A 183,858-nucleotide genomic window follows, 5' to 3' on the forward strand; every position below is an offset into this window, starting at 1 on the left:
TCCGTGTCAATGCAATCTGCCCGGGTCTGATCCAAACGAAATTTTCTGAGGCGCTTTGGAGCAATGAAAAAATCATGAATTACATGATGAAAGCACTGGCCATCAAGAGAGTTGGCGATCCTGAAGAAATAGGAGCCGCTGCACTCTATCTAGCCTCCAAAGCTTCTTCTTACACCACCGGAACCGTTCTTACAGCCGACGGTGGCTTCACCATCTAGAATCATCAATTATGGATTTTTCAGAGCTATTTATCAATGAAAAACTTGCGCTCTTACTTCCAAGGTATGAGTCATTTGTACAAAAACATATCATTCCTTTAGAACAAGAAGCTGTTTATGGATCTTTTCGTGGGGCACTACCAAAAATTGAGGAATTACGTGATCTTGCCAGAAAAGACGGGCTATTTGCACCGCACCTTTCAGAAAAAGATGGAGGCTTAGGACTTTCACTTCCTGATTTTGCCAGAGTTTCAGAAATCCTGGGCAAAAGTCCATTGGGGCATTACATTTTCAACTGCCAAGCTCCCGATATAGGAAATATGGAATTATTGCATCAGTTTGCGTCAGAAGAACTCAAAGAAAAATATCTCAAACCACTTCAAGAAGGTAAAATAAGGAGCTGTTTTGCCATGACAGAACCCCAACATGCCGGTAGTAATCCAAAACACCTTTCCACCACGGCTATCAAAATTGGAGATGAATACATCATCAATGGTCACAAATGGTTTACCTCATCAGCAGATGGGGCTACTTTTACCATCGTGATGGCCGTTACAGACCCGGAAAACCCCAACCCATATCAAAGGGCCAGTATGATTCTCGTTCCTCTCGACAACCCCGGCTATAGCTTGGTCAGAAATATCCCTATCATGGGAGACGAAGGAGAAGATTACATGTCACATGGAGAGGTGAAATTTGTAAATTGTAAAGTTCCAACAAAAAATCTCATCGGGAAAGAAGGATTTGGATTTGCTTTGGCACAAGAAAGATTAGGACCAGGAAGAATACATCACTGTATGCGCTGGATTGGTATATGTGAAAGAGCCATAGACCTTATGTGCAAAAGAGCAATCAGTCGGGAACTGGATCCCGGTAAACCATTAGCCTCTCAACAAACCATTCAAAATTGGATTGCCGAATCAGTGGCTGGGGTAAAAGCTGCCCGCATGCTCGTTCTTATGACTGCACATCGAATTGAAAAAGAAGGTGCTAAAGCCGCCAGAACAGATATTTCAACCATCAAATTCTTTGTATCAGATATTTTAATGAAAACATTAGATAGGTCTATACAAGTACATGGAGCTCTGGGAATTACAGATGATACGATATTGTCTTTTTGGTATAGACATGAGCGAGGTGCCCGGATATATGATGGTCCAGATGAGGTACATAAAAGTGTCCTGGCAAGAGAAACCCTGAAGAAATATGCCTGAACAAAATAAGGAACCCAAAGGGCTAGAAAAAATACTTCCATTTTTGGAAAAATTGCTGGAGGTACAAGCCGAAACGATACAAATCAGGCAGTTTAAAGGTGGGTATTCCAATCTTACCTACCTGATACAAACTCCTAAAAAAGAATACGTCTTGCGACGCCCACCTCTGGGAATGAAAATCAGCAAAGCCCATGATATGGTCAGGGAGTACCAAATATTGGTTTCTTTGCGAAATGCAGGTTACAGCAAAGTTCCTCCACCAGTACATTGCTGTGAAGATGAAACAATCATTGGGGCACCATTTTTTATCATGGAAAGAATAGATGGTTTAATCCTGAGAAATAAAATTCCTGAAGGAATGGATCTGGATACTGAATTTTTTCATCAACTTTCCAAAAACACCATTGATGGAATGTTGGAACTACATCATCTTGAACTGGATAATTCAGGCTTGATCAACTTAGGGAAACCTGACGGATATGTGGAAAGGCAGGTTTTAGGATGGTCAGAGCGCTACTTCAAATCCATGACTGATGATATTCCGGAAATGGAAAAAGTAAGTGATTGGTTAAAAAAAAATATGCCAGTAGAAGAGGCTATTGGCTTCATTCACAATGATTACAAGTACGATAATTTGGTACTCTCTGGTCCAGAAAACCCCAAAATTCTTGCTGTATTGGATTGGGAAATGGCTACCATAGGGCATCCTTTGATGGATTTAGGAACTACCTTGGCATATTGGTGTGAAGCAGAAGACCCAGAAACGATTAAAATGTTTAATCTGACCCATCCAAAAGGGAATTTTAGTAGAGCAGACGTGATTCAATATTATGATCAAAACAGTCCCTTGAACTTAAATAACATGATCTTTTACTATGCATTTGGACTTTTCAAGGTAGGTGTGATTGCACAGCAGATTTATAAAAGACACAAAATGGGCTTTGCCGATGATGTTCGTTTCTCTGGGCTGATTCATGTAGTCAGTTCCTGTGGTAAAAAAGCTTTAAATAGTATTCAAACTCAAAATATTTAAAATCATGAAAATCAAGAATGTATGTATTCTAGGTGCTGGAACTCTTGGTAGCAGAGTAGCCCTTCAGGCAGCCCTTTCGGGATATAAAGTAAGGATTTATGATATCAATCCCACAGCCTTGGAGAATTCAAAAAAAACAATGGCCAAAATCATTGATCAACTGGCTAAGGGTACAGGATTGGAAGAGAGTGCCGGAATGAATGCCATTGATGGGATAGTATTTACGGACAATGCTACTAATGCTGTCATGGATGCAGATCTTATAAATGAGAGTGTATTAGAAGATATTCAAGTCAAAAATCAGGTTTGGGAAATGTTTGGACAGATCGCTCCCGAAAAAACAATTTTTACAACCAACACCTCTTTTCTTTTACCTTCCATGTTTGCCGAAATATCAGGTAGGCCGGCAAAATTCTGTGCGCTACACTTTCACGATGTATTTTATTCCAAAGTAGTGGACATTATGCCTCATCCGGGTACAGATCCCGATTTGGTTCCACTTTTGGAAGAATTTGGAAGAAGCTTGGAACAAGTGCCAGTGACTGTTAAAAAGGAAAACCATGGTTATATTTTCAACAGTATGTTGATGGCATTTATTGGTGCAGCAGGAAAGTTGCTTACCAAAGAAATCGCTAGTATTGAAGATATTGATAAATCATGGATGGTCAACTTTCACATGCCTATGGGACCGTTTGGCATATTAGATAGCATAGGATTGGATACTGCATGGCATGTTACCAAATCTCAACCTGATGCAGCTTCTCAGAAATTCGCAGCCCTTCTCAAAACTTACATTGAAGCGGGAAAATTAGGTGAAAAATCAGGAGAGGGCTTTTACAAATACCCTAAACCTGAATACAGAAACAGTGGGTTTATATCCTAAAAGCAATATATATATTCAATTTTTTAAAAATTTTCTGTGTGATCTGGTATTTGAACATTCAAACTCGGGATAAGAGAATGTATGGTTAACGACTTATACCTATGTTATAAACAATATATTATTAGAATATATCAAGAATTTTTTTGGGATAATTATATATATATGGTTAAAGTCTAATTTTTTAATAATCTATAATCCGAATTGTATTCGTAGATTTCAACCCCAATCACCCCTTAATGTAAAGCTATGCAACTTGGTAGGATTCTACTTTCAGTCATTTTCTTTTTGACTGTTTCAATTCCAGTAAAAGCAATTGATCCCAATACAGAATATCCCATAAGTATTTTTGAACTAGCTGAGATTGCTGATTTGAATGATATGAAGTTAGATGTTGAGGTTTTCCTTGAAAGAGAGGATGAATTTGAATTCATCCGTCTTCAATCAGAAAATTCAAACTTGGGTTTTACTGACAAAAATTACTGGTTGAGATTTGAACTTACCAACACCTCCAAAGATTTTACAACGTTATATTTGGAAACAGGCAGGCCGATCACAGATATTGTTAATTTGCATCAGGTAAAGCATGGTCAGCTAATTGCTAGTTTTGAAAATGGTGATCTGATTCCCTTAAGCCAAAGAGCTATCAAGCATAGAAAAGTCCTTTTCCCATTGAAACTGGAAGCTGGAGAATCTTACACCTTCTACATCAATTTCCAAAGTGATGGTGAAGTCATCAATTTACCGCTCAATCTTTTCGATGCTGAGTCATTGATGGAGCAATCCTATTTTGAACAGCTAATTTTTGGAGGATTCTATGGTATACTTGTTTTGGCAGGAGTTATTTATCTTTTTTTCTATTTTGGAATTCGGGAAAAAAGTTTTTTGCTGTATTCATTTTATGTGCTTTCTATCATTTTACTTCATTTAGGGCTTGATGGATACTTTTTCCAATATTTCACTCCTGAAGCAGGATGGTTATCACAGCGTTCAATTTTGATTTTTGCTGCATTTTCAGCAATTGCATTTGGAAGGTATACCCAAGTTTACCTCAAGGTCCGGGAATACAGTCCTTTTATCCATAAGTCCTTCAATATTCTTTTGATTTTTCTGGGCCTTTTGATGGTTTTGATTTTCACGGTTTCGGCTGGAATTATATTTTACTATCCCTTGGTCAATTTACTGGGTATCCTCATTCTATTTCATGTAATAGCCTCTTTGGTTACAGGCTATCTTAAAGGAAAATCACCAGACATCTTTTTCAGCTTGGGCATTACTTTCTTTTTCTTGGGTTTTTTGGTATTTATCCTGAATAACTTCAGTCTTATCCCTAATTCCTTTTTGACCGAATACAGTTCCAAATTAGGTACCGGACTAGAAGTTATGTTCCTTTCTTTATCCATGGCAAACAGAATAAGGTTATTGAAAACCGAAAAAGAAAAGATGCAGGAACTGGCATTGGAAAAGTCAGAGGAATCCAACGAAATCAAGTCATTTTTCTTATCCAATATCAGTCACGAACTTCGGACACCTCTCAATGCAATCATTGGACTCTCCAAATCAGTTCAAGAACAAATTAATGATGAAAATGCCAAAGCTAGCCTGGAAGTTATACAGTATTCTTCACTTGGTCTTTTGAGTGCGATCAATGATATTCTGGATTATTCGAGAATAGAAAAAAAAGAACTTAAACTTGAAAATAAGGTTTTTGATTTCCAAAAACTACTCAAAGAAATTAGAACCAATACAGAAACTCAAGCCTCTGATAAAAACCTGAAATTCATCTACGAGGAAATTGGTCAAATTCCAAAATTTATCGTTGGGGACATTGCGAGAACCCGTCAGATTTTTCAGAACCTTCTTGGTAATGCTCTGAAATTTACGCCCGAGGGAAGCTTTAAATTAAGTATTGAAACTAGGCAGGTTGAAAAGGAAAAGGTCAATTTATTCATTAAAATCACAGACACTGGAGTGGGTATTCCCAAACAAAAACTCAACAGTATCTTTGAATCATTTATGCAAGAAACCATCAATGATAAAAGAAAATTTGGAGGATTTGGTTTGGGACTTTGTATTGTCAAAGCACTAGTAGAATTATTTGATGGTCAATTGGAAATTCGAAGTCAGGAAGGAGAAGGAACAGAGGTAAGGTTATCACTGGATTTTGAAGTGAAAAAACTTGAAAAAGATCAAGTGCCTGATTACTTAAAAAATGGAGCTAACACAAATAGAACCAAAAAAATCCTAGTTGTGGAAGATAATGCAGTCAATCAAATGGTAATGAAATCAATTTTAAAAAAATGGAGTAATACTGATTTCGATTTGGCCTATAATGGTCTTGAAGCTTTGGAAAAGTTAAAGGAAAATAAATTCGACCTTATATTGATGGACCTGCAGATGCCTGAAATGGATGGATATGAGACTACAGAAGCAATCAGGGCAGGTGCTGCTGGAAATGATTACTCACAGATTCCTATCATTGCCGTAACAGCTGATGCAACAGAGAAAGCTAAAAATAAAGCTTTCGCTGTTGGTATGGACGATTACATTACAAAACCTGTAGACAGGGAGGAGCTATTCAAAAAAGTCCAAAAATGCTTCTTTTTACAAAAAGTTAATCTTAAAGGTCTAATTCAAAAGTAAAAGATTAGGGTTTGGCTGATAAGGGCCTAGACACCATAATCCCAGACTGGGATTTGTTGGTCATTAAGTAGTCTTGAAGTGGCTTTTCGGAAATTTCCACCTTCATGGATCCTGTACTGGCATGCATCAGGTGAATCCTGCCGTTTTTCTCTACTGCAAATCCTACGTGGACAATATCCAGATTTTTCATGGTGGTAGTAATGGCAATCATGTCACCGGGCTTAATGTTATGCTCCAGATTCTTAAGTTCTTCCTTTGGGACGAAATAGTAGTTCCTTTGGCCAATTCTTTGTTCTGCCTTTTTGAGTTCTTCTACGTAGGCATCATTGGCCAACTGTGCATATAAGTTAGGATTACTACTCATAAATGTAGGACGGTTTTCGTAAGGCTTCCCTCCTATTTCTTTTGTTATATTATGGATCAAGTCTTTTTCTTGATTTTGATAAATCCAATCCGAAAAATAATGAAGACGGGATGGGTATCCCTCGCGCTTTCCTTTTTGATACCTGATCTTCTCAAGTTCTTTTTCAAAATCCTCTATGGTCAATCTACCACTTTGAGCCAATCTTGACAAGGAAAACACCGTCTCCAGATATGTGGTGCAATCCAGCCCGGTCAGGTTGATAACAAGTTTTTCCTCACCGGGAAGCTCCAAGGTTTTTTCCACATAAGGTGTACCCAGAAACATCTGCCCAATGATTACATTCAAATCATTGATGGACTTGTCCTGCATGTCCAATACGGAAAGATCTTCCAAAATGCCTTCCAACCGTTCTCGGCTTTCTAAGGTACATACTGTCTGTGCTTGAAGAAAACAGGGAAGTAGAGAAAAGAAAAGGAAAAATAATCGCATAGCCATAGAATTGAATACTGAAAATTGCATGAAAATTTCTTAATATAAAAATCTAAGTATTAAATCGATAAGAACCATTTTATCAGCATACCTGTAAGCAAGGCTATTCCAAAACTCAGAAGGATCCAGAAGGATATGTTGTCAAAGTAATGAAAGAGGTTGATTTGTGGCTGAAACCATATGTACCATAATGCCGAAATGCTCAAAAAATGAAGTGCCTAATCGGCAACAAACCATTGAGGTTTATTGACCTCTTTTTGGCCATAGAGCTTCAATACGTCAATAAGAGCATGTATCCCTCCTATTGTCAGTGCCAATAGCCAAAAGGACAGATCCCAAAACACCAACAGTATTAAGCCTGCATGGATAATGACATGTAGATAGAATTGATAAGCTTTTAGCCTGGAGGTTTCTTTAGCTTTGACCCACGAATATGGCTGAAGTATAAAATCACCTATAAGGTGGGCCAATAAGATTTTGACAAAAAAGATCGCAGCAGTAAATTATTGATTTTGATTTGGAAAACCCTATTAATTTCAATCATTTCATCAATCTTAGCTCTGGACCATCTGCCACTGACCGAGTTCTGTTTGATCCCCAGTTTTATGCCGATTTCCTCTTGGGTGGCTTCGGGGTTTTGTAAGTATAACAAAACCAGTTCTGCAGAAGAAATAGTCCAGGAGTCCATAAATATACCGGCAAGCTTCAGGTAGAGGTTGATCTCCTTGTCCAATTCTTCCCATGGACTTTGAATAGCCATGTTGACCCTGTCTTTTTTTAACCTGTCAAAGCGCTCTCCCGAATTGACAAATGCGGGATCGTTACTTTCAGATACTTTGCTTCCGTCATAGGTCTTGGCTCCTATGCCTATGGCCAACCTCACATCCATTGGACTGTTTTTTTTATCTTTCCGCACCTGGGATACTTGCTTGATGGTAGATTTTATAGCCCAGGCTTTTGTCAGGGCTTCCTGGGGAGATTTGATTTCCAATTGGAAAAAATCCCCCCACACCAATTCCCAATCCTTTGGGCTGGTCCCCCATTGCGATAAGAGGCTTTTCAAAGGATTCATCCAGCTCTCTGGTTTTGAAATGGTTCTTGAGGCGATTATATAACCTTTAATCACTGCTATCATACATCCAGATATCGTATAATATAACGATAATTAAAAATATCATTTAATAAAACGATATAAAACTTTATCGTGTTCTCAGGTTTATTTTATTTTTGATTGTCTGCATGGATGCTCAAATAGCCCGGCTGGATAAGGAAAATAGGGTGTTTACTTGAACAGGACTAATATTCATTAAAGCCTTAAATAAAAACAGCCATACCGCTCAGAGATTTTTCCCGAAAAATCAATGTGAATTGAATTGACAAAGAAGGTTAGGGCTTTACCCCAAAAAGGCATTCAGTGAATTTAGTTCATGGCAAGATTCCAAGCTTTAGGGAAAAAAATACCTGTAAAATGAAATCGTTTCCGTAAATTAACTTTTTACTAAGCTTGAATTTCTCCCATGATTTAGGGAATTTGAATCAGTTTCAACGAGCAAAAAACCATGAAAAACCCTAAAAAAACCGAAATCAGAGTCAATCACAACTTGTTTTCACTGATGCTTTCTTCTTTAATAGTGCTCTTTTCCTGTGAGCAATCAGGCAGTGAGGAAAAAGGTGGTTGGAAACCTCTTTTTAATGAAAAGGACCTTACAGGCTGGAAAACTGTCATGGGAGCGGCAGAATTTGAAATTGAAGATGGTATGATCGTAGGATATGCCAAGGCCAATACTCCCAATACTTTTTTGGTAACAGAAGAAGAGTATTCAGATTTTATCCTTGAGCTGGATTTGAAAATAGAAGACTTAAGCTCCAATTCGGGGGTGATGGTAAGGGGCCAATATGACGCTGATGCCAGAGATGGCAGTGGATTGGTTTTTGGCTATCAGATAGAAGCGGACCCAACGGAAAGAGCTTGGTCGGGAGGCTTGTATGATGAAGCCCGACGTGGTTGGCTGTATCCCTTAGACCTCAATCCAGAGGCAAAATCAGCTTTCAAAATGAACGAATGGAATACCTACAGAATTGAAGCCATCGGTAATGAAATCAAAACCTGGATCAATGGGAAAGAGGTTTCTTATGTATTGGACGATATGGATAGCAAAGGGCATATTGGACTTCAGGTTCACAGTATTAATAATGCTGCCGATGAAGGAAATAAAACTTATTTCAGAAACATCAGGGTAAAAACCGAAAACCTCGACCCAAAACCTTTCAAAGGAGATGTATTTGTTGTGAGCACACTTAAAAATAAATTGGCTGATCTGGAAAAAGAAAAAGGTTGGAGGCTTCTGTTCAACGGTGAAAACTCTGATGGCTGGAAAGCAGCATATAAAGAAGAGTTTCCTTCCGATGGATGGGTTGTGAATGACGGTATTTTGACTATCAAAGCTTCTGACGGAAGCGAGTCAATGACTTACGGTGACATTGTGACTGAGGAAAAATTCAGTGCATTTGATCTGGCATTCGACTTCAAATTTACAGAAGGCGCCAATTCAGGAGTGAAATACTTCGTCACTTTAGGTGAAAACAATGTAGGCTCGGCAATTGGCCTGGAATATCAGATTCTGGACGACAAAAATCATCCGGATGCCAAAATGGGAAGAGATGGAAACCGGACTTTGGCTTCGCTTTACGACCTGATTACGGCCGATAAAAATCCAAGATTTGTAAAAGGACCTGGAGAATGGAACAAAGGTAGACTGGTAGTAAAACCTGATAATACGGTCACACATTACCTAAATGGTGTTAAAGTTCTGGAATACAAAAGGGGCTCTGAAGAATTCAGGGAAAAAGTAGCCCAGAGTAAATATAAAATCTGGGAAAATTTTGGAGAAGCTGAAGAGGGGCATATCCTCCTACAGGATCATGGAGATGAAGTCCATTTCAAAAATATCAAAATCAAAACCCTTAAATAATCAAGAAGACCATGAAAGAGCCAATCAACCAAAGAAGGGAATTTATCAAAAAATCAGTTTTAGCTACAGCAGGAGTGTCTTCTTTGGGAGCTTTGGGCTTCTCTGCCAAAAGCTACGGAAACATTATCGGTGCCAATGATAGAATGCAGGTAGCTATAGCCGGCTTAGGCAGAAGATTGGGAGCCTTTTATGATCCTATTGCCAGAAAGGAAAGTAACGTAATGTTACATACCCTATGTGATGTGATGCAATCCCAAAGGGAAAAAGCTGCAGCATCATTTTCAAAATATATAGACTACATACCGAAATTAGAGAATAGCATAATAAAAGTCATAGAAGATAAGGAAATAGATGTGCTGATCAATGCTACACCTGACCACTGGCATGCTCCAGGTACTTGGATGGCTGTAGAAAACGGGAAGCATGTCTATGTCGAAAAACCCTGCTCTCATAGTCCTGAAGAAGGAGAATTGCTCATCAAGTACCGTGACAAATACAACAAAGTAATCCAGATGGGCAATCAGCAGAGATCGTCCTTCCATACTATTGAGATTATCAAGGAGATCCACAATGGGGTCATAGGAAAACCCTACAGAGCAGTAGCCTTTTACAACAATGCCCGAGGTCCGGTGCCCCATCAGGTAAAGCAGGCACCTCCGGCAGGTTTGGACTGGGAGCTTTTTCAAGGCCCGGCACCAAGAAGGGCATATACCCATGATACTTGGGATTACAACTGGCATTGGTATGGTTGGGACTACGGAACAGCTGAGACAGGCAATAATGCCACCCATGAACTTGATGTAGCAAGGTGGGCGCTTCAGGTTGAATTTCCCAAACATGTCAACGTAGACGCAGGCAAATATCATTTCGTGGATGATGGCTGGACTATGTATGATACCATGTATGCTACATTTGAATTCGACGATGACAAGACAATCGTTTGGGATGGAAAAAGCCGAAATAACCTCAACACTTATGGAGCAGACCGTGGGACCATCATTTATGGCACTGAGGGATCTGTTTTTGTCAACAGAGGAATTTACAAACTCTATGACAGATCAGGAAAATTAGTCAAAGAACAAAAATCAAAGGGAGAAGAAGGAAGCACCAACTTAGGTGGCGGTGGAGACAACACCACAGATCATGTAGTCAATTTTTTTGAAGCCATCAGGGGTAAGCAAAAGCAAAACTCCACCATAGATGAAGGAGCCGTTTCAACGCTTCTCTGTCATTTGGCCAATATCTCTTACAGAATTGGAGAAAACTTTGACTGCGATCCCAGCAATGGACATATCAAAAATGCAAAAGGTATGGCTCTATGGTCAAGGTCTTACGAACCGGGCTGGGAACCAAAGATTTGAAACTACTCGCAGACCAAACAAAAAAAGACCTATTCTCAGAATGAGGTCTTTTTTTTATGAAAATGAAATGATGCATATCTTCAGAGAAAATCAGGTCTTTTTACAACAATCAGGTAGACAAGTTTCCAAATACCAAATTGGTATCAATCAAATATCAACTCAAAATAAAATTTGTGTCAAAAACATGTATTGAGTCAGGTTCATATATTTTTATTAGGGTTGAGAGGACTTACGCACTTTCATTGAAGAAGGTATCATGATAATTTCATCTTGGATATTTTCCTGCTTTTTCTTGGTAAGCTTTTTCATCAGCAATTTGCCGCAAGCAATGCCGATTTCACCAGCAGGCTGTGAAATTGTACTAAGAGGAGGGTCCAAAAGGTCTGCTATGCCCATATTAGAAAAACTGACAACCCTTACATCTTGGGGAACTTTAAGTCTTGTTTTTTTCAAAACCTGATAAGTAGTGATAGCCAACTTTTCTACTGAAGATATTATCCCATCAGGCCGACTGATAGGGAAAAGCATTTGCTCAATCACTTCAGCATTTTTCTTTTCATCCTGAGTACATTCCAAGATCCAGGATTCATCAAAAGGAAGTTCAGAAGTCTTAATAGCCTCCAAGTAGCCATTTAACCTTTCCTTACCTATGGTTATTTCCTTTGAAAGTGAAAGGAATGAAATCTTTTTACAACCTTGATCTATCAAATGCTTTGTTCCCAAATACCCACTTTCAAAATCATTTGTTATAAACTTAGTAGTGGGAATATCTAGGGCAATTCTATCGAAAAATATAATAGGAATGCCTTGATTGTAAACTTGAACCAAATGCTCAGAACTGCTGGTCTGACTGGAAACCGACATGACAATGGCATCTACCCTACCTCCTAACAAATAGGAGATAATTTTTTTCTCCTGTTCAACATCCTCATTTGAATTGTAAATCAAAAGATGATATCCAAACTCTTGGGTAACAGACTCCAGCCCATCAATTACCTGAGAAAAAAAATTATTGATCCTTTCAGGAATAATTATTCCTATAGTTTTACTGCTATGCGCCCTAAGGCTTCTTGCGTATGGATTCGGCTGGTAATTCAGTTCCTTTGCTAGTGCCATTACTTTAGCTTTGGTAGCATGACTGATTTCATAACTATCATTTAAGGCTCTAGATACAGTAGAAGGAGCCATATTCAGTTTTGAAGCCAAATACTTGATGTTTACTTTAGCCATATAATTTTCCGGAGAGTTACCTGTGCTTTTCCAGCCATGCCAAAGTAAAAACCAAATTGATTGGTATCAAAAGGAATTTTGCCAAAAAAGAATATTTCGGAAACGTTTCCATAATTAAAAATCACGAATTGGTTTACAAACCGATATAAAAGTGTTAAAATTATTTTGCAAACCTATTGACTTATGACTACCCAAATTACTGCAGCAACCCATCATGCTTTCATTTCAGAGCACTTTCTATTGGAAAACGAGTTCTCAAAACGGCTGTATCATGAATATGCCTTCCCCTGCCCTATCATTGATTACCATAATCATCTTCCTCCTGACGCTATTGCCGAAAACAAGGTTTTTGAAAACCTGAGCCAAATATGGTTGGCGGGAGATCATTATAAGTGGAGGGCGATGAGAACTTTGGGAGTAGATGAATCCTTCATCACTGGTAATGCCCCAGATCAAGAGAAATTTATGAAATGGGCTGAATCGGTTCCCTATACGCTACGAAACCCACTTTACCATTGGACCCATTTGGAATTACTTAGGTATTTTGAAGAGCCTTCTTTATTGGATGAAAAAAGCGGGCCAAGGATTTATGATGAATGTACCTCAAAAATCAATTCCAGCTCTTTTTCCACTCTCTCTTTGATGGAGAAAATGAAAGTAGAAACTGTCTGTACGACAGACGATCCTGCAGATGACCTCAAGCATCACATGGCTTATGCCAAAAATGAAGCATTTACCAAGATGTACCCGACATTTAGGCCTGACAAGTCATTTAGTATAGAAAACCCCAGTATATATAAGACCTATTTGCAAAAGTTAGGCAATGTGGCAAAAATTGAAATCAAAAATTACTCTGATCTTTTGCAAGCCTTAAAAGACAGGGTTGACTTTTTTCATGAAAATGGCTGTAGATTGTCAGACCATGGACTGGAGAAACTTTATTTTTTTGAAAATGAAAAGTTTAATCCTGAGCATATATTTGCTAAGGTAACTGGAGGGTCTGAGGTCAGTCAGGAGGAAATCCAATTCTTTAAATTCAATGTGCTTTCGGCACTCTGTAAAATGTACCATTCAAAAGGCTGGACCCAACAATTTCATTTAGGGGCCATGAGAAATAACAACAGCCGCAAATTTGGACAGCTAGGGCCGGATACAGGGTTTGACTCCATAGGAGATTATGAACAAGCGACAGCACTATCCAGATTTTTGGATCATTTGGATAAAGGTAATCATCTTTGCAAAACAGTAATTTACAACCTTAACCCTTCTGATAATGAGATATTTGCCACCATGTCCGGTAATTTCAATGATGGCAGTATCAGAGGAAAGATACAGTTTGGTTCAGGCTGGTGGTTTTTAGATCAGAAAGATGGAATGGAAAGGCAGATCAATACCCTTTCCAATATGGGTTTGGTAGCCACATTTGTTGGAATGCTAACTGATTCCAGAAGTTTTCTTTCTTTTCCTAGACATGAGTATTTCCGAAGGATACTTTGTAACTTGTTTGGACGGGATATGCAAAAAGGCGAATTGCCGCGTGACGAAGTATGGGTTGGCAAAATCATACAGGATATTTGCTACCATAATGCCAAGAATTATTTCAACTTTCCATAATATACAGAGATGTCATTATTTAAGATTAAAAATAAAAAAATAGTAATCACAGGTGCTACAGGTGTACTAGGAGAAACTATTGCTACCCATTTTGCAAGAGAGGGGGCCCAAGTAATTATCATAGGTAGAACTGCTTCAAAAGTTGAGAGATTATTAGATAAAATCAGGTCTTTTGATGGAAGTGCGGACGGTTACCTGGCTGATGTGACCAAGGAAGAGCAAGTCAAAAAAGCAGCTGCACAAATCAGGGAGCATTTTGGAACAGTTGATATACTAATCAACCTTGCAGGGGGCAACATGCCGGAAGCCATCGTTCAGCCTGACCAGACCATTCATGACCTCTCCATAGAAGCTATGAGAAAAGTAATGGATCTCAACTACCAGGGGACCTTGATTCCTTGCAAAGTATTCTTGGAACTCATGTTACCCAAAGGTGAGGGTAATATCATCAATATCTCTTCAATGGCTGCCAGCAGACCTATGACAAGAGTAGCAGGATATGCATCAGCAAAAGCAGCCATTGACAACCTTACAAAATGGTTAGCGGTTGAACTTTGTTCAAAACATGGGGAGTTTTTCAGGGTTAATGCTATTGCACCTGGATTTTTCCTCACCGAACAAAATAGAAACCTGTTACAGGAAAATAATGGAAACCTTACGCAAAGAGGTAACCAAATTATTACCCATACACCTATGAAACGTTTTGGAGATCCTGAAGATCTTTTAGGGGCTTTGCAGTGGCTATGTTCAGATGCTTCTAAGTTTGTCACAGGAACAATCATTCCTGTAGACGGTGGATTTTCGGCATATTCAGGGGTGTAGGTTGCATGGGGTATTGTATTGGCTGACTCTTCACTGGTTAAGAGAATTTGGGGAGGAGCCCAAATACCAAATGAAATAAATCCCGGTGATAGACACTCCTCATTTTATTCAGAAAAACAGATTTAAAATTTAATGAAAAAAGCGAAAAAAAATGTTTCAGGAACCTAAAAAGTATAAAGAAAACGGTCATTTTTTTTTTGAACCAAAAAATGAATTGGAAAAAGTGTGTACCGCTCCAAAGGATAAAGACGGTGTGTTTAAAGTTCTAGAACTACGAAATGGTAAAATTGAATTAGTATACATCGGATTCTCAAATTCGGGTGGACTTTACAATGAAATCGTGAACGGGCTCCATTTTGACAAAAACCCAAGAAATACTGGTTGGACCTACCAAACAATCAAAGACAAAACTGACGCACTTGACGTGTATTGGTATGTAACAGATGGCAAAGACAACCAAAAAAAAGAACAGGTAGAAATGTTAAAAGAGTTTGTGGAAATAACAGGTAAACTGCCAAAATGGAACAAATAGAAAGCTTGATTGATAAAAAGCCCACATTTTACCTTCTTGACTCTTGTGTCACACTCCTAGTCTCTCGCATCTAATATCTAAATATAATGATTTACAAAATGATACAGACCATGCGCTGGTATGGTCCTAAAGACCCTGTAAGCTTGACCGATATCCTTCAATCAGGCGCAACGGGAATTGTCTCAGCTTTGCATCAAATTCCAAATGGTGAAACCTGGCCTCTTGAGGAGATCAGAAAAAGAAAGGAACTGATCGAATCAGCAGGGCTTTCCTGGGATGTGGTAGAGTCTGTACCTGTTCATGAAAAAATCAAAACCCGTTCAGGAAATTTTCAGGAATTGATTGAGAATTATAAGCAAACTATCCGAAACCTCGCTTCCGAGGGGATATTTAGAATTTGCTATAATTTTATGCCCATATTGGATTGGACAAGAACCAAGTTGGCCCACCCTCTGCCCAACGGCGCGCGGGCTTTGTTTTTTGTCAAAAAGGAAGTTACGGCTTTTGACCTGTTTATTTTAAAAAGAGAGGGGTCAGAAAGAGAATACAGTGCCCAGGAAATTGCTGCAGCTAAAGACTTCTACGAAAATGCATCAGAGGATGAGCTGAAGAGAGTTCAGGATAATATTCTCAAAGGTCTTCCAGGTTCAGAGGAAGGTTATACGATGGAGCAGTTTAAGGAAGCGTTGGCTACTTACCGGAACATTGGACGCAAAGAGTTGGCAGAAAACTTAAAGTTGTTTTTGGATGAGATCATTCCAACAGCACAGGAGAATGGAGTTTTTCTAGCCATTCATCCCGATGATCCTCCATTCGATATTTTTGGTTTACCCAGAGTGGTTTCTACAGCTGAAGACATGAAAAGAATCATTCAAGATAATTCAAGTAGGCATAATGGTTTCACTTTCTGCACAGGATCTTATGGAGTGAGAGCGGATAATGATCTTGTTGCGATGATCAGGGAGTTTGGAAAATATATTCACTTTATCCATTTGAGATCTACCCGAAGAGATGAGGAAGGTAACTTTTTTGAAGACAATCATTTGGATGGAAATGTCCCCATGGAAGCAGTAATTGCCGAAATTCTCAAAATTCAGAAAATAAGAAAAATCTCGATTCCTATGCGGCCCGACCATGGACACCAAATGTTGGATGATTTGAACAAGCCCATCATCAACCCAGGCTATACTGCGATTGGACGCCTCAAAGGCCTCGCCGAAATTAGAGGTGCGGAAGCAGCTTTGATTTGGGCCGGAATTGTATAGTACGCTAATCTAGACCATCAAATTCAAACCCCAAGTGATGAATCCTGCAAAAAGGTAATCTTCAAAATTCAATATAGGGCATTTTCCTTGATACGATAAATTTTGAAACCGATTTCAATTTCTTTAATTTAGGTCTTTCAATTTATTAATAAATCCTTAAACCTATGAATCTAAAACTCATCAAAAAGCCTCTCTTCATGGGCATGGGTGCATTCCTCCTGTTTTCTTGTGGCCAGAATACCACTACTGAGGAATCTGCTCAAATTGAAGAAGAAAGTAAATACCTTTCTAAGCCTTTGGTTTCCCATATTTACACAGCAGATCCTTCTGCGCATGTATTCAATGGAAAGATCTACATCTACCCTTCACATGATGTCGAATCTGAAATCAAACAAGATGATTCCGGAGCACATTTCAACATGAGAGATTACCATGTCTTTTCTATGGATTCACCGGATTCAGAACCTGTTGATCACGGTGTAATCTTAGATGTAGATGATGTTCCTTGGGCGAAACGTCAAATGTGGGCGCCGGATGCTGCTGAGAAGGACGGAAAATATTATTTCTATTTCCCTGCCAAAGACCATGATGATATTTTCAGAATTGGAGTTGCCGTGGCCGACAGTCCTGTAGGCCCATTCAAAGCAGAGGCAGAACCCATTAAAGGGAGTTACAGCATGGATCCGGCTGTTTTTCAGGATGGTAATGAGTATTATATGTATTGGGGTGGTATATGGGGCGGTCAGCTTCAAAAGTGGAGAACAGGAAAATATGTTTCTACCGGAGACCTACCCTATGATGATGAACCCGCTGACGATGAACCGGCTATTGCTCCTATGATTGCTAAAATGAGTGATGACATGCTTCAATTTGCTGAAGAGCCAAAACAAGTTTTGATTCTTGACAAAGATGGATCTCCTATCAAAGCTGGTGACCATGAAAGAAGGTTTTTTGAAGCCGCATGGGTACACAAGCACAATGGTAAATATTACTTTTCCTATTCAACAGGGGATACGCATAACATAGCCTATGCCATAGGAGATTCTCCATATGGACCTTTCACCTATGAAGGGGTTATCTTGAAACCTGTTCAAGGTTGGACAAATCATCATTCCATCGCAAAAGTAGATGACACTTGGTATATCTTCTATCATGATACTGAGATATCAGGAGAAACCCATTTAAGAAATATCAAAATGGCAGAAATGACTCACAATGAAGATGGAACGATTCAAACCATCGACCCTATGAAGAAGCCATAAGTTAAAATTTTGCCTGTTAAACCTAGAAGCGGCCTAATAATTAAGGCCGCTTTTTCTTTTTTTCATTTTACTGTTTGGATTTTCTTCCCCTTTTGAATGCTATAATAGAAGAGTTTGATTTTTAAAACCAAAGGGAAAAATTGATTCCTTTATCCAAGTGATTCAATACTTAAATATCCATTTATATAAAATATTATTTTATTTTTTCGCTTATTTATGTCCCAAAATAATTATGTTACCGATTTCATAAAAATAAATTTGAATAAAAGATCTTATCTCATAGATTTGATATTTGAGTTAATACAGTATTGAGCTTAACCCTCATTTATCCATGGATAAAGAAATCACCATCTATGATATAGCCAAAGATCTTGGCGTTTCACCCACCACAGTTAGTCGAGCATTGAATGATCATCCTGCTGTCAATGAAAAGACCAAAAAGAAAATCTACAAAGCGGCAATGGACATGGGCTATCAGTCCAACGTTTTTGCATCCAATCTAAGAAGTAAAAAAACCAATAACATAGGAGTCATTGTTCCCAGACTTAACAGCTCCTTTCAATCATCTGTCATTGCAGGTATGGAAAAGGTAGCGAATGAAGCAGGGTATAACCTGATTATTTCACAATCGATGGAGTCTGAAGCAAAAGAAATTGCCAATACTTTGACAATGTTCAATAGCCGGGTAGATGGGTTAATTGTTTCATTGGCAAGCAATTCGGATAACTTGGCTCATTTTAAACCATTTATCAAGAAAAATATCCCACTCATTTTTTATGACAGGGTCGGTAGTTTGGAAGAAATATTAGGAGTGACAATAGATAATTTGAATGCAGCCTACCAAGCCACCAAACATTTGATTGATCAAGGTTGCAAAAGGATAGTCCATGTACTGGGAAATATTAAAGTCAATGTCTACAGTGAAAGGCTCAAAGGTTATAAATATGCCCTTTTGGACCATGAAATCCCCTATGATGACAAATTGATAATCCATGCAGACCTGAATGAAGAAGCTGGTTATGATATTGTACAAAAAGTCAAAAACTTAGATAAACCTATTGATGGGCTTTTTGTCTCCAATGATGCCTGTGCTGCAAGTTGTATTCGACAGCTTAAGCTCGAAGGGTTCAAAGTACCTCAAGATATCGCTGTAGTAGGATTCAATAATGATGTGATTTCCAGACTTGTAGAGCCTAATATTACAACCATTAATTATCCTGGATATGAGATGGGGGAAATTGCGATGAAAAACCTCATCAACCACCTGGATGATAAATCTGAGAGTATGTTGAAAACTACAAATAAAATCACACTTCGATCAGAATTAATCATCCGTGAATCCTCCAAGCGAAAATTAGTCTAACCTATTAAATTTTAAACCTAAAATGATCAGAGAACTATTTACCACAATAGCAATTCTTCTGTTGCCTATAATGCTTTCTGCAAATGATGGCTATAAACTTTGGCTACAATATTACCCTATTGAAAATCCTCAAGCTTGGCAGCAAGATATGTTGAAAAAAGTCAGCATAGCAGGGGAAAATGAAACATTAGATATAATCAAAAATGAGCTGAATATCGCCGCTGAGGGTTTTTTTGGACAAAACCCCTCTTTTTCCAAAGAAAATCCAAGCTTGGTGATTGCTCTAAAAGAGCAACTTCCCTCCTATTTGGCAAGTAAAGCTTCCTCGAAATTGGGAGAAGAAGGCTTTCATATTTTCTCTTCGGATAACCAGACCGTCATCACAGCAAACAGTCAATTTGGCCTGCTTTATGGAACTTTCAGATTATTGCAGGAAATGCAAAAGTCAAACCCTCTCTCAGAAACCGGAATTGTTGATTCCCCTAAAGTGCAGCATAGAGTACTCAACCATTGGGACAACTTGGACAGAACAGTAGAAAGAGGATATTCGGGTTTCAGTATTTGGAACTGGCACAGGTTACCCAGACACATTGACCAACAGTATCTGGATTATGCGAGAGCCAACGCCTCCCTTGGGATAAACGGGACAGCCATAACAAATGTCAATGCTAATGCTCTGATCCTAACTCCCTATTACCTTGAAAAAGCACAAGCTCTTGCTGATGCTTTCAGACCTTATGGTATCAAGCTTTATTTGACAGCAAGGTTTTCTTCTCCAATAGAAATCGGGGGCTTGGAGACGGCTGACCCGCAGAATGAAGCTGTCAAACAATGGTGGAAAGATAAGGCAAAAGAAATCTATGAATACATACCTGACTTTGGAGGTTTTCTGGTCAAGGCAGATTCCGAAGGGCAACCTGGACCGCATAATTATGGAAGGACACAGGCCGAAGGAGCTAATATGTTAGCAGATGCGGTAAAGCCTTTTGGTGGTATAGTCATGTGGAGAGCTTTTGTTTACAGTGAAAATACTCCTGATGACAGACATAAACAGGCTTACAATGAATTTGTACCCATAGATGGTGAATTTAGAGAAAATGTCATCGTCCAAGTAAAAAACGGCGCAATTGATTTTCAACCAAGAGAACCATTTCATCCCTTGTTTGGAGCTATGCCCAATACGCCACTGATGATGGAATTCCAGATTACTCAGGAGTATTTGGGGCATGATACACATTTGGCCTTTTTAGCTCCCATGTATGAAGAAGTGCTCAAGGAGGATACATATATCAACGGAGAAGGTTCTGAAGTTGCTAAAGTAATTGATGGAAGTCTTCATAACTATTCCCTAACAGGTATGGCTGGTGTTGCCAATGTAGGAACTGACCGCAATTGGACAGGCCATCATTTTCATCAAGCCAATTGGTATGCTTATGGGAAGTTAGCATGGAACCCATGGGAAAGTTCAGAAAAGATAGCAGAAGACTGGATCAAGCTGACCTTTACTACTGAAAGAGAATTTGTAGAACCTGTCAAGAAACTTATGCTCAATTCACATGAAATGGTCGTTAATTATATGACTCCTTTAGGTATTCATCATATTATGGCAAGAAGCCATCACTATGGCCCGGGTCCTTGGGTTACAGGTGGAGGTAGAGCGGATTGGACTTCAACCTACTACCACAATGCCAGTGAAAAAGGAATGGGCTTTGACAGGACTTTAAGTGGAAGCAATGCACTTGAACAATATACTCCAGAATTACAGGAAAAATGGGGAGACTTGGACTTGGTGCCTGAAAAATTCCTGCTTTGGTTTCACCATTTGCCTTGGGAGCATCAAATGAAGTCAGGAAATATACTCTGGGATGAAATAGCCCTCCATTACCAAAAAGGAGTCAATGAGGCCAGAGAAAATATCAAAACTTGGAAAAATCTTGAAAAGCATGTTGATAAGTATAGGTTTGAGCATGTACTCTCCTTTATGGAAATTCAGGCTGAAGAAGCCGAATGGTGGAGAGATGCAGTGTTATTGTACTTTGGACAATATTCTGGACTACCATTACCTGAAGGGGTTGAACCTCCTAAACATAATTTAGAATATTACATGAACATTGACCATAAGTTTGTACCTGGAATATAATCAAAACGGAAGGTCAAAAATGCCTTCCGTTTTTTCATTGACCTCCGGTCAGCAACTCTATGATTTCATTTCTTCGGATTCTGGAAAAAGGAACTTTCATTTTGCCCATGTCCAATTCATTTCCTATGATTCCCTGGACTTTATCTTTGGAAATAATGTAGGTCTTATGTACTCTCAAAAATGAGGAAGGTAATGACTCTTCAAGACTTTTCATGGTCATCAATGTGATATACCTGTCTTTTTCAGTATGTATGGCCAAGTAATTTTCCATACCTTCTACATAGACAATGTCCTCAAGATTGATGCGTCTGAGCATGGCATCAACTTTCACGAATATATGGTCCTTATGTGATATTGGTTCGGGTGGCTTTAGATCTCTAAATTTCAACTTATAAACATCAGAAGCTTTGTTGACTGCTTTAAGAAATCTCTCAAAAGAATAAGGTTTGACAAGATAATCTACCACATCCAATTCAAAACCTTGTAATGCATAATTAGGATAGGCAGTAGTAATAATTACAATGGGGGGCTTTTGAAGGGATTTTAAAAAATCCAACCCTGTGATTTTAGGCATTTGGATATCCAAAAACATCAGGTGAACTTCATTCTCCTGCAATATTTTATTGGCTTCCAGTGCATTTTCACAAGTAGTCAAAAGGTCAAGCTGCGTAATTTCCCTCATATAATTTTTCAACCCTTCCCGGGCAAGAGGTTCATCTTCTACAATAATGGTCTTAATCTTCATCTTAGTCAATGTTGAGGGTTAGCCATACTTCAAAAGTATCCTTTTCTTCTTTTATAGTCAGGGTATAATTTTTCGGGTATAGGATTTCGAGTCTCCTTTTGATGTTTTTCAGTCCCAATCCTCCTGGTCTTTTATCGAATCCGCTTTCGTCTTTAGTATTGAAAAAATAAGCCATAAGCTGATTATCTCTTTTTGATAAGTGGAGCTTGACCATATTTTTCTTATCGACGTGGGAGGAAAGATGCTTGAAACAATTTTCCAAAAATGGAATCAAAACCAATGGAGCGATTTTAAAGCCTTCTAAATTCCCTATCACTTGATAATCTATGTCCATCCTCTCTCCCTTTCGGATCTTTTCCAGATCTATGTAATTTTCTAAATATTCGAGTTCTTTCAGAATATCTATTTTGTTCACAGAAAAATCATAGAGTTGTGAACGTAAAAGATTACTCAGTTTGATCAGGGTATCAGATGCTTTTTCCGGATCCATACGGATCAAAACATAAACCGAATTGATGGCATTGAATAAAAAATGTGGATTGACCTGAGATTTTAGGAATTCCAGTTCCGACGCTACCCTTTCTTTCTCCTTTAGCTCGTTGATCCTTTGCATTTTACGGTTATCAACAAAACCTTTAAAGCCCAATAAAATAGCCCCTGTAAAGATATTACTGGAAAAATATATCATAAGAATCTGGACAAAACTTGCTTGAAAAAACTCTTTGAGATCCGTTACTAATATCCACTGTATTCCAAAATACATGAGCAAAGCCAACAAAATACCTAGCATCAAAAAAGATAAAATAAAAAGAAAAATTCCTTTGGGCTTGAATATCTTGGGAATGAGAATGTAATACGAAATATAATAAATGGATGCATTGGCAACTGTATAGAATCCTGTAACCCACAGCAAATCCGAAAGTTGGCTGTACATGGATCTGTATACCCATACCCAAAAGACAAAATAAAAACCCCAAAAAAGAAAATGGTGAAACTTCAATTTTAAAAGTTTTTTTAATAAACCGGAATTTTCCAAATGGATTGCGGCGCTGAATGTCATCTCATTACTTTTTGGAATCTTTAAAAGCCCCTGCTACATATAAAGTGTAAAAAACAATAGCTATCAGGAATAATGTCCACCAAATCATATTTTAATAGATTTTGAATATGAATGTAAAATAAAAAGTACGAACTATACAGTTTTCTTGACCAAAAGTATTTGATCATTGATCAATTGCAGGATAGACCATTTTTTACACACGACTCATCTGATCAAAAACTGCTCTGCGCCATTCACTGAGTAAAAAACAACTGGTCAGCATAAGAGAGACAGTGGTCAAAGATTTTTTTCTAACAGTAATGACTGTTTCATTTTTGGGTATCACAAAACAAATAATCTTATGAAAACTTCAGTATTGCTAAAAATCAAACTACTGTTAATTCTATCTGTATTGATACCCATTAGTGAGCTATTTGCCCAACGACTCATTTCTACTGAGATAGTAGGAAATGGGCAGCCAATAATACTGATCCATGGAATGTCTTCCAGTAAAGGGGTTTGGGACGAAACAGTAGAGAGGTACCAAAGTCAATATGAATTGCACCTGGTCAGTATCAAAGGCTTTGGTAATAAGGAAATTGAAAGCTCTGAGCATATTCTCGCTCAAATCAAAAATGAAGTAATCCAATACGTGAAGGATAATACTTTGACCAAGCCCATTCTTATTGGACACAGCATGGGAGGCTTTTTAGGTCTTTGGGCTGCGGCAGAAGAGCCTGATCTATTTGGAAAAATAGTTTCTGTGGATGGTGTACCTTATTTTCCTGTTTTGCAAATGCCAGGAATCACCCCTGAAACCGCCCAGCCCATGGTAGATGCTATGAAAGCCCAGTTTGCCAACAGTGATGAAAACAGTGCCAGGGCTACGCAGGAAATGATCGTATCTACGATGATCGCTACTGACTCAAAAAGAGAAAAAGTAGTGCAAATGGGAATAGATTCCAACCCTGAAGTGATTGGCCAAGCCTACGGGGAAATGTTTCTTACAGATATCCGGGACAAAGTATCTGAAATTAAGATACCTGTTTTGGTATTTGGAGCTTGGGCAGCCTACAAAAATTATGGAGCTACCAAAGAGTCCGTTGCTTCTGGGTATAAATCCCAATTGGCAAATATTGAAAATGTAACTTTTCTTTTAGCTGACAAGGCTTATCATTTTGTTTTTTACGACGAGCCTGATTGGTTTTATGATAATTTGGATGAATTTATTGCCACCAAATAGGCGAAAAAACCGCTGATCAGTAAAATCGGGAATTTTTAAAATTTGACAGAACTTAAAAATGTCTATGTCGTTGGTAAAGTTAGTTGAACACGCAATGACAATAGAATTTCTTTGATCTCATACGGAGAGTAAAGCTTTTCTTAATAAATAAGTTTAGTTTAGTTGATTAAGTCATTGTATAATTGTGGGCCCCGTTTAGGGGCCCATTTTGTTTTAATTCTTTTATTACTTTTTCTTTAAAACCATCGCAGACCTATTCGGTAAATAAATTTTCAACTGCTGTTCTTCATTACAGGGATAAGTTAAATCGTCTTCTACCCGACCAAAACCACCAAAATCTTTGTGATCAGAATTTAAGATAATTATATATTCTCCAAGTTCAGGAACCTTGACTTCATATCCAAAGTAAGAATCTGATACATTAAAGCTGAAAATAAAGATCAGACCTGCTCTTTCGAAAACCAATATTTTCTTCTCTGCATCTAAAAACAGTTGATTGGCATGCGGAGAAGCACAAATTTTATATTCCTTTACCAATTGGATCATCGCCTGATCCCACATATTGAGATCATAATACCTCAGGTGCTCAGAATCCACCAAAGACCACTGCCTCCTGGCGTACTGATAACTCCATTCGTTTCCTTCTCTGGGAAAGTCCACCCATTCAGGATGTCCAAACTCATTTCCAATAAAATTGAGATACCCTTCTCCTCCGAGGGCTATGGTGATCAGCCTGATCATTTTGTGCAAAGCTACTCCCCTATCCACTACCAATGAATTCTGTAGTTTGGTCATACTGGAGTACATTTCTTTATCCATGAGCCAAAAGGCTATGGATTTATCCCCTACCAATGCTTGGTCATGAGATTCTGCATAAGCTATTGTTTTTTCTCTCTTGGGCCTATTGGTAAGTTCATGCCACATTTCGAACATATCCCAGTGTTCATCAGGCTTGTGCTTGAGTGTTTTGATCCAAAAGTCAGGAATACCCATCCCAAGCCTGAAATCAAAGCCAATTCCTCCATCTTTGAGAGGTCTACAGAGTCCTGGCATTCCGCTCACCTCTTCAGCTATAGAAATGGCCTGTGAGGAAAAATCATGAATGAGTTTGTTGGCCAGCTGAAGGTAAATGACTGCATCCCAATCGACCCCGTCATTAAAATATTTTTCAGCACTATCAAAAGAAACATGACCGTGGTGCAAATAAAGAATGGAAGTAACTCCATCCCACCTGAATCCGTCAAAGTGAAAATCTTCCATCCAATACCTGACATTGGAAAGTAAAAACTGTTTTACATTCTGATTGCCATAATCAAATAATTTGGAGTCCCAGCCCTCATGATAGCCTCTCCCTCCCGGATGAAAGTAAAGATGATCAGAACCATCAAATTCATTCAAGCCCTCATTGACATTTTTCACAGCATGGCTATGTACTATATCCATAATAACCGAAATACCCATATTATGGGCTTCATTGATCAGGAATTTCAAATCTTCGGGTGTGCCAAATCTTGAGGTTGGAGCAAAAAAATTAGAAACATGATATCCAAATGAACCATAATAAGGATGTTCCATAATGGCCATCATTTGAATGGTGTTATATCCTGCCTTTTTAATTCTGGGAAGTGTTATTTCTGCAAACTCCCTATAAGTACCTACACCTTCTTTTTCCTGAGCCATTCCTATATGGCATTCATAAATAAGTGGCTGTTCCAAGTTTTCACTAGGATCAAAAGCAGAGTCTGTCCAGATAAAAGTGTCCTCGGGAAACCATAGCTGTCCAGCAAAGTCATGCGATTTTTCATCTTGAACTACCCGCCTGATATATGCAGGAATTCTGTCCAAAGCTCCATTTTTACCCTCAACATGGACTTTGACCTTTGACCCATGGGTAAATTGATCTTTAAATTGGTCAAAGGGCAGGAAGATTTCCCAATCCCCTCTGTGGTTTTTCCTCAATGGGTGACTGTATCTATCCCATCCATTGAAGTCCCCCATCAAAAATAAATTATATGCCGAAGGAGCCCACTCTCTGTAAACCCATCCATTGCGAAAAGAATCAAAGTTGATTCCATAATATTCATGAGCTCTGGCAAACTCAAGAATACTCCCAAAATCATACTCTATACTTTTGATGGTATCCAAATACCTTTGGTAACGCTCATAAACTTCCTTTGCAAAGTCACCAAGCCATTTTTCTTCCTTAACAAGAGGTAAAATATTTTTCTTTTCCACAAAAAATCAATTCTGGTTGAATCTAAAGATAGAAAGAAAACATCAGTGCCCACAAAGATTGTAGAGCAATTTGGTCTTAAATTTTTTGGGACTTAATGGAGAGTCACTAAACTGCTATAAAATACAGCATCGCCGATGCCAATGTATACCCCATCAAAAATGAAAAGAAAATGGGGGTAGATAATGAAAACTTGAGGTACTCGGGAACATTTTTGTGGTGATTGAAATGGGAAATTTTTCTAAGGTACTTATCCGGAAAAAGTGAAAGAAATGTCAGGCCATAAAGAGTGGTAAGAAGTAGTAAAGAAAATAGTGTCTCCATATCTTTTTTGATCTGCGACAAAGATATGATTTACCCTTTGAAATACTGAAGAAATATTATAAAATCTTTACCTAAATATTACTGTAATGTTACCTTGTCAGAGTTCTTGGTTGAAGTGGTAGAACCTCTTATGATCAGGTTAGTTTTCAATTCTATGATTTCATCATTTTCCACATCATGATTTTTGATCAAATCGATCAATTTTAAAACAGCTTTTTGTCCCATCTCATAGCCATGCTGATCCACAGAACTTAACCCGGGGTTGACTATTTCAGCCAGTTTCCAATTGCTGAAACCCATCACTCCCACTTGTTCGGGGATTTGGATTGATTTTTCTTTCAGGTATTTCAAAACACCCATAGCAACAAGGTCAGTGATACAAAAAATGGCATCTGGAGGATTCTTACTTTCCATCAATTCCTTGCAAAAATCATATCCCTCTTGCTCATGTATTAGTTTACATCCTTTTACCCATTCTTCACGAAGTTCAAGTCCGTGATCAAGCAAGGCCTGCTTATACCCCATGGCTCTCTCACTGGCATTTTTCACCTCCGTTCTGCCTCTGATATGGGCGATTTTTCTAAAGCCTTGTCCTATCAAATGTTTGACAGCCATATAAGACCCGTTAAAATCATCCACAATGACTTTTGGCGTATTGAGATGGTCTGTAATTTTATCAAACTGTACAACAGGCTTACCTTCCTCCAAAAACTCTTTCAAATGCACTCCCTCTACAGTCTCATTTGATATGGATATCAATAAACCATCCACACTGCTTGCCAACATTGTTCTACATGCCATCACTTCATCAGCAAGGATATCATTGGATTGACTGACCAAAATATTATAACCGTTTTTCTTTGCTGTATCAATGGCTCCGCTGATGACCGTAGAAAAAAAATGGTGTACAAGCTCGGGCACGATTAATCCAAGGTTAAAGGTTCTGTTTTTTCTAAAATTAACAGCAAGGGTATTGGGTACATAGTGATGTTTTTCTGCGTAGGCTTTTACCAACCTGATAGTGTCTTCAGCAATATCCGGATGCTCTTTCAATGCCCTGGAAGCGGTAGAAATAGATATCCCCAATTCTCTGGCTATGTCTTTTAAAGTAAGCTTTCTTTTTTCGGTCATTTATGGGTGCATTAAACGGATAATATTAGTTCTTATAATACGCTTTTCCAAAAAGTGGTTTTCATAAATGATAATTATTTAGAACCACTTTAAATAAGACTCCTGCAATGGGTTGTGCAAACGATTGAAATTTTTAAAGGTTTGCACCTTGAAGAATAAATAATTTACTTCCCTAGGGTATTTCAATAGTTAATTTGGTAAAGCCTTTTACTAGCATGATTTGTTTGTTTCAAATTTTCAAAAACTTCTAAAACATGAATCTGGAGCTTATAGGTTACCTGGATTTAATCATCATCATCATTTATTTGATTGGGATGATTGTGTATGGCCTTTATCATGCAAAGCGAGAAAGTTCTGAAGACTATTTTCTGGCAGGAAGGAGCATGACTTGGCCAGTAGTAGGGATTTCTCTTTTTGCAGCAAATATCTCCAGCACAACATTGATTGGTCTGGCGGGGGATGCCTACAGTACCGGAATTTCAGTCTATAATTATGAGTGGATGGCAGCTGTGATTTTGGTTTTTTTCAGCATTTTCTTTCTTCCTTTTTATCTAAGATCAGGAGTGTTTACTATGCCGGAATTTCTTGAGCGCAGATATGATAGAAGAAGCAGATACTATTTTTCATTTATAACTCTTATCGGAAATGTTTTAATAGAGACAGCCGCAGGTCTTTATGCCGGCAGTTTAATTCTCAAGTTAGTTTTTCCGGATATCAGTATGACTGTAATTATAATGATATTGGCTGCTGCCGCCGCCGCATATACCATACCTGGAGGGTTATCTTCGGTGATTCAGACAGAAGTCATACAAGCGATATTGCTGTTGGCAGGTTCACTTATTCTAACATATGTCGCCTTTCGGGAAGTGGGCGGCTGGGAGAATGTCATGGCGGTAACTCCACCAGAAATGGTAAGCCTGATAAGGCCTATTGATGATCCTTCCGTTCCATGGACGGGGCTTATCTTTGGAGTGCCCCTACTCGGCTTTTACTTTTGGGCAAATAATCAGTTTATGGTTCAGAGGATATTGACAGCTAAAGATCTCAATCATGGCAGGTGGGGAGCCTTGTTTGCCGGTTTGCTTAAATTACCGGTTTTGTTTTTCATGGTTTTGCCAGGAACAATGGCTAGGGTGATTTTTCCGGAGTTGGATAATCCAGATACAGTTTTTCCACAATTGGTATTTAATTTACTTCCAGTAGGCCTAATAGGTCTCTTGATGGCAGGTTTGCTTGCAGCCATGTCTTCAAGTATTAGCGCGACCTTGAATTCAGCCTCTACATTGATAACCATGGACTTTGTGAAAAACCTGAGGCCTGGACTGGACAGCAAACAATTGGTAAGAGTTGGACAAATTGCCACGGTTATTTTAGTCTTGCTCGCTGCAGCTTGGACTCCTCAGATTGAAAAATTTGATTCACTTTTCAAATACCTGCAAATGGTAGTAGGTCTTATTGCTCCTCCTGTGGTGGTTGTTTTTATTTTTGGCATGTTTTGGAAAAGGGGAAATGCAGATGGTGCTTTTTATAGTTTGCTTACTGGCTTTGCAACTGCCGCGGTCCTGATCTTTATCAATGTGAGCATGCCCGAATCAGGAATAGCCCAAATGCACTTTTTACATACAGCACCCTTACTGTTTTCATTCTGTGCAGTAGTATATGTTTTGATCAGTTTTTCCGGTAAGCGTCCCAGTGATGAAAAAATCAGGGATTACACTTGGAAGAATAAGATTTATACAGATGAAACTGCTTCTTTGGCTGCCTTACCATGGTACAAAAACTTCCGAATACTTTCGGTGTTTCTTCTTATTATAACCTTTGTCATTGTATGGATATTCAGATAGCAAATGAAGCGGCATTGGGTCTTTTGCGCAGAGCTTCCCACCGAACGGGATTTTTGGCATCAGCAATTGAAAAAGATAATTACAAACGGGTCTGGGCAAGAGATGGGGTGATAACAGGTATTGCAGCTTTGTCAAGTAGAGAGAATGATTTGATTTATACTTTTCATCAAACTTTGATTACTCTTGGAAATCACATCAGCCCGCAAGGTCATGTTCCTTCCAATGTAGATATAAATTCTGGACGGGTCAGTTACGGTGGATTGGCAGGCAGGGCAGATGCAGGGAGCTGGTGGCTGATTGGGTTATGTCTTTATGTAAAATATACCGGTGAAAAACATCTTATAGACAGGTATGAAAGTGAAATTGAAAATGTTATCCAATTGCAACAAGCCTGGGAATACAATAACAAAAACCTCCTTTATGTTCCTCTTGCAGGTGACTGGGCTGATGAATATGTATTGCATGGATATGTTCTATACGATCAGGTTTTGCGCTACGCTGCTCTAAGATTATGTGCCCAATTATTGGAAAGGCCAAATTGGATGGAAAAATCTGAAGCAATCAAAATTGCAATTTATCAAAATTATTTTCTTCATAAAGATTGGATGTCCTCAGGTATTCATTCAGTTGCCAAAAATAAAATTCAAGCACGTATCGGAACAGTTCCCTGGCTTTTAGCTTCATTTCATCCGGCAGGCTATCAACCTTATTTTGATTTTTTGGGAAATGCACTGGCCATGATTTTTAAAATTCATCCGGACCCTATTACCTGTCTGAAATGGACTGAAGAAAAAATCGGGACCTTAGCCCCTGCCTTTTATCCAACAATTATGGAAGGCGATTCTGATTATTCTCTTTTACAGGAAAATTATAGGTATGAATTCAGAAATAGACCACATGAGTTTCATAATGGAGGTATTTGGCCTATGGTCAACGGTTTTTGGGGAGTGGCGGCCTTTCTTCACAAGGGGAAAGCAGAAGCTAAGGAAATTGCAAATCAAATAGTCCAGCTCAACTCCATGAATGATTGGGAGTTCAATGAATGCTTTCACGGAAGCTCTCATCTACCTTGCGGAGTACAGCAGTGCACATGGAGTGGTGCAGGGCAATTGCTGCTCAGTAACGTTATTCAAAAAGGATTTTATTTAATGGATTGACATGCAAAAAGATATTGATATCATCGTAGTTGGAGAGCTGCTAGTGGACCTTATCGGTCATGAATTTAGGGATGAAATATTCAGGACCCATTCCTTTAGGAGGTTTCAGGGAGGAAGCCCGGCCAATCTTGGTGCAAATATGCAGAGACTCACCAAAAAAGCTCATTTGATTGCTAGCGTTGGCAAGGATGGCATGGGGGAGTATCTTATTCATGAGTTGGACAAATTGGGCTTGGATACCAGAGGTGTTAAGGAAAGGTCGGAGTACCCTACTTCATTGGTACTGCTTTCCAGAACTCATGGAACTCCTGATTTTATTGCTTACAGAGAAGCTGATCATTATATATTTTCCCAAGATATAGGCAATGATGTCCTTGAGCGCTCACGCTTGTACCATACCACTTGTTTTGCCCTGAGCCGTCAGCCGTCACAAAGGTCTATTCTAGAAGGCGCAAGAAGAGCTTTGGAACTTGGTGTTCAACTCAGTATAGATTTAAATTATGCACCAACTATCTGGCCCGACCATATTGAAGCTTTGCATGTGATTCAGAGTTATTGTAACCTTTCAGCTTTTGTAAAAGTAAGTCAGGATGATTGCCAAAGGATTTTCAGAAGAGAAATAAGCCCTGAATCTGCCTGTCAAACGATTCTGGATTGGGGTGCAAAAATCGTGTGTTTTACAATGGGGAAAAAAGGAAGCATGCTATGGACTGATGATGGAAAAAAAATAAGTATCCCGGCAGAAGAAGTCAAAGTATTGGGAGATGCAACAGGTGCCGGAGATGCTTATTGGGCAGGTTTTCTTTCAGCCTGGCTAGATGGAGAATCCTGGAAAGTCTGTGTTGCAAAAGCGTCTAAAATGGCAGCCCTAAAACTTTCCTTAGATGGACCTTTACCTGAAAAAGTCTATTTAGATGGATAGAAGGTTTCCTCTAACCTTCTATCATCATTTCAACTCTTCTATTCTGAATTCTTCCCTCTTCAGTACTGTTATCAGCAATAGGCCTAGTGCCTCCCCACCCGGAAATCCTAATTCTTTCAAACTCCACTCCATTGAGAGTGAGATATCCCCTGATTTTTGAGGCTCTTTTAAGGGATAGGTCTTTGTTCAACACAGGGTCACCTGCGTTATCAGTATGCCCTTCTAGTCTTATTTTCAAGCTTTCATTCTCTTTTAGAAATGTAACCAATTGGTCCAAGACCTGTATGGAAACTGCATCTGCAAAATCAGCAGTGCCCCTATTGAATTGAATACTATTCAAAACAATCGAAGCTCCTGCAGCAGCAGGCTGCATCAATAAAACCTGATCCTCTAAATTTTCCCAAGTTTCAGGAGCCAATTCCTTGGGAATAAAACCTTTGGAAGAAACAAAAATTGATGACCATTGATTTGATTCAAGAGCTTCTGCAAGATCCTGTTGGTCCTCCAAATCCATTCTATTTCCCCTTTCTCCTATCAATGTTATTTTATGAGGAATTTCTTCCATGCTCGCAGCATCCAATACCCTAATTATACCAATTTCATCTCCCGGTTTTGAAATACTTTCTACTTTTTCCAATAGAGTATCAACTTCATTTTCCAGGCTCTGTTCCTCTATCACTACCAAAAGGTCTTCCTGCTGCTCCATGGTCTCTGAGAGGGCTTCCTCTACTTCGGACAAATTGGAAAGTTGTATATTTTCTTCCTCATCAGTTTTGTCTTCAGGGTTTTGAGCAAGCAGGTTTGAAGGAATGATTGCCTCAAACTTGACTGTCATCAAATCTCCAAAACCTTCAGAGTTTTGGGTTGTAGAAAACACAGCCATTGAATCGGTAGCATCCAACAACATGTAACTCATTTCTGTCCCCATACTATTTGCAAACTTCAAAGGCTTGGGATCAGTCCAATTTGTCCAAGAATCATCAAGTCTCTCTGAATAAAAAATATCCTTTCCCCTGTTTTTTCCGGATGTATTGGAAGAAAAATACAGTATTTTTTGATCCTCAGAAAGGTATGGCGTTTGTTCCTGCCCAAAAGAGTTGACCACTTCACCTAAATTTAATGGGGAGGACCATTTACCCTCTGATATCAAAAAGCTTACATAAAGGTCTTCATTACCGAATGTCCCAAAAGAATTGATGGAGAGGATTAGTGTCTTACCATCCTGACTCAAACGCCCTCCGAAATGTTTGGAATTGTTTCTGAAGTTGCCCATATTCAAAGGGCGTAAATAGTTCCATTCACTTCCAAATTTGGAATATTGATGTATTCCTTGAGGTCTTCCATTTCCCTCATGATAGACAAGAATAGATATGGGATCAGGAAAGCCTACCACTACATCATTTCCTGAAGTGGACAATGATGGAACTCGCTGTGGTTTAGACCAGTCTCCTTTTTTGTCCCTACTACTCATCCAAACATCTCCATAATCCGTTGGTCCACCGGAGTTTTCGGGATGAAACCCAACAGAAAAAAATAAATCTCCATTGGGCGCCAGTACTGGATGATGTTCATCATAGGCAGTATTGACTCCTTTGAGAGGCTTTATTGTTTGGCCTTCCAAAGGCGCATAAATACAAAAAGCAAGCAGAAATAACCCACTTGCTTTCAAAATGTTAGAATTAATTACGTCAATCATTTTTTATTGATCCAAAACTATGGCAAATACCAATGGGGCCACAATTGTTGCGTCTGATTCAATGATATATTTAGGTGTATCAAGACCTAACTTGCCCCAGGTAATTTTTTCATTGGGGACTGCGCCGGAATAAGAGCCATATGAAGTGGTAGAATCCGAAATCTGACAGAAATACCCCCAAAGAGGAACATTATCCCTCTGAAGATCCTGATGTAGCATTGGCACAACACAAATTGGAAAGTCTCCTGCTATACCTCCACCAATTTGGAAGAAACCTACTTTACTATCCTCAGTTGCATTTTCAGTATACCATTGAGCCAAAAACATCATGTATTCAATTCCACTTCTGACGGTATGCACATTTTTGATATCCCCAGAAATAACATGACCTGCATACATATTACCCAACGTAGAATCTTCCCAACCTGGTACGATGATCGGTAGGTTTTTCTTGGCAGCTTCTAGCAACCAGGAGTTTTTAGGATCTATCTGGAATGACTCATCCATTTTGCCTGAAAGCAGAATTTTGTAAAAGAACTCATGAGGAAAAAACGCCTCACCAGCCTGATCTGCCCTCATCCATTCTTCAAGGATCACATCTTCTATCCTTCTCATGGCTTCCATTTCAGGGATACAGGTATCTGTAACTCTGTTCATATGCCTGTTTAAAAGGTCCTGTTCCTCCTCAGGCGAAAGATCCCTGTAATTGGGGATTCTTTCATAATAATCATGTGCAACAAGATTAAAAACATCTTCTTCAAGGTTAGCCCCTGTGCAGGTGATAATCTGCACTTTATCCTGTCTGATCATCTCAGCAAGGGAAATCCCCAACTCGGCTGTGGACATGGCACCGGCCAGAGTGACCATCATTTTCCCATTATTGTCTAAGTGGGTTTTGTAACCTTCAGCCGCATCGATAAGTGCCGCTGCATTGAAATGTTTGAAATTATGTTTTAAAAATTCAGTGATCTTCATGGAAATATTTTTAGAATTTGAAGGTTCAAAAGTACCAATTTATATAACATGAAAAAAGCCCAGTTAAAACCGGGCTTTCAATCTTTTATATTAAGACTATAGGTTATTCTATTTGGTTTCCTTTTTAGCCTCAAATTCTTTGTTGATTCCTTCAATGACGTGATCTGTTACATCCAATGCTTTTTTGGAGTACCAAACTGCACCTCCACGAGTGTAGGATAGAATCAATTCAAGATCATTTTCTTCTGCATAAACTTTCAGGTATTCAGCTATTTTATCATAAACCTCATTGTAAAGATTTGCCTCATCTGCGGAAAGTTCCTGCATCAGGTTATCTCTGTAAGTCATCAGGTTTCTTTCTTTTTTCATTAAGTCTTCCTGCTTTGCTCTCGCTTGATTTGGAGTCATTGAATTGGCAGTTTGCTCAAAATTCGATACTTCCTGCTCAAAACCTCTAGCCCTACTTCCCAATTCACTCTCAAATTTTCTGCCCTTCTCGGTGATTTCCTCAGATTTCTTTTTGAAAAATTCATATTTTGCAATCACTGAATCAGTCATCACATAGGCGATTTTCAGGTCTGTTATACTTACTTCACTTGCATCATTACTTTCCGAAGAACTGTCTGCAGAAGTACCTGATTGGTTGCATGAGGATAAGGCAAAGGCTACAATACCAAATACGCCTATAACTTTAACTAATTTTTTCACGATGTTTTTTCTTAATTTTCAACTTGGCGCAAATATAAACAAAGTATTGTATCTACAAATTTGCACTTCTTTATCAAATGTTAAAAACAGTTAATCCACTCACTTACTCACTACCATATCGATCCATTAAGGACTTGAAAACCACTGCTTGACCAAAAATTGAAATCCCGGCAAAAAAAACTGCCAAGGCTATTGTTCCCAACCCAAACCAACTCCAAAACCCCACTGACTCCACTTTTCGGATAATAGCCTCCCCTAATAAACTTAAAGCAAATCCCATCAATAGAATCCCAGTTATGGAATATGTCAACCATTTTCGTTTTAATGATTTTTGTTTCATAATCAAAAGTAAATTTCCTGTGCAAGACGATAAGTATTGGCATGAGCATCTATAATTTGACTGATTCTTTCAGAATACCCTCCCCCCATACAGCACATTATTGGAGTTTGATTTTCCTGAGCTACTTCAAATACCATTTTATCTCTCTCCCTACACCCCTGAATACTCAATCCAAGCCTTCCAAGTTTATCAGACTCCAATACATCAACACCACTCTGAAAAATCATAAAATCTGGTTCCACCTTTTGCAGCAGGCTTTTTAGGTGAACATCAAGAATTTTCAAATAAGCTTTGTCCTCGATCTTATCGGGCAAGCCTACATCAAGATCAGATTTTTCTTTGTGCATGGGATAGTTGGACGCTCCATGCATGCTGAATGTAAATACCCTATTATCATTTTGGAATATTTCTGCAGTGCCATTCCCTTGATGCACATCTAAATCCACCACTAGGATTTTATGGGACAAATCATTTTCCAAAAGGTAATTGGCGGTAATTGCAATGTCATTAAGTAAGCAAAAACCTTCGCCTCTATCCGTAAAGGCATGATGGGTACCTCCCGCAATATTCATCGCAACACCATATTCCAAAGCATACAATGCTGCCTTTACCGAGCCATGCATGATGTGTATTTCTCTTTCCACCAATGCATCACTAAGAGGGAAACCTGTTTTCCGGATTTCAGATTTAGTCAAAGTCTGGTTTTTAAGCTTTTCGAGATAGTCTCTTTGATGGGTATTGGTGATCCAACGCTCTTCCAATGCATCAGGGCTGAAAAAATTTTCGTCTTTGACAGTCCCTTCATAGAGCAACTGCTCAGGAAGCAAGTTGTACTTATCCATTGGAAATCTATGACCTTTAGGCAAAGGGTGGCAGTATTTGGGTGACCAGGCAATTTTTAACATAAAATTTCAGACATAAAAAAACGCTTGCTAAGTTAACAAGCGTTTTTGGGAATTGTTGTTTTGATGAACTTAGGAAAATTTATTCATCTATATCTTCTTCCTCTTCTGATTGGAAAGCAAAAAGAGTGTCATCCAGGACAAGTGTATCGTCATTAAATTCTTTGATAAATTTGGCAATAACCTTATCATCTACGACCTCTACATTTAATGCTGCATCAACACCTATTCCAAATTCGTGGTTGGTATCTATATCTACAAATTCCTGGACTTTAACAGTTTCTTCTTCTTCTATTTCCATGATGATTTCAGTGATGAACCACCCGATTTCTTCTTCTTCACTACTTAAGGGTTTTAGATTTCCATTTTCGTCCTCCTCATAATGGATCCCTTTGAAATTAGGAAACTTTTTTGCGGCTTCATGTTCAGCTAGTTCATACACCTCTGAGGCATGATGAAGCCTGAGAGTGTACAGTGCCGCATCATAAATGACTTCTTTTCCTTCGTACATGCCAATAAAATAGAAATTGACATATTCATCAGAATTGTCGGCACCCTGTACCACTTTGTAAGATTTTTGGTCTGCTGCCAATTCTTTCTTCAATGACTCGATAGTTTCTGGCATAAAACCGTCATTTTTATATTTCATAGGAAAAATTTAAGGGTTTACAAGAGACAACATACAACACAAACGTTAATTTAAAAACTGTTTAGTCAACATTTACGATTTATCTTCAATAGGTAATTAATTTACAAGTATCTAGCATAAAAAAAAATGTTATCAGCAAAAAAAGATTCAGAGTACATTTCTCTGCTAATTATGCAGCCTGAAGGAGAAACACTCGACTTTAAGCAAAATATATCCAATTCAGAAAAAATTGCTAAAACCTTAGTAGCTTTTGCCAATACTTCCGGTGGTAAAATAGTAATCGGTGTCTCTGACAGGAAAGAAATAATAGGAATTGATGAGCATGAGGAAGTTTTCATGATAGAAAGAGCAAGTGAAAAGTACTGTCAACCTCCCGTTCCCATTTATTTCGAACTTTATCTCCATGAAAATTACAATTACGATACTGAGATGACCGAAGAAAAATACATATTGGTCGTAAATGTCCCCAAATCATCCCAAAAACATTTTCTTCTCAATAAAAAAGGAGATTTGACTTCCTATATAAGAATAGATGACAGAAGCATTCCTGAATAAATTACCTTCTGTTTTCTCCCAAGGAAACTCCAAGAAGTGAATTGATCAAACCCAAGATCAGGCCAAACAATAAAGCCCACCAAAAGCCTCCTACAGAAAAACCGGGTACAATTTCAGCCGCAAGCATAATCAGTAGGGCATTGATAACCAATAAAAACAAACCTAAGGTAAAAACAGTGATAGGTATGGTAAGCAATATCAAAAGTGGTTTGACGGTAAGATTCAGGATAGCAATCAAAGCTGCTACTACTATAGCTGTGACAAAAGACTCAACGACTACTCCTGGCAGGATATATTGAGTGATCAAAATAGCGATCCCGCCAAGCACAAGCTGGATCAAAATATTTACGGCATCCTTTGAGTTGCTCATATGATTTAAGAAATTTGATTTATTAGTTCAAGATAATGAGATTCATTCCTACCAAACAAATTGTATTTACATTTTCGGACAAATTTTTCGGAAATGAACTGAAAATTGAACTGAAAAGAGAAAAATAGGCTTCCATTTATACACAAAACTATGATCTTGATCATAAATCACATCCAAAATCCTGTTCATGATTTAAGTTTTCCGATTTATGGATTTATCTTTGTTACAATTTAATCAAACAATTAATCAGTGATTCTAATTATCTTCTTCCTGCTGCATTGGTACTTCTCTTTGTTTTGCCAAAGTTTCTTCCTTCACCGCTACGCAGCCCACCAAATGTTTTCAATGACAAAATTCTGGGAAAGGTTTTTCTACATTTTCACCTGGATATGTCAAGGGAGCTCTTACCTATCACCTAGGGCCTATGCAGTGCTTCACAGAATGCATCATGCCTATTCTGATACTCCAAAAGACCCACATAGCCCACATCACACAGAAAATCTTTTTACCATGATGTGGAAAACAAAAAACATCTATAATGACTACTTCTCATTTAAGTTAAAGCCAGAGGAAAGGTTTTCAAAAGATGTTCCTGATTGGAATAAGTTTGATCTTTTTGCCGATTCCATGATCGCGAGAGTAGGTTGGGGTATGTTCTACGTCCTGATTTATGTACTGAGTATTTCTGTTTTTGAATTGGCCGGTACGCATTGGTGGATGTACTTTCTATTGCCGATTCATTTGATGATGGGGCCTGTTCATGGAGCTATTGTCAATTGGAGTGGACACAAATACGGTTACGCTAATTTTGATAATAATGATAAATCCAAAAACAGCTTATTACTCGATGTTTTGATGCTTGGAGAATTGTTCCAAAACAATCACCACAAACTTCCAAACAGACCTAATTTTGCTGTAAAGTGGTATGAGTTTGATCCTACCTACCCTATTGTAAAAATCCTTCACTCCACAGGGATTATCAAGCTGAGAACTGCTTAAATAACCTTCAAAACACTTAATTAGCCCGGAAAATCCGGGCTTTTTTTTGCGCAAAAACCTAAGCTATTAAAATTTTAACTACTTTAAATTTATTAAAATTTCCGTTTGAGGTAGAAAGTTTTAATACTTTTCTTGGATTTCACAAACTAAATCAATAAGTTGTGGAACATTTAAAAACTTAAACACCAATGAGAGAACTTACAAGAGCAGAAGAACAGATCATGCAGATCTTGTGGGATATCGAGAAAGGTTTTGTCAAAGATATCCTGGAAAAAATGTCAGAGCCCAAGCCGGCTTACAACACAGTATCGACTATCGTGAGGATACTCGAGCGTAAAGGTTTCGTGAGTCACAAAGCCTACGGCAAGTCACACGAATACTTCCCTATCGTCTCCAAAGACGAATACAGAAGTTTCACAATCAAAAATTTACTCACTGGTTATTTCAGTGGTTCGTTTTCTAAGTTGGCATCCTTCTTCGCGAAAGATAAAAACCTAGATGTGAAAGAACTCGAAAAAATCATGGATGAAGTCAAAGACGAAGTCAAAAAGTAAATTATGGCCATATGGGTTGACTATATATGGCAAAGTATTTTCTGTTCAGCTTTTCTTTATGGGATATATTTTATTTTCCTCAGAAACGAAAAAAAATTCAGCTTCAACAGAATTTACTTACTCATAAGTCCCCTCATAGCCCTGATTTTACCATTGATTAATATTCCGGTTAGTTTTAAAAAGCCGAATATTTCTCTTGAACAAACAGAATTATTTCGGGCGCTGGATAATTACTCAGCGCCCGAAAATTCTCTAACCACTTACGGACTTCCTGAAGTCATGGTACAAAGCTCCAAGCTTTCCATGCCCTGGACATTTCAGGATTATTTTTTTCTTGCCTATCTAGTAATTGTATGTCTTCTGATTTTTAGAATTTTCTGGAGTTTCATCCAGATGAGAATGATCAAAGAAAGGGGATGGAGCTTTTCCACTTACGACATCAATCAAAAATATTTCTTGATTCCTACATTTGGGCTGGCTCCCATATTTTCCTTTTTTAATAAACTCTTCTGGGATGACACCTTAACATTGTCTCAACAAGAGGAAGCACAGATTTTAGAACATGAACTTACCCACATCAAAAAAGGACACTCCTATGATATCCTTTTTTATCAATTTTTAACTACTGCTTTTTGGTTTAACCCCATGATTTTCTTGATGCAAAATGCCTTGATAGATGTTCATGAATATCAAGCTGATCAGGCTATTTTGAAAAAGCAAATGAACGCTCACGCTTATCCAAAGCTGATCGCTAAAATAGCTTTGAGAGGTTTAGATCTTTCCATAGGAAATTATTTCACCAGTTCAACTACACTCAAAAGAATCAAGATGATCAAGAAATCGGGACAGACAAAGACCTGGAAAATTTTTATCATCATTCCACTTTTACTAATGCTCATGGCTCTTGTCTCGATGAAAACCGAATCCGGACAAAATCTACTCCAACAAAATTTCAATTTGGAAGATATCAAGTCTAAGTTAATCGCTTCTCAAGATTCTTTGGAAATTGGAATAAAAGTCAAGAAACTCAATGCTCCTACCCATTACGAGCTTATTGGAATACTTGAGGAAGACAAGCTCAAAGCTCAAATTGGAGAATTGGAATATGAATTCAGTAATATCCAAACTGATGAAGATTATATCAAAGTCAGGGGATTGATTGAAAAACTCAGAAACTCATCTGTCATAACAAAGGATTATGGAGACTTGAAAAAAATAAGCACTGAATTGGATATAAAAGCCCAACCTGAAATTGGATTGGTGAATTGGTTTAACAGTTTAAAAGAACAGGTAGTACTTCCTAAAAAAGAAGAAAACCTTGGCCTTTTGGGAGGCAATTTGGTCGTTGAGTTTATAGTAAGCAGAGAAGGCCGAATAGAAAATCCAAGTATATCCCGTAGCCTTGGTGGTGGGCTTGAAGGGCAGTTGCTAGATTTATTGTTGTATACAGAGCTTGGAAACTGGACCCCTGCTGTTAAAAATAATGAACTGGTAGATTCTTTTCAGGTAATATTTCTAAACTTCACAGAAGCAAAAGATCCACAAGAACCCTATCATATTTTCAGAGATTTTGAGCTTTCAGTCTTGGATATTGAAAACGGAAAGAATGCAATAGATACGATTGAATGATGACTTTGCCCTGGTCCATCCGAAAAATTCAATTTACACCTAAGGAAGAACTTAAAATAAACATAAGTGTAAAGCCCCGAAATTTTTCTCCGGGGCTTTTTTTACTATTTTAAATTTAGCTTACCCTGAGAAGCTCCAAATAAGTTAGCCATTCTGTATAAAATCCTAGCTCCAACATTACCGTCCCACTCGTCACCTTCTACACCGGGAGCCACTTCTACCAAATCAAACCCGATAATTTTTTTACCTGATTTGACTACCTGCTTCATCAGGTATAAAATCTGCTCCATTTCAAAGCCCCCCGCCACAGGCGTACCGGTATTCGGACACAGTTTGGGGTCAAAGCCATCAATATCAATGGTGATATAAACATCTTCAGGTAACTTACCGACAATATCATCACAGATTACCTTCCATGCTTTACCTTCATACATATTTTCCTTGATGTCCTTATCATAAAAAGTAGTAATCCTGTTGTTTTCCTTCGCAGTAATAGCTTCAGACTGACAATAATCCCTAATACCAACTTGCACTAATTTACTCAGCTGTGGAAGTTTCAATGCATTGTATGAGATTGAGGCATGAGAATATTCAAAGTTCTCATAGGCTTTTCTCAAATCAGCGTGAGCATCAATTTGAAGCACTCCAAAACTATTGTACTCCTCAGACAAAGCCTTTATCAGTCCTAAGGGCGTACTGTGATCTCCTCCAATCAAAGCAACCATTTTACCTTTGGCCCTGTACTTTTTGGCTTGTTCATACACCCACTCATTCATTTCTTCACAGGCATTGTTAATAATTTCAGGTACAGCAGCAAAACGCTCTGCTGAAATTGCCGGTGAGCCTTCTTCCAACCAATTGATATAGTTCCTTGCTAATATCCTGAAACTTGAGCTTTTGTCAGCAAGATCATCAGGAATTGGTAACATATAAATACCCATCTTCCAGGCATCATGAATATCCTGCTCAAATAAATCCACCTGACTTGATGCCTGAAAAATTGCTTCCGGGCCTGATGCAGTACCTGAGGCATAAGATACAGTCACTTCCCAGGGCACCGGGATGATAATCAAATCGGCCGTCTCCTCGTCAAATGGCAAACCAAAAAGTGAGTCATAAGCTCCGACTCCATTAGGATCAAATTGTTCGATAATTTTATGTTTTAATGACATATTTTAATTTTTGGGTTAAATAAAGGTTCTACAGAAAAAGCCTACCAGTACGAATATGTACTTTTAAGTAATCAATTACAAATAAAATAAAATACCAGATCAGTGAAGACGGCTATTGTAATATTTCCAGAAGATTACCGGTGTTTTGGCCAAGTAATTTCCAAGAATCAACTTCCAGTTCAATTTTTGCCAGCATTCCCGGGTTAAGGTTGATAAAAGGCTCTCCCGTTATGGTAGAAGTAAGTGTGCTTACTCCAGGGTTATGACCAATGACCAAGAGTGATTTGACTTCGTCATCCACGGCTAAGAGCAAATCCATGATTTTTTCAGGGCGGGCTTCATAAAGTTCTTTTTTAAATTCAACCTTTGAATTTGCATTTTTTTCCACAATTTGGGTAGTCATTTCCGTTCTGACAGCACTGCTGGAGAGGATTAAATCAAAATGCTCCATGTTCTGGTTTAAAATTTTAACCAATCTTTCCAATTGGGCTATCCCCCTATTAGTCAGGGATCTGTTGAAATCGTTTGCCGCTCCAAAAGCCATTTCTGCCTCTCCATGGCGGAGAATATATAACATCTTCTTTGTAGACATAGTTAGTATCCTGTTTAAGCCGATAAATAATTGAAATAATCATGCCAAGGATTGACGGTACATTCTTTAAATTTGGAAAGGAATAGAATGCCCTCTATTTTTAGGCTTTTATTAGAATGCTTAAGCGTTCAAATCTTTTAAATAATAGAATATGTCAAAAAATTTAGTCATCGTGGAATCGCCAGCCAAGGCGAAGACCATAGAAGGATACTTGGGAAAAGACTATAAGGTCACTTCCAGCTATGGTCATGTGAGAGATTTGCCAAAAGGTGATAAAGCGATTGATATAAAAAATAATTTCAAACCTACTTACGAGGTCACAGCGGATAAAAAAGAAGTTATTAAGGAGCTTAAGAAGTTGGTCAAAAATTCCGAAACAGTGTACCTGGCAAGTGATGATGACCGTGAAGGGGAAGCTATTTCCTGGCATCTCAAAGAAGTTTTGAACCTAAAGGATGAGAATACCAAAAGAATTGTATTTAGGGAAATCACTAAGACTGCAATCACCAAAGCCATAGAAAATCCCAGGACAATAGACCTGGACCTGGTCAATGCCCAGCAAGCCAGGAGAATATTGGACAGACTTGTAGGTTTTGAACTATCTCCAATACTCTGGAAAAAAATCAAAACAGGTCTTTCGGCAGGTAGAGTACAGTCTGTTGCTGTCAGATTGATAGTGGAAAGAGAAAGGGAAATTGAAAAATTCAAATCCAAATCCTCATACAGGATAACAGCGCTGTTTGACGTAGAAGGCAAGCAACTATCAGCAGAACTTCCCAAAAAATTTGAAAGTCAAGAAGAAGCTGAAGAATTTCTTAAAAAGTGTATTGGAGCTGATTTTTCTATTGAAAACCTTGAAACAAAACCTGGGAAAAAAACCCCTGCTGCACCTTTCACTACTTCAACTTTACAACAGGAAGCCAGTAGGAAACTTTATTTTTCTGTAGCTCAGACCATGTCTGTGGCTCAGAAGCTGTATGAAGCCGGTAAAATCACCTACATGAGAACTGATAGCGTTAACCTTTCGGAAGATGCTATGGCAGCAGCTAAAAATGAAATCCATTCCGCTTACGGACCTGAATTTCATCAATCCAGGAAGTTCTCTACAAAATCTGAAGGTGCACAAGAGGCGCATGAAGCGATTAGGCCCACAGATTTTTCCAAGCATGAAGTGAGTGGGGACAGAAATGAACAGAGACTCTATGAACTGATCTGGAAAAGAGCAATAGCTTCACAAATGGCTGATGCCAAACTTGAAAAGACTACGGTAACTATAGGTATTTCTACTACGCCGGAAAAATTAAATGCCAACGGTGAGGTTATCAAATTTGAAGGTTTTCTCAAAGTCTATCTAGAAAGTACCGATGACGAACCTGAAGAAGAAGAAAGCGAAAACAAAGGTCTACTACCCCCATTAAAAGTAGGACAGGAACTTGACCTAGTAGAAATCAAAGGCCGCCAAAGTTTTACAAGACCAGCCCCAAGATTCACAGAGGCATCTTTGGTCAAAAAATTGGAAGAAATGGGCATAGGAAGACCTTCCACCTACGCACCTACCATTTCTACCATTCAAAAAAGAAACTATGTCATCAAAGAGTCTAGAGATGGTCAGGAAAGGGAATACTTGGAAATGAAAGTAAGTAAAGGCCAGTTTAACAAACAGACAAAAACCGAAACTGCCGGAGCCGATAAAAACAAACTTTTCCCGACCAATATTGCCATGGTTGTCAATGATTTCTTGGTTGAGCATTTTCCTACAGTTATTGATTTTTCATTTACCGCTACTGTAGAAAAAGAGTTTGATGAAATAGCCCATGGAGCTCAGAATTGGGAAGATATGATTTCAGACTTCTATGGTAAGTTTCACACAAGAGTGGAAGAAACAGCCAACGTAGCCCGAGCAGATATCAACAGTTCCAGGGATTTGGGAGTGGATCCAAAAACAGGAAAACCCGTGATCGCAAGACTGGGAAAATTTGGGCCTTTGGTACAGATTGGTGAGCAGGAAGATGAAGAAAAGCAATTTGCAAGTCTGAAAAAAGGCCAGTTTATCGAAAATATCACATTGGAAGATGCTTTGGAACTTTTCAAATTACCTAGGGATGTAGGCTATTTTGAGGATAAAAAGATCGTTGCGGCAATTGGACGATTCGGACCTTATCTTAGACATGATGGCAAATTTGTTTCCCTTGGAAAAGAGCATGATCCATTGAGTATCGAAGAGGATGTGGCCATTCAGCTCATCAAAGATAAAAGAGAGGCCGATGAGAAAAAGTATATCAAGAGCTTTGAGGAAAACAAAGACATACAGATACTTAACGGAAGGTGGGGGCCCTATATCAAGTTCGGGAAAAACAACTTTAAAATTCCAAAAGATAAAGAAGCTGAAAGCTTAACTTATGCTGAAACAATAGAAATTATTGAAAATCAGCCGACTAAGAAAAAAGGGAAATCTTTTGCTAAAAAGAAATAAATTCAAAAAGCTGTCATTCTGAAATGGCAGCTTTTTTCATTCCTACCCACTTTTTTATTTTTTCAATTTATTTGCTCCTATTATCAAATCTCTAGTATATTTTTTAATTTAAAGATCGAACCATATACAGACACTATGAACATACAGGTAATTGGAATAATTCTTCTTTCGCTGAGCGGCTTATTGATAGCATTTTCACAATTCAAAAATAGGTCAAGAGTAGAAGTCAAAGAAGACGATACCTTGGACCATATCAAGGGGATGTATATACTTAAGACCCCTTATGAAAAGTTGGTTATTGCTTACTTTGGACTTATGATTTTAGCGGCTATTGCCGATTGGATAATTGGTGGCAACCCTGAGAAACTCAATCTGTTTTTTTTCCTAATTTCTGCCTGCGCATTTCTTATTTTTCTTTACAAGCTGGGCATGTCATTTATTGAACAGGTAAAATTTAAATGGCCTACTCTTGTTTACGTGCTTCTCAATTGTGGAATAGCGGCCCTAGTTTATATATTTATGAGTTCTCCGGTAGAAAAAATGGAAGCAGCCTTGGAGTATCTACTCACTTTCCATTTGTTAGGAATGATTTTGGGACTGGGTGGAACTCTGATTTTGGATATTTTGATCTTCCATTTCTTAAGAAATTTTAAAATCAATTCCTCAGAGGCTGTCATCATGCACTTGATTTCGCAGTTGATCATATTGGGATTGGTTTTACTTTTAGTCACAGGAGTAGCTATTTACCTGACAGATATGGATGGTTACAACAGTAATCCTCGATTTTTGATGAAAATGACAGCCGTTTTGGTCTTGAGCATCAATGGAGTTTTCCTCAATTTTTTCATGATGCCAAAAATTGAAAAACTTTCACTTGTGGAAGAGGATCTTGAAGAAGATCAGACTTTGAAGCGTGTAGCGTTTGCGGTTGGAGGAGTTTCAATGGTCAGCTGGCTTGCTGCATTTACTTTTGCAATGGTCAAAGACCTTGGGGCATTTACTTACATACAAATGCTTATACCATACCTAGCCCTTGTTCTTACAGCGATTGGAGGCGGACAGTTTACCAAAAAGAAGATGGAAAAAGAGGTAAAAAATGAAAGTGAATCATGAAGAAGCTTGTAGTATTAACGGGAGCAGGAATCTCCGCAGAAAGCGGGATCAGTACTTTTAGGGATAGCGGAGGCCTTTGGGAAGGTCACGATATCATGGAAGTCGCCTCCCCCGATGGCTGGAGGAAAAATAAAGAGTTGGTATTGGATTTCTACAATAAAAGAAGAAAACAGGCCTTGACTGTGATGCCCAATGAAGGACATAAAGAATTGGCCAGTCTTGAAAAATACTTTGAGGTCACCATTATTACACAAAATGTAGACAACTTGCACGAAAGGGCCGGTTCAAAAAATGTCATTCATCTACATGGGGAGCTTTTTAAATCACAAAGCACTCTCGATCCTTCCTTAATTTATGACGTAAATGGTTGGGAAATCAAATTAGGGGATAAATGTGAAAAGGGAAGCCAACTGAGACCCTTTATAGTTTGGTTTGGAGAATTGGTTCCCAAGATTGAACCTGCCATTGAAATAGCTAAGGAAGCAGATATTTTTGCTGTCATTGGAACTTCTCTCTTAGTGTATCCTGCAGCTGGATTGATCCAATATGCCCCATCACATATTCCAAAGTATATTATAGATGTAAACATTCCTCAAATTGCGCATGTTAAAAATTTGAGGAAAATTGAAGCACCTGCTTCGATAGGCACCAAAGAAATGGCTCAGGAACTTATAGAAAAATATGCCAAATAAACCCAATATAGCAATAATCGGTACTGGACCTTCAGGAATAACGGCGCTCAAGAATCTTCTAGATCAAGGACTTGAGGCCATTGCGTTTGATCGCAACCATGATGTTGGCGGTAACTGGATCTATAGTGAACAAGAATCTCATTCCAGTGTATTTGAAACTACCCATATTATCAGTTCCAAAACACTTTCCCAATACGAAGATTTCACTTTTGATGATTTTGATCCAGAGATAGCTGATTATCCTTCTCATGATGAATTGAGAAGGTATTTTCAAGCTTATGCTGCACATTTTGGTTTGTATGAACACATAGAGTTCAATACCTTGGTCCTAAGCTGTTCAAGGACATCTAACGGAGAATGGAAAGTGATCACGGAAAAGGATGGAGCAAGGGAAGAGGGTTTCTTTTCTCATCTCGTAGTCTGCAATGGACATCACTGGAAACCGAGATGGCCAGATTATCCAGGTGAATTTACAGGAGAGTTTATTCATTCCCATTCTTTTAAAAAAGCTGAGCCGTTTAGAGACAAAAAGATTTTGGTCATTGGGGGAGGAAATTCCGCTTGTGATGTAGCTGTAGAAACCAGCAGAGTCAGTACTCACACATCTATATCCTGGCGCCGAGGATATAGAATCATTCCCAAATTTTTCTTTGGACAACCTTCTGATAAAATTGGCGAAAAAAGTGCTTGGATACCTTTAAAGATACGTAGCTTTTTATTTGATCTACTTTTGAATATTTTGGTTGGAAAAAACGAATTATACGGATTGAGGAAGGTAGAAACCAAATTTGCTGAAGTACACCCTACGATCAATGATGAATTACTCTATAAGATCAGGCATGGAAAAGTAATGCCCAGACTGGATATCAAAAGACTTGAAGGTAAGACTGTTGTTTTTGAAGATGGCAAAAAAGAAGATTATGATACAATCATAGCTTGCACAGGCTACTACCTCTCCCACCCCTTTTTCGATAAAAACCTTATTGACTATAGTTCAGGGCCCGTTCCCTTGTACCTTAAAATGTTTCATCCGGAAATAGAAAATCTATATTTCATAGGAATGTTTCAACCTCTTGGGTGTATTTGGCCAGGTGCTGAATTACAGTCAAAAATTATGGCCAGGGAATTAGCAGGCAAATGGCAGAGGCCTAAAAATATTCAGGAGCTTTGCCAAAGAGAGGTCACCCATCCCCATTATCAACAAATCGATACTCCAAGACATACGATTACGGTGGATTTCCACAAATTCAGAAAAGAACTCATGAAACATCTCCCTCATGATTATATTTCCAAGTCATCTCGGGTACAGAAAATAAACTAAATTGATAAAACCGGAATGTATTAAAAAAGAGGCCAAAAGCCTCTTTTTTAATTTATCCTAACGCAATTATTGACAGTATCTTTCCATAGCTTCTTGTGCATCTTCAAAGTTGAGCTTGATTGCTGAACGCATATCATCACATCCTGATTTAACCCTATCAGTAGCAAATTTGAGTAAGCCTCTGTAATAGTAAGCCTGTCCAAAATTCTTATCCATTTTTATGGCAGTACTATACTCCTTATAAGCTTCTTCAGTATTTCCCAATTGATGCAATGCCCTGCCTTTCATGAAATAGGCCATCGCCGGTGCTCCTGCCACTTCCACTGCATACTCTGCATATAACAATGCACTGGTATGCTTTTTCTGCTTTTGGTAAATATTTGAAAGACTTAACAAAACTTGCGTATTCTTTGCATCATGCGTCAAAGCAGCAAGAAAATCTCTTTCTGCCTCCTCGTATTCTCCTAATTCTTCATGAGAGCGGCCTCGATTATACAATGCCTGGACATTTTTTGGTCTATTGACCAAATAAGCATTATATGCATTGATAGCCTCCTCATAATTTCCTGCAGCATAATATTGATCTCCTTTATTGGATTCTCCAGAAGAACATGATGCTATGATAATGCTGATAAGGGCAACATAAACCCACTTACCGAATTTCATTCTATTTTTACTCCTTTTTTAAACTGCTACATTATTTTCTCTCAAAGCATCGTTTAATGAAGTCTTTAGGTCTGTAGAAGCTTTTCTTTGCCCGATAATCAATGCACAAGGCACCTGAAATTCTCCAGCAGGAAAATTTTTCGTGATCGAACCAGGTATGACCACGGATCTTGGGGGAACATAACCTTTGTATTCCTTAGGTTCTCTTCCTGTAACATCTATGATTTTTGAACTTGCTGTCAATGTAACTCCTGCTCCAATGACTGCTTCTTTTCCAATTCTTACTCCTTCGACGATGATTGCTCTTGAACCAATAAAGGCTCCTTCTTCCACAATAACAGGAGCTGCCTGCACGGGTTCTAAAACCCCTCCAATGCCTACACCTCCACTTAAATGAACGTTTTTACCGATCTGCGCACAAGAACCAACAGTAGCCCAAGTATCAACCATCGTGCCACTGTCCACATATGCACCAATATTAACATAAGATGGCATCATGACCACACCACTTGCCAAATAAGCACCATATCTCGCCACAGCATGAGGAACTACCCTGACACCTTGTTTGGCATAATTTGTTTTTAGAGCCATCTTATCGTGAAACTCAAACGGCCCTACCTCAATGGTATGCATTTTCTGAATCGGAAAATACAAGATGACTGCTTTCTTCACCCAGTCATTGACCTTCCATTCTCCATTTTCCAAAGGTTCGGCCACCCTCAAATGACCACTGTCTAGATCACTGATAACAGTTTTGATGGCGATCTCTACCTCCTTATTCTTCAACAATTCCCTGTTTTCCCAGGCCTTTTCAATAATCGCTTGTAATTCCATATTTTTGATTGATTCTATAATTTAAAAACATCCATGCTACCTGTCAAAATTGCAATTGCTTCTGTTCTCAAACCCCTTAAAGATCCAAGGAGCTATTACAAATTTGGGCTTTCGCTGCGTGAAACAAATAAATACCAGATAAACATCATAGGATTTTGTTCAAAAAAAGAAACTGATGAAAATTCCATAAAATTTCACTCCCTTTTTTACAAAAAAAGAAATTCTTTTTCCCGCTTAAAAGTTGGTTTTAGGCTTTTAAAACTATTATCCAAGATTAAGCCCAAAATCCTTATCGTTACTACCTATGAATTGCTGCCGGCGGCCTTATTGGGGAAGGTTATTTTTGGATACAAGCTAGTTTATGATATTCAGGAAAATTATGCTCTGAACATCACGCTCAACAGCCCTAAAAATAAACTATCAAAACTTTTGGGAACTGGAATAATCAAGCTTATTGAATTTGGTTCAAGGGCTTTTATAGATCACTTTATTTTTGCCGAAAAATGTTACGTAAGCGAATTTCCAGAGATCAATAATCATACAATAATAGAAAACAAATATCAAGGCCCAATAGTGAAAGCAAAGTACACCTTCAAGTTGGAGCGGAGCAACTTAAAATTTTTACTCTGCGGCACTCTTGCTGAGGTCTATGGGAGCATGGATGCCCTTCTTTGGTTTGATAAATTTCACAAACATTTTCCTGATACCAGTTTAAAAATTTTAGGACATGCACCTCTCGAAAGTTTTAGATTGAAACTTATAAAGCATGTGGAGGATAAACCCTATTTTAAATCAACTATTTCTTCCGAGCCTATTCCATATGAGCTGATCTTAAATTCTTATTTAACTACAGACCTGGTTCTTTTGCCTTATCAACAGGTCAAAAGCATAAGTCCCAAAATTCCGGGTAAACTATACGAATGCCTTGCCTTGAACAAAGGTTTCCTTTTCAGCCCAAATACCCAATGGCAATTTTTAGCAAATAAATACAACGCAGGGGTAACTGTGAATTTTCAGGATCTGAGCAAAATGGAAATGATATCCAAAGAAATTTTTTCAAAAGTATTTTACTCTGAGGCACCCAAAATTGACGCCTATTGGGCTTCCGAGGAACTTAAATTTTTAAGCTTGATAGATCGTTTGAGTTCCAAAACTTAAAAGCTGAATTGAAGTCTTATTCCATGAGCAGTCATCCTTAAGTTCAGTACTTTGGCCTGATGAAAATTGGGTCTGTAAAAAATACAACCGCTATAAAGAATAACAGGAAGTGCTACCCTGTCATTCATTTTTTTAGAAAAAAAGATTTTTCATCTCTCCACCTTTATCCACATCCCCGAAAAAAGTTATCCACTTCTCCCCCAATTTAGAAACCAATTTTTGGCTTTTGGAAACTCATGGATTTTTATTTTTTTACAATCTAAGAATCAAATGTGAAAGATTTATTTCTCTATATATCAATTATTTACGCCTTATTTTAGTCTAACCTACTTTTTATTTTAGACACACCTAATTTTAAAAACACAATTAAAATGGGGTTATCCACATTGGTTTTAGTCTCTTATAAACTATTTTTTAGTATAGCCTAAATTAATATATTTGCATCATGAGCGAAAACCCATTACCCATTCTCACCTATTCAGAGGAGAATTATTTAAAAGCCATTTTTCATCTTTCGGAGGAAGGAAAAAAAGGAGTTTCCACCAATGATATTTCGACAGAAATGAAAACCCGACCGGCATCAGTTTCTGACATGCTGAGAAAATTGGGAGATAAAAGTGTGATTGAGTACCGGAAATATTATGGTGTGCACATCACAGAAGATGGGAAAAAATTAGCTCTGCAGACAATCAGAAAACATAGACTATGGGAGGTTTTTTTGGTTGAAAAATTAAATTTTTCATGGGATGAAGTTCATGAAGTAGCCGATGAGTTGGAGCACATCAAATCTAAAATTTTGATACAGCGATTGGACGAATACCTTGGATTTCCCAAGTTTGATCCGCATGGGGACCCTATACCTGATGAATATGGAGACGTTAGGTCAAGACCGCGTTTACCACTATCCGAAATTGAAATCAGTGGAACAGGTCAAATTGTAGCTGTCAAAGATAGCAGTGCAGCTTTTCTTAGGTATTTGGATAAAGTAGGAGCCTACATAGGTGCCAGAATAAAAGTTATTGATAAAGTTGAATTTGATGGATCCATAGAAATTTTGGTAGATAACAAAAAGTCAATTTTCATGTCCAAGGAAGTTGTAAACAATATATTGATCATGCAATAAAAGTAAAAGCCCCCTACCTTCAGGGAAACAAATCTCGACTTCTGTAAAAGATCTGAATAAAGGTTGGCCTTAGGAATGCTTCTTAAACAAGGACAGTATTTATGAAAAAGGATTATTTAAGGCGTCTTGAGCCCTAAATTTATTGATTGGTAGAATGCCTAATTCTTGACACTTCTCATTCAGCAAAAATTCTCAACATCTCAATACTATGTTTGAAAGAACGTAATTGATGGTAATTACCTTTCCAGATATGACCTTTGTCGGCAGTGCTCATTTGAGGCTGTTTGTCTAAACCTCCAGGATACCAATCACCATGAACATGATCGATAAGGTATTCCTGTATATACTCCCACTGCTTTTGAAATTTTCCAAAATAATCCATTTGATCATCTGGATAATGTATTGCCATTAGTAGAAGGGCATTCATCCCTTCTGCTTGAGCCCACCAATTTTTGGAGTCCTTGATAATTCGAGGCTTTTGATCCTCGCCAAAATAATACCCCTCATCATAAAAACCGCCTCTTTCTTCATCCCAACCGAACTTTAAACCATGGTCAATCAATTTTTTAGCTTGCTTGAAGGTGTTTTCATCATCACCCGAACCCAAAACATGAGCAGCTTCAATGAGTAAAAAACCCGTTTCCACATCATGACCAAAAGAAACATGATCCAATTGCCTCTGCTGCAAAATGGTTTCTTCGTCTTTATCCTGAAAAGAAACTGGAGTCCAGTCGGCTTCGAAAAACAAATTCAGATATCCTTTGGGATTGGTAATTTTGTCTCGGACCAAAAGCAACATTTCTTCAAGTCTCTTTTCTAGTAGAGGGTCTTTCCATACTTGATAAAGTGCGGTAAATGCTTCAAGCAGATGAATTGATGAATTTTGATCCTTATACCCAAGGTCAGAGGTACTGGGCGTATCTACGGCTCTTTCTAAAGGGACTCCATCTTGGTCCAAATGCTGGAAATAACCGCCATATTTAGGATCATAGCTGTTATCATCCAACCACTGAAAGGCTTTTACGGCCAATTTAAGGGCTGCTGAATCCCTACTTGCGTCGAAATAAGTTGCCAAAGCATATATGGCAAAGCTGTTTCCATAGGCAGTTTTCATCTTTTCTTTATCCAGCAAAGGCTCACCTGACCTACTGACCATTTGGTAAAACCCTCCATGGGTTGAATCCCACATTTTATTTTTTATAAAATCAAAACCCAATTTGGCACCTATTGAATATTGTTCAATCTCTGGATAAAGCATCATGGCAACTGAATTTGACCACAAGTGCCTTGATTGGGTAACTATAAATTTGTTATGTGGCCCCTCTTTCAAATTAAACTGATAATCAAAATTGCTAAAGTACCCACCTGAATCATAGTCAAATGCCTTAGGATACCAAGTATTGAGCAAGTTCTCTTGCATAGAATTTTCCAGAGCCCTTGCGGTAAGTGCATATTCATAAAGGTCTTTATCCAAAATGTCTTGTTTGCCACACATACAAAACAGCAACAATATAATTGGGTACTTCAATAAAGATTCCATAAGCTTAAATACAAGTCAATGAATAAATTGAACTGATTTCAATAATTGATTTAAATATGGTTCAAATTATTTAATTTGACTGAGAATCAAATCCGCAGCCTTTTCTCCAATCATAATGCAAGCTGCATTGGTATTCCCTGAAATGATATTGGGCATGATTGAAGCATCAGCAATGCGGAGTTTTTGAATGCCATGAACTCTTAAATCTGAGTCAACAACAGCCATTTTATCCTTTCCCATTTTGCAGGTTCCTACTGGGTGGTATAAGGTCTCCAGAGTTTTGAAAATATGTTCTTCCAACGAATCCCTATCAAATGATCTGGGAAGTAGGTCTTCACCTTTTTGATATTGTTTTAAATGATCCTTTTCCATCACTTCCTTGGCTTTGAGCAGGCCTTTTATCAAAAGCTCTTTATCCTCTTTCTCAGAAAGCAGATTTGCCTGGATTAATGGTGGAGAATTAGGGTCAGAATTCCTCAGCCCTATAAATCCCCTACTTTTGGGATGCAGTAAAATGACCATAACACTAAATCCACTTGCTTTCGGGAAAGTACTGATATCATAAATATCCGTGCTGTAATCTTCTTTGACAGCTGAAACAGCAAAATGAAATTGTACATCCGGTCTGTTATCATTTCCATTCAAATTCAGGAAAGCATTTGCAGTAAGTGGACCATTGGTGAGCGGGCCTTTCTTAAATAGGAGATACTTCATCAAGGCTGCTCCCATAGGCAATAGATTCAAACCATGGTTATCTGTATTTACTGTTGACCATGCAGTGACACCGGACCAAATATGGTCCTGTAGATTTTGGCCTACTCCCGGCAAGTTTCGCTTCAGGTCAATCCCGAATTCCTTAAGATAATTGGAATCCCCTATTCCTGACAACATTAGGATTTGGGGAGATTGTATCGCTCCAGCCGATAAGATAACCTCTTTATTCGCATAAAATACTTGTGTATCTTTTCTTATATCTATACTTTCAACACCAATAGCTATATTATTATTAATCATTATCTTACTTACTCTCAAATTAGTCTTTACAGTAAGGTTCTTCCTTTTGAGTACCGGCTTCAAAAATGCAGTTGCCGTACTCTGTCTTCGTTGTTGATGAATGGTGTATTGAAGCAAGGAAGCACCCAATTGTTTTTTCCCATTGTATTCTGGATTTGCCGGAATGCCTGAAGCTTCACATGCTTCGATAAAATGCTTCCCCAGCCAGTGCGGCTCATCTGCCAACTTCACATGCAAAAGGCCTTCCTTGCCGTAATACTCTCCTTCAAAATCATGATTTCTTTCTGACTTTTTAAAATAGGGCAAAAGATCTTTGTAGCCCCAACCTTCATTTCCCAAAACTGCCCATTCATCATAATCTGCTGGATTTCCCCGGACGTAAGCCATGGCATTCGTACTGCTGCATCCTCCCAGTGTTTTTCCCCTTGGTATAAAAATTCTTCTATTTGCCACATGCTTCTGCGGTTCTGTCCAAAAAGCCCAATCAACATCCGACCTATGAAGTTTTCCATAAGCTCCGGGAATTTTAATTTCACTTTTGGAATCCGGGCCACCTGCCTCTACCAAGAGAACTGAATTTTTAGGGTTTTCTGAAAGCCGATTGGCTAGTACACATCCTGCGGAGCCTGCTCCGATAATGATGAAATCGTAAGTATTCAAGCTGGATTGGGTTTAAAGTCCCAAAAAATTACCTGAAAAATCCAGAAATAAAAAATGGATGCCAATATTACTGGCACCCATAAGATGAAATATTTTGAGATTTGGGGTTAAACCCTTATTTCTTTTCATGCATTTCCTTGATTTTCCTTCTGAGAATTTTTCCAACATTTGATTTCGGAAGTTCATCTGTGAAGTATACTTCTCTTGGAACTTTATAATTAGTCAGTTCCTCCCTACAATGCGCAATAATTTCTTCTTCTGTTACTGATTTATCTCTGGGAACTACATAAGCCACAACCTTTTCCGTGGACTTATCATCTGGCATTCCAATAACTCCTGTTTCCATTACTTTAGGATGAGAAGCAATTGCATTTTCAACCTCATTCGGATATACATTAAACCCTGACACCAAAATCATTTCTTTTTTCCTGTCCACTATTTTAACGAATCCATCTTCGTCAATGACTGCAATATCCCCAGTCTTGAACCATTCACCTTCCATGACTTGATCAGTTTCATCTGGTCTATTCCAGTATCCTTTCATGACTTGCGGTCCTTTAATACAAAGCTCTCCTTTTTCTCCAGTAGGCAAAGTATTGCCTTCATCATTGATGACTTTTACATTTGTATTGGGTAATGGCACTCCAATTGTCCCGATTCTTTCTGTCCCATCGATTGGGTTACATACTGCCACAGGGGATGTTTCAGTCAAACCGTATCCCTCTGCCAATGCTATTCCTGTGATTTTTCCCCATTTTTCAGCAGTAGCTTTTTGCACAGCCATTCCCCCTCCTACTGCTACTTTTAAATGACTGAAATCCAAACCACTAAATCCCTCCGCATTCATCAATCCATTAAATAAAGTGTTTACTCCTGTGATGACAGTGAACTTATGTTTTCCCAATTCTTTGATAAATCCGGGCATATCTCTGGGGTTGGTGATCAGTACATTTTTAGCACCGATTTTAAACATGGCGAGGCAGTTTACTGTAAGGGCAAAAATATGGTACAAGGGGAGCGCTGTGATCACTACTTCTTCCCTTTCTTTTAGCCTTGGTTTCATCCAAGCTGAAATCTGTTGCATGTTGGCGACTATGTTGCCATGTGTCAGTTCTGCTCCTTTTGAAACACCTGTAGTTCCTCCTGTGTATTGTAAAAAAGCAGAATCACCAAGTTCCATCCATTCACGGTTAAAGTTGTTTTTCCCACCCTGTGCCATCACTTTTTTCCAAGAGATGGCATCAGGAATATTGAAGGCAGGGACCATTTTTTTCACATGCTTCACGACAAGATTGACAATAGTACCTTTTAGTACTCCAAGCATGTCCCCTAACCTGGTCGTGATGATGTGTTTGGCATGAATCTCTCTTTGGATTTTCTCCAAGTTAAAAGCAAAGTTTTCTAAAATCACTATTGCTGTGGCTCCAGAATCGTCAAACTGATGCTTCATTTCTTTGGCGGTGTACAAAGGATTGACGTTGACGACTACCATCCCAGCTCTCAGTGTTCCAAAAAGAGCAACGGGATATTGCAGACAATTGGGCATCTGAATTGCCACTTTGTCTCCTTTATTCATTTTCAATTCGTGCTGTAAGTAGGAAGCAAAATTCTGGGAATATGTATCCAGCTCATTAAAAGTCATGGATTTGCCCATACATTCATAGGCTACTGCATCTCCAAATTTACTAACGCTTTCTTCAAAAAGATTTACTACTGAACTATATGAGGTTACATCAACCTCTGGATCAACGGATTCCGGGTAAAATTTTAACCAAGGAAAATTCTGCATAAGAAATTTTATTTTGGGTTATGAATTAAAGTTGCAAATACGTCTACTAAAGATAAAGCAATAATGTTTTTTTCAAAAAATAAAGCCACTTTCTCCTTTAGAAAAAGTGGCTTTTATATGAACAAACGCTTATATTAGTCTTTCAGCAATTTTCTTGTTATCAATTCTTTCATGATTTCATTGGTCCCTGCATATATCCGCTGTACCCTCGCATCTGCAAAAGCACGGGCCACCGGATATTCCCACATATATCCATAACCTCCGTGCAGCTGAACACATTCATCAGAAACCTCACATTGAAGCTCGGTTAAAAGATATTTTGCTGAAGATGCCATTGCTGAATCCACTTTTTTAGCATTATGCATCATGACCAATTGGTCAGCATAGATTCTTCCTTGCTCCAGCTTGGCTCCCATTTCTGCCAATTTGAATCGGGTATTTTGAAATTCGGAAATGCTTTTCCCAAAAGCCTTTCTTTGTTTTACATAATCTATAGTAGATAAAAATGCTGATTCACCAAGTGCTAAGGCAGCCAATCCCACTATAAGGCGTTCTTGAGCCAGTTCTGTCATCAAATAGGTAAAGCCCGCACCTTCTTTTCCAAGTAGGTTTTCTTTAGGAACTTTCACGTCTTCAAAAAACAATTCGCAAGTATCTTGGGCATGTAAGCCTACCTTTTCGAAAGGAACTCCTTTGGAAAATCCTTCCATTTTACTGTCAACTATAAATAGACTGATTCCTTTAGCTCCTAATTTGGGATCTGTTTTTGCCGCAATTACCACAAGGTCACAAAGATATCCATTGGTAATGAAAGTCTTGGATCCATTAATAAGATAATGGTCTCCTTTATCTTCAGCGGTGGTTCTGATAGCCTGAAGATCTGACCCTGCCCCTGGTTCCGTCATGGCTACTGCTGAAATCAGGTCTCCTGAAACCATCCCTGGAATATACTTTTTCTTTGCTTCAGCTGTACCGTAGTGGAGTACATAAGGAAAAACAATATCACTGTGCAATGGGTAACCAATAGCAGGCCCAGAGCACCCGGAAAGACCAAGCTCTTCTACAAAAATGGCATTATAACGGAAGTCATCTAAACCCATACCGCCAAACTCCTCGGGAGCTTGAAGACATAAAAAGCCGTTTTCCCCCAATTTCTTCCAAGACTCCCGGGAAACCATTTTGTTTTTTTCCCACTCAGCATTGTAAGGAGTGATTTCCTTTGCAATAAAATCTTTTATGGATTGGCGGAACATTTCATGTTCCTCATTGAATATTGTCCTAAATACAGAATACATTTTCTATTTGGGTTTATTTAATTCAGAATTTATATTAAGTCAATCTGACATTATTATAACTTATGATTCGAAAGATACAAAATTAGGTATCCTATTCCAATATTAATTTTGTAACAAAAAAAGAGGTCAAGTTGCCAAGACCTCTTTTTTTTAATTCTACCAAACAATCATTTCCAAGGTTTTCTTGGTAATTTCTCTTGTCTTTCAGAAGTATTGTAAACCATTGCGGCTACAATGACAGCAGCTTGCGTCATATCAGCAAATTGCATGCGCTCATATACATCCATATTGGTATGGTATCCTTTGCCATAATCTATAGGGTCCTGAATAAATTGAAAACCAGGCACACCTACTGCATCAAATGCCACATGATCTGTAGAACCTGTATTTCTTCTCGTCACAGTTTTTGCACCCATTTCATGAAATGGTTCAAACCATTTTTCAAAAACCGGTACCAGCATATCGTTTCCTTCAAGATATATCCCTCGTATTTTACCAGACCCGTTGTCAATATTGTAATAAGCTGAAATCTTATCCCATTCAGCTTTTTTTTCTTTTGAGTTTCTATCGGCCACATATTTTTGAACATAACCTCTGGAACCAAACAAACCTTGCTCCTCTTCACCCCAAAGAGCGATTCTAATTGTTCTTTTTGGCTGATAATCAAGAGCTTTTAAAATTCTGATTGCTTCCATCATCACAGCTACACCCGCAGCATTGTCATTACCTCCTGTACCTGCATGCCAACTGTCCAAATGAGCTCCAAGAAGCACAAGTTCTGGTTTTAGGTTTTTGTCAGTTCCGGGTATTTCGGCCAAAACATTGTAGCCTTTGTAATCATCATCGAGCCATTCTACCTCAATTTCTGCTTCGATTTTAACGGATTTTCCATTTTTCAATAACCTGTAAATTCTTCCGTGGTGCTCTGCGGCTATTTCCATTTCAGGAACTGTTGCAGCCTTGTCAGTACTAAAAGATCCTGCTCTGGTATGAAAAACTGTTCCGAAACTTCCTCTTGTCCCAGTCAATCTCAAACCAACTTCTTCTTCAAGCAAGAATTGTGTTAACTTCTGGTCCAAAGCTCTTTGGGCACGTAATTGAGCTAACATTTCAGGTGTATACCGTCCACCGCCTGAGCCTATATTGATAGATTTTCTTTCCTCCAACTGTTCAGCTGTCCACCTTCTTGCTTCAGCTTCAAATGCAGGTTCCAAATTGAAGTTGGCGGGTGTAGTCACTACTTTACCCTTGAGCTTGCCTCTGTATTTGTCGAAATCTTCTTCTGAAGTAATTTCCAACAACATCACCTCTGAATCAACCAAACCATTGGTTCCATCAGTCCAGGCTTTTGGGTAGCCAATTACTTGTGCATAATAGGGTTCTTTCATGGCGATATAGGATTTTTTTACATCCCATCCCCTTCCAAAATCTCCATAAGAATCAATCCTGACATTGGATAAGCCCCATTCCTGGAATTTTTCGGCTGTCCATTCTCTCGCTTTTCGGAGATTGGACGACCCTGATAATCTGGGGCCTAGGTAATCCGTCAAATGAAATGAAAGATCTTGAATTTGAGAATTTCCAATGCCTTCATTTTTGATCTTGTGAATCATTTGCAGATCCATTTCCTCTTGGGCTATGGATTGGCTGCCGAAAATGAACATTACCGCCAGGAGTAAATAGAATCCTGTTTTTTTCGATTTAATCATATTTAAAAAGGTTTATATTGATTTCTGAAGTCCAAAAATGTAAAAAAAAAGAATGTCAACAGCTCCACTTATATAATTAGGAATAAAAAACCCTTCAGGGAAATCCTGAAGGGTTAGGTACTGTGGTCAATTAAGTTGGTTCAGCTCAGAAATAAAGGTTTTTTACTCTCCCTTTTTGATCTTTTACCTGTACTGTAATGTCCTCAGCCTTGATTTTTTCAAGTCTGTAGATTTTTTCAAAGGCATTTGGCTCTGTGATATATTCTTTTAGTAATACCTTTCCTTTATCCGTTGTGATCTTAACCTCTACACCGGGTTCTTCCAAGCCTATTACAGTTAATTTAATTCTTTCATTATCCATGTTTTTTCCGTAGGCCATCAATGGATAAGCAATTGGCTCTTCTTCTCTTTCCACAGTATAGACCACATAATCTGCGTTGTTTTCTTTGATATTGCTTTGAACCAATACATGGTACTCCCCTACAGGAAGTTGAGACAGGTCATAAGGTACTTTAATGTCATTTTTTACATTGACTCTTTGGCTGTGAAGGGTTTTCCCCTCCTGATCCAAAATAGCAAGTTTGACTTTTCCCATACCTTCTTTAAGGTATACATTTACTTTGTTGTCCTTTGCTTTTACAGAAGACAAAGCAGCTGCATTTTCATTTGATGCGTGTGCAAAGCTGGCTAATCCCATGGTAGCGGCTAATGCAAGTGTGATGAATGTTTTCATAATTGTGTAAGTTTTGAGTTGGTACTCTCCTATATCCATCTTCTGTTCCAAAAATAAACACATCAATTATTGCCAAACTTTCCAACTCAAAGTCTGTTAAAAAAACGTTAAGTATTTATCATACAAGTATTTATAAAATTTCTATTTTTTATAAAAAAGTGTATCAAAAGCAGTACAGCAAGGGTAAAAAGTGTTCGATAACTAGACATTTCTGACTTGTTTCCATGAAAAAATAATTGAGGCCAAGGTTTCATGAATTTTCATTTTTCACAAAAATTAATTTTAAGAAAAAATTTCATTTCAATTTAGCTGGCCCATGCCAAAAAAAAACCTGTACATTTTCGTACAGGTTTTGTTCTAAGTCGTCCAATTGTATGAATTATTTTCCTTTTTGCTGCAGTTGGTTTTTTAAAGCTTTTACTCTTTGACCTATGGAAATGGCAGAAATATCCATGTCTTCAGAGGTGGCCTTCAAAAAATCAAGAATAGCCCCTTGATGATCCGTAGAGCTTCCTTCTTTGATAGTGACATAGCGCATGGTAGTCCACAATACAGTTTTCAACTCATAACCACTATCATCAGTCATATAATATTCCAACACTACTGTATTGTTATTGTACCATAAGACCCGGCTTTTGATTCTCACCCATTCTCCTACTCTTGCAGGCCGGACATAAGAAATATTGTGATTGTAGACCACCCAGGCCGCTTTGTATTTTTGGATCATATCATACATTTCTACTCCATAAAGCTTGGGTACCTGATCCTCTCTGGCATTGAAAAAATAGTCAAAGTATTTCGCATTATTAAGGTGTCGCAATGGATCGCAGTCTTGAAAACGGATTACAACCCGGCTTTCAGTTTCTTTCGGATAGTGTTTTTCTGGATTGAATTCAAACATTGTTTGTGAAAATGATGCTTACAAATTTAATTAAATAATACGGGCAAATAGGTAAATCCTGTTTTTTGTCTAATTTCAAATGTGAAAAAAATCAAACGCTTGGACATCAATTGTGACCTTGGAGAAGGCTTAGGAAATGATAAAGATCTCATACCTTTTTTGGATACCTGCAACATTGCCTGTGGAGGACATGCGGGTAATAGGGACACTGTGCTTTCCACCATGCGGCTTGCAAAAGAACAAAGTGTAAAAATAGGCGCTCACCCTTCCTTTCCTGATTCTCAAAATTTTGGAAGAAAAGAAATGGAAATCGAGCCATCTATATTAAAGAACAGTCTTATCCATCAGCTTGATTTATTTTTTGAAATTGCAGTAAAAGAAAACATGAATGTCCACCACATCAAGCCACATGGGGCATTGTATAATAAGGCTGCAAAAGATGAAAATACAGCTCGATTAATCCTTGAACTGATTGTCGAAAAGTACACTGGGACTATTTTATACTGTCCCCCAAATTCTATGATGGAAAGCTTGGCAGCCAACTATGCTGTTGCCATCCACAGAGAGGTTTTTGCCGACAGAACTTATCAAGATGACCTGAGCCTTACCAATAGAAAAGAACTCAATGCTTTGTTGACCACTCCAGATGAAGTGATTTCACACCTTTCTTTGATCTTTGAAAGAAAATCCATTCGATCTCTAAGTGGTAAAATCTTTCCTATTCAGGCAGATACTGTTTGTGTACACGGAGATAACCCCGCTGCTTTGGAAATATTAAAGTCAATCCACTTCAATTTTGGCTAAATGGAAATAAAATTTGAGTATACACATAGCAAACTCATCGAACTTAGTTGGCCAAAGAGCATTTCACCTGAAACACTCAAACAGCTGATACAGGTGAAGAAATTTCTTGAACATGAATATGCTGAGGGAATCAAAGAAATCCGAATGGGCTTCCATACCCTTTCCCTTCGTTTACAATTGGATATTCAGAAGGCTGATTGCTTAGAACTTCTTGATGAAATTAACACATTGGATTTTTCGGATTTTGAATTTCAATCAGATACCTGGTCAATTCCTGTTTATTATGGAGCTGAGTTTGGTAAAGATTTATTCAAACTTTCTGAACTCCTTCAGCTATCAGAAAAAGAGATTATCACCCTTCACGCTTCCAAAGAGTACCAGCTTTATTTTTACGGCTTTTTACCAGGATTTATGTATTTGGGCGGTTTGGATCCTAAACTTCATATCCCTAGAAAATCCAATCCTGAAAGGACAGTGAAGCCTGGAAGCGTAGCAATTGGTGGATCACAAACAGGTATTTACCCCATTGAAAGCCCCGGAGGATGGCATGTTATAGGCAATTGTCCAATTTCCCTGTTCGACATCCATCAAACCCCGCCCGTCCAACCAAAAATCGGTGATTTAATCCGTTTTAGATCTATTGATTTGCAGGAATACAATGATTTGAAACATCTGAGTAAATTAGGAAATTATACTTGGAAGCATGATTAAGCTACCCGCATACATACATTTTCTTCAACCTGGACTAATGAGCAGTATTCAGGATTTAGGCCGTTTTGGCTTGGCCCAGTTTGGAGTTCCTTATTCAGGTGCCATGGATAGATATGCTGTGGCCCAGGTGAATTTTATTCTTAGAAATCCCAAAGATGCTGCTGTACTTGAAATGACCGGAATAGGACCTGAAATGGTATTTGAAAGCGAAACAAGAATTGTATTCGCAGGTGCTGAAGTAGAGGCGCTTTTAAATGGCAAAGGAATCAAATATGGTCAGGTAATTGAAATCCAACCAGATGATCATTTGGTGGTGAAGAAAATCAAAAAAGGTCAATGGGCCTATATGGGCATTCAGGGAGGGTTTGAATCTGAAACAATTGCAGGAAGTAAAAGCTGGTATGGGAGCATTACTCCAAGAACAAAAATTACAAAAGGTGATAGCGTCTGTTACCTTTCTGAAGAAAACAGGTTTTATCCTCCTGTAGAGACAAAAGCCAAAATCAGATCAGACTGGTTTAGAAACAGTAAAATCCAAGTCTATCCTGGCCCTGAATGGGAGTTACTTCCGAAGCTGCTGCATAACAGGATTTTAAATAAGTCATTTACTATTTCAGATATGATTAACCGAATGGCCTATCAACTTGAAGAAGTAATTGCGCATGATATGGAGCCCATATTGACTTCCCCTGTTTATCCTGGAACAATTCAGCTTACCCCTTCCGGAAAACTCATTGTTTTGATGCGGGATGCCCAAGTGACAGGTGGATACCCGAGAATTTTACAAGTAGAAAATGCTTCTTTGAATGTCTTAACACAAAAAAGAACAGGAGAAAAAATCACATTTAATATATCTTGATGATCAAACTTTTCAAATCGGAATTCATCTATATCTCCGGAATACCAACTTTGAATTTTTTAAAGCGAGCTCCAACAAATTGGTTTCAAAGTGTTTTGTTGGTAACCCTAGTTTATGGATCAATTGATATTTTGTTATCATTCAGTTCTTGGGAGTTGATTGTAAAATTGTTCCCGGTAATAGAAGAAGCAGACTGGGATATCACAGAATTGGGTTTTTGGGATGCTGCTTTTTCAGCAATTATCATAGCCCCCCTGTTTGAGGAACCAGTATTCCGGCTAATCCTGAAATTTTCAAAAACCCGTTGGAATATTTCGTTCCTTCTTTTGATTTTCATGAGCATTGCTGTTTCCAAATACCTGTTTTTCGCAGGACTGATCATTTGGGCGATAGTTGGCATTAAATTGATCGATAGGTATTTCTACAGTAAGTTTTTGTTCACTTTTCTTAAATTTAAAAAATTCATATTCTGGTTTATTGCCCTGTCTTTTGGATTTATTCATCTGGGAAATTTTGACTTGGAAATGCTTCCTATGTATTTATATGTCCCAGCCGTACTTCCTCAGCTTATTGGTGGTGTCCTTTTGGGAATAGTCAGAATTCGTTTCGGTTTTTGGTATGCGGTATTGTTGCATGCTTATACTAATGGATGTGCAATTTTTATGACTTTTTATTGGGGCTAATCCATTTTAATACTTTAATAAGCGGTTTTCAATTTATATATTGAGGTTTTTAAACCTCAAAAAAAATAACCATGGATACTAAGCTTGAGAAGCAAATAAAAGATCAAGGCATGGATACCGCCAAGATAAAAGAACAATTGGGTCATTTCCGGGAGGGCTTTCCATTTTTACCCATTGTAGAAGCCGCTACCATCGGAAATGGAGTCATCGCCATAAAGGAGGAAGAACTCAAAAATTTTCTGATTTCATACCCGGAAAAGGCTGCTGCAAAAAAGGTAGTTAAATTTGTCCCAGCTAGTGGAGCTGCTTCCAGAATGTTTAAGGATTTATTTGCTTTTTTGGAAGGGGATGGAGATATCAGCAAGAGCACTTTTATTCAAAAGTTCATTCAGAACATCCAAAAATTTGCCTTCTACTCAGATCTTGATGCCAGCTTAAACAATTCGGGCAGCAGCATGGGGAAAGCGCTGGAAGCCAAAGATTATAAACAAATCGTTTCTCACCTTTTAAATGATGAAGGATTAGGATATGGACAGCTTCCGAAGGGACTGCTTAAATTCCACCATTACGAAGACCATGACAGAACCCCTACTTATGAGCACTTTATTGAAGGTTATATGTATGGATTGGGCCAAGGAAACACTGTAAGACTTCATTTTACCGTATCTCCAGAACATGAATCAAAGTTCAAAGAGGAAGTTGCTGAAATACAGCCAAAGCTTGAAAAAGAGTTTGGGATCAAATATGAAGTAAGCTACTCGCAGCAGAAAAAGTCAACTGATACGATAGCTGTCACCATGGACAATGAGCCATTTATTGAAGAAGATGGAAGCATACTTTTCAGACCTGCTGGACATGGTGCCCTTTTAGAAAACCTTGATGAAATAGATGCAGATTTGATCTTTATCAAAAATATTGACAATGTGGTACCGGACAGGCTGAAACCAAGCACCAAAGATTATAAAATAGCCATAGGCGGCTTGTTGTTAGAAATACAAGAGGCCGTATTTGAGTCATTAGAAAGTCTATCTGCAAATGTAAATGAGGATAGTGTATCCCAAGCCCAAAAAACTTTTACAGAAAAACTTGGTGCCAAACTCCCCTCCAAATTCAGTGAACTTTCTATCGAGGAAAAAGCTAAATACCTCAAACATCGTCTGAACAGGCCTTTGCGGGTATGCGGAATGGTGAAAAATACAGGTGAACCCGGAGGTGGACCTTTCTGGGTCAATGAAGATGATGGCTCTTTGTCCTTGCAAATTGCAGAAACTGCCCAGATCAACTTGGATGACCCTTCCCAAAAGAAAATTATGCAAGAAGCGACCCACTTCAATCCAGTAGACTTGGTTTGCGCAACCAAAAATTACTTGGGAGAGAAATTTGAATTGTTAAAATTCAGAGATATAAGAACGGGTTTCATCACAGAGAAATCCAAAAGCGGAAGAGTTTTGAAGGCACTTGAACTTCCTGGCCTTTGGAACGGATCTATGGCTGGTTGGAATACAGTCTTTGTAGAAGTTCCTTTGATCACCTTCAATCCGGTCAAGACAGTGAATGACCTTTTAAGGGATGAGCATCAATGAACAAGATAACAAATGCTTTTATTTTTGGCAAAAATGGTTGACTTATGCCAATATCCTAACTATTGGAATAGGGTTATTGGTAGCTTTTGCAGGAAACTCCTATTTATTTGAATTGCACAATAGATACACTAAAGAGGTGTTTCTTGAAGGGCTGACATTTAGCCCGGAGATGATGGATTTAAAAAATTGGCTATTTGGAATTATAGGAGGAACAATTGTAGGCTTTCATATATTGATGGTGATGATCTCTGAAAATGCCTTTAAGAAAAAAGAATCCTGGGCTTATCGTGCCATGTGTTTTGCCCTTCTTTCATGGTTTATGATTGACAGCAGTATTTCCATGTATTATAAGGCCATTCACAATATTGTCTTGATCAACCTTTTTGCACTTATCCTGATTGGGCTACCTTTGGTAATGACAAGAAGACATTTTCATTAAAAAATTGATACTTTTTCTCTGTTAATTTGATACTTTGAAAAAAAGGCCTGCTTCTCAGCAGGCCTGAAATTTCACTGATTTCAGCTGACAGAATCCAACTCCGTTGGCAGAACTTCTACCTCTACTGAGTCTCCCTCATCAAAAGTCTCTTCAGACAAAGGAACCTGTTCAGTTTGCTCTGGTTCAACCAAAGTATCTTCTGCGGGTTTGTTTCCACATGATGCCAATACTGCCATTCCGGCAACTAGCATTAAGACGAGCATTTTTTTCATTTTCAATTGGTTTAATGTCCTTCCCGGACAAAATAAATATTTCAAAATGTGTGCTAACTTTTTAAAAGTTCAGAGTTTTATACTGATGATTTTTGAAAATATTTTTTCTATTTCCAAAAAACTCAACTCTGCCATTTTTCCTTTTCAAAGAACCATTTCCAACACTGAAATACTTGACCAGAATTGATATACTATCTGTTATGAACAACTTATTTTTGGGTAATTCTTGGATTTAGTTCTACCTTTTTTCCTTGATTTTTCCGAATCCTCATATTGACCAACTCCACACTCAGCGAGAAGAATACTGCAAAGTAAATGTAACCTTTTGGAACCTCCACATGTAAGCCTTCCACCAGGAGCATAAAGCCTATTAAAATCAGAAACGACAATGCTAGAATTTGTAAAGTAGGATTATGGTTGATGAACTTGCTGATTTTACCTGCTGAGATCATCATCACGATCATCGCCAGCACTACTGCAACAATCATGATCAAAACATGATCTACCAAACCGACTGCGGTCAAAATACTGTCAAATGAAAAAATGATGTCCAATAGGATAATTTGAAAAATCACCCCAGACAGACTTGTGGTAGAATTAGTTCTGACCACCTCTGGCTTACCTTCCATTTTGTGGTGAATTTCCAATGTGGATTTAAACAGCAAAAACAACCCTCCAAAAGCCAATATCAGGTCTTTGCCACTCAAGTCGAAGTTGAAGACAGTAAGCAAAGGTTCATTGAACCTGATGATATAAGAAATGCCCAGCAAAAGTCCTATCCGAAACAACATGGCAAAACTTAGTCCCAAGACTCTAGCTTTGCCCTGTTGATGATCAGGCAGTTTGTTGGATAGAATGGATATAAAAATAATATTATCTATTCCCAGAACGATTTCCAGGAAGGTGAGCGTGGCCAAAGCCACCCAGGTTTCTGTAAGAAGGAAAATTTCCATAGCAATCTAAATCTTATATATTTTTTTAGAGGTTTTAAAACAAGGGGATATCAACTACCCCCCTGTCAAATTTAAGAACTGTATCCATTTCGATATTAGATTCCAGAAAATCCGATCGAATGAACTGGATACAAAATTTAAACTACTGCCAACAAAGGATTACTATTTCTTCCCCTGTTCTTTTTGAGAACTGAATTGACTTGGTCTCGCCATTCTTTAACCAAGACCGTTTCACCCAAAAGGTCGGAGTACTTTTCTCCATCATAAAACTCAAGCATATACCTGACATTCCCTGAGGCATCTATAAGCTCCAGAATCAACAGGTCAATGATCTTTCGCTTTGGTTCCTTTTCCCCAAGGATCCTAAATGATTCACTGATTTTAGCATAATTGATATCTTTCAGGTCAATCAGTTGATTGCTGAACTGATCAGAGCCTTTTGCATAAACCAACTTCATTTGGGAAGAGTCTATACCCACATAATAGAAGTTTCTCCAAAAATCAAAGTCATTGATCTGGAGTTTTTTTTCTTCAAGAAACCTGTTGAGCTCAGATGTCTTTCTAAGCTTCGTTTTTTTCACCCTCAAATATTGGATATAGAAGGGGGCGATGAATGCCAAAATTGCTACAATAGCAATCAGCATGGAAGGAATATCTATTTCAAACATGATATTAGAAGTCAATGGACAGCCATTAACAGCTGTCTGGTTAGAATTTGTAAATTGGAATTCAGTCAGAATACGTGTGTCTGACTTTAAAAATCACCCTCCTATTAAGAGGGAATTCCATGCTACCAAAAGTAATGACTTGGAAATTTGAGTTCTCTGATGCCAAAAACAACGAAAACATGAGACGCAATATCTAGACGGCATTTGATAAAAGTAGCCAAACAGTATGCATATGAAGTATAAGCATCAATGGAATGGCTTTCACTTGAATACTCTTTCTTTGAAGGCACAGAAGTCAGATCTGTACCGGCAACTGTACTATAGCCATCAAAATTCTCCCAGAAAGAAATAGAAGAAATCTTTTGTTTAGTTTCAGTACCGGCAACTTCAATTGATTGGTTTGTGATAGGAAAAGCCAATCCCAGGACTATAAAATATAGCGCCATGGAAACCCCAAACAATTGCCTTAAAAGTAATGTCATTTTCGGTGAAGAACTTATCAACTGAATCACAAAACTAATACCAAGATTCATCAAAAATATAGCCCTCAAAAAATAAAGTTTCGTGCCAGTGAATCTAAGTTCTAATTGTTGTAGAGTTGTTGTTCTTAGCGTGTCAGGAACCGTCTTTTGGTAAAAGTAGTACTATTAAAATGATGCTCCTTGTACTTGTAACTTAGGTATTTAATTTTTTTTAAAAAGTAATTGGGAATCTTATGTCTTAAAAGCAGAGAGTGGGGGATTCGAACCCCCGGTACGCTATTACGCGTACGACAGTTTAGCAAACTGCTGGTTTAAGCCACTCACCCAACTCTCTGTTTGTTTTCGGAACTTCCTTTCCGCTAAAGTGATGCAAATATAAATGAATATTGCACAATTAAACAAAATGTATCAATCAAATCATACCCTGATTTTACATTTTTTCACCTTGGTTGCTTTAACCTCTTGTTTATCAATATCAAATCGTAATAAGAGTATTTCAATTATTTTCTCACTTTCCAGTATTGGCGGATATGGTTTTTCATAATTTCTTTAGGATAATGAAAAATATAATTAGACAAGTGAAAAAAGCCGCCTCAAGGAGACGGCTTTTTTTAAATGGATTTTCTAAAGTTTTATTTCAAAACCTCATCATAAAACGATCTGACATCGACCGTCATTTTTTCCAATGAAGGTTTATGAATATAGACCATGTGACCTGATTCGTAATATTTCATGCTGATATTATCCCTAAGCTCCGGCGCCACCATCATATGGTCAACAGTGTATTCTGTCGCAAAGAATGGAGTCGCCAAATCATAATAACCATTTATAAACATTACTTTTAGGTACGGGTTTTTATGAATCGCATTTCTCAGAGTCTCTGAATTGTTCAAATATTGATTCTGTACATTGTTGTAATTCCAAGGCCTTACCCTTCCAGTGAGAATTTCATAGGCCAGATTTGTTTCAAAGCCAAGCTCTCTCCTCACATAATCATTGATAGCCATGCTGTAAGGACCATAAATAGCTTTGCTATAACTTGGGTCAAATTCAAACCCTTCACCTGCATGGTCATAGTCCAGACCTAAAATTCTACCGTCCAATCTGCCTACGGTTTGTTTTTGACCTCTCAACAACTCCTTTACAAAACGGCTGATATGAATTCTATAATGAGTATTTTCCAAATAATCCTTGGAAAGCCCTGTATACTGATGCAGCTTGTCAGCCAACTTCTGTTTATCTGAAGCAGTCAATTGGTCACCTTTCATCAGCATAGTGGCGTATTCTCCCTTGGCATATTGTCTAACCTCTTCTATAAATGCATCTAAGTCCCCTATTTCTTGAGGCAGCATTTTGTGATATTCAGCAATAGCCGCATAGGTAGGTAAATACATTATAAAAGGCAGGTCATGACCTTTTGTGAAATTCAGTGTTGCAAAATTTGTCACTGCACTGATCATGATGATGCCATTCAGATACATACCATATCTATCCTGCAAATACCCCGAAAGTCCTGCTGCTCTTGTTGTGCCATAACTTTCTCCAGATAGAAATTTGGGAGAATTCCATCTTTGAAATTCAGAGACATAAGCACGAATAAAATCACCTACAGAAGCGATGTCTTCAACATATCCCAGAAACTGCTTTTTATCCTCCCCTTCTGCCGGTCTGCTATAACCAGTCTCAATTGGATCAATAAAAACCAAGTCAGTTTTATCCAACCAGGTATTCGGGTTATCAATCACATTATAGGGAGGAGGTAAAGCCTCTCCATCCTCGGTCATTTCTATCATCCTTGGCCCAAGGCCCCCCATATGCAACCAAACCGAAGAAGAGCCAGGGCCACCATTGAACACAAAGGTGATTGGCCTGTCTTGTGGATTACTGACATTTTTTAAAGTATAAGCAGTAAAATAAAACTTGGCTTTGTCCTTTCCTTGCTCATTGGACATATGCATAAAACCTGCAGTAGTTTTGTAACTGAGATTCTTGCCTCCTGCTTGGATATTGTGATCCTTTTCTGAGACTTCCAACTCCTGCATAATCAATTGATTGGGAGTGGCTGCCGCCGAAATTCCTTGAGCAAATAACAAAGAGCCTGCGCTCCCCAAGTAGAGGAGGCAGGCAATAAATAATCTTTGAATCATAAATTTATTATCTATCATTAACGGTAAGCTGGGTTCTGAACCATGTTAGGATTAGTGAAAATTTCCGAATTGGGAATTGGGAAAACATATCTTCCTCTGTCTCCTATGGAATAAGTGGTAGAGCCAGTTGTTCTTGGTAGATCGGTGAAAACTTCAACAGCACGATCTGTTCTTGTCATGTCAAAGAATCTGTGTCCTTCAATAGCAAATTCAAATCTTCTTTCATCCAAAATCAGATCTACTAGTTCTTCACCACCGCTCGCTGAAGCATTGTCAAGACCTGCTCTGTTCCTAACCGCATTTAAATCATCAAGTCCACCGGAAACATTTCCTTGTCTGGCTCTGGCTTCAGCCCTGATCAGGTACATTTCAGCTATTCTGAGAACAGGTACGTTGGAGGCATTTTGTAGCTCATCAAATTTCGTGGAGTAATATACACCTCCAAAAGCCGGGTTCAATTCGATCAGATCACTTCTTTCATCAACCCCCTGACGCGCTAATAATTCCTGTGCAAATGGCTCATGAAAGCTTAGACCTCCACGGCCGTTTAAAGCTGCAGGAAAATACCACTGTCTGAATCCACTGAAATCCACTACATTGTAATGCATCTCAAAAATAGATTCAGAAGAGAAGTCAGTCCTGAAGATATCTGAGAAGGGTTGTACCAATTCAAATGACCCTTGATTGATAACTTGTGATGCCTTGGACTCAGCCTCAGACCAATTGTCCAAATACAGATGATACCTTGCTAACATTGCTGTGGCGGCTGATTTGGTCAACCTGGAACGGGAAAGGAAATTACTCGCTCTAGACTCTGCCAGAAGGTTCTCTCCCTGCTCCAAATCCGCCCTTGCCTGATCCCAGGTAGCTTGTAGACTTGCTCTTTCCTTAAAAGCATCTTCGTTCACACCTATGGATGGCTCTGTTTCTATAATGACACCAGCTTCTCCATATTTCCCAGGTATCCCACCAAAATAGGTAGCTAAATGAAAATACATCATCCCTCTAAAAGCATAAGCCTGACCCAACATGTCATTTACCCTTTCTTGTGTCAAATCAGGTACATTTGGAGCGAATGCTATAATGTTATTGGCAAGATCTATAGTTCTATAAATCTGCGTGTACAAATCATCAATCTCGGTATTGTCAGGAGTTTGTCTAAACTCATCGATTACATTGAAGTTATCCCAAGTATCTACAGATTGGACCAAGTCTGAGGCCAATTCACCCAGAGTCTGAACTCTCCAATTGTAAACCAACTGGGCTTCATTGTACAATCCATTAAGCGCTGCCTCGGCATTTACCGCATTGGCAAAAGCTTCATCAGTTGCAATCTGAAATTGGGGATCTTGATCCAATACATTACAACTTATTCCCAGGCCTGAAAGGACTATAAATCCTGCGGCCATTCCTTTATATAAATATTTTTTCATTTTCATGGCATTAGAATGTTAAGTTTACTCCCAAAGTATAGGTTCTTGGCTGTGGCATTACAGCGATATCTACACCTGATACTAGGTTCGATGGACTTGTACTCACTTCCGGATCCAAGCCTGTATAATTGGTCCAAGTCAGCAAGTTCTGCGCAGCTGCATAGAATCTAGCTCTACCTACTCCGATCCTAGAGGTAATTGGAGAAGGCAAAGTGTATCCAATACTGGTGTTTTTCAATCTCAAGAATGATCCATCTTCAACATGTCTTGATGGTCTCAAATCAGCACTGTAATTCCTGGAGGCCATTCTAGGAACGTCTGTCACATCTCCTGGCTGCTGCCACCTGTCCAATTGTTGCGCAGAATAACCTGTAGTTCTTTCTCCTCCATGCTCAAAGAAGAATCTTCCGTAATTCAAAGTATTGTTACCTTCGCTGAACTGAAAGAAGGCCATAAAATCCCAATTTTTGTAGTTAATCATATTGGTCCATCCACCTACGTATCTTGGAATTGCACTTCCGAATATCTGTCTGTGTACATTAGGGTTAAACTCTTCATCTCCCATAGTATCCCAGATGATATCCCCTGTTTGTGGATCTACACCTTCTTGAACATGTACCCAGAATGAGTTTAGTGGATAACCTTCCTCTACCCTAACATAATCTCTTGTGAAAGTAGTGAAAGGAAAAGCCAGACGCTTCACCAAATTGTTGTTTCTGGAAATATTGAAGCTTGAAGTCCAAGTGAAATCCTCTTTTTCTATGATCGCAGCATTGATTCCCAATTCAAAACCTCTATTTTCCATCTCTCCGAAGTTTTGTGTCAAAACACTGAATCCTAAAGATTTTGGAACAGGTACATTGAGTAAGAGGTCTTTGGTTTGCTTGTCATAATAATCAAAAGTCAAAGTCAATCTGTCATTCCAAAGCCCAACATCAAAACCCACATTAAATTGTGCAGTAGTTTCCCATCTTAAGTCAGGGTTAGCCAATTGGTTTGGTGCAATTCCTGGAGCATCTACATAAGAAGCCGGCCCTCCTGGTTGTCCAACACCCCCAAGGTTAAGTCCACCTCTCATTCCACCCCACAGACCTAGCGCCTGGAAATCACCAATACCTCCTTGGTTACCGGTGATACCATAAGATGCTCTTATTTTCATATCAGACACTGTGCTTCTGATGCTTTCCATAAAACCTTCATCTATCATTCTCCAAGCACCTGCTACAGAAGGGAAATAACCCCATCTATTGTCAGCACCAAATCTGGATGAAGCATCTGCTCTCATGTTGGCCGTAAATAAATATTTCCCTTTGTAACCATAATTGATTCTGGTAAAATAGGATGCAATACCCCAAGAAGTCCCTGTTGAACTGGAATTCTTTACAGCGGCTGATTCAATTCTTTTGAATGAATTGGAAGGGAAGCCCTGACCAAATGCTTGAGTTCTTAAAAACTGATTCTCCTGGAGTGTATTACCCACAAGTAGGTTGATATTATTTTCACCGAAGTTTTTCTGATAGGTCAATACATTTTCATTGATCCAGTTATTACTTCTTGTTACAAAAGACTGGGCTGAACCGTTCAGGGCTGCACCAGCAGCTAAGAAGGTGTTGAAATACCTGTCTTCTTCGACTAGGTTGTTGTCAATGCTCCATGTACTTCTGAATACTAGTCCATCTGTAATTTCCCAATCAGCATACACGCTTCCGATAATCCGCGTGGTTTTCATCAGATAATCAGTTTCATTGGCTACTGCAACAGGATTTTCCCAGAATGGTCTAAAGTAAGTTCCGTCATCATTGAGAATTGGGTAGTTGCTTGGATAGAAAAATGCTGTTGAAAGTGCACCTTCAATTGCATTACCATTAAGCGCTCTATCTCTGGTATTTACAGAGTATGTTGCACTCGTCCCAATTTTTAACCTTGGAGTGACCATAAAGTCAAGATTCATCCTAGCACTGCTTCTTTCAAATTGTGCTGGCCTTACCAATCCCTCCTGGAAGAAATTGTTACCTGATACAAAATATTTAATCCTTTCGTCTCCACCCGCTACTGATGCATCCAGGTTTCTGATGGAACCCGTCTGGAAAATTTCATCAAACCAATTGGTGTCAATAGCCTGATCAGGATTTGCGAATGGAGCTTGATATGACTGACCAGCTGAATTTGGTGCATCTAACGAACCATATCTATCCACCCAGTTGTTTCTGCTGGCTTCATTTTGAAGTCTCTCAAAAGTAGGTCCGTCTACACGCAGATCATTCGGACTTCTCCAAGGCTCAGAAATACCTCCATACATGCTGATGTTCACAACAGGTTTACCGGCCTTACCTCTTTTGGTAGTAATCAAGACTACACCATTAGCTGCTCTTGCTCCATAAATAGCGGTAGCAGATGCATCCTTTAAGATCTCCATAGATTCAATATCAGCTGGATTCAAATCCGCCAATGGATTTACTGGCTGTCCAAATGTGGTAGCTGCAATATTGCTTGCTATAATTGGCACGCCGTCAATTACATAAAGTGGATCTGAATTACCTGTGATTGAAGTTGTACCCCTGATACGGATATTCATCCCTCCTCCTGGTTCACCGGATTCGGTGTTTACAACTACACCTGGGGCACGACCCTGAAGCAATTGGTCAGGTGAAGTGATGGGCAAATTTTCAACGTCTTTCCCCTTGATAGAAGAAATAGAACTCGTCAAAGTTCTTCTGTCCTGCTCCCCGTATCCCACTACGATAATTTCGGATAGATTTTCGGTATCAGGCACTAAAGTCACATTGATTGAACTTTGATTCCCTACTCTGATTTCCTGAGGATCATAGCCCACAAAAGAAAATACAAGTACATCATCCGCAGAATTTACGGAAATAGAGTACCGACCGTCCAAGTCGGTAGCTGTTCCCACACCGGTGCCTTTCACCAGTATGTTGACCCCGGGGATCCCCTCGGGTTCATCCTCTGAAATCACGCGACCTGTTACAGTCCGTGACTGGGCGTATACACTCATTGCTCCCAGCAATAGCATACATGCCAATAGTAAAACTTTTCTCATGGTATGATAAATTTTAGTTAAGACAAGTCTAAATTCTTGACTTTTAACTAATTATCAAAACCATTTATATAATTATATTACAATAAAAATAATATTTTATACTAATATTTTAATTATTAATGATTTAAGTGAAACTTTAATACATATAATATTTTTTTTAAAAAATAAATATTGATAAAATATTATTTGTTTCTTTTAAATGAGGTTTTAAGTAGGGTTTATCGGTTCATCCCTATCTATTTTAAGCAAAAGGTTCTTCAATGGACGGGCTTGGTTGGGAAAAATAAACAGGTCCATTTTCTCCAACATACATGCAATCTTCAACCCTAACTCCAAATTCACCTACTATATAAATACCAGGCTCATTACTGAAACACATACCTTTTGCCAAAGGAGTGTCATTTCCTCTAACCAGATTTGTCCATTCATGCCCGTCCATTCCTATTCCATGCCCCAGCCTATGGGAAAAATATTTGTAATCCGGCCCAAAGCCTCCATCACTGATTACTTTTCTGGCCACAGCATCCAAGTCTTCGCACTTTACCCCTTGGTTTTTAGCCAATTCAAAAGCAGCAGTTTGTGCCTCTTTAGCCAAATTCCAAACCTCTTTATGTCTATCGGTAGGCTGCCCAAAAACAATTGTTCTGCTTATATCGGATTTATATCCCTCTATGGTGCAGCCACCATCTGCCAACACAACATCCCCTTCTTTTAAGTATTGAACCTTGCTGGAACCATGTGGAAACGCTGTCCATTCACCAAAATTTGCTCCAATGGAACCATTGGCTCCCAAGGCTTTATGCGCCTGAGAAGCTATTTCTCTGAAATCATCTTGACTCATGCCTTCATACAGTGAATCAAACAAAACCTTATAAGCTTCAATGGTGATATCGTTGGCTTTTTGCATCAATGCAATTTCTGCTGCTGATTTATACATCCTACAACCTGCTGTAATAGGATCTCCAAGTACGTAGTTGAAACCCGAAGCTTCTTTTTTGATACCATCATAAAGAAAAAATCTGCAACGCTCTTCTATACCCAATGTGCCTGTTCTACCGATTTTGTCGGAAAGTATACCCTTGACTACAGCATATGGGCTTTCATGTTCCTCCCAAGTTCTGATTTCTGATCCAAACTTAACCAATTCGCCCACTTTATCCTCTTCAAACTTTGGACAGATATACATCACATCTCCACTGGATGGGATCACTGCTGCTACCATTCTTTCTGATAGAAAAAAATCAAAATCCAGAAAATATTTCATGCTTGTCCCTGGTTCGAGGAACAGGGCATCCACTTTATTTTCCCTCATCAGTTCCTGGGCTTTTGAAATCCTGGATTGTCTTTCTTCCCGGCTGATAGGCTTAACGTCAGCTGTCATATTTTTTAGCTTGCTAAAATCAGCACGCAAAACTGATTTATTATCTCCTGTTGAGGAATAATTTTCAGAACATGACACAAAGGGCAAGGTTGCTGCAGGCGCTATTGCTGCGGCTTTGATAAAAGCTCTTCTGTTAAATTTCATGGTAAAGTGGTTTGGTTAATTCTGATTTCTTTCAATCAATGTTTCATCAAATTCAATAACTCCTTTTTCCGATTGGCGCAGCGATTCAGTAGGTTATCTCTAAATGTGCTAACAAATATTTTTTCTATCTATTATCGCTTCAATCTCAGCTCTAAATCTCTGGACATCAAATACTGATTGAATAAGGGTATTTCTTCATCGATCAATTTATTATACTGCACCTGTATGTCATCCAGTTGTTTTCTAAACACATCATAGACTTCCACTTGTTGATTGGTAGGTTTGAAATCAGCTCCAAAACCTCCTATATCACTGGCCAAAGCAGAAATTCTTCCATAAAGCTTCATGGGACTTCTAAAAGCATCTTCCCTTGCTCCTGTCAGGTTGACGTCGAACAACTGACCTTCCACCTTTAGGATTTTATCCTCCAACTCCCTTACCTTCTCAGCGACCTCTTCATCACTTTCAAGGATAATCAGTTCCTCCAACTCCTTTCTGATCTCCTCGATTTCATTGATTGCCACTACAACTTCATTCATGGCTTCATTTAATTTGAGTGAAAATTCAACCTGCTTTTCAATATCTTCAAGTGTACCTGCAGTATTTGGATCTTTGATTACTTCTACTGTCTGACTGACAGTTTGACCACCATCCACAATAACTCTAACCTCGTATTCTCCTGGCACCACTCTAGGTCCAAATTGTCCTCTATACAAATCCAGATCCCAAGTTACCAATGGCCTGAACTCTCTGCCCTCTAGTTTAACCCAAGGCTTATCAGGAGGAGACGCTAATAATCTTGGCTGTAATGTTGGCTCGTACCTTAGATCCCACCAAACTCGGTTGACCCCCTGTTCATTTTTACCAGCTATTGTCCTTACCAAGCTCCCATCCTTCTTATAAATCTCGAGCTTTACTTCCTGAGCTTTTTTATTCAAATAATAATTGATATCCATTCCGTAAGGGGGATTGGCACCGGTAGTCATGGATCTACCTTCGGTTTTAATCCCCTGCAATTCATGGAATCTATAAGCAGGTCTTTGGTCAAAAAGGTGTACTCCTTTGGCTAAAACTTCCTCATCCAACTCACGGATAGGTGTGATATTGTCTAGAATATAAAAACCTCTCCCATAAGTACCGATAACAAGGTCCCTGAAATTTTCCTGTATAGTCATCCAATATATAGGTACAGGAGGTAGGTTATTTCTCAACCTAAACCAACTTTTCCCATCGTTTTTGGAAATGTAAAGACCCTTATCTGTCCCTGTATAAAGCAGTCCTGGAACCTCTGGATCTTCACGGGTGACGTGCACAAAACTAGATTCCGACTTTTCTATTCCTTCCGAAATTTTAGTCCAGGTCTGTCCATAATCAGAGGTCTTGTAGACATACGGATCAAAGTCTCCTAATTGGTGGGCGTCCACCGCAATATAAGCTGTGCCTGCATCATGTCTTGATGGTTCAATACTTGAAATGGTACCCAGTTCAGGTTTGCCCGGAATATTATCCGTGACATTCGTCCAGTTTTCACCACCATCTCTGGTAATATGTACCAGGCCATCATTTGAACCAACCCAAATCAATCCGTCTTCAAGATGGGATTCGGCTATTGCAAAGAGTACTGATGCATCAAAAGTCATCAGATTATCAATTGCTATTCCTCCAGAAGCTTGTTGATGGGATTTATCATTTCTGGTCAGGTCAGGACTGATCACCTTCCAACTCTGTCCATAATCTTCTGTCTGATGTACAAATTGGCTTCCCACATACACTCTCTTGTGGTTATGGGGACTTATAAAAATAGGAAAAGACCAATGCCATCTATATTTCAAGTCTGCAGGAGCCCATCCGTATCCAGCTTCAGGCCATACTCTCACATCTCTAGCATGTCCGGTTCTTAGGTCATAAACCTGTAGGCCCCCATCATAGCATCCAGACCAAATAATATGGTTGTCTACGGGATCAGGTATAGCCCAGCCACTTTCACATCCTCCTACAGCATGCCACAATCCCAACGGAATGCTTCCTTGGCGACTATTGCTTGGACCACGGTAAGAATATCCATCCTGCCTGTTTCCATACACATTGTAAGGGATTTGATTATCCGTCCAAACATGGTACATCTGTGCATTGGGGAATACGTACTGTCTGTAAGTTTTTTGCTTGTTCAAGGTCACACCCATTCCTCCGTCATGGGCTACCATTATCCTATTTGGATTTAATGGATCAACCCAAATGTCATGATTATCACCACCTGCTCTGTAGCCGGCATCTGCCAATGTTTTTCCACCATCTCTTGAAGTGCTGAACCTTACAGAAGCAAAATATACCTCATCAGGATCATCAGTGGAAACTCTCAGTCGGGTATAATAAGGCGCGCGTTCATTGATCGTATGGTTGATCATGGCCAGTTCCCAGCTATCTCCTCCATCCGTGGATTTCCAAAGCTGAGGACTGTCCATTTCAAATAGTGCATAGACCACATTGGGGTCACTGTGAGCTATTGCTACAGAAGATTTTCCTACGGGGTTGTCAACCCCTCCTGGTAATCCATTATTCTTCATGGGTTCCCAGGATTTTCCTCCGTCTTTACTTCTATAAATCCCACCCCCAGGCCCACCGCTGGTTAAACCATAGGTTTTGATATCAATAGACCAAAAAGCAGCAAAAATGATATCTGGATTTTTAGGATTCATGGCCAAATCACTGGCCCCTGTACCTTCATCCACAAAGAGTACATGATCCCATGTTTTTCCTCCATCGGAAGTTTTGAATATTCCTCTTTCTTGCTGAGGGGAATAGGTGTGGCCCAAAGCAGCTACATAGGCTACATCTGGATTTCTAGGGTCCACCTCTATCTGACTGATTCTTGCAGTTTCTTTAAGTCCCATGTGCTGAAAAGACTTCCCTGCATCAGTGGATTTATAAACTCCGTTCCCCATTGCATGTGCAGGACGGATAAGAAAAGTCTCACCTGTCCCTACCCAAACGTGATCTGGATTGCTTGGAGCCAAGGCCAGGGCCGAAACTGACGAAATATCCTGATCATCAAAAATAGAAGCCCAGGTACCACCTCCGTCTTCACTTTTATATAGCCCCCCGGAAGCCATACCCACATACATGGTCAGCATATCCCCGGGGACACCTCTAACTGCAATTGTCCGGTTCCCGTCAGGACCAATAAATCTGAAATTCAATTGGTCAAAATTGGCAGGATCAATTTGTGCAAACGATTGAAACGGTATTAAAACAAGGAAATTTAGGAGAAGTAGTAGAGTTCTATTCATATTTGGGAATTGAAATGAATACTGAAAGGAATGTGAACATTTCCTTGATCTGAAGATAATTTGAAGGTACAAAAGAATCTATCTCGGCCTATTCAATAATATTTTAACGGTACTATGTTATTTTATCCATGCCTATTTTTATGCTAAGGGTCATCGCGATAAATAGCCATTTCAAGTAAAAAAACCGGAATTCTGGAAAAACGGGTTGTGATTTAGGTTTTAATCAAAAAAGGTCCAGAGAATTTAAAGCTCTCTGGACCTTTTTTAAACTATAAATATTTGTACAAAATCAAACCGCGTCACTCATTTAAGAGAATTTTTTGTGAAGTGGTGCATTTAATTAAATTAATTTCAAACCGATGTTACCAGTATTTTGCAGGTTCATCTTTTTCGGGCAATGAATTCTTAATGAACTCCCTGATATCATCATTGGCATTTTTAAGATCTTCTGCTCTCAGATACATCATGTGTCCACTTCTATAACCCTTGAAAAACATTCTGTCCTGAAGTTTACCAAGGGGATCCATTTGCCACATATTGTATTTAGCATTAAAGTAATCTGTTCCTCCATCAAAATAACCGGATTGTGTCATTACGTGAAGGTAAGGGTTCTGAAGCATGGACTGTGCTAGCTGATTACCTGTATTGTCATTACTTCTATCCCATGGTCTTACCGGACCAAATAAGTAGTAAGTCAAATCTGTATCATACTTGAGTACATTTTTAGCATAATAATTCATGGCAGGAGAGAAAGCATGGTTCCATGCAGTCAAAGCAGGGTCATAATCATAGCGATCTCCTGCATCCGTTTGGTCAATACCCCTATAGCGACTATCCAATCTTCCAACAGTCAATCCTTTATCTCTCATCAATTCTTTCCAATAAAAACTGGTCGGAACAGCAAGTCCGTGCTGAAGAAATACTTCCTCCTTGATTCCAGAGTAGTAGGCCATTTTTTTAGCAATTGCTTTCCTTTCTGCAGCGTCTAGCGAACCTCCTTTTGCAATAGCTGGCAAGACAGTTTCCAAAGTGTATTTCTCCACCTCAGGAAGAATGTCATCCAGATCTTTAGATTGCAGATCGGAAGGAAGCACTTCATGATACCATGCTGTGGCAGCAAAATATGGCAAATAGTTCGCCTTGGCCACGGGCCCACTTCTATCCAAACCCAATCCGGTAGGAGACACAAGAATCACTCCGTTGAAATACATCCAATGGGAATTTTGAAGCTCGTGAACAAGTCCGGAAACCCTTGTTGTACCATAGCTTTCCCCGATCAGATATTTTGGAGATTGCCACCTGTTTTGTCTGGTCACAAAAGTTTTGACCCAATCGGCCAGATACTTGATATCAGCGTTGACACCGAAAAAAGTTGATCTGTCTACTTCCTTATCTACAATTCTTGAATAACCGGTATTAACCGGGTCGATGTAAATGATATCAGCTGCATCAAGAATAGAGTGAGGATTTCTTTTTACCCCATACGGCTGTAATGGATAACCTTCCTCATCAATGTTCAGCACATATGGACCAGTATACGCCAAATGCATCCAAAGTGATCCGGAACCCGGTCCTCCATTAAAGGAAAAAACCAAAGGTCTGGTGCTTTTATCTGAAACATCGGTACGCTCATAGTAAGTAAAAAAAAGACTTGCAATAGGCTTTCCGTCCTCATCCCAAACAGGCATCGTTCCTGCTGTAGCTTTGTATGGCACTTTGGTGCCATTGATTGTTGCTTCCCCATTGGTGACAGAGGAAGATTCCACCTTTATTTCCCGTTCTTCCTGTGCCATGGAACCCATGGAGAAAAGGCAGCAAAAGAGTAGTATTAGTTTAAAGTTTCTCATAGTTGAAATTTTTGGTTAGCGTTCAACTAAGTTGGAGCTTAATGTTTCCCTAGGCAGGTAATATTATATTTATCTTGCTTTAAGATTGATGAATGGGCTTTTCCTTTGGTCCTTGGTCCAGCCTTGATTTTGGATTTAAAGTATTTTCAGAAAAATATTTCAAAAGAAATTTTATCAGGTATGGTTTTTGAATTCTTAGTGGTTGAAAATTTATCAATAAAAAAAGGTGTATTTACAGGACATTTTCGGAAGAATTGCGTCTAAATAAAGAACATCAATTTTCCCAAGCTATGAAAAAAATATACCTACTTCCGGTTTTTGCAATTTTCTGGTTTTTGCACTCCTGCGCTGAACAGGATAGTTTTGTAGTTATGGATGAAAAAGAAACATTGGAAGGAACTTTCCAACGCATTGTTGATGGGGAAGCAGGAGCTATTTCCGAAGTTACCATTAAGTTGAATGATGGAAAATGGGAAGGTAACAGTTCTGTTTCAAGGTATCCTGCACTTTGTAAAGGAAATTACACTTTGGAGGATAGTAAAATCAACTTTGAGAATGAATGTATGTGGACTGCTGATTTTGATTGGACATTGATATTGAATGGCACTTTTACTGTTTTATTTTCTGATGATTCAATGATTTGGGAAAAAGTAACAGGCGAAGTCAACCAGGTAATTGACCGTTATTCTTTTCCAAAGAACTCAAATAATTCTTTGACTAAGTAAAACATTCAATCCTAAAAAATAAAACCCCTGCCAGAAATTAATTTGGCAGGGGTTTTACTTTTTGAATTACTGGACCAGAGCATATTCCAAAGAAGGTCGTCCCCTCTCTCCTCCTGTTGTCAAACTCAAAAATCTCAGCTTATAAACGTTCCCTTGGGTATCCTTGAGAATGTAATAACGGTCTTCCCTTACTGCCGGGGAAGAATTGGGACCTCCTCCTGCTCTCCAAGATGAACCGATTGTCAACCTATCATTGCTATTGAAAGTGATGGACGAAATATTGGGTTCAGAAAATTCCTCATAAGCAATGTCATCTTCCATCACTACTCCAGCTTCCACACCGCCATAGATATTATGGTATACAAGATCTTGGAAAAAGTAACCCAAAGTTTCATTAGTAGCCTGTGGAAATGGTGTGGAAGAAGTGCCCGCAGTCCAGACAAAATCCCAATTTCCTTTCTGAGGTTCTACTTCCACTGTTCCATGATCCAATGAGTAATACACAAAGTTGAAATCCTGGGTCTTTGAAATTTCTACTGTAGTTACCTCATTGGAAGATACTGGAGCAAACTGCAATACATAGCGGTCACCGGAACGAAAAACTTTTACCTTATGCCAATCCCTGTCCTCAACCCCACTGTTGCCACGTTGATATACAAAGACACTGGCCTCAGCCTCTGAACTTCCTATGGTTCCTAAAGCCGTACCATTTTGAATAGGGTTTTTTGGATCATCGACATACAAAATACTGTTCATGTTATTAAAGTCAAGTACCAAAGTTCCGGATGTCCTCAAATTTTCTAAGTAATCGTTTTCCAGTTCTTCAAAGGAAGTGAAATCTGTTTCGTATGCCATTGCACCAGTTGTCCCGTTAATCAAAACTTTGAATTCTGAACCATTGGAAAATGCCAAATCCCATGACTCCCGACTTATTGTAGTCTGCGTTTCATTGCTCAACTTTACAAATGCCATGTTGGGAAAAGTACTCCCGCCACCGTTGATTTCCATAAAAGCATCTTCCACAGGTGGTGTTTCCACTATTGGATCATTTTCTTCGGCACAGGAAGTGAAAATTCCCGCAGCAAAGAGGGCTGTAACACCCATTTTCAAACTTGTCAATTTGTTCATAATTAAATTTGTTTAGGTATATTATTTAGATAGTTGGTAGGTAATTCCCAGAAAATAGGATCGCCCGTACCCCATAGGCCTTTGAGGTCCACCTCCATGTGCCCCACCTGAAGTTGCCGTGCTTTGAATATTGGTCAAGTTCATGAGGTTCCGGATTCCAGTCTGTAATTGAAGTGATTTTCCAAAGTCCTTTCTAAAAGTCAGATCCATCCAATGAAACCCGTCTATTTGAATGGCGTTTGGAATCAACTCTCTATCAGGTGACATGACCATCTCAAAACCTGGGAGTGCTCCTGTGTATTTATAAAAGAGGCTGATGTAGGTATCAATGCTTTTAAATTTATAATCCACATTTGCATTGAATTCATTGGAAAAAAGCATCTCTGGCAGGTTTTGACTATCAGTGGATATCCTATTATACCTGCCTATTCGGGCAAATCCCAGATTCGCATTCCAATCTTTTACCCTGATGCGATGATTAAAGGATAGCCCCATAGTCTTAAATTCCTCTACATTGAATAAGGTGGTAATACGGGGATCTGTTGGATCAAGGCTATAGGCAATCTGATCACTTACCTCATTGTAAAAGCCTGTTAAAACTGCTCCATATTGAAATACTTTCCCCTCCAATGGCTCAAGATTAAGTGAAGTATTAAAACTATGGGAAGTTTCAGGCCTTAAATCCGGATTTCCGCGAATAGAGTGACTGGCATCAAAAAAATCAAAATAGAGTTCTCTGATAGAAGGGGCTCTGAAGCCTTTAGCATAAGCTGCTCTCAAATCTAGTCTTTTTCCCAATGCCAGCTTGGTATTGATCGAGGGGATCACAGGCGGGGCTTCATAGGCGGAATTATAAGCTCTTCTCAGACCTGGTCTAAGTCTTAATTTATCTTTGATAGAAATCTCACTGGAAAGGAAAAAAGCATAATCCTGTATTCCTTCATTGTTCGATATTCTGTCTCCTACCCCATTTTCAGTATTGATATCAATACCGGGCTGTAAATTGAAAGTCTTAGAAATAGACCAGAGGCCAGTAGCTCTTACGGTTAAACCGTTGTATTGCAGTGAGCCTTGTGCATTGGGTGCGTTTGAAAGGCTTGTTTCGGCAGTTCTTTGGTTGGTAATCCATGTTACAGTTTCCCTTGAGTAATCTGTATAAGCAGCCTGAATTGAAGCCTTGAATTTTTCAGAAGCATCCAACCTACCTTGGAATCTGTGCATCAATCTTGAGGTCTGAAATTCCCTGTCAATGTTTTCTATCCTGTTTTCCGGACCAAAAGAGAAAATAGTCTCTTCGAGTACGTCTAATGAGTAGTCCAATTCCCAGTTTCCTTTTTGAAATCCGAGGAATGCAGTTCCAATGTTTTGGTTTTTGGGAAGCCATTCAAATTGCCTCCCGGTAAAACTTCCTTTCCAGCCTCCAAATCTATTTTGGGTAAAAGACGCACCAAAACTCCAGGGGCCAGCTGTTCTATATTGTCCTTGTATGCTCCTAATGTGGTTACCAGCTCCTGAAAATGCCGAATACGAATTGCCAACAGTCTCCTCCTGCATTCTCGCTGAAATATCATAACCCTGGGTATTTGTTCCTCTTTTTGTAATGATATTGATCACACCTGCTAGGGCATCAGCACCATACATGACTGACATTGGGCCCTCAATGATTTCGATCTTTTCAATTTGATTGATATCGATCTGATTGATATTGATTTCATTGGATACCCCCTGACGTCCAACCATAGGAACCCCATCAATAAGCACTTTAACGTTTTGCCCTGACATACCCAACATTTCAAGATTACTGCCTCCCAAGGCATTGTCCTGAGAAAACCTGATCCCTAATTCTGTATTGAGTACTTCCTGAATATTTCCAGCGGCCCTTTTTTCAATCGTTTCTCTACCAATTGACCTAACTTGATATACAGATTGCCTTGCTGACTGGGCTTCAAAATTACCCGTGATGACTACCTCTTCTAAAGAAGATATGTCTTCAAGAAGCACTATGCTGATGAACTCCTCTTCCAATGTTGCAACTACACTCTGGGTTTTGTAGCCCATAGCCTGAGCTTGTAGCATGCACTCAGAGCTGACCAACTGAATCTCAAAACGACCCTGATCATCAGCAACAGCCCCTTTACCATCTGAAGAACTTATAGTAGCAAAAGGTACAGGATTGCCTTGGATGTCCTTAACCTCCCCTTTTATACCCTTGGCCAGCAGACTTAAGGAAATCAAGGAAAAAGACACACACAAGAAGATGGTTTTATTAAGACTAATTCTAAACATTGTTTTAAAATTTTTTGGGGGCTCAATTAGCCCCCCAAAGGCATCAAAGATTATCAACCAATTCTTTCCATTGAGGAAGTTGGGCCAATCCGGGTTTTCTTAATCCGAAGAATTGAGCAATCATCTCACCAGATTCATCAAATAATTCTACTGAGGAAACCAATCCATCAGCTGTGTTTTTATGAACCACAAAAGCTTTTGCTATTTTGTTTTCATCCAAATGCATATTAAAATCAGGATCAAGAACATTTAACCAATCACCCATTTGACGGATTGTCCTTACTTTACCTTGATGAATTTGTATGTTTCCCCTATTCCCCGCAAAAATCATGATGGGCAATTTGCTTACTGCTGCTTTATCCAGAATTTTCCTCGCTGAAAGTCTATCAATTTCATAGGCCCATTTGTCATCGATCCATTTGACAGCATCCAATCTGGAGACTTTATATTTTCTCAGCATTCCAAAGAAATCATGGGTGTCTTTCATATTTTCCCAATCATGGGTGAATGACGCTAAATCAATATCTTCCGCATTAGTTGGTTCTGGAATTGATTCAATTTCCAGTTCTGGAGATTGATATGCTGCAGCATATTGAAATACAAATTCTTCATAAGCCTGAATATTGGACTTCTCCTGTAAATAAACCTTAAGAATTGCTTCTCCGGCTTTATCAAAAAACTGAAGGCTTCTCATGGTACCTCTAGGAGTATCCTGAACAACCGAAAAACCAAACTTCCAGGAAGAAAAAAAGATCCTCTGTTCAATTGGCCCAATTACGGTAGCTACCTCATTGGGTGCAGTTCCATGAATTTCAATTTTCTGAAAATTCCCTTTATGTTCGAGTACACATCCATCATTCCTGGTTAAGGCCATTACCTTCCCAAGTTTTTTGAAGGCGTTCAGCATTTCTGACCAGCTACCTTCCAGTCTGGTAACTCCTTCTCCTAGCTGCGTGGCTAATAGTTCGGCTTCTGGGACCCCCAATGTGTGGGCCGCATCTCTGATCCTCATTTTTGGATTATCTCTTTTAAGATTCTCCCAAGAGTTTTTGAGGGATTGCAGGTTGTCGGTTGCAGTTGATTCCATGATTTTATGCTTGTTTGATTTGATTATTTATATTTTTAAATGGTACACTTTGAATTATTGTTGGTCTTTGATCATCACCATGATATACTTCAATGGGGTGGTCAAAAACTTGCATTAGCTTATCTGCATTCATTACTTCTTGAGTATTTCCCTGAAATAGGATATGACCCTTTTTCATCAAAATAACCTGATCAGCATAATTTGCAGCCAAATTCAGGTCATGGAGTATGGCAAGCACACCTATGTTTCTTTCTTTTATTTTTTGAATAATGGAAAGCACATGATGCTGCAGTGCAATATCCATACTTGAAGTAGGTTCATCAAGAAGCAGATATCGTGGAAATGGCTTTTTCTCCCAAATCTGGGTCAGCACTCTTGCCAATTGAACTCTTTGCTTTTCTCCACCGGAAAGATTTCCGTAAAGACTATCCCTGAGTTCCCAAGTGTGGGTTTGCTCCATTACTTCTTGCAAAAGTTCGGAACTGTATTTTCTCAAAGACAGCAAGCCCAATTCAACCACCTCCAAAACGGAAAACGGGAAAGTCAGTGAACTATGTTGTGGCATAACCGAGCGCACTTGTGCAAGTTGTCTGTTTTTGAACTGACCCAATGATCTTCCATTGTAACTTACCTTTCCATGTTTGCACGATTGCTCGCCAGACAAAACTTTGAACAAACTTGATTTCCCGGCACCGTTTGGACCGAGAATGACTGTCAATTCACCAGGCTTCAAAATCATAGAAGCTTTATCTACGATAGGCCTGTTTTGAATACAAAAGTGAATGTCATGTGCCTGTAACATATTATGATCTGATTTTTTTGAAATTAATGATCAACCAAATAAAGAATGGTGCTCCTAGTATCGCAGTGATGATGCCTATTGGAAGTTCAGCCGGCACCACCAATGTTCGGGCAAGTATGTCAGCAAGGCTCAGTAAAATAGCACCCAGAAGAAAAGATGCCGGAAGTACCAATTTATGATCAGCTCCATAAAGCAACCGGATTAAATGGGGCACTATCAAGCCCACAAATCCAATTGTTCCTGTCAGTGAAACAGCTGTACCTACAATCAATGCAGAAGAAAAAAGAAGAATATACTTAACCACCTGAACATTTACGCCCATGTGAAAGGCTTCATTCTCCCCTATTGCCAATGCATTAAGCTGCCTGTATTGACTTAATATTAGTCCTATAGGTCCTAGAACAAAAAGAAAACAAACTCCAACTTTTTGCCAATTGGCACCACCTACATCCCCAAGACTCCAAAATGTAAAATTCCGAAGTGCCGCATCATCAGCATAAAATATTACAAGTCCAATCAATGCACCTGACAAGGCATTCAGTGCCACCCCAGCCAAAATCAAAAGTGAGATATCCGTCTTCCCGGATTGACTTGCCAGTTTGTAGACCAGAAATGTATTCAACAGTCCACCTAGAAATGCAAAAAAAGGAAGCCCTACAGCACCGAAATAAGATAGAAAAGGCAAACTGCTTCCAAAAACGATAAATATAACTGCAAACAAAGCTCCACCACTACTGACCCCGATGAGACCGGGTTCTACCAAAGGATTTCTAAACAAGCCTTGCAAAGCTGCACCTGAAAGCCCTAGCCCTCCTCCGACTATCATAGCCAAAAGGACTCTAGGTAAACGAATACCCAACAAAACTTTGGATTCTTGATAGGTAAACTCACCAGTAGGCAAACCAATGGCATCAAAAATGACAAAAATAACCTTGGAAGAAGAGATCGGAAATGCCCCCATGGAAAGCGAAAGGATCAATACACCGACTAAGGATAGCGTCAGGACGCCTAACACCATGAGTTGCTTTTTATCCTTTTGATATGTAAGTGTCAGGGTAGACATCAGTATCCTACTTCCTTAGAAAGTTCCAACGCTGCCTTTCCGATTCTCGGACCAAAACCTGATAAGTACAGTCCATCAAATGAAAGAATCTGATTTTTTTGGTAGGCAGTAGTTTGTTGAATTCCTCTGATTTTCTCCAATCCCCCAACTCCACCCATGGACTTGATCCCGGATTCAAAAAACAATAAATAATCAGGATTCATACTTACCAAGCTTTCCGGGGTTAGTGGAATAAAGTCTTTAAAACCTTTGCCTACTGATTCCGCGCCAGCCATGGTAATTATGGATTCAGCGAAAGTATCCTCACCGGCTACGAAAACCATTTCCTCTCCTCTTGCCATTACAAAAGCCACCGTTGGTTTCTTATCAATTTTCTGTGCTGTTGCCGCTGACAATTCTTCCAAATCCCGAACCAGTGATTTTTTCAAGCTTTCTCCTTTTTCTCTGACCTCTAAAAAATCAGCAAGATTTTCAATCAATTCCAGAGTTTCTTCGGTCTTCACTGGCTTTTTGAAAAACTGAACCTCTGTACCAGTGCCTTTCAATTGATTGACTACATCATCAGACAAATAGCCTTCCTCAGCTAATATCAAATCAGGTCCTAGAGCAAGTATGCCTTCCGCCTTGATCTGATTTCTATAGCCTATGGAAGGCAATTCCTGCATGCTTGCAGGATAGGTAGAAGTGATATCAGTAGCTACAACTTGGTCACCAAAACCCAATTCATAAATGATTTCCGTAATTGTGCCCCCAGCTGTAATGATCCTTAATTCATCCCCTTGTCCCCCCTTTTGTGAACCAGTACATGCTCCTAACAGGAGAAAAACAATAAAGAAACGTCTTTTCATTTATTTAGATTGATTTAAAATAACATGACAAATATCAGTGTGTTTAGATTAAATCCAAATAAATATTAATTGATATTTTCTATCTGACTTAAATTTCAATTGATAGGTAATAGGTTTGACAAAGGGATAGATAAAATCAGAAAAGGAACCTTAGGAAATGAATAAAACCTTAATTTTAAATTGATAAAATGTTAAGCTTAAAACTAAAAAACACCAAACTCCTTTTCCTTCTTGATAGTATTGGGTTTAATCTATTTTATATGTGAGATATTATTGATCGTGTTATTGGCAATACATGAACTATTAGCACTAAACCATGCTACTTAGCTTTAGGCCATTCTGTTTCTATTCCTTGAGCTCTCACCATGTCCTGAAATTCCCTCAAAAATGCTTTATCCTCCCTTACAACTTTGGGCTTTACATTTTTGGACATGGCAAAAGGAACCAACATGCCTACAGCTTCTCCAATACTCCATTCTACAGGATGCAGCCTATAGCAGCCATTGGTAATGTGCGTAGTACCTATATTTTTATTTGCAGGTAGAAGATTCTCCATGGTATCCGGTATCAATGCTCCTAGGGGTATCTGGAAAGGAAGTGATGGAAAATCAATGTAATTATCTCCTTTAGAACTGGGGTGAAGGTCAATATGATAATAGCCAATCCCCACACTGTCATCAAAGCTAGCAGCCCTGAGTGCATCACCTGTCAGTCCACTGACCATGCTCCTTTGCTCCTTCCCTACATGTTCTTCCAATACAGTAAACAAGGCTTTTATTCTCCTAGATTCTCTGACATAAGGATATTTGGCTAGGCCGTCTTCTGTACCTACCACATCTGAACGCAAACGCAAGCCCTTCCATCCTTTTCCTCCATCAGGTCTTGGAGCTTCTGTTTGAAGCCAATACAATAATGAAAGACTGAGCTGTTTGCCACCTTGCACATGTCTATCAAACTCTTCCTGACCGACATCTATTAAATTCCCAGGGATATAATCGTTCTGGGGCCAATTCACCAGGCTGATATCACCCCTATAAAAGCCCTTTTCAAAGTTATCCTTATGAAGAATCCTTCTGTACAACCATAGGTTTAGCAAATCTCCTGTAGGTAAGCCTCCTGGATGGAATCCCAGATTTTTAGGTTCCAAGGTCTGGGGATTGGAATAATGCAAGCCAAGCATCGTTCCTGGCCAAGGCTCAGATAAATCAGGAACATAAGAATTCCAAAAATCATATTGCTCCGGTTTTGGAATCACCCAATCTTCACCAGGCACATAATCCATGGCAAAACAAACGGTAAATGCCTGATTGTTTTCAGGATCTCCTTTTTCCGGAGCATGAAGCTCCCCGGTTTGTTTTTTTGATTCTGTTCCGGTTATATATGCTGTTTTTGTAAGGGGTAACAAATCTCCCAATTCAGTTGCATCAATAAAGTAAGGTGCTGATAATTTTACTTTTTGCGTAGTCCTTTCAGATTTTGCTTCTAGTGCCATCACTCTCTTGCCATCACTTTCTGCTGCTGTGACCTTATGTTCAAGTAGAATCAAAAGCTTCCCGGAGCTTTCAAAAGGAGCAAACATATCCCTCAAAATATTCAAAGCTACTTTTGGTTCATGACAAAGTCTGGAAACAGAACCATTTCCAGGATTTAAAAACTCTACTCGGCTAGCTTCATCTGTAAGGGGATAATTTGCACGGTAATAGGACCTTATTTTCTGTCTAAAACTTCTGTACAATTCAGTGGCACCATGGCTTTCTATCCATTGGTGCTCATCCGGCGGAACGGCCTGTTGCGTAAGCTGCCCTCCTATCCAATCGGTCTCTTCTGTCATGATGACAGATAGCCCGTTTCTCAATGCTGCAAAAGCAGCAGCACAGCCTCCTAAGCCACCGCCTGCTATGACCAAGTCAGCTCCAAACTCTCTTCGGTTATCTGAAACAAATACCTTTTCGCTATGCTCCTGTGCTCCTGCAAAGCTTAAAATTGGGCTTACAGTCAAGCCACCCAAACCCAAAGTAAATCCTGATATAAATGTTCTTCTTTTCATAAAACTAGGCTGTGGAATTCAAATAAAGGAAATTTTTTCATTGAAACACGAACTTTATCTATTTTTTCAAAAAAGGAAAAACCTTTTAAATACAATAAAATTCTTTTCAAGCACACTTATTTTTATTTTAAATAAATTAAATTAAGTATTATAATAAACACAACCCTTAAATACTAAATATTATATTATTACCTTATTTTTGCATAAATTAAAGTTGATTTTATCAAAATAATCTTCCTCAAAAACTATTTGATGAGCCAAGTTGAAAAAATACTGCTTCCCTATTTTCAGAATACGAATTCATTTTTTGTCGCCTTCACAGATTTCAAAGGTAACTGTCAGGCAGTAAATGAGTTACTCATCAGGTGTTTGAATACAGAAAATAAGGAAGAAGCTAAACACAAATTTGAAGAATATTTTTCCCCCCTACTTAGCCCAGATAATTATATTCAACTGGAATCCGGAAAGAAAAGCCTCATTGAAATGCCTGCTGAATTTATCACTGAAAATGAAATTAGGCCAACCTTTTGGGAAATAACAGTTTGTAAGTCCGAAGAAAAGTATACCTATGGACTGCTTTGGATAGGACATTTAAATAAACCCATGAGCACTCTGCATTCGGATAATTCCCCCCAGAAAGAGAGTAATAGGTTTTTTGAGGATGAAAATTATAAGCTAAAGGCCTTGTTGGATAGCAGTACGGACGGGAGCGTTTTGATCAGCCCGGAATTTAAAATTTTAAGCTACAATAGAACTGCACAAAAATCAGCTGAAAAATATTACAATACCAAGTTGGATGTTGGTAAGGACTTTAGACAATATATCCTGGAAGATACAAAAGAGGAGTTTTACACTGATTTTAAGAAAGCACTTAATCTTGAGCAGACCGTAAAAGAGAAAGAGTTGCTAATAAGGAGTGAAAAAATCTGGTTTCAATGTTCCTTTCATCCTGCGATAGGCGCAAACGGTCAGGTTATTGGCGTATCGTTTAACTCTACGAATATTGATAAGCGCAAAAGAGCAGAGGAGAAAATTGTGGAGAATGAAAAATTTCTAGACTCTGTACTTCAGGCACAACATGAAATGATTTGTAGATTTCTTCCTGACACTACCCTTACCTATGTGAACAATGCCTATTGCAGTGAAATGGGCTATTCAAAAGCTGAACTACTTGGGAAGAAATTTCTGGAGTTTATTCCGGAAGAACTTGAAGTGAAAATCCTAAAAAATCTAAAAGCTTTAAATCTGAAAAAGCCATCTCAAACTATGGTGCACAAATCATTTGATGCAAATGGAAATCCGAGATGGCAAGAGTGGACCGATACCGGACTTTTTGATGCGGATGGAAATTTGATTGAATTTCAAGCTGTTGGAAGAGATATAACTGAGCTTATTGATTCAAAAAGAAATTTGGAAAGGTTTCACTCAATTTTTGAGAATTCACTTCATGAAATTTACCTTCTTCATCCAGAACAACTTAAGATTACGCAGGCCAATAAAGCCGCTGCCAAAAATCTCAAATATTCTGTAGATAAACTGAAAAATTTGAGCTTCTATACGGTTGTCAACCAGCCCTTTAAACAAAAAGTAAAAAGCGAAATTCAGGCCCTCTTGGAAGGGAATAAGGACAAGGTTTCTTTTGAATCTGAGCATCTCCGCCAATCAGGAAGCACTTATCCTATTGAAATTCATTTACAGAAAATGTGTATTGATAAAGAGCTTTTTTTGGTTGCAATCTGCGTGGATCTTTCAGAGAGAAATAGTTATATCAAGTCCATTACAGAACAAAATACTGCTTTGAGAGAAATAGCATGGATTCAATCCCATCTGGTCAGGGCTCCACTTGCAAATATCTTAGGCCTTATACTTCTCTTAAAAGATGAAATTGGCGAGGATACTAAAATTCAAAATTTGATGCTTTTACTGGAAAAATCATCCAAAGAACTGGATAGCGTTATCCGGAAAGTGGCTGATAAGACCAGAATGGTTGAACTCCTGGATAAAGAAATAGATAATAGGTAAAATGCCATTAAATGAATAATATCCTTCCGGACTAATTATTATATAGCGGCAAAGTAAATACAAATTCAGCCCCTTCCCCTACATTGGAATTACCGTTGATTTTACCTCCGTGATGTTCTATGATTTTTTTACAGGCGTACAAGCCAAGACCCGATCCTGAAACTACCTCCTGACCATGCAAGCGCTGCATATAGCCAAATATTTTTTCCTTGTACAAAGGGTCAAAACCAATTCCATTATCCTTGATGCTCAGCATTGCCCAATTGTTTTCAAGTTTCGAGCGGATTTGTATCAAAGGTCTTCTGTTTTTGTCCTTGAATTTGATGGAATTGCTGAGAAGGTTTTGAAAAAGTCTAAAGATTTGGTTTTTGTTGCCTCGGACGATAGGTAATTTTTCGGACTGAATACTGACCGCATTGAACAGAATATCTGCCATTAAAACTTCCTTGACATCATTGAGAATAAAATTAAGATCTACCTTTTCCTCAAAATAGCTTTCAGTATCTACAAGAGTCTGTTCCATCAAGTCATCCACCAAAACCCGCATTCTTTTTAGATTTTCCATAATCATTTTTTGGATTTTAATTGAGTCTTGGTCTTTGCTCACATAGTTTTTCTTGACCATCAGTTCAAAAAGTCCACCCATTGTCCTGACAGGAGCCTTTAGATCATGAGAAGCTATCTGGGTAAATCTTTCCAATTCATTGTTTTTATCAAAAAGTTTGGATGCATTTTCTTCAGCAAACCTTTTCGCCATGAGGAGTTCCTCCTCATATTGCTTTCGCTGGGAAATATCTGTAAGAAAGATCAAATAGCCCTGCTCTCCTTTATCTTCAATTGAAAATTTTGTTCCATTGACCAGTACCGGAATCCGCCTTTTACTTTTAGATACCAATTCAAAACTGATTTCAGAAATTTTTCCCTGAAGTTGGATTAAAGGAAAAAAATGGGTTTCAAGATAAATTTTCCCTCCAACAGATAACAAGTCCTGAAAAGTGAAGTTATCAATCAGTTCTTCCTGTTTATGCTCTATCCAATCACAAACCGTCTGATTGGCATGGGTAATCTCACCCATTTTGTTCAAGCTCAAAAATTCAAATGGAGCATTATTGAAAAACCCATAGTTTTCTATTTTGAAAAGTTTACTCTCCATTATGCTAAAAAGGATTTAATGACCTTAATTGTTTGCTCGGGAGATGTTAGATGTGGGCAGTGGCCAGGGGAAGGAATAATTTTTAATACACTATTAGGAATTTGCTCATGAACGTATTCACCCACTTTTTTGGGTGCAATGATATCAGGGTCACATTGAATAATCAAAGTAGAAGCTTTGATTTTAGGAAGGTCTCCCCTGTTATCTCCCGTAAAAGTCACCTTAGCAAAATGCTTTGCTATGTCCGGTTTGTTTTGACAAAAACTATTTTCCAATTCTTCTGCAATTTCGGGTTTATCAGGCCTTCCGGTAATCACAGGAGTGATATGACTTGCCCAGCCCAAATAATTCTGTTCCAGGGTTTCGATCATTTCCACGATATCCTCCTTGTCAAAACCACCATAATAGTCGGCGTCATTGATGTAACAAGGTGAGGGGCCTACCATTATGAGCTTGCCCAGTAAGCCCGGTCTTTCCACAGCTACCAAAGCGCCTATCATCGCACTTACAGAATGACCAATAAATATGACCTCTTTGGCATTCAATACTTCCAAAAATTCAATAATGTCCAAGGCATAGCCTGATAAAGAATCATATTTCTCAAAATCATAGGCTGAGACGTCGCTTTTTCCTGAACCTACATGATCAAATGTCAATACCTGAAAATCGTCTTCAAATGCAGGAGCCACAAACCGCCACATATTTTGATCACATCCATATCCGTGGGCAAATACAATCAAGGGTTTATCCGTCCTTCCTGTGATTTTGATATTGTTCCTTAAAAATACATCCATGACAAGCTGTTTTGGGTTGACTTCCTAAAAATAAAAAATTTAACGAAAAAATAAAGAATGTTACTTCACGCTAAAGGGAGTCTCATCTAATCTTTCTAAAACTGATCAATTAGATTTCATTAAACCTGCCTTTTTAAAAAAAGTGAAAGTTAATCGATTACTGTTTTTTGTAAGTTTAGAATCCTAAATCAATGTCGTTTAGTTTAGGGTAGCTTTTCCAAAGTTCAGATTTGTAAATAATGTTTGTTTTTACTTTTAACCCAACTTTGGAAAAGCTTAAATTCAACTTGTAGTCTTATCTAAACGACATTGGATCCTGAATCAGGATCTTACCCCCAGTGCTCATGAAAAAGCCAATAATTCTGAACATAAAACCCTTCATCAGCTATTTTTTTCAGGTTTTATGAACAAAATTAAAGAGCTTTTGTTTTAGGTGTATATACATTTAATACAGATACAAAAGACATGAGTCAAACAATTGATAGCCTAAATTGGCGCTATGCGACCAAAAGAATGACAGGCAAAAAAATAAACGAAGTTCAATTGGAGCAAATCCTGGATTCCATTCAGCTGACTGCTACATCTAATGGATTACAGCCCTTTTCAGTTTTAGTTGTGGAAGATGAGCAAATCAAAAGGAAATTGGCCCCTGCAGCATTCAATCAGCCCCAAGTGGTGGAAAGTTCACAGGTTTTGGTATTTGCGGCATGGACTGAAATCACAGAAGACCGAATTGACAGCTATTTTGAGCAGGTAGTCAAAGAAAGAAATCTCGACCCTTCGGCACTGAGTGGTTATGCAGAAAGATTGAAAAAACATTTTGGAGCCATGAGTAAAGAAGAGCAGTTCAGTTGGGCTTCCAAGCAAGCTTACATTGCGTTGGGAACGGCCATGGTAGCTGCTGCAGAAGCAAAAGTAGATACTACTCCTATGGAGGGTTTTGACCCTGCAAAAGTGGATGAGATTTTTGGCCTGCAAGCACAGAAAATGGGTAGCACAGCCTTACTCGCCTTGGGATATAGAGATGAGAACAAAGACCCAATGAAAGATGCCAAGAAAGTCAGAAGATCTAAAGACAAATTATTTGTTAAAATTTAACAAATAGAAAAGAGCCCTGATAAATTCATCGGGGCTTTTTATTTGGGTAAGGTAAAAAAGAAGGTAGTACCCTCGCCCAGTTTAGACTGAAGAGATATTTCTCCACCATAAGACTCCACTGTTTTTTTGACCAAGGCAAGGCCGATTCCTGTGCCACCTCCATACTGATCAGCTGTAAATAATCTCTGGAAGATGACGAAAATTCTCTCAAAATACTCTTCCTCAATCCCAATGCCATTGTCCTTTATCCAAAATTCCCAAAAATCAGCTTTATCATTGACACCAAGTTCAATCTGAGTTGGTCTGTCTTCTGAGCGATATTTCAAGGAATTGGTCAGGAGGTTTTTGAAAATTTGAAGTATGGGAGTTCTGTGAATATGCAGTATTGGAAGTTTTTCAATCTGAATTTTGGCCTTGCTTTCTGCAATAAGTAATCTAAGGTCCTGCTTGACCTCTTTCAGAAGCTCATTCAATTCAATATCTTCTTTATTTTCGTGATATATGCCAACCCTGGAAAATTCCAGTAGATCAAGGATGATCTGTTTCATCCTCTGGGCTCCATTAACAGCAAAGAAAATATACTTTTGGGCTTTTTCATCCAATTGCATGCCATACTTTTTTTGGAGTTGGGAAAGAAAACTGGTAACCATTCGAAGAGGCTCTTGAAGATCATGTGAAATAACAAAAGCAAATTGCTCAAGATCTTTATTTGAATTCTCCAGTTCCTTACTTTTTTGTTCCAGTTTATTGTTCAGCACTTCCAACTCTTTGACTTTCTTATCCATAGCTTCATAGTATTTCCGGATAAGCAAATAAAGCAACAAGCCAGTCATGGCAACATAGAAAACACCTTTAACAGTCTGTAGATAAGCTATTTGTTCCAATTCATTTGAACCAAAAATTAGGAGAAGGATCTTATCACTTAATAAAATCCAAAAAACACCGACCGCTATATATATGAGTACTACCTTAAGCTCTGGTTTCATATAGATTATTGTAAATCTTTAGGGATTGAAAAACTAAATACACTACCCTTTCCTTCCTCAGAATCTACCCAAATTCTTCCTTTGAATCCTTCAATTATCTTTTTTACAATTGCCAATCCCATCCCTGTACCTGAATACTTTTCTTTGGTATGAAGTCTCTGGAAAATAATAAATATCCGCTCAAAAAACTCCTTTTCAATGCCAATTCCATTGTCAGCGATGTGAATTATCCATTCATGGTCTGAATCCTCAGAGGAGACAGTAATTTCCGGTCTCTTGTGGGGATGACTGTATTTGATTGCATTTTCGATAAGGTTTTTGAAAACCTGGAATATCGGTGTCCGGAAATATTCAATCGTAGGTAAATCACTAACTTTAATGATTGCTTTTTTCTCTTCAATACTTTTTTTATGAAGCAATAAGACCTCTTGAACCAGATCATTTAAGGAAATCTTTTCTTTGTCATCCACAAACTTACCAACCCTAGAAAACTCCAAAAGATCAAGGATAATCGCTCTCATCCTTACTGCTCCGTCTACCGCAAAATGAATGTATTTTTTTCCTTTTTCATCGAGAACGTCTCCAAACTTTTTCTCCAGTTGTTGTAAAAAACCGGTTACCATGCGGAGAGGTTCCTGAAGATCATGAGAAGCTATGTATGCAAATTGTTCAAGTTCAGCATTGGAAAGAGCCAGTTCTTTTGCTCTTTCCTTCAGTTTATGGTTTAGACTTTCCAAAGAAGCTTCATACTCTTTGAATTTGGTAACATCATTCATGGCACCTATTACCCGCGTAACCTGCCCATCTTGATTCCGGATAAACTTTGCCCTGTCTATAACATAGGCTACTGAACCATCTCCTTTTATAAATCTATATTCCTCAAACCATGATTCACTTGTACCATCACTCATATACACCTGAATCTGATTCACAATCCGATCTCTATCCTCTTCATGAATTCTTGAAATCAAAAACTCCAGGCTTGGTTCAATTTGATCGAGGTCAAAATTAAACAAGGTCTGAAACCCTTTTGCCCAAAAAAGTTTATTTTTGACTGCATTATAATCCCAGATAGCATCATTGGTGGCTTGGGTAACATTTTCGAACCGCTCATTACTATCTTTGATCTTTTCAATAAAATCAAATTTCTCCAAAATCAATGAAACAAGTCTCTGCGCTCTATCCATGGCCTGTACTTCCAGCTCATTGGGAAGCCTCTCTTCTGCATGGTAATTGGCAAATGTAGCAACGACTTCCCCTGCCGAATTGAAAACCGGTTGCGACCAGCATGCCTTAAAGCCAAATTTTTCACCCAGTCCTTCAAAAGCTTCCCATCTCTCATCAGTAGCCACACTTTGAACAATAACTTTTTGCTTCAAAAAAGCCGCTGTACCACATGATCCAGCATACTCACCAATTTCTGTACCTTCAATCGCCTGAATATAAGCCTCAGGCATTGATGGCGAGCAGAGGTTGAAAACTTTGTTGTCTTTAATCTCTAAAATAGAAATTCTGATTTCAGGGAAAATTTCTTCCAGCTTTCTGACCTGCAATTCCAGAACAGTCTCTATCTCTGTATCTACCTGCATGGCACTTGCCATGACCTCTCTTTCCAAAACTTCTAATTGATCATAGAAAACCTCCAGACTGATATCCCGCATCGCTCCTACTACCCTGTAAGCCTTGCCTTCTTGGTTTCTTAAAATGATCGCTTTATCATCTACATAAATATATTGTCCATGTTCTGTATTGATCCTGAATTTACAACTCCAAGTAGTTTTGTTCCTGTCTGAAAGTGTTTCTTTAAACTTATCCAGTACCCATCTGCGGTCATCAGGGTGAAACATGCTGTTGATATAATCATTGTTTTTATCTTCAGAACTTACCTTAAAACCGAAGTTTCTTCTGAAGCCATCTCCGAGAAACAAGTCTTTTGTCTCAGGATCAAAATCCCAGATACATTCAGAACCGGCACGCATAACCAGTTCAAAGCGCTCATTACTGGCCTTTAGCTTCTTTTCAAATTTGATCCTGTCAGAAATATCTATGCCGATGCATTGAATTTCAATAGGATTTCCGTTTTCATCTGTAACACTCAAAAAGTCCCATAAAGTAGTCATTACCTCACCATTTGGCTTGGGTTTGTCCAACTCTATTTTGAAGACATTTCCAGGATTTTGAATACACTGATCACCAATACTTTGGAGTTTCTCCAGATCATATGGCATAATGGTATCCCTTGATTGTTTGCCCAAAATAGAATCTCCCGGATAAAGCCAACCAAACTCCTCCTGGTATTTTTTATTGCAATATGTATAGTTCCCTTGAAGGTCCGTACGGGTGATAAAGTTCGTAGAAGATTCATAAAAGCCCCTAAATCTGGATTCGCTTTTTTTGATCTCCTGAAACTGCTTCTCAAGCTCTGTTACATCTTTATGGGTGACAAATGCACCAATGATTTCTCCTTTGCTTTTGACAGGTTTGAAGCTCAAAGAAAATATTCTTGATACTTTTCCATCACTGATTATGGGAAATTCAGTATCAAACTTTTCTCCTGAAAAAACCCTGTCATATATGGCTTTGGTTTCAGCTCTTTCCCCTTCTACAGCCAAATCAAGTATGGATAGGCCCTTTGTTATATTTTTATCAAAAAACTTTTTATAGAGCGTTCTAAACTGATGGTTGAATATTCTGATACTGTAATCCCTATTGACCAACACAAAGGACTCATCAGTGTTATTTGTCAATAGCTTGAGGTCATCACTGAGTTCTTTTTCAGCAGAGATATCAAACATCACCCCTTTGATTTTTTGAGGAATACCATCTTCAATGATTACAGAAACACGGTCTTGAAGCCAAATGTATGTCCCCCATTTAGAGAGCATCCTGTATTCAAAAATATGATCCCTACAAGCCCTCGTTTCATTTTGGCATAAGGAAATAGCTTCCTCTTTGTCTTCAGGGTGAATATGATCTTCCCAAAATGCAGGTGTATTCAACCACTCTTCAGGGCTAAATCCCAAAATCCTTTTGCATTGGGGAGAAATGTAAGAAAAAGTAAAGGTTCTGGGGTCTGCCTCCCAAATGATCCCGTCTATAGTACTTACCAGGGCTTGGAAATTCTCTTTATCTTTCTTGATTTTCTTTTCTTCCAGTATTCTATCGGTAATGTCCTGAAAGACACCGATCAGCTTTTCCGGCTGATTGGCATCATTATAGATCACAGATCCACTTGAAACTATATTCTTTATTTTCCCATTGGGAAGCAGAAACCTTTTATTAAGCTGATAAGGTATCCCTTCTTTTAAGGCAGACTGCATCATTTCCAATGCCTTATCCCGATCATCTGGATGTATGATCGAAATTCCGGATTCCATTGTCAAATCAAATTCTTCCTGATCCAATTCACATATTGCATAAACTCCATCCGACCAAAAAAGCACATTTTCCTGAAGATCTAGCTCCCAATACCCTAAATCAGAAACTTTTTGAATATGTTCTATCGCAATTGCTTCACGAGTTGGAGTCAATTGACCAGAACCTTGTTTGGTCAGAACATGGGAAAAGTACTTTTTCCCTGCTTGGTCAAGTAGAAATGTCACCGTCAATTTCCAAATGGAATGCTTGTAAGAAAATTCCATTTCCCCAGAAAGGTCTTCTGAAACGGTCTTTTTCAAAAAGGAGTTTATCTTGTCATAAAGCTCTGGTTGGAATTCTTTAGCTAAGTTCTGATAACATAAAAAAACATCCTTTTCATTTTTGTCTTGGTAATCCAATTCAAAAAATTCCTTTAACAAAATGTTAGAATAAAAAAGAGTCAATTTACCCTTTTTCAATTCAAGAATTCCAGACGGTGAATTTAAAGAATCAAAGTAAGATTTGATTCCCTCCAATTGCAAAAACATGTTTCTTCTTGTGTTGGGTTGACAAAATGCATGTACTACTAATACCTGAAGGTAAATAGAATTAAAAAAAGTTACAATGTCACAACCCTAAGGTATTTGAAATATTGGCAGATAAATTAATCCCAGATCTAATGGTAAAAACTCGGGATAAATAACTTTATCAATCACGCAATCAAAAAAATGACCTTTGAATTGAAAAAAGTAGATTTCAAGTTGTGAGGTTGCTGCACTCTCTGACTTTGACCTATGTTCAAATCACATCAAAGTGTCCCTCTTTTTTTTTAAAAAAAACCATCATTTAATAATTCTCCAGGTAAAACAGGGTAATTCTACCTGGAGAATCAATTTCATTCTAGTGTATCCAAAATACCTAGTGCATAGCGCATGATTATATCCTGAAAGTACAAGGTATATTGAGCTTGTGCATAGTCAGATTGGGCAGTAACCAATTGTTGATTGGCTTGCGCTAAGTCTACAAAATTTGAAACCCCAAGCCTGAAGCGTTCTGATATGGCCAATTGGGCCTCTTCAGCAGCTTTAAGCTGTACTTCAGTGGCCTGTTCCCTTCTGATTGCAGCCCTGTAATTTTCATAAGAAAGTTTGACATCCTGAGAAATTTGTCTCTCCAAAGCCTTTCTTTGCAGCCCTTGATTTTTCAATTCCACTTTACTCCTGATCACATCAGTCCTGTTGTCAAAATTGTTGAATATGGGAATATTCAAACGCAAACCAAAAGACCTTTGTGGATAGATGGTAAAAAACTGTTCTCTCATCGGACGCTGGTCAAATGAGGTAGAAAAGGTACTGTAATTGAAAAACGCATTCAATTGGGGATAGAGCATGCCCCTTGACACTGCGAGCATTTTGCGGTTTGCTTCTTCCAAGGATTGCTGCTGCAAGAGATCTTTTCTATTTGCTACTGCTATGTCATAAAGCTCCATGTAAGAAAGTGTTGCCAAATCACTTCCAAAGCTTTCAACGCCGATTGCAATTGGTTGTGGGATCTTATTCGGCTCCAACTGTAACGTTTCCGCCAAAGTCCAGAGATCAGTTTCCCATTGAATTTTCGCATCTAAGGCTACCGTCTCCAACCTGGCAACTTCTGACTGCTGATTGTATAAATCCGATAAGGTTCTCAGTCCAGCTTCTACAAAACCTTCAATCTGCTCCAATTGCTTCTTCTGATTCTCCAGGTTTTCCTTGGCAATATTGTAAAGTTGCTCATCGAGCAAGACCTGAAGGTACTGTTGTGCTACATTAAAAACCACATCCTCTTTGGCCCTTGCGATATCATGCTGCCCAGCATCTTCAAAATGCTTACGGGCAATAGTCTGATTGATCCTTCGGGTGCCATTAAATATTGGCATGCTCACATCCAAGTTACCGGTGATATAATCCTGTATCTCATTGGTCACAATCAATTCCCCTTCAACTTGCTGAAACTGCTGTCCAATATTTCTTCCTACATTACTTCCCAAATTTATCCTGGGTAAATGCCATAATTTGGCGTTTATCTTTTCAGCCCGCAGGACATCCTGCCTGTTGTTCAACATCTGAAAATCCAGGTTTTGGTCGATTCCAATCCTTACTGCTTCCTCAAAAGCAAGAGGAATGGTATCCTGAGCTTTAAGGGTGAAAACTGAAGAAATCAGTAATAATCCGCTAGTTATAATATGCTTCATCTTAAATTGTAATGTCATTGTCAATTTTTCCATCTAGCATTTCTATGAGTCTATTTCCATAGTCTGCATTTTCTCGGGCATGCGTAGCTTGTATTATGGTAGTACCTTCCTTATTGAGCTCTTGAAAAACTTCCATGATTTCTTTTGCCTGTGCAGAATGAAGATTACCTGTGGGTTCATCAGCCAACAATACCCTGGGCTTACCTGCAATAGCTCTTGCTATACCGACCAGTTGCTGTTGACCGCCGGACAATTGTTCAGGGAACAAATCCTTTTTGGCAACCATATTGAACCTATCCAAAAGATCTGCGATGATACTCTTTCTCTCAGAAGAGGACACATTTCTATACAATAGTGGAGTTTCAATATTTTCGTAGACAGTAAGCTCATCTATGAGGTGATAAGCTTGGAAAATATAGCCGAATTCAGATTTGTGAAGCTTATTTTTATTTTTATCCTTCATCGAGTTGATGGATTGCCCATCAAAAAAATACTGTCCTTCGTAATCTTCATCCAAGAGACCAATAATATTAAGGAGCGTGGACTTCCCTACGCCCGAGGGCCCCATCAAAGTGATAAATTCTCCCTGTTGGATTTCCAGGTCTATACCTTTGAGGATAAAGGTCCTCTGGAACCTGGATTCAATAAATTTGTCAATATCTTTCAGTACAATCATGGATATGTTGGCTAAGAATCTAATTTGATCGGTCAAACAAGTTTTAATCACTTGATTGCCCCCTCTTCCTAGTCCACTTCCATGCCATAAAAAAAGCCTCAAATTGCCCTGTATCGGACAATCTGAGGCTGTTTTATACATTTTGAGGCGTACATCTTTGTCCGCATGCGGACGATATCAGCCAGGAATACTGGGTCTCACTTCAATTTTACTTGGAAGTGTACGCGGATGCATCTGCATCAGGTCTACTACCATCTTACCCAAATCCTCAATCTGTATTTTCCAGGAATCAGCTTCATTGGGCACGTGATCATTGAAGTACGTGGCAACGGAACCGGGCATAATGGTCGTACATCTAATCCCTTCATTTCGTAAGTCCAGCATCACTGCCTGTGTAAATCCGGTCAAACCAAATTTACTTGCATTGTAGGCAGAACCCTTTGCAAAGAAATTGGTACCCGCCAAACTGGAAATAGTGATAAAGTAACCCTTTGACTGCTTCAAAGCTTCAAGCCCCGCCTTAATACTGTTGAAAACACCTGTCAAGTTAGTATCAATTGTTTCATGCCATTGCTCATGGCTCATCTCCTGGATGGAGGCAAAATGACCTATGCCGGCATTGGCAACCAAAAGGTCCAATTGGCCCCATTTATCCATCATGGTCTGTACTGCTTTCTGCTGTGAAGCAAAATCCCTCACATCAGCTTCAAGTCCAAGGGCCTCCCCTTTTCCTATCTTATTCAGTTCAGCTGCGGCTTTATCCGCAGCCTCCTGCGACCGGCTGGTTATGGCCACCCGCATTCCCTGTTCCATCAGGGCTGCTGCTATTCCATAACCTATTCCTTTACTTCCTCCTGTGATAAAAGCTGTTTTGTTTGCTATATTTTGCATGGTTTTTATTTAGGTTAAAAATTCGATTATCTACTTATCAAAACCTGTCATCACTTAAAGTGGTTCAGAAAAATTTAAATTCAGCAATTATTTCCCCGGTAGCCTTCTGCATTTTGTGTCAAAGTCCATTTGAATTTATATTGAATTTACTCCCGACATGCATGCCGGCAAAGCCGTCTGGGGTTCCCATATTGCTCAAGCATCCCATTAGGAAATAAATTGGAGGGAAAATAGCATCGGGATAAATTTCTTTCACAGGAATTAAAACTTGATCACAACCAATTTCTCATCCTCTTTATCAGGAAGAAATTCACTGATGGCTTTCATCTGGAATGTTTCACCAATCCTGACGTAATGGGAATAACCAAAACTAACATGATACCTATGAATATCCACCGATTCCTTTATTTCAAACCTGATCTTGTTCAACTCGTCAGGAATTTCCTTAAAAGGTATCATACCTGTAGATTCCTTTAAAATTCTGATTTCCTCAGCTGTTATCTTATCCACTAGGCTCACTCCAACATTTAAGTTGACAAAATAGCTGTCAAACTGCGTGGCACTGTAATCTTTGTCCGTAAAAAATTCAAAGAGAACCTTTTTTTCCTTTTCCAGCACGGGGAACTCTAACTCTGGCCCAAAAGATTCACATGAAATAAAAACAAGCGATATTAAGATTGCGATAATTAATGAATTTTTCATTGGAATCATTTTTTTTCAATTGTAAATACTCTTTTAGGTTTGCAAAGATGCCGGTAAAATTAATTCTTGGCAGGACGCTTAATTGTCCGGTACATCCCAGCCAGCATATGGACAGGGTTTTTCCGGCCTGTTTGAAGTGGTATCGGTTTACTGGTAATGAAGCCATAAGCTTTTTTATAAATTAATTAAAACTTGTAATCGTTGAATCAATTCATGGCATGTGTTGGCGGTACTGCATTGGGTACCAGGTTATTGATAGGTTTGAGAGATTTCAGGTAAGCATAAATCGCCTTGGTTTCCTGATCTGTCATATGGCTGTACATATCCCATGGCATTGGAGGCAATAATTGTCTGGCTGTTTTTATTCCTTTATACCTTCCTTCCCTAAGAGCAATGGAAAATTGTTCTTCAGTCCAGAATCCGATTCCTGTATCCTCATCGGGAGTAAGATTTGCAGCATAGGAGATTCCCCAAGGTCCAATCCATGCCGTTAGCGTCTGAGTAGCTGCAACACCTTTTTGCTCCAGTTCAGCTCGGTTGATTTCCGGTAGAGGTAAAGCTGCAGGGTGACCGGATAGCTGAAGATCCATATCCAGTTCGGGTCCTTTGGGTCCCATCTTCTTGGGGGTATGACAATCATGACAGCCTGAAACCAAAGTCAGGTGTTTTCCATATTCTTCCAGAGTCTGAAATCCTTGTAAAGCCTCAGTTGGTTCTAGCTCAGGCAATTCTGATTTAGCAGGCTGTTGGCATTCACTCAGCCCCAAAACAGCTATCAATGATAGCCCTAGGGGAATTATTGTCCTTCTTTTCATTTTTTAAGTTGGTTAAGTAGATAATGATTTATAATAGTGATGATTGGAAAAGTAGCTGAAAGGTTGCCTGTGAATTGTTTTTGGCAAGGAATATTTTATAAGAATCATTTTATTAATCACATACCGCTCTTGCGGTTAGAGCATTGACAATTCCTTAATTCACATTTCACCCAAACTTGTGATTTTTGAAATCTGAATTCCTTTTGAAAGTTGAAGGAATATATTTTGATAATTTCTCATAAGTCAAAATCACAGTGGAGCAGAGCAAGGGGACACCTCCAAAAAAGGAACAAAAACAAAACAGAGGAATCCGTTTCATACATGATATATGTGTAAAAAGCTTAGAGATTCTATTTGAACCCTCAATTTTATATGATCCAATTCATTAAGTTCAGTTCAGGAGAAATATTTGCTGAAATGGGCCCGTCAATAATGACGTTGATTTTTGCAGGTATTGTGTTTTACCTGGACTTCAAGGCCTCAACCCGAACCAACTAATAACATCACCTTGAACAAGTAGCACTCTGGACAAACAACCTGGAAAGCCTAAAAGACAATCATGGTTTACACTTCGGTGGAAAGACCAGCTTTTTTATCTAAATCAAAAGACCGGATTCAAAAGCTTCTTTAAAAACTTTTCGGGAGGTGCCGGATTGGAAATCATGCTGATGGATGGAATTTCCTCTAACCTTACTGACGGAAAGACCAAACAGGACCTTGGATTAATCCATCTGCCTAATCTTTCTGGTATGAAATAATATGGCCCAAATGCCCGATTTCATCAAAACATACATTGACAGTGCTTTGTACCTCATGGAATCCAAATCCCTCTATGTGACGGTCATCCCTGCGCACCATTGGATAAATCAAAACAAATCAAATTCACATATTGATGTGATTTCAGGTCTGTTCTGAAGTTGCGATATTTGTTTTACTTATAGAACCAATCCCGTCATTGCATATAATCTGAAATCCATGGATTTTTCACTTATCAACCCTAAGCAATCTTCCCCTCTTGACCTTTCAGCCAAGGTGAGACTGATATCCTCAAAGCCAAACCTTCAGGAACTGGCTTTGAATTTTTCGGATATCAATTATGGACTAGTGGACTGTAAGGTGTTGGCTACACCAAACTTGTCCCTGATGTTTGGAAATATCCAACTGCAGCCCAACATCAAGCTCAAATCCGAGACTCCTGAAAACAGTGTCAATTTCCCGTTTTTATTGGAAGGGGAAATAGCCTCCAGATTTTACAGTTATCCGCAAAAGCAGTTACTTACTGCAAATTCCCATAATGCCATCCATTTGACCCAGACAGAAGGTGAACATCATTTGCCATTGGGCAAGGTTAAAACTTTTCACATCAGCCTCGGTTCGGATTACTTCTTTGATACTTTTAGCTCGGAAGACAAGGTCACCGAAACATTGAAAAACAGCATTGATATCCAAAGACCCGAAGTGGCATCAACCCGACCCGGGCATCTCAATGCTGAAATGAAGTGGATTATCAGTTCCATAACCAACAATCCCTTTGAGGGAGATATGAAAAAAATGTACCTGGAAATAAAAACCTTGGAACTGATCTCCTTACAGTTGTACCAGCTTGATAACATAAAGCGATTAGGAAGAGAAAGGGAAAATCATCAGGACCTTGCTTATGCTGTCAGATCTTTTTTGGAGTCAGACATTACAGCGACTTGGACCTTGGTAGCACTGGCCAAAAAATTCGGGACCAATATTCAGACCCTTAAGACATCCTTTAAAGCGGAATTTGATACAGGGATCTTTGCCTACTACCAACATTTGAGAATGGACCATGCCCTGAACATGCTGAAAGATCAAAAAAACTCCATTGTGGAAGTCTCAGAATGGCTGGGATACAGCCATCAAAACCACTTTTCAGCAGCTTTTAAAAAGCACTTTGGTTACCCTCCCTCAGAAGCTTTGAAGCGGTAAATTTCCTTTTTATTCTACCTTGTTCATACCAATGACAAATTGGAGATTGACATTTTTGACCTGTAAATTGCATTCAATTCTATAAAGGAATTTGCCTTGTCACCTCGATCCCGACAACAGTACGGGAGAGAGGTCTGAAAACTGCCGTGATGTCATATCCCTTTTGTAAAGCCAATTTTTACTACTACCAATGACATAACTCGGAGCAGCCGTCATGCTGATCTCGATGGCTATCGGGAGAAGCATCTCACGAGGTTCAGGAAATGGTAGAATTAAACATTAATAGAACCTCTGGAGATCCTTCGTGCCTCAGGATGACGGGCAACTTGATGTCATTACCTATTCTGACCATTTACAAAATGTTGGGAACTCACAATTCCGCACCAACTTCATCCTCCTTTCTTTCTCGTTCCATACTTCTCGATATTTCCATCTCCATATAAAGCCTTTCCTTTCCCGTATAACACTGATTATATCCAGGTTGTAGCTTTGCCATATCTATTTTAACCACAATTAAATAAAAGTAAAATGGCAAAGACCAATCAAATTATCGAAAGCAAAACCTATGGCGACAAAGCCAAGTTTTTGATCACCGCAGCAGACTCCAAGGGAGAAGTGCTCAGGGTGCAGGCATGGATCAAACCTGGGGCAGAGGGTCCTCCGGAACATTACCATCCGGTACAAAGTGAATCCTTTGAGGTGATCAAAGGACAGTTGAACATGATTTATGAGGGAAAGGAAATGGTATTGCTGCCGGGAGAAAAAATCACCGTCGCCCCCAATACCCTACACAAATGGTACAATGCAGGATCCGAAGAACTTGAGATAATTGGAGAACTCAGACCTGCATTGAAAACCGAGTATTTTCTAGAAAGCATGTATGCCCTGGACCAACTTGGAAAACTGGACAAAAAGGGCCTTCCCAATCCTCTTCAGTTTGCAGCCATCCTCAACGAATGTTATGGAGAACTTTTCGTTTTAGGACCGCCGATTTTTATTCAAAAATTTATGGCAAAAGTAATGGGCAGACTTGCCAAGATAATGGGGTTCAAAGGACATGTTCCTTTCCCGACTTATTCAACAACCAATAAATAAATCCAGAAAATGAATAGGATAGATGAAAACAACCATAAAAAGGTGATTGTAGTCTGTGGGGCTACAGGAACCCAAGGAAGTTCGGTACTGGAAAAATTGTGGGACTTTCGGCACATCTGGCATATCATAGCATTGACCAGAAATGAAAAAAGTGAAAAAGCCAATGCACTTCGTGCAATAGGTGTTGAAGTAAAACAGGCAGACCTTGAGGATAAAAACTCATTGATACACACTTTCAAAGGGGCGTATGCGGTCTTTGGGGTAACGCAACCTTGGTCACCTGATAATAAACATTGCTTTCCCGAAAAGGAAATCCAACAAGGGAAAAACATAGTGGATGCCTGCGTAATCAATGATGTTTCGCATTTGGTTTATAGCAGTGTACTGAACTTCACTTCCAAACCCATTCAAATCCCGCATGTAGACAGCAAGCTTATCATCGAAACTTATATCAAGACTAACAACCTAAATTATACCATTTTGCGGTTACCTCAATTTATGGATAACATAGGGTCTTCATTTTTTCCTGTTAAAAAAGGAGTAGTAAAAGGCTTCGTGGATGCGGACGCAAAAGTCCCTTACATATATGCCAAGGATATTGGGAAATTTGTACTCAAAGCATTTCAACATCCTGGCGATTTCCTTGGACGGGAAGTCAGCATTATCGGAGATATCGTCTCAGGATATGAACTTGGAGAAATATTCCAGAGCATCCGAAAAGGACAAAAATTCAAGTACAAATCAGTTCCCAGAATCCTGATAAGGATTTTCGCCAAGGAATTCTATACCATGAGGGTGTTTTTTGAAACCTATGGCAGAAAACCATTTTTGGATATTCCTGAGAAAATTTTGAAGGAGACCAAAACCATCCAACCGGATATAACCTCCATGAAGGATTTTCTATTACTTGAAAATTTTGACTCCAAATCCCTCTCCTGAAATTGAGTCACATGAATATGTAATAAAAAATCCTATCGGAGGACCTTAAACCACATATTCTAGGGATAGTCACCTCAGTCCAATTTCAGGAAATTTGTAGATCAACTTAAAAAAATCTACAACAATGAAAAAACTAATTTTAAATGCAGCCATGATGGTAATGTCCACCGGATTGTTGACATCATGCTACACACAGACCTACACAGTAGGCATGGGCCCTCAAAGAGGCATAGAGGTAAAAGACAGGAGCCACTATCTTGTCTATGGATTGGCCCCATTGAAAACAGCCGATCCTGTTAAGATGGCCGGTGAGACCGAAGATTATGAAGTGACCATTCAGCATACTTTTGTTGATGGGCTGATCAATGCCATCACTTTTGGGCTGTACACCCCAACCACTACCAAAGTGGTGAAATAAAAAAAGGAGCTTTTAGCTCCTTTTTTTATTTCAATACATCTGGATTGTCATCCTCAAATTATAAATCAGAAATCTGTCTTGAATATTTTTCATTTATATGCACTTCTCATGTAAAACTCCTCGAAATCATGAATTTCGAGCATTTCTTTGATGGCTTGCCTTTTATCTAAGGCTTGCAGGTAATAACTTTCACAAATCCTAAAACCTATAAAATATCCCAAATTGGCGGGAAATCCTGTGTCGGGATTATAAGCATTGAAAAGCCAATCGTCTGTATCCTCTGTATGCATCTGACTTTTGAATATTTCCCAAAGTTGATCTTCGTGAGAAAAGCCGAATTCATACAGATCAGGATTCGTATAATTCCCTAATATCAAGTAAGCAACAAAATCTGCCGCGCCTTCCATTATTGCATAATCCAATAAGGTTCTTTCCGTGGTATTTTTTTGTTGCAGATGTACATATTCATGGACAATGATAGGAACTGTCTGCCCAACATCAAAAATCACCATTTTATCAAATTTAGAAAGGGAAGTCAAATCGGTTTCTGGGCTCTTACAAAGATGTTCTGTTCCGATCAACATTCCTGCAAAGCCGTCAGGTGTTCCCATATTGTTCAAACTTCCCAACAGGAAATATATGGGTGGAAAAATCGACTCAGGGTATAGATCTTTTAATTTTTCAGCAGCAGCAACGATTTCTGGCTTTAATTCATCAAATCCGAATGATACATTTTTGATACTTCTGTAATAGCTTTCCAAAGTACGTATTCTGCTTACAAATTTATCGGTTTGCTGCCCCATCCGAACCCTATAAAATGTTTTGAGGCCAAGACTGCCATTTTCTATGTAGTTTTCAAAAAATAATTCAGATGCATTTTCCTGATGGAGGGAGTCGAAAAATTGCCAGAACCTATGGATATCTGAGGTGTCAACAATTAAATTTTTGGGATCAGATAGGTGCTTTCTGTTGGAGGTGATTCCATTTATCAGCTGCCTGCCCCTTGGATCCTTGATCAAAAAATTCAGCACACTACTTTGACTTATTGCATGTATGTCAAAAAGACCAAGATGGACAGCATTTTCCAGTTCGACAATCGCATTTAAAGTATCACCTTGGCTAATGCTGGATCTTGATTTAGACAGCCATTCATGCACCGTTCCTTCTTGCGCAGAAGTTTTCAATGGCATCCAACATTGAACAAAAACAATGATAAGCCCAAAGACAAGTTTCATTTTCATAACTATAGGATGGAAAAAACCTTTAAATAGTTGCTCGAAAAACTAAAGCTAAAATAACGATAATTAACCAGAAATGTGCATTGAATATTCTATTGCGATACATAGACAGGTTAAAAAAACAAACCCTCTTCCTGAATTGGAAAAGGGTCTGATGAATATTATTTTAATACTGGATTAAAGCCTTATCACTGCTCCAAGTGTCATATCCTCAAATTCATTTATGGTATTTGCATCCCCGTTAAGTTTGGCCCCAAAATTAGATTCCACGATTATTCCCCATCCACTTCCTTTTTCAATTTTGGAATAGGTGATGTTCAAACTTGCACTTGTGCCGGCTGTCACAGCAATATTTGCCCGGCCATGTCCAAGTCCTGGCATGGGTTGGCTACCTCCTCCGGAAATAACAGAATATCTGATGATGTTTTTGAGGCTGTTGGATTTGATAAGGATACCTGTCCAGTAACCTCTTTGGTCACCCTCGCCCTTTAGTTCAACAGGAAGTTCAGGTGTGCCAACTGAAGTGAAAAATGCCCCTGAATTGATGGTCAATAACGCATCTTGCCCAAACTCAATTTTTGTTCCCGGTAATAATCTGAGTCCGGAACCGGATAGTACCTGCATACTTTTTGGAAGGTAATAAGTAACTCCTCCTGAAAGCGGGCCCCAGAGGGTTTCCCCTGTTAAATTTATGTTACCTTCAAAGACTTCTATGGAGTTTTTAAGGTTATTGGAAGTGGTAATTTGTGACTCTTGGATGCCTCTTACGTTGCTGATAGGAAGTGCCATGACATGGTTTTTAATACCCGAAAAAGTCACCTGATCAAATTCTCCCAACATTCCTGCCTGATGTACAAAAACACCATAGCCATCACTGTCCTGAATCTTCACATGCTTCAAATGGATTATATTACCATGCACATTACTTACTCCTATAGCTGCACTTTTATCCACTCCTGAACCTGCCTGACCATTGCCGGCATTTTTGATCTCTACCCATTCAAGACGATTGACATATTTGCTTGAGCTGACGACCAAGCCTCTCCACTTTTGAGTACCTGCCGGAAAAACATCAAATACAATAGGTTCATCACTGCTTCCCTTTGCCATCAGAGATCCATCTGTAATTACCCTGATGTATTTGTCCGGAGCAACACCTATTTTCACTCCCTTTTCTATGGTCAAAGCGGATTTGATAACCATATCTCCTTTGATTCTGTACTTTACATTGTTCTGTAGCTTTTTCCAGACAATCTCAACGTCTTCTTCTATTTCACTGCCCAAAAGCTCGACATAATTGACTGTTTCATTTTTAGCTTCAATAATGGATTCTGAATCCAACTTGTGCGCCTCCTTTACAGGAAGGGTGATGTTGATGCTTTCATTATGTCTAAAAACGTTATTTGAAAATTGGATAATACCGGAATTGCGCACCCAAAGGCCGTTGCTGGATGAATGTTGTATGGCAGTATGGCTAAGTTTTAAAAAGCTCAATTCAGAAACACCAATTGCTGTAGCTTGTGGCATGGGATGGATAGGATGTGACCCTGCGTAATTGATTTCCACATGCAGCAATTCATTCAATGGATTGTTATTGGTAAATGCAATGCCCGACCAGTACCCTTTCGTGGCTTGCTTGCCTGTAAAAACCACCTTCTTCTCTGCAGTACCCTTGGCTATCAGGGCTCCGGATTGATTGATATGCAATCCTTTTTTGTCTTCAAAAGCAATCACCACTCCCGGCATTACGGTAAGCTTGGCTTTCACGGCAATGTCAGCCGTGACGATATAATCAGGAACATTAGGATCTTCATTGATATCTTCCAAAACACGGTCTTGGGTGATGTCTTGGTTGATGACATTGCTTGCTGGCGCTCCCGCTACGGCGGTAAGTTTTACAGTGGCCGTCTTTTCTCCTGTCTGATTGGCGATCTTCAGCTCCACTTCGTAAAGACCCAATTGGTCCGGGGTGAAGCCAGGTTTTTCCTGAGTGTGGTTTGTAAGCGCCGCAGTACTGTTGGCAGGACGTGACTTAAATGTCCAGTGGTAAGTAAAGGGGAGTTGATTCCCGTCACTGGAACCTGACCCGTCCAATTGCACAGGTGTATTAACCTGGATTTCCCTATCTGTACCGGCATTGGCAACAAGTTTATTTTGTAACACCGGATTCTCATCCTCCTTACATGCTGACAGAATCAATAGCCAAAAAAAGGCTAAGATTAGAATGTTATTGGTTTTCATGTGATTATAATTTGTTTTTTAATGGCCCCATAGCCTGTCCCGAACTAGATTCGGGAGAATCTCGCATTTCGGATAATCATCCCAGTGTGAGACGTACTCATCATGCTCGATTTCATTGGTAGTAGTTGGTTTAGGATTTTTTAATAGAAAAAACTTTGAAAAGTATTTTCATACAGTAAAATGATTGGAAAAATGGCAGGAGGGTTGCATGGCTTTTTGAAATAAGGAAGAAAGTTTATTTTATTGTTAAAAAGAGGGGCATTAGACCTCAGGATGATGGCTGCCTAACGGGTAACTTAATGTCATTCCTTTTCTGAATATTTTCAAAATGTTGGGTTTTCGAGATGCCTGGTAACCTGGTGTTTTTCCTTAAATATAAAACCTGTCAATTTTATCCAAATACCTCTCGTCTGACATTCCTGTCCGGTTAAAAAAGATTACGCTTCCCCTATTTATTTTTGGATAGATTCTGATTTCGCAGTAATACCCGCCGCCTCCACCTGCGTGAGCAAAATATTTTACACCGTTTAGTTCTCCGGAAAACCAACCCAAACACATACCGGTATTTGGATTGTTTTTGTTTTCCTGAAACATCATGGTTTTAGATTTTTCAGAAATCAAACTACTATTCTCATTCATCAATTCTTGAACGTATGAAACAAATGCACTCGGCTTGCCAATTAATCCCCCATAAGGAGCTCCATTTACATAATAGTTTTTAAAGGGTTTCCATTTTCCTTCATTCTCCCCCATAAACTTAGATTTGTTAATGAACAAGCCTAAAATGAGGTTGGAAAAAGATATTTTTTTATGGTAGCCTTTTGCGTGGTCATGGCTATTTGAAATGGAAAATGCCAAATCATCTTGGCTTATTGGCAGTTTTCGAACGATGTTTTCAATGATATAATCTTCAAAGGTTTTACCGGAAACTTTCTCAATCAATTGCCCTAAAATCACATAACCTAAATTGGAGTAAGCAAACTTTTCATTGGGTTTGGACTTGACCTTCTTATTTTTCTCGATGATCAAATCAAAAAATGAGTTTCTGTCAAATGATTGATCTTCACTTTCCAAGTGAATCCATGAAAGTGGTATTGGGTTTGGTATGCCTGAGGTATGGTTCAAAAGTTGTTTTACAGTAATTTCAGATCCGTATTGAAAATGAGGTAGATAATGGATTACAGGTTTTTCCAACTCCAATAATCCACGCTCTACCAACTGTAAAGTCGCAATGGCTGTAAACGTTTTGGTGACCGATAGGACGTGGTAAGTTGTATTGGCATCCACCTTTTTCTGCCCTCCGACATCCGAAAATCCCTTTTGAAATGAATCAATGATTTTGTGTTGGTCAAAGAAGAAATATTGAATGGATGGAGATGATCCATTTTCAATTTCATAGTTCAATATTTGATCTGTCGTTGTCATTTGTATGTCAGGTAAATTATCACCTACTATTGATTTTAGATCTTTTTCCTTGCATGAACCAAATGCAAGCAAAAAGACAGTGATTAATAAAAAGTTGTATTCCATTTTCGTTTTTCAAAATGAGCCATAACCGAAATTACTCTAACGCCAATGCGAGTGTCCAATCACATCTTTGAGGTTCTACATAAAATTTATTGATTTAACAACTTATCAATTTCTTCATGAATGTCCTTTGAGCGCTTTGCCCTTGCTTTAACAATCTCCCCATTTTGATCAATAAGAACATGGGTCGGAGCAAAATTTATTTTATAGTCCTTAATTGCTTCATTTCTAAATTGATTTTCTGCAACAAGATGAATACCAGGGAAAGGTTTATTGTCAAGGAATTTTCCAAACCTTTGATTATTTCCAGCTATAAACTCTTTCCAGCGGTTAATCTCTGAACTGTTTTCCAATGCTATATATATGAATATCACCGGCCGGTCTTTATACTTCTCTTGCAGTGATAGGGCATCCGGTATTTCCTCGATGCATGGATAGCACCATGTTCCCCAAAAATCGATATACACTATTTTACCTTGAAAGTCACTTAATTTATGTAGGATGCCATTTGAATCAGGCAATTCAAAGTCAGGTGCCTGACTTCCGGGTTGCAATTGTTTGTAACTTGCAATATTCAATTCAAAACGGTTTCGATTAAAATCACTTGAAAAATGATTTTGCATATTTTCTTCAAATAACTTCAAATAATCAAAAAAATCATCAGCCATCAATCCGAATGAATACTCGCTTATGGTGCTTAAAGCCATGAGGTCTTTCCAAGCTGATTTGGGTTGATGGGCAATAAAATTCAATTTCCAATTCAGATTTTCTTTCCACCATTCTTCTTCATTTCGATTTTTAAATGCCAGTTGAGCTTTATCAGTCAAATATTTACCGGCCAATAATTTAGCGGAGGTAGTTTTGGAAAAATCGTTGTTGAAATCGATGCTATCAAGGAAAGTGTAGTAAGTCTTATCGGGAAAAAAGTAACCAAATTCACCGTGAGTATAATAATTCCTCCTTTCCAAATGCTCCAAGAGGAAAGCAGCCCTTTCGGCCTCTAATGTATTCAAATGGTATTTCTTTACAACTTTAGGAATTGATGAAAACGAATTTAACGCATTTACCCTTTCAAAATGAATGCTATCTATAAATCTTTTGAATTCAAGTTCAGTAGTAAAATGATCACCTGATATTTTCTCATAGAATAACTTATCCTTGGGAAGGATAGAGAAATCCTTTTCCAGATGCCTGAGTTTTTCACTTCCTTTTCCTCCAATTACAAATTTCGGTTCGGCACTCCATGAAGATTGCTCAATGTATATAGAATCTTTGGGTTCGATGAAAATATCAGCTTTCAACAGATGATAATTATTGCTGATGATTTGATAAAAATTTGGATCTGTTGAGGTGAAGCTAAACTTGAACCGTCCTAAACTATCGGTCATTACAGTAGGAAGCGCCTCCGTGCTTTTAAGTCCAGGAAAATAATCGTCAACAGGAATCAACGTAATAATTGAATTCTTAAAGTCCGGTAAAATACCGCTAACTATTGTTTGTGGATCTTTTTCTATACATGACCCCAAAACAAGCAACAAGAAAATGGTAGATAACAAGTAATTTCTCATAAGTATCTTATTTCAAAATGAGCTATAATTGAAATTCACTCAAAGTTATATTTCCATTATATAGCTTTACGATTAAAAAACCGAAGGCCGGGTTGCACGGGTTGATGAATAAAAAGGGAGACTGATAATCTAAAAACCTCAAAGGTCGCAAACCTTTGAGGTCCTCCCTACCGCGACGACAGGACCTCGAAGGTTTTTCTCTGAGACCAAACCCTGATTAAAACCAAAACTAAAAATCATTATGTCATATTTTTACCACATAGTTCATGAAGAGCACATAGAAAATTTAAGATATTCTTTTAAAGAAAAAATGGAAACTGCCTAAAATCTATGTGTTCTCTGATTCTATGGGTAAATTTTTTCCGGAGTTTATTTGCCTCTTTTTCATGATTTTTCACATCGTCTGTGCCTACGGCACTTTGGATACTTGCTCTTTATCCTAATCCCGGCAATGAATTACCGGGATAAGATATCGGTCATGACCGCCCGGATGACCGGTCGGACGTGCCTCATCCTTTACTCAACCCTTCAACCTACTCGGTCTCAATTCGTAAATCTAAAATCTAAAATCTAAAATTTTCATCCCTCGTCCTTCATCCTTCATCCTTTCCTTACTCGCTTTTCAATATCTCCGCCGGATTTCTCTTGGCTACTCCTATGGAATGAAATCCTACCACGAGCAAGGCCAATATCAAAACCCCAAATCCTACCCCCAAATACATCAGAAAGGGCATTTCGATTTTATAGGCAAATTCCTGTAACCACATATTGCTGAGGTAGTAGGCAGGGTAAACAGCCAATGCAAATGAAATCAACACCAACCATACATACTGTGTGGAGATCAATCCGATAAGCTGTAAAACTCCTGCTCCAAGAACTTTTCGAATGCTTATTTCTTTGGTCCTTTGGGCAATAGTGAAGGAAGAAAGTCCAAATAATCCCAATATGGAAATCAGGATGGCCATGCCTGAGGCAAAGCCAAATACGCCTTGAATCTTCCGGTCTTCTTCATAGAATTGGGCCAACTGCTCATCCATAAAACTGAATGAAGCCGTTTCCTCAGGATACATTTCTTTGTAAAGATTTTCCAACCTTTCTTTGGCATAAGCCATGTTTTGTTTGCCTGATACTTTGGTTATCAACAGGTAGAAATAATCCGGATTATAGGTCAATGCCATGGGCATTATCTCTTCCTTCAGGCTTCTTGCATTGAAATTGTCAATGACTCCAACGATGGTTTTATTATCCCCGCCAAACCTAACAATGGTACCGACAGCTTCCGAAGGGTTACCGAAACCTGCTTCATGGAGAAAATTCCTGTTTACCAAAAGTTCATCCTTCTGATTATTGGATTTTCTTCCTGCCAATAATTTGAGCTGATGGACGTCCACAAAGCTTGAGTCCACATTCATCACATGAATGTTTATCCTCGTTTCACTGGTATCTCTGGGTACAATAAGATCAGAGGTCCAGATGCTGTTGGAAGAAACTAATACGCCACTAAGGCTTACTCCTTCAACAAAATTTTCATTTCTCAATCTATCTGCAAAGGTTTCTCTGGTATCCCTTTCTCCCATAAATGGAAGATTGGTATATAGCACGGCATCCTTTTCAAAACCCAAAGGCTGGGACTTGATAAATTTTAGTTGGGAAGTCAGTACAGTGACCAAAATGATAAATGCAATCGATGCAGAAAACTGGATCACTGTAAGATTCTTTCTTAGAAAAACACCCACAGAAAAACCTTGAACATGATGTACTTCCCCTTTGAGGGCTCTTTGGGGCTGGTATTTTGCCAGCACAAAAGCCGGATACAGTCCGGAAACAAAAGTAAGGAGCAGCATTAAAACAAAAAGAAAAACAAGGCTCAGGCTATTGAAATAGGACGGCTCGAAACCTTGGGGCAGGTATTCCCGAAAATATTGTGTAATCAGGTCTGCAAATAAAATTGCAACAAATCCTGAGATCAGGACAATGGCAAAAGTTTCACTTAGAAACTGAAAAATCAATTGCCCTCTCCGGCTCCCCAAGGTTTTTCTGATGCCCACTTCTTTGGCCCTGTTGATGGCCTGGGCGGTTTCCAGGTTGATAAAGTTTAGGCAAGCCAACAACAAAATGATGAAACCTATATAAATCAACCCATCCAACATGGACCTGGAAACTGCTGTATTGTCAAAATTTTCATTGAAATGGAAATTCGCTAAGGGTTCAGCAAAAAATTCATTCTTGGAATTCGCATCTTCAGCGTAGTATTTATCTGAAATGGTTTTCAGCCCCTCCTCAATCTCTGATTTGCCAGTATGTTCAGCTACTAAAACAAACAACTGACTTGAAGTATTGAGATTGCCCCAACTTTGAAGCCCATACCAATCTTCCTTACCCTTTTTTTTGATCGTACTGAAAGAGATGAAATCCTGGAAAAAGAAATCTGTTTTTTGATCATAATCCCTGACAACACCTTTGACCTGCGCCATGATGGAATCATTGGCATCCAACCAAAGAATCTCTTTTCCCAATACATCGTGAGGGGCCGATCCTGGAAAATATTTTTCCATACTGGCTACTGTTATCACTGCTGATTCAGGTTCATTCAAGGCAGTATAGGGATCACCTGCCAGCCATTCCCTTTGGAAAATCTGCATAAAACCAGGATCTGCAAATGCCACTTTATTGCTTCGGCCCAACTGCCGGTTTTGCTCTGGTATGGACACCATGGTTTCATGCAGAATATATAAGCGTCCTTTTTGGAAGATATTGGCAAGTTCTTCGTCTACCACTTCTCCCAAAGGACCCGGTGTGGCAGAGCTTTGGAAAAAGCTTCCGGGTTCCCATTCTATACTGGAATTGATCCTGTAAATCCTATCAGCATGATCATGGAATGTATCAAAGCCATGGGCAAACCAAACCACGTTGAAAACCAACAAACAAACAGCCATTCCCAAAGAAAGCCCCAACACATGGACCAATGTGCGAAGCTTGTTTCTTTTGATGTTTCTAAGAGCGATTGTAAAATAATTTTTAAGCATTTCGGCATTATTTAAGATTGGCAAATTAGTGTGGGAAGAGTGAGGTTTACGGGATTATCTGGGAAAATTTAACTCTCTCACTAATCAATTTTCATCCCACATCCCCGCCTGGATGACCAGTCGGAAAGGGTCATCCTTCCTATCTAAGGTTTTCCTATTCTCCCTTCAAAGAGTCAACAGGATTGATACGAGCTGCCCTGAAAGACTGCACACCCATGACTGTCCAAGCTACTGCCATCACTAAGCCCATCACTATCAAAAGCGTAGTCCATCCCAGATCAATCCTATAAGTATAATCCTGTAACCATTTGTTCATTCCATACCAGCCAAGTGGTGCAGCAATGACAAAAGCGATAAGCACAAGTTTTGTAAATTCTTTGGAAAGCAACAACACCAAGGAGCTTACCGATGCACCCAATGTCTTTCTTATTCCGATTTCTTTTCTTCTTTGTTCTGCCGTGAATGCCGTCAGAGCAAATAAGCCCATGCAGGCAATAAAAATCGCAAATCCGGTAAACGCCGCAAACACTTTTCCAATCCTTGTCTCGGAGGCATACATGGATGCAAACCGATCATCCAAAAAACTATATGTGAATGGTTGACCCGGTGCTAATTCATTCCATTTTCCTTCAAGTAGCGACAAGACTTCTTTGGTATCTTCTGCCTGGAACTTGAATGATGCTATCCCAGTAGGGTTGGGATCTATAAACATTAGAACCGCACCAATATTTTCCTTCAGTGATTCAAAATGGAAATTCTCCACCACTCCTATAACAGTTCTCAGCTCAGCATTTTCGGTACTGAAGCCATTGTCATTGTCTCCGGAGAAAGAGGATATTTTTTGCCCAATTGGATCACCATCGAAATTGAAATTTTTGACAGCAGTCTCGTTCAAAATAACCCCTGAAGAATCTGAAGGAAAATCCAAACTGAAGTCCCTGCCCTGAATCACTTTCATCCCCAGGGTACTGATATAATCAAAGTCGACTCTCCAATTTTGAATGGAAACCAGGTTTTCCTGATTCTGAATATCCCTACCTGAGACCCACCAAGGGGTATCTGATCTATTGGTCCCCGAAACAGGCAAATATCCACTCAAAGTACCTTTTTCAATCAAAGCACTTGAAATTACCTGCTCTTTAAATGCTTGCTTCTGACTACCCATTGCATAGAGATCATGCACCATGATGATCTGATCCTTACTAAATCCGAGGTTTTTATTTTGTATAAAATTCATTTGTGAAAAAAGCACTATGGTACAGAAAATCAGTATGATTGAAATTGCAAACTGAAAAACCACCAAAGAACTCCTGACTGATGAACTTTTCATTCCTTTGGATATATCTCCTTTGAGAACTTTGGAAGGATTGAATCCTGAAAGAAAAAGAGCCGGATAAGCCCCTGCAATCAACCCAACGATCAAAGCACCTAAAAGCAGATACAAATAAAACATTACATCCGTAAGAGGAAGTTTTAAGCTTCTTCCTGCCAAATCATTGAAAAAAGGCAATAACAAGGAAGCCAATAAAATGGCCAGCAAAAAAGAAAAAAGACTCATTATAAAGGTTTCACCTAAAAATTGACCTATCAGTTCATTCCTGCCTGAACCCATCGTTTTCCTAACACCTACTTCCTTGGCCCTATTGGATGATTTGGCTGTAGCCAGGTTCATAAAGTTGATACAGGCAATCAATAAAATGAATACAGCTATCGCGATAAACAGATAAATGTATGTAATAGAAAAGTTTGCTTTGAACTCCCCTAATAAATCAGAATGTAAATGTATGTCCAATAATGGCTGTAAACCGTAATCTACTTTGTTGCCTGAAGCCTTAAATTGTTCCAAGGTAAAATCTTCACCCAAAACCTGTTTCAATACTGGAGCCATGTGCTTTTCACTCATTGCCCTGATTTTCTCCTCCATAGCATTGGGATCAGACCCAGGATGAACAAGTAAATAGGTTTGGAAATTATTACTCAACCATTGACCGCTTTTGGCTTCAGCCAAGCCTTCTGCTGCCAACAATGCATGAAATTGAAAATGGCTGTTTTCAGGAATATCAGCAAAAACCCCAGTGATGCTGTAAGAGGTCTTGTTATCAAGAATCAGACTTTGACCGATTGCATTTTCTCCCTTGAAGAACTTGTCAGCCAAGCTTTGACTCACTAGCATGGTATTTGGTTCATCCAAAGCCTTTTCTCTACTTCCCTGTACTAAAGGAATATCGAAAACATCCAAAAAGCTTTTTCCTGCAAATACTACATCATTTTCTTTGATATTGTCCTCATATCTTTTGATCAAAAATGAACCTTGTTGTCTAAAATGAACAGCTGCTTCGACTTCAGGGATTTCAGCTACCAAGGCCTCAGCCATAGGTGCAGGAGCAAATGTCATATTCATGGCATTGCCACCAAAGACAATATCTGAACTGATTCTGTAAATTCGCTCTGCATTGGGAAAATGCCTGTCATAGCTCAATTCATTTTTAACAAAAATTGCGATAATCATGCATAGAGCCATTCCCAATGACAGACCCAATACATTGATAAAGGAAATGCTTTTGGTCTTCCAAAAGTTTCTAAGGGCAATTTTCAGTATATTACGGAACATATAATCTGTATTTAATTGGGTTCAATAACTATTCACTTTTGAGAGCATTTGAAGGGTTGGTCCAAGCTGCCTGAAGAGATTTGTATCCTACTGTGAAGACTGCAATTAAGCCTACCAAAATCAATGAGAATGCATAAAATTGCCAGGATAATTGGATTTTTGAACTGTAATCTGAAAGCCATTTTTCCATCAGATAACCCGCAAGTGGTGCTGCTAAAGCAAATGAAATCAACAAGAGAATGATATACTCCTTGGAAAACATCGCCAAAACCTGTCCTGAGCTAGCACCCAAAACTTTCCTGACTCCTATTTCTTTGGTTTTCATCGCCGCCATAAAGGAAACCAATCCATAAAGCCCAATGGACCCCACTATCACAGCTATAAAGGAAAAAATGATAAAGAGTGTAGTCATCCTTTGCTCCAGCTCATAGAATTTTGCAATTTTTTCGTCCAGGAAGCTTGCTTGGAAAGGGAATTCCGGATAAAGGTCTTTAAATACTTCTTCTGCTTCTGCCATCACCAAATTGGCATTGGAACCGGTTATTTTTAACCCTACTGTGCTAAACAGGTGTTTATTTTGAAATATAAATGTAGGCTCTTTGTCAGACTTGAGGGAAGACCCATAAAAATCTTTGATCACCCCAACAATGGGTGCGTCTATTCCACCAATATTTACATAAACACCCAGAAGATCTTCGGATTTTTCAAACCCCGACTTTTTGGCAAAAGACTCTGTAGCCAAGTAGCGCGTTACTGTATCTTCTTTGATGAGGTTTTCTCCATGCAATAATTCCAAACCGTAGGTATCCAAATAATATTCATCTGCGGGCTTGATAAATACCGTGTACTCTTCCCTGCTTTCCACCATGATCGCATTGGTGGAAGAAGTAGAGCTGGAGGCAGGCTCTGTAAATGAAATTGAGGCATTGTCCACTCCTCCTAGGTTTCTAAGTCGTTCAACCAGAAGCTGAGCTTTATCAGGATTGCGCTCTGGAATGGGAAAACTTACGATAGCATCTTTTTGAAAACCTATATCCGCAGTCCTTAAATGGTTCATCTGCATCACCAAGACCAAAGTTCCAATGATAAAAAATTGGGTGATCATAAACTGAAATACAACAAGGCCCTTCCTCATCAGGTAAGAGCTTGTTTGCTTAGACTGATACTGTTCTTTTATCGCCCGAACAGGATTCAATTGACTGATGGTCAAAGAAGGGTAAATGCCTGAAATTAAGGTTATCAGTAACCAAATCCCCATCACCGTCAAAATTCCCAATGGAGAAAATATAATATAAAAATCAGCTTGGGTACCTAGAAAATCATTTAAGTATGGTAATGCCAGACTTCCGATCAAAAAGGCGATAAAGATTGAAAAAAGGCAAATCAATCCTGTTTCACTCAAAAACTGCAAAACAATATGTTTTTGGTGACCTCCAAAGACTTTTCTTAGCCCTACCTCCTTTGCCCTTTTGCCAGAAAGTGCCGTACTCAAATTGATAAAGTTGATACTTGCAGTAAGCAAAAGGAAAAATGCTACTCCAAGCATCACATGAATGGAATTGGGAGCGACCTGATACCCAAAATTCCCATAGCGTTCATCAAAATGAATTTCTGAAAGTGGCTGAAGCTTGTGAGCTCTATTGATCTTAGTGTCTTTTCCAAGATATTTTTCAACAAAAGCAGGCAATCCTGCTTCTACATATTCCCTGGACTCTTGATCAGGCAATACTACATAAAATTGGTCATCACTATATATGCTCAACCAGGCTCCCTCTTCTCTTTTTTGTCTTAAATTTTCGTAGGATAAAAAGATGTCAAATGGAAAATCAGTGTTATCAGGAAAATCATCCATCACAGCTGTAATTGCATACACATCCCCCTTATGAAATTGAAAGGTATTGCCTACCACATTGGATGTGCCAAACAATTTTTCTGCATATTTTTTAGATATCACCGCCTGATTGGATTCGTTCAGTATACCTGAAGAATTCCCTCCTTGAATTTTTCTATCAAAAACTTTGAAAAAGTCATCAGAGGTATAAGCAATGTTGGACTCCATAAAAAACTTTTCATCTTCGCCTTTCCGTACAGCTACCAAACCATTATGCCCTCCGGAAATCAATACAGATTTATCAATTTCCGGAAAATCATTTTTAAACGCTTCCGGCAAAACAGCAGGAACTCCAGAGGTATAATATTCCCTTGATCCTTCAAATGTATCAGTCACTACTCTGTAAATCTGATCCGACTTGTCGTGATATTGATCAAAACTTCTGATATGAGAAACCAAAGCGAAAACCAAGAGACAGGAACTCACGCCAAGACTCAATCCAAAAATATTGATCGCTGAATAAAGCTTTCTTTTGGATAAATTTCTCCAGGCTATAAGTAGATAGTTGTAAAACATAAAACCGGTAATTTGTATTCGATAAACACTTTTTCAAAAATACTGTAGACCCTATTTTCAATACCAATGCCAAAGAAAAGCTTCAAAAACCTCTGAACAGAGGCGATTGGGACGAAAAACTCTGTTAAAGACGGACAAATCCGTCCGCATCCGAACAAAACTTTATACTTGACATTTTTAATTATATTAGTTCAGTTTTTAGTCTATCAAGTATTCACAAAGAGTAACTGGATGCTAAAATCAAATCTAACTTTAAACCTATTAACTATGAAAAACAAACAAAAAGCAATTAGAATGTTGGCTGCAGTTCTCACTGCAGCGATCTACCTTGTACCTTTTACAGAGCTTTTGGCACAAGATGGAACTATTTATCCTTTGGATACACCAGAAGAACCAAATGCGATTCCGCTTGGAACAGGAGGAGTAGAAAATCAGCCATCTCCTGAAACTTGGTTTTTACAGTGGGGAGACCCTATGGCAAGAAACATTTCTACTGCGACACTTACCCCATTTTTGCCAGATCCCGAAAAGGCTAACGGAACTGCTGTCATTGTTGCACCAGGAGGAGGTTTTAGCTGGTTGTCTATGGGAAATGAAGGTTGGGAAGTAGCAGAAGCTCTTGCAGCTCAAGGAATAGCTGCTTTTGTACTCAAATACCGATTAAACCCTACAGCAGAATCATTAGAAGACTTCTCGGCATGGATGAACCGTCCCCGAACCCCGGCCCCAGTGAATAGTTCAAATACTGCTGAAAGTACCACAAGGTCAGCGCCACCACAAAGAAACCTTAGCAATCAATTGGAGGATGCGGAAGCGGCTTATGACATGATAGTTTCACGTGCTAAGGAATGGGGAGTAAATACCGACCGAATAGGAATGATCGGTTTTTCTGCAGGAGCAGGCCTGACCATGCATTCTACACTAAATTCCGAAAAGATGAAACTTGCCTTTATCGGACCAATTTATGGTGGAATGGGAGCTGTGGATGTCCCAAAAGATGCTCCACCCATGTTTAATGTAATTGCAACAGACGATTTCTTGTTTTTAGGTCAAACAGGAATAATTGAATCTTGGTATAATGCTGGAATTCCCGTAGAATTTCATTTATACCAAAATGGCGGTCATGGCTTTGGATTGGGAAACCCTGACCGTACAAGCAATCGCTGGTTTGATGCCTTTATTTACTGGTTGGAAGTAAATAAGTTCATACCCTCAAAAAGTGCTGGATAAAATCATGCATGAAATTAATCCGCCAATGTTGACAATTGAAGCCAAAATTCCTCAATCTTCAAAATAGCTCCCAAAAACTCCTCCATGTCCAGGGGTTTTTTCACATAGCTATTGCTATGGTTTTCATAGGCTTTCTCCACATCTATATGACTGGAGGAAGTGGTCAACATAATTACCGGAATCTTCTTTAAGCTAGCATCTTCCTTTATCTGCTTCAACACTTCATGTCCGTTGAAAATAGGGAGATTGATATCGAGTAGAATCAGGTCAGGTTTAGAAGCATTGGTGAATTTTCCTCTTTGGAATAAAATATCCAATGCTTCCTTTCCATTTCTGGCAACAGTGATGGCTGTTTTGATTTTACTTTCCTCAAAAGCATCAAGCGTAAGGACAATATCACCCTCGTTATCCTCTACCAATAGAATTTGTGCAGGCTTCATATCTTATTTTTTTTACATAAACCGCTTTACTTGAAAGCGTTTTTATCTTTCCGGCTTTCGCTAATGTAATAAATTAATCCTTTAAGATTTGGGAATGGTAAAATAAAATATGGATCCTTTACCGGGTTCTGATTCCAGCCAGATCTTACCTCCCCAGGAATCAATATGCTTTTTGGCTATAGAAAGCCCTATCCCAGTTCCGGAATATTCTTCCCGATTGTGCAAGCGCTGGAATATGACAAAAATCTTTTCAAAGAATTCGGGTTCTATACCTATCCCATTATCAGCAATGCTGATTTTCCAAAAGTCACCTGCATCTTCTGAATCCACACTCACCTCCGGCCTAACCCCCTCTTTGGTATACTTGATTGCATTATCCATGAGACAATGAAGGGTTTGAAGCATAGGAGCCTTGTAAGTTTCCACTACCGGAAGTGTACCCATATTGATTTTCACTCCTTTTTCGGTTATCAATCTGTTTCTGAGAATTTGATAATCTTCCAACAAGGAGTTAAGATTCACTTTTTCTAACTGTTCTGTCAATCTTCCTGCACGGGAATATTCAAGAAGGTCCAATATAATCTGCTTCATCCTCTTGGCCCCATCAGTTGCAAAATGAATGTACTGAAGTGCCCTATCATCAAATTGATCCTGATATTTTCTTTTGAGTTGATCCAAAAAGCTCGTAATCATTCTCAAAGGCTCCTGCAAGTCATGAGATGCAATAAATGCAAATTGCTCTAATTGCTCATTTGAAGTTTCCAATTCATGGGCATGCAGCTTAAGAGATTCATTCAGTTTGAGAAGTTCTTTTTCGAAACTCTTTCTTTCTGTAATATCCGTCATGGCACCAATTACTCTCGTAACTTGACCTTTGGTATTTCTCAAAAACTTTGCCCGGTCCACTACAAAGGCATAAGAGCCATCTGTTTTTAAAAATCTATATTCTTCATACCAATCCTTTTGCCTAGGATCAGACATATATTTATCGACCTGACTGACAATATGCTCCCTATCTTCTTCATGGATCAGAGATAGCAATAGTTCAAATGATGGCTTTATTTCTTCTGGATTATATCCAAATAAAGTATAGAATCCTTTTCCCCAAAAAAGTTGATCCTTGACCAAATCATAATCCCAAATAGCGTCATTGGTTGCTTCTGTTACAATTTCAAAGCGTTCATTAGCTTCCAAAACTTTTTTCTCAGCTATTTTTTTTCAGTTACATCCCTGAAAAACACACTGATCCCTTCAGGAGATGGGTACCCGCTAGCTTCATACCATTGATTTAACGGCTGAAAAAACTCCTCAAAATTTACTGGAGTTTGTGTTTGGAAGGCACGCTCATATTGTTTGAAGAACTCCAATTCCTTGGCTAAAGGGAATTTATCCCACAAATTATTTCCTATAAGGTCCTCTCTTGGTATTCCTATAATTTCTTCTGCTCGCTTGTTCCAATAAGTGACATTCCAATCCTTATCCAAGGCGAAAAATGCATCGCCAATTCTTTCCAGGATTTTATTTTTCTCTTCAAAGGCCTTCATCAATCTCTGATCAGCCTCTTTTCTCAGTGTAATATCTCTAAAAAAAACTGTAAGACCTTCTTCCGAAGGATAGGCATTCACTTCTAGCCAAATGCCATAATAATCTTCAAAAGAAATCGGCTTTCCTGTTTCCAAAACCTTATTGTAATTGGTGTAAGAAGGTAACGAAACAGCATCAGGAAAGACATCCCATAATCTCTTGCCAATCAATCGTTCCCGCTTCACACCTAAAAGATCCTCCGCAGATTTGTTCCAATAAGAAACAATGAAGTTTTTGTCAACCGTGAAAAACGCATCGGCTATACTTTCTATAATATTATTTTTTTCCAAATACGCCTTCTTCAGCATTTCAGCTGAAATTTTACGCTCTTGGATATTTCTGAAAAATACAGATATGCCACCACTGAAAGGGTAAACACTGATTTCGTACCAATTCTGATCTTTTCTTCTCAAATATTCAAAAGATTCAGATTGACCACTAGCCGCTACACGGTAATATGATTCTTCAAGGGCTGTTCCCAGTGCATTTGGGAAAACTTCCCAGATATTTTCACCAATGACTTCGGACTCCGTTTTACCAAGCAATTTTTCTGATTCCCTATTAAAATAAGTGAATTCCCAATTGCTATTAAGTGCATAAAAAGCATCAGAAATACTCCCCAAAATCTCCCGAATCTGAATTTCTAGAGATTTAGAAGCATGAATATCCTGAAAACTTCCAAAGATTTTAACACATTTGTTTTTAACCCGCTCATGCTTCCCTATGCATCTGATCCACTTCTCTTTTCCTGAGTTAGTGATTATTAAAAGTTCCTCATCAAATTCTATCCCCTCCTTTATCAATTTGTCAACTGCATTCTCGATTCGTCCTTTACTATCTGCCTCGTAAAACTCAAATCCACCGGTAAGAGAAGGGTTGTAATGATCATCAACCTCCAAAATTTCCCTAGTCATAGGAGACCAATACATGGCGTCATTGTCTTCATTTAACAAATCCAATTCCCAGCTTCCGATTTTGGCCATTCCTGTAGCTTGTTCCAACAAAGCTTCATTTTTTGCTTCCTGAGTGATATCCAAAACCACTGAATTGAACGAAACTGAACCGTCCGGTAAAAAATAAGGGGAACCATATCCTAAATGGGTTTTAACCTCCCCACTTGGCATCACATATTTCCAGCTTGCAGTCCATTTAGATTTGGATAGAATAGATTCCGTGATACTTTGGCTAACATCCTCAAAGTTGCCCCCTTCTCTGATTTGGTTCCAAACGAGCTGATTATTTTCCAAAACCTCATCAGGGCTGAATCCCCAAATTTCTACTGAACCTTTTGTCACATATTTCAATGTATCAGTGCTATCAGGGTAGATCAAATACTGAAATACTACTCCCGGTAGATTATCTGCCAAAGATTGTAGGCGTACTTCCGCATCTTTTCTTTCGTGGATATCCTGAAAACTACCGTATACCCGTACACATTGCCCATCAACAAACTCCGCTGATCCTATGGACCTTACCCATCTTTCTCTCCTCTTGGCAGTAATCAATACAGCCTCAAAATCAAATGGCAATCCTGTTTCTATACAATGATTTACTTTAGCTTTTACTAAGCTCTTAAAATCTTCTCTGTAAAAGTTTATACCCGTTTCCAAATCAGGAATAAATGTATTTGGGTCTGTTTCATGAAGCTCATGCACAAGCTCAGACCAATAAACCTTATTTCTGGTAATATCAATTTCCCAGCTACCTATTTTAGCAAGGGTATTGGCCAGACGGTTTAATTCCCTTAGTTTTTTCTCTCCTGAGATATTTCTGGCAGTGGCATAGATCAAGCCTTCTTCCAAGCTGGAATTACTGGTCCAACTCAGCCAAATGATTTCACCACTCTTGGTGATGTAGCGATTTTCAAATTCTGATGTATTTAGGCCTGCTTTAAGCCTGCTTAAATCCTGGTTGGATATTTCCCTGTCCTCGGGATGAAGGAATTTTTTAAAAGTAGCATTGATGATTTCATCTTCATGATAACCCAATAGCTCACATCCGGCTTTATTGATTTTGAGAAATTTACCTTGGAGGTCTGTGATGCAGATAATATCAGGGATAGCATCGAATAGATGTTCCAGGTCGTTTTCCAACCTTTTGCGATTGATTTCTGAACCGATAAATTGCTCCAGTTGCTGGAAGATTTTGACATACTTTTGAAGGAAACTAAGCTCATGCTGGGTTCCTATTACCAATACACCTACAATTTTCTCATTACAAAGTAGAGGAATTCCAAGCGCTGAAGTGATTCCGGCTTTTTCAGCTGCCTCTTTTCGAATAAAATCTTCATGTTCATTTATTTCTTTCCATAGAAGCGCAGTTTGTTTTTCCCAAACTATGCCTGGTAGTCCTTCCCCTTGGTGAAAAGAAGTAATATCACTGCTTTCAATGTAAAACACTGCTGCTTTGGAAGTGGAAGCTTGGTGGGCAAACAACTGGATTTGGGAGTTTTCCAGATTTGGCAACCACAACTCCACAAAATCAAATTTGCCGAACTCACTGACTGTTTGACAAAGTTCATTGGAAGCAATCATCAAATTGTTTTCAAACGAAAAATCTTCATTGATTTGGTTCAGCAATTGATTCTCGAGTTCCTTGTTTTTTTGCTCTGTTACATCGCGTTCTATGGCAACCCAGTGCGTAAACCAACCCTTTTCATTGGCAACAGGCGAAACCGAAAAATTAATCCAAAACTCCTCGCCATTTTTTTTGTAGTTTATTGTTGTGATTTCACAAGATTCCCAGTTTCTCAACGCACGGCTAAGTCTAGATAATTCCTCTTGATCAGAGTTGGGACCTTGCAATATTCTAGGTGTTTTACCGATCACTTCCTCAGCAGTGTAACCTGTCATTTTAGTAAAGGCTTCATTGACATAAATGATCTTAGGCCCCGGCAGCTCAAAGGGCTCCGCTTCAGTGATCAAAATAGAGTCAGAAGTATTGGTAATGACACTTTCCAAAAGTTTCAACCGCTGCTCCTCATTTTTCTGGGGAGTAATATCTTCACAAATGGCTACAGTTCTGATAGGTTTGCCTTGTTCATCCCTTATAAAAGCCAGATGAAGACGAACCCATACGGTTGAGCCGTCCTTTTTAATATATCGCTTTTCATTTCTGTATTGAGATTCCCCTCGAACAGCTTTGCTGAATATTTCCCAGTCTTTCCCCCTATCATCAGGATGGGTCAAATCTACAAAACTCATATTCAGCAGCTCTTCTGTACTGTATCCGGTAATTGTCTCATAAAAAGCATTGACCAAAATAATCTTACCGTTAGATGGGTCAACTTGTGCAATTCCCAAAGATGCAATGTCAAAAATAGTCTTGAATTTAGCTTCGCTTTTCCGTAACGCCTCTTCTGACTCCTTTAACTTTCTTAGCTGATCTTCTTGTTCTGATACATCTTGGCAGACAATCAACATACATTCTTTTCCCTGAAAACCTATTTTATGCCCATTGATTTCCATTCTGATGAGTTCTGCATTCTTTTTTTGATGGGTAAATACTCCGAAAAAAATGCTGCCTTCCTTTTCATCTATCCCTTCATGGGCCATAACCATTTTTTGAATCTCCTCCTTTGGGCGAAGATCCTTGATGGTCAGCCCCAAAAATTCGTCCTTGGAGTAACCGTAGTGATCAATTGCCGCTTGATTGACATCCAAAATCTGATAAGTCTCCAAATCATAAACCCACGATGGAAGTGGATTTAAATAAAAAAGACTACTGTAGTCAGGTAATTTTTTTTCCATGAATGTACTGTGTCTTGGGGTGGATCTTTAGAAAAAAAGGTTTTGAAGAATTACTTTAATCTAAAGTAACTAAAACCCCACTAAAAAGAAACTTTGCAGTATGTATTTTGAATTTGAATTTAGATCAAGAATTGAAAAAGGCTATTACCAAAATTATTAAAATTCATTTTAAGCGGTGGAACCATGCCTCTTAATTTTTTAAATAATAGGAATTGGATAAACCGAACAATTCTCATTCCTTCAACCAATCAATCGCTGCTTCAATAAAATGATCCTTACCATCAATCTGATCCATCGAATGGGTCAGCAAAACATCCACCTCAACGCCAAACTCTATTTGGACATTATTCAGATCAACTGTTTGACTTCCTGAAAAACGGTAAGTCCAGCCATTGGGAAGTTCAGCAAAAACAGGGATACCTCCCCCGCCTCCCGTTTGGTCCCCAAACAAGCGTGCTTGGGGTATAGTCTTCATCATCTGTGCAAAAAAAGTAGTACTACTATAAGACCTTCTGTTGGTCAGGACAGCAACTTTCCCGAGGTATTTTTCCCTTGAATTGGGACTGATCCTCAGAGGAGCCCAAGGTGTAAAGTCCGATCTACCGGGTCCGGTTTTAAAGCGCTGACTTGCATAGGTCACCTCCTCTTCAACAAAGCGGGAGCCAATGTTTAGCGCATTTTGAAGGTTACCCCCTCCATTGCTTCTGACATCTATGATCAAACCCTCATGAAACTGCATCAGACGGATGATTTCGTCCATATGTTGTTGCGTAATATTACGCTCAAAAGAGCGGTAATTCACATACAACATATTGTCAACACTTTGAGCAAGTAAGGGTCCAATGATACGGTAGTCAGTTTTCAAATATTGGTCAAATATCAGCTGCTCATCATAATACAATGGAAAATCCTCATACCAGCTCCAGTTTCGTGAGCGGTTGAAAGTACTCAACAGATTCACATGTCCATCTTCCAATTCTGCCAACAAATTCCCAAGAATTTCAAACAACTCAAATTGATCCAAACCCTCATGAATCAAAGGCGCATAGATCTGTTTTTGGAGCTCCCAGTCTATTTGTTTTTCTTCGAAAAAACTGTAGCGGTTATGGATGTCAGTCCATAAATGCTCAAATACCGCACTTGGGCTGACCTGAGGATCCTTGGGTTGGAGAATTTCTTCGCAGCTGCTCCCTATCAAAAGAAAAGTGAGGATCATCAACATTTTTAAATACTGACTGTTCATCATAGTCTGAAATTTAACTGAAAGAAATAATGTCCCCCTGAGCGCTGTGACCGCTGGGCATTTTCCAAAGAGGTATAATGCCAACGGTAACCTAAACCGACTTCATTGCCATTGGATAATTGATAAAACAACTGATTCAACATACCCAAGTCATGTTGTTGAAAAGGCTGAAACAATCGGATAGACTGCATAAATGCATTGAAAGTAGACTGTTCGTGCAGAAAGGCATCCGGTGGGCTAGTGAGGTATGATGCGGAGAAAAGAAAACCTATGACCTGTATATGTGCCTGAGAAGCAAATCTCCACTGCTGATTCTTCCCAAAAAATGTCTGATAGCGGGCAGCAGGCCCAAAGGAAGTGTGGAAATCAAACCTAGGATTAAAGTTTTGAGATTCCTGATAATTCCGCAAACTCAAAGCATTGTTATTGGACCAACCCAAGTTCAATTGTTCTGGCAGCCAATCAGGTTTATAAAAGGTATAAGTCATGATGCTGGCCTGAGTTGCCCTCATTTCAGCACCGAATTTATTTTGAAGGGGTAAACTGCTGTAATGGATATAAACCTCATCTGCTTTTTTTTCGCCTTCACTGGAAAAGCCCAAAGTAAATCCTGCATTGCTACCTTTGTACACCAAGGGAGAATATCCAAAATCCCTTTCCCATGTATTTTGCGTGCCCGTGTTCAGCAGCAGGGTGTACTGCTTCTCTTGCCCAAATACAGTCCCTAACGAAAGGAAAAGGCAAATTGAAAAAAGAAAGTTTTTCATGTTCTTTGTTTGTACTTCAAACTTAAGAACATCGAGAGATTTAAAACATGACTTTTGTCAAGGAAAAAAGTAATTATTACGGTTAGATTCAATTCTTATCTGTCTTTTAAGGTTTATTTTCTAATTACCAAAAAAGAGAATAACGCTTGGAAAACCGATTTGAAAAAAAGTAATGTGTTTATCCGTAAAGCTGCGGGAAACCAAATTTCTTCTGATTGAAAAAGTCCGATGACGGTTGACCGATGTAGCCAAGAACTTTGTAATTCAGGTATTTTGTAGCAGGACACATTAAATAATTATAGAGCGTTAAGATGATATCTTTAATTGCCTCATATTATTTAATATTTAAACTCCTAGGTCTCCGCCAAGCATTCGACTCATCAACCCCTATTCTGTTTTCTTCTTCAGAATTTTCATAAAAGCAAAGTAATAATTCTTGTATATAAGGTAAACAGCTTTTCGAGGTTGGTATAGGCAAAAGATTTCCAATTACTCATTTCATCACTCACTCCTCAACCCATTCACTGTATTTCTATAAGCCGCTTTGAGGGCCTGAAAACCAACAACCGACAAGGTAACCAAAAGAGCCATCAGGATCACGGTCAGAAAATTCCCTAATGCTATGGGGGTCCTATAAGCAAAGTTTTGCAACCATTCCTTGCCGAAATACCATGCCACCGGAGCTGCCAAAACTGATGCAATCATCACCAAAAGCATAAATTCCCTGGAAAGGGTATAAACAATTTGGTGTACTCCTGCACCCAATACCTTTCTGATACTCATTTCCTTGGATCGGGATTCTATCATAAAGGAAACCAAGCCAAGTAATCCGATCAGTGAAATCAAAAGCGTGAGTCCTGCAAATAGCCGGAACATCTTGGCCATACGCAACTCTGCCTGATATAACCTTTCAAAGTCTTCATTCAGAAAAAAGTATTTGAAATCCATTCCTGTAAAATCATTGATCCATTTTTGATTTAGGGTCTCCAGAATGGCAGTGGTTTGGCTCGGTTCAAACCGAAGGGACAACCAATAAGAGTAATCAGGTGCCCAATCCATAGCAATCCCGTGAATAGACTGCTGTAGGCCTAGTTGGTGGTAATCCCGCACTACTCCTATCACTGTTCCCTGAGGTGTAGTGGAGGGTGAAACAATTTTCTGACCCAAGGCTTCTTCGGGACTGTCCCATCCAAACTGCCTGACTGCCCTTTCATTCAACACAAGGCCTTCGGTACGGTCCGTTTCCCGCTCAGGATCGAAAAACCTTCCTGCCACCAAGTCCAAGTTAAGGGTACTTAGGTAATCCTCATCTACTGCCAAGTACTCTACCGAAACAGGGTTCTCGGCTTCTCTGCCATCAGGATAAGCAATTTGACCGATCCATCCCGGTCTGCCCGGGATACCATTACTATATGTCACACTTTGGATACCGGAAATATTTCCCAGCTCGTATTTCAGACTTTCAATCCGGCTTTTTTCGAGCTTTGATGCATTGATTACCAAAATTTCATCCTTGGCAAAGCCAAGTTCCTTCTGCTGCATAAAGTCCAGCTGATTGAGCACAACCAGGGTACCTAAAGCCAACGAAACAGAAATAAAAAACTGAAACACCACCAGGGCTTTTCTAAGGTTAGGACCAGTACCACCAGGATTAAATTTGCCCTTCAGGATCTTCACCGGCTGGAGACCGGAAAGGTGCAATGATGGATAATATCCTGCAAATAGACTTATCAAAATAAGTAAAGCCAATATTCCCAAAATAATTTCAGGCTTTAACAGGCTGTTCAATTGATACGTTTTATTGACTAATTCATTGAAAACAGGCATCATCATACTGGCAAGAAAAACTGCGATCAAAAGCCCAAAAAGTGTCAATACAAAAGCTTCTGTCATAAACTGGGTAATCAGTGCCATCCTGGTCGAACCTACTACTTTTCGCAACCCAACCTCCTTGAAGCGATCTACTGACCGTGCAGTAGAAAGATTGATAAAATTGATACAGGCCAATAAAATGGTGAAAAGACAAATCCCTAAAACCATATAAACACGGTCTATACTTCCCAGTGTTCCAAGTGGATTACCTGCTTCTGAACGCAGGTAAATATCCTTCATGGGTTCAAATTTCAAAAAGGCTTCAGCTCCCCATGATCGCATCATATCTCCCACATGGTCCATGTAAACTGACTTGGCTTTATCCTTGAAAGCTTCAGCGTCTGTTCCTTCACGAAGCATGAGGTAGTTGGTCATATTGATATTTCCCCAACCTGCCATATAATCTTCCATTCCTATAAGCCTTTCAAAGGTAGATTGGGAAAGGAGTACTTCAAATTGAATATGAGAGTTTTCAGGGGCGTCCTTTACCACAGCACCAACTTTTACTGCTATGCTATCTGCCAGAAAAAACTCTTTTCCCAAACCGTCCTGCCCTTTGAATATAAGGCTTTCCATACTTTCAGTGATGACGGCCTGATAAGGCTGTGATAAAGCTGCTGATGGGGATCCCTTCATTTGTTCAAATGAAAAAACATCAAAAAAAGACTCAGTGACATAGGCCATTCTTGGACTGAGTGTTTCCTCTTCTGTCTTGATATCTAACTTAGGCCAAGTAATGGTATAAATCACATTTTCAACTTCCGGAAAATCTGACTCCAGGATTTTACCTACAGGCCATCCATTGGTGCTATTATAACTTTCATTTCCTGATTTGGCATCTACAAAAACTGTATTGACCCGATAAATTCTATCACCATTTTCATGAAAATTGTCATAGGAAAATTCATCCAAAGCATAGACCAACATAAAAATCCCACCAGTTAGTCCCAAGGCAAGACTGAGGATATTGATAATGGAAAAAGCCTTCCTCTTTTTGAGGTTTCTCAGCGCGATTTTGATATAATTTTTCAACATGATTTATTGGGCTTGAATGTTTTTTCAATATGCCTATGGAAGATTGAAGAATTTACTGAAGGGTTGCATGGAGGATGATTCTTATTTCTCAGATCAAGCTTTCATTTTGTTCTCTCGCATCTCAACTCTATCCGCACTTGTTTCTCACCTCCCTCCTCTCGTATTTCAACTCTTCCTTTTCCTCAAACTATAATACGAGGTCAAAAAAAGACCTCAAAGGTCACGAACTCTTGGCTCTTGGTTCTCGCTTCTCTTTTCTCGTATCTCGCCTCTCTCTTCATCCTTCACCCTTCATCCCTCATCCCTCATCCTCCATCCTTCCCCCTTCTACTCCACCTTAAACGCATCTACCGGATTGATCATCGCAGCACGGATTGACTGTGAACTTACCGTAAGTGCAGCTATGAAAAGCGCTATGAATCCAGAAATCAGAAACACCAACCAGGAAAGGGAAATACTATATGCAAAACCGTCCAGCCAATTACTCATACCGTACCATGCTATGGGTACAGCAAGCACAAAACCCATTAAAACCAATTTGAGGAAATCTTTTCCCAAAAGAAGTACTACACTGAGAATACTTGCTCCCATTACTTTTCTGACTCCGATCTCCTTGGTTCTTTGCTCTGTGGCATAAGCGGATAGACCAAACAGGCCTAAAATAGAAATCAGAATGGCTAAGCCTGCGAAGAAACCGAAAACAGTTCCGACTTTTTCTTCTGCTTCATACTGCTGATCAAATCTGTCCGCCACGGAATAATAATTGAAAGGGAAATCCGGACGTAAAGCAGTCCACTCCTCCCTGAGATAAGCTATACTTTGATCAAAATTATCTGCATTCAGACGGAATGCTACCTCATTAAACCTTTCATCAGGAACCATAAAAATCATCGGACTGATGGGCTGATGCAGGGATTCAAAATGGAAATCCTTTACAACTCCAACTACATATCCTCGTCTAGGCCCATAATGCATAGCTTTACCTATAGCATCTTCCGAAGATGCCCATCCAATAGCTCTGACCGCTGACTCATTGATCAAAAAGGCCTCTGTGCTATCGGATGCAAGCTGATAATCAAAGTCCCTTCCAGCAGCCATGTTAATCCCAAAAGTCTCCATAAATGAATGACTGATATGTATATCTGTCAATCTAATATCCATGACGGTCAGTTCACCATTGACTTCGGCCTGTGCACCTTGGGCATCCAATAACCTACCTGATGGAATTCTTGAACCCAAGGCCATTGACTCAATGCCTGGCTGTTGAAGAAACCTGTCTCTTAAGGTCTCGTAATTATCCACCAATTCTTTGTAGGCCGGCAGCACTACAATTTGTTCCTTATTGAAACCAAGCTCTTTATTTTTCATGTAGTCCAACTGATTGATCACCACCATTACAGCAACAATCAGAATGATAGAAATCGCGAACTGTCCTACCACAAGCGCGGATCTCAATTTTTCATGAATAGAGCCTATCTTGTAGGTACCTTTCAACACTTTCACTGGTTGAAAACCTGACAAGAACAGCGAAGGATAACTTCCTGCCAACATCCCCACCAAGACTACCAAGGCCAGCATACCCAACAAATATTCGGGATGATCCAGTAAATTCATGCTAAGTTCCTTTCCTGTAAAATCTCCAAATACCGGTAAAGCAATGGTTGCCAAAGCCACAGCAAGAACCAAAGCCATGAAAGTCATCATGATGGTTTCACTCATAAATTGCCTGATCAAAAGTTGACGATCAGCCCCGAGCACTTTTCGTAATCCAACTTCCAAGGCTCTTTTGGCAGACCTCGCGGTAGCAAGGTTCATGAAATTCACACAGGCTATCAAAAGGATGAAAATGGCAATGGCACTGTAAATATAAACATACTCTATGCTTGAATTAGGTTCAAGCTCGGAATCCAGATTGGAATAAAGGTGAATATCAGTAATGGCCCAAGGGTGCAAATCTGTCCAAGTTGAAGGCAAGGTTCCATCATTCCCTGTTTGCAGGTGCCTGTTAAGAAAAGAAGGAATTTGTGCGGTAATGGACTCAATATCAACCCCTGGTTTCAAAAGCATGTAAGTTCCAAAGTTATTGGAACCGAAATTCTTCATCATGGCTTCATAACCACCATAGAAATCTGTCACCAATTCCATCGAAGCCAAAAAATCAGCCTTGAAATGTGAATTGTCCGGAACATCCTTCATCACAGCTCTGACCTGCATATTTGCTGATACCTGGCCGATTTTCATTTCCAAAGTTCTGCCGATTGCCTCAGAATTACCAAAGTATTTTTTGGCCATGCTTTCCGAGATAACCATACCATCCGGGAAACTCAAAGCAGCCTCAGGATCTCCTTCAATCACTTCCCAAGTAAAAACATTGAAAACTTCAGGATCTGAGAAATAGAATCTTCTTTCTTCAAAAACATTTCCCTCATCTTTTAACACCACATTGGTATTAAGAACCCGGACTACCTCCTCCACATCCTGATTAAAATCAGACTTGAGAAGTGGTCCAAAAGGTGGCGCCAAATGGCCCAAATGAAGATTTACTTCACCATTTTGGTTAAAAAAAGAACGGGAAATCCTGTAAATCCTATCTGATTTATCATGGTACTTGTCATAACTGAGCTCATGTTGAACAAATAGAAAAATCAATATACTGGCAGCCATTCCTACAGAAAGTCCCAAAATATTGATTAACATATAAGCTGGGTTTTTCTTCAGGTTTCGTAGAAATATTTTCAAATAATTGCGGAGCATAATAACTGTTTGTTGAGATTGTGATTATCCGCTACTTTGCCAGTAACATCAAATTATTAAATTATTTTTTGTATTTGAATCAATTCCATTTTAATGCCAGCCTAGAGGATTGACTAATGGGCTCAGACCGCATTCCATTCACTTTATCTAAAAGATAAGCGGACATTATTGTCCGCTGGTGGTCAAAATCAATTGAGATAATTTTCCCATCATTCATCCTTCAGTGTCTTTGCAGGGTTTTGCAAAAATACCTTTGTGGTCCTGTAACCAATTGTCAATAGCGCAATCAGTCCTACGAATGCAATGGCCAATACATAGATCCAAGGCGAGATATCAGTTTTATAGGCAAAACCTGATAGCCATTCCTGACTAAACCACAGACCGAACCCTATGGAAAACATAGCCGACAAGCCCAAGAGTAAAAAGAAATCAGATGAAAGTATTTTTAACACATCAGTAGCTTTGGCACCTAATACTTTGCGGATGCTGATTTCCCGCGTTCTTCGCATAGCAACGTAGGAAACCAGTCCAAAAAGCCCCATACTGGCTATGAAAATGGCAATCCCAGAGAATAGCTGGAAAATACGGGACACATTTTGTTCCCTCTGATACATTTGAGCATATTCTTCATCAAGAAATCTGAAGGCAAATGGCCTTTCCGGATAAACACCTTTCCATACATCTTCCATTTTGGAAAGGTTTTCTTTTGGGTTGCCTTTAGGAAGTTTGGCCAAAATCCAGTTGGCTTCTGATGGCTGTATAAAGATCACCAAAGGTCCGACCTGATTATGCAATGAATTGAAATAAAAATCCTGAACTACTCCTTTAACATTGGATATCAAACCATTAAAATTCACCTTTCGCCCTACACTTTCTTCAACTGTCCATCCCAATTCTCTGATAGCAGCCTGGTTCAGAATAATATTCATTTCTGCATTTTCTTCATAAGCTGCAGTCTGATTGATATCCTGATCAGAAAACTCAACACCTGCCAGTAAATGAAGATTTAGGGTTTTTACAATCTCATGATCTACTGCAAAACCGGTCAGCATAAGATCCTTGTCATTGTCTCCTCCTGGAGAAATAGAGTAACCTGCTTGAATAAATATGGGAAGTGAGTTTGTCAGGCTGGTGGACTGCACAGCTGCAGTCCTCTCCAGTTCACTTTTCAATGCAGAATATTTCTCCCCCATATTATAATGAAAATTGAGGGCAACCACCTCTTCCCGTTCATATCCCAAGTTGATGGTCTGCATGAAATCCAACTGTTTTTTGACGATAAAAGTGGACAACAAAAGACTGATGGAAACAAAAAACTGAAAAACCACCAAACTTCTTCTAAGCCAAGCGCCACTCGCAAAACCGGTTATTTTTTTTCCCAAAGCACGCAGTGGCTCCATCCCAGAAAGAATCAATGCCGGATAAAACCCTGAAAACAAACCAATGGAAAGCATTAAGCTCAACACCAGCAAAATCCCTAGAGGACTAAGCAACAATTCCAAGTTCATGGAAACCCCAGAAAATTCTTCAAAAACCCCTTTTAGCAGATAAAGAATCAATAGACTAAATATTACTCCAGATAGGGACAAGATCATAGATTCAGAAATAAATTGACCAAATAGCTGAGGCCTATCTGCTCCCAAAACCTTTCTAAGCCCTACTTCCTTATTGCGTTCTGTAGACTCAGCAGTGGCTAGGTTGACATAATTGATGATGCCGATGATTATGAGTAAAAAAGCAACTGACCCAAAAATATAGAGGTTTTTGATATCAGAAACAGGTTTCATTTCCTTCAGTTGGCTGTCTCCCAAATAAATGGAAGTCAAAGGTTGATACAATATAGAAACTTCAAATCCATAGCTTCTCAATTGTTCGCCCAAGTACTTTTCTACCAGCTGATCAAGTTTTGAGGTAAAGGCTTCCCTATCAGAATTAGGAATTAGTTTTGCATAAGAATAGTAATTTGCAGGAGACCATTGAGGTTCTTTTCCATGCCTGGTACTGATAAAAGAGGCTAAAAAGTCAAAATCAATGTGACTGTTACTTGGGAAGTCTGATACAATACCGGTAACCTGATAATCTTTGCTGTCTACCTTGATGGTATTTCCCACTGCCAGTAAAGGTTTTTGGAAGTACCGCTGCGCCGCAGAGAATGTCAGGACTATCTGATTGGGCGCTGCCAAAAGCTTTCCCTCAGCTCCGGCAAGTAATTCCAGGTCGAAGATTTCAAAGAAATTTTCATCCACAAAAGCAAACTTGGTCTCCTCCCGGTTACCTTCTCCAGCATCTATCAGCACCGAAGAAAAGATGCTGTAATCAAAAATCAGGGTAGCTACTTCTACCTCCTCAATTTCTTCCATCAAGGCAGGAACCAAAGCTGACGGTGTCATCGCTACCACTTGTTCCTCTCCTGACCTGACAAATTTTTGTGCAAACCTTACCACCCGGTCCGAATCTGAATAGATCTTGTCGTAGGTGGCTTCATGGTGGACATACAGCGCAATGGCCAAAAAACTGACTATGGCAACAGTAAGACCTAAAATATTAATACCCGCATAAAGCTTTCGCTTCATCAGGTTTCTAAAGGACACTTTTAAGTAATTCTTCCACATGATTGTAAAATCTAAGTTTGGTTTCCCCAACAAAGGGCATCCTGGCTACTATACTTTCACCTAGCTGAAACTTTATTTCTACATTCATGCCAGCTCCAAAAAACAGTCTTATGAATTAAAAATGAGGATTTTGTGATTTCACCCTGTGGACAGATGAACATTTTTGTCCGAATACGGGCAAAAAAATAAATGGAGGCTGTCCTATAACCAGTCTGATACTTTATCACAAATATCAGTTTGATGGCTTGAGTCTACAAAATCTCCTTAGCCATGCACCAATTGAAGTAAAAGACCACAGATATAGGCCCCATAAGTACCCACAGCATATCCCAATACTGCCATCAAGACCCCAACGGGTGCCAGAGATGGGTTAAAAGCAGATGCAACGATAGGTGCTGATGCAGCTCCACCCACATTGGCCTGAGACCCAACTGCCACAAAGAAGAATGGTGCTTTGATCAAGTAAGCAACCAACAACATAATCAAGACATGGAATATCATCCAAAATATTCCTATAAGGAAAAAAACAGGGCTGTCAAAAATAGCCATCAAGTCCATTTGCATTCCGATGGTGGCTACCAGAACATAAAGTAAAACTGACCCTAATCTCGATGCCCCAGCTCCTTCAAGCTCCCTTGCACGGGTAAATGAAAGAATCAAACCTCCCGTGGTGGCCACTACCACTATCCAAAAGAAGGTTTTATCCAAGGAATACTGGCCCAATTGGGGATAATTGCTACCAATGAAAGGGGCTAACCAGTCTGCAATCAAATGGGCTAAACCTGTGATGGCAAAACCAATTCCCAAAATTTTCATGGTATCGGCCATCGTGGGGATCTTCAAAATCCCTTCTCTGTATTTTTCCACTTTCTCTTGAAGCTCATGAATGGCAGAACTATCAGCTTTGAAAATTTTATCAATTTTACCTGGCTTGGCAGCCCAATAAAGCAATACCGCCATCCAAACATTGGCTACCAATACATCTACTGCAATCATTTGGGAAAATAGCGTGGGGCTAGCACCAAATACCTCCAACATGGCTGTCTGATTAGCACCACCCCCAATCCAGCTTCCGGCAATAGTCGCCAAGCCTCTCCAGATTTCATCAGGACCAACACCTCCCAGAACCTCCGGAAAAATGGTGGAAATAGTCAATAGTGCCAAAGGACCTCCCAGAATAATACCCAATGAACCTGCCAAAAACATGATCAATGCTTTGGGACCTAACTTGAGGATACCTTTAAAATCAATGCTCAATGTCAAAAGCACCAGTGAAGTGGGCAATAGATAACGCGAGGCCATGCCATAAAGACCAGAGTACTCACCAGAAATCAAACCTACCGAATTCAACACCGCTGGGATGAAATAACAAAGCAAAATAGAGGGTATCACCCTGTAAAATTTTCTCCAGATCGGTTTATTGCTTGACGAAGTACCAAAAACAAGCGCCAATATGGACATCAAAATCCCAAAAACTATGGCATCATTGGTAATCAGTGGTGTTGCTTCTTGCATGAAGAAAGAGGTTTTTTACAACAATACCACAATTGCTCAAAAAATCAAAAACCATCCCTCTCCCACATGTAGGTAAACTCTCCAAGCATCATGGCTGTAGCTCCCCAAACAGTTTCTGATTCTATATCAAAATAGGGCGCATTTACTTTGAAACCCGCACGGGAATTGATACTTCCTGTTTTTCTAATGTTTTTATCCATAAGTACTTCCACCGGGCAATTGATAATCCTTTCCACTTCCTTGGGGTCAGGAAGGAAATTGGGTTGCTCATTGACAAAACCTAAAAATGGGGAAACCATAAAATTACTCGGAGGAATATAAAGGTCTGACATCTTGCCCAAAAGTGTTACTTTATCTGCATCAATGCCTATTTCTTCCTCCGATTCCCGGAGAGCCGTTTCAGCTAGATCTTCATCACTTTCTTCCATTTTTCCACCAGGGAAAGCAATCTGCCCACTGTGGACACCTTCATATTTGGGTCTTTTGATAAAAGGTATATAGCATTTTCCGGTGCTATCAGGGTAAAACAACATTAAAACCGCTCCTTTTCGAAAATCTTTCCTGATTTGTTGCGCAAATCGCTCTTCATCAACAGGCTGAGGTGCCATAGTAATTTGTCCTTTTCTGCCAGGAAGAGGCTTTTCCAGGATTTGTTCTAATTTTCTGATTACCTGATCAAACTCCATCAAAAAGAAATACGGTTTAGTTTTCTCTTTAAATACCCATCTTTGGAATAATTTGTTGTCACAAGTGGATGCTTAAACATCACAAAACTGGAGTTTTCAACATCAATCAGCCATAATTTGGGTGTAACTCCTTCTTCTTCTTCAAAAAAACCTGCAACCAAAAGGTGTGAAGGTGTCACCCAAACAGCATCTTCGAAACCTCCGGATGGACCGATAAACAGCAAGCGCTCCCGCATCCCATTATCTTTAAAATATATTACTTCCGAGTCTGGATTCAGAAAGGGACCTCCGTTCTCCGGAAATACAATCTTATAACTATAAATATCCACTACCCCTTTCCCTTCAGGATTGGGAATAAGATATGGATAAAAAGGTGAGTCATCATCTATGGGATTTTCCTCCGGCCATTCAAGCTGTTCGAAGGCCACTTTTTTATCAACTTCGAAATCTCCAAGATTAAATTTACCTTCTGAGTTTTTCCAGAAAGTCACCCAAGATTGGATTTGCTGCAGTCCCATTTCTGCCAACTGTAATTCTTCATCTTCCAGAGGCAAATCCGACTCCAAAACAACTTCCTCCTTTTCCTTTTCTGAGCCACAAGAAATTGCGGCTACTAAAAGGGCTGAAAGTAATAGGAAACGGGTGTAATTTAAGCTGGATTTATTCATTTTGAACCAAGTAAAAGAATACGAATGAAATACAAAATTGCTAAAAATCAAAAAAGGCCGGAACATTGTTCCAGCCTTTTCCATCTCTCAAACCTATTAAACCTATTGTAGATATTCATTGATTGAATAACATGTCAGAAAGGTATATAATGTTTTGTTATTGTCCAAACAATCGATTGCGAAAATTTTATTTTGTCTGGAAAACATAAGATTTTCAGGCCAATATAATTTCGGAATTCAAAGATTATCACCAACATATACACTTCATTTTTCTTCAAAAATTCCAGAAAATTTTTATTTGACATTAAAAGAAAAAATGAAATACCGAAAATAAAATTATCTATTAAAATTGAAGAACCTTTACTGATGAATTGATAGAAAATTGAACGGATTAAAGGGATGCTTTCCGCAATATTTTTACTTTTATAATTGTAGCATTTTTGAAAAAGGAATATGGAAGAAAACCAAGTTCAAACCAGCAGAATAATTGAAGAAAGTTTTAACCATTACATAGAGGTATTTGGAGAACTGACCAAGAAGGCTCCTGGTTTTTTTAGAAATAGGGATTGGGCCGGAATGCAGCAAAATCATGTCAAAAGATTACGGCTCTATAAAGATCATATTTTTGATACTAAAAATAGATTGAAAGATTTGCTGGGAGCTACCATTGAAGATTTCAGCTATTGGAAAAAAATCAAAACCCAGTATCAAACACAGATCAAAGATAGGTTGGACAAAGAACTTGCAGAAACTTTCTTCAATTCAATCATCCGAAAGGTTTACCCTGGATTGGCTATTCATGAAGAGCTCATGTTTGTATATGAGGGATACAATTCCTGTCCAATATATTCCAATGAATCCCTCTATCATTCCTATCCTTCCAGTTGGGGGCTACAGAAGATCATCCGCTCCATCATGGAGGATTTTGACTTTGGAGCCAACTACTTGAATAAGGAAGAGGACATACAATTCCTGGTTCATTCAGTAAGAGAGGTGATTTTATCTAGGTATAAGCCCTCAGAGGATACCATCACCCAAGTACTCAAAAGTGTTTTCTATAGAAACAAAGCGGCCTATTTGGTGGGAAGGACAAAAGTTGGGGGTAAATGGATGCCCTTTATAATCCCATTTCTGAACGGTCCAAGGGGCATCTATGTGGACACTATGATTTTTGCCCCGAAGGTCATGGCACATTTATTCAGCTTTACCCGCTCTTATTTTATGGTAGAAGTGGAAATACCTTCGCAGCTAGTGGCTTTTCTAAATTCTGTCATTACCCACAAACAGATTCATGAACTGTACAATGCGATAGGTTTCAACAAACATGGAAAAACCGAGTTTTACAGAGATTTTATCAACCATTTGGCGCAAAGTACTGATCAATTTGAAGTAGCAGAAGGAATCAAGGGAATGGTGATGACTGTATTTACTCTGCCTTCTTACAATATAGTTTTCAAAATGATCAAGGATTACTTTGATCCCCCGAAAACCATGACCCGACAGGAAGTAAGGGATAAGTACAAAATGGTTGGGCTGCATGACAGAGTAGGAAGAATGGCCGATACCCATGAATTTGAAGAGTTTCATATTCCATTGGACAGGGTACATCCCAGTTTGATGGAGGAGCTTAAAAACTCCGTGAACTCTCTTCTTGAGTTCAATGCCAATGAACTCATTATCAAACATGTATATACAGAAAGAAAAATGGTTCCTTTAAACATTTATCTTGAAAAATGTAACTTTGAAGAAGCCAAGCAAGTAGTTGAAGAATATGGTTATGCCATATTGCAATTGGCTAAGGCAAACATTTTCCCCGGTGATATGCTGACAAAAAATTTCGGAGTAACGCGACAAAAGAGGGTGGTCTTTTATGATTATGATGAAATAGAATTTCTGACAGATATGAATTTCAGATGGAAGCCAAAAGCAGAAACGTATGAGCAAATCTATGCATCTGAACCTTGGTATGACATCAAAGAAAACGATGTATTCCCGGAAGACTTCAAAAAATGGATGATCGGAAGAGAGGATGTAAAAGCCTATTTTTTGGATTATCACAAAGACCTTTTTAATCCTGATTATTGGCAAAGCTTACAAAATCAAATCAAAAAAGGAGAGTTGCTTCATGCATTCCCCTATCCTACTGAAATTAGGTTTCGCCCAGAAGAAGAGGCATAAAAAAACAGCTGGACCTTTGGCCAGCTGTTTTTTTAATTAAACCTTCCAAGAAGGTTATTATTTTCAGTTGCTTATTCTCCTGCAGCAACATTCAGGTTGATACTGCGTCTGGCTGTAAAATTACTTTCTGTCACTAAGACAAATTCCATCGTCAGTGTGGTACCTGCCGCATCTTCTGGAATGGTATATTGAAATGACTCCACATAAGAATTTTCCGTATTCCAGGAAGTGAAAGTCTTGGTCTCTACCGTAGAGGCCGAAGTTCCCGTCCCTCTGTTCATTCTCAGTTCTGTTGCCGGTTCATGCTCCGAAAAGATAGTCATGGTAAAGGTTACCGTTTGTCCGACTTCAGGATTGGTATTAGATGCAGTAAGCGTTGAAATCGTTCCTACAGCACCCACTACGTCATATTCGGGTTCCACTTCCTCCAAGATACAGGACGTCGCAAAAACGAATGTCAGAAGTATCACCGCTGTGTTTAATATATTTTTCATTTTCATCATCATTTAAGGTTTAAGAATTACCTGTCCCAGAATACTCTGTCTTGATTGGTCACTGAAGGCACATTTGCTGAATTGTTCACTACTTCTCTATTGGGATAGATGAACCTTCTAGGAAATGCTCCTTGGGTAGAATTGGACGGTGATGGCTCCAACATAGGAATTCCTGACACCGTGTTAGCCGCTCCAATAGGAGTACTTCTTCTCCAATCTGTCCAAGCTTCTGCCTGTAAAAACAAGTCAATGTGCTTTTCCTCCATGATCCTTTCCAAAGTAATGGATGCCCCGGTTTCACTTCCATATCTTTCTACATAAGCTTCATTGGAGGATCCGGTGATTCTTTGCAAAGAAGCAGCAACAGCTACATTAAACGCATCAGCTGCACGATCCTGCTGTCCTGCTCTCAGAGCTGCCTCAGCCTCTATGAATTTAAGCTCACTGAAGTTCAAAACCGGAGTTGGCGCTTCCCTGGTGTTGAGATAAGGCCCCGGAACAACAGAACCCTGAGGTCTTGAGGATGAACCGTTAGGGGTGCCCACATAGAGGCCTGCTGTAGTTTCGGATACAAAGAAAGGCAATCTTGGATCGTCCATCCCTTCATCGAGACGATCTCTAAGTAAGTCGATAAAGCGCTGGCTGATGCCTACATTGTTTTCGCCGAAGGTGGTCTGAAAATAAGGGAACCAAGGTCCTGCAAATTCAGATCCGAACAAAACAATAGGCTCGTCAGCATTGGAAGTAAAAGTTCCGGCATCAATAGCCGCCAAAGTAGCTGCTGCTGATCCGGCAGGATCTACTTTACTCAGATGGTTATGATACCTGGCTTTCAATGCATTGGCCAACATGATCCATTTGGGAAGAGAGTTTTGTCTCCAAAGTGTCTCATTATTTGCCCTGTAGATCAGATCATTGGTACTTGGACTTGTTGTACTTTCTGAATTAAGATCTGCTATTCCTTCATCGAGCAATTGCTGTACTCTGGCATAGATCTCTTCCGCACTGTCGAAACTAGGTTGGGAAATCTCATCCAATTGAAGCGCTTCTGTGTAAGGAATATCATTCCAAAGGTCCACAGAATAGCCTAAAACAGCAGCTTCCATAATTTTGGCTGCTCCCAAGTAATGGGTAGCTCCAAGTTCCTGGGATTTAGCTTTGATGTTTTTGATATTCAAAAGGCAGTTTGCATAGAATCTGTTCCAGGTAGCATCACTCATATCGGCTATGAAAGCATAATTGTTTACCTGTTGCTGATCTCCAAGTACCCCAGTGAGGTATTGCATCAAAATACTCGTAAACTGTGCTGATTCACCGTTGAGACCATAAACAAATGACGCTGTTACCGCAGGAAATATCACCTGAATAGATGCGTCAGTAGCCTGATTTGGATTGGTATTGATTTCATCAAATGATTCACATGAAACCAATACGACAATCATCATGATATATATAAATATTTTATTTTTCATGTCTTTTCTTCTTTTTGGATTAGAATGAAGCATTAATGGTAAGACCATAACTTCTCATATTCGGAGTAGTGAAAGCGTCCAGGCCAACAGCTCCATTTGGTCCACCCAAGTTTGTTTCAGGATCTATCCCTCCATAATTGGTAAATAGAAGGAGATTTCTTCCATACACACCTACAGATGCCCTGCTCATACCCAATCTACTCGCTGCTGCGGCAGGAAAAGAGTAGTTTAGCGTAACATCCCTCAATCTGATCCAGGAACCATCCTGTACCCATCTTTCAGTCAACTCCCTTCCAAATGAATTTGCAGCACCTGCACCTTGAAATGCAGCCTGATCTAAGGTCACTGGAATATCGTTGACCTGTCCATGATTATCTCCACCTGGATTTTCTATGATCCCCCTGAAAACAGCAACTTTATTTCTATCCAAAGTATGTTCTGCCACTCCGGAACCATTACCCATCCAGAATGCGGTTACGTTGATGACATCACCACCTTTTCTCACATCCCATAACATGGTCAGGTTGAAATTCTTATAATTAAAATTGTTCCTCCAACCAATCAAAAAGTCAGGATTTGGATTTCCAACCATGATCTGTTCCGGATCCATCATTGGAAATCCTTGTGGATTGACCAATACGTCTCCATTATCATTTCTCAAAAATCCATTCCCGTAAAACACTCCGAACTGTTCACCCGGAATTAGTCTGCTTTGAATTCTTGCCCCAAACATATTCGTCACAATAGGTTCGTCATTGGGAAGTGATATCACAAAGTTCCTGTTTCGGGTAAAGTTGAAAATCATATCCCAAGAAAAGTCCCCCCTATCCAAAACGGTACTGGTCAAAACAGCCTCTATCCCCTTGTTCTGTATTTCTCCTGCATTGGTAAGCTGGGAAATAAAGCCAGTGGATGAAGGAACGGGAACAGAAACAATCTGGTCTCTACTTATCGCATTGTAATAGGTCACATCAAGTCCAATTCTATTTTCAAATAACCTGATATCAGCACCTATTTCGAAGGTATTGGTAAATTCAGCCCTTAGGTTATTATTGCCCGCTGCTGTACTCAAGAGCACTCCACCGACTCCATCTAAAGGAAATCTGACACCCGAAGCATATCTGGTTCCGGTGGTAGCAATATTATAAAATGTATCTGTGGAAAAGGCCGGTGGAATATTACCTGCCCCAGCATAAGAACCTCTCAATTTCGCATAGCTTAAAGTTCTGCTTTCAAGCTTCAATAGATCTGTCAATACCACACTCAGACCGGCACTTCCATAAGTAAATGACCTGTTGTTGGCAGGCAATGTTGATGCCCACTCATTTCTGACAGACAGTTCCAAAAACATGGAATTCAAATAACCTAAGCTAGCTCTTGAGAAAACTGCCTGAGTCATTCTTCTGGTATCTGTCTTGGTGAAAACAGGGTTCTCCTGAGTATTTGCAATGTTGAATAGACCCGGTATTGCAAAATTGGTCCCATTCATAAAAAGACTGCTGGTATTGGATGAAAACATATTATGCCCTACCAGGAATGTAGTGGAAAAGTTTTCATTCAGATCTTTGTTGGCCGAAAGGATTAAATCAGAATTAAGGATTTTATCTGTATAAGTATCTTCATAAATCCTTCCTCCCAACGCTCCACTGGCTGAAATGGCTGCTCCTCCTGAGGAGGACGGTGCCCAAATCTGGGTTCTTTCATCATGAGAAAAGTCAAATCCCAACCTGTGGGTAATGGTCAACCAATCACTTGGAGTAATTTCAGTCTGGAGAAAAGAAATAAACCTGTTTACATTATCCGTATATGGGTTGTTATTGACAGTCCAAAAAGGATTATCCGGGCTAAATGGCCTGCTTCCGTCAACCGCCCCTCTGAAATTCCGCTGCTCTCCGTTGGGGTAAACAAAACCTGCTGAATTGTCAAAAGATGGTGGCGTTCTGTACAGTCCTTGGATAGCATCTGAGAAATTATCTCCCCGTCCAAATTTTGTAGAGGTACTGTTGACATAATTGACAGATCCACCGATTTTAAACTTTTCAGTCAATCTGGAATCTGCAGAGAGCTTCAGGGAAGTTCTGTTAAAATCATTATTGGGAATAATACCTTCCTGATACATATTTCCGGCAGATAGATAAAAACTTGACTTTTCATCTCCAGCAGAGACAGCTACGTGGGTATCATTGGTAAAACCATTTTGGAAGAATAACCTTTGGTTGTCATATACCGGAACCCTTGGTCCTGCATTGGGATGGTTCATATCCACAATTGTACCATTAGGATCCTTGGCAAAAGGAGTTGAAGTATCATACCTCAATGTAGAAATCGGAGCCCCGTAATGGTTGAATGTAGTTCCACCGTTGTAGACACCATTATCTCCCTGTGAGTACCTAAGCTGTCCTGGGAAATAATTCATAATTCTATCCGTAGAAGTATTGGTTGATACATCTACAGTAAATCCTTTTTTCCTCGATCCTTTTTTTGTAGTGATCAAAACTACCCCAGTTGCCCCCTGAATACCATAGAGGGATGTTGCTGCAGGCCCTTTCAAGACAGAGATGCTTTCTATATCATTTGGGTTGATATCAATAGCCCTATTGGCATAATCCACACCACCTGATGTACCTATGGATGCTCTGAAGGAGTTATTGATTGGCACACCATCAACTACAAACAGGGGTTGGTTTTGCCCTGAAATAGATTGAATACCTCTGATCACAATACTGGAACCTGCACCGGCTGATCCACCCTGACGGGTTACCTGTACACCGGCTACTTTGGCATTCAGGGCATCCACTACATTTTGCTCGCGGGAAGCCAGAATTTCTGCTGAACCAACTTCTTGTTGGGAAAAAGAGATTTTCTTTTTCTCCTGCGTAAGACCAAATGCAGTCACTACTACCTCTCCCAACTGCTCAGTGTCCGGGGACATCACCACGTCAATGGTAGACCTGTTGTTGACCCTTACAGTCTCTGCGCCGAAACCTATAAATGAAAATGTCAGGACACTGTTACCGGATGGAACATTGATGGAGTAATTACCATCAAGATCAGTTACTGTTCCGGTATTGGTACCCTGAACCAAGATGGAGACACCCGGTAAAGGCATTCCATCTTCTTGCGAAGTCACGTTTCCACTTACTGACAAACTTTGTCCAAACCCCTGAAGGCTCAGACAAAATGCAGACAAGAAGAAAACTAATAAAGTAAAATTTTTCCTCATAAAACTTTAGAATTTGAATTGTACATAAACTTAGAATAAACCAGAAAAAATCTGGACCGAAAACATCTCAAAGAGTTGGTGAAATGAGGCAATCGCCCATCCAAACCCATAAAAACCTGTGAACCAGATCACTTACAAAATATAAGCGGAATTAAATATTGTGAATAAAAAAACAAATTGCAATATAATTGTTACTAAATAATAATATTAAAACATTCTTACATCTAATTATTCACCTGCAAAACAATAGCCTTTCAAACAATCAACATTTTCAATGGGACACTATATCTCAATCAGTTACCTATTATAATTTGAAGTAGTTATAGTATTTTTCCTTTTCGATGGGGAGGGTAAAAATCCAACCCATATTGGGCAATAATTTTATATATCCGGTAAAACAGGTTGATGAATAAAGCTTAATATGGATATACGGAATGATGCCAGTAGAACAATAAATAACTGCTCCTTGATTCATTTCGATCCGCCACAGTGGACAAGTGATTAATTGATATTAGATACTTATAGATATTAGCTTGAAATCATAGGTATAATCCACTTTTGTGGTTATACTGGTAAGAAAGTGGATATTCATATAGCTTAAAATAGCAAGAATATGAAATTTAATCACAAACAATAGAATCATTGTGTTCAATTGGCCTACAAAAAAGACACTCTGAATAAAAATTGGAAAAACATTTTTACTAACAAAAAATTGTAAAAATCCGAACTCAAATGATTTAATAAAAAAAGCCCCTGATTTTTCAGAGGCTTTCAATTTAGGCATCTTGGAATTTACCTCAATACAACTACTTCAGGAGCTGAATGATCTTCAGGAATTTTGTCCATTGTAATTTCCTTTGCTTCTACCTCAGGAGACATTTTTTCTACAATTTCCCCATGCGGTCTTTCCGAAATGTGCGGAGCGATCACCAAGGCCACAATGGATGTCAATTTGATCAAAATATTCATAGAAGGCCCCGAGGTATCCTTAAAGGGGTCACCCACAGTATCACCGGTTACTGAAGCTTTGTGCGCTTCAGATCCTTTATACTGCATGGTTCCATCTATCATTACTCCTTTTTCGAATGATTTTTTGGCATTGTCCCAGGCACCACCAGCATTATTTTGGAAAATACCCATCAAAACTCCTGATACGGTTATCCCTGCCAATAGGCCTCCCAAGACTTCAGGTCCAAATGCGAACCCAACAATCATAGGAGAGATCAATGCTATGGCTCCCGGTGCTACCATTTCTCTGATAGATGCCTGTGTAGAGATTTCAACACATTTTTCATATTCGGGCTTAGCCTTGTATTCCATGATTCCCGGAATCTCTTTGAACTGCCTCCTGACTTCATTCACCATATCCATGGCAGCACGGCCTACTGCCGCAATAGCCAATGAGGAGAAGATAAATGGTATCATCGCCCCAACAAAGAGACCTGATAATACATCCGCCTTATAAATATCTATTGAATCAATTCCTGCCAAGCCTACGTAGGCAGCAAAAAGAGCCAAAGCTGTCAATGCAGCCGAGGCAATTGCAAAACCTTTTCCTGCCGCCGCAGTGGTATTTCCCACAGCATCCAGCACGTCAGTACGCTCTCTTACCTCTTTAGGCAAACCTGACATCTCAGCAATACCACCAGCATTATCCGCAATAGGCCCAAAGGCATCAATCGCCAACTGCATAGCAGTGGTGGCCATCATCCCTGCTGCTGCAATCGCCACACCGTAAAGACCTGCTGCCAAAAACGACCCGTAAATACCTCCTGCCAATACCAAAATCGGCAATACGGTAGATTCCATCCCAACAGAAAGACCTCCAATAATATTGGTAGCATGACCGGTGGAAGATTGCTTGATGATGGAATTGACAGGCCTTTTGCCCATGGCTGTATAATATTCTGTAATCATACTCATCAGCGCACCTACTATCAATCCAATGACTACTGCACCGAAAACTCCCATTTTGGTAAATGCTATGGAACCCCCTCTGGCCAATACCAAATCTCCTTCAGGCAACATGTACATGATAATCGGGTAAGAAGCAGCTACTGTAAGCAATATTGAAATCCAGTTCCCTTTATTCAACGCGGCCTGTACGCTGTCTGATTCTTTATTGATGCTGACAAACAAGGTTCCCACAATGGAAAACATCAGGCCAAGACCTGCGATCACCAAAGGCAAAAGAATGGGTGCAATTCCACCAAAATTGTCAGCAGAGACGATCTCCCTTCCCAAAACCATGGAAGCCAAAATTGTCGCCACATAAGAACCGAATAGGTCAGCTCCCATTCCGGCCACATCTCCTACATTATCTCCTACATTATCGGCTATGGTAGCGGGATTTCTTACATCATCTTCTGGTATTCCTGCTTCTACTTTACCGACCAAGTCAGCGCCAACATCCGCAGCTTTGGTATAAATGCCACCGCCCACACGCGCAAAAAGTGCTATTGATTCGGCACCAAGTGAAAAGCCTGCCAAAACTTCCAATGCTGTTTCCATGGCAGCGCCATTGACATCTCCTCCTGTGGAGAGCACAAACATGTTATAGAAAACAATAAACAAAGACCCCATACCCAAGACTGCCAAGCCCGCTACTCCAAGCCCCATCACGGAACCTCCTGTAAAGGATACTTTAAGCGCTTGTTTCAAACTTGTTTTGGCAGCCTGTGTGGTTCGGACATTGGCCTTGGTAGCAATATTCATCCCCATGTATCCAGCAAATGCTGAGAGCACCGCTCCAATGATAAAGGAAATTGCTATAACAGGACTGGAAGTCTCTACCAAAGTTCCCGACCAACCCAGAATGATTGCGGCAATGACAACAAAATAACCGAGTATTTTCCACTCAGCTTTTAAAAATGCCATAGCTCCTTTGGCGATATGCTCTGCCAGTTCTGCCATGGTACTGTCTCCTGCGTCCTGCTTGGTTACCCAGGCAGACTTGATTGCCATAATGATCAATCCGATGATTCCCAACAAGGGCACCAAATAAATAAACATTTGTTCCATAAAGCGTTTTTTGAGTTTATTGTCAAATTTTCAATCTGACAAATATATTACTATTCATATATCTCGCAATCAAAACAGATAAAAGTCATTGTTTTTTGATATCAGAAGATAATTTGGTTTTTAAATGGCTAATAAATGGGCTGAAATATGCTTTTATAAAAAAAATAGAGACAACAATTGCTGCCTCTATTTTTTAGTATTGGAGCTCAATAAGGAAAATTTTAAGAATCAAAGACAGTTTCTCCATCCCGGTTTTCTGCTTTCAAAAGCTGTCCATCTTTTTTGTCTACATACAAAAACCCTCCATATCTGTAAGGGCCATGACCTGGACTCGGCGATAATACAAAATTCAGGAGTAAATGTCCATCTCCGAAATCCTTGTGCATGATTTGAATTTTATAAGCTTCTCTATCCCCTACGTTTACCGATTCTGTAGCTTCCAATACAAATTCCGCCAAAACAGGATAAACATTCTGCTTGCGAACCATCCGATTTCCTCCCTCGAATCCAGAACTCGCAGAAGTAGACTGGGTAAGTTTGAAATCCTGAAAATCCAATTGATATGCCTTACCCATCTCAAACTGAATACCTCCCAAAATCTGTAAAAAGGCGGCCATATCCGGAAGTTCACCAAATTGCTTGGTCTTAAGATTGTGCTTGCCCTGCTCTTCATTTTCAACAATAAACTCCATTTCACCGGAACTTCTTTTTAGAGTCATGTCTGCAAAGCGCAATTGTACAAAATAAGGTCTTGAGGTCACTTTATACCCGTCTTTCAATTCCGCTTGGATATAAACGGGTTCCATTCTATGTCTGGAATCCTTTTGACAATTTACTTCTGCCACTTCCATCAAACGATCTTGGATTTCATTGGCATCCAATTCTGAAATATCACCGGCATCCAAACCGTATTCCGATGCCACTTCGGCATAATAGCGCATAAATTCCAGTTCCTCTTCTTCACTTTGGGGTTCGTTTGAACCGAATTTCTCCTGCACTTTTTTCATTGTTTCTTCGAAAATCATGTTACAATCCAGCCCCTTGCTCTCTTCTTCCTCTTCCATAGGTTTGATGCTGGACAAAAGTGAATTACCCTCTGATTTTTCAGAAAATATGAATGTACCGGATTGATGTACCAAATTGATTTCAGGAATACTTTTCTGTTTGTAAAACTTCAGCGCATTAGGATAGTCCTTATCTGAAGCAGCTTCTGAATACTGATAGTGAAAACCCTCTTTTTCAGCTATCCTAGCATCAATATGGTATGCGCCTACAAAGTCATATTTATTGAAAATTTCTCCGATATGATTCAATGGCCCTTTTACATTGACTTTGCTAATTGGCTCAAAATCATTGATTAAAATCTCTCCTATAGCAAAATCAAAAAAAGTACTGGCCTGAACCTTTTTGATGTCTTCAAAATCAAAAACATAAAAATCAAATGCTACCTCTCCGTTTTCCATGCTATGAAATACCACAAACCTGTTACCCATAGACCCTAGACGGTAAACACCTGCTTTTCCCTCAAACGGCCTGATAGAAAAACTGCCTATAGCTTCGTCTTCAAATTCTGCATGAAGGCCTTGCTCAGTATTGGTTTCTCTGTCATAGTCTTCAAGGTATTTGACTGATCCTTTCAGTTCCCCTTTTGAAGTTTGAAAGTTTACAAATGAATTTTCATTTTGAGTAGACTCTTTGATCTCCCTAAAGCTAACCTCCTTGAGGATACCGCTTACTTGGCTTAGACCATCCCTGTTTTTTGGTTCTATGTCAAAATCAATTTCCCAAAAATCTTCTATAGCCTTCTTTATAGCTATTTTTCTCTCATATTTTACCCCAGAGCTTCCAAAATCCCGCTCAATCTCCATACAGTCAATGCCTTGAGTTCCGAAATTTACATTTCTTATAAAATACTCCCCCTCAATTGAAGGAGCTTCAGCATCCACAAAATTGGACATTTCCAGTGATATGTAATTTTCCTGATGTATTCCTTCTTCTATAAATGTAGGAATGGTTAAAGTCACAAGATCTCCCCTTTTTTCCAACAGTGCCTTTTCAAAATAAAAGGTCCTGGATTGACTTCCATTTTGAACCTCTATTTTATTGGCCCATTCCGGATTGCCATAGACTAGTTTTTGGGGACAATCTTTGCCATTGGCTTGAAAAATAACCAAGCATGCAAAAATCAGATGTAAACAGTATTTCATTGTTTATTTGTTTATTAATAGAAAATCAAAGGTTTTTGAACCATTCTTCATATTTATCTCCCAATACAGGAAGGGGCTTCATCTCTCCGTTTATTGCTGCCAATAGCCCGATAATCCACATATAGATCATCAAAAAGAAACCTACAATGGCCAATAGCCAGCCCACAAAAGGCACCCAACTGACAAAACTCAGCGCTAGTCCGGTCACAAAAAGCCCAAGCATTTGCCTGATATGAAATTGGGCAAAAGGGTATTTTTTCTCCATATTCATGATAAAAGCCGCAATTAGGCCAATCACAGTCAGGTAAGCGATCACACCGATCTGCTTTCCTTCGATTTCAGGGTTAGGGGTCTCCATAATTTTTTAGCAGTTAGTTTTTTTTAATTTTTAAAAATCATTTTTGAAAAAATATTGGCTTGCTCCTGCTTTACTTTGTTCATGTTTGGGACAGGTTTTTCTTCCAAAACCCCGAGATGAGCAAATAGAGAAGCTTACCATACTTTTCACCTAACAAACTAAGAATTATATTTTTGAAAGTATGGGTAAACTGAGAATTACAGCAAACCTGGTGAGTATTTCAGGCTTTGAACTTAGTTGAAAAAAGGAACCTCTATTTTGTTAAGTAGAAAGTACTGGCAGAAAACCTGAAAGCTTTCATTCTCTCAATAGATTTTTTAGGTTTTATTGGAACAATTGTTCAGACAAGCTTTATATTCAATCCGATTCAATTTTGAATTCAAGGCGTAATTCTGGAAATTGAAAGCTCTTTCAACCTAAAAATACCTTACGGAATACCATGATTAAATTTTTCAAAGCCCAAGGCCTCATCTGGGCAATTCTGATTTTCCTGATTAGTCATTCCCAAAGCTTTGCCGATATCAGACTTCCCAAATTAATCAGCAATGGAATGGTTCTTCAAAGAGATACCCCATTGAAAATCTGGGGATGGGCTCAACCAAAAGAAACCATTCAAGTCATTTTTTTAGGGGAGACCTATCAAGCAAAAGCAGATGAGAATGGGAATTGGTCCCTGATATTAGAACCACTACCCTATGGAGGGCCACATCAAATATTATTTAAAGGTCAAAACGAAATCGTCTTGAATGACATCTTAATCGGTGATGTTTGGTTGGTTTCAGGCCAATCCAATATGGAAATCAATATGCAAAGGGTAAGCCCTTTGTATGAAGAGGATATCAAATCTGCCGATTTTCCTTTGATCCGGTATTTTGAAGTGCCAAAGCGATACGATTTCAATAAAAAAAACAGGGATCTCTCCAACGGAAAGTGGCAATCCATATCGCAAGAAAATATCCTTTCAATTCCGGCAATTTCCTTCTTTTTTGCACGCTCTCTGCACTTACATCATGATATTCCCGTAGGCATTGTCAATGCAGCCTTGGGCGGGTCTCCTGCTGAAGCCTGGATTTCAGAAGAGTCCATTAAAAAATTTCCCACTTACCACCATGAATTACAAAGGTTTAAGAATGATGACTTAATCAAAGAAATTGAAAGCCAAGATGCTCAAAAATCTTCACATTGGTATTCCCAACTTTTTCAAAAAGACCAAGGCTATCAAGATCCAAAAGCCTGGTACACTTCCGAATTGGAATTGGATGATTGGGAAGAAATAGAAAACCCAACTTTATGGAAAGGAACAGCCTTGGAAGGTCTAGTCGGTGTGGTGTGGTTTAGAAAAAATGTCAAGCTGCCGGAAAGTTTCAATGGAAAACCCGCAGCCATCAATTTGGGTACTTTGATTGACGCTGATTCTGTTTTTATCAATGGAAAATTTATAGGCAGTACTGGCTACCAATACCCTCCCAGACGGTATATAATCCCAGAAGGAGTTTTGAAAAGCGGTCAAAACAGTATTGTAGTTCGCTTGATCAATAATTCCGGAGAAGCTGGCTTTATACCGGACAAGCCTTATGAGATAGTTTTTGAAGAGCAAAAAATATCATTAGAGGGGCTTTGGCATTATAAGGTAGGTGCCCAAATGCCTCCGCTTCCCGCGCAAACCTTTATCAGGTGGAAGCCTGTTGGACTTTACAACGCAATGATTGCGCCATTGCAGAATTACGCATTCAAAGGAGTTCTCTGGTACCAAGGTGAATCCAATGCAGACAGGCCGGAGGATTACGCTGATTTATTTCAGACTTTGATACAGGATTGGCGGGAGACGTTTAAACATGAAGAATTGCCTTTTTTGTATGTGCAGCTGCCCAATTATCTCTCCTCTTCCCAAGAGCCTCAAAACAGCAACTGGGCTAAATTGCGGGAGGCCCAAGCAGCTGCTTTGAGCCTTCCCAATACCGTTATGGTGGTGGCTATTGACTTGGGTGAATGGAATGATATACATCCTTTAAATAAAAAAGATGTGGCAGAAAGACTCTTTTTGCAAGCCAGAAAGCTGGTATATAAAGAGACAGATCTAGTAAGTTCCGGCCCTTTTTTTCAAATCATATCAAATAGAAAACAATAGAATCGTTTTGGACTTTGATCATGTAGGAGATGGATTAAATGCCAAAGACGGAAGAGCATTGCGGCACTTTGCTCTTGCAGGGGAAGATGGGGTTTTTGTTTGGGCAAATGCCGAGATTAAAAATAATCAGGTTATTGTTTGGCACGATCAAATTTCAAAGCCCAAACATTTGCGCTACGCTTGGGCGGATAACCCCGAGCAAGCCAATCTTTACAATAAAAACGGATTACCGGCAGCCCCTTTTAAAATTGATTTTGAATAATAAGATTCAAGAATATAAAAAACTTTGATATTACAGCTATGAGCACAATAAAACCAGAATTCATTTTTGAAAAAATTTCTTCGGATATGTCATTTTTGCGGGACTGCTTCAAGAAAGTCCTTACAGATCTGGGCGAAGATAAACTCGCAGAAATCCTGGATCAAAAATTAGATAAGGAGTCCATTTTAAAAATGGGTTCAGAGACCGAGGAAAAGCACATTCAGGTATTAAGTATTTACCTTCAGCTTATGAATTTGGTTGAGGAAAATGCCGCGGTGCAGTTTAGACGTAATGTGGAAGATCACAAAGGTATGGCGTCTATCAGAGGCTCTTTCAGCGAGACACTTACCAGACTAAAATCCATGGGGATCAGCGAAAACGAAATCCTAAACACCATACGGCAAATCCATCTCTCACCTGTTTTGACAGCCCATCCAACTGAAGCCAAGAGAATCTCTATCATAGAACTCCACAGGGATCTTTACTTGCAATTGGTGAAACTGGAAAACAGCTCTTTTTCGAAGAAGGAAAAGGACGAGATTACCAGAGAAATCACCGCCTTGCTGGAACGTTGGTGGAGATCAGGGGAAGTTTATCTGGAAAAACCTACTGTCAAAACAGAGCGAAATAATGTCATGCATTATTTCACCAAGGTATTCCCACTCATTCTGGAAAAAACAGATCAACAGCTGGAACACAGTTGGGTACAAGCAGGATTTGATTCAAAAAAGTTAAAAAGTCCTGATAATTTCCCTGTGCTGCAATTTGGAAGCTGGGTAGGTGGAGATAGAGATGGGCACCCTTATGTGAGTGCAGAATTGACTGAAGAAACTCTTTGGGAACATAGAAAAGCCGCTATCAAATTGATAAGAAGCGAGATTTTCGAATTGGGTTCAAAGCTTAGTTTTTCTGAAATAAGAAATGATGTTCCGGCCTATTTCAAAAGGGAAATCCTGGAAAGAGCAGAAGCTTTGGGGGAGCTGGGACAGAAGGCCATCAACAGAAATTCCTTGGAACCTTGGAGGCAATTTATCAACCTGATCATCATCAAATTGGATTATACAGCGCTGGGAAACAAGAATTTTCAGTACCAAAATGCCGAGGAACTCATGTCAGATCTTTCCTTGTTGAGGTCAAGCCTTACTGAATTAGGGGCTGATAAAATTATCAGGCAGCTTCTTTTTCCAGTGGAAAGATTACTTCAGTGTTTTGGCTTCCATCTCGTCAAACTGGACATCAGGCAGAATTCAGAATTTCACGATAAAGCAATGGAACAGATTCTTCTCAAAACTTTCCCTGAAAGGAAAGCTTTCAGAGAATGGACAGAAAATGAAAAGCTGGATTTCATCAATGAAGAACTGAAAAGTAACCGTCCTTTTGCCATTTCGGGAGAGAAATTTGGAGAAGAAGCTGATAAGGTTTTGGACTGTTACAGGGCAGTCAAAAACCACACAAGAAAGTATGGTTCGGAAGGGATTGGGACTTTTATCATATCCATGACCAGAAGTCTTCGTGATCTGTTGACCGTTTACTTGTTGATGCGGGAAGCAGGACTGGACAGGAATATTTTTCAAGTGGCTCCACTTTTTGAGACGATAGAGGATTTGGAAAATTCAGCAGACATTATGGAAAGCTATCTTTCCCATCCTGCTTATCCTAAATCCCCTGTTCAAGAGATCATGTTAGGCTATTCGGACAGCAACAAGGACGGTGGGATCATCGCCAGCCGCTATAATATTTATTGTACTGAAGAAGAACTGGCTAAGGTTGCTGCCAAACATCAAATCAAGTTTAGGTACTTCCACGGTATAGGAGGAACAATCAGCCGAGGGGGAGGCAAATATCATCGATTCCTGGAAAGTATGCCTCCGGGAAGTTTGAGTGGTGAAATGAAGCTGACTGTTCAGGGAGAGACCATAGCCCAACAGTTTGCCAATCTGCTCAATGGTACCTACAATATGGAAATGCTACTTTCAGGCATGTTGCTACAGACTGCATACACCCTTTATCCGAAGCAGCCCAATGGCTATCCACTTGAAGCGCTTAGAAGTCTTTCAGACCATTCCTTACAGTATTACCGAAAACTCATCGAGCATCCATCATTTATAGCGTTTTATGGTCAGGCCACACCCATTGACGTTTTGGAAATGAGCAAGATAGGCTCAAGACCTGCAAGAAGAACTGGAGCTAGGTCTTTATCTGATTTAAGGGCTATTCCCTGGGTTTTCTCTTGGAGCCAATCCCGCTTCAACATTACGGGTTGGTATGGAATAGGACATGCGCTGATGTACCTGCGTGAAGAAAACTCGAAGGTATATCAACAACTTCAAGACAATGCTGACAGTTGGCCTTTGTTGAGGTATATACTTATCCAAGTTGAAACAAACCTGATGAATGCGGATTTGAGCATTATGAAAGCCTATTCCGAACTCGTTTCAGATGAAAAGCTCAGGCTTGACATCAGTGCTAACCTTATCGAGGAGTACCACAGAAGCCTGGATGAAATCCAAAAGATGTTTGGCAGACCCAGAGAGGTCAGGAGAACAAGCCAAATAGACAATATGAAAAGGAGGTCAAATGCGCTACAGGCACTCCATGAGCTGCAGATCCATGAGTTGAAAGCTTGGAGACAGATCAAGGGCAACAATACCGAGGATTCCGAAAAAATGATCAAAAGGCTTTTGGAAATCACTACTGCCTTGGCTAGTGGGCTGAAAAATACTGGATGATGGAAAGAATAGTTGATAGTTTATTTGTGGGATTGTTTAACTGTTTAATTGATTACCTGGATTTGTTAAAGGTTAATTGTTAAAAGTTAATTGTTAAAGGTTAAAAGGTCTGAGCAAATTTCAAACTTGCTCCTTCATTTCTGAGGAGCAGAAAACACCATGCAGGGTGCTTCTGATCAGGGAATGGTTTACCCTGACTTATCAATGGACAACTTTTAAGGCATAAATTGTCAAGCCCTGTAAGGGCGATTGATATGATAGCCTAGGGTTTTTACTGGATTTGTTAAAGGTTAATTGTTAAATGTTAAAAGGGGTCTGGTAAAATAGTATCATTGTTTAATTGATGAATTGTTGGGTTGATGAATTGTGGGATTGTTTAACTGATTAACTGGAATTGTTGAGGGTTAAATGAAAAGGATGAGGGAGGAAAAAGTGAATAGTTAATAGTGCATAGTGGCATTGCAAAGCCTGAAGCGCAAAGTGGATTTTATGTAAATGGGATTATAAATCCTATTTATCTGTACTTCGGAATTATAAATCCCGAAGAGCGCAAACTTCCACTTCCCTTGTGTGAAACAATTCTGAGCAATTTGGAAAAACCCTCGAGGAATGAGATATCTAGGGTTTCGGTCTGTGAGGTCACAAACCAAGGAGATTTCGGTCTGTGGGGACACAAACCGAGCGGATATAATGAAATCACTCAAAGGTTTGATCCACAACATGTTCTGTGTCCTCACCGAACATTAATCAACAATTTCAGTCTAAGGGAGATAGGATTTCGCTCTGAAACCCTAAGGCTGTAGGAAAAATCTCATTTTTTGCTTTCCTGTACTGCCAAGTCCAACATAAAATTTGATGGCTCTGGCATTAAACTCCGGCGTTTGCCATTGTATGTTCTTACAGTTATTATCTCTGGCTTCTTTTCTGATCCTTTCCATAATATCTGCACCAATTCCCATTCCACGGCAATTATCATTTAGATAAAGGCAATCCATATACAAAAAAGGAGCTGCATCCCAAGTGGAAAAATCAAAAGTAAAAGTAGTAAAACCTTCTGCTTTACCATCAATTTCCACAATCCAACAATTGAGCCTTTTGTCCTTTCCAAAAATCCCTTCTCTCAATCCTTCAAGCTTTCCTTCGGAATCATACTCAGATTTCTCATAAGCAGCATGGGCGGCACATAATTCAACCAATTCTGGCAGGTCTTTTTCTTCACAGGGTCTGATAATATAGTTCATGGTTTTTTCAAGTGGGTTTCAAAATTGTTATTTGACTTTGATCAGCTTTTTCAGTGTATGTGATTAGCCAAACTGATAGATTTAAATCCCTAAAATAAGGCTTAAATGTTTTCCATAAACCTATAATCAGGGAAAATAAAAAAATAAACCATTAACATGGTCATAAATGAGGCAAGTAGAAAGCTGATATACAGGACTCTTTTGGCACTGAGCACCCTTTCCAAATCACCATCCTCATTTCTGATATTTTTCTTACCACCGGGTATTAAACCCTGAATCAATCCTACGGCGGTAAGAAAATAAGCAGTCATCAAAAATAACAGACTAAAAATCAATTCCATATATATTGTATTACACTTACAAAAGTAGGGTTGCAGGGGAATTATAAAAGACCAGAGGGAAGAATTAACAAGATGATAATATTCGGAGGTGAAAAAGGAGGAAATTGGATAGTTTAATTGTGGAACTGATGAACTGATGAATTGTAGAATTGTGGGATTGATGAATTGTGGAATTGTTTAACTGTTTACTCGCCTCCCGTAGGTAGGACTGTTTAACTGGATTTGTTAAAGGTTAAAAGGTCTGAGCAATTTTCAAACTTGCTCCTTCATTTCTGAGGAGCAGAAAACACCATGCAGGATGCTTCTGATCACGGAATGGTCTACCCCCTGACTTATCAATAGACAACTTTTAAGGCATAAATTGTCAAGCCCTGTAAGGGCGATTGATATTATAGCCTAGGGTTTCAACCCTAGGTTTTTGAAATGATAGATTTTAGTTTTTGGCCGAGGGCTGGTAAATGGTGGTTATGGGTTCTCGCCAAAAACAGGGGTTGAGGATGAAGATTTATATTTTTTTCGAATGAATAAGTAATAAAATCAAAGATCATGGTACTAATGGGGTAAAAGAACAAAATTTTAATCCTTAAACATTAGCGACCATGAAGAAATCAGAAAACACTTATCAAAATGGTAGAATTTCAATTACACTATTATTTGCACTTTTCCTTTCATTTAGTGCCATAAGCAAACCTCAATATTCGTTTAATGTAATTAAGAAAGGACAAGGTGCACCGTTAATTTTTATCCCTGGACTAATCACTTCAGGTGAAGTGTGGCATGAAACCATGGAGCATTTCTCCAAAACCAATGAATGCCATGTGCTTACTTTAGCAGGGTATGCAGGGCAGCCCCCATTGGCAGACGCCCCATATCTGGAAAGTTTTAAAAAAGAAATAATCCAGTACATAGATGAGCAAAAGTTAAATAATGTAGTCTTGGTCGGGCATAGTATTGGAGGTTATATCTCCTTGATGATTGGTTTAGAAAATCATCCCTCTATCCGAAAACTTGTAATCCTGGATGCAATGCCACATTTTGCTGCGGAGATAAATCCCAATGCTAAAGAGGGGTTTGATGAAGCTTCTGCTAAACAATATATGGCTTCATTTGAAGCTTTTGACCAAGAGCAAATCAAAAATTATAGGTTAACAATGGCTAAAAGCATGACAAAGAATCAGGAAAAATGGAATGATCTGGTGGAATGGAGCATGAGTTCAGACCTAAAAACCGAAGCGTATTCATCACATGAAATGTTAGCCACAGACTTAAGAAAAGATATTGCAAAAATTGAAGCACCAATTTTAGTCTTGGCAGCTTTTGACTATAATGAAATGTACCCGCAATATACATTGGAAGCAGCAACTGCCACCTATAAATCTCAATATCAGCACGCTAATATGTTGCAACTTGAAATTGCAGAAGGTAGTAAACATTTTATCATGTGGGACAAACCCGAATGGATATTTGAAAAGATAGCCCAGTTCATTCAATAAATCAGCGTATGGGTCTATCAGAAAAGGAGCTTTTATTCCAACAGCTAATCGCAGATTCGAAAGGCAGTATTTACAGAGTCTGCCTTTCGTACCTCCACGATAAGGATGATGTACAGGATCTTTATCAAGAAATACTCATTGCTTTATGGCAAGCCATGGATCGGTTTCAAGGCAAAAGCAGTTGGAACACTTACATTTATAGAATTGCAATCAATGTGGCTATCAAATTCAAAATGAATCAGAAAAAAATTAATGCTGACCCACTGACTGAATATCATTTGGAGGCGATAGAAGAAAAGCAGGATAATAAAGAAGCAGAGCTTCAACAACTAAATGCCTGTATCCACCGACTGGAAGATGCAGATCGGATACTAATCAGTTTAGTTTTGGAAGATCTGAGCTACAAAGAAATAGCTGAAATACTATGCACTGACACAAATAATATTGGGGTTAGAATCAGCAGAATAAAGAAGAAATTATCAAAATTAATGGAAGAGCATTATGGATCAATTTGAATCATATATCAACAAATGGAAAGCACAAAAATCAGATGTACAAGAAGTAGATCTGCAAAAAATTAAATCGCAGGCTCAAGATCGATTGTCCAGGCACAACAGAAAATTGATTATCAGTAATCTGTGGATGAGCATTGCCTTTGCAGGTGTATTTATCACGATAGGATTGATTTGGAGTTATTTTCCTGATAGAACCATTCACTTTTATGCAGGTATGTTTACCATGTTGGTGCTATTGTTTGTATTTGCTTTGACACAATGGGCAAGTGTACACTACAAGAGAATCAATCCTGAGGCAGAACCAGTAAGGTATATTAAGTATAGTTTGAAAAAATTAGTCCTCAACAAATGGATTCTCCAATACGGTCTACCCATTTATATGGTGCTATTGGGCTTTGCATTTATCCTATATTTTCAAGATATCATGATAGGAGCAAGTTTACAGTTTATGATTATTGGATATTCAGTCACTTTGGGTTATATATTTTTGATGGCTATACTATCATTAAAGAAAACAAAAAGAAAAATTGAAAAAATTAACGAAATGATAAGCTATCTTAAAGATTGGGAAAACATCTTGAATCAGGAAACATAAGCTTTTCCTTATAAACTAATTAATAAATTTATCACTTGAATCTGGGGTTTACTCCATTAAGCAAAATTTTAAGTTTTGGGCCAGCTTGATTAACAATGGTATATGGTATTGATAAAAAGGATAAAACAATCAATAATTCTAACAACATTCTTAATAATCTGTACCTCCCCACTTTTTGCCCAAGAGGACAAAAAGCTTAACTTCATTGGCATAAACCCAAGTGTGACTGTTGAACCGTTCTACGAAAAAGGAGAATTGGACATAAATATTTTTCCAGTTGTTTATCAGAGAACTCTAACAAAGAGAATTGACATCAGATTTAATTCAATATTAAATCATGGCATAAGAAACAATGGAAACGAAATCAGTCACTTTGGGTTTGAGGCAGGTTTTCCTATCTTTTTTAAACAGAAAGAAACTAAAAACGAAATCTCAAAAGGATTTTTTGTTGCGCCAATTTTAAGTATGACCAGAAATAGAATTGAGGAACATAATAACCTAGGAATTTGGATAGAACCAGGATACAACTTTCTCTTTGACAATAAATTTGCGATGACATTTGGACTTCAATTAGGCGGAACTTACTTCGCTTATAACAACCGAGAAACAAAGTGGGGAAATCATTTTGGAGTAAAAATAATTATCGGAAAATGGCTTTAAATATAAGAAAACAAGTACCTATCAGCGTGGTTTCTGTAAATGGGATTATAAATCCTATTTATCTGTACTTCGAAATTGCAAATTCCAAAGAGCGAAAAAGTCTGAAGAGCGCAATGCGCAAGCCGTAGCGAATCACTATCTGTGGACATCTGTCACATCTGTGGTTGACATCATTTCAGTTCCGCATTTAGTTGGAAACTTCCACTTCCCTTGTGTGAAACAACTACTAGCATTTTGTCTCCTGCCGGGAAAAACTCTCGAGGATTGAGGTATCTAGGGTTTCGGTCTGTGAGGACACAAACCGAGGAGGTTTCGGTCTGTGAGGACACAAACCGAGGAGCTTTCGGTCTGTGGGGACACAAACCGAGGAGATATATTGAAATACCTCAAAGTTTAGATCCACCCAAATCTGAATTCTAAAATCTTAAATCTAAAATCTAAACATCTCTTGGCTTTGAAATTGCAAATCCGAAGGGCACAAGCACTTAAACCCTGAACCTTCTCAGGAATTTATCGAAAATATCTCCCGGCTTTGCCTTTTCATCCATCTCGTAATAGTTACCGGTATATTTGTTTTTCCTCATGTAAGAGTAATTGTAGCCATAGCCGTAATTGTACCCACCAAAATCATAAATATCCCCACCGGAACGTAGGCCATTGAACACTGCATAAAAATTCCTTATCTGGTCATTGGCGTACAGGTCGTTGACCATTAGAAGGTATTTCTTATGGGTATAATCTTGCCTAACTATATAAAGGTTGACATCGGAGAAACGAAGCAAGTCCATAGTTTCAGAAACCAAACCTATTGGAGGAGTATCCATCAGTACCACTTCAAAATCATTTTCCAGATAGTCTAAAAATTCCCCCATTTTATCCTTCAAAAGTAACTCTGCAGGGTTTGGAGGAATAGGCCCTGAAGGTACTATGTAGAGGTTTTCATATTGTGTGGGCAGCACGATGTCTTCCTTTTCTGCCTTGCCAACCAAATAACTGGACAAACCGGTTTTATTATCTATTCCTACATAATCAGAAATCTTTGGTTTTCTTAAGTCCATACCCAATAAACAGGTTTTCTTTCCACTTAGGGCAATGGCCGCAGCAAGGTTAAGGCTTACAAATGTTTTCCCCTCCCCTGAAACCGAGGAAGTCACCAAGATACGCTTACATTTTTTTTCAGATGCCAGGTAAAACAACCCGGAACGCAGTGACCTGAATGACTCCGATACCATAGACTTGGGGTGTTCGGCCACTATCATGTTGGTATCCTTGGTGCTATACCCAATAGTACCCAAGAGTGGTATTCTGATGGAATTCCTCAGTTGGATCTGATCCATAATCCTGTTGTTCAGGTAATGATAGAGCAGTAAAAAGGCCAAAGGAATAAAAAACCCTAATCCCACTGCCATCCCATAGTTTTGAGGTTTTTGAGGAAAAACCAGACTACCCCTTCTGGCATAATCCAAAACGGAATTATCTGATACATTTGAAGCTTTTGCTATGCCAGCTTCTGCTCTTTTTTCCAAAAGGTAATTGTATAAATTCTCCCTCAATCGGTATTGCCTAAAAATATTGGCATAAGATGATTCTGTCTGTGGCAATTTGGCAAACTCCTTATCCAATTCAGCCAATTTCTTATTGACTTCAGCTTTTCGCTTTTCAGTATTGGCAACTAGGTTATTGATATTTTCAAAGATATTTTCTCTTAGCTTATCAATTTGTTCATCCAGTTGTTTGACATTAGGATGATTATCATTGACTATAGCCAACAATTTTCTCCGATCCATAGAGGCAGTCACCAAAGCACTGATCATGCTATTCAAGGCACCATCACTCAATCCCACTACAGAAGGCGCTAAAATTTCGCTGTAATCGGCTCCCTTATTGACCAGATAGCCCTGCAGGGACTTGTAATAGCTGAGCTCAAAATCTATGTCCTGTACCAGATCATCCAGCCTTTGGATATTACCCAATACTCCTCCGAATTCGGAGCTGACATCCATCAGCTTATTGTCCACTTTGAAATTGAGCATGCGGTTTTCAACGACCCTAAGGGAGTCTTCCAGGACTGACATCTGCAAATCCAAAAAGGCTAGTGTATTCTCTGTAATTCTGTTTTTCTCTTTTAAATCATAATCCAGATAAGAGTCCATCAAGGCATTGACATAGTCCCTCCCCTTCTCTACCACTCTGGATATGGTTGATACCTGCAATACAGTACCATAACTGTTGATCGGTCTTACTGCGATAGACCTTTGATAGGTTTCCAATACATCGGATGGGTGATGCACGATGAAGAAAAGCTTTTCTCCTTCCCGCATGTATTTGAGTTTATGAACTGTGAATTTGGATTTATCCGTAACGATTTCCTCTCCAAAACGGTAAGTTTTGTTGAGGAGTTGATCATCAAAAGGACCTGAGGCTTTTGCGGAAAGAAAATCAAAAAAACCTCTTTCTTCATTGGTGAGGATAAACTCATTTTCTGATACTAAAGTAAAATGTATAACTCCCGAACCTCCCTGAGGGAAATTCCAATCTACATCTACTTTAATTGGAGATTTATCATACAATTCAATTTCTTTGATATTTGTGGAAGCAAAATAGCTCACATCAAAATGCAACTTACTGAGTGCCTCCGAGGCGAGGTTTTTGGAGGTCAGCAAAAGGATATCATTCTCCAGGTTATTGGCTCCGGAGAAGATATTGGAACGGTCAAGAATCCTGACTTCAGGCGTATTTTTTTGTTTGATCAGAATACTTCCCCTGACCTCATATTCTTCTACTGAATACCGGTGAAAAAGGAAAACGATTACCAGCGCTATAAAAATACAGGTGACATACAATGGCCAGTACCTAGAGTATTTGATCAGGTAATATTTGATATCAATGGGTTTGACATCCTGTTCGAATTTCGATATGTCTACATTCCCGTCAATCATATATTATTCCTAAATATCGCAAAAATCAACAATAATGAACTGGTAATTCCTATAATTAATCCAAGTGAAGAAGAGAGATTCTCTGCATTTCCAAACTGCCGGATATTCATTGGCTCAAGATAAAGAATGTCATTGTTTCTGATAAAGAAAAAAGGAGAAGCAAGTAAAGCCCTATCGTTGAGGTTGATCTGATGGATCTTGGAGCCACCGTCGTATTGACGGATAAGAAAAAGCTGGTTCTTCTTGGCCAAAATATTGGACTCCCCGGATAAGGCAAGCGCATCAAATATAGTGGCCCTGTTTTTTAAGATAACTTTGGTCCCGGAGCTGCTGAATTCACCCAATGCGGTAAACCTTATCCCCCCTATTCTCAACCTTACATAGATCTCATCTTTGAAGTAATCTTTGATTTTCTCCTGTACCACTTCTCTAGCTTCATCCTCTGTCAATCCGCCTATTTTTACTTTTCCCAGTCTTGGCAATTCCACATATCCCTCGACGTCAATGGTATACCCTGTAAAGTAAAACATATCTCCTCCCATCATTCCTCCCATTCCTCCGCGCATTCTCCTGGATCCCTGAAATTCAAAAGCCTGGGTAAGCTCTTCATTGGCTGAGGCAAAATCAATGTCCACCACGTCAAAGGGTTGTAAAATGTACCGGTTTTCGTATTCAGCGAAAGGGATAAATTCTTCCAATTCAATGGGCTCATTTCCTGGAAGATTTTGCAAATAAGTTATCCTTTTATTACTGATACAGGAAGACGCAAAAAGTAAAATGCAGATAATAGGCAGAAAACGGTTCATAATCCTGGGTGATAAGCGTAATGGATTTCAAATATAAATAAATATTGGAAAAGCGGTTAAAATTATGGTTAATAGTTAAGGAGATGGAATTGATGAAGTGTGAGATTGTTTAATTGTGGAATTGATGAACTGATGAATTGTGGGATTGAATAATTGGATTTGGTAAGGGTTAAATGAAAAGGATGAGGGATGAAGGATGAGGGAGGAAAAAGTGAATAGTTATTAGTTTAATTGTGGAATTGGTTAATTGATTAACTGGATTTGTTAAAGGTTAATTGTTAAAAGTTAAAAGTTAATAGTTAATAGTTAATAGTGCATAATGAATTGTAAATCCTGAAGTGTAAAGTGCGCAAGACAAAGCGAAGCTCCATCTGTGTGAATCTGGAACACCCTCACCCCAACCCCTCTCCCTGAATGGAGAGGGGCATGTTTCTCTTATTAAAGGGTCTAACTGGAGGCAAAGAGGAAGGCCTATCTAGCTGTTAGCGGGACACTAACAGGGGCTCAACAATTGTGGAATTGTTTACTCGCCTGCCGTAGGTAGGACTGTTTAACTGGATTTGTTGAGGGTTAAATACTAAAAGTTAATAGTTAAAAGTTAAAAGTTAAAAGTTAATAGTGCATAGTGATTAGTTGAATGTCCCTTATATAGTGCATAGTGCCATTGCAAAGCCTGAATTGCAAAGTGGATTTTATGTAAATGGGATTATAAATCCTGTTTATCTGTACTTCGGAATTATAAATCCAGAAGAGCGAAGCAAACCGAAGCTCGATCTGTTTGGAACTGGGAAACCCTCACCCCAACCCCTCTCCCTAAATGGAGAGGGGCTTATTCCTCTCATAAAAAGGTCTGTATGGAGGTAAAGGGGAAGTTGTAACTAACTGTTAGTGCGGCACTAAGGGGATCCGAACAATTTCGGACTGTGGGATATACGGTTTCGGTCTATGAGGACACAAACCGAGGATGAAAATCTGGGATATAGGGTTTCGGTCTATGAGGACACAAACCGAGGATGAAAACCCTCGAGGATTGAAATATCTCAAGGGTTAGACCCCAAAATGTAAAAGAGCTTTAAATGCCTGTCAAGGCTTTGGAATAATCATCCAAGCTTTTCTCTAGCGAAAAATGAGGAATAGCGAATTCGCGGATGCTTGAAGGACTGAGAGCACTGATTTTTCGCAACCAATTACTTAACTCCTTTTCCTTTCCTGATTCCCAGAAAAAAGCGAATTCCCTCCCTTTTAGGAGCTGATCTGTATCTCCTACACCCGGGGATACGATGACCGGTAAACCCATCATTAGATATTCACCAGTTTTGATAGGTGCCAAACCTGAAATACTGGGTGCATCTTTTCTCAGACTCAGCCCTAAATCTCCGGCATTGAGATAAGCTGGAATCTCAGTATACGTGGCTGTATGGACAATGGTAGCATCCTGAACCGCAGCGGGAATAACCCCTAGTTCTACTTTATTCTCAGGGGTTAAAATCAAAAATTTCGAATCCTGGTTTTCTTCCCAGTATTTTGCAAAGAGTTTAAGCATGTCTTCCAGCCTGTATTGGGGACCTAGAGAGCCTATATAAACCCATAAAATCTCATCATCCTGGATACCAATACTTTTTCTGATTTCATTTCTTTTATCCTGATCAATAGCAAAATGGGCAGCATCCCTCCCATTGGCGACCACTGAAATTTTGCTTTCTCCATCCGCTCCAATTGTCTTGCCATGGTCTTCCTTGGCTTTTGTAGACCTGACCAAAACCCTATCTGCTTTCAAGAGCATTTTACTTTCCTCCTTGTGCAATAGCCTGTAATAAAGGCTATCCTTTTTCATCCCTGTAAAATCTACCCTTTCCTGAAGCGGAAAACCATCAGCGTCAAAGATTACTTTTACCCCGCTTTTACCTATCCAATCCCAAAGCCTGTTCACCATAGTTGCCGGCATAGTGCTTCTGGGCATCAAGATATCAATGGCATTTTCTTCAATATATTTTTTCAGAAGAAAAACACCTCTATAAACAGCCTCCAATGCACCCAACCCCGCGAAGGGCTTCCTTTTCACCTTGTAATGGGTATAGTTTATTCCCCTATCCAAAGCACTTTTTTGGATTCTGGATACCTGAGTCTTTGATGCCCATGAAAACTGAATGACGCGTGCTTCTATCAGTCCCCTTTCACTTAGTCCCTGTAAAATGGGAAAAAAGAGTGTTTCCATGTAATTGGATTTGTCTGAATCCCAGGAAATAAAGAGTAGTTTTTTCATCTGTATATAAGTGAAATTGATGAATTGTGGGATTGATTAACTGATTGGGGGAAGGTTGTTAAAGGTTAAATATAATTGAAATATGGTAGAAATATGCTTTGCGAAAAAAATAGAAATATTGGTTTGACTAAGTTGAAGGATTGGTCTCTAAGTTAAGGGATTGGGTATAATGATTATTAACGGGCAACATATAGCTGTTAGTGTCTTCACTAACAGGGGCCGGAGAGAAATGAAGATTGACGATTTACGATTCCCGTCCGACCGTGTCATCCGGGCGGAGTCGGGCAAAATATGGTGTGTTGGGCGGATATTTGGTATTTAGACGTTCTTTGAACATCGAATAATGGATGAAGGATGAAAAAGTGAATAGTGAATAGTGAGTAGTTATTAGTGAAGTTGGGAAAACATTAATTGAAGGCATATTTAAGCCTAAAAGGCTGTCATGTGATAGCCCAGACTGGAATTTATGGAAGTCTGGGATAAAGAATTCCCACATATTCAGTAGGCCTGAATGGTCGATCTGTTCTGAGGTTTTTCTAATATTCTAGATCGGTCCGTCAGACCTCAGGTGATCTTTCGAAATTGTCCTTATCCTAGGGTAGCACCCTAGGCTGGCACAGGGTGGCCCTTCAGGCCTATTTCATACCGCAAAAATTTATCACCTTATTGGAAAACTGCTTGAACTTGTGGGCTTCTCCCCTCTCTATTCAGATAAAGGGTTTTGAAAGGAAGAAAGCTGAAGTATGAAGGATGAATTAGGCGGTTCTGGTTGGTATGAATATACCCAAAAAAGCAGCTATTTTCTCTCCTTTAAGTCCGCTCCTCTCTTTATTCAGATAAAGGGTATTGAAAGGATTACAAATCAGGTTTATCAAGCTTCGAAATTGCAAATTCCGAAGAGCAGAGATTTGGGTTCCTAATGGGCCGTCCCTACAGGACGGTGGGAGATCTAGGGCTTAATTTGGCTACCAATGGGATGTGCCTATGGCACATGGGATATGGAGAATTACAGCTTCAGAGGCTAAAGGTGGTAGCCATAGGTAGAATAATCACCTACAACCTTCCAGCCCTGTAAGGGCGATTGATATAATAGCCTAGGGTTTCAACCCTAGGTTTTTTGAAATAATAGTTTTATGGTTTTTGGCCGAGAGATGGTAAATAGTGGATTTAGGTTTTCGCCAAAAACAGGGATATGAAAGTTAGTAGTTAATAGTGTATAGTTTAATTGATGAATTGTGGAATTGTTTAACTGTTTACACGCCTGCCGTAGGTAGGACTGATTAACTGGATTTGTTAAAGGTTAATTGTTAAAAGATAATAGTGCATAGTGCCATTTCAAAGCCTGAAGAGCAAAGTAGGCAAGACAAAGCGAGGCTCCACCTGAGTGAATCTGGGAAACCCTCACCCCAACCCCTCTCCCTGAATGGAGAAGGGCTCATTCCCCTCATAAAAAGGTCTGTATGGAGGTAAAGGGGAAGTTGGTTTTAACTGTTAATGGGGCACTAACAGGGGCTCCGAACAATTTCGGACTGTGGGATATAGGGTTTCAGTCTGCGAGGACACAAACCGAGGATTAAAACCCTCGAGGATTGAAATACCTCTAGGGTTAGATCAAACCAATCTACAATCTTAACATCATTTGGCTTCGGAATTATAAATTCCGTAAAGTGCGAACTTAATTTAAAGTAAAAATCATCCGCTTTGTGGTTGCTTGTTCTTTTCATAGGCTTCCCACATGGACAGTGACTCCATACCGGTACTTTGATGGAGATTACTGAAATATTGAAGTATATCCTCCAAGACCTCAAGGTTTTCCTTAGGATTAATCCCAAAGTTGTGCGGATGCCACCAAAGGTGATAGGCCATTTTTTCTTTGGCAGCTTCGGCCATTTCATTTTTGATCCTTTCCACCCTAAGTGTATTGAAGATGGAATTGGCTTTGTACGGTCTCAACAACCTGGACGCTGGCAGTTGCAGGAAATCTCTCTTGAATTTGATATCCAGATCATAATAGGTTTTGCTGCCCAGAGGGATCAGCGTATCTCCGGTACGGAAAACTTTTTTAAGCAAGTTTGCCTTTTCGGGACTGCTCCAAAACCAGTCCGGCGGATTGGTTCTAAAAACTTTAATGCCCAATTTCGAAGCAGTTTCCAATGATGATGGATTGTACTGATTTCGTGGGAAAACCAGACTTTTAAGCTCCGTAGCAAATTTGTCCTTGGCAATCTTTTTTGCAGCTTCGAGATCAGCTTTGAATGCCTGTTGATTGGCTCCTTTTTCTCCTGTATAAAAATGGGAATATGTATGTGAACCCAGTTCCTGGTGTTCTGCTTGAATGATTTTCTGAACCAAATCCGGGGCAAAGAGTGCTTCTTTGGGATGATTCGATTCATTGGCAAACCAATAGTAGGCAGAATAGGCAGGATTGATATAATTGGGTAAAATCTCCGGTTGGTAGGCCCTCCATTCTTCCACATTTTCAGCCATCAAGCTTCCGACTGTGGCCCAGGTTGCATGGATATTGTACTTGGCAAAAAGATCCAGGATTCTTGGTATAGCCTCTCTTGTATTTTTGTAATAATCTCCGACTCCTTGAATGGGGTATTTGTCATACCTTCCCCAGTGTAATTCGAAGTCAAGAGAAATAATCAGATACCCCACGAATTCCTTATTTGTTGTTTTGCTTTGCAAGTATAAGTTTTAGTCCCGAAAAAATTGTATCTAATGCCCATAAATATAAGAATATCATTGCAGGGGATTTGTATCGCAACATGATGCCGAAGTTATTGAGCGTAAGACTTCCCACCACTGAGATTAAGAAAAGAAAAATTATTCCGTAAATAAAACCCTCATTTTTAGACCAAATCTGTTTCCATACTCCCAACATTAAAGCCCCGGTTACGAGCAAAACAGCAAACAGATTTTCCAACCCCGCCAATATAAATAGTATGCCTGTCCCCTCCCAGGGCATGGGCCGAAACAAAAAGCTCAAAAAAGCCCAGGGAAAAGCATATTGCTCCATAGGCAGGTAGGTATCGGCCTTGAAACCCATGAGAAATTCCTGCTGAAATTGAATATAGGCCTTTATATTTTCAAGATTCAAAGCCTCCATGTGGGTAAACAAGAGCAATTTGGAAGTAACAAAGCCTAAACCCAAGACCAATACAAGTGTACCCAAAATAGTTTGTTTTGGAGTATAAGGGCTGTTTTTCAACCAGAAAAAAAGCAGTATGAATAAAAGAAAGCTTGCATAAAGAGGTCTGACCAAAAACATCAAAAACACCGCAGCCAAACAAAGGATCATGTTTTGTTTCCTGAATTTGAGATTCAAAATAAAAAGAACAAAAAACATCCAAATCAGACTTTCTTTCCCCACCCCTGCTGTCCAAAAGTGCATATTGGGCAACAACCAGATCAGGCGGGTAAATCGGGGAAGTACAGTTTCTGTGACTTTATTGATCCTCTGAAAAATAGCCAGCCAGGCAAAAGCCGAGATCAAACCATAGAGCAGATTTCCGGCCCAGAAAGGCATGCCCAGCAATTGGGAGGGAACATAATTGAGCCATTGGACAAAAAAGGTTCCCAAGCCCCAGTGTTGCATCCACGATTCTGCTCCTTGGGAGCTATCTGCCTGCATGGTCCAGTACCCCAAGGCATCTCCTCCATATTCCATGATATATGCATAGAATATCAGGGAAAAAATCAAGTGATAGCAGAAGAGGATATAGCGGAAAGGCAAGGTGGTAGTTTTATAGTGAATAGTGAGTAGTGAATAGTTAAAAGCTTATAGTTAAAGGTGCTTAGTTGGGTTGGTGTTGAAATTTAGGATTTAAAATTGAAAATGGAAAAGGATGAGGCCTGTCGGACTGATCATCCTGGGGGGGAAGTTTGGAGTGAATAGTGAATAGTGAATAGTTTAATTGTGGAATTGTAAAACTGTTTAACTGGATTTGTTAAAGGTTAATTGTTAAAAGTTAAAAGTTAATAGTTAATAGTTAATAGTGCATAATGAATTGTAAATCCTGAAGTGCAAAGTGCGCAAGACAAAGCTAAGCTGCATCTGTGTGAATCTGGAACACCCTCACCCCAACCCCTCTCCCTGAATGGAGAGGGGCATATTTCTCTTATTAAAGGGTCTAACTGGAGGCAAAGAGGAAGGCCTATCTAGCTGTTAGCGGGACACTAACAGGAGCTCAACAATTGTGGAGTTGTTTACTCGCCTGCCGTAGGTAGGACTGTTTAACTGGATTTGTTGAGGGTTAAATACTAAAAGTTAATAGTTAAAAGTTAAAAGTTAAAAGTGCATAGTGATTAGTTGAATGTCCCTTATATAGTGCATAGTGCCATTGCAAAGCCTGAAGTGCAGAGTGGATTTTATGTAAATGGGATTATAAATTCTGTTTATCTGGCTTCGGAATTATAAATCCTGAAGAGCGTGAGAGCGTGAAACTCCAAGAGGCATAACAATGAGGTTTTAGACAAATTTATCGGGGTAGATGAGGAGAAGAAGTTGATTGATTGATACTGAGCTGGGAAGCGACTAGGTCTTTTTCAAAAATAAGCTCTTTCATCAATTCAAAATTCCTGTCCAAAGTGTAATATGCATGGGCTTTTTCATAGCCCCTATCCCCCATCTCCATTCTGAGGGAAGCATCCAAAATCAATTTACTTAAATAGTGTTTCCACTCTTCCTGGCTTTTGGCCAGGAATCCATTGATCCCATGATCTACCACCTCAGCATTCATGCCTACGGGAGAAGCCACCACAGGCAGGCCACAGGCCATATATTGGATCAGTTTGTAGGAACATTTGCCTTTTTCCCAATCATCATCCGGCAGAGGCATAATCCCCACATCCATTTGGTGAATGATGGAAACTTCACTTTCTTCAGACCAGCGCAAGCATTCATAGTTTCCGTCAAAATCAATACTCTTTTGTCCATTGGCTACCAAGAGCTTAAAAGGAACCTCTTTTTGCAAGTCCTCCAAAAGGGGTAATAATGCTTTCAGGTACTTGACCGTAGTAGGACTACCCATCCATCCCACCGTCACCGGCTGTACATTGGGATCAATTGATTTCTTGGTATATTTTCCACTTTCTACTACAGTGGGGAGTTTCAGGATATTTTTGGATCCTGCAGCTATGGCTCTTTGTTCCAGGTAGGAATTACCAACTATGGTCAGTTTGGAATTCCGCATTACCCAGTCGATCTTGTTCCCCATCCACGATCTGACCAAAGGCCAAGGGTGTTTGTCATAGTTGTGGAAAACAGCATCATCATAATCCACGATATACCCCACCCCTATTTTATTCAGGATCCATTCCGCATAAGAAGGAAGGTAAGGGAAAACCTCTTTTTCAATCCAGACTATATCATATTTCCAAATTGTCAGTAACTGAAAGAATCTTTTCAGGTAGCAAAGGAAAACATTTGAGGAATTCGGTTTTTGGTGGGCATAGATTTGATTCAGGTATTTTTCATTAAAAAAAGACTGTACCTTGGTATCACAACCAATTGTATTCCAGGAAGATTGAAACTGAAAAGTCCTCAACCTGCTGCTTGCTCCCAACCTCGGATATTTCGATAGAAAAAGTATTTTCACTGGACTCTTAATCTAAAATGCAAAATATTTTCCTTCAAAAGCATAATCACACCTACAAGGCAATTAAAGGAAAATAAGGTGATTACTGCGATGGAAAAGTCCTAAAAAAAACAAACTTTTCTAATTTTTAGGACATTATTTTTTTAAAATAGGGTTCGGAGATATCCCCCATCCCTCTGAATGGAAAGGGACAATCGTGAATTAAGGTTTTCGCCAAAAACAGGGAAGGGATATAGAAAGGATGAAGGATGAAGGATGAAAAAGTGAATAGTGGATAGTGAGTAGTGAAGAGTGAAAAGTTTAGGGTTAAACGTTAAGCGTTAAGCTAATTTGACGGGCAAGGGAGAGCTATAAGTTAAGACACTAACAGGGGCCGGAGAGGAATTACGATTGACGATTTACGATTCCCGTCCGACCGAGTCATCCGGGCGGAGTCGGGCAGATTTTGGTGTGTTGGGCGGATTTTTAATTTTGGACGTTTTTTAATTTCGAATATCGAACATTGAATATCGAATAATGAAGTAGGTAAAAAGTGAATAGTGAGTAGTTATTAGTGAGTAGTGAGTTGTGCTCCAAACCAATTTCCACCGTGCTTTAGCCGGTGGTCGGAGGCGGAAAGGGAATGCTTAGCGACTTTAGTCGAAATATTTTCGGCTGAAGCCCCTACCCTCCCATTCAAGGCAAAAAACCACCGCATAAATGCGATGGGAATTTTAGGCTCAATCTTCTACTCGAATAAATTTTATTCCAAACTCCTTTTCCATCAAAGTTCCAATGAAGGATTTTCCGCTACCTTTTTGTCCAATCAGAAGATAGATAATTTTGCTTTTCATTTCCTTATTCAATTGGCAATTTATGTAGTTTCAAAAATGAGAGTTTATCCCAATAACCGCGTTGAAATACAATCTTATTGTTGATATTTACTAATTACCAAACCTACCCATTTCCTCCCACCCATAAAATACCCTGTACAGGGTAATTTCACCTATAGAAATCCAAAAAAGCCCTAGAATCCGGAGCTTTTGTCAATTAAAGTCTAAGACTTTAAAAGAATTAGCAGTCCAAGACTGCGAGGGTAAGGATCCAAGACTAAGTCTTGAACTAAAGGGGTGATTAAAATCTGAAATTGAGTCACATACAATGCTGCTCATTTTTAGGAATAGTCAAATAAATTATATAGGACAAAAAATTATATAGTATATTTGTATTGTTGAAAAGCATCAATCCCAACTTGATAGATTGAAACAGTCCTAAAAATTATATTTTCTGACTGTAAATTCATTAAATAAATTGTAAAATAAAATGGAAAAAGTAATCGTAAAAACCGAAAAGAACGCTAAAATTTTCGATTACATTCAAAAAAGGGTCGAAGATAAAAAAGCAATCATTTCTTATATTCGTGAGGGAAAAGATTTAAATGAACTCGAGGAAAATAGGAAAGTTAAGTTTGTCAAACCAATATAAAATACATAAAACTGAAATAGGGTACTCATTTGAAACAGACAAGGGTGTTTCCTATTGGATATTTCGGTCTGACCATGCCAGTCATTTCGGTCAAACCNTGCCACTTTGAAAGATCGCTTAAAGNAGGTTAATTTTTATTCATTTTTCAAGACTCCCTTTCTTAAAGATTCTCCTTTCAGATCTATTCTATGTGAGGAGTTTACCAGTCTGTCCAATATAGCGTCTGCAATAGTCCCTTCTCCAATGATGTCATACCATGCTGAGACGGGTATCTGGGATGAAACAATGGTGGAAGTCTCATTGAATCTGTCATCTATAATATCCATCAATATTTCCCGGGCAGCCGCGTCGAATGCCTGTAATCCAAAGTCATCAAGTATCAGAACATTTGTTTTCTGAAGTTTCCTGAGTTCTTTGAGGTAAGTACCGTCTACTTTGGAAAGTTTGAGTTTTGCCAGGATTCGTGAGGTGGTTGCATAAACAGTCCTGTAGCCCATCAGGCATGCCTGGTTTCCAAGTGCCTGTGCGAGATAACTTTTCCCGACTCCCGATGGGCCTGTCAGAATGATATTTTCCTTTTTCTTTATAAAGGATAGGGTCGCAAGCCTGCCAAACATATTCCGGTCAAGGTTTCTGCTATGACTGTAGTCGATATCGGCAACTGAGGCTTTCTGTTTGAATAAGGCCCCCTTGATCAGTCTTGCCATTTTTTTGCCCTGCCTGTCCTCCCATTCGTGATCGGCCAGCAGAGTAATATACTCATCGGGCGTAAAGGCGGTAAACCTGTTGTCTTTTACATTCTGGTAATGGAGTTCTGCCATGGCGCCCAGTCTCATCTGCCTGAGTTTTTCCACTGTCTGGTTACTGTTCATAATTGTTTTGTTTATTGGTAATTGGATGCTCCTCTGATGTTTTCATGTATGGGTATATGGGATTTTTTTGTATCCGGAGGCTCTTCGGGAGCAACCCTGTCGAGATTGTTTTCAAGAATGTTTTTAATCCTGTTCAACGATACCGCCTTA

The 183,858-nt window shown here is 39.1% G+C and carries 140 protein-coding genes and 1 tRNA gene (1 of these 141 cut by a window edge); 53 read left to right on the forward strand and 88 right to left on the reverse strand.

Features of this window, described 5'->3' with window-relative positions; genetic code table 11:
* The 5 genes from A33Q_RS05970 to A33Q_RS05990 all read left to right on the forward strand — a co-directional run.
* Positions 1-218: the end of an SDR family NAD(P)-dependent oxidoreductase gene (locus A33Q_RS05970; protein ID WP_016254750.1), read on the forward strand. It extends 550 nt beyond the left edge of the window; 218 of the gene's 768 nt are visible here — the last part of the coding sequence; its start codon lies beyond the left edge, outside the window; it ends in the stop codon at positions 216-218.
* Positions 219-229: 11 nt separating this feature from the next.
* Entirely contained in the window at positions 230-1,432 is a 1,203-nt protein-coding gene (locus tag A33Q_RS05975) for an acyl-CoA dehydrogenase family protein (protein WP_009032607.1), read from the forward strand.
* A complete protein-coding gene (locus A33Q_RS05980; RefSeq protein WP_009032608.1) occupies positions 1,425-2,465 on the forward strand; it encodes a phosphotransferase family protein in 1,041 nt (346 codons plus the stop codon). The genes A33Q_RS05975 and A33Q_RS05980 overlap by 8 nt, the downstream gene beginning before the upstream one ends.
* Before the next feature lie 4 nt (positions 2,466-2,469).
* Complete coding sequence (locus A33Q_RS05985; RefSeq protein WP_009032609.1) at positions 2,470-3,348, forward strand: 3-hydroxyacyl-CoA dehydrogenase; 879 nt, start codon at positions 2,470-2,472, stop codon at positions 3,346-3,348.
* Positions 3,349-3,594: 246 nt separating this feature from the next.
* On the forward strand, positions 3,595-5,988 hold the full coding sequence (locus A33Q_RS05990; RefSeq protein WP_009032610.1) for a hybrid sensor histidine kinase/response regulator: 2,394 nt from the start codon (positions 3,595-3,597) through the stop codon (positions 5,986-5,988).
* Between the two features lie 4 nt (positions 5,989-5,992).
* Here the strand turns inward: A33Q_RS05990 and A33Q_RS05995 are convergent, their stop codons facing one another.
* From A33Q_RS05995 to A33Q_RS06005, 3 genes are all read right to left on the reverse strand, one after another.
* The gene (locus tag A33Q_RS05995; protein WP_235062776.1) at positions 5,993-6,841 is read right to left on the reverse strand and encodes an N-acetylmuramoyl-L-alanine amidase-like domain-containing protein; all 849 of its coding nucleotides are present in this window, start codon (positions 6,839-6,841) and stop codon (positions 5,993-5,995) included.
* 218 nt (positions 6,842-7,059) lie between these two features.
* Positions 7,060-7,311: a DUF3307 domain-containing protein gene (locus A33Q_RS21490; protein ID WP_009032612.1), complete on the reverse strand. Its 252-nt coding sequence runs from the start codon at positions 7,309-7,311 to the stop codon at positions 7,060-7,062.
* Positions 7,296-7,913, reverse strand: a complete 618-nt coding sequence (locus A33Q_RS06005) for a hypothetical protein (RefSeq protein ID WP_009032613.1) — start codon at positions 7,911-7,913, stop codon at positions 7,296-7,298. The genes A33Q_RS21490 and A33Q_RS06005 overlap by 16 nt, the downstream gene beginning before the upstream one ends.
* 487 nt (positions 7,914-8,400) lie before the next feature.
* On the opposite strand from A33Q_RS06005, the gene A33Q_RS06010 reads away from it, so the two are divergent.
* Both A33Q_RS06010 and A33Q_RS06015 read left to right on the forward strand, forming a co-directional pair.
* Positions 8,401-9,813, forward strand: a complete 1,413-nt coding sequence (locus A33Q_RS06010; protein WP_009032614.1) for a 3-keto-disaccharide hydrolase — start codon at positions 8,401-8,403, stop codon at positions 9,811-9,813.
* An 11-nt stretch (positions 9,814-9,824) separates the two neighbouring features.
* On the forward strand, positions 9,825-11,174 hold the full coding sequence (locus A33Q_RS06015) for a Gfo/Idh/MocA family protein (RefSeq protein WP_009032615.1): 1,350 nt from the start codon (positions 9,825-9,827) through the stop codon (positions 11,172-11,174).
* 213 nt (positions 11,175-11,387) lie between these two features.
* Here the strand turns inward: A33Q_RS06015 and A33Q_RS06020 are convergent, their stop codons facing one another.
* Positions 11,388-12,404, reverse strand: coding sequence for a LacI family DNA-binding transcriptional regulator (locus A33Q_RS06020; protein WP_009032616.1), 1,017 nt, complete (start codon positions 12,402-12,404; stop codon positions 11,388-11,390).
* A gap of 183 nt (positions 12,405-12,587) precedes the next feature.
* Between A33Q_RS06020 and uxaC the strand changes: the two genes are divergently transcribed.
* The 7 genes from uxaC to A33Q_RS06055 all read left to right on the forward strand — a co-directional run bounded on the left by uxaC (position 12,588) and on the right by A33Q_RS06055 (position 21,402).
* Entirely contained in the window at positions 12,588-14,018 is a 1,431-nt protein-coding gene (gene uxaC / locus A33Q_RS06025; RefSeq protein ID WP_009032617.1) for a glucuronate isomerase, read from the forward strand.
* Positions 14,019-14,027: 9 nt separating this feature from the next.
* On the forward strand, positions 14,028-14,840 hold the full coding sequence (locus tag A33Q_RS06030) for an SDR family oxidoreductase (protein WP_009032618.1): 813 nt from the start codon (positions 14,028-14,030) through the stop codon (positions 14,838-14,840).
* A 151-nt stretch (positions 14,841-14,991) separates the two neighbouring features.
* On the forward strand, positions 14,992-15,372 hold the full coding sequence (locus A33Q_RS06035) for a hypothetical protein (protein ID WP_016254757.1): 381 nt from the start codon (positions 14,992-14,994) through the stop codon (positions 15,370-15,372).
* Positions 15,373-15,458: 86 nt separating this feature from the next.
* A complete protein-coding gene (gene uxuA / locus A33Q_RS06040; protein WP_009032620.1) occupies positions 15,459-16,637 on the forward strand; it encodes a mannonate dehydratase in 1,179 nt (392 codons plus the stop codon).
* 164 nt (positions 16,638-16,801) lie between these two features.
* Positions 16,802-17,899 carry a glycoside hydrolase family 43 protein gene (locus tag A33Q_RS06045; RefSeq protein ID WP_009032621.1) on the forward strand — a complete coding sequence of 366 codons (1,098 nt, stop codon included), beginning with the start codon at positions 16,802-16,804 and terminating at the stop codon, positions 17,897-17,899.
* A gap of 331 nt (positions 17,900-18,230) precedes the next feature.
* Positions 18,231-19,262: a LacI family DNA-binding transcriptional regulator gene (locus A33Q_RS06050; RefSeq protein ID WP_016254758.1), complete on the forward strand. Its 1,032-nt coding sequence runs from the start codon at positions 18,231-18,233 to the stop codon at positions 19,260-19,262.
* A 22-nt stretch (positions 19,263-19,284) separates the two neighbouring features.
* The gene (locus A33Q_RS06055) at positions 19,285-21,402 is read left to right on the forward strand and encodes an alpha-glucuronidase family glycosyl hydrolase (RefSeq protein ID WP_009032622.1); all 2,118 of its coding nucleotides are present in this window, start codon (positions 19,285-19,287) and stop codon (positions 21,400-21,402) included.
* A 34-nt stretch (positions 21,403-21,436) separates the two neighbouring features.
* Here A33Q_RS06055 and A33Q_RS06060 read toward each other — a convergent pair whose 3' ends face one another.
* Positions 21,437-22,147: a LytR/AlgR family response regulator transcription factor gene (locus A33Q_RS06060; protein WP_009032623.1), complete on the reverse strand. Its 711-nt coding sequence runs from the start codon at positions 22,145-22,147 to the stop codon at positions 21,437-21,439.
* Between the two features lies 1 nt (position 22,148).
* Positions 22,149-23,207, reverse strand: a complete 1,059-nt coding sequence (locus tag A33Q_RS21495; RefSeq protein WP_009032624.1) for a sensor histidine kinase — start codon at positions 23,205-23,207, stop codon at positions 22,149-22,151.
* A gap of 340 nt (positions 23,208-23,547) precedes the next feature.
* Between A33Q_RS21495 and A33Q_RS06070 the strand changes: the two genes are divergently transcribed.
* Positions 23,548-24,429: an alpha/beta fold hydrolase gene (locus A33Q_RS06070; RefSeq protein WP_009032625.1), complete on the forward strand. Its 882-nt coding sequence runs from the start codon at positions 23,548-23,550 to the stop codon at positions 24,427-24,429.
* A gap of 225 nt (positions 24,430-24,654) precedes the next feature.
* Here A33Q_RS06070 and A33Q_RS06075 read toward each other — a convergent pair whose 3' ends face one another.
* The 3 genes from A33Q_RS06075 to A33Q_RS06085 form a co-directional block, all read right to left on the reverse strand.
* Positions 24,655-26,664: an alpha-amylase family glycosyl hydrolase gene (locus A33Q_RS06075; RefSeq protein ID WP_009032626.1), complete on the reverse strand. Its 2,010-nt coding sequence runs from the start codon at positions 26,662-26,664 to the stop codon at positions 24,655-24,657.
* Positions 26,665-26,770: 106 nt separating this feature from the next.
* Positions 26,771-26,986 carry a hypothetical protein gene (locus tag A33Q_RS06080; protein WP_016254759.1) on the reverse strand — a complete coding sequence of 72 codons (216 nt, stop codon included), beginning with the start codon at positions 26,984-26,986 and terminating at the stop codon, positions 26,771-26,773.
* Positions 26,987-27,064: 78 nt separating this feature from the next.
* Positions 27,065-28,117 (reverse strand): LacI family DNA-binding transcriptional regulator, encoded by a 1,053-nt coding sequence (locus A33Q_RS06085; protein WP_009032628.1) that lies wholly within the window; start codon positions 28,115-28,117, stop codon positions 27,065-27,067.
* A gap of 254 nt (positions 28,118-28,371) precedes the next feature.
* Between A33Q_RS06085 and A33Q_RS06090 the strand changes: the two genes are divergently transcribed.
* Genes A33Q_RS06090 through A33Q_RS06100 form a run of 3 tightly spaced genes read left to right on the forward strand, consistent with a single transcriptional unit; the run spans position 28,372 to position 32,040 of the window.
* Positions 28,372-29,961 carry a sodium:solute symporter gene (locus A33Q_RS06090; RefSeq protein WP_009032629.1) on the forward strand — a complete coding sequence of 530 codons (1,590 nt, stop codon included), beginning with the start codon at positions 28,372-28,374 and terminating at the stop codon, positions 29,959-29,961.
* Positions 29,946-31,118 carry a glycoside hydrolase 100 family protein gene (locus A33Q_RS06095; protein WP_009032630.1) on the forward strand — a complete coding sequence of 391 codons (1,173 nt, stop codon included), beginning with the start codon at positions 29,946-29,948 and terminating at the stop codon, positions 31,116-31,118. Before A33Q_RS06090 ends, A33Q_RS06095 begins: the two co-directional genes overlap by 16 nt.
* A 1-nt stretch (position 31,119) precedes the next feature.
* Entirely contained in the window at positions 31,120-32,040 is a 921-nt protein-coding gene (locus tag A33Q_RS06100; protein ID WP_009032631.1) for a carbohydrate kinase family protein, read from the forward strand.
* Between the two features lie 10 nt (positions 32,041-32,050).
* Here the strand turns inward: A33Q_RS06100 and A33Q_RS06105 are convergent, their stop codons facing one another.
* From A33Q_RS06105 to A33Q_RS06130, 6 genes are all read right to left on the reverse strand, one after another.
* Complete coding sequence (locus tag A33Q_RS06105; RefSeq protein ID WP_009032632.1) at positions 32,051-33,736, reverse strand: OmpA family protein; 1,686 nt, start codon at positions 33,734-33,736, stop codon at positions 32,051-32,053.
* A 3-nt stretch (positions 33,737-33,739) separates the two neighbouring features.
* Positions 33,740-34,711, reverse strand: a complete 972-nt coding sequence (locus tag A33Q_RS06110) for a deoxyhypusine synthase family protein (RefSeq protein WP_009032633.1) — start codon at positions 34,709-34,711, stop codon at positions 33,740-33,742.
* Between the two features lie 108 nt (positions 34,712-34,819).
* Positions 34,820-35,419 (reverse strand): OmpH family outer membrane protein, encoded by a 600-nt coding sequence (locus A33Q_RS06115; protein WP_009032634.1) that lies wholly within the window; start codon positions 35,417-35,419, stop codon positions 34,820-34,822.
* A 103-nt stretch (positions 35,420-35,522) separates the two neighbouring features.
* Positions 35,523-35,729: a hypothetical protein gene (locus A33Q_RS06120; protein WP_016254761.1), complete on the reverse strand. Its 207-nt coding sequence runs from the start codon at positions 35,727-35,729 to the stop codon at positions 35,523-35,525.
* Between the two features lie 32 nt (positions 35,730-35,761).
* Positions 35,762-36,664 carry a histone deacetylase family protein gene (locus A33Q_RS06125; protein WP_009032636.1) on the reverse strand — a complete coding sequence of 301 codons (903 nt, stop codon included), beginning with the start codon at positions 36,662-36,664 and terminating at the stop codon, positions 35,762-35,764.
* A 79-nt stretch (positions 36,665-36,743) separates the two neighbouring features.
* Positions 36,744-37,310: a hypothetical protein gene (locus A33Q_RS06130; RefSeq protein ID WP_009032637.1), complete on the reverse strand. Its 567-nt coding sequence runs from the start codon at positions 37,308-37,310 to the stop codon at positions 36,744-36,746.
* 126 nt (positions 37,311-37,436) lie between these two features.
* On the opposite strand from A33Q_RS06130, the gene A33Q_RS06135 reads away from it, so the two are divergent.
* Positions 37,437-37,865, forward strand: coding sequence for an AlbA family DNA-binding domain-containing protein (locus A33Q_RS06135; RefSeq protein ID WP_009032638.1), 429 nt, complete (start codon positions 37,437-37,439; stop codon positions 37,863-37,865).
* Position 37,866: 1 nt separating this feature from the next.
* On the opposite strand, the gene A33Q_RS06140 is transcribed toward A33Q_RS06135, so the two are convergent.
* On the reverse strand, positions 37,867-38,235 hold the full coding sequence (locus A33Q_RS06140; protein ID WP_009032639.1) for a phage holin family protein: 369 nt from the start codon (positions 38,233-38,235) through the stop codon (positions 37,867-37,869).
* A gap of 249 nt (positions 38,236-38,484) precedes the next feature.
* On the opposite strand from A33Q_RS06140, the gene A33Q_RS06145 reads away from it, so the two are divergent.
* The 3 genes from A33Q_RS06145 (at position 38,485) to A33Q_RS06155 (ending at position 41,417) form a co-directional block, all read left to right on the forward strand.
* Positions 38,485-39,234 carry an acyl-CoA desaturase gene (locus A33Q_RS06145; RefSeq protein ID WP_040489999.1) on the forward strand — a complete coding sequence of 250 codons (750 nt, stop codon included), beginning with the start codon at positions 38,485-38,487 and terminating at the stop codon, positions 39,232-39,234.
* A 188-nt stretch (positions 39,235-39,422) separates the two neighbouring features.
* Positions 39,423-39,788 carry a BlaI/MecI/CopY family transcriptional regulator gene (locus A33Q_RS06150; protein ID WP_009032641.1) on the forward strand — a complete coding sequence of 122 codons (366 nt, stop codon included), beginning with the start codon at positions 39,423-39,425 and terminating at the stop codon, positions 39,786-39,788.
* 3 nt (positions 39,789-39,791) lie between these two features.
* Positions 39,792-41,417 carry a M56 family metallopeptidase gene (locus A33Q_RS06155; protein WP_009032642.1) on the forward strand — a complete coding sequence of 542 codons (1,626 nt, stop codon included), beginning with the start codon at positions 39,792-39,794 and terminating at the stop codon, positions 41,415-41,417.
* Positions 41,418-41,521: 104 nt separating this feature from the next.
* Here A33Q_RS06155 and A33Q_RS06160 read toward each other — a convergent pair whose 3' ends face one another.
* Positions 41,522-42,589: an agmatinase family protein gene (locus A33Q_RS06160; protein WP_009032643.1), complete on the reverse strand. Its 1,068-nt coding sequence runs from the start codon at positions 42,587-42,589 to the stop codon at positions 41,522-41,524.
* Between the two features lie 112 nt (positions 42,590-42,701).
* Positions 42,702-43,181, reverse strand: coding sequence for a phosphohistidine phosphatase SixA (gene sixA, locus A33Q_RS06165; RefSeq protein ID WP_040490002.1), 480 nt, complete (start codon positions 43,179-43,181; stop codon positions 42,702-42,704).
* 151 nt (positions 43,182-43,332) lie between these two features.
* Between sixA and topA the strand changes: the two genes are divergently transcribed.
* From topA to A33Q_RS06185, 4 genes are all read left to right on the forward strand, one after another.
* Positions 43,333-45,654 (forward strand): type I DNA topoisomerase, encoded by a 2,322-nt coding sequence (gene topA / locus A33Q_RS06170; RefSeq protein ID WP_009032645.1) that lies wholly within the window; start codon positions 43,333-43,335, stop codon positions 45,652-45,654.
* Positions 45,655-45,789: 135 nt separating this feature from the next.
* Entirely contained in the window at positions 45,790-46,767 is a 978-nt protein-coding gene (locus A33Q_RS06175; protein ID WP_009032646.1) for a hypothetical protein, read from the forward strand.
* Positions 46,764-47,459 carry an SIR2 family NAD-dependent protein deacylase gene (locus A33Q_RS06180; RefSeq protein ID WP_009032647.1) on the forward strand — a complete coding sequence of 232 codons (696 nt, stop codon included), beginning with the start codon at positions 46,764-46,766 and terminating at the stop codon, positions 47,457-47,459. The genes A33Q_RS06175 and A33Q_RS06180 overlap by 4 nt, the downstream gene beginning before the upstream one ends.
* Complete coding sequence (locus A33Q_RS06185) at positions 47,449-48,780, forward strand: flavin-containing monooxygenase (protein ID WP_009032648.1); 1,332 nt, start codon at positions 47,449-47,451, stop codon at positions 48,778-48,780. Before A33Q_RS06180 ends, A33Q_RS06185 begins: the two co-directional genes overlap by 11 nt.
* A 66-nt stretch (positions 48,781-48,846) precedes the next feature.
* Here A33Q_RS06185 and A33Q_RS06190 read toward each other — a convergent pair whose 3' ends face one another.
* Both A33Q_RS06190 and A33Q_RS06195 read right to left on the reverse strand, forming a co-directional pair.
* Positions 48,847-49,446, reverse strand: a complete 600-nt coding sequence (locus A33Q_RS06190; RefSeq protein ID WP_009032649.1) for a tetratricopeptide repeat protein — start codon at positions 49,444-49,446, stop codon at positions 48,847-48,849.
* 18 nt (positions 49,447-49,464) lie between these two features.
* Positions 49,465-50,280: a 2,3,4,5-tetrahydropyridine-2,6-dicarboxylate N-succinyltransferase gene (locus tag A33Q_RS06195; RefSeq protein WP_009032650.1), complete on the reverse strand. Its 816-nt coding sequence runs from the start codon at positions 50,278-50,280 to the stop codon at positions 49,465-49,467.
* Positions 50,281-50,313: 33 nt separating this feature from the next.
* Between A33Q_RS06195 and A33Q_RS06200 the strand changes: the two genes are divergently transcribed.
* Both A33Q_RS06200 and A33Q_RS06205 read left to right on the forward strand, forming a co-directional pair.
* A complete protein-coding gene (locus A33Q_RS06200; protein WP_009032651.1) occupies positions 50,314-51,438 on the forward strand; it encodes a glycosyltransferase family protein in 1,125 nt (374 codons plus the stop codon).
* Positions 51,439-51,883: 445 nt separating this feature from the next.
* Positions 51,884-52,561 carry a metal-dependent transcriptional regulator gene (locus tag A33Q_RS06205; protein WP_009032652.1) on the forward strand — a complete coding sequence of 226 codons (678 nt, stop codon included), beginning with the start codon at positions 51,884-51,886 and terminating at the stop codon, positions 52,559-52,561.
* Between the two features lie 175 nt (positions 52,562-52,736).
* Here the strand turns inward: A33Q_RS06205 and A33Q_RS06210 are convergent, their stop codons facing one another.
* The 7 genes from A33Q_RS06210 to A33Q_RS06240 form a co-directional block, all read right to left on the reverse strand.
* Complete coding sequence (locus tag A33Q_RS06210; protein WP_235062777.1) at positions 52,737-54,056, reverse strand: AGE family epimerase/isomerase; 1,320 nt, start codon at positions 54,054-54,056, stop codon at positions 52,737-52,739.
* A 111-nt stretch (positions 54,057-54,167) separates the two neighbouring features.
* A complete protein-coding gene (locus tag A33Q_RS06215) occupies positions 54,168-55,775 on the reverse strand; it encodes a GMC family oxidoreductase (RefSeq protein ID WP_009032654.1) in 1,608 nt (535 codons plus the stop codon).
* A 115-nt stretch (positions 55,776-55,890) separates the two neighbouring features.
* Positions 55,891-57,564: an AMP-binding protein gene (locus A33Q_RS06220; RefSeq protein WP_009032655.1), complete on the reverse strand. Its 1,674-nt coding sequence runs from the start codon at positions 57,562-57,564 to the stop codon at positions 55,891-55,893.
* 134 nt (positions 57,565-57,698) lie between these two features.
* Positions 57,699-58,859 carry an acyl-CoA dehydrogenase family protein gene (locus A33Q_RS06225; protein ID WP_009032656.1) on the reverse strand — a complete coding sequence of 387 codons (1,161 nt, stop codon included), beginning with the start codon at positions 58,857-58,859 and terminating at the stop codon, positions 57,699-57,701.
* Between the two features lie 167 nt (positions 58,860-59,026).
* A complete protein-coding gene (locus tag A33Q_RS06230) occupies positions 59,027-60,568 on the reverse strand; it encodes a M20/M25/M40 family metallo-hydrolase (protein WP_016254768.1) in 1,542 nt (513 codons plus the stop codon).
* Between the two features lie 145 nt (positions 60,569-60,713).
* Positions 60,714-61,301 (reverse strand): hypothetical protein, encoded by a 588-nt coding sequence (locus A33Q_RS06235; protein WP_016254769.1) that lies wholly within the window; start codon positions 61,299-61,301, stop codon positions 60,714-60,716.
* Positions 61,302-61,680: 379 nt separating this feature from the next.
* On the reverse strand, positions 61,681-62,202 hold the full coding sequence (locus A33Q_RS06240; RefSeq protein WP_009032658.1) for an acyl-CoA thioesterase: 522 nt from the start codon (positions 62,200-62,202) through the stop codon (positions 61,681-61,683).
* Positions 62,203-62,283: 81 nt separating this feature from the next.
* Between A33Q_RS06240 and pxpA the strand changes: the two genes are divergently transcribed.
* The 6 genes from pxpA to A33Q_RS06270 all read left to right on the forward strand — a co-directional run bounded on the left by pxpA (position 62,284) and on the right by A33Q_RS06270 (position 67,281).
* Complete coding sequence (pxpA, locus tag A33Q_RS06245) at positions 62,284-63,006, forward strand: 5-oxoprolinase subunit PxpA (RefSeq protein WP_009032659.1); 723 nt, start codon at positions 62,284-62,286, stop codon at positions 63,004-63,006.
* Positions 63,007-63,717, forward strand: coding sequence for a 5-oxoprolinase subunit PxpB (gene pxpB / locus A33Q_RS06250; RefSeq protein ID WP_009032660.1), 711 nt, complete (start codon positions 63,007-63,009; stop codon positions 63,715-63,717). It abuts the gene before it with no gap.
* Positions 63,710-64,576 carry a 5-oxoprolinase subunit C family protein gene (locus tag A33Q_RS06255; protein WP_040490004.1) on the forward strand — a complete coding sequence of 289 codons (867 nt, stop codon included), beginning with the start codon at positions 63,710-63,712 and terminating at the stop codon, positions 64,574-64,576. The genes pxpB and A33Q_RS06255 overlap by 8 nt, the downstream gene beginning before the upstream one ends.
* Before the next feature lie 95 nt (positions 64,577-64,671).
* Positions 64,672-65,259 (forward strand): CPBP family glutamic-type intramembrane protease, encoded by a 588-nt coding sequence (locus A33Q_RS06260; RefSeq protein WP_160169338.1) that lies wholly within the window; start codon positions 64,672-64,674, stop codon positions 65,257-65,259.
* Between the two features lie 71 nt (positions 65,260-65,330).
* On the forward strand, positions 65,331-66,842 hold the full coding sequence (locus A33Q_RS06265; protein ID WP_009032663.1) for a DUF4301 family protein: 1,512 nt from the start codon (positions 65,331-65,333) through the stop codon (positions 66,840-66,842).
* The gene (locus tag A33Q_RS06270; RefSeq protein WP_009032664.1) at positions 66,829-67,281 is read left to right on the forward strand and encodes a hypothetical protein; all 453 of its coding nucleotides are present in this window, start codon (positions 66,829-66,831) and stop codon (positions 67,279-67,281) included. The genes A33Q_RS06265 and A33Q_RS06270 overlap by 14 nt, the downstream gene beginning before the upstream one ends.
* An 80-nt stretch (positions 67,282-67,361) precedes the next feature.
* Here the strand turns inward: A33Q_RS06270 and A33Q_RS06275 are convergent, their stop codons facing one another.
* From A33Q_RS06275 to A33Q_RS06325, 11 genes are all read right to left on the reverse strand, one after another.
* Positions 67,362-67,553 (reverse strand): hypothetical protein, encoded by a 192-nt coding sequence (locus tag A33Q_RS06275; protein WP_009032665.1) that lies wholly within the window; start codon positions 67,551-67,553, stop codon positions 67,362-67,364.
* A 209-nt stretch (positions 67,554-67,762) separates the two neighbouring features.
* A complete protein-coding gene (locus tag A33Q_RS06280; RefSeq protein ID WP_009032666.1) occupies positions 67,763-68,506 on the reverse strand; it encodes a TerC family protein in 744 nt (247 codons plus the stop codon).
* Between the two features lie 137 nt (positions 68,507-68,643).
* Positions 68,644-69,174 carry a hypothetical protein gene (locus tag A33Q_RS06285; RefSeq protein ID WP_009032667.1) on the reverse strand — a complete coding sequence of 177 codons (531 nt, stop codon included), beginning with the start codon at positions 69,172-69,174 and terminating at the stop codon, positions 68,644-68,646.
* Positions 69,175-69,296: 122 nt separating this feature from the next.
* Positions 69,297-69,656, reverse strand: a complete 360-nt coding sequence (locus A33Q_RS06290; RefSeq protein ID WP_152527380.1) for a hypothetical protein — start codon at positions 69,654-69,656, stop codon at positions 69,297-69,299.
* Between the two features lie 245 nt (positions 69,657-69,901).
* Positions 69,902-69,990 (reverse strand) — tRNA-Ser (locus A33Q_RS06295).
* 298 nt (positions 69,991-70,288) lie between these two features.
* The gene (locus tag A33Q_RS06300) at positions 70,289-71,803 is read right to left on the reverse strand and encodes a S10 family peptidase (protein ID WP_152527381.1); all 1,515 of its coding nucleotides are present in this window, start codon (positions 71,801-71,803) and stop codon (positions 70,289-70,291) included.
* Between the two features lie 17 nt (positions 71,804-71,820).
* Entirely contained in the window at positions 71,821-73,236 is a 1,416-nt protein-coding gene (locus tag A33Q_RS06305) for a RagB/SusD family nutrient uptake outer membrane protein (RefSeq protein WP_160169339.1), read from the reverse strand.
* Between the two features lie 10 nt (positions 73,237-73,246).
* Positions 73,247-76,294 (reverse strand): SusC/RagA family TonB-linked outer membrane protein, encoded by a 3,048-nt coding sequence (locus A33Q_RS06310; protein WP_009032671.1) that lies wholly within the window; start codon positions 76,292-76,294, stop codon positions 73,247-73,249.
* Between the two features lie 241 nt (positions 76,295-76,535).
* Entirely contained in the window at positions 76,536-77,819 is a 1,284-nt protein-coding gene (locus A33Q_RS06315; protein ID WP_009032672.1) for a M24 family metallopeptidase, read from the reverse strand.
* A 131-nt stretch (positions 77,820-77,950) separates the two neighbouring features.
* Positions 77,951-81,106: a glycosyl hydrolase gene (locus A33Q_RS06320; RefSeq protein WP_040490010.1), complete on the reverse strand. Its 3,156-nt coding sequence runs from the start codon at positions 81,104-81,106 to the stop codon at positions 77,951-77,953.
* Positions 81,107-81,468: 362 nt separating this feature from the next.
* Complete coding sequence (locus A33Q_RS06325) at positions 81,469-82,953, reverse strand: S10 family peptidase (RefSeq protein WP_016254773.1); 1,485 nt, start codon at positions 82,951-82,953, stop codon at positions 81,469-81,471.
* Between the two features lie 290 nt (positions 82,954-83,243).
* Between A33Q_RS06325 and A33Q_RS06330 the strand changes: the two genes are divergently transcribed.
* Entirely contained in the window at positions 83,244-83,678 is a 435-nt protein-coding gene (locus A33Q_RS06330; RefSeq protein ID WP_009032675.1) for a hypothetical protein, read from the forward strand.
* Positions 83,679-83,744: 66 nt separating this feature from the next.
* Here A33Q_RS06330 and A33Q_RS06335 read toward each other — a convergent pair whose 3' ends face one another.
* The 7 genes from A33Q_RS06335 to A33Q_RS06365 form a co-directional block, all read right to left on the reverse strand.
* Positions 83,745-84,806: an HmuY family protein gene (locus A33Q_RS06335; protein ID WP_009032676.1), complete on the reverse strand. Its 1,062-nt coding sequence runs from the start codon at positions 84,804-84,806 to the stop codon at positions 83,745-83,747.
* 21 nt (positions 84,807-84,827) lie between these two features.
* Positions 84,828-87,092 (reverse strand): TonB-dependent receptor, encoded by a 2,265-nt coding sequence (locus A33Q_RS06340; RefSeq protein WP_040490112.1) that lies wholly within the window; start codon positions 87,090-87,092, stop codon positions 84,828-84,830.
* Positions 87,093-87,135: 43 nt separating this feature from the next.
* Positions 87,136-88,179, reverse strand: coding sequence for a hemin-degrading factor (locus A33Q_RS06345; RefSeq protein ID WP_009032678.1), 1,044 nt, complete (start codon positions 88,177-88,179; stop codon positions 87,136-87,138).
* A gap of 4 nt (positions 88,180-88,183) precedes the next feature.
* Positions 88,184-88,981 carry a heme ABC transporter ATP-binding protein gene (locus A33Q_RS06350; protein WP_009032679.1) on the reverse strand — a complete coding sequence of 266 codons (798 nt, stop codon included), beginning with the start codon at positions 88,979-88,981 and terminating at the stop codon, positions 88,184-88,186.
* A 1-nt stretch (position 88,982) separates the two neighbouring features.
* The gene (locus A33Q_RS06355; protein ID WP_009032680.1) at positions 88,983-90,044 is read right to left on the reverse strand and encodes a FecCD family ABC transporter permease; all 1,062 of its coding nucleotides are present in this window, start codon (positions 90,042-90,044) and stop codon (positions 88,983-88,985) included.
* Positions 90,044-90,892: a heme/hemin ABC transporter substrate-binding protein gene (locus A33Q_RS06360; protein WP_009032681.1), complete on the reverse strand. Its 849-nt coding sequence runs from the start codon at positions 90,890-90,892 to the stop codon at positions 90,044-90,046. The genes A33Q_RS06355 and A33Q_RS06360 overlap by 1 nt, the downstream gene beginning before the upstream one ends.
* A 319-nt stretch (positions 90,893-91,211) precedes the next feature.
* Positions 91,212-92,939, reverse strand: a complete 1,728-nt coding sequence (locus A33Q_RS06365; protein ID WP_009032682.1) for an FAD-dependent oxidoreductase — start codon at positions 92,937-92,939, stop codon at positions 91,212-91,214.
* A gap of 252 nt (positions 92,940-93,191) precedes the next feature.
* Between A33Q_RS06365 and A33Q_RS06370 the strand changes: the two genes are divergently transcribed.
* Positions 93,192-94,961, forward strand: coding sequence for a PAS domain-containing protein (locus tag A33Q_RS06370; RefSeq protein WP_009032683.1), 1,770 nt, complete (start codon positions 93,192-93,194; stop codon positions 94,959-94,961).
* A gap of 31 nt (positions 94,962-94,992) precedes the next feature.
* On the opposite strand, the gene A33Q_RS06375 is transcribed toward A33Q_RS06370, so the two are convergent.
* Together A33Q_RS06375 and A33Q_RS06380 are read right to left on the reverse strand one after the other, a co-directional pair.
* Complete coding sequence (locus A33Q_RS06375; RefSeq protein ID WP_009032684.1) at positions 94,993-96,114, reverse strand: sensor histidine kinase; 1,122 nt, start codon at positions 96,112-96,114, stop codon at positions 94,993-94,995.
* Positions 96,114-96,908 (reverse strand): alpha/beta fold hydrolase, encoded by a 795-nt coding sequence (locus A33Q_RS06380; RefSeq protein ID WP_009032685.1) that lies wholly within the window; start codon positions 96,906-96,908, stop codon positions 96,114-96,116. The genes A33Q_RS06375 and A33Q_RS06380 overlap by 1 nt, the downstream gene beginning before the upstream one ends.
* A 465-nt stretch (positions 96,909-97,373) precedes the next feature.
* On the opposite strand from A33Q_RS06380, the gene A33Q_RS06385 reads away from it, so the two are divergent.
* Complete coding sequence (locus tag A33Q_RS06385) at positions 97,374-98,006, forward strand: NAD(P)H-dependent oxidoreductase (RefSeq protein WP_009032686.1); 633 nt, start codon at positions 97,374-97,376, stop codon at positions 98,004-98,006.
* Between the two features lie 38 nt (positions 98,007-98,044).
* Here A33Q_RS06385 and A33Q_RS06390 read toward each other — a convergent pair whose 3' ends face one another.
* The 7 genes from A33Q_RS06390 to A33Q_RS06425 form a co-directional block, all read right to left on the reverse strand.
* On the reverse strand, positions 98,045-98,992 hold the full coding sequence (locus tag A33Q_RS06390) for a sensor histidine kinase (RefSeq protein ID WP_009032687.1): 948 nt from the start codon (positions 98,990-98,992) through the stop codon (positions 98,045-98,047).
* A 5-nt stretch (positions 98,993-98,997) separates the two neighbouring features.
* The gene (locus tag A33Q_RS21500; RefSeq protein ID WP_160169340.1) at positions 98,998-102,669 is read right to left on the reverse strand and encodes a PAS domain-containing protein; all 3,672 of its coding nucleotides are present in this window, start codon (positions 102,667-102,669) and stop codon (positions 98,998-99,000) included.
* Between the two features lie 575 nt (positions 102,670-103,244).
* The gene (locus tag A33Q_RS06400) at positions 103,245-104,579 is read right to left on the reverse strand and encodes a TolC family protein (protein WP_016254779.1); all 1,335 of its coding nucleotides are present in this window, start codon (positions 104,577-104,579) and stop codon (positions 103,245-103,247) included.
* A 1-nt stretch (position 104,580) separates the two neighbouring features.
* On the reverse strand, positions 104,581-105,255 hold the full coding sequence (locus tag A33Q_RS06405) for an ABC transporter ATP-binding protein (protein ID WP_016254780.1): 675 nt from the start codon (positions 105,253-105,255) through the stop codon (positions 104,581-104,583).
* Positions 105,256-105,432: 177 nt separating this feature from the next.
* Positions 105,433-106,146: an SDR family oxidoreductase gene (locus A33Q_RS06410; RefSeq protein ID WP_009032691.1), complete on the reverse strand. Its 714-nt coding sequence runs from the start codon at positions 106,144-106,146 to the stop codon at positions 105,433-105,435.
* Between the two features lie 261 nt (positions 106,147-106,407).
* Positions 106,408-106,848: a hypothetical protein gene (locus A33Q_RS06415; protein WP_152527382.1), complete on the reverse strand. Its 441-nt coding sequence runs from the start codon at positions 106,846-106,848 to the stop codon at positions 106,408-106,410.
* Between the two features lie 206 nt (positions 106,849-107,054).
* Positions 107,055-107,663, reverse strand: coding sequence for a c-type cytochrome (locus A33Q_RS06425; protein ID WP_009032693.1), 609 nt, complete (start codon positions 107,661-107,663; stop codon positions 107,055-107,057).
* 768 nt (positions 107,664-108,431) lie between these two features.
* Between A33Q_RS06425 and A33Q_RS22125 the strand changes: the two genes are divergently transcribed.
* Both A33Q_RS22125 and A33Q_RS06430 read left to right on the forward strand, forming a co-directional pair.
* Positions 108,432-108,578: a hypothetical protein gene (locus A33Q_RS22125; protein ID WP_160169341.1), complete on the forward strand. Its 147-nt coding sequence runs from the start codon at positions 108,432-108,434 to the stop codon at positions 108,576-108,578.
* A gap of 60 nt (positions 108,579-108,638) precedes the next feature.
* Positions 108,639-109,619, forward strand: coding sequence for a helix-turn-helix transcriptional regulator (locus A33Q_RS06430; protein ID WP_009032694.1), 981 nt, complete (start codon positions 108,639-108,641; stop codon positions 109,617-109,619).
* Positions 109,620-109,989: 370 nt separating this feature from the next.
* On the opposite strand, the gene A33Q_RS22460 is transcribed toward A33Q_RS06430, so the two are convergent.
* Positions 109,990-110,115 carry a hypothetical protein gene (locus A33Q_RS22460; protein WP_016254786.1) on the reverse strand — a complete coding sequence of 42 codons (126 nt, stop codon included), beginning with the start codon at positions 110,113-110,115 and terminating at the stop codon, positions 109,990-109,992.
* A 32-nt stretch (positions 110,116-110,147) separates the two neighbouring features.
* On the opposite strand from A33Q_RS22460, the gene A33Q_RS06435 reads away from it, so the two are divergent.
* The 3 genes from A33Q_RS06435 (at position 110,148) to A33Q_RS06445 (ending at position 112,071) form a co-directional block, all read left to right on the forward strand.
* Positions 110,148-110,714 carry a cupin domain-containing protein gene (locus A33Q_RS06435; RefSeq protein WP_009032695.1) on the forward strand — a complete coding sequence of 189 codons (567 nt, stop codon included), beginning with the start codon at positions 110,148-110,150 and terminating at the stop codon, positions 110,712-110,714.
* 9 nt (positions 110,715-110,723) lie between these two features.
* Positions 110,724-111,653 (forward strand): NmrA/HSCARG family protein, encoded by a 930-nt coding sequence (locus A33Q_RS21505; protein ID WP_009032696.1) that lies wholly within the window; start codon positions 110,724-110,726, stop codon positions 111,651-111,653.
* 124 nt (positions 111,654-111,777) lie between these two features.
* Entirely contained in the window at positions 111,778-112,071 is a 294-nt protein-coding gene (locus A33Q_RS06445) for a Bor family protein (RefSeq protein ID WP_009032697.1), read from the forward strand.
* 89 nt (positions 112,072-112,160) lie between these two features.
* Here A33Q_RS06445 and A33Q_RS06450 read toward each other — a convergent pair whose 3' ends face one another.
* From A33Q_RS06450 to A33Q_RS06480, 7 genes are all read right to left on the reverse strand, one after another.
* Positions 112,161-113,312, reverse strand: coding sequence for a gliding motility protein GldB-related protein (locus A33Q_RS06450; protein WP_009032698.1), 1,152 nt, complete (start codon positions 113,310-113,312; stop codon positions 112,161-112,163).
* 174 nt (positions 113,313-113,486) lie between these two features.
* Complete coding sequence (locus tag A33Q_RS06455; RefSeq protein WP_009032699.1) at positions 113,487-115,550, reverse strand: PKD domain-containing protein; 2,064 nt, start codon at positions 115,548-115,550, stop codon at positions 113,487-113,489.
* A 369-nt stretch (positions 115,551-115,919) separates the two neighbouring features.
* Positions 115,920-117,080 (reverse strand): serine hydrolase domain-containing protein, encoded by a 1,161-nt coding sequence (locus A33Q_RS06460; protein ID WP_009032700.1) that lies wholly within the window; start codon positions 117,078-117,080, stop codon positions 115,920-115,922.
* A gap of 86 nt (positions 117,081-117,166) precedes the next feature.
* A complete protein-coding gene (locus tag A33Q_RS06465) occupies positions 117,167-118,645 on the reverse strand; it encodes a TlpA family protein disulfide reductase (protein ID WP_009032701.1) in 1,479 nt (492 codons plus the stop codon).
* A 611-nt stretch (positions 118,646-119,256) separates the two neighbouring features.
* Complete coding sequence (locus A33Q_RS06470) at positions 119,257-121,671, reverse strand: ABC transporter permease (protein ID WP_016254789.1); 2,415 nt, start codon at positions 121,669-121,671, stop codon at positions 119,257-119,259.
* Positions 121,672-121,825: 154 nt separating this feature from the next.
* On the reverse strand, positions 121,826-124,282 hold the full coding sequence (locus tag A33Q_RS06475; RefSeq protein ID WP_009032703.1) for an ABC transporter permease: 2,457 nt from the start codon (positions 124,280-124,282) through the stop codon (positions 121,826-121,828).
* A 28-nt stretch (positions 124,283-124,310) separates the two neighbouring features.
* Positions 124,311-126,689: an ABC transporter permease gene (locus A33Q_RS06480; RefSeq protein ID WP_009032704.1), complete on the reverse strand. Its 2,379-nt coding sequence runs from the start codon at positions 126,687-126,689 to the stop codon at positions 124,311-124,313.
* Between the two features lie 294 nt (positions 126,690-126,983).
* Between A33Q_RS06480 and A33Q_RS06485 the strand changes: the two genes are divergently transcribed.
* Positions 126,984-127,919 (forward strand): alpha/beta hydrolase, encoded by a 936-nt coding sequence (locus tag A33Q_RS06485; RefSeq protein ID WP_051394825.1) that lies wholly within the window; start codon positions 126,984-126,986, stop codon positions 127,917-127,919.
* Between the two features lie 14 nt (positions 127,920-127,933).
* Here A33Q_RS06485 and A33Q_RS06490 read toward each other — a convergent pair whose 3' ends face one another.
* The 11 genes from A33Q_RS06490 to A33Q_RS06540 form a co-directional block, all read right to left on the reverse strand.
* Positions 127,934-128,359 (reverse strand): response regulator, encoded by a 426-nt coding sequence (locus A33Q_RS06490; RefSeq protein WP_009032706.1) that lies wholly within the window; start codon positions 128,357-128,359, stop codon positions 127,934-127,936.
* A gap of 81 nt (positions 128,360-128,440) precedes the next feature.
* Positions 128,441-129,553 (reverse strand): sensor histidine kinase, encoded by a 1,113-nt coding sequence (locus A33Q_RS06495; RefSeq protein ID WP_016254790.1) that lies wholly within the window; start codon positions 129,551-129,553, stop codon positions 128,441-128,443.
* Between the two features lie 14 nt (positions 129,554-129,567).
* Positions 129,568-133,692, reverse strand: coding sequence for a PAS domain S-box protein (locus tag A33Q_RS06500; protein WP_016254791.1), 4,125 nt, complete (start codon positions 133,690-133,692; stop codon positions 129,568-129,570).
* 232 nt (positions 133,693-133,924) lie between these two features.
* Positions 133,925-134,938, reverse strand: a complete 1,014-nt coding sequence (locus tag A33Q_RS06505) for a S41 family peptidase (protein WP_016254793.1) — start codon at positions 134,936-134,938, stop codon at positions 133,925-133,927.
* Positions 134,935-135,702: a hypothetical protein gene (locus A33Q_RS06510; protein WP_009032708.1), complete on the reverse strand. Its 768-nt coding sequence runs from the start codon at positions 135,700-135,702 to the stop codon at positions 134,935-134,937. Before A33Q_RS06510 ends, A33Q_RS06505 begins: the two co-directional genes overlap by 4 nt.
* Before the next feature lie 501 nt (positions 135,703-136,203).
* Positions 136,204-138,609 (reverse strand): ABC transporter permease, encoded by a 2,406-nt coding sequence (locus A33Q_RS06515; protein WP_009032709.1) that lies wholly within the window; start codon positions 138,607-138,609, stop codon positions 136,204-136,206.
* Between the two features lie 327 nt (positions 138,610-138,936).
* Positions 138,937-141,306, reverse strand: a complete 2,370-nt coding sequence (locus tag A33Q_RS06520) for an ABC transporter permease (RefSeq protein ID WP_009032710.1) — start codon at positions 141,304-141,306, stop codon at positions 138,937-138,939.
* Between the two features lie 266 nt (positions 141,307-141,572).
* Complete coding sequence (locus A33Q_RS06525; RefSeq protein ID WP_040490020.1) at positions 141,573-143,975, reverse strand: FtsX-like permease family protein; 2,403 nt, start codon at positions 143,973-143,975, stop codon at positions 141,573-141,575.
* Positions 143,976-144,239: 264 nt separating this feature from the next.
* Positions 144,240-145,490: a DUF819 family protein gene (locus tag A33Q_RS06530; RefSeq protein WP_009032712.1), complete on the reverse strand. Its 1,251-nt coding sequence runs from the start codon at positions 145,488-145,490 to the stop codon at positions 144,240-144,242.
* Between the two features lie 44 nt (positions 145,491-145,534).
* Complete coding sequence (locus A33Q_RS06535) at positions 145,535-146,176, reverse strand: NUDIX hydrolase (protein WP_009032713.1); 642 nt, start codon at positions 146,174-146,176, stop codon at positions 145,535-145,537.
* The gene (locus A33Q_RS06540; RefSeq protein WP_051394826.1) at positions 146,176-146,844 is read right to left on the reverse strand and encodes a hypothetical protein; all 669 of its coding nucleotides are present in this window, start codon (positions 146,842-146,844) and stop codon (positions 146,176-146,178) included. The genes A33Q_RS06535 and A33Q_RS06540 overlap by 1 nt, the downstream gene beginning before the upstream one ends.
* Positions 146,845-147,297: 453 nt before the next feature.
* Between A33Q_RS06540 and aceK the strand changes: the two genes are divergently transcribed.
* A complete protein-coding gene (gene aceK / locus A33Q_RS06545; protein WP_009032715.1) occupies positions 147,298-149,022 on the forward strand; it encodes a bifunctional isocitrate dehydrogenase kinase/phosphatase in 1,725 nt (574 codons plus the stop codon).
* A 71-nt stretch (positions 149,023-149,093) separates the two neighbouring features.
* On the opposite strand, the gene A33Q_RS06550 is transcribed toward aceK, so the two are convergent.
* The 6 genes from A33Q_RS06550 to A33Q_RS06580 all read right to left on the reverse strand — a co-directional run bounded on the left by A33Q_RS06550 (position 149,094) and on the right by A33Q_RS06580 (position 159,797).
* Positions 149,094-149,516 carry a hypothetical protein gene (locus A33Q_RS06550; protein ID WP_152527383.1) on the reverse strand — a complete coding sequence of 141 codons (423 nt, stop codon included), beginning with the start codon at positions 149,514-149,516 and terminating at the stop codon, positions 149,094-149,096.
* Between the two features lie 26 nt (positions 149,517-149,542).
* Entirely contained in the window at positions 149,543-150,988 is a 1,446-nt protein-coding gene (locus tag A33Q_RS06555; protein ID WP_160169342.1) for a SusD/RagB family nutrient-binding outer membrane lipoprotein, read from the reverse strand.
* Between the two features lie 19 nt (positions 150,989-151,007).
* On the reverse strand, positions 151,008-154,211 hold the full coding sequence (locus tag A33Q_RS06560; RefSeq protein WP_009032718.1) for a SusC/RagA family TonB-linked outer membrane protein: 3,204 nt from the start codon (positions 154,209-154,211) through the stop codon (positions 151,008-151,010).
* Between the two features lie 792 nt (positions 154,212-155,003).
* Entirely contained in the window at positions 155,004-157,232 is a 2,229-nt protein-coding gene (locus A33Q_RS06570; protein WP_009032720.1) for a sodium-translocating pyrophosphatase, read from the reverse strand.
* Positions 157,233-157,453: 221 nt separating this feature from the next.
* Complete coding sequence (locus A33Q_RS06575) at positions 157,454-159,439, reverse strand: hypothetical protein (protein ID WP_009032721.1); 1,986 nt, start codon at positions 159,437-159,439, stop codon at positions 157,454-157,456.
* A gap of 25 nt (positions 159,440-159,464) precedes the next feature.
* Positions 159,465-159,797, reverse strand: coding sequence for a DUF4870 domain-containing protein (locus A33Q_RS06580; RefSeq protein WP_009032722.1), 333 nt, complete (start codon positions 159,795-159,797; stop codon positions 159,465-159,467).
* Positions 159,798-160,236: 439 nt separating this feature from the next.
* Here A33Q_RS06580 and A33Q_RS06585 point away from each other — a divergent pair, with 439 nt between their 5' ends.
* From A33Q_RS06585 to A33Q_RS06590, 3 genes are read left to right on the forward strand one after another with little or no spacing between them, the layout of a single operon-like run.
* The gene (locus A33Q_RS06585; RefSeq protein WP_016254800.1) at positions 160,237-161,925 is read left to right on the forward strand and encodes a sialate O-acetylesterase; all 1,689 of its coding nucleotides are present in this window, start codon (positions 160,237-160,239) and stop codon (positions 161,923-161,925) included.
* Positions 161,926-161,932: 7 nt separating this feature from the next.
* Positions 161,933-162,187, forward strand: coding sequence for a hypothetical protein (locus A33Q_RS22345; RefSeq protein WP_016254801.1), 255 nt, complete (start codon positions 161,933-161,935; stop codon positions 162,185-162,187).
* A gap of 38 nt (positions 162,188-162,225) precedes the next feature.
* Positions 162,226-164,916 (forward strand): phosphoenolpyruvate carboxylase, encoded by a 2,691-nt coding sequence (locus A33Q_RS06590; protein ID WP_009032723.1) that lies wholly within the window; start codon positions 162,226-162,228, stop codon positions 164,914-164,916.
* A gap of 791 nt (positions 164,917-165,707) precedes the next feature.
* Here A33Q_RS06590 and A33Q_RS06595 read toward each other — a convergent pair.
* Positions 165,708-166,157 carry a GNAT family N-acetyltransferase gene (locus A33Q_RS06595; RefSeq protein ID WP_009032724.1) on the reverse strand — a complete coding sequence of 150 codons (450 nt, stop codon included), beginning with the start codon at positions 166,155-166,157 and terminating at the stop codon, positions 165,708-165,710.
* A gap of 101 nt (positions 166,158-166,258) precedes the next feature.
* Positions 166,259-166,498 (reverse strand): hypothetical protein, encoded by a 240-nt coding sequence (locus tag A33Q_RS06600; RefSeq protein WP_009032725.1) that lies wholly within the window; start codon positions 166,496-166,498, stop codon positions 166,259-166,261.
* A gap of 599 nt (positions 166,499-167,097) precedes the next feature.
* Between A33Q_RS06600 and A33Q_RS06605 the strand changes: the two genes are divergently transcribed.
* The 4 genes from A33Q_RS06605 (at position 167,098) to A33Q_RS06620 (ending at position 169,761) form a co-directional block, all read left to right on the forward strand.
* Positions 167,098-167,991 (forward strand): alpha/beta fold hydrolase, encoded by an 894-nt coding sequence (locus A33Q_RS06605; RefSeq protein WP_009032726.1) that lies wholly within the window; start codon positions 167,098-167,100, stop codon positions 167,989-167,991.
* 8 nt (positions 167,992-167,999) lie between these two features.
* Complete coding sequence (locus A33Q_RS06610; RefSeq protein ID WP_009032727.1) at positions 168,000-168,506, forward strand: RNA polymerase sigma factor; 507 nt, start codon at positions 168,000-168,002, stop codon at positions 168,504-168,506.
* A complete protein-coding gene (locus tag A33Q_RS06615; RefSeq protein ID WP_009032728.1) occupies positions 168,493-169,101 on the forward strand; it encodes a hypothetical protein in 609 nt (202 codons plus the stop codon). The genes A33Q_RS06610 and A33Q_RS06615 overlap by 14 nt, the downstream gene beginning before the upstream one ends.
* Positions 169,102-169,203: 102 nt before the next feature.
* Positions 169,204-169,761: a hypothetical protein gene (locus A33Q_RS06620; protein WP_009032729.1), complete on the forward strand. Its 558-nt coding sequence runs from the start codon at positions 169,204-169,206 to the stop codon at positions 169,759-169,761.
* A gap of 485 nt (positions 169,762-170,246) precedes the next feature.
* Here the strand turns inward: A33Q_RS06620 and A33Q_RS06625 are convergent, their stop codons facing one another.
* From A33Q_RS06625 to A33Q_RS06635, 3 genes are all read right to left on the reverse strand, one after another.
* Positions 170,247-172,700 (reverse strand): GumC family protein, encoded by a 2,454-nt coding sequence (locus A33Q_RS06625; RefSeq protein ID WP_009032730.1) that lies wholly within the window; start codon positions 172,698-172,700, stop codon positions 170,247-170,249.
* Positions 172,697-173,506: a polysaccharide biosynthesis/export family protein gene (locus tag A33Q_RS06630; RefSeq protein ID WP_009032731.1), complete on the reverse strand. Its 810-nt coding sequence runs from the start codon at positions 173,504-173,506 to the stop codon at positions 172,697-172,699. Before A33Q_RS06630 ends, A33Q_RS06625 begins: the two co-directional genes overlap by 4 nt.
* Positions 173,507-174,578: 1,072 nt before the next feature.
* Positions 174,579-175,769 (reverse strand): glycosyltransferase, encoded by a 1,191-nt coding sequence (locus A33Q_RS06635; protein ID WP_009032732.1) that lies wholly within the window; start codon positions 175,767-175,769, stop codon positions 174,579-174,581.
* Between the two features lie 919 nt (positions 175,770-176,688).
* Between A33Q_RS06635 and A33Q_RS22130 the strand changes: the two genes are divergently transcribed.
* Positions 176,689-176,844 (forward strand): hypothetical protein, encoded by a 156-nt coding sequence (locus tag A33Q_RS22130; protein ID WP_016254807.1) that lies wholly within the window; start codon positions 176,689-176,691, stop codon positions 176,842-176,844.
* A 617-nt stretch (positions 176,845-177,461) separates the two neighbouring features.
* Here the strand turns inward: A33Q_RS22130 and A33Q_RS06640 are convergent.
* The 3 genes from A33Q_RS06640 to A33Q_RS06650 all read right to left on the reverse strand — a co-directional run bounded on the left by A33Q_RS06640 (position 177,462) and on the right by A33Q_RS06650 (position 181,372).
* Entirely contained in the window at positions 177,462-178,460 is a 999-nt protein-coding gene (locus A33Q_RS06640) for a polysaccharide deacetylase family protein (protein WP_009032733.1), read from the reverse strand.
* A complete protein-coding gene (locus A33Q_RS06645; protein ID WP_009032734.1) occupies positions 178,438-179,508 on the reverse strand; it encodes a hypothetical protein in 1,071 nt (356 codons plus the stop codon). The genes A33Q_RS06640 and A33Q_RS06645 overlap by 23 nt, the downstream gene beginning before the upstream one ends.
* 745 nt (positions 179,509-180,253) lie before the next feature.
* Positions 180,254-181,372, reverse strand: coding sequence for a glycosyltransferase family 4 protein (locus A33Q_RS06650; protein WP_051394816.1), 1,119 nt, complete (start codon positions 181,370-181,372; stop codon positions 180,254-180,256).
* A gap of 1,302 nt (positions 181,373-182,674) precedes the next feature.
* Between A33Q_RS06650 and A33Q_RS22135 the strand changes: the two genes are divergently transcribed.
* A complete protein-coding gene (locus A33Q_RS22135) occupies positions 182,675-182,836 on the forward strand; it encodes a hypothetical protein (RefSeq protein WP_016254811.1) in 162 nt (53 codons plus the stop codon).
* 134 nt (positions 182,837-182,970) lie between these two features.
* Here A33Q_RS22135 and istB read toward each other — a convergent pair whose 3' ends face one another.
* Positions 182,971-183,708, reverse strand: coding sequence for an IS21-like element helper ATPase IstB (istB, locus tag A33Q_RS06655; protein WP_009036509.1), 738 nt, complete (start codon positions 183,706-183,708; stop codon positions 182,971-182,973).
* Positions 183,709-183,858 lie beyond the last annotated feature (150 nt).

It is taken from the genome of Indibacter alkaliphilus LW1, from assembly GCF_000295935.2.
Taxonomy (GTDB): Bacteria; Bacteroidota; Bacteroidia; order Cytophagales; family Cyclobacteriaceae; genus Indibacter; species Indibacter alkaliphilus.

Coding starts and splice junctions, on each gene's coding strand:
- A33Q_RS06100 (WP_009032631.1), top strand. CDS start 31,120: ATGCAAAAAGATATTGATATCATCGTAGTTGGAGAGCTGCTAGTGGAC.
- A33Q_RS06585 (WP_016254800.1), top strand. CDS start 160,237: ATGATTAAATTTTTCAAAGCCCAAGGCCTCATCTGGGCAATTCTGATT.
- A33Q_RS06280 (WP_009032666.1), bottom strand. CDS start 68,506: ATGGAAATTTTCCTTCTTACAGAAACCTGGGTGGCTTTGGCCACGCTC.
- A33Q_RS21495 (WP_009032624.1), bottom strand. CDS start 23,207: ATGACATTCAGCGCCGCAATCCATTTGGAAAATTCCGGTTTATTAAAA.
- A33Q_RS06155 (WP_009032642.1), top strand. CDS start 39,792: ATGGCCATATGGGTTGACTATATATGGCAAAGTATTTTCTGTTCAGCT.
- A33Q_RS06110 (WP_009032633.1), bottom strand. CDS start 34,711: ATGAAGATCACTGAATTTTTAAAACATAATTTCAAACATTTCAATGCA.
- A33Q_RS06020 (WP_009032616.1), bottom strand. CDS start 12,404: ATGGCTAAAGTAAACATCAAGTATTTGGCTTCAAAACTGAATATGGCT.
- A33Q_RS06490 (WP_009032706.1), bottom strand. CDS start 128,359: ATGAAGCCTGCACAAATTCTATTGGTAGAGGATAACGAGGGTGATATT.
- A33Q_RS21505 (WP_009032696.1), top strand. CDS start 110,724: ATGAATAGGATAGATGAAAACAACCATAAAAAGGTGATTGTAGTCTGT.
- A33Q_RS06485 (WP_051394825.1), top strand. CDS start 126,984: ATGTTGGCTGCAGTTCTCACTGCAGCGATCTACCTTGTACCTTTTACA.
- A33Q_RS22130 (WP_016254807.1), top strand. CDS start 176,689: ATGGGCCGTCCCTACAGGACGGTGGGAGATCTAGGGCTTAATTTGGCT.
- A33Q_RS06570 (WP_009032720.1), bottom strand. CDS start 157,232: ATGGAACAAATGTTTATTTATTTGGTGCCCTTGTTGGGAATCATCGGA.
- A33Q_RS06035 (WP_016254757.1), top strand. CDS start 14,992: ATGTTTCAGGAACCTAAAAAGTATAAAGAAAACGGTCATTTTTTTTTT.
- A33Q_RS06385 (WP_009032686.1), top strand. CDS start 97,374: ATGAGTCAAACAATTGATAGCCTAAATTGGCGCTATGCGACCAAAAGA.
- A33Q_RS06085 (WP_009032628.1), bottom strand. CDS start 28,117: ATGACCGAAAAAAGAAAGCTTACTTTAAAAGACATAGCCAGAGAATTG.
- A33Q_RS05985 (WP_009032609.1), top strand. CDS start 2,470: ATGAAAATCAAGAATGTATGTATTCTAGGTGCTGGAACTCTTGGTAGC.
- A33Q_RS06590 (WP_009032723.1), top strand. CDS start 162,226: ATGAGCACAATAAAACCAGAATTCATTTTTGAAAAAATTTCTTCGGAT.
- A33Q_RS06015 (WP_009032615.1), top strand. CDS start 9,825: ATGAAAGAGCCAATCAACCAAAGAAGGGAATTTATCAAAAAATCAGTT.
- A33Q_RS06290 (WP_152527380.1), bottom strand. CDS start 69,656: ATGACATTACTTTTAAGGCAATTGTTTGGGGTTTCCATGGCGCTATAT.
- A33Q_RS06315 (WP_009032672.1), bottom strand. CDS start 77,819: ATGAAATTTAACAGAAGAGCTTTTATCAAAGCCGCAGCAATAGCGCCT.
- A33Q_RS06210 (WP_235062777.1), bottom strand. CDS start 54,056: ATGTGTGGCAAACAAGACATTTTGGATAAAGACCTTTATGAATATGCA.
- A33Q_RS06180 (WP_009032647.1), top strand. CDS start 46,764: ATGAAGAAGCTTGTAGTATTAACGGGAGCAGGAATCTCCGCAGAAAGC.
- A33Q_RS06550 (WP_152527383.1), bottom strand. CDS start 149,516: ATGAAAAATATATTAAACACAGCGGTGATACTTCTGACATTCGTTTTT.
- A33Q_RS06360 (WP_009032681.1), bottom strand. CDS start 90,892: ATGAAAAGACGTTTCTTTATTGTTTTTCTCCTGTTAGGAGCATGTACT.
- A33Q_RS06410 (WP_009032691.1), bottom strand. CDS start 106,146: ATGCAAAATATAGCAAACAAAACAGCTTTTATCACAGGAGGAAGTAAA.
- A33Q_RS06230 (WP_016254768.1), bottom strand. CDS start 60,568: ATGATTAAATCGAAAAAAACAGGATTCTATTTACTCCTGGCGGTAATG.
- sixA (WP_040490002.1), bottom strand. CDS start 43,181: ATGTCTACAAAGAAGATGTTATATATTCTCCGCCATGGAGAGGCAGAA.
- A33Q_RS06050 (WP_016254758.1), top strand. CDS start 18,231: ATGGATAAAGAAATCACCATCTATGATATAGCCAAAGATCTTGGCGTT.
- A33Q_RS06140 (WP_009032639.1), bottom strand. CDS start 38,235: ATGAGCAACTCAAAGGATGCCGTAAATATTTTGATCCAGCTTGTGCTT.
- A33Q_RS06455 (WP_009032699.1), bottom strand. CDS start 115,550: ATGAAAACCAATAACATTCTAATCTTAGCCTTTTTTTGGCTATTGATT.
- A33Q_RS06530 (WP_009032712.1), bottom strand. CDS start 145,490: ATGCAAGAAGCAACACCACTGATTACCAATGATGCCATAGTTTTTGGG.
- A33Q_RS06130 (WP_009032637.1), bottom strand. CDS start 37,310: ATGAAATATAAAAATGACGGTTTTATGCCAGAAACTATCGAGTCATTG.
- A33Q_RS06160 (WP_009032643.1), bottom strand. CDS start 42,589: ATGTCATTAAAACATAAAATTATCGAACAATTTGATCCTAATGGAGTC.
- A33Q_RS06070 (WP_009032625.1), top strand. CDS start 23,548: ATGAAAACTTCAGTATTGCTAAAAATCAAACTACTGTTAATTCTATCT.
- A33Q_RS06270 (WP_009032664.1), top strand. CDS start 66,829: ATGAGCATCAATGAACAAGATAACAAATGCTTTTATTTTTGGCAAAAA.
- A33Q_RS06435 (WP_009032695.1), top strand. CDS start 110,148: ATGGCAAAGACCAATCAAATTATCGAAAGCAAAACCTATGGCGACAAA.
- A33Q_RS06265 (WP_009032663.1), top strand. CDS start 65,331: ATGGATACTAAGCTTGAGAAGCAAATAAAAGATCAAGGCATGGATACC.
- A33Q_RS06370 (WP_009032683.1), top strand. CDS start 93,192: ATGAGCCAAGTTGAAAAAATACTGCTTCCCTATTTTCAGAATACGAAT.
- A33Q_RS06225 (WP_009032656.1), bottom strand. CDS start 58,859: ATGTATTCTGTATTTAGGACAATATTCAATGAGGAACATGAAATGTTC.
- A33Q_RS06205 (WP_009032652.1), top strand. CDS start 51,884: ATGAGCGAAAACCCATTACCCATTCTCACCTATTCAGAGGAGAATTAT.
- A33Q_RS06625 (WP_009032730.1), bottom strand. CDS start 172,700: ATGATTGACGGGAATGTAGACATATCGAAATTCGAACAGGATGTCAAA.
- A33Q_RS06500 (WP_016254791.1), bottom strand. CDS start 133,692: ATGGAAAAAAAATTACCTGACTACAGTAGTCTTTTTTATTTAAATCCA.
- A33Q_RS06560 (WP_009032718.1), bottom strand. CDS start 154,211: ATGAGGAAAAATTTTACTTTATTAGTTTTCTTCTTGTCTGCATTTTGT.
- A33Q_RS05990 (WP_009032610.1), top strand. CDS start 3,595: ATGCAACTTGGTAGGATTCTACTTTCAGTCATTTTCTTTTTGACTGTT.
- A33Q_RS06430 (WP_009032694.1), top strand. CDS start 108,639: ATGGATTTTTCACTTATCAACCCTAAGCAATCTTCCCCTCTTGACCTT.
- A33Q_RS22135 (WP_016254811.1), top strand. CDS start 182,675: ATGGAAAAAGTAATCGTAAAAACCGAAAAGAACGCTAAAATTTTCGAT.
- aceK (WP_009032715.1), top strand. CDS start 147,298: ATGGAAGAAAACCAAGTTCAAACCAGCAGAATAATTGAAGAAAGTTTT.
- A33Q_RS06190 (WP_009032649.1), bottom strand. CDS start 49,446: ATGAAATTCGGTAAGTGGGTTTATGTTGCCCTTATCAGCATTATCATA.
- A33Q_RS06185 (WP_009032648.1), top strand. CDS start 47,449: ATGCCAAATAAACCCAATATAGCAATAATCGGTACTGGACCTTCAGGA.
- A33Q_RS06520 (WP_009032710.1), bottom strand. CDS start 141,306: ATGTTAATCAATATTTTGGGACTTTCTGTAGGAATGGCTGCCAGTATA.
- A33Q_RS06415 (WP_152527382.1), bottom strand. CDS start 106,848: ATGAAAAATTCATTAATTATCGCAATCTTAATATCGCTTGTTTTTATT.
- A33Q_RS06635 (WP_009032732.1), bottom strand. CDS start 175,769: ATGAAAAAACTACTCTTTATTTCCTGGGATTCAGACAAATCCAATTAC.
- A33Q_RS06505 (WP_016254793.1), bottom strand. CDS start 134,938: ATGATGAACAGTCAGTATTTAAAAATGTTGATGATCCTCACTTTTCTT.
- A33Q_RS06510 (WP_009032708.1), bottom strand. CDS start 135,702: ATGAAAAACTTTCTTTTTTCAATTTGCCTTTTCCTTTCGTTAGGGACT.
- topA (WP_009032645.1), top strand. CDS start 43,333: ATGTCAAAAAATTTAGTCATCGTGGAATCGCCAGCCAAGGCGAAGACC.
- uxuA (WP_009032620.1), top strand. CDS start 15,459: ATGATTTACAAAATGATACAGACCATGCGCTGGTATGGTCCTAAAGAC.
- A33Q_RS06620 (WP_009032729.1), top strand. CDS start 169,204: ATGGTATTGATAAAAAGGATAAAACAATCAATAATTCTAACAACATTC.
- A33Q_RS06220 (WP_009032655.1), bottom strand. CDS start 57,564: ATGCAGAATTTTCCTTGGTTAAAATTTTACCCGGAATCCGTTGATCCA.
- A33Q_RS06605 (WP_009032726.1), top strand. CDS start 167,098: ATGAAGAAATCAGAAAACACTTATCAAAATGGTAGAATTTCAATTACA.
- pxpB (WP_009032660.1), top strand. CDS start 63,007: ATGGAAATAAAATTTGAGTATACACATAGCAAACTCATCGAACTTAGT.
- A33Q_RS06300 (WP_152527381.1), bottom strand. CDS start 71,803: ATGATTCAAAGATTATTTATTGCCTGCCTCCTCTACTTGGGGAGCGCA.
- A33Q_RS06030 (WP_009032618.1), top strand. CDS start 14,028: ATGTCATTATTTAAGATTAAAAATAAAAAAATAGTAATCACAGGTGCT.
- A33Q_RS06095 (WP_009032630.1), top strand. CDS start 29,946: ATGGATATTCAGATAGCAAATGAAGCGGCATTGGGTCTTTTGCGCAGA.
- A33Q_RS06355 (WP_009032680.1), bottom strand. CDS start 90,044: ATGTCTACCCTGACACTTACATATCAAAAGGATAAAAAGCAACTCATG.
- A33Q_RS06525 (WP_040490020.1), bottom strand. CDS start 143,975: ATGTGGAAGAATTACTTAAAAGTGTCCTTTAGAAACCTGATGAAGCGA.
- A33Q_RS06555 (WP_160169342.1), bottom strand. CDS start 150,988: ATGAAAAATAAAATATTTATATATATCATGATGATTGTCGTATTGGTT.
- A33Q_RS06515 (WP_009032709.1), bottom strand. CDS start 138,609: ATGTTGAAAAATTATATCAAAATCGCGCTGAGAAACCTCAAAAAGAGG.
- A33Q_RS06150 (WP_009032641.1), top strand. CDS start 39,423: ATGAGAGAACTTACAAGAGCAGAAGAACAGATCATGCAGATCTTGTGG.
- A33Q_RS06350 (WP_009032679.1), bottom strand. CDS start 88,981: ATGTTACAGGCACATGACATTCACTTTTGTATTCAAAACAGGCCTATC.
- A33Q_RS06380 (WP_009032685.1), bottom strand. CDS start 96,908: ATGGATGTATTTTTAAGGAACAATATCAAAATCACAGGAAGGACGGAT.
- A33Q_RS06445 (WP_009032697.1), top strand. CDS start 111,778: ATGAAAAAACTAATTTTAAATGCAGCCATGATGGTAATGTCCACCGGA.
- A33Q_RS06125 (WP_009032636.1), bottom strand. CDS start 36,664: ATGTTAAAAATTGCCTGGTCACCCAAATACTGCCACCCTTTGCCTAAA.
- A33Q_RS06470 (WP_016254789.1), bottom strand. CDS start 121,671: ATGCTTAAAAATTATTTTACAATCGCTCTTAGAAACATCAAAAGAAAC.
- A33Q_RS06535 (WP_009032713.1), bottom strand. CDS start 146,176: ATGGAGTTTGATCAGGTAATCAGAAAATTAGAACAAATCCTGGAAAAG.
- A33Q_RS22460 (WP_016254786.1), bottom strand. CDS start 110,115: ATGGCAAAGCTACAACCTGGATATAATCAGTGTTATACGGGAAAGGAA.
- A33Q_RS06390 (WP_009032687.1), bottom strand. CDS start 98,992: ATGAAACCAGAGCTTAAGGTAGTACTCATATATATAGCGGTCGGTGTT.
- A33Q_RS05995 (WP_235062776.1), bottom strand. CDS start 6,841: ATGCGATTATTTTTCCTTTTCTTTTCTCTACTTCCCTGTTTTCTTCAA.
- A33Q_RS06285 (WP_009032667.1), bottom strand. CDS start 69,174: ATGTTTGAAATAGATATTCCTTCCATGCTGATTGCTATTGTAGCAATT.
- A33Q_RS06575 (WP_009032721.1), bottom strand. CDS start 159,439: ATGAAATACTGTTTACATCTGATTTTTGCATGCTTGGTTATTTTTCAA.
- A33Q_RS06005 (WP_009032613.1), bottom strand. CDS start 7,913: ATGAATCCTTTGAAAAGCCTCTTATCGCAATGGGGGACCAGCCCAAAG.
- A33Q_RS05980 (WP_009032608.1), top strand. CDS start 1,425: ATGCCTGAACAAAATAAGGAACCCAAAGGGCTAGAAAAAATACTTCCA.
- uxaC (WP_009032617.1), top strand. CDS start 12,588: ATGACTACCCAAATTACTGCAGCAACCCATCATGCTTTCATTTCAGAG.
- A33Q_RS06240 (WP_009032658.1), bottom strand. CDS start 62,202: ATGTTTGAATTCAATCCAGAAAAACACTATCCGAAAGAAACTGAAAGC.
- A33Q_RS06060 (WP_009032623.1), bottom strand. CDS start 22,147: ATGAAGATTAAGACCATTATTGTAGAAGATGAACCTCTTGCCCGGGAA.
- A33Q_RS06345 (WP_009032678.1), bottom strand. CDS start 88,179: ATGGAATCAACTGCAACCGACAACCTGCAATCCCTCAAAAACTCTTGG.
- A33Q_RS06310 (WP_009032671.1), bottom strand. CDS start 76,294: ATGAGAAAAGTTTTACTATTGGCATGTATGCTATTGCTGGGAGCAATG.
- A33Q_RS06425 (WP_009032693.1), bottom strand. CDS start 107,663: ATGAAAAGAAGGACAATAATTCCCCTAGGGCTATCATTGATAGCTGTT.
- A33Q_RS06175 (WP_009032646.1), top strand. CDS start 45,790: ATGAACATACAGGTAATTGGAATAATTCTTCTTTCGCTGAGCGGCTTA.
- A33Q_RS06375 (WP_009032684.1), bottom strand. CDS start 96,114: ATGGAGAGTAAACTTTTCAAAATAGAAAACTATGGGTTTTTCAATAAT.
- A33Q_RS06400 (WP_016254779.1), bottom strand. CDS start 104,579: ATGAAGCATATTATAACTAGCGGATTATTACTGATTTCTTCAGTTTTC.
- A33Q_RS06305 (WP_160169339.1), bottom strand. CDS start 73,236: ATGAAAAAATATTTATATAAAGGAATGGCCGCAGGATTTATAGTCCTT.
- istB (WP_009036509.1), bottom strand. CDS start 183,708: ATGAACAGTAACCAGACAGTGGAAAAACTCAGGCAGATGAGACTGGGC.
- A33Q_RS06630 (WP_009032731.1), bottom strand. CDS start 173,506: ATGAACCGTTTTCTGCCTATTATCTGCATTTTACTTTTTGCGTCTTCC.
- A33Q_RS06195 (WP_009032650.1), bottom strand. CDS start 50,280: ATGGAATTACAAGCGATTATTGAAAAGGCCTGGGAAAACAGGGAATTG.
- A33Q_RS06055 (WP_009032622.1), top strand. CDS start 19,285: ATGATCAGAGAACTATTTACCACAATAGCAATTCTTCTGTTGCCTATA.
- A33Q_RS06580 (WP_009032722.1), bottom strand. CDS start 159,797: ATGGAGACCCCTAACCCTGAAATCGAAGGAAAGCAGATCGGTGTGATC.
- A33Q_RS22125 (WP_160169341.1), top strand. CDS start 108,432: ATGCCCGATTTCATCAAAACATACATTGACAGTGCTTTGTACCTCATG.
- A33Q_RS06010 (WP_009032614.1), top strand. CDS start 8,401: ATGAAAAACCCTAAAAAAACCGAAATCAGAGTCAATCACAACTTGTTT.
- A33Q_RS06365 (WP_009032682.1), bottom strand. CDS start 92,939: ATGAAAAGAAGAACATTTATATCAGGATTTACTTTGGGTTTGGGTGGC.
- A33Q_RS06600 (WP_009032725.1), bottom strand. CDS start 166,498: ATGGAATTGATTTTTAGTCTGTTATTTTTGATGACTGCTTATTTTCTT.
- A33Q_RS06235 (WP_016254769.1), bottom strand. CDS start 61,301: ATGAAAACATTCATCACACTTGCATTAGCCGCTACCATGGGATTAGCC.
- A33Q_RS06460 (WP_009032700.1), bottom strand. CDS start 117,080: ATGGAATACAACTTTTTATTAATCACTGTCTTTTTGCTTGCATTTGGT.
- A33Q_RS05975 (WP_009032607.1), top strand. CDS start 230: ATGGATTTTTCAGAGCTATTTATCAATGAAAAACTTGCGCTCTTACTT.
- A33Q_RS06090 (WP_009032629.1), top strand. CDS start 28,372: ATGAATCTGGAGCTTATAGGTTACCTGGATTTAATCATCATCATCATT.
- A33Q_RS06135 (WP_009032638.1), top strand. CDS start 37,437: ATGTTATCAGCAAAAAAAGATTCAGAGTACATTTCTCTGCTAATTATG.
- A33Q_RS06540 (WP_051394826.1), bottom strand. CDS start 146,844: ATGAATAAATCCAGCTTAAATTACACCCGTTTCCTATTACTTTCAGCC.
- A33Q_RS06080 (WP_016254759.1), bottom strand. CDS start 26,986: ATGGAGACACTATTTTCTTTACTACTTCTTACCACTCTTTATGGCCTG.
- A33Q_RS06615 (WP_009032728.1), top strand. CDS start 168,493: ATGGATCAATTTGAATCATATATCAACAAATGGAAAGCACAAAAATCA.
- A33Q_RS06320 (WP_040490010.1), bottom strand. CDS start 81,106: ATGAATAGAACTCTACTACTTCTCCTAAATTTCCTTGTTTTAATACCG.
- A33Q_RS06045 (WP_009032621.1), top strand. CDS start 16,802: ATGAATCTAAAACTCATCAAAAAGCCTCTCTTCATGGGCATGGGTGCA.
- A33Q_RS06105 (WP_009032632.1), bottom strand. CDS start 33,736: ATGATTGACGTAATTAATTCTAACATTTTGAAAGCAAGTGGGTTATTT.
- A33Q_RS06610 (WP_009032727.1), top strand. CDS start 168,000: ATGGGTCTATCAGAAAAGGAGCTTTTATTCCAACAGCTAATCGCAGAT.
- A33Q_RS06335 (WP_009032676.1), bottom strand. CDS start 84,806: ATGAACAAATTGACAAGTTTGAAAATGGGTGTTACAGCCCTCTTTGCT.
- A33Q_RS06200 (WP_009032651.1), top strand. CDS start 50,314: ATGCTACCTGTCAAAATTGCAATTGCTTCTGTTCTCAAACCCCTTAAA.
- A33Q_RS06465 (WP_009032701.1), bottom strand. CDS start 118,645: ATGAGAAATTACTTGTTATCTACCATTTTCTTGTTGCTTGTTTTGGGG.
- A33Q_RS06325 (WP_016254773.1), bottom strand. CDS start 82,953: ATGAGAAACTTTAAACTAATACTACTCTTTTGCTGCCTTTTCTCCATG.
- A33Q_RS06340 (WP_040490112.1), bottom strand. CDS start 87,092: ATGTTTAGAATTAGTCTTAATAAAACCATCTTCTTGTGTGTGTCTTTT.
- A33Q_RS06275 (WP_009032665.1), bottom strand. CDS start 67,553: ATGAAAAAAATGCTCGTCTTAATGCTAGTTGCCGGAATGGCAGTATTG.
- A33Q_RS06480 (WP_009032704.1), bottom strand. CDS start 126,689: ATGTTTTACAACTATCTACTTATAGCCTGGAGAAATTTATCCAAAAGA.
- A33Q_RS06450 (WP_009032698.1), bottom strand. CDS start 113,312: ATGAAAATGAAACTTGTCTTTGGGCTTATCATTGTTTTTGTTCAATGT.
- A33Q_RS06405 (WP_016254780.1), bottom strand. CDS start 105,255: ATGATTGTACTGAAAGATATTGACAAATTTATTGAATCCAGGTTCCAG.
- A33Q_RS06255 (WP_040490004.1), top strand. CDS start 63,710: ATGATTAAGCTACCCGCATACATACATTTTCTTCAACCTGGACTAATG.
- A33Q_RS06330 (WP_009032675.1), top strand. CDS start 83,244: ATGAAAAAAATATACCTACTTCCGGTTTTTGCAATTTTCTGGTTTTTG.
- A33Q_RS06475 (WP_009032703.1), bottom strand. CDS start 124,282: ATGTTCCGTAATATACTGAAAATTGCCCTTAGAAACTTTTGGAAGACC.
- A33Q_RS06595 (WP_009032724.1), bottom strand. CDS start 166,157: ATGAACTATATTATCAGACCCTGTGAAGAAAAAGACCTGCCAGAATTG.